Annotated in this window: 213 protein-coding genes, 4 tRNA genes, 1 other RNA gene, 1 pseudogene and 1 riboswitch (2 of these 220 running past the window's edge); of the genes and pseudogenes, 122 read left to right on the forward strand and 97 right to left on the reverse strand. The window is 42.9% G+C overall.

The genetic code is table 11. The features are described from left to right. From L6421_RS04075 to serS, 9 genes are all read left to right on the forward strand, one after another. On the forward strand, window positions 1–1,548 hold the 3' portion of the coding sequence (locus L6421_RS04075) for a DNA translocase FtsK (protein WP_237263845.1). It extends 1,023 nt beyond the left edge of the window; 1,548 of the gene's 2,571 nt are visible here — the last part of the coding sequence; the start codon falls outside the window, past its left edge; the stop codon is at window positions 1,546–1,548. Window positions 1,549–1,592: 44 nt separating this feature from the next. Continuing rightward, window positions 1,593–2,237: an outer membrane lipoprotein periplasmic chaperone LolA gene (lolA, locus tag L6421_RS04080; protein ID WP_237263848.1), complete on the forward strand. Its 645-nt coding sequence runs from the start codon at window positions 1,593–1,595 to the stop codon at window positions 2,235–2,237. After that, the gene (locus L6421_RS04085; RefSeq protein WP_237263850.1) at window positions 2,237–3,589 is read left to right on the forward strand and encodes a replication-associated recombination protein A; all 1,353 of its coding nucleotides are present in this window, start codon (window positions 2,237–2,239) and stop codon (window positions 3,587–3,589) included. Before lolA ends, L6421_RS04085 begins: the two co-directional genes overlap by 1 nt. Window positions 3,590–3,632: 43 nt before the next feature. Further along, complete coding sequence (gene crcB / locus L6421_RS04090) at window positions 3,633–4,013, forward strand: fluoride efflux transporter CrcB (protein WP_237264539.1); 381 nt, start codon at window positions 3,633–3,635, stop codon at window positions 4,011–4,013. Window positions 4,014–4,172: 159 nt separating this feature from the next. Continuing rightward, a complete protein-coding gene (gcvT, locus tag L6421_RS04095; protein ID WP_237263852.1) occupies window positions 4,173–5,297 on the forward strand; it encodes a glycine cleavage system aminomethyltransferase GcvT in 1,125 nt (374 codons plus the stop codon). Window positions 5,298–5,431: 134 nt separating this feature from the next. Then, window positions 5,432–5,803: a glycine cleavage system protein GcvH gene (gcvH, locus tag L6421_RS04100; RefSeq protein WP_237263854.1), complete on the forward strand. Its 372-nt coding sequence runs from the start codon at window positions 5,432–5,434 to the stop codon at window positions 5,801–5,803. A 48-nt stretch (window positions 5,804–5,851) separates the two neighbouring features. Further along, the gene (gcvP, locus tag L6421_RS04105; RefSeq protein ID WP_237263856.1) at window positions 5,852–8,785 is read left to right on the forward strand and encodes an aminomethyl-transferring glycine dehydrogenase; all 2,934 of its coding nucleotides are present in this window, start codon (window positions 5,852–5,854) and stop codon (window positions 8,783–8,785) included. Next, entirely contained in the window at window positions 8,785–9,312 is a 528-nt protein-coding gene (locus tag L6421_RS04110; RefSeq protein WP_237263858.1) for a glycine cleavage system transcriptional repressor, read from the forward strand. Before gcvP ends, L6421_RS04110 begins: the two co-directional genes overlap by 1 nt. A 161-nt stretch (window positions 9,313–9,473) precedes the next feature. Further along, the gene (gene serS / locus L6421_RS04115) at window positions 9,474–10,760 is read left to right on the forward strand and encodes a serine--tRNA ligase (protein ID WP_237263860.1); all 1,287 of its coding nucleotides are present in this window, start codon (window positions 9,474–9,476) and stop codon (window positions 10,758–10,760) included. 113 nt (window positions 10,761–10,873) lie between these two features. Here serS and L6421_RS04120 read toward each other — a convergent pair whose 3' ends face one another. Next, the gene (locus tag L6421_RS04120; RefSeq protein ID WP_255695504.1) at window positions 10,874–11,203 is read right to left on the reverse strand and encodes an MGMT family protein; all 330 of its coding nucleotides are present in this window, start codon (window positions 11,201–11,203) and stop codon (window positions 10,874–10,876) included. A gap of 113 nt (window positions 11,204–11,316) precedes the next feature. Here L6421_RS04120 and L6421_RS04125 point away from each other — a divergent pair. From L6421_RS04125 to L6421_RS04140, 4 genes are all read left to right on the forward strand, one after another. Next, window positions 11,317–11,407: transfer RNA gene (locus tag L6421_RS04125), tRNA-Ser, on the forward strand. A 313-nt stretch (window positions 11,408–11,720) separates the two neighbouring features. Then, entirely contained in the window at window positions 11,721–13,118 is a 1,398-nt protein-coding gene (locus L6421_RS04130; RefSeq protein ID WP_237263864.1) for a sensor histidine kinase, read from the forward strand. Window positions 13,119–13,204: 86 nt separating this feature from the next. Further along, a complete protein-coding gene (locus L6421_RS04135; protein WP_237263866.1) occupies window positions 13,205–13,780 on the forward strand; it encodes a response regulator transcription factor in 576 nt (191 codons plus the stop codon). A gap of 113 nt (window positions 13,781–13,893) precedes the next feature. Beyond that, on the forward strand, window positions 13,894–14,751 hold the full coding sequence (locus tag L6421_RS04140; RefSeq protein ID WP_237263868.1) for a copper chaperone PCu(A)C: 858 nt from the start codon (window positions 13,894–13,896) through the stop codon (window positions 14,749–14,751). Between the two features lie 71 nt (window positions 14,752–14,822). Here L6421_RS04140 and L6421_RS04145 read toward each other — a convergent pair whose 3' ends face one another. The 8 genes from L6421_RS04145 to L6421_RS04180 all read right to left on the reverse strand — a co-directional run bounded on the left by L6421_RS04145 (window position 14,823) and on the right by L6421_RS04180 (window position 28,402). After that, complete coding sequence (locus L6421_RS04145; RefSeq protein ID WP_237263870.1) at window positions 14,823–17,018, reverse strand: TonB-dependent receptor; 2,196 nt, start codon at window positions 17,016–17,018, stop codon at window positions 14,823–14,825. A 163-nt stretch (window positions 17,019–17,181) separates the two neighbouring features. After that, window positions 17,182–17,514 carry a DUF2149 domain-containing protein gene (locus L6421_RS04150; RefSeq protein ID WP_237263872.1) on the reverse strand — a complete coding sequence of 111 codons (333 nt, stop codon included), beginning with the start codon at window positions 17,512–17,514 and terminating at the stop codon, window positions 17,182–17,184. A 9-nt stretch (window positions 17,515–17,523) separates the two neighbouring features. Further along, the gene (locus L6421_RS04155) at window positions 17,524–18,033 is read right to left on the reverse strand and encodes a MotA/TolQ/ExbB proton channel family protein (RefSeq protein WP_237263874.1); all 510 of its coding nucleotides are present in this window, start codon (window positions 18,031–18,033) and stop codon (window positions 17,524–17,526) included. Window positions 18,034–18,109: 76 nt separating this feature from the next. Continuing rightward, complete coding sequence (cobN, locus tag L6421_RS04160; RefSeq protein WP_237263876.1) at window positions 18,110–22,372, reverse strand: cobaltochelatase subunit CobN; 4,263 nt, start codon at window positions 22,370–22,372, stop codon at window positions 18,110–18,112. An 8-nt stretch (window positions 22,373–22,380) separates the two neighbouring features. Then, the gene (locus L6421_RS04165) at window positions 22,381–24,624 is read right to left on the reverse strand and encodes a TonB-dependent receptor (RefSeq protein WP_237263878.1); all 2,244 of its coding nucleotides are present in this window, start codon (window positions 24,622–24,624) and stop codon (window positions 22,381–22,383) included. A gap of 324 nt (window positions 24,625–24,948) precedes the next feature. Beyond that, a complete protein-coding gene (locus L6421_RS04170) occupies window positions 24,949–26,247 on the reverse strand; it encodes a hypothetical protein (RefSeq protein ID WP_237263880.1) in 1,299 nt (432 codons plus the stop codon). A gap of 9 nt (window positions 26,248–26,256) precedes the next feature. Further along, entirely contained in the window at window positions 26,257–27,639 is a 1,383-nt protein-coding gene (locus tag L6421_RS04175) for a midas domain-containing protein (protein ID WP_237263882.1), read from the reverse strand. Window positions 27,640–27,760: 121 nt separating this feature from the next. Further along, entirely contained in the window at window positions 27,761–28,402 is a 642-nt protein-coding gene (locus L6421_RS04180; protein ID WP_237263884.1) for an RluA family pseudouridine synthase, read from the reverse strand. Window positions 28,403–28,493: 91 nt separating this feature from the next. Here L6421_RS04180 and L6421_RS04185 point away from each other — a divergent pair, with 91 nt between their 5' ends. Further along, the gene (locus tag L6421_RS04185) at window positions 28,494–28,976 is read left to right on the forward strand and encodes a low molecular weight protein-tyrosine-phosphatase (RefSeq protein ID WP_237263886.1); all 483 of its coding nucleotides are present in this window, start codon (window positions 28,494–28,496) and stop codon (window positions 28,974–28,976) included. An 81-nt stretch (window positions 28,977–29,057) separates the two neighbouring features. Here L6421_RS04185 and rne read toward each other — a convergent pair whose 3' ends face one another. After that, on the reverse strand, window positions 29,058–31,760 hold the full coding sequence (rne, locus tag L6421_RS04190) for a ribonuclease E (RefSeq protein ID WP_237263887.1): 2,703 nt from the start codon (window positions 31,758–31,760) through the stop codon (window positions 29,058–29,060). Between the two features lie 795 nt (window positions 31,761–32,555). Between rne and L6421_RS04195 the strand changes: the two genes are divergently transcribed. Together L6421_RS04195 and L6421_RS04200 are read left to right on the forward strand one after the other, a co-directional pair. Continuing rightward, window positions 32,556–33,500 (forward strand): RluA family pseudouridine synthase, encoded by a 945-nt coding sequence (locus L6421_RS04195; RefSeq protein ID WP_237263889.1) that lies wholly within the window; start codon window positions 32,556–32,558, stop codon window positions 33,498–33,500. A gap of 90 nt (window positions 33,501–33,590) precedes the next feature. Continuing rightward, window positions 33,591–34,229 carry an HAD-IA family hydrolase gene (locus L6421_RS04200; protein WP_237263891.1) on the forward strand — a complete coding sequence of 213 codons (639 nt, stop codon included), beginning with the start codon at window positions 33,591–33,593 and terminating at the stop codon, window positions 34,227–34,229. Between the two features lie 87 nt (window positions 34,230–34,316). Here L6421_RS04200 and L6421_RS04205 read toward each other — a convergent pair whose 3' ends face one another. Further along, the gene (locus L6421_RS04205) at window positions 34,317–34,934 is read right to left on the reverse strand and encodes a Maf family protein (RefSeq protein ID WP_237263893.1); all 618 of its coding nucleotides are present in this window, start codon (window positions 34,932–34,934) and stop codon (window positions 34,317–34,319) included. Window positions 34,935–35,138: 204 nt separating this feature from the next. Here L6421_RS04205 and L6421_RS04210 point away from each other — a divergent pair, with 204 nt between their 5' ends. The 15 genes from L6421_RS04210 to L6421_RS04280 all read left to right on the forward strand — a co-directional run bounded on the left by L6421_RS04210 (window position 35,139) and on the right by L6421_RS04280 (window position 49,660). After that, on the forward strand, window positions 35,139–35,678 hold the full coding sequence (locus L6421_RS04210; protein ID WP_237263895.1) for a YceD family protein: 540 nt from the start codon (window positions 35,139–35,141) through the stop codon (window positions 35,676–35,678). A 30-nt stretch (window positions 35,679–35,708) separates the two neighbouring features. Then, window positions 35,709–35,885, forward strand: a complete 177-nt coding sequence (gene rpmF, locus L6421_RS04215) for a 50S ribosomal protein L32 (RefSeq protein ID WP_040725588.1) — start codon at window positions 35,709–35,711, stop codon at window positions 35,883–35,885. A gap of 6 nt (window positions 35,886–35,891) precedes the next feature. Then, window positions 35,892–36,932, forward strand: a complete 1,041-nt coding sequence (plsX, locus tag L6421_RS04220) for a phosphate acyltransferase PlsX (protein WP_237263897.1) — start codon at window positions 35,892–35,894, stop codon at window positions 36,930–36,932. A gap of 94 nt (window positions 36,933–37,026) precedes the next feature. Next, on the forward strand, window positions 37,027–38,004 hold the full coding sequence (locus L6421_RS04225) for a beta-ketoacyl-ACP synthase III (protein ID WP_311195294.1): 978 nt from the start codon (window positions 37,027–37,029) through the stop codon (window positions 38,002–38,004). 61 nt (window positions 38,005–38,065) lie between these two features. Further along, a complete protein-coding gene (gene fabD / locus L6421_RS04230) occupies window positions 38,066–38,989 on the forward strand; it encodes an ACP S-malonyltransferase (RefSeq protein WP_237263899.1) in 924 nt (307 codons plus the stop codon). Window positions 38,990–39,093: 104 nt separating this feature from the next. After that, window positions 39,094–39,834 carry a 3-oxoacyl-ACP reductase FabG gene (gene fabG, locus L6421_RS04235; protein ID WP_237263901.1) on the forward strand — a complete coding sequence of 247 codons (741 nt, stop codon included), beginning with the start codon at window positions 39,094–39,096 and terminating at the stop codon, window positions 39,832–39,834. 171 nt (window positions 39,835–40,005) lie between these two features. Continuing rightward, window positions 40,006–40,239, forward strand: a complete 234-nt coding sequence (acpP, locus tag L6421_RS04240) for an acyl carrier protein (RefSeq protein ID WP_237263903.1) — start codon at window positions 40,006–40,008, stop codon at window positions 40,237–40,239. Between the two features lie 182 nt (window positions 40,240–40,421). Continuing rightward, window positions 40,422–41,660: a beta-ketoacyl-ACP synthase II gene (gene fabF / locus L6421_RS04245; protein ID WP_237263905.1), complete on the forward strand. Its 1,239-nt coding sequence runs from the start codon at window positions 40,422–40,424 to the stop codon at window positions 41,658–41,660. Window positions 41,661–41,796: 136 nt separating this feature from the next. Beyond that, window positions 41,797–43,284 (forward strand): aminodeoxychorismate synthase component I, encoded by a 1,488-nt coding sequence (locus L6421_RS04250; protein WP_237263909.1) that lies wholly within the window; start codon window positions 41,797–41,799, stop codon window positions 43,282–43,284. Between the two features lies 1 nt (window position 43,285). Continuing rightward, on the forward strand, window positions 43,286–44,197 hold the full coding sequence (gene pabC / locus L6421_RS04255; protein ID WP_237263910.1) for an aminodeoxychorismate lyase: 912 nt from the start codon (window positions 43,286–43,288) through the stop codon (window positions 44,195–44,197). Between the two features lie 5 nt (window positions 44,198–44,202). Further along, on the forward strand, window positions 44,203–45,285 hold the full coding sequence (mltG, locus tag L6421_RS04260) for an endolytic transglycosylase MltG (RefSeq protein ID WP_237263912.1): 1,083 nt from the start codon (window positions 44,203–44,205) through the stop codon (window positions 45,283–45,285). 88 nt (window positions 45,286–45,373) lie between these two features. Beyond that, window positions 45,374–46,015 carry a dTMP kinase gene (gene tmk / locus L6421_RS04265; protein ID WP_237263914.1) on the forward strand — a complete coding sequence of 214 codons (642 nt, stop codon included), beginning with the start codon at window positions 45,374–45,376 and terminating at the stop codon, window positions 46,013–46,015. Then, the gene (holB, locus tag L6421_RS04270) at window positions 46,012–47,037 is read left to right on the forward strand and encodes a DNA polymerase III subunit delta' (protein ID WP_237263916.1); all 1,026 of its coding nucleotides are present in this window, start codon (window positions 46,012–46,014) and stop codon (window positions 47,035–47,037) included. Before tmk ends, holB begins: the two co-directional genes overlap by 4 nt. Further along, complete coding sequence (locus L6421_RS04275; RefSeq protein ID WP_237263918.1) at window positions 47,034–47,810, forward strand: TatD family hydrolase; 777 nt, start codon at window positions 47,034–47,036, stop codon at window positions 47,808–47,810. Before holB ends, L6421_RS04275 begins: the two co-directional genes overlap by 4 nt. A gap of 35 nt (window positions 47,811–47,845) precedes the next feature. Then, the gene (locus tag L6421_RS04280) at window positions 47,846–49,660 is read left to right on the forward strand and encodes an ABC transporter ATP-binding protein (RefSeq protein WP_375540392.1); all 1,815 of its coding nucleotides are present in this window, start codon (window positions 47,846–47,848) and stop codon (window positions 49,658–49,660) included. 151 nt (window positions 49,661–49,811) lie between these two features. On the opposite strand, the gene folD is transcribed toward L6421_RS04280, so the two are convergent. Beyond that, window positions 49,812–50,675 carry a bifunctional methylenetetrahydrofolate dehydrogenase/methenyltetrahydrofolate cyclohydrolase FolD gene (folD, locus tag L6421_RS04285; RefSeq protein WP_237263922.1) on the reverse strand — a complete coding sequence of 288 codons (864 nt, stop codon included), beginning with the start codon at window positions 50,673–50,675 and terminating at the stop codon, window positions 49,812–49,814. A gap of 288 nt (window positions 50,676–50,963) precedes the next feature. On the opposite strand from folD, the gene L6421_RS04290 reads away from it, so the two are divergent. The 8 genes from L6421_RS04290 to L6421_RS04325 all read left to right on the forward strand — a co-directional run bounded on the left by L6421_RS04290 (window position 50,964) and on the right by L6421_RS04325 (window position 56,326). Then, window positions 50,964–51,040: transfer RNA gene (locus tag L6421_RS04290), tRNA-Pro, on the forward strand. A 61-nt stretch (window positions 51,041–51,101) separates the two neighbouring features. Continuing rightward, window positions 51,102–51,178 (forward strand) — tRNA-Arg (locus L6421_RS04295). Window positions 51,179–51,209: 31 nt separating this feature from the next. After that, a tRNA-His gene (locus L6421_RS04300) sits at window positions 51,210–51,285 on the forward strand. A gap of 358 nt (window positions 51,286–51,643) precedes the next feature. Further along, complete coding sequence (locus L6421_RS04305; protein WP_237263924.1) at window positions 51,644–52,630, forward strand: ABC transporter substrate-binding protein; 987 nt, start codon at window positions 51,644–51,646, stop codon at window positions 52,628–52,630. Between the two features lie 103 nt (window positions 52,631–52,733). After that, a complete protein-coding gene (locus L6421_RS04310; RefSeq protein ID WP_237263926.1) occupies window positions 52,734–53,747 on the forward strand; it encodes a fatty acid desaturase in 1,014 nt (337 codons plus the stop codon). 31 nt (window positions 53,748–53,778) lie between these two features. Then, the gene (locus L6421_RS04315) at window positions 53,779–54,561 is read left to right on the forward strand and encodes an N-acyl homoserine lactonase family protein (protein ID WP_237263928.1); all 783 of its coding nucleotides are present in this window, start codon (window positions 53,779–53,781) and stop codon (window positions 54,559–54,561) included. A gap of 17 nt (window positions 54,562–54,578) precedes the next feature. Continuing rightward, complete coding sequence (locus L6421_RS04320) at window positions 54,579–55,436, forward strand: IolE/MocC family protein (protein ID WP_237263930.1); 858 nt, start codon at window positions 54,579–54,581, stop codon at window positions 55,434–55,436. Beyond that, window positions 55,430–56,326 (forward strand): DMT family transporter, encoded by an 897-nt coding sequence (locus L6421_RS04325; protein WP_237263932.1) that lies wholly within the window; start codon window positions 55,430–55,432, stop codon window positions 56,324–56,326. Before L6421_RS04320 ends, L6421_RS04325 begins: the two co-directional genes overlap by 7 nt. Window positions 56,327–56,435: 109 nt before the next feature. On the opposite strand, the gene atzF is transcribed toward L6421_RS04325, so the two are convergent. The 9 genes from atzF to hrpB all read right to left on the reverse strand — a co-directional run bounded on the left by atzF (window position 56,436) and on the right by hrpB (window position 69,330). Beyond that, a complete protein-coding gene (gene atzF, locus L6421_RS04330) occupies window positions 56,436–58,247 on the reverse strand; it encodes an allophanate hydrolase (RefSeq protein WP_237263934.1) in 1,812 nt (603 codons plus the stop codon). A gap of 1 nt (window position 58,248) precedes the next feature. Then, the gene (gene uca / locus L6421_RS04335; RefSeq protein WP_237263936.1) at window positions 58,249–61,884 is read right to left on the reverse strand and encodes an urea carboxylase; all 3,636 of its coding nucleotides are present in this window, start codon (window positions 61,882–61,884) and stop codon (window positions 58,249–58,251) included. Window positions 61,885–62,007: 123 nt separating this feature from the next. Next, window positions 62,008–62,682: an urea amidolyase associated protein UAAP2 gene (locus L6421_RS04340; protein ID WP_237263939.1), complete on the reverse strand. Its 675-nt coding sequence runs from the start codon at window positions 62,680–62,682 to the stop codon at window positions 62,008–62,010. Further along, entirely contained in the window at window positions 62,675–63,418 is a 744-nt protein-coding gene (locus tag L6421_RS04345; protein WP_237263940.1) for an urea amidolyase associated protein UAAP1, read from the reverse strand. The genes L6421_RS04340 and L6421_RS04345 overlap by 8 nt, the downstream gene beginning before the upstream one ends. Further along, window positions 63,405–63,878, reverse strand: coding sequence for a CopG family ribbon-helix-helix protein (locus tag L6421_RS04350; RefSeq protein ID WP_237263942.1), 474 nt, complete (start codon window positions 63,876–63,878; stop codon window positions 63,405–63,407). Before L6421_RS04350 ends, L6421_RS04345 begins: the two co-directional genes overlap by 14 nt. Before the next feature lies 1 nt (window position 63,879). Continuing rightward, the gene (locus tag L6421_RS04355) at window positions 63,880–64,791 is read right to left on the reverse strand and encodes an ABC transporter ATP-binding protein (protein WP_237263944.1); all 912 of its coding nucleotides are present in this window, start codon (window positions 64,789–64,791) and stop codon (window positions 63,880–63,882) included. Between the two features lie 9 nt (window positions 64,792–64,800). After that, window positions 64,801–65,775, reverse strand: a complete 975-nt coding sequence (locus L6421_RS04360; protein WP_237263946.1) for an ABC transporter permease — start codon at window positions 65,773–65,775, stop codon at window positions 64,801–64,803. A 173-nt stretch (window positions 65,776–65,948) separates the two neighbouring features. Continuing rightward, on the reverse strand, window positions 65,949–66,719 hold the full coding sequence (locus L6421_RS04365; protein WP_237263949.1) for a biotin--[acetyl-CoA-carboxylase] ligase: 771 nt from the start codon (window positions 66,717–66,719) through the stop codon (window positions 65,949–65,951). A gap of 61 nt (window positions 66,720–66,780) precedes the next feature. After that, a complete protein-coding gene (gene hrpB / locus L6421_RS04370) occupies window positions 66,781–69,330 on the reverse strand; it encodes an ATP-dependent helicase HrpB (RefSeq protein ID WP_237263951.1) in 2,550 nt (849 codons plus the stop codon). 225 nt (window positions 69,331–69,555) lie between these two features. On the opposite strand from hrpB, the gene L6421_RS04375 reads away from it, so the two are divergent. Together L6421_RS04375 and L6421_RS04380 are read left to right on the forward strand one after the other, a co-directional pair. After that, a complete protein-coding gene (locus L6421_RS04375) occupies window positions 69,556–70,830 on the forward strand; it encodes a Glu/Leu/Phe/Val family dehydrogenase (protein ID WP_237263952.1) in 1,275 nt (424 codons plus the stop codon). A 188-nt stretch (window positions 70,831–71,018) separates the two neighbouring features. Then, on the forward strand, window positions 71,019–71,216 hold the full coding sequence (locus L6421_RS04380; protein ID WP_237263954.1) for a hypothetical protein: 198 nt from the start codon (window positions 71,019–71,021) through the stop codon (window positions 71,214–71,216). Here L6421_RS04380 and L6421_RS04385 read toward each other — a convergent pair whose 3' ends face one another. Further along, window positions 71,217–72,143 (reverse strand): IS3 family transposase, encoded by a 927-nt coding sequence (locus L6421_RS04385; RefSeq protein WP_237264455.1) that lies wholly within the window; start codon window positions 72,141–72,143, stop codon window positions 71,217–71,219. It lies immediately after the preceding gene. Beyond that, entirely contained in the window at window positions 72,053–72,565 is a 513-nt protein-coding gene (locus L6421_RS04390; protein WP_237260710.1) for a helix-turn-helix domain-containing protein, read from the reverse strand. The genes L6421_RS04385 and L6421_RS04390 overlap by 91 nt, the downstream gene beginning before the upstream one ends. Between L6421_RS04390 and L6421_RS04395 the strand changes: the two genes are divergently transcribed. The 10 genes from L6421_RS04395 to L6421_RS04440 all read left to right on the forward strand — a co-directional run bounded on the left by L6421_RS04395 (window position 72,509) and on the right by L6421_RS04440 (window position 83,274). Further along, entirely contained in the window at window positions 72,509–72,994 is a 486-nt protein-coding gene (locus L6421_RS04395) for a peroxiredoxin (protein WP_255695505.1), read from the forward strand. The two genes, L6421_RS04390 and L6421_RS04395, sit on opposite strands and share 57 nt — an antisense overlap. A 135-nt stretch (window positions 72,995–73,129) precedes the next feature. Next, complete coding sequence (locus L6421_RS04400; RefSeq protein ID WP_237263958.1) at window positions 73,130–74,272, forward strand: FIST signal transduction protein; 1,143 nt, start codon at window positions 73,130–73,132, stop codon at window positions 74,270–74,272. Further along, window positions 74,272–76,167, forward strand: coding sequence for a putative bifunctional diguanylate cyclase/phosphodiesterase (locus tag L6421_RS04405; RefSeq protein WP_237263960.1), 1,896 nt, complete (start codon window positions 74,272–74,274; stop codon window positions 76,165–76,167). The genes L6421_RS04400 and L6421_RS04405 overlap by 1 nt, the downstream gene beginning before the upstream one ends. Before the next feature lie 547 nt (window positions 76,168–76,714). Next, on the forward strand, window positions 76,715–77,302 hold the full coding sequence (locus L6421_RS04410; RefSeq protein ID WP_237263962.1) for a lysophospholipid acyltransferase family protein: 588 nt from the start codon (window positions 76,715–76,717) through the stop codon (window positions 77,300–77,302). Between the two features lie 135 nt (window positions 77,303–77,437). After that, window positions 77,438–77,707, forward strand: coding sequence for a phosphopantetheine-binding protein (locus L6421_RS04415; RefSeq protein ID WP_237263964.1), 270 nt, complete (start codon window positions 77,438–77,440; stop codon window positions 77,705–77,707). 12 nt (window positions 77,708–77,719) lie between these two features. Next, window positions 77,720–79,105: an AMP-binding protein gene (locus L6421_RS04420; protein WP_237263965.1), complete on the forward strand. Its 1,386-nt coding sequence runs from the start codon at window positions 77,720–77,722 to the stop codon at window positions 79,103–79,105. A gap of 38 nt (window positions 79,106–79,143) precedes the next feature. Further along, on the forward strand, window positions 79,144–79,467 hold the full coding sequence (locus tag L6421_RS04425) for an ApeI family dehydratase (protein ID WP_237263967.1): 324 nt from the start codon (window positions 79,144–79,146) through the stop codon (window positions 79,465–79,467). Next, the gene (locus tag L6421_RS04430; RefSeq protein ID WP_237263969.1) at window positions 79,460–80,350 is read left to right on the forward strand and encodes a lysophospholipid acyltransferase family protein; all 891 of its coding nucleotides are present in this window, start codon (window positions 79,460–79,462) and stop codon (window positions 80,348–80,350) included. The genes L6421_RS04425 and L6421_RS04430 overlap by 8 nt, the downstream gene beginning before the upstream one ends. Then, window positions 80,337–80,939 (forward strand): LolA family protein, encoded by a 603-nt coding sequence (locus L6421_RS04435; RefSeq protein WP_237263971.1) that lies wholly within the window; start codon window positions 80,337–80,339, stop codon window positions 80,937–80,939. Before L6421_RS04430 ends, L6421_RS04435 begins: the two co-directional genes overlap by 14 nt. A 205-nt stretch (window positions 80,940–81,144) precedes the next feature. Then, complete coding sequence (locus L6421_RS04440) at window positions 81,145–83,274, forward strand: MMPL family transporter (RefSeq protein WP_237263973.1); 2,130 nt, start codon at window positions 81,145–81,147, stop codon at window positions 83,272–83,274. A 20-nt stretch (window positions 83,275–83,294) separates the two neighbouring features. Here L6421_RS04440 and L6421_RS04445 read toward each other — a convergent pair whose 3' ends face one another. From L6421_RS04445 to L6421_RS04475, 7 genes are all read right to left on the reverse strand, one after another. Continuing rightward, a complete protein-coding gene (locus L6421_RS04445) occupies window positions 83,295–84,047 on the reverse strand; it encodes a glycosyltransferase family 2 protein (protein ID WP_237263975.1) in 753 nt (250 codons plus the stop codon). 39 nt (window positions 84,048–84,086) lie between these two features. Continuing rightward, window positions 84,087–84,737 carry a YdcF family protein gene (locus L6421_RS04450; RefSeq protein ID WP_237263977.1) on the reverse strand — a complete coding sequence of 217 codons (651 nt, stop codon included), beginning with the start codon at window positions 84,735–84,737 and terminating at the stop codon, window positions 84,087–84,089. A gap of 65 nt (window positions 84,738–84,802) precedes the next feature. After that, window positions 84,803–85,378, reverse strand: a complete 576-nt coding sequence (locus tag L6421_RS04455; protein ID WP_237263979.1) for a hypothetical protein — start codon at window positions 85,376–85,378, stop codon at window positions 84,803–84,805. An 81-nt stretch (window positions 85,379–85,459) separates the two neighbouring features. After that, window positions 85,460–86,194 carry a 3-oxoacyl-ACP reductase FabG gene (fabG, locus tag L6421_RS04460; protein ID WP_237263981.1) on the reverse strand — a complete coding sequence of 245 codons (735 nt, stop codon included), beginning with the start codon at window positions 86,192–86,194 and terminating at the stop codon, window positions 85,460–85,462. A 24-nt stretch (window positions 86,195–86,218) separates the two neighbouring features. Then, window positions 86,219–86,668, reverse strand: coding sequence for a hotdog family protein (locus L6421_RS04465; RefSeq protein ID WP_237263983.1), 450 nt, complete (start codon window positions 86,666–86,668; stop codon window positions 86,219–86,221). Next, complete coding sequence (locus tag L6421_RS04470) at window positions 86,665–87,477, reverse strand: beta-ketoacyl synthase chain length factor (RefSeq protein ID WP_237263985.1); 813 nt, start codon at window positions 87,475–87,477, stop codon at window positions 86,665–86,667. Before L6421_RS04470 ends, L6421_RS04465 begins: the two co-directional genes overlap by 4 nt. Further along, window positions 87,477–88,706: a beta-ketoacyl-ACP synthase gene (locus L6421_RS04475; protein ID WP_237263987.1), complete on the reverse strand. Its 1,230-nt coding sequence runs from the start codon at window positions 88,704–88,706 to the stop codon at window positions 87,477–87,479. The genes L6421_RS04470 and L6421_RS04475 overlap by 1 nt, the downstream gene beginning before the upstream one ends. A 73-nt stretch (window positions 88,707–88,779) precedes the next feature. Here L6421_RS04475 and L6421_RS04480 point away from each other — a divergent pair, with 73 nt between their 5' ends. Continuing rightward, window positions 88,780–89,850: a class I SAM-dependent methyltransferase gene (locus L6421_RS04480; protein WP_237263989.1), complete on the forward strand. Its 1,071-nt coding sequence runs from the start codon at window positions 88,780–88,782 to the stop codon at window positions 89,848–89,850. 57 nt (window positions 89,851–89,907) lie between these two features. On the opposite strand, the gene L6421_RS04485 is transcribed toward L6421_RS04480, so the two are convergent. The 5 genes from L6421_RS04485 to L6421_RS04505 form a co-directional block, all read right to left on the reverse strand. Beyond that, complete coding sequence (locus tag L6421_RS04485) at window positions 89,908–90,411, reverse strand: COG4648 family protein (protein ID WP_237263991.1); 504 nt, start codon at window positions 90,409–90,411, stop codon at window positions 89,908–89,910. Further along, entirely contained in the window at window positions 90,411–91,139 is a 729-nt protein-coding gene (locus tag L6421_RS04490; protein WP_237263993.1) for a MipA/OmpV family protein, read from the reverse strand. The genes L6421_RS04485 and L6421_RS04490 overlap by 1 nt, the downstream gene beginning before the upstream one ends. 475 nt (window positions 91,140–91,614) lie before the next feature. Continuing rightward, window positions 91,615–91,971: a transfer-messenger RNA gene (gene ssrA / locus L6421_RS04495) on the reverse strand. A gap of 278 nt (window positions 91,972–92,249) precedes the next feature. Then, window positions 92,250–92,726: an SsrA-binding protein SmpB gene (gene smpB / locus L6421_RS04500; RefSeq protein WP_237263995.1), complete on the reverse strand. Its 477-nt coding sequence runs from the start codon at window positions 92,724–92,726 to the stop codon at window positions 92,250–92,252. 57 nt (window positions 92,727–92,783) lie between these two features. Then, window positions 92,784–93,548, reverse strand: coding sequence for a hypothetical protein (locus L6421_RS04505; protein WP_237263997.1), 765 nt, complete (start codon window positions 93,546–93,548; stop codon window positions 92,784–92,786). Window positions 93,549–93,644: 96 nt separating this feature from the next. On the opposite strand from L6421_RS04505, the gene L6421_RS04510 reads away from it, so the two are divergent. Together L6421_RS04510 and L6421_RS04515 are read left to right on the forward strand one after the other, a co-directional pair. Further along, on the forward strand, window positions 93,645–94,127 hold the full coding sequence (locus L6421_RS04510) for a type II toxin-antitoxin system RatA family toxin (protein WP_375540382.1): 483 nt from the start codon (window positions 93,645–93,647) through the stop codon (window positions 94,125–94,127). 20 nt (window positions 94,128–94,147) lie between these two features. Further along, complete coding sequence (locus tag L6421_RS04515) at window positions 94,148–94,438, forward strand: RnfH family protein (RefSeq protein WP_237263999.1); 291 nt, start codon at window positions 94,148–94,150, stop codon at window positions 94,436–94,438. A 107-nt stretch (window positions 94,439–94,545) separates the two neighbouring features. Here the strand turns inward: L6421_RS04515 and L6421_RS04520 are convergent, their stop codons facing one another. Next, a complete protein-coding gene (locus tag L6421_RS04520) occupies window positions 94,546–94,956 on the reverse strand; it encodes an outer membrane protein assembly factor BamE (RefSeq protein ID WP_237264001.1) in 411 nt (136 codons plus the stop codon). Between the two features lie 241 nt (window positions 94,957–95,197). Between L6421_RS04520 and fur the strand changes: the two genes are divergently transcribed. Next, entirely contained in the window at window positions 95,198–95,611 is a 414-nt protein-coding gene (gene fur, locus L6421_RS04525) for a ferric iron uptake transcriptional regulator (RefSeq protein ID WP_237264003.1), read from the forward strand. Window positions 95,612–95,760: 149 nt separating this feature from the next. On the opposite strand, the gene recN is transcribed toward fur, so the two are convergent. Then, on the reverse strand, window positions 95,761–97,431 hold the full coding sequence (recN, locus tag L6421_RS04530) for a DNA repair protein RecN (RefSeq protein WP_237264005.1): 1,671 nt from the start codon (window positions 97,429–97,431) through the stop codon (window positions 95,761–95,763). Window positions 97,432–97,550: 119 nt separating this feature from the next. Next, window positions 97,551–98,426 (reverse strand): NAD(+) kinase, encoded by an 876-nt coding sequence (locus tag L6421_RS04535; protein ID WP_237264007.1) that lies wholly within the window; start codon window positions 98,424–98,426, stop codon window positions 97,551–97,553. A 131-nt stretch (window positions 98,427–98,557) separates the two neighbouring features. On the opposite strand from L6421_RS04535, the gene hrcA reads away from it, so the two are divergent. From hrcA to L6421_RS04565, 6 genes are all read left to right on the forward strand, one after another. Continuing rightward, window positions 98,558–99,583, forward strand: coding sequence for a heat-inducible transcriptional repressor HrcA (hrcA, locus tag L6421_RS04540; protein WP_237264009.1), 1,026 nt, complete (start codon window positions 98,558–98,560; stop codon window positions 99,581–99,583). 107 nt (window positions 99,584–99,690) lie between these two features. Then, window positions 99,691–100,260 carry a nucleotide exchange factor GrpE gene (gene grpE / locus L6421_RS04545; protein WP_237264011.1) on the forward strand — a complete coding sequence of 190 codons (570 nt, stop codon included), beginning with the start codon at window positions 99,691–99,693 and terminating at the stop codon, window positions 100,258–100,260. A 223-nt stretch (window positions 100,261–100,483) separates the two neighbouring features. Beyond that, window positions 100,484–102,403, forward strand: coding sequence for a molecular chaperone DnaK (gene dnaK / locus L6421_RS04550; protein WP_237264012.1), 1,920 nt, complete (start codon window positions 100,484–100,486; stop codon window positions 102,401–102,403). Between the two features lie 205 nt (window positions 102,404–102,608). Continuing rightward, window positions 102,609–103,781, forward strand: coding sequence for a molecular chaperone DnaJ (gene dnaJ, locus L6421_RS04555; protein WP_237264013.1), 1,173 nt, complete (start codon window positions 102,609–102,611; stop codon window positions 103,779–103,781). 45 nt (window positions 103,782–103,826) lie between these two features. Next, a complete protein-coding gene (dapB, locus tag L6421_RS04560) occupies window positions 103,827–104,627 on the forward strand; it encodes a 4-hydroxy-tetrahydrodipicolinate reductase (protein ID WP_237264014.1) in 801 nt (266 codons plus the stop codon). A 184-nt stretch (window positions 104,628–104,811) separates the two neighbouring features. Beyond that, the gene (locus L6421_RS04565) at window positions 104,812–105,306 is read left to right on the forward strand and encodes a C40 family peptidase (protein ID WP_237264015.1); all 495 of its coding nucleotides are present in this window, start codon (window positions 104,812–104,814) and stop codon (window positions 105,304–105,306) included. 134 nt (window positions 105,307–105,440) lie between these two features. On the opposite strand, the gene amrS is transcribed toward L6421_RS04565, so the two are convergent. Further along, the gene (amrS, locus tag L6421_RS04570) at window positions 105,441–106,529 is read right to left on the reverse strand and encodes an AmmeMemoRadiSam system radical SAM enzyme (RefSeq protein WP_237264016.1); all 1,089 of its coding nucleotides are present in this window, start codon (window positions 106,527–106,529) and stop codon (window positions 105,441–105,443) included. Between the two features lie 75 nt (window positions 106,530–106,604). On the opposite strand from amrS, the gene amrB reads away from it, so the two are divergent. The 10 genes from amrB to L6421_RS04620 all read left to right on the forward strand — a co-directional run bounded on the left by amrB (window position 106,605) and on the right by L6421_RS04620 (window position 117,043). After that, window positions 106,605–107,411: an AmmeMemoRadiSam system protein B gene (gene amrB, locus L6421_RS04575; RefSeq protein WP_237264017.1), complete on the forward strand. Its 807-nt coding sequence runs from the start codon at window positions 106,605–106,607 to the stop codon at window positions 107,409–107,411. A 10-nt stretch (window positions 107,412–107,421) separates the two neighbouring features. Next, complete coding sequence (gene amrA, locus L6421_RS04580; RefSeq protein WP_237264019.1) at window positions 107,422–107,997, forward strand: AmmeMemoRadiSam system protein A; 576 nt, start codon at window positions 107,422–107,424, stop codon at window positions 107,995–107,997. A 429-nt stretch (window positions 107,998–108,426) separates the two neighbouring features. Then, window positions 108,427–109,572: a glutamine-hydrolyzing carbamoyl-phosphate synthase small subunit gene (gene carA / locus L6421_RS04585; RefSeq protein ID WP_375540386.1), complete on the forward strand. Its 1,146-nt coding sequence runs from the start codon at window positions 108,427–108,429 to the stop codon at window positions 109,570–109,572. Window positions 109,573–109,590: 18 nt separating this feature from the next. After that, the gene (gene carB, locus L6421_RS04590; protein WP_237264027.1) at window positions 109,591–112,806 is read left to right on the forward strand and encodes a carbamoyl-phosphate synthase large subunit; all 3,216 of its coding nucleotides are present in this window, start codon (window positions 109,591–109,593) and stop codon (window positions 112,804–112,806) included. Window positions 112,807–112,911: 105 nt separating this feature from the next. Further along, entirely contained in the window at window positions 112,912–113,388 is a 477-nt protein-coding gene (greA, locus tag L6421_RS04595; protein ID WP_237264029.1) for a transcription elongation factor GreA, read from the forward strand. A gap of 126 nt (window positions 113,389–113,514) precedes the next feature. Continuing rightward, a complete protein-coding gene (locus tag L6421_RS04600) occupies window positions 113,515–114,000 on the forward strand; it encodes a DUF4149 domain-containing protein (RefSeq protein ID WP_255695506.1) in 486 nt (161 codons plus the stop codon). Window positions 114,001–114,120: 120 nt separating this feature from the next. After that, window positions 114,121–114,477, forward strand: a complete 357-nt coding sequence (locus L6421_RS04605; RefSeq protein ID WP_237264033.1) for a hypothetical protein — start codon at window positions 114,121–114,123, stop codon at window positions 114,475–114,477. Between the two features lie 116 nt (window positions 114,478–114,593). Continuing rightward, window positions 114,594–115,406, forward strand: a complete 813-nt coding sequence (locus L6421_RS04610) for a ferritin-like domain-containing protein (RefSeq protein ID WP_237264034.1) — start codon at window positions 114,594–114,596, stop codon at window positions 115,404–115,406. Between the two features lie 10 nt (window positions 115,407–115,416). Next, on the forward strand, window positions 115,417–116,088 hold the full coding sequence (locus L6421_RS04615; RefSeq protein ID WP_237264036.1) for a class I SAM-dependent methyltransferase: 672 nt from the start codon (window positions 115,417–115,419) through the stop codon (window positions 116,086–116,088). Between the two features lie 19 nt (window positions 116,089–116,107). After that, window positions 116,108–117,043: an ROK family protein gene (locus L6421_RS04620; protein WP_237264038.1), complete on the forward strand. Its 936-nt coding sequence runs from the start codon at window positions 116,108–116,110 to the stop codon at window positions 117,041–117,043. A 64-nt stretch (window positions 117,044–117,107) separates the two neighbouring features. On the opposite strand, the gene L6421_RS04625 is transcribed toward L6421_RS04620, so the two are convergent. Then, window positions 117,108–117,860 carry a VIT1/CCC1 transporter family protein gene (locus L6421_RS04625; RefSeq protein ID WP_237264040.1) on the reverse strand — a complete coding sequence of 251 codons (753 nt, stop codon included), beginning with the start codon at window positions 117,858–117,860 and terminating at the stop codon, window positions 117,108–117,110. 32 nt (window positions 117,861–117,892) lie between these two features. After that, complete coding sequence (locus tag L6421_RS04630; protein ID WP_237264042.1) at window positions 117,893–118,369, reverse strand: YaiI/YqxD family protein; 477 nt, start codon at window positions 118,367–118,369, stop codon at window positions 117,893–117,895. A 283-nt stretch (window positions 118,370–118,652) separates the two neighbouring features. Between L6421_RS04630 and L6421_RS04635 the strand changes: the two genes are divergently transcribed. Together L6421_RS04635 and L6421_RS04640 are read left to right on the forward strand one after the other, a co-directional pair. Next, entirely contained in the window at window positions 118,653–119,960 is a 1,308-nt protein-coding gene (locus tag L6421_RS04635; protein WP_237264044.1) for a DEAD/DEAH box helicase, read from the forward strand. Window positions 119,961–120,059: 99 nt separating this feature from the next. Beyond that, entirely contained in the window at window positions 120,060–120,392 is a 333-nt protein-coding gene (locus L6421_RS04640; RefSeq protein ID WP_237264046.1) for a thioredoxin family protein, read from the forward strand. A 158-nt stretch (window positions 120,393–120,550) separates the two neighbouring features. Here the strand turns inward: L6421_RS04640 and L6421_RS04645 are convergent, their stop codons facing one another. The 3 genes from L6421_RS04645 to L6421_RS04655 all read right to left on the reverse strand — a co-directional run bounded on the left by L6421_RS04645 (window position 120,551) and on the right by L6421_RS04655 (window position 123,425). Continuing rightward, window positions 120,551–121,435: an SDR family oxidoreductase gene (locus tag L6421_RS04645; protein ID WP_237264048.1), complete on the reverse strand. Its 885-nt coding sequence runs from the start codon at window positions 121,433–121,435 to the stop codon at window positions 120,551–120,553. A gap of 145 nt (window positions 121,436–121,580) precedes the next feature. After that, window positions 121,581–121,955, reverse strand: coding sequence for a thioredoxin (trxA, locus tag L6421_RS04650; protein WP_237264050.1), 375 nt, complete (start codon window positions 121,953–121,955; stop codon window positions 121,581–121,583). Window positions 121,956–122,021: 66 nt separating this feature from the next. Beyond that, on the reverse strand, window positions 122,022–123,425 hold the full coding sequence (locus L6421_RS04655; protein WP_237264052.1) for a class II fumarate hydratase: 1,404 nt from the start codon (window positions 123,423–123,425) through the stop codon (window positions 122,022–122,024). Between the two features lie 191 nt (window positions 123,426–123,616). On the opposite strand from L6421_RS04655, the gene L6421_RS04660 reads away from it, so the two are divergent. Together L6421_RS04660 and L6421_RS04665 are read left to right on the forward strand one after the other, a co-directional pair. Next, window positions 123,617–125,800 (forward strand): ATP-binding protein, encoded by a 2,184-nt coding sequence (locus L6421_RS04660; protein WP_237264053.1) that lies wholly within the window; start codon window positions 123,617–123,619, stop codon window positions 125,798–125,800. 54 nt (window positions 125,801–125,854) lie between these two features. Beyond that, complete coding sequence (locus tag L6421_RS04665; RefSeq protein ID WP_237264055.1) at window positions 125,855–126,502, forward strand: response regulator; 648 nt, start codon at window positions 125,855–125,857, stop codon at window positions 126,500–126,502. Between the two features lie 73 nt (window positions 126,503–126,575). Here the strand turns inward: L6421_RS04665 and L6421_RS04670 are convergent, their stop codons facing one another. Continuing rightward, the gene (locus L6421_RS04670) at window positions 126,576–127,286 is read right to left on the reverse strand and encodes a DUF5610 domain-containing protein (RefSeq protein WP_237264058.1); all 711 of its coding nucleotides are present in this window, start codon (window positions 127,284–127,286) and stop codon (window positions 126,576–126,578) included. Window positions 127,287–127,588: 302 nt separating this feature from the next. Between L6421_RS04670 and prfB the strand changes: the two genes are divergently transcribed. Continuing rightward, window positions 127,589–128,684, forward strand: a protein-coding gene (gene prfB / locus L6421_RS04675; protein WP_237264060.1) for a peptide chain release factor 2 whose coding sequence is annotated in 2 segments (ribosomal slippage) — window positions 127,589–127,660 and window positions 127,662–128,684 — 1,095 coding nt in all. Because the reading frame shifts where the segments join, the coding sequence is not laid out codon by codon here. A gap of 205 nt (window positions 128,685–128,889) precedes the next feature. After that, a complete protein-coding gene (gene lysS / locus L6421_RS04680; RefSeq protein WP_237264062.1) occupies window positions 128,890–130,401 on the forward strand; it encodes a lysine--tRNA ligase in 1,512 nt (503 codons plus the stop codon). Between the two features lie 118 nt (window positions 130,402–130,519). Here lysS and L6421_RS04685 read toward each other — a convergent pair whose 3' ends face one another. After that, the gene (locus L6421_RS04685; RefSeq protein ID WP_237264064.1) at window positions 130,520–130,801 is read right to left on the reverse strand and encodes a hypothetical protein; all 282 of its coding nucleotides are present in this window, start codon (window positions 130,799–130,801) and stop codon (window positions 130,520–130,522) included. A 143-nt stretch (window positions 130,802–130,944) separates the two neighbouring features. On the opposite strand from L6421_RS04685, the pseudogene L6421_RS04690 reads away from it, so the two are divergent. Continuing rightward, window positions 130,945–131,906: pseudogene (locus L6421_RS04690) on the forward strand (IS3 family transposase); the annotation flags it as partial. 153 nt (window positions 131,907–132,059) lie between these two features. Then, complete coding sequence (locus L6421_RS04695) at window positions 132,060–133,163, forward strand: Fic family protein (protein WP_237264066.1); 1,104 nt, start codon at window positions 132,060–132,062, stop codon at window positions 133,161–133,163. A 533-nt stretch (window positions 133,164–133,696) separates the two neighbouring features. On the opposite strand, the gene ygfZ is transcribed toward L6421_RS04695, so the two are convergent. Further along, entirely contained in the window at window positions 133,697–134,782 is a 1,086-nt protein-coding gene (gene ygfZ, locus L6421_RS04700) for a CAF17-like 4Fe-4S cluster assembly/insertion protein YgfZ (RefSeq protein ID WP_237264068.1), read from the reverse strand. A gap of 290 nt (window positions 134,783–135,072) precedes the next feature. Between ygfZ and L6421_RS04705 the strand changes: the two genes are divergently transcribed. Beyond that, window positions 135,073–135,627, forward strand: a complete 555-nt coding sequence (locus L6421_RS04705; RefSeq protein ID WP_237264071.1) for a chemotaxis protein CheW — start codon at window positions 135,073–135,075, stop codon at window positions 135,625–135,627. A gap of 104 nt (window positions 135,628–135,731) precedes the next feature. Here L6421_RS04705 and queD read toward each other — a convergent pair whose 3' ends face one another. From queD to L6421_RS04720, 3 genes are all read right to left on the reverse strand, one after another. Next, window positions 135,732–136,109 carry a 6-carboxytetrahydropterin synthase QueD gene (gene queD / locus L6421_RS04710; protein ID WP_237264072.1) on the reverse strand — a complete coding sequence of 126 codons (378 nt, stop codon included), beginning with the start codon at window positions 136,107–136,109 and terminating at the stop codon, window positions 135,732–135,734. A gap of 251 nt (window positions 136,110–136,360) precedes the next feature. After that, complete coding sequence (locus L6421_RS04715; protein ID WP_237264074.1) at window positions 136,361–137,248, reverse strand: polyprenyl synthetase family protein; 888 nt, start codon at window positions 137,246–137,248, stop codon at window positions 136,361–136,363. A gap of 189 nt (window positions 137,249–137,437) precedes the next feature. Further along, on the reverse strand, window positions 137,438–138,040 hold the full coding sequence (locus tag L6421_RS04720; RefSeq protein ID WP_237264076.1) for a peroxiredoxin: 603 nt from the start codon (window positions 138,038–138,040) through the stop codon (window positions 137,438–137,440). Between the two features lie 270 nt (window positions 138,041–138,310). On the opposite strand from L6421_RS04720, the gene L6421_RS04725 reads away from it, so the two are divergent. Further along, on the forward strand, window positions 138,311–138,940 hold the full coding sequence (locus L6421_RS04725) for a CBS domain-containing protein (protein WP_237264078.1): 630 nt from the start codon (window positions 138,311–138,313) through the stop codon (window positions 138,938–138,940). 47 nt (window positions 138,941–138,987) lie between these two features. On the opposite strand, the gene nadB is transcribed toward L6421_RS04725, so the two are convergent. Then, complete coding sequence (nadB, locus tag L6421_RS04730; RefSeq protein WP_237264093.1) at window positions 138,988–140,610, reverse strand: L-aspartate oxidase; 1,623 nt, start codon at window positions 140,608–140,610, stop codon at window positions 138,988–138,990. 304 nt (window positions 140,611–140,914) lie between these two features. On the opposite strand from nadB, the gene L6421_RS04735 reads away from it, so the two are divergent. The 12 genes from L6421_RS04735 (at window position 140,915) to L6421_RS04790 (ending at window position 152,544) form a co-directional block, all read left to right on the forward strand. Continuing rightward, on the forward strand, window positions 140,915–141,388 hold the full coding sequence (locus L6421_RS04735; RefSeq protein WP_237264095.1) for a SoxR reducing system RseC family protein: 474 nt from the start codon (window positions 140,915–140,917) through the stop codon (window positions 141,386–141,388). A gap of 67 nt (window positions 141,389–141,455) precedes the next feature. Beyond that, entirely contained in the window at window positions 141,456–142,886 is a 1,431-nt protein-coding gene (locus L6421_RS04740; RefSeq protein WP_237264098.1) for a DegQ family serine endoprotease, read from the forward strand. A gap of 290 nt (window positions 142,887–143,176) precedes the next feature. Beyond that, complete coding sequence (lepA, locus tag L6421_RS04745; protein WP_237264100.1) at window positions 143,177–144,982, forward strand: translation elongation factor 4; 1,806 nt, start codon at window positions 143,177–143,179, stop codon at window positions 144,980–144,982. Between the two features lie 2 nt (window positions 144,983–144,984). Next, window positions 144,985–145,755, forward strand: coding sequence for a signal peptidase I (lepB, locus tag L6421_RS04750; protein ID WP_237264102.1), 771 nt, complete (start codon window positions 144,985–144,987; stop codon window positions 145,753–145,755). 1 nt (window position 145,756) lies between these two features. Further along, window positions 145,757–146,467, forward strand: a complete 711-nt coding sequence (gene rnc, locus L6421_RS04755) for a ribonuclease III (protein ID WP_237264103.1) — start codon at window positions 145,757–145,759, stop codon at window positions 146,465–146,467. A gap of 109 nt (window positions 146,468–146,576) precedes the next feature. Beyond that, window positions 146,577–147,548 carry a GTPase Era gene (gene era / locus L6421_RS04760; RefSeq protein ID WP_237264105.1) on the forward strand — a complete coding sequence of 324 codons (972 nt, stop codon included), beginning with the start codon at window positions 146,577–146,579 and terminating at the stop codon, window positions 147,546–147,548. Window positions 147,549–147,565: 17 nt separating this feature from the next. Beyond that, window positions 147,566–148,285, forward strand: a complete 720-nt coding sequence (recO, locus tag L6421_RS04765; RefSeq protein WP_237264107.1) for a DNA repair protein RecO — start codon at window positions 147,566–147,568, stop codon at window positions 148,283–148,285. Between the two features lie 126 nt (window positions 148,286–148,411). Beyond that, on the forward strand, window positions 148,412–149,161 hold the full coding sequence (pdxJ, locus tag L6421_RS04770) for a pyridoxine 5'-phosphate synthase (protein WP_237264109.1): 750 nt from the start codon (window positions 148,412–148,414) through the stop codon (window positions 149,159–149,161). A 9-nt stretch (window positions 149,162–149,170) separates the two neighbouring features. Continuing rightward, on the forward strand, window positions 149,171–149,557 hold the full coding sequence (acpS, locus tag L6421_RS04775; RefSeq protein ID WP_237264111.1) for a holo-ACP synthase: 387 nt from the start codon (window positions 149,171–149,173) through the stop codon (window positions 149,555–149,557). 21 nt (window positions 149,558–149,578) lie between these two features. After that, on the forward strand, window positions 149,579–150,283 hold the full coding sequence (locus L6421_RS04780) for a DUF445 domain-containing protein (protein WP_237264113.1): 705 nt from the start codon (window positions 149,579–149,581) through the stop codon (window positions 150,281–150,283). A 75-nt stretch (window positions 150,284–150,358) separates the two neighbouring features. Next, on the forward strand, window positions 150,359–151,267 hold the full coding sequence (locus L6421_RS04785) for a bile acid:sodium symporter family protein (protein WP_237264115.1): 909 nt from the start codon (window positions 150,359–150,361) through the stop codon (window positions 151,265–151,267). Window positions 151,268–151,386: 119 nt separating this feature from the next. Then, on the forward strand, window positions 151,387–152,544 hold the full coding sequence (locus tag L6421_RS04790) for an NnrS family protein (RefSeq protein ID WP_237264117.1): 1,158 nt from the start codon (window positions 151,387–151,389) through the stop codon (window positions 152,542–152,544). Between the two features lie 119 nt (window positions 152,545–152,663). On the opposite strand, the gene L6421_RS04795 is transcribed toward L6421_RS04790, so the two are convergent. After that, entirely contained in the window at window positions 152,664–153,803 is a 1,140-nt protein-coding gene (locus tag L6421_RS04795; RefSeq protein ID WP_237264120.1) for a YeeE/YedE family protein, read from the reverse strand. Between the two features lie 369 nt (window positions 153,804–154,172). Between L6421_RS04795 and L6421_RS04800 the strand changes: the two genes are divergently transcribed. Continuing rightward, window positions 154,173–155,096 (forward strand): SMP-30/gluconolactonase/LRE family protein, encoded by a 924-nt coding sequence (locus tag L6421_RS04800; protein ID WP_237264122.1) that lies wholly within the window; start codon window positions 154,173–154,175, stop codon window positions 155,094–155,096. Window positions 155,097–155,246: 150 nt separating this feature from the next. Here L6421_RS04800 and L6421_RS04805 read toward each other — a convergent pair whose 3' ends face one another. The 5 genes from L6421_RS04805 to L6421_RS04825 form a co-directional block, all read right to left on the reverse strand. Continuing rightward, entirely contained in the window at window positions 155,247–156,455 is a 1,209-nt protein-coding gene (locus L6421_RS04805; protein ID WP_237264124.1) for an efflux RND transporter periplasmic adaptor subunit, read from the reverse strand. A gap of 2 nt (window positions 156,456–156,457) precedes the next feature. Continuing rightward, window positions 156,458–158,821, reverse strand: coding sequence for an ABC transporter permease (locus tag L6421_RS04810; protein WP_237264126.1), 2,364 nt, complete (start codon window positions 158,819–158,821; stop codon window positions 156,458–156,460). Between the two features lie 13 nt (window positions 158,822–158,834). Next, window positions 158,835–159,611 carry an ABC transporter ATP-binding protein gene (locus L6421_RS04815; RefSeq protein WP_237264128.1) on the reverse strand — a complete coding sequence of 259 codons (777 nt, stop codon included), beginning with the start codon at window positions 159,609–159,611 and terminating at the stop codon, window positions 158,835–158,837. Window positions 159,612–159,890: 279 nt separating this feature from the next. Then, the gene (locus L6421_RS04820) at window positions 159,891–161,033 is read right to left on the reverse strand and encodes an SPM autocatalytic domain-containing protein (RefSeq protein WP_237264129.1); all 1,143 of its coding nucleotides are present in this window, start codon (window positions 161,031–161,033) and stop codon (window positions 159,891–159,893) included. Window positions 161,034–161,192: 159 nt separating this feature from the next. Beyond that, the gene (locus L6421_RS04825) at window positions 161,193–161,450 is read right to left on the reverse strand and encodes a transporter suffix domain-containing protein (protein ID WP_237264131.1); all 258 of its coding nucleotides are present in this window, start codon (window positions 161,448–161,450) and stop codon (window positions 161,193–161,195) included. 32 nt (window positions 161,451–161,482) lie between these two features. Between L6421_RS04825 and L6421_RS04830 the strand changes: the two genes are divergently transcribed. Then, window positions 161,483–162,112, forward strand: a complete 630-nt coding sequence (locus L6421_RS04830; RefSeq protein WP_237264133.1) for an arylesterase — start codon at window positions 161,483–161,485, stop codon at window positions 162,110–162,112. Window positions 162,113–162,138: 26 nt separating this feature from the next. Here L6421_RS04830 and greB read toward each other — a convergent pair whose 3' ends face one another. The 5 genes from greB to L6421_RS04855 form a co-directional block, all read right to left on the reverse strand. Continuing rightward, complete coding sequence (greB, locus tag L6421_RS04835) at window positions 162,139–162,627, reverse strand: transcription elongation factor GreB (RefSeq protein WP_237264135.1); 489 nt, start codon at window positions 162,625–162,627, stop codon at window positions 162,139–162,141. 33 nt (window positions 162,628–162,660) lie between these two features. After that, window positions 162,661–163,131 carry a hypothetical protein gene (locus L6421_RS04840; protein ID WP_237264137.1) on the reverse strand — a complete coding sequence of 157 codons (471 nt, stop codon included), beginning with the start codon at window positions 163,129–163,131 and terminating at the stop codon, window positions 162,661–162,663. Window positions 163,132–163,308: 177 nt separating this feature from the next. After that, complete coding sequence (locus tag L6421_RS04845) at window positions 163,309–163,695, reverse strand: DUF6858 family protein (protein WP_237264139.1); 387 nt, start codon at window positions 163,693–163,695, stop codon at window positions 163,309–163,311. Between the two features lie 121 nt (window positions 163,696–163,816). Then, entirely contained in the window at window positions 163,817–164,941 is a 1,125-nt protein-coding gene (locus L6421_RS04850) for an NAD(P)/FAD-dependent oxidoreductase (protein ID WP_237264141.1), read from the reverse strand. Window positions 164,942–165,251: 310 nt separating this feature from the next. Then, complete coding sequence (locus tag L6421_RS04855; RefSeq protein ID WP_237264143.1) at window positions 165,252–166,220, reverse strand: 1-aminocyclopropane-1-carboxylate deaminase/D-cysteine desulfhydrase; 969 nt, start codon at window positions 166,218–166,220, stop codon at window positions 165,252–165,254. 199 nt (window positions 166,221–166,419) lie between these two features. On the opposite strand from L6421_RS04855, the gene L6421_RS04860 reads away from it, so the two are divergent. Further along, window positions 166,420–167,637, forward strand: a complete 1,218-nt coding sequence (locus L6421_RS04860) for an ammonium transporter (protein WP_237264144.1) — start codon at window positions 166,420–166,422, stop codon at window positions 167,635–167,637. Between the two features lie 131 nt (window positions 167,638–167,768). Continuing rightward, window positions 167,769–170,159 carry a Lon protease family protein gene (locus L6421_RS04865; protein ID WP_237264146.1) on the forward strand — a complete coding sequence of 797 codons (2,391 nt, stop codon included), beginning with the start codon at window positions 167,769–167,771 and terminating at the stop codon, window positions 170,157–170,159. Window positions 170,160–170,261: 102 nt separating this feature from the next. Here the strand turns inward: L6421_RS04865 and L6421_RS04870 are convergent, their stop codons facing one another. From L6421_RS04870 to L6421_RS04885, 4 genes are all read right to left on the reverse strand, one after another. Beyond that, window positions 170,262–171,188 carry an IS3 family transposase gene (locus tag L6421_RS04870; protein ID WP_237264432.1) on the reverse strand — a complete coding sequence of 309 codons (927 nt, stop codon included), beginning with the start codon at window positions 171,186–171,188 and terminating at the stop codon, window positions 170,262–170,264. Next, window positions 171,098–171,610: a helix-turn-helix domain-containing protein gene (locus L6421_RS04875; RefSeq protein WP_237260710.1), complete on the reverse strand. Its 513-nt coding sequence runs from the start codon at window positions 171,608–171,610 to the stop codon at window positions 171,098–171,100. The genes L6421_RS04870 and L6421_RS04875 overlap by 91 nt, the downstream gene beginning before the upstream one ends. 112 nt (window positions 171,611–171,722) lie before the next feature. Beyond that, window positions 171,723–172,178 (reverse strand): CZB domain-containing protein, encoded by a 456-nt coding sequence (locus L6421_RS04880; RefSeq protein WP_237264148.1) that lies wholly within the window; start codon window positions 172,176–172,178, stop codon window positions 171,723–171,725. 293 nt (window positions 172,179–172,471) lie between these two features. Then, window positions 172,472–173,008 (reverse strand): DUF2062 domain-containing protein, encoded by a 537-nt coding sequence (locus tag L6421_RS04885; protein WP_237264150.1) that lies wholly within the window; start codon window positions 173,006–173,008, stop codon window positions 172,472–172,474. Between L6421_RS04885 and L6421_RS04890 the strand changes: the two genes are divergently transcribed. The 9 genes from L6421_RS04890 (at window position 173,007) to cobS (ending at window position 181,091) form a co-directional block, all read left to right on the forward strand. Continuing rightward, a complete protein-coding gene (locus L6421_RS04890) occupies window positions 173,007–175,709 on the forward strand; it encodes a DNA internalization-related competence protein ComEC/Rec2 (protein WP_237264152.1) in 2,703 nt (900 codons plus the stop codon). The genes L6421_RS04885 and L6421_RS04890 overlap by 2 nt on opposite strands. Beyond that, the gene (lpxK, locus tag L6421_RS04895; protein ID WP_237264154.1) at window positions 175,706–176,743 is read left to right on the forward strand and encodes a tetraacyldisaccharide 4'-kinase; all 1,038 of its coding nucleotides are present in this window, start codon (window positions 175,706–175,708) and stop codon (window positions 176,741–176,743) included. The genes L6421_RS04890 and lpxK overlap by 4 nt, the downstream gene beginning before the upstream one ends. 48 nt (window positions 176,744–176,791) lie before the next feature. Continuing rightward, window positions 176,792–176,992 carry a Trm112 family protein gene (locus tag L6421_RS04900; protein ID WP_237264157.1) on the forward strand — a complete coding sequence of 67 codons (201 nt, stop codon included), beginning with the start codon at window positions 176,792–176,794 and terminating at the stop codon, window positions 176,990–176,992. A gap of 10 nt (window positions 176,993–177,002) precedes the next feature. Then, entirely contained in the window at window positions 177,003–177,770 is a 768-nt protein-coding gene (gene kdsB / locus L6421_RS04905; RefSeq protein ID WP_237264159.1) for a 3-deoxy-manno-octulosonate cytidylyltransferase, read from the forward strand. 30 nt (window positions 177,771–177,800) lie between these two features. After that, complete coding sequence (locus L6421_RS04910; protein ID WP_237264161.1) at window positions 177,801–178,007, forward strand: G protein-coupled receptor family protein; 207 nt, start codon at window positions 177,801–177,803, stop codon at window positions 178,005–178,007. A 4-nt stretch (window positions 178,008–178,011) separates the two neighbouring features. Continuing rightward, entirely contained in the window at window positions 178,012–178,554 is a 543-nt protein-coding gene (gene cobU, locus L6421_RS04915; protein WP_237264163.1) for a bifunctional adenosylcobinamide kinase/adenosylcobinamide-phosphate guanylyltransferase, read from the forward strand. Between the two features lie 134 nt (window positions 178,555–178,688). Beyond that, window positions 178,689–179,714, forward strand: a complete 1,026-nt coding sequence (cobT, locus tag L6421_RS04920; protein WP_237264164.1) for a nicotinate-nucleotide--dimethylbenzimidazole phosphoribosyltransferase — start codon at window positions 178,689–178,691, stop codon at window positions 179,712–179,714. Beyond that, window positions 179,704–180,351, forward strand: a complete 648-nt coding sequence (locus L6421_RS04925) for a histidine phosphatase family protein (RefSeq protein WP_237264167.1) — start codon at window positions 179,704–179,706, stop codon at window positions 180,349–180,351. The genes cobT and L6421_RS04925 overlap by 11 nt, the downstream gene beginning before the upstream one ends. Window positions 180,352–180,353: 2 nt before the next feature. Then, window positions 180,354–181,091: an adenosylcobinamide-GDP ribazoletransferase gene (gene cobS / locus L6421_RS04930; protein WP_237264169.1), complete on the forward strand. Its 738-nt coding sequence runs from the start codon at window positions 180,354–180,356 to the stop codon at window positions 181,089–181,091. Window positions 181,092–181,179: 88 nt separating this feature from the next. Here cobS and L6421_RS04935 read toward each other — a convergent pair whose 3' ends face one another. From L6421_RS04935 to L6421_RS04995, 13 genes are all read right to left on the reverse strand, one after another. Beyond that, entirely contained in the window at window positions 181,180–182,058 is an 879-nt protein-coding gene (locus L6421_RS04935) for a cobalamin-binding protein (protein ID WP_237264171.1), read from the reverse strand. Continuing rightward, window positions 182,048–182,977: an adenosylcobinamide-phosphate synthase CbiB gene (gene cbiB / locus L6421_RS04940; protein WP_237264173.1), complete on the reverse strand. Its 930-nt coding sequence runs from the start codon at window positions 182,975–182,977 to the stop codon at window positions 182,048–182,050. Before cbiB ends, L6421_RS04935 begins: the two co-directional genes overlap by 11 nt. Next, window positions 182,964–184,076: a pyridoxal phosphate-dependent aminotransferase gene (locus L6421_RS04945; RefSeq protein WP_237264175.1), complete on the reverse strand. Its 1,113-nt coding sequence runs from the start codon at window positions 184,074–184,076 to the stop codon at window positions 182,964–182,966. The genes cbiB and L6421_RS04945 overlap by 14 nt, the downstream gene beginning before the upstream one ends. After that, complete coding sequence (gene cobO, locus L6421_RS04950; protein WP_375540383.1) at window positions 184,076–184,696, reverse strand: cob(I)yrinic acid a,c-diamide adenosyltransferase; 621 nt, start codon at window positions 184,694–184,696, stop codon at window positions 184,076–184,078. The genes L6421_RS04945 and cobO overlap by 1 nt, the downstream gene beginning before the upstream one ends. 46 nt (window positions 184,697–184,742) lie before the next feature. Beyond that, on the reverse strand, window positions 184,743–185,576 hold the full coding sequence (locus L6421_RS04955; RefSeq protein WP_237264176.1) for an ABC transporter substrate-binding protein: 834 nt from the start codon (window positions 185,574–185,576) through the stop codon (window positions 184,743–184,745). Beyond that, window positions 185,566–187,779, reverse strand: coding sequence for a cobyric acid synthase (locus tag L6421_RS04960; RefSeq protein ID WP_237264178.1), 2,214 nt, complete (start codon window positions 187,777–187,779; stop codon window positions 185,566–185,568). Before L6421_RS04960 ends, L6421_RS04955 begins: the two co-directional genes overlap by 11 nt. 63 nt (window positions 187,780–187,842) lie before the next feature. Continuing rightward, window positions 187,843–189,645 carry a TonB-dependent receptor plug domain-containing protein gene (locus tag L6421_RS04965; RefSeq protein WP_237264180.1) on the reverse strand — a complete coding sequence of 601 codons (1,803 nt, stop codon included), beginning with the start codon at window positions 189,643–189,645 and terminating at the stop codon, window positions 187,843–187,845. 183 nt (window positions 189,646–189,828) lie between these two features. After that, a riboswitch (cobalamin riboswitch) is annotated at window positions 189,829–190,070 on the reverse strand. 220 nt (window positions 190,071–190,290) lie between these two features. After that, complete coding sequence (locus L6421_RS04970; protein ID WP_237264182.1) at window positions 190,291–190,998, reverse strand: DUF3581 domain-containing protein; 708 nt, start codon at window positions 190,996–190,998, stop codon at window positions 190,291–190,293. A gap of 282 nt (window positions 190,999–191,280) precedes the next feature. Then, window positions 191,281–191,517: a DUF2798 domain-containing protein gene (locus tag L6421_RS04975; RefSeq protein ID WP_237264184.1), complete on the reverse strand. Its 237-nt coding sequence runs from the start codon at window positions 191,515–191,517 to the stop codon at window positions 191,281–191,283. A gap of 146 nt (window positions 191,518–191,663) precedes the next feature. Further along, window positions 191,664–192,251, reverse strand: coding sequence for an NAD(P)H-dependent oxidoreductase (locus tag L6421_RS04980; RefSeq protein WP_237264187.1), 588 nt, complete (start codon window positions 192,249–192,251; stop codon window positions 191,664–191,666). Between the two features lie 127 nt (window positions 192,252–192,378). Continuing rightward, window positions 192,379–193,278, reverse strand: a complete 900-nt coding sequence (locus L6421_RS04985) for a DMT family transporter (protein WP_237264189.1) — start codon at window positions 193,276–193,278, stop codon at window positions 192,379–192,381. Between the two features lie 88 nt (window positions 193,279–193,366). Then, complete coding sequence (locus L6421_RS04990) at window positions 193,367–193,645, reverse strand: peptidylprolyl isomerase (protein WP_237264191.1); 279 nt, start codon at window positions 193,643–193,645, stop codon at window positions 193,367–193,369. An 89-nt stretch (window positions 193,646–193,734) separates the two neighbouring features. Further along, the gene (locus L6421_RS04995; RefSeq protein ID WP_237264193.1) at window positions 193,735–194,067 is read right to left on the reverse strand and encodes a hypothetical protein; all 333 of its coding nucleotides are present in this window, start codon (window positions 194,065–194,067) and stop codon (window positions 193,735–193,737) included. 307 nt (window positions 194,068–194,374) lie between these two features. Here L6421_RS04995 and glnS point away from each other — a divergent pair, with 307 nt between their 5' ends. The 3 genes from glnS to dbpA are packed head-to-tail and all read left to right on the forward strand — an operon-like array spanning window position 194,375 to window position 197,940. Further along, window positions 194,375–196,054: a glutamine--tRNA ligase gene (gene glnS, locus L6421_RS05000; protein ID WP_237264196.1), complete on the forward strand. Its 1,680-nt coding sequence runs from the start codon at window positions 194,375–194,377 to the stop codon at window positions 196,052–196,054. A gap of 56 nt (window positions 196,055–196,110) precedes the next feature. Further along, complete coding sequence (locus L6421_RS05005) at window positions 196,111–196,548, forward strand: DUF3010 family protein (RefSeq protein ID WP_237264198.1); 438 nt, start codon at window positions 196,111–196,113, stop codon at window positions 196,546–196,548. 3 nt (window positions 196,549–196,551) lie between these two features. After that, entirely contained in the window at window positions 196,552–197,940 is a 1,389-nt protein-coding gene (gene dbpA / locus L6421_RS05010; RefSeq protein WP_237264200.1) for an ATP-dependent RNA helicase DbpA, read from the forward strand. 71 nt (window positions 197,941–198,011) lie between these two features. On the opposite strand, the gene L6421_RS05015 is transcribed toward dbpA, so the two are convergent. From L6421_RS05015 to L6421_RS05025, 3 genes are all read right to left on the reverse strand, one after another. After that, the gene (locus L6421_RS05015; RefSeq protein WP_237264432.1) at window positions 198,012–198,938 is read right to left on the reverse strand and encodes an IS3 family transposase; all 927 of its coding nucleotides are present in this window, start codon (window positions 198,936–198,938) and stop codon (window positions 198,012–198,014) included. Next, complete coding sequence (locus tag L6421_RS05020; RefSeq protein WP_237260710.1) at window positions 198,848–199,360, reverse strand: helix-turn-helix domain-containing protein; 513 nt, start codon at window positions 199,358–199,360, stop codon at window positions 198,848–198,850. Before L6421_RS05020 ends, L6421_RS05015 begins: the two co-directional genes overlap by 91 nt. A gap of 94 nt (window positions 199,361–199,454) precedes the next feature. Next, a complete protein-coding gene (locus tag L6421_RS05025) occupies window positions 199,455–199,919 on the reverse strand; it encodes a peroxiredoxin (RefSeq protein ID WP_237264201.1) in 465 nt (154 codons plus the stop codon). 236 nt (window positions 199,920–200,155) lie between these two features. On the opposite strand from L6421_RS05025, the gene L6421_RS05030 reads away from it, so the two are divergent. Both L6421_RS05030 and L6421_RS05035 read left to right on the forward strand, forming a co-directional pair. Further along, entirely contained in the window at window positions 200,156–202,744 is a 2,589-nt protein-coding gene (locus L6421_RS05030; protein WP_237264203.1) for a CHASE domain-containing protein, read from the forward strand. Continuing rightward, window positions 202,734–203,879 (forward strand): fused response regulator/phosphatase, encoded by a 1,146-nt coding sequence (locus tag L6421_RS05035; protein WP_237264205.1) that lies wholly within the window; start codon window positions 202,734–202,736, stop codon window positions 203,877–203,879. Before L6421_RS05030 ends, L6421_RS05035 begins: the two co-directional genes overlap by 11 nt. A gap of 24 nt (window positions 203,880–203,903) precedes the next feature. On the opposite strand, the gene L6421_RS05040 is transcribed toward L6421_RS05035, so the two are convergent. The 11 genes from L6421_RS05040 to metG all read right to left on the reverse strand — a co-directional run bounded on the left by L6421_RS05040 (window position 203,904) and on the right by metG (window position 214,708). Beyond that, entirely contained in the window at window positions 203,904–204,407 is a 504-nt protein-coding gene (locus tag L6421_RS05040; protein ID WP_237264207.1) for a ribonuclease H family protein, read from the reverse strand. Window positions 204,408–204,449: 42 nt separating this feature from the next. Continuing rightward, window positions 204,450–205,367, reverse strand: coding sequence for a sulfurtransferase (locus L6421_RS05045; RefSeq protein WP_237264209.1), 918 nt, complete (start codon window positions 205,365–205,367; stop codon window positions 204,450–204,452). 66 nt (window positions 205,368–205,433) lie between these two features. Then, a complete protein-coding gene (locus L6421_RS05050; RefSeq protein WP_237264211.1) occupies window positions 205,434–205,865 on the reverse strand; it encodes a DUF1841 family protein in 432 nt (143 codons plus the stop codon). A gap of 62 nt (window positions 205,866–205,927) precedes the next feature. Beyond that, window positions 205,928–206,560, reverse strand: a complete 633-nt coding sequence (gene nth, locus L6421_RS05055; RefSeq protein ID WP_237264213.1) for an endonuclease III — start codon at window positions 206,558–206,560, stop codon at window positions 205,928–205,930. Window positions 206,561–206,600: 40 nt separating this feature from the next. Then, window positions 206,601–207,326: an electron transport complex subunit E gene (locus L6421_RS05060; RefSeq protein ID WP_237264215.1), complete on the reverse strand. Its 726-nt coding sequence runs from the start codon at window positions 207,324–207,326 to the stop codon at window positions 206,601–206,603. Then, window positions 207,319–207,966: an electron transport complex subunit RsxG gene (gene rsxG / locus L6421_RS05065; RefSeq protein WP_237264217.1), complete on the reverse strand. Its 648-nt coding sequence runs from the start codon at window positions 207,964–207,966 to the stop codon at window positions 207,319–207,321. Before rsxG ends, L6421_RS05060 begins: the two co-directional genes overlap by 8 nt. A gap of 8 nt (window positions 207,967–207,974) precedes the next feature. Further along, window positions 207,975–209,009, reverse strand: coding sequence for an RnfABCDGE type electron transport complex subunit D (locus L6421_RS05070; protein WP_237264219.1), 1,035 nt, complete (start codon window positions 209,007–209,009; stop codon window positions 207,975–207,977). Next, window positions 209,006–211,381, reverse strand: a complete 2,376-nt coding sequence (rsxC, locus tag L6421_RS05075) for an electron transport complex subunit RsxC (RefSeq protein ID WP_237264220.1) — start codon at window positions 211,379–211,381, stop codon at window positions 209,006–209,008. The genes L6421_RS05070 and rsxC overlap by 4 nt, the downstream gene beginning before the upstream one ends. Continuing rightward, window positions 211,382–211,966, reverse strand: coding sequence for an electron transport complex subunit RsxB (gene rsxB / locus L6421_RS05080; RefSeq protein WP_237264223.1), 585 nt, complete (start codon window positions 211,964–211,966; stop codon window positions 211,382–211,384). It lies immediately after the preceding gene. An 8-nt stretch (window positions 211,967–211,974) separates the two neighbouring features. Then, window positions 211,975–212,550 (reverse strand): electron transport complex subunit RsxA, encoded by a 576-nt coding sequence (rsxA, locus tag L6421_RS05085; RefSeq protein ID WP_237264225.1) that lies wholly within the window; start codon window positions 212,548–212,550, stop codon window positions 211,975–211,977. A 37-nt stretch (window positions 212,551–212,587) separates the two neighbouring features. After that, window positions 212,588–214,708 (reverse strand): methionine--tRNA ligase, encoded by a 2,121-nt coding sequence (gene metG, locus L6421_RS05090; protein WP_237264227.1) that lies wholly within the window; start codon window positions 214,706–214,708, stop codon window positions 212,588–212,590. Between the two features lie 330 nt (window positions 214,709–215,038). On the opposite strand from metG, the gene L6421_RS05095 reads away from it, so the two are divergent. Beyond that, complete coding sequence (locus L6421_RS05095; protein WP_237264229.1) at window positions 215,039–215,353, forward strand: STAS domain-containing protein; 315 nt, start codon at window positions 215,039–215,041, stop codon at window positions 215,351–215,353. 138 nt (window positions 215,354–215,491) lie between these two features. Here L6421_RS05095 and apbC read toward each other — a convergent pair whose 3' ends face one another. Then, entirely contained in the window at window positions 215,492–216,616 is a 1,125-nt protein-coding gene (gene apbC / locus L6421_RS05100) for an iron-sulfur cluster carrier protein ApbC (protein WP_237264231.1), read from the reverse strand. A gap of 341 nt (window positions 216,617–216,957) precedes the next feature. Here apbC and mutL point away from each other — a divergent pair, with 341 nt between their 5' ends. The 9 genes from mutL to L6421_RS05145 all read left to right on the forward strand — a co-directional run bounded on the left by mutL (window position 216,958) and on the right by L6421_RS05145 (window position 226,996). Next, the gene (mutL, locus tag L6421_RS05105) at window positions 216,958–218,898 is read left to right on the forward strand and encodes a DNA mismatch repair endonuclease MutL (RefSeq protein WP_237264232.1); all 1,941 of its coding nucleotides are present in this window, start codon (window positions 216,958–216,960) and stop codon (window positions 218,896–218,898) included. Window positions 218,899–218,959: 61 nt separating this feature from the next. Further along, window positions 218,960–219,937, forward strand: a complete 978-nt coding sequence (gene miaA / locus L6421_RS05110) for a tRNA (adenosine(37)-N6)-dimethylallyltransferase MiaA (protein ID WP_237264234.1) — start codon at window positions 218,960–218,962, stop codon at window positions 219,935–219,937. A gap of 259 nt (window positions 219,938–220,196) precedes the next feature. Continuing rightward, window positions 220,197–220,463, forward strand: a complete 267-nt coding sequence (hfq, locus tag L6421_RS05115; protein ID WP_375540384.1) for an RNA chaperone Hfq — start codon at window positions 220,197–220,199, stop codon at window positions 220,461–220,463. A gap of 126 nt (window positions 220,464–220,589) precedes the next feature. Continuing rightward, a complete protein-coding gene (gene hflX / locus L6421_RS05120) occupies window positions 220,590–221,888 on the forward strand; it encodes a ribosome rescue GTPase HflX (RefSeq protein WP_237264236.1) in 1,299 nt (432 codons plus the stop codon). A gap of 157 nt (window positions 221,889–222,045) precedes the next feature. Beyond that, complete coding sequence (gene hflK / locus L6421_RS05125) at window positions 222,046–223,287, forward strand: FtsH protease activity modulator HflK (RefSeq protein ID WP_237264238.1); 1,242 nt, start codon at window positions 222,046–222,048, stop codon at window positions 223,285–223,287. Then, on the forward strand, window positions 223,287–224,144 hold the full coding sequence (hflC, locus tag L6421_RS05130; RefSeq protein ID WP_237264241.1) for a protease modulator HflC: 858 nt from the start codon (window positions 223,287–223,289) through the stop codon (window positions 224,142–224,144). Before hflK ends, hflC begins: the two co-directional genes overlap by 1 nt. A gap of 55 nt (window positions 224,145–224,199) precedes the next feature. Continuing rightward, window positions 224,200–224,391 (forward strand): DUF2065 domain-containing protein, encoded by a 192-nt coding sequence (locus L6421_RS05135; RefSeq protein WP_237264243.1) that lies wholly within the window; start codon window positions 224,200–224,202, stop codon window positions 224,389–224,391. A 61-nt stretch (window positions 224,392–224,452) separates the two neighbouring features. Next, entirely contained in the window at window positions 224,453–225,625 is a 1,173-nt protein-coding gene (locus L6421_RS05140) for an ATP phosphoribosyltransferase regulatory subunit (protein WP_237264245.1), read from the forward strand. Between the two features lie 51 nt (window positions 225,626–225,676). After that, window positions 225,677–226,996: an adenylosuccinate synthase gene (locus L6421_RS05145; RefSeq protein WP_237264247.1), complete on the forward strand. Its 1,320-nt coding sequence runs from the start codon at window positions 225,677–225,679 to the stop codon at window positions 226,994–226,996. A 101-nt stretch (window positions 226,997–227,097) separates the two neighbouring features. Here the strand turns inward: L6421_RS05145 and L6421_RS05150 are convergent, their stop codons facing one another. Then, window positions 227,098–227,457, reverse strand: a complete 360-nt coding sequence (locus L6421_RS05150; protein WP_237264249.1) for a response regulator — start codon at window positions 227,455–227,457, stop codon at window positions 227,098–227,100. A 234-nt stretch (window positions 227,458–227,691) separates the two neighbouring features. On the opposite strand from L6421_RS05150, the gene L6421_RS05155 reads away from it, so the two are divergent. Continuing rightward, complete coding sequence (locus L6421_RS05155; RefSeq protein WP_237264252.1) at window positions 227,692–229,596, forward strand: SurA N-terminal domain-containing protein; 1,905 nt, start codon at window positions 227,692–227,694, stop codon at window positions 229,594–229,596. Window positions 229,597–229,735: 139 nt separating this feature from the next. Here the strand turns inward: L6421_RS05155 and L6421_RS05160 are convergent, their stop codons facing one another. Together L6421_RS05160 and hflD are read right to left on the reverse strand one after the other, a co-directional pair. Further along, the gene (locus L6421_RS05160) at window positions 229,736–230,074 is read right to left on the reverse strand and encodes a cupin domain-containing protein (protein WP_237264253.1); all 339 of its coding nucleotides are present in this window, start codon (window positions 230,072–230,074) and stop codon (window positions 229,736–229,738) included. After that, window positions 230,058–230,686: the 3' portion of a high frequency lysogenization protein HflD gene (gene hflD, locus L6421_RS05165; RefSeq protein ID WP_237264255.1), read on the reverse strand. Its footprint extends 43 nt past the window's final position; 629 of the gene's 672 nt are visible here — the last part of the coding sequence; its start codon lies beyond the right edge, outside the window; its stop codon occupies window positions 230,058–230,060. The genes L6421_RS05160 and hflD overlap by 17 nt, the downstream gene beginning before the upstream one ends.

Genomic DNA, 230,686 nt, shown 5'->3' on the forward strand with positions numbered 1-230,686 from the left:
GCCGTTGGCACAAAAGAAATGCCCAAAGCCAATGCTCAAATTGTAGAGAAGGCTGAACTACCTAAATTGGATTTATTGGATTTAGCGCCTAGTTATGATGAAGGTTTCAGTAAAGATGAACTCACTGCGTTATCCGGTTTATTAGAGCAAAGATTGTTAGAGTTTGGGGTAACGGTGCAGGTCGAATCGGTACAGCCAGGTCCGGTGGTAACCCGTTTTGAAATCCTTCCCGCACCCGGTGTCAAGGTAAGTCAAATCAATAATCTGGCCAAGGATTTGGCGCGAGTTTTATCGGTGAAATCGGTTCGTGTCGTCGATGTTATCCCTGGTAAGGCGGTTGTGGGAATCGAGATTCCAAACGAGCAGAGAGAAATTGTCGGTTTTAGAGAGGTGTTGGCTTCGGATGAGTTTCAGTCGGCTTCATCACCGCTTACTGTGGCCTTAGGTCGAGATATCGCCGGAAAACCGGTGGTCGCCGATATCGCCAAAATGCCCCATTTATTGGTGGCGGGTACCACCGGTGCCGGTAAGTCGGTAGGGGTGAATAGCATGATTTTGAGCTTGCTCTATAAGAGTACCGCCGAAGAGGTTCGCTTGATTATGGTTGACCCTAAGATGCTGGAACTATCAGTCTATGAAGACATTCCGCATCTGTTGACTCCGGTTGTTACCGATATGAGTGATGCCGCCAACGCTTTACGTTGGTGTGTATTTGAGATGGATCGCCGTTATCAATTGATGGCAAAACTCGGGGTGCGTAACATCGCCGGTTTTAACCTTAAAGTCAAAGAGGCGATAGCAAATGGCAAACCGATTATTGACCCGATTTATCAACAAGCGGCCAATTTTGGTCATGAGTTGGGGGAAGAACCGCCAACCTTAGAGCCATTGCCTTACATCGTGGTGGTGGTGGATGAATTTGCCGACATGATTATGGTGGTGGGTAAAGAGGTAGAGCAACTGATTGCCCGTATCGCCCAAAAAGCGCGTGCGGCCGGTATCCACCTGATTTTAGCTACCCAGCGACCATCGGTGAACGTTATTACCGGTTTGATTAAAGCCAATATTCCAACCCGAATCTCTTTTATGGTCAACACCAAAATCGATTCGCGAACCATTCTTGACCAAGGTGGTGCGGAACAACTGTTAGGGATGGGTGACATGCTGTTTATGCCGCCAGGTTCGGGGACGCCACGCCGAGTGCATGGTGCGTTTATGAAAGATGAAGAGGTACATCGTGTAGCCTCTTTTATTAAAACCCAGGGCAAACCGCAGTATTTAGAATCGATTACCCAGGCCAATAGCGGTGCGGATGGCGGTTCAGGTGGCGCTGATGGCGATGGTGAACAAGATGCGTTATACGATGAAGCGGTCGAATTTGTGGTCAATGCTCGCAGAGTGTCAATCTCATCGGTACAGCGTCGTTTTAAAATAGGCTATAACCGTGCGGCACGTATTGTCGAATCGATGGAATCGGCAGGGGTTGTGTCTACTGCAGGTTCAAACGGCAACCGTGAAGTTTTGGCGCCAAAACCCCAAGATAATTAATACCGCCAACTTTTATTAAAATAACAATCAATAGAGAGTAACTCGTGAAATCATTTTTAAACGCTTCAATCAGCGTATTTGTCATCTCTAGCAGTTTGCTGTTTAGTACTCAAGTCTATGCTGCAAAAGACAATTTGGGTGCCGATTTGCAAAACTATGTGAATCAACTGCAAACCTTTAAAGCGGATTTTGTGCAAACCCAGCCAGATGAAGCGTTATTCGCAACCAATACCTCAATCGGTCATTTTGAACTGAATCGACCAGGAAAACTGGTGTGGCAGTACTTTAAACCGAATGAACAGAAAATCGTGGTCGATGGCAAGAATCTGTGGGTCTATGACGAGGATTTAGACCAGGTAACGGTTCGCCCGATTGAAGAGATTAAAGCGGAATTACCGTTAAGCTGGTTGCTTTACAAAGAACCGATTCAGTCCAAATTCACCATCATTGAATCGGGTGATAAAAATGGTACCCAGTGGTTTAACTTAACTCCAAAAGCGGCTACCTACTTTCAAAGTATCGACGTCGGTATGAAAAACGGAGAGATGACTGATGTTTGGATGTATCAAAGCGCCGATAATATTACCAAGGTGCAATTTACCAATATTCAATCCAACCAAGTGATTCCTTATAAATCCTTTCAGTTCAATCTGCCTGAAGGCGCGGATTTGGTAGGTACGCCACAATAATGTCAGTTTACCGACCATTGTCAGACCGCTTAAGGCCAACTGAACTTAAGGATTATGTCGGCCAAAAACACCTCTTGGGTGAAAAGCGGGCTTTGTCACGTATGCTGGATTCAGGCCGCTTGCACTCCATGGTGTTTTGGGGGCCGCCGGGAGTGGGGAAAACCACCTTGGCACGCTTGATTGCCTTGCAGTCTGATTTACAGTTCATTAATCTTTCTGCGGTTTTGGACGGGGTCAAAGAGGTGCGAGCTGCAGTTGAACAGGCCAAACTGCACCGTCAACAGTTTCAACAGGGAACTTTGTTGTTTGTGGACGAGGTGCATCGTTTCAATAAAGCGCAACAGGATGCGTTCTTACCGTTTGTGGAAGATGGCACTTTTGTGTTTATTGGTGCCACCACTGAGAACCCTTCTTTTGAACTCAACAACGCTTTGCTTTCAAGAGCCAAAGTGTATGTGTTGAGAACGTTGGAAGAGGACGAATTGTCGACGGTTTTGGAGCGTGGTCGCGCCTTATTGGAAGCGGATTTGAATGCCGATGATTCTCTCTCAGAAAAAGTACAGATTGAGATTGAAGATAAGGCTGCTGAGTTATTGATTGAAGCGGCTGATGGTGATGCAAGACGTTTATTGAACAGCCTTGAACAAGCCATGGATTTCGCCGAATATGAAGCCAAGCAAAACCAACCAGGCCTGGTAAGGTTGACCACCGATAATTGCAAAGAGGTGATTCAAGGGGGTGTCAGACGTTTTGACAAGGGAGGCGAGGCGTTTTACGATCAAATTTCAGCACTGCATAAGTCCATTCGTGGTTCAGATGCCAACGCCGCTTTGTATTGGTTGGTTAGAATGCTGGATGGTGGTGCCGACCCTCGTTATCTGGGGCGAAGGCTTATTAGGATGGCCAGTGAAGAGATCGGTAATGCCGACCCTAAAGCCTTGCAAATAGCCATCAATGCCGCAGAGTCTTATGAACGTTTAGGCTCGCCAGAAGGTGATTTGGCTTTGGCTCATGCCGCCAGTTATTTGGCGGTGGCGCCAAAATCCAATGCGGTTTACATGGCTTATAAGGCCGTATTGGCGGACATTAAAGAGCATGGCTCGCATGAGGTGCCGTTGCATCTACGTAACGCGCCCACTAAATTGATGGCTGAATTGGACTATGGTCAGGGGTATCGTTATGCACATGACGAACCTGAAGCCTTTGCCGCTGGAGAAAGTTATTTCCCGGATGACATGCTGGAAAAAACCTACTACCAACCGGTTGAACGCGGTTTGGAAATCAAGATTTCAGCCAAGATGGAGTATCTCCGTCAATTGAATGAAAATGCTATTTATAAAAGACGTTCATAAAATAACTTAACCTTAAATTGATGTTTAAAGGACTTATACCATGATGACAGGACTCGGTTGGTTTGCCATTGCAATGGGTGGCGCTTTAGGGGCAACGGCTCGTTTTGCGATGTCACACCAGGTGTACCAATGGTTTGGTCGTGATTTTGCCTGGGGTACCTTGTCGGTCAATATGTTGGGGTCTTTTATCATGGGGCTAATGGCGGTGCTGTTGGTCGATAAGCTCGGAGTGTCTACCGAGTGGCGCGCGTTTATTATGGTGGGCTTTTTAGGCGCTTTTACCACCTTTTCCACCTTCTCTTTCGAGACCATGCAGTACCTGGAAGTGGGCGAAATCAATAAGGCTTTTATGAATATCGCCATCAGTGTGTTAACGTGTTTAGTCGCGGTATGGTTAGGCATGTTGGCTGGACGACAGTTTTAATTTGCAAGCGCATTCAATATTGCTTATTTCTCATTTCATCTTCTTATAAAAAACAGTAGAATCAGAGTTTCAATTTGCGCATTATCCCAGTGGAATCCTCACTGGTATTTTCTGTAAATCCATCAAAATTTAGCGAGATAGTCCAAGGAAACCAGCGTTATGGCGAACCACGATATCACTCTGCAAAAAACGCCTCTCTACACCTTACACCAAGAATTAGGTGCCAAATTAGTGCCTTTTGCCGGGTATGAAATGCCGGTTCAATATCCACTGGGAATCAAAAAAGAACATCTGCATACCCGTGAAAAAGCCGGTCTGTTCGATGTTTCACACATGGGTCAGATTATCCTAAAAGGCGAGAAAGCCGCTCAGGCTTTAGAAAGCTTGGTTCCGGTTGATATTGTGGATTTATCCATTGGACAACAGCGATATGCGCTGTTTACCAATCAGGACGGCGGCGTAATGGATGATTTAATGGTCACCAACACCGGAGAACATCTATTTTTAGTGGTCAATGCCGCTTGTAAAGAACAAGACATCAATCACCTTAAAAGGCATTTGGCTAATCAGTGTGATATTCACGTCTTGGACGATTATGCCTTGCTGGCTTTGCAGGGTCCGAAAGCGGGTGAGGTATTGGCCAAAATAGCGCCTGAATCGAGTGAAATGCGGTTTATGACCGCCAAAACCTTGATGTTAAACGGGGTTGAGTGTTTTGTAACCCGATCCGGCTATACCGGCGAGGACGGGTTTGAAATTTCTCTCCCCAATTCGCAGGCCGAAGCTTTGGCACGTTTATTATTGGCCGATGACGATGTGGAGATGATTGGTCTTGGTGCGCGCGACTCGTTACGTTTGGAAGCGGGTTTGTGTTTGTATGGTCATGAGTTGGATAATGACATTTCTCCAGTAGAAGCCAGTTTGGTATGGGCTTTGTCAAAAGCCCGCAGAGTCGATGGTGTAAGGGCTGGCGGTTATCTAGGGGCTGAAGTAATCATGTCTCAACTGGCCAACGGAGTTTCCCGAAAACGTGTAGGTTTAAAACCGCAAGGTAAAATGCCGGTACGAGATGGCGCTGAAATTGTCGATGAGAAGGATAACGTAATTGGCGTGGTCACCAGTGGTGGATTTGGCGTGAGTTTAAATAGTCCAATTGCGATGGGCTATGTGCCAAGCGATTACGCCGAAGCCGGCAGGGAACTCAATGCGATGGTCAGGGGTAAAAAGGTACCGATGCAAGTGGTGAGTTTACCCTTTGTAAAACAGAATTATTACCGTGGTTGATGGTTTAACCCGGCCTGGTAGTTTCTGTTTTTTCGCTAAACAGCACCTGATACACAAATTAATAGATAATTTAATACACAACCTAAAATTAATGAATGAACAAAGACACAAGAACAATCAGTTAGGAGAAAATCATGAGTAATATTAAATACAGCGCAGAGCATGAATGGATTCAAGATAATGGTGATGGTACGGTGTTGATCGGCATTACCGATTTTGCCCAGGAACAGTTGGGTGATTTGGTGTTTGTTGAGCTGCCAGAACTGGGTACGGAAATCACCAAGGGTGAAGAAATCTCGGTGATTGAATCGGTTAAGGCGGCGAGTGACCTGTTTGCGCCGGTTGATGGAACGGTGATAGAGGTTAATGAATCTTTAGAAGATGAGCCTGAACTGATCAATGAAGATGCGATGGCCAATTGGATTATTAAAGTAGAGCTTACCGATCCTTCAGACCTGGATGACTTGATGGATGAAGATGCTTATAACGCCTTAACTGAAGAGTAAACGGCAGTCAATTTATGTAATGGATGGATTCAATCGGGAGAGCACAACATGTCTCAAACCACTTTATCTCAACTTGCACAATGTTCGCTCAGCGACTTGCAACAGAGTGAAACCTTTGTAAAACGCCATTTAGGTCCAGACAGCGCCGAACAGCTAGCGATGTTACAGACCCTCGGAATGGCTTCGATTACAGAGCTGATTGATAAAGTGGTGCCCGGTTCCATTCGCCGTCAACAAGCCATGGATTTGCCAGATGGTCTGACCGAACACCAATCTCTGGCCAAACTCAAATCGCTCGCCCAGCAAAATCAAGTTCTCAAATCCTTTATTGGAATGGGTTACTACAACACCTTAACCCCGCCAACCATTCAACGTAATATTCTCGAAAACCCCGCTTGGTATACCGCCTATACACCTTATCAGGCTGAAATCTCACAGGGGCGCCTAGAGGCCATGCTCAACTTTCAAACCATGGTGGCAGACTTAACCGGTTTAGAGTTGGCCAATGCCTCGATGTTGGATGAAGCCACGGCCTGTGCCGAGGCCATGACCTTATGTCAACGTATGAGTAAAGCCAAAGGTAAGGTGTTTTTTGTGGCCGAGGATTGTCACCCGCAAAACATTGAAGTGGTGAAAACCCGCGCTGAACCATTGGGCATAGACGTGGTGGTGGGAAATCCAGCTGAGGGTTTAGACAACTTGGATTTGTTTGGGATGTTACTGCAATATCCTGGAACTTACGGTGAAGTGGCCGATTTAACTCCGTTGATAGAGGCGGCGCACGCGAAAAAAGCCTTGGTGGCGGTAGCTGCAGATTTATTGGCTTTGACACTATTGAAACCACCTGGGGAGATGGGGGCGGATGTGGTGGTCGGCAATACCCAACGATTTGGCGTGCCCTTAGGTTACGGCGGACCACATGCTGCTTATATGGCTACTCGAGACAGCTTTAAACGTTCTATGCCAGGGCGTTTAATCGGGGTCTCTTTAGATAGTCGAGGTAAAAAAGCTTACCGTTTGGCCTTGCAGACCCGCGAGCAACATATTCGTCGCGAAAGAGCCACCAGTAATATCTGTACCGCTCAGGCGTTATTGGCGGTCATGGCGAGTATGTATGCGGTTTATCATGGAGCACAAGGCTTGGTTAAAATCGCCTACCGGGTGCATCGCTTTACCCAGACCTTTGCCAAAGGTTTAAGTCGGTTAGGGATAACTGTTAATAACAGCGTTTATTTCGATACCTTACGTATTCATGTGCCGGGAAGAGCGGTGAAAATTGCCGAAAAAGCGGTGTTACAAGGCTATAACCTCAGGCCGATTGATGTCGACAATATCGGGTTCTCTTTCGATGAAGCCACTACGGTGGATGACATTAAAACGTTATGGACGGTGTTTGCCGATGATGCGGCAAACTCACTCGATGCCGAGAGTGTACTGGAGGGGCAAGCGGACATCATTCCTAGCCAATTACAGAGAACCTCCGCGTTTTTAACCCACCCGGTGTTTCATGAGCACCGTTCAGAAACTGAGATGATGCGTTATATGCGTCATTTGGCGGATAAAGATTTGGCCTTGGACAGGGCGATGATTCCATTGGGGTCTTGCACTATGAAATTGAATGCAACAGCCGAATTGATGCCGATTTCCTGGCCGGAATTTGCGAATATGCACCCATTTTCGCCTTTAGAACAGGCGCAAGGTTACCAAAAAATGGTCAAAGAACTCGAGAAAATGCTCTGCGAAACCACCGGTTATGATGCGGTATCTTTGCAACCTAACTCCGGGGCGCAGGGGGAGTATGCCGGGCTATTGGCGATTCGTGCCTATCATCGAAGTCGGGGTGAAACCCATCGTGATATCTGTTTAATCCCCGCTTCGGCTCATGGTACCAATCCGGCCTCGGCACAAATGGCGGGTATGGATGTAGTGGTGGTCAATACCACGGCCGAGGGCGAAATCGATCTGGATGACCTACAAGCCAAATTGGACAAATACTCACAACAACTTGCGGCCATTATGATTACCTATCCCTCTACCCATGGGGTGTTTGAAGAGAATGTGAAGACCGTTTGCGAAATGGTCCATCAACACGGTGGTCAAGTCTATATTGATGGTGCCAATATGAATGCCATGGTCGGTATTGCCGCGCCAGGAAAATTTGGAGGTGATGTCTCACATTTGAATTTGCATAAAACCTTCGCGATACCGCATGGCGGAGGCGGGCCGGGTGTAGGGCCGATAGGTGTGGGCAAACATTTAGCGCCGTTTTTACCGGGTTATGCCGTGGTGCAGGCGGAGGATGAGCCTAATGAAGTAGGCGCCGTTTGCGGCGCGCCGTGGGGCAGTGCGGGAGTGTTACCGATTAGTTGGAGTTACATTGCCATGATGGGGCGTGATGGTTTACAGCAAGCCACATCGGTTGCCATTCTTAACGCGAACTACATCGCCCAGCGTTTAGCGCCACATTACCCTATTTTGTATAGCGATAAAAACGGTCTAGTGGCACACGAGTGTATTATCGATTTGCGTCCAATTAAGGAGCAATCGGGTATCTCGGTGGACGATATCGCCAAACGTTTGATTGATTACGGCTTCCATGCACCTACCATGTCATTTCCGGTTGCAGGTACCCTGATGATAGAACCGACCGAATCGGAATCCAAGCTGGAATTGGATCGTTTTTGCGATGCGATGATTGCCATCAAACAAGAGATTGTCGATGTCATGAATGGTGCGCTGGATGAGAATGATAATCCGCTTAAAAACGCACCGCACACTGCCGAGATGGTGATGAATGATGAATGGTCACATAGTTATTCCCGAGCGTTGGCGGCTTATCCGTTGGCAAGCTTGCGTGAGAGCAAATATTGGTGTCCGGTAGGGCGAGTGGATAATGTCTATGGTGACCGCAATTTGGTCTGCTCCTGTCCGCCTTTGAGCGATTACGCTCACGACGAAGATGCCTTGCAAGGAGAAGCCTAATGAAAAAATCGATTGTCATCAGTGTGCTGGGTAACGACTCACCAGGCCTGGTCAAATCACTTTCCAAACTGATTGTGGCGCATCAAGGTGAATGGATAGAAAGCCGCATGGCGAGTTTGGCAGGGAAGTTTGCCGGCATCTTGCGGGTAGATTTACCTTCTGATCAGGTGATGGATTTTCAAGCGGCTTTGCAAAATCATCAACAGCTTGGATTAAGTGCCATTTTTGAAGAGAGTCATAGCAATGGTTCTGCACAAAAAACCAATCAGTTCGAGATTGAATTGATTGGTCAAGACCAACCTGGAATTGTGCACCGTATCTCTTCGGCACTGGCGCAAATCAATGCCAGTGTGGATGAGTTGCATACTGAGGTGATTGAAGCGGCCATGACCGGCGAAAACCTCTTTAAAGCGGATATCAAAGTGCATATTGCCCGTGATGTGAAGGCGGCAGAAATAAGAGCCTTGCTGGAAGAGCTGGCTAATGAGTTGATTGTGGATATCCAGCTACTTGAAGCAGGCGCATAAATGGGCAGTCTGATTAGCGGTTCAATTGGTCTTTTAATCGACTAAAATTAAACTTACCAGGCCTGGTAGATGTTAGAATATCTGGCAAAATTTACAGGTCAAACTTAGGTTTTAAGACCTTAACACAAAGAATTACTGAATAATCCAAATAGAGAAACACAATGTTAGACGCAAAGCTACTGAGATCAGACTTAGAAACGGTTGCCCAAAAATTAAAAACACGCGGTTATGAATTGGACACCGCACAAATCCAAGCTTTAGAAGCTCAGCGTAAAGAGTTACAGACTAAGGCCCAAGATTTACAGGCAGAACGTAATAGCCGCTCAAAAGGCATTGGTAAAGCAAAAGCGCAAGGTGAAGATATTGCACCGTTGCTGGCTGAAGTGGAAAACCTGAAAACCCAATTAGAAGAAGCTGAAAAAGCCTCGGAAGCGGTGCAGGCTGAAATTGAAACCATCTATGCGGGAATCCCAAACCTACCGCATGAATCGGTGCCGATTGGTTCAAGTGAAGACGATAACATTGAAATCCGTAAATGGGGTGAGCCAAGAACCTTTGATTTTGACGTTAAAGATCATGTGGAACTTTCTGAACAGCGTGGCTGGTATGATAATGATGCGGCGGTTAAGGTGACTTCTGGTCGTTTCTCGGTATTGAAAGGGCCAATGGCCAAAATGCAACGCGCGTTGATTCAATTAATGTTGGACACACATTCTGAAAACGGCTATGAAGAGGTCTATGTGCCTTACTTGGTTAACCAAGACAGCTTACGCGGTACCGGTCAGCTACCTAAGTTTGAAGCGGATTTATATAAAATCAGCAAAAACGATGAACACGATACCAACGACCGTGATTTATATCTTATCCCGACAGCCGAAGTGCCGATTACCAACTTGGTTCGTGATGAAATTCTTGATGAAGCCGATCTACCGTTGAAGATGGCTGGCCATACGCCTTGTTTCCGTTCAGAAGCCGGTTCATACGGGCGTGATACTCGAGGTTTGATTCGTCAGCATCAGTTTGAAAAAGTTGAAATGGTGCAAATCGTTCACCCAGAGCAATCACATCAAGCCCTTGAAGACTTAACCGGACATGCGGAAGCCATTCTACAAAAGCTGGGATTGCCTTATCGTGTGGTGACCTTATGCACTGGTGATATTGGTTTCTCCGCGGCAAAAACCTATGACTTAGAAGTTTGGTTACCTGGACAGTCGGCTTATCGTGAAATTTCATCGTGTTCTAACTTTGAAGATTTCCAAGCGCGTCGATTGATGGCTCGTTTCCGCTCTAAAGAAGGCAAACCACAACTGGTACATACCTTGAATGGTTCAGGTCTAGCGGTAGGGCGCACTTTGGTTGCGGTGTTGGAAAATTACCAAAATGCCGACGGAACAATCACCGTACCTGAAGCATTGCGTCCTTACCTGGGCGGTGTAGAAGTGCTGTAGTCACTTCTGAACGACTCGTTTAAACAGACAAAAAGCACCAAGTCTTACCAGGCCTGGTGCTTTTTTTATAGTTGTGTCTTTCAACTTCATTGATGCTTTTAATGAAGATATGGTTAACTGAAATCAAAATAGATTTCTGCAAAATTAACAACTTTGTTGTGTTTGATATTCACGCCTTCCAACTGCAACAGCGCCATTTTTTTCTCCACCCCTAAAGCATAATTGCCAATATGGCCATTCGTGTTCACCACCCTATGGCAAGGCACGTTGATGAGATCGGGGTTGTTAGCCATCGCATTGCCCACCGCCTGATAAGCCTTAGTGTTTAAGGCCTGGGCAATCGCTTTATAGGTGGTGACTCGACCTCTTGGAATTTTCATCAAAAGGGCATAACATTGTTCGTTAAAGCTTAAGTCATTGTTTTTAATCTTTTTTGTGATCATGATTGTTACCAGGCCTGTTAGGTTTTATTTATTTTACGAAAAAATTACAAAAAACTCTTTAAAACGGCTTGCAATAATCGCTCAGACCTCTATAATACGCCACATCAAAACATGGTGGACTGGCTGAGCGGTTGAAGGCGGCGGTCTTGAAAACCGTTGTAGGTTTGTAGCCTACCTGGGGTTCGAATCCCTAGTCCACCGCCATATTTTGAAAACCCCGTATTGGAATTGACTGATACGGGGTTTTTTTATGTCTATCAAAATCGAAATTTACTATCGTGTTTTTTGCATCGAACTTAGTAAAGGCCATAGCGTTTCAACTTCACAAGCACTTATCAGGCTTAACAGACCTTTATTTTCCTTGAACCATCTCTTTATTAAGACATTCTGACAATAAGGTGTTTGGTCTTTTAATTTTTGTTTGCCAGTATAGAATAATGTGCATTCTGTCAGTTCATTGTAAGCTGGTAAAATGTCGAGTGTTTTATATGCTGATTTTTATAAGTAAGGGTTTGTTTTGTTAAATTTTAAAGCGATGAAAGCGATTCAGCCAACGGCTAAACAAAAGCCCGAACTCAAATATTCGATAGGCTTATTGAGTTTTTTAACACTGCTGTGGAGTGTAACGCTTAGTTGGTTTTACGTTAAATTAGAAATAAATTTTGCGTTATTGCCTGTCGCCGTTTGGTTAGGTCTGATGTTGTTAACCTTGTTGTTTTGTTACGTTTTGTTGCATTACCAAAACTTTAGATTGCAAACCAATACCCAAACGTTCAATGTGTTCTGGTTGGCGCTGTTAGGCTGGATCATGATGTTGAATGCGGGTTTATTGTATGAAACGGGGGGTACGATTAATCCGTTAATGCACTTGTTACTGTTACCATTGGCATTGGGAATGCTGATTTTATCAACGCCTTTCTTTATGTTGTTAGCACTGTTTTCAGCCGGGTTTTACGTTATTTTAAGTTTTTATTACGTGCCCATCATGACCTTGAAAGTGACCAGTTTACAGGCTTTTTTTGCTTGGCATTTGCATGGTTCAATGCTGGTGTTCATGTTGTTGGTGTTGCTACTTGCCACCTTGATTTTGCCATTGAAAAAACGCTTGGAAGCGCAGCGAGCCGCATTAGAGTCGCAACGTAATGCGGCTCTCCAAAATGAGTATTTATTGTCTATCGCGAGTATTGCTTCGGCATCGGCACATCAATTAAGTACCCCGCTCAATACCTTAACGTTATTAGAACCATTGATTCGTAAAGAGGTAAGCAGTGAATTGGGGCAAAGTTATTTACAAACCTTTTCTGAGCAAATCCAGGTTTGTAATCAGGCTTTACAGGGGTTACGTAGACGCGCAAATTATTCGCCTAAAAATGCCCAGCATAACCTTGATGAGGGCATTGATTGCCAACAGTTATTAGCCGATTTACGTCAAGAATTCGCGTTGATTCATCCTAAAAGTGTGCTCCAAATCCAGTCGTTGGTGGCTGATTCAAACGGTGACGGACAAAATCCACCGTTGATTGATGCGTCCATTTCAGCCCCTAGGAACATGGTGTTGAAAGTGGATGAAAGCTTTAAATTAGCGATTATGAACTTGCTGGATAATGCGGCAAGATACAGTCCTGATTATGTATCGATCAAGTTTGAATTAACCGCAGCAGGCCTGTTCATTATGGTTGAGGATGAAGGCGGCGGCATGCCGGAAACCGATATTAAAACTTTAGGGGAGCAGCCGCTTGATGACTATTATGGTATTGGTATGGGGGGGTTTTTGACGCGGATGATTGTCGAGCGTTTTGCTGGAAAATTAACCTTCACAAATATACAAACCAGCTCTTCTAAGGGGTTGAGAGCGTGTTTGTTTTTACCGATGAATGTCATTCGCATGCAGGAAGACGTTTCTTCAGATACATAAAAAGTCATTAATGAGTCTAACGAAAATTTTAAGTACAAAGCCTCAAGAAGGGGCAATGAATAAGCTGAGAGATAAAGGCGTTTACCATGAATGAGTTGCCAATTTTAATCGTGGATGACGATACGACTTTTTTAAGGATTTTAGAGCAGTCGATTAAATACCACAATCTTATGGTGCTGACCGCCAGTTCGCCAGAGGAGGCTGGTCAGTTGATGGCCACACAATCGTTTGCTTACGCTATTTTGGACCTGAATTTAAATGGCCAAAGTGGTTTAAACCTGTTGCAGACCTTGTTAAGCCATTATCCCGATTGCAAAGTTCTGATTTTAACGGGCTATGCCAGTGTGGCAACGGCGGTTGAGGCCATGCGTATTGGCGCTTATGATTATTTGTGTAAGCCTGCCAGCGTCAAAGAAATTTTAAATGCGTTGGGGTTGGAAGAAAGCAACCTTTCGGAATCCGAAGAAGCGGCTTGTCCAAGCCGAAATGAGAATATTGAGCAGGATAGTTTTAACGCCATGTCGGTCAAGCGTTTGGAATGGGAACATATCCAAAAGGTGTTAATGGAGCACGATGGCAATATCAGCCTGACTGCACAAGCTTTGAATATGCATCGTCGCACTTTGCAAAGAAAGCTACAAAAAAGGCCGGTTGAAAAATAACCAGGCCTGGTCAAATCTTAATGATTTTACGGTGTAATTTGTTTTACAATCCATAATGGATTGAAAGTGGTATTTTTACTTAAGTTGTTGTCTATTTATCTTTAGGAGTGATGATGAAACGATTGTCTTTACTGGCGGTTGCCGCCGGATGTGTAATGAGTTTTCAAGCAATGGCCGCAACGGTAGCCGAAATGGTTGAGGTCAGTAACCCGTATGTGCGTATGGTGCCGCCAAACGCACCGGCAACGGCGGCATTTATGGAGCTTAAAAATACGGGGCACAGTGACCATGCTTTGGTTTCTGCTAAAGCTTATATTAACAAAGTAACCGAACTGCATACCCACATTCACGATAATGGCGTGATGCGTATGCGCCAAGTGCAAAAGATTGACTTGCCTGCGGGCCAGTCAACGGCATTAAAACCAGGTGGTTTCCACATTATGTTAATTGGTTTAAATGCGCCAGTTGAAAAGGACCAAAGCATTAAAATCGATTTAACGTTTGATGATGGCTCTACCAAAACCATTGAAGCCAAAGGTCGTCCTTTGATGCCAATGAAAGGCATGAAGATGGGTATGATGGGCAAACAATTAAGTAATGGGCGCAATAGCAACCCAATGCAATTGGTAATGCATGCCAACCCTGCGTTTCCTAATTTAACCGGTATCGCGATTAAAAACGCTCAGGAACTAGGATTGAGTGATGAGCAAGTGGGCAAATTAAAAGCGTGGACTCAAAAGAACGGTGATGAGATGAAGCGTTTATTTCAGGCTGTGAACATGACTGAAAAAGAGCTAATTCAAGACACTTTAGCAGGCATGTCTAAAGCGGAATTGATGGCTAAGTTCGAGAAAACCTTGGCGATGCGTAAACAGATTGCCGAAACCAAAATCGATTGTCGTGACAATATGAAAAAAGTCCTAACGGCCGAGCAATTTGATAAGTTAGCTTCTATCTATCCAATGATGTAATTTCTTGAGTAGCAGATACAAAAAAAGCCCGAAAGGGCTTTTTTTGTTTTTGGCGATTAAAGCTCTCTAAGTTAGAACTTTAAATTCAAGCCAGCGTAGAACGTTCTACCCGCACCAGGAACAGCCAATTGCGGGATTCCTGTGATTGACATCGTTTTACCTTCACCTGTATAGACTCCACCTGTTGGTAAGTCATAAGAGTGATTAAATAGGTTATCGATACCAAAATCGATACGTAGATTCTTTAAGGTATAGCTTGTTTTCATATTCACTAAGCTATAACCCGCTGTTTTCAGTTCATTACGGTTTTCAGAAACTTCTGTTTTATCGCTAACCAACACCAATTCAACGCTGTTGTTCCAACGGTTTAGCTGTTGCATTACGGCAACCGTCGCATTTAACGGCATAATGTTATATAAGTTATCATCTGTTTCTAAGTTAATACCACGAGCGTAATTGACTTTGGCTTTGGCTTTCCAATCACCAAACTCGTTTTCAGCCAATTTAGTATTAGCTGCAACATCTAAACCATAGATACGAGCACTTTCGTTGACGTATTGATATACACCGAAATCACCATAACTTTTCACTAACTCAGCATCAATATAGTTTTCAATATGGCTGAAGTATGGCATAACTTGAACACTCCAATCTTTTTGATTGGCCGCGTGCCAATCTAGAGTGGTGCTTAGAGTATAAGCCGTTTCAGGTTCTAAGTTGATGTCACCGATATAACCATTTCCATCACCCACAAAGTTATTCATAACCGCGGCCATGGACCAAGTTGACCAAGTATAACGTTCATAAAGCGTTGGTGAACGTACTTGACGGGCAAAGCCCATGTCCATATCAAAGGTATCGCTAGCTTTATAACTCGCTAATGCGGTTAGGTTAAGGTTGTGATCCGTCACTGAACGGTCAGAAGCATTGAAAGCCGCCGCTTCACTTGCTTCATTGGTCGTCATTGTAACGGTGCCTTTAGTGAAGGTGTCAGCGTCATGGTAACCCTGGACTTCATCCGCATTCATGTTAACCAATTCATAGCGAGCTCCTAAACGAGTTTTCCACGCAGGACTGACTTCTTTAATCCATTCGGCAAAAAGCGCATTACGATCACGTGTACCATTATTGATGTTCCAGAAAGTATTTGGACTCATGCCTGGTGAAGCAGGGTTAGCAACCCAATAATCATCCAAAGTATATGTTTGTAATTCAGCACCAATATTCAAATCATTTTTATTATCAAGTGCGACAAGTGCAGAAGCTTTAACCCCTTTGGTTTCACTTTCGGTATCCATCGGCATTTGCGTTTGAATCTTGTAATCCATAAATGCCATTTTGTGGTCGACTTCTTCACTATAAGCTTGTAACTTTAAATCACCCCAGCTCATCGCTTGGTCGAATGAAAGATTTAATTTAGTGCTGTCGTTTTGAGTCATATCCATACGTTGGTTAGGATACTGTTGATAAGGCATCTCTTGTTTGGTTATGGTTGCTTGGAATAGATTGTCATCACCTTTATAAGCAAACCCTAAGCTGTGGTTGATTGATTCGTAAGCGGTACCTGCTACTTCATCTTTATCGGTAGTTGTTCCTTCCGTTCCTGATGTAAACTCTGTACCTGATGTAGATTTGGTGGTAGTCGTAAAGTCTTTAAAGTCATCCGCAGCATCATAGTTGCCAGACATGGCTTTTGAGCCTTTATAGGTCAAACTGAATTTGTCATTTGCGGTTGTGACCGCCACATTGCCGCCTTTAGCATCTCCGTTATTACGGTAGTAAGCGCCAATTTCACCTTTGGTAACTACTTCTGAAGTAGGGGCAAAGAAAGGCTCATTGGTTTTGACAAGAATACTGCCTCCAATACTATCACCACCCACGCTAACAGGTGTGATACCTGGGTAAATCTCAACATTATCAACTTGTGACGGAGAGGTATAAGACAAAGGCGTGTTCATGTGGTTTGGACAAGAAGCCAACAGGGGCATGCCATCAAGCTCTACATTTAAACGGTGGTCTGCAATACCGCGTATCACAGGGAAACCAGAAACAGGTCCCGCCTGATTAACGGAAACGCTAGGAGAGTTTTTTAAAATGTTGACTACATCACTGGTAGAGCTACTATTTGATTGAATCGTTTCTTGAGTGATTTGTTGTTGGTTGATTTGTTCTGAAGTGCCGATGACTTCAATTTGTGGCAGAGAATCTGCGTAAACGGCTGGCGATAACATGCTTGCAATAATGGAGGCTAAAAGTTTCTTTTTCATGATTTCTGGCTTTTATTTGTTGTTTTGATGAATCATCTGGGAATAGATATTTGGCTCCGTATTTTGAAGTATGTTTGGGGCAAAAAAAATGCGACAAATTGTCGCACTTATGAATGGTTATGCATGTATAAAGTTATTTTATTTGCTGGGTAGGGAGAGCAGGTTATTGATTTTTCTCTTCTGGTACATAAATCATACTGCCATCTTCCAATCGATAAGCGACTCCTGCTTTAGAGCCTTTACCTTCGCCCATTTGCCCTGTGGATTTATACTCTTTTAATTGGTCACCCTCTTTGACCAAGATTTCCATATTAGGTTGTCCCGCATTTTTAATCACGGTGACGTTCTCGGCGCTGTTAAACGGATTAATCGGGTTGCTCATCACAATAATCAACAGTACCGCAATCACCACCAAAAACAGATCAACCATATTGACCACACTTAAAATCGGGTCGTCTTCGTCTTCTTCAATAATATTTAAATCGATTTGGCTCATGGTTGCTCCTTAAGCTGTGACAGTTTCTGGATTTGTTGTTTTTTCTGCTCGATTTTTTACCAGCATTTTAAGCTCTTCCAATAACCAACGACGACGTACCGATAAAATCCAAAAGGTGATGGATGCCGACATCAGAGCGATGATAACCGCCGCGAATGCCACGGTTAAATTATTAGCCACATCCATAAAATTACCCGAAGCCACCGCCATCAACGCAGGCCCCATTGGAATCATGGTGGCAACCAGTCCGAGCATAGGTGCAATTCGGCTGACTAAACGTAAAGGCTCTAATTGTTTCAACAGATAAAGCTCAACCTCTTGCTGGTCCAATTCGGGGTTTTTACCCCAAAAATAGCTTAAAGGTTGTTCGGCTTGACCACTTAGTCTTCGCATAATGAGTTCAAAACTAAAACGTCCCAGTTCATATAAGGCGTATAAAAACATCAACGCCAATACGATTAAAACCGGGGCTAAAAAGAGGCTGGAAACATCGGCCATCATCTGTTCAATAAAATTCATTTAAAATCCTTTTTGTTGTTTTGATTAACTCAATTTAAATAAAGCTACCAGGCCTGGTAGCTTTACTTTTAGTTTGTTAAACGGACTGTTTTCTACGTAACCAGGCCTGGTGAATTGCGCCCAAGAGTAATAATGCAAATAAGGCTAACCACCAGCGTGGTTGGGGTTCTTGCGGTTCTTGTTCTGTTTGTTCTTGCATGACTTGGCCTTGCACGGTTTCTAATGCTTCGGTCGGTTCAGTCGGTTCTGCGTTTTCTGGTTGCTCGGGTGTTTCGACTGCGGCAGGTTCGGCAGCGGATAACGCGGCATCAGGAGCAGGGGCGGCACTGAGTCCATAACCTGTGGCCAATTCAGCGACATAAGCCTTAAAGGTTTGATTATCGGTATGCACATCATACTTTTCGGCCAACTCTTGATAGACTTGCACCAACTCTTTTTTGGTTTGCTCACTCGCTTTCCAGTAGTCTTTACGAATCGCCTCCAACATACGTTCGGCAATTTGCGCTTTGGCGGTTGGGTTAGACTTTTCAAACCAGGCTTTCATCTCTAAGTTGTATTTATCTTTGATATACACTTCATGAAATTCTTGCCATTGGTCGTCACGCACCACATTGCGATCCATCACTTGCCAGCCCCAGAAGTTATTGATGACATCCAGCATTTCCAATGTGCCCGCATAACCTTCTTTTTGCATCTCTTTGACCCAATTTGGGTGCTGATAGACCGCACGTAATTCCGTGGCTAAAAAACGCTCTGCGGTTTGCAATTTGGCTTTTTTAGGATCGCGCATATTTGAGATATACAGCTGAGGGGCTTGGCCATCCAAGTGTTGAACCGCCAGAGAAATCCCACCTAAATATTCAAACGGATGGTCTAAATCCAACAGGCCACGTAAATTGGAAGAACGAGAGAAAACCGCCGCACTGGTGCCTTTAAGCTGCTCGGCATAGACATTGACTATTTTGCCTGTGGCATCTTTGGCTTTTTGACTCCATTGCGATTTATCTGGACCATACGCCCAAGACATGCGCGACAGATACAGCTCGGCGAGTTTGCCATCTTTTTCATCCCATTGGTCGGAGGCCAAAGTGGCATCGGGCAATTTAGTGCCGTAATCTCCGCTCTCGGTTCCAAATACTCGGGTTAGAGCAAAAATTCTGGCTGATTTGGCATCAATACCTGAGGCGAGTAGCTCTTTTTCAATGCGTAAGGTATTGGCTTTAATCAGGTTTTGTTCTGGTGACTCATCCAGATTAGCCAACATTTCGATTGCTTCATTGAACCGTTCCATCACATTCGGGAATTGGTCGCGATACAGCCCTGTTAATGAAATCACGGTATCAATACGCGGGCGCCCCAGTTCCTCCAAAGGAATGACCTTCAAGCCAGTCACTCGTCCACCTCTATCCCAAGTGGGTTTTACTCCCATGGCATAAAATATTTGGGCTTCCAACATCCCTAAATGACGCAAAGTCTCGGAGCTCCACATGGTAAAAGTGAGTTTTTTCGGGAACTCGTTATGGGTCGCTTGATGACTAATAACCAACTCTTTCATCGCTTGCACCCCTGCGGCATAAGCGGCTTTGGTGGGAATGCGTGAGGGATCGAAACCATACATGTTGCGTCCTGTTGGCAAGGCATCTGGATTGCGAATGGGATCGCCACCGTATGACGGGTCAACCCATTTGGCAGACAGGCCTGTTAACAATCCGCTGGTTTCAGTTTCTGCTTGCATATTATTGGCGTATTTAATGCCTTGTTTCACGATGGCAGCTAAGGCTAAATTCGCTTGGTCATTGGCAGACAACGGTTGCTGTTGGATGATATGGCTACGCACAAACTTAAATGGTGCACTCTCTTTAATGAGTTTGTAATCCGCTTTAAAGAGTTGGCGGCTGTCTTTGAATCCAAGCGGTTGCATTAAGTCATCACCCAGCATCAGCATAATATTGAGGGCTAAATGGTCGTCCTCCGCGGTTTCACCAAAGGTATGTAAGCCTAAAGGTTGCATGGCTGAACCTAGGTCTTCCAGGTAGTTTTCAATGTCACGTAAAAACGAGTCGAAATTAGCGTGTAAGTCGGCGACTTTCCATCCCATATCTTCGGGGATTTTCATTTTGACGGCTTGCTCAATAATCAGCTCTTTGGCATTTGATTTCACCAAACCATCATCCAATGAGGTGTATTCACGAATGGTGTCATTGATGGCTACAAAATCGTCAGACAGGCCAGCTGGCGAAAAAGACGGTACTTGATAGCTGATAATCACCCCTCGGCCACGGCGTTTAACGTGAAGCGCTTCACCAATGTTATCGACAATATAGGGGTAAACAACGGGGGTGTTGCCAACCGCTAAATTAGGGTAGTCATACGCCCAAAGACCACGTTCTTTACCTGGGTGCCACTCTTGCGTGCCGTGAGTACCCCAATGAACGATGGCATCGGTTTTATAGACTTCACGAATCCAAAGATAGGCAGCCGCATAGTAGTGATTCATGGGTTTTTTAGTGTCATGAAACAGGTCTTTGTCTTGTTCGGCCGTGCTGCCACCACGATTTGGCTGCGGCATAACGATTAAATTGCCAAGTTTTAAGCGAGGAATGACAAAGCCTTTTTGTCCTTGGTATTCCAGCAGCCAATTATTCTGCTCGGCATCCCCCCAGTGCTGGTTCATATCCGCTTGCACTGTTTGTGGTAATTTTTTGAACCAGGCCTGGTAAGTTGCCAGTGGCATAAAATCCCACATCTCGGTTTGCATTAATTCAGGCAGGGCGTTTTGACGATAAGCGGGGCGTAGCATCGTTGCCACCGCATCAATCATTTGTTGCTCGGTAATATCCTCAAATTGATAACCTTGTTGTTTTAAATCGGTAACCAATTTTTCAATGGAACGCGGTACATTCATATTGGACGCACCTTGGTTTTTTTCACCAGGAGGGTGGTTCCAAAACAGTAATGCCAATTTTTTATCGGCATTGGCTTTTTGCTGTAACTTGGCCAAGTTCATCGCTTTACCTAGCAGTAAATCCATCTGTTCAGGCAGGGCAATCATTTCGCCATCTGGGTTTACCGTTAACACCACAGGGTCTTGCAACCCGATATATTCGGCATTGGTTAAGGTGAAGGGTAAGCGGAATGAGCTCACACCTGCCAAATCCTCAAGGTAAACATCTCGACCACCATCACGGTAGTGCAGGATGTTGAGAACAGGGATACCTTGGGCTTGATAACGTAATTTTTTGCCATCGGTATCGCCACCTAAAAAGGTATTGACTAGCATGACATTGGGTAAAACCTTGCCGTGATAAGTGATTAATGGCTCGTCAAATTTATAAGGACGCCCTGTTTTGGGATTGGGAAAAGGGTTGTCGGTTTGATTAGTTGCTTGATTCGCTGTTAAGGGACGACCACTTGGTCTTTGCGAAGCGGTTTGTGGCTTGTTAGAGTTGGCTGGCATTGGACGACCAGAAGGTTGGTTTTGAGGTTTTCCTTGCGGTTGAGTTGTACCTTGTTGCGGTCGTTTAGCAAAGGTGCTTTGATTGACTCTGGCTGCTCGATAATAGACCAGCGGCATAGCACCACGTTGTTCAATCTCAGCAATCACCGCATCCAAATGACGAGTTTGACCATCGGATAGATAACTTGAGGTGGTTTCCATGCCTATGACCAGGCCTGGTGTATTTTGTTTACCGTTTAGGTCATCTTTTGGGTTTTGCTGTTGCCACCAGCTTAAATAGCTTGGTAGGTCGGTAAAGATTTGTTTTGTGTATTTTGGGTGGTAGATTCCGCCATTTGGCATCTCAATGGGGGGTGGAATTTGGGCTAAGTCGCCACCAGCCATTAGGGCTTTGGCATAGTCAAACAACAAACGATGGTTGTCGGTCATGCCTCCCAAATAATAGGCGTAAATATGTTGTCCAACCTGCCCACTCATATTGACCGTGCGCATCTTTAAGGTTCGGCTAAAGCGGTTGATATGCAAAACGGGTACTTTTAACGCGCGTAACGTCTCACCTGCCATATTTTCAATTATCGCTTGGTCTTCGTTTCTTGGAGCATCAATAATGACCAGGCCTGCATTTTTTAGAGTTTTCTGAACCCCCTTTAAACCACCAGAACCGTTTTTTGCATCGACTTGTACCCAAGAAAATTCAACACCTTGCTGTTTGGAAATTGGCTCGAGTAACTTAAATTTATGGCTTAGTACAAACTCGGTAGAGATCAGAGCCACTTTGTTTGTTCCTGTTTGGTTTGTCTGTGCTTCTGACGAAAAAACGGGGGCTGACCAAATAGTCAACCACCCGCTTAGCAGAAACATCCATAACGAGTAGTGTTTCATATTATTCCTTAGAATTTAACTTTTAAACCAGCCATCCAAACACGACCTGGATCAACGTTGATGGAAAGGTCTTCTTGGTTATAAACACCATCCTGGTTGCTGTCGTAGGTACCACGTACAATCGAATAGAATTGGTCATCAAGTACGTTATCCACTTTCAGGAAGAAACTTAAATCAGAAGGCCTACCGCCTACGACTTTAGCTTTGGTTTTGTATTCCAATCCCAGGTTAAATAGTGTGCGTGCTGGCATTTTCTCTTGGTTGATTTCATCGGCATAGCTTTCACCACGGTAGTCCACTTCTGCATTGAGAGTGAGGTGGTTTGTGGCATACCAGTTGGTACGGAAGTTCGCGCTATGGGTTGGGGTTCTTGGAACATAATTGCCGCTGTTGTCATAGTGCTGGAAATAGACTTCTTTGGTTGGGTCTGTCATTGCAGATAATGAATTTAAAACCGTACCGTACGGATTTCCTAAAGCAAGGTAAAAATCCTCATAACTACCGAATTTACTCACAAGATAGGTGTAGGCAAAGTCGAATGAAAGGTCATGTTTCTTTTCGGTTTGCAGAGCCAGCTCTAAGCCATAGCTGGTGGTTTGTCCGATGTTTTCATAAAGTTCTTCAATATCATATTGGTTGGTGACATTGCTGTTTACGTACTGCCCGATACTGCTGGTAATAAAATCACTGCGGTCAATATAGAAAGCAGAGGTATTCATCTTGGTCTGCCAGCCCAAAAGGTTGACTGAATTACGTAAACCTAGTTCAAAGTTGTAGGTGGTTTCAGGTTTTAGGTTGTCATTGGTGGCCATTTGTTCAAGGGTAGGCGCACGAAAACCGGTTGAGACAGAGCTATATAGTGAGCTACTTTCACTGAGGTCATAATCACCGCCTAGACGGAAAGAGTGCATGTTAAAAGTGTCGCTCGATGTTGTATCTGTAAGTCTATCTAAACCGTCCATATCGATTTGGTCAAAACGGTAGTTCACCGTGATGTCCAAATCAGAATTTACCGCAAGTTTGGCTTCAGTGTATGCGGCTTTGGTGATTTCTTCGCGATACGAATCGGATTTAATCGTGCCAGCCGTAATGGTGCTGCCGAATTTGAAGGTACGATAGTCTTCTTTTACTGTTGTCACTTCATCAAACGTGTTCTTTTTGAATTCAAGCCCGCCCATTAAGGCCCAGTTACCGAATGAGTCACGTGTTTCGAGTTTTAATCCGCGTTGAATCTGGTGGTAATCATTTAGGTTTTGATACATATCCACTTGATCGTCACCCACTGTTGCACCCGTGCCATCGTATTTGATAGGCGCTGACCAAAAGTCGGTAATGTCTTCATATTGATAAACAATCGCTTGAAAATTTCCTGTATCGGAAAAATCTTTTGAGTAAGTGAGGTTTAAGCGGGATAAGTCGACATTGAACATGCGAGTATAACCTCGTCCTTCAAGTTCGCCTTCAGGGTCGGTTTCCGCAGCGGTAACACCTGTCACAGAGCCATCTCGATCACGGAATCGGTCTGCCTTCTCAAAACCGAATGTGAAATCACTACTGTCATCCATGTAATACTGAAAATTTCCAGAGAGACTTTTTGAGTCACGTTGAGATAAGGCATAGTAACCGTCGTTATGTCTGTCTGAATACTGGATATGGCCAGCGAATTCGTCTTCGGCTAGACCAAGTTTGAGTTGTTTACGAGTATAGCCGTAGCTTCCTGTATCCAGTTCCAAGGTTGCTCCCGCGTTATCTGCACCACGTTTAGTGGTAATAATGACTGCACCAGCCAAAGCGTCTTCACCAAATAGGTAAGACGCTCCGCCTTTCACGATACGAATAGATTCAATATTATCTAGATCGATATTGACCTTTCCGGTACGTTCAAACACAGGGACGCCATCGATGACAATCGCTACTCCTGGCTTTTCACCCATATAACGTTGGTTATCAATACCACGAATCTTGATTTTAATACCATCGCCTTCACCGGCTAAATCAGCGGTAATACCAGGTACACTGCGGAGTACTTCAATGATATTGGTTGCATGTTTTGCTTCGACCGCTTCTCCGCTGATAAGCATGGTGCTTGAAGGATTGTTTGTATCACTTTCAAAACGGTCTTCAATTGTGGAACTGGTCACTTGGATGGCATCAAGGCTAGTTGATTCGGCATGGCTTATATGGGCATGGGAAGCAAATAACGTAGCGAATAGAAGCACTGAAGGTTTGGGTTTGAAAGGGAGGTTATGCATTGAGAAATCCTTGGTTTTCATTTAGCCGAGGATTCTAATGATTTAAGGAAATTCAAACAATGCGACAAATTGTCGCACATGGAGGTTTTGCTAGAGTTTATAAGGGCTTATGGGAGAGGGGGGTACCATCAATAACGGTTTTATATCGAGTGGATAGCAAACTCTGTTCATTAGAACGGATTGGATTTCGGAAAAGGTTTAAACGATTAAATATTAAAGTAGGAGTGAAATCGCTTCACTGGTATTCGGTTTTGAAACCATGACCCGAGAGCCATCTTGGATTAGACGCTCTGCGGTAATGGTTTTATTGAACTTGTCTGACAATCATTTAGCTTTATAGCTATAAGGCGCCGCTTCTTTAGGGGCTTCGGTATATCTTTTGATAACCTGTTGCATTTCGAGCATCTGCTTTTGCAACTGTTGCTGCTGGTTTTGTAGGTTTTTCAGTTCATTTAGGATGGTTTTTGAACTCTCAGTCGTATTCAAGTTTAAGTTGGTTTTAACACCTAAACGGGCTTGAATCGCTTGTAAGGTTTTCTCTTGTTTTTTGATCAGCCAGCTGATGTCATTGAGTTTTTTGACCTGGAATTCTGTCAAACCTGAAGCCGTCGGGGACTTTTGAACTTGAGCCTGTATGGTTTGTTGTTGTGTTAATACCTTCTCAACTAAGGCTTTCAGCTCAGCAAATTCTTCACTAGATACTTGCGCTGTATTTGTATTGTTATGCAAATCCTTCAAGCCGTCATTGTGAAGACTCTCTTCCTTCATTGGACGGTCATGGTTTGTCTCGGTGGAGTGAGAGTTTGCAATGACTGAGTGCGCTTTGGTTTGAGAGTCGGTTGTTTGACTATCGGTATGATGCAGCATTTCTTCCTTATCATTTTTAACGTGAAGACCATCTGTTACCGGCATCTCATGATCGGCGATCAAGGCGGCGGTCTCTGGATGTACGCTATTATGAGCATCGCTGTGGCTATCTGGCTCGCTGGCTTTTTCGGTTGCTACGGTTTCATCGGTATGCAAGTCAGACCCTTCTGGATGAATACTGACAGCGGTTTTGGCGTTCATATCATTAAGACTGGCAATGCGTTGAGTCATTGTTTCGATTACCGAGGCTAATTCATCCACTTTTAAGGTGATTTTCTTATTTAATAACGTGTTTTCGGTGGCAATGATATCCAGAACTTCACCTTTGAATTGGGCTTGTTCTTTTTGCATGGCATAAAGTAAATAACCCATTGCACCCAGCGCAATGAAGCTGAATACAATTGATGTGATGAGCATAATGGAAAAACTGCTTTTCGCAGACTGAAAATCTTTGGCGGCATTACGAACCGATTGGCGCCAATTGAAGTTTGAATCATTAAGTTCGATGGTTTGCGCTTTAAGCAGTTCAGCTTGTTTTATGGATGCTTGAGCCGCTTGATGGCTTTGAGTTGAGGCTTCTTGAGCGGTTTTTGCCGCTTCTAATGCAAGAAGGCTCGCTTCGCTGGAAGCTTTGTTGTTCGCTTCCTGGATCTGTTGGTTTTGATTCGATGTATTTTTAATAGTCGACTCTAACGCTTGAGTTGATTCCTCAAGCTGTTCGACTTCTTGTAATAGATCATCAACAATATCGCTCATAGATTTTGCCTATTCCGCTTTCATTTCTTTAATGCGAGCTTTAATACTCTCATTGACTGTTTTAAGGTGGGTATTCTTCTCTTTAATTTGAGTAAGCAGCTCGGCAATCTCAGCACTACTTTGCGTCATATTAATATTTGATAGATCAACGCTGTATCCCGCTTTTTTGGCCGCTTCAAAAGCTCGTTCGGCAGCGGAAAAAGTAGACTCTATTGCCTGTTGAGTGCGTTCTGCAGATTCCTGAGCTTGTTTTGAAGTCGCCAAGGCTAAAAGGGTGGCTTCTTGCGCCGTCTGTTTAACTTCTTGAGCAATAGCTTGAATTGATTGATCGATTTCAATCGCTTCTTCCATGTTCGCTACAGATTCACCTGTTTGTTGAATGAGTTCTAAGTCTTCATCGGCTAGGTCTTCAGCAATACTGTCGATATCATCATGATTGATCTCTCCAGTGGTCTCCGCTGTCAAATCGTTGATTGACTCATCTTCTGAAATCCCTGATTCAGGCATATCTGAAAAATCATCCAAGTCTATCTCTTCATTGATTTCGCTGTCATCAATATTGACTTCATCTGAAGCAGAAAGCGCATCCAGGTCGATATCTTCGATAGCGTCAATGTCTTCAAGATTCTCTAGACTTGGTTCATCGCTGCTGTTTTCTGAATCCAAACTGGTATCTGCCGAATCGTTTTCAGAGATATCATCTAGATCGATGTCATCCAAGTCAACGTCATCTATTCCGTCATCCATTGTGTCCATTGTAATATCATCAATGTCTATATCGGTATCATCAATAGCATCAGCCGATGTAGAGCTTTCTTCAGTGTCGTCACTCAATGCGTCTAGGTCGATATCTTCCAAATCTTCTAAACCGTCTAAGTCATCGATGTCGAGGGCTGATAAATCATCGATATCCATAGCATCTTCTTCCGAAGATACTTCAGCCTCGTCAGGTATTTCAATATCATCCATACCTTCAAGCATTTTTTCTAAATCTTCAATATCCGTGTTTGAGTCATCTTTGGCTTCAGAATGCATATCAGGGTCTTTAATCTCGACTTCGGCTTCGACTTCAGTGTTGGCTTCAGCCATGAATGCGTCGATGTCATCAAGTTCATCCATATCATCCAGGTCAATACCCTCTAAATCCATGTCATTCAAGTCGTCAGTTTCAGCGGTATCACTGCTGTCGCTGGTTGGCGTTGATTCAATGTCTTGGGTCTCAATCTCATTGTCATCGTCGCTAGGTAAGTCTTCCAACGCGCTTAATAGCGCATCTGCATCCAGGTCTTCCAAGTCATCTAAAGAGCTACTGGTGTCATCATTTAAATCGCCCATCATAGACAACATTTCTTGGGTGGCTTTGTCATCTTTTTCTAAATCAATCTCTGACATGGCTACTATTCCTATCCGCTAAAGAGTGTTCAAAATTGAGGTATTGAAGCTTATTGTTTGTATAAAATATAGTAACTTTAAGCATATAACATGCCATTTTGCCCGAGATATTCAAGTTTATTTAAAAGTCAGCAGGGCAATCAAATGTTAGTGATTGGTTGGTGATAGGGTGTATAAAACTTAAGAATTTAGCGTGCAACATCAATCGATTGGATTGGCGTAAACTATCGGAATCCGCATAAAGGTTGTCTCCTAAAATAGGGTGGCCAAGTGATTTCATATGTAATCTGAGTTGATGCGAACGACCGGTGACGGGCGAGAGTTCTACTAAAAAAGAATCCACGTATTGTTCAAGCACTTTCCAATGCGTTAAAGCGCCTTTACCTTGTTTGAAGTCAATCATTTGTAACGGTCGACGTTCCCAGTCGCAACGCATAGGCAAGTTTATATAACCGCTTTCAAGGCTAGGTTTACCGGCACAGACCGCATAGTAACGCTTCTTGGTTTGGCGCTCCTGGAATTGGCGGCTAAGGTGGCGGTGGACTTCAGCAGAACGTGCGACGACCATTAAGCCAGAGGTGTCCATGTCCAGACGGTGCACGATTTTTGCATCGGGAAAATCGGTCATTAGATGGGATAGCAAACATTCTTGTTTGTCAGGGCCGCGGCCAGGTACGGAAAGTAGCCCGCTGGGTTTATTGGCCACAATTAAATGTGCGTCCGCGTAGATAATCCAGTTGGAATCAAATTGAAATTGGGTCATGGGCAAAGGATGCATTTTTTGTGGAGGCCTTGTAAACTAATGGGCCTATTTTAAACGAATGTTGATATTAAAAAGTAAAGGTTTAAGTTCAATGAATAAAGTTTCTGTACTGTTTGTTTGTCTTGGCAATATTTGCCGTTCTCCAACTGCACATGCGGTGTTTAGAAAAATGGTACAAGACCAAGGTTTGCAAGATTTGATTGCTATCGATTCGGCAGGCACAGCGGCTTATCATATTGGCAAACATCCTGATACACGTTCGATGCAGACGGCACGTAATCGTGGTATTGAGATGTTGGATTTAAGGGCACGTAAGGTCGATTTTGGCGATTTTTATGAATATGATTATATTCTGGCGATGGATGAAGAGAATTATCACAACTTGCTCGATTTAGCCCTGCCAGAACATAAAGAGAAAATTCAGATGTTTTTGGACTATACCAATGATTATGAAGAGTCGGAGGTGCCAGATCCTTATTATGGCGGGGCTCAAGGTTTTGAGCATGTGTTTGATTTGGTGGAGTCAGCTTCGGAAGGGCTTTTAAACCATATCAAGATAACCCACTTGAGTTAAAGGGTTAACTGAAGGTCAATCTCAATTCCATCCATAAAAAAAGCACCTTTCGGTGCTTTTTTGTTTTAGAGCGTATCAAGGTTAATCTTGAGTCGACTCTGATGGCGTATTGGAAGACTTGGAACTAGATTTTCTTCTAGCACCTTGTGGACGAGGACGGCGTGAACGTCTTCTTGGTCTAGGTTTCTCTTCATTATCCGTATTTTCTGCTGTGGCAGTCTCTTCGTTGCTTTCAACAACCGTTTCAGTTGGGCTGTTTTCAGTAACGCCTTCAGAAACACCTTCAGAAACACCTTCTGAGGTAGCGGTTTCGCTTTCAATATTTTGCTCGCTTGCCGCGGTCGGCGCAACCTCTTGAACGGCTACTTCAACCACGGTTTCAGAGATTGTTTCTTGGGCAACAACGGCTTCAACTTCACTCTGTTGAGTTTCGGCCACAGTCACTTCTGTTGACGACTCTGCTTGAGGTGCGTTTTCAATCACAGGTTGCGACGGAGTAACCACTTCATTGCCTTCTGGCGTTGTTGATGCCGTGACCGAATCAGAAGCGACTTCCGTTGCTTGCACAGTTCCAGGAGCCGGTGATTCGATTGACATCTCTTCAGCACCCGCTGGAGCACGTCTACGGCTGTTGTAGCTGCGGCTATTGTAACGACTACGGCGTTGACCCGCATTGCGGCGGCCTTTGGTTTCTTTCTCTTGATTTGCAGATGCTTCAGGAGTTGTTGATTCCGCTTGCTTGTCTGCATTTTGCTCAAGATTCTGTTCGTTATTCAAAGCCACATTGGTTTGCGCTTCTTCATTAACATTTGCAGTTTCATCACGATCACGACGATTACGGTTGTTACGTCTTGGCTTACGTGTTTTCTCTTGAGGTTGCGTATTTGGCTGGTTAGCTGATTCGGCCTCTGGAGCACGGTTGTTACGGTTCTCATTACGAGAGTCGTCGTTACGGTTACGGTTTCTTCCGCGAGCATTACGGTTGTCGTTACGCGCTTCACCATTACGTCCTTCGTTGTTACGGCGACGATTATTGTTGTTGCGGTTACGGTTGTTGCTACGAGCGCGAGGTTTTACCTCTTCTTCCGGTTCTGTTTTACCAAATAAAGAGTTCCAAACACGTGCAAACAACCCAGGCTTTTGCTCACCACTCGGTTGAGCGGCAGGAGTTGATGCCGGAGGAGGGGCTGTTGGCTGAAGATTTTGTACAGCAGGCTCTTCTTTTGGCGCAATTTTAGCAGGTTCGGCATTTTGCTCCATTTCTGGAGTCATGACTTCTTTGATCTCATAACTAGCGCTTTGAGGAGCTTCTTCACCGATACGGGTACGTTCCATAATGTACTGCGGGGTTTCTAAATGTTCATTTGGAACAATTAAAATGTGCAGGTTATGACGGTCTTCAATTTTAATGAGCTGATTACGTTTCTCATTCAACAGGAAGGTCGCGACATCTACCGGTAGTTGCACCGTTACACGGCGCGTATTCTCTTTCATGCTCTCTTCTTCAAGAAGGCGTAGCAGAGATAGGCCTAAAGATTCAACACCTCGAATAACCCCTACACCGTGACAGCGTGGGCATACGATTTGAGTGGATTCTTCAATTGAAGGGCGAAGTCGTTGACGAGACATCTCTAAAAGACCAAAACGTGAAATCTTGCCGATTTGAACTCGAGCGCGATCAGTTTTAACCGCGTCACGAATTTTGTTTTCGACTTCACGCTGGTGACGGTTTGAATGCATATCGATGAAGTCGATAACCACTAAGCCGCCTAAGTCACGTAAGCGCAGTTGACGTGCAATCTCACATGCAGCTTCCATGTTGGTGTTGAAAGCGGTATCTTCAATATCGGAACCTTTGGTGGCGCGACTTGAGTTGATGTCGATTGCAGTTAACGCTTCAGTGATATCAATGACGATTGAACCGCCGGAAGGCAGGGTCACTTCACGCTGATAGGCCGATTCGATTTGTGATTCGATTTGGAAACGGGTAAACAGCGGAATGGTATCTTGATACGGTTTTACCTTGTAAACCTGTTGTGGCATAACATGTTGGATGAACTCGCGTGCCTTATGGTAAACCTCCATATTATCGATGATGATTTCACCGATATCTTGACGAAGGTAATCACGAATCGCCAGGATAACTATGTCCGATTCTTGGTGGATTAAGAAAGGTGCTTCCTTTTCTTTGGAAGCGGCTTGAATCGCATCCCAAAGCTGGATGAGGTAGTTAACCCCCCATTGGAGTTCTTCTGTGTTTTTGCCAACACCTGCGGTACGGATAATTAAACCCATGCCTTCCGGGGTTTCTAAATCACGTAAAGTATCACGAATATCTGTACGCTCATCACCTTCGATACGGCGAGAGATTCCCCCCGCTTTAGGGTTGTTTGGCATCATCACAACATAAGGGCCAGCCAGTGTGATTTGGGTGGTTAAAGCCGCACCTTTATTGCCACGTTCTTCTTTTTGAACCTGGACAATGACTTCTTGGCCTTCTTTAAGGACATCTTTGATGGTTGGGCGCCCAGAACCAGGCTGTTTTTCAGGAAAGTATTCTTCAGCAACTTCTTTAAAAGGTAGAAAGCCGTGGCGCTCTGCGCCGTAATCAACAAATGCGGCTTCTAAGCTAGGCTCTATGCGTGTGATTTTACCTTTATAGACGTTGGCTTTTTTCTTTTGGTGGTGTGGCGTTTCCACATCCAGATCGTAGAGGGTTTGACCGTCTACTAGGGCAATGCGAGTCTCTTCTGCTTGAGTCGCATTAATGAGCATTCTTTTCATGCTTTTCTCTTTATGGTTAAGCTGGGCAATACATTGTATTACATAGACGAATGCAGACGAGAGCCTTGTTACCAGGCCTGGTGAAAGCTGTTAGGCAGGTTGTTACTACAAAAAGTTTAAGTAGGGTTAGACGTTTTATGGGCTTCTTTGCCGAGTCTAACAAAGGGTTTTACAATTTATCTTTGTGTGAATGCCGTATTGCATTGCACTAAATCATCTCTTTTTGTGTAACACTGTTATCGAGCAAAGCGGGGTTTTGTTTTTTGTCTTTATTACCGTTTGCTCTAGCCATCAGGAGTGTTTTTATTCCTGTTTAACTATACTTTCAGCCTGTTTTTTCTCGTATCGCTTACAAAGTGTCTTATGGCTTTGTAGTTCATGTTCAGTCTTTATGGCTGAAAGAAGCTAATTAAGGCACTGCACTTGTAAGTGTTGCGGGTACTTCAGTTTAATTGAGATTTTGTCTGCTTAAACTAGGTAGGTACTGGCTGTGTATCGTCTTATATTTAAGATGTATGGCTCAGAGTTTTTAATCAAGTCAATAGTGGGTTCAATCGAGGTTTACTCTTATAAATCCACTATTGGTTAAAAATTCTTGCACTTAATCGTGTGCTACGAGTACATCGCTTATAAAAATAAGCTCGGCAAATATATCACTCATTTTATGGCTATGCAATGACAAGTTTGTTATATGCGGTTAAACTGTGCGCCAATTAGGTAAAGTTTTAAAATAACAGGCAAAACAGAGACCTACTTCGGGTTTTGATTTTGTTTTATATAGAGTGTTTGTAAAAGATGAGTGCAAAAGTACAGTTAGTAGATGTAGGAACCGAAGATGCTGGTCAGCGCTTAGATAATTTCTTGATGCGCCATTTGCGAAAAGCGCCTAAAACACTCATTTACCGTATTATTCGCAAGGGTGAAGTACGTGTCAATAAAGGGCGTGCTAAAGCAAATACTCGATTGGAAGCGGGCGATGTGGTGCGTATTCCTCCGGTAACGGTGCCGGATAAGGTGGAAATTAATGATTCTGATATCCCTGTCGCTCAACTCAAGCGTATCGAAGAGAGTATTCTTTACGAAGATAATGATTTAATGGTGGTAAACAAACCTTCTGGCGTAGCGGTTCACGGTGGTGGCGGAATCCAGTGGGGTTTGATTGAAGTTGTCAGGGTGCTAAGACCTTTGGCTAAACGACTGGAATTGGTTCATCGTATTGACCGGGACACCTCGGGATGCCTGCTGATTGCCAAAAAGGCTTCGGTGTTGAAACATTTGCATGCACAAATTCGAGCGGATCAGTTTGATAAGCGTTATTTGGCGATTGTTATGGGGCAATGGCCTAAAAACGTGCAAAAAGTCGACTTACCTTTAAGAAAAGACCATCTGCCTGATGGTGGTTGGCATGTGAATGTGGCCAAAGATGGCAAGCAAGCGATTAGCTATTTTAAAGTGGTTCAGCATTTGAAAGGTGCGGATTTGGTTTCGGTCAAGCTTAAAACCGGTAGAACCCATCAGATTAGGGTCCATGCTCTGGCGAATGGTTGTGCTTTGATGGGGGATGATAAGTACGGCGATAGGGAGGTGAATAAAAAATACCGACCGCTTGGGATGAAACGTTTGGCGTTACATGCACAGTTTTTAGGTTTTACCCATCCTGTGACCGAAGAGAAAATGTTATTCGAAGCGCCTTTGTGGCCGGATTTTAAAAAGATTATTCAAACGTTAAGTTTGCCTTAGTCTAGTTTGACCTAAGTGATGAAATAGATGGATTTGAGAAGAGATAATATGCAAGAGATAAATAAGAGTAGTGCTGCAAGGTATAGGGCCGTGATTTTTGATTGGGATGGTACCCTGATGAATTCTGAGGCACGTATTGTCGATGCGATCCAAACTGCGGCTAGGGAAACGGGGTTGCCGGTACTTTCATATCATGATTCCAAACAGATTATCGGTTTGAGCCTTGAGAATGCCATCTTGGGTTTGTATCCGGACTTGAATCAATCTCAGGTTGTGGCTATGTCAGAGGCGTATACCCAGTGCTTTTTGGAAGAGAGTAATGTGGATATGGTGCCTTTTGATGGTGCCGAGGCTTTGTTGCTGAATCTCAAACAGCAGGGGCTTAAGTTGGCAATTGCAACAGGTAAAAGTCGTAAAGGTTTGAATGCCGTTTTAGCTGAAACTGGCTTTGGAGTCTATTTTGATATGACTCGCACACCGGTTGAATCGGCTTCAAAGCCTGATCCTTTGATGCTCACGCAGATTCTAGAGGAATTTGGCTTAAAAGTGTCAGAAGCAGTGATGATTGGTGATACCACTTTTGATATGGAGATGGCGCAAAATATTGATATGGATCGAGTCGCTTTAAGTCATGGTGTGCATCAAACAGAGGTGCTTCAGTCTTTTAATCCTAAAGCGACCTTGGATTCATTGAATGAGCTTAATATGTGGTTAATGAACCATATTTAAGAATCATATTTAATATAAAGAGAAACGCATTCAGTTTTGAAAGTCCCAAAGCGACCAGGCCTGGTCGCTTTATTGAATTTGGTCTGTTCAGTTGTTTAGGATAGGTAACGCATAACCCATTTCATAAAAAATATCGGTTAATGCCATTAAAGGCAAACCGATTAACGCATTGGGGTCGCGGCTTTCTATCTTGTTGAATAGGGTTACGCCCAAATCTTCGGATTTAAAGCTTCCAGCACAGTTGAACGGTTCTTCAATAGTGAGGTAGTTGTGGATTACGTCATTAGACAGCTCTCTGAAAAACACTTTGGTGGTATCCAGATATTGATAATGTTTACCTGAAGAGGTGTTCAATACAACCAGGCCTGTATAAAAGGTAATGGCCTGGTTGCTGAATTGTTTGAGTTGGTTGACGGCGTTTTCGAATGTATGCGGCTTGCCAATTGGTTGGTTGTCAAATACGGCACATTGATCCGACGTAATAATAATGTGTGCAGGATACTTCTCTTTAAACACCTCTGCCTTGGCATTAGCCAGTCTTAACACCATCTCAGCGGGCATTTCATCTTTGAAAGGTGTTTCATCGATGTCTGGCGCATCTTGGATAAAGTTCAAGTGAAGTTTATCGAGTAAATTTTTCCTAAAAGGAGAGGTTGATCCCAATACAATAGGGGGAAGTCTGTTTATGGTTTGCGCTGTAGTCATGGTCCGCTCGATTGTTGGGTGTTGAAATGCTTGTAAGGTCTTCGTGTTAACAGATTGTTTTTGTTATAGAAAAATATATTGATATTTTTCTTTTTTGGTTTAAGTCGAGTAACTTGCTTAAGCGTTTAAAAAATATGCGTTTTTTTAACTTTTTTAATGAGTTTTTTTTGACTTCAAGAGGCTATGCGAGTATGATTCGCGCCTATGTTTAATAAGCTACCTGATTTAATTGACCCTATTTACTCGGTAAATCATAATAAACGATTTAATGGACGAGTCAACCAAAGCCGCTTAAAACGCGTGGTTGAAGTGGTTAATGAAGCCGATCGCGAGGTCGATGTTCAGATAGAGTTTTTCTATGATAAAGTACTCAGGTTTCCTGCCTTTATCATGAAAATACAAACCAGTTTAAATTTGCAATGTCAGCGTTCTTTGAAAGCATTTGACTTGCCTGTAGACACTGAAGTAAAAGGTGTATTTACAGAAACGCTGGCATTAACACAAGATTTACCAACGGATGTTGAAGTTTACGAGCTTGATGGTGAAAAAATCTCACTACATGAGTTAGTAGAAGAAGAGTTGTTGTTATGTGTGCCATTGGCACCCGTTGATAACAGCAGTTCTGCGCCGGATTATGATGGTGCTTCAAATCAAACAAACGTTGCAAATCAGCAGGGGCAAATCAATGACGAGGCGCCCCAAAAGCCGAACCCTTTTGCAGCTTTGCAAGGGTTAAAAAAATAGATTTAAAGATTATAAACTTAGGAGATTGCCATGGCAGTTCAAAAAAGTCGTAAAACACCTTCAAGACGTGGTATGCGTCGTTCACATGATGCACTTGGTGCACCAACTCTAACTGTAGATGAAACTACAGGTGAAGTACACCGTCGTCACCACGTAACGGCTGATGGTTACTATAAAGGTAAAAAAGTAGTTCAAGATAAGGCGTAATTTATCTTGGCTATTACTATTGCCATCGATGCTATGGGTGGTGACCACGGTTTAACGGTCACTGTCCCGGCATCAATCGATGCACTCAACTCTTTCTCAGACATTCACATTGTTTTAGTTGGTCAGGAATCTCTAATTCAGGCCGAACTTGCCAAACATCAGTACGACTCTTCACGAATCACCGTTCAACATGCCGATCAAGTTGTTGAGATGGACGATTTACCGTCAAAAGCGTTAAGAAATAAACGTCAATCTTCGATGCGTATCGCCCTTAATTTGGTTAAGGATGATGAGGCTCAGGCTTGTGTCAGCGCAGGGAATACCGGTGCTTTAATGGCGGTTGCCAAGTTTGTTTTGAAAACCATTCCGGGTATCGATCGTCCTGCGATTTGTACGTCGATGCCGACTATGAAAGGGCATGTTCATGTCTTGGATTTGGGCGCGAATGTAGGCTGTACCGGTGAAAACCTGATGCAGTTCGCTTTAATGGGTTCAGTATTGACTAAGGCTGTTGATGATAACCCACATCCACGTGTCGGGCTGTTAAACATTGGTGAAGAAGAGATCAAGGGTCATCAGCGCATCAAAGATGCGCATAAGTTGCTTAACGGTACTTCAATCAACTACATCGGTTATGTAGAAGGTGATGATATCTATAAAGGCGATACCGATGTGGTGGCTTGTGATGGGTTTGACGGAAATATCGCTTTAAAAGCCAGTGAAGGTGTCGCTAAAATGATTTCTTTCTATTTGAAGGAAGCCTTTACCAAGAACTTATTTACTAAGTTCGTTGCGTTGATGGCCTATCCTGTATTGAAGTCATTTAAGAGCAAAGTCGATCCTAGAAAATATAATGGCGCCTCTCTTCTTGGTTTGCGTAAAATTGTGATTAAAAGTCATGGTGGCGCTGATCAATTCTCATTTTTTAATGCTATCTCAGAGGCGCGTTTAGAAGTCATTAAAAACGTACCTGATTTAATTTCAGCAGAAGTTTCAGTGTTGTTGCAAAAGCAATCTGAAGAGAATGAATCTAAAGAAACCGCCTAGATACAAGCTTGAATAAGCTTGTTTTGGTGGTTTAGGTTCGCGTTTTGTTGTAAGGTAAGCAGTCCATTTAGACTGCCAAGCAGATAAGAAAATTATGAATCAAAAAATCTACAGCCGTATTATTGGTACGGGCGGGTACTTACCAGAAAAAATCCTTACGAATTCAGACTTAGAAAAAATGGTCGACACTAGTGATGAGTGGATTCGTGAGCGTACCGGTATTCAACAGCGTCATATCGCTGCTGATGGCCAAACAACCTGTGATTTAGCCGAAGTGGCTTCACAGCGAGCGATTGAAATGGCGGGAATCGATGCCAACTCGATTGACTTGATTATCGTCGCAACCACCACTCCAGACAAGACCTTTCCAAGCACGGCATGTTTATTGCAACAGCGCCTAGATATACACGGCTGTCCTGCATTTGACATCCAGGCGGTTTGTTCAGGGTTTTTGTATGCATTAAGTGTCGCTGACCAATTCGTTAAAACGGGTATGGCCAAACGTGCTTTGGTGGTGGGTTCTGAAACCTTGTCGAGAATCACCGACTGGTCAGACCGTAATACTTGTGTGCTGTTTGGTGACGGCGCTGGTGCGGTATTATTGGAAGCTTCTGAACAACCAGGTATCTTATCGACCCATATCCATGCCGACGGTCAGTATGAAGAGTTGCTTCATGTCCCATCGGGTGTTTCTAAACTCCCTTCAACGGATTCTGTGGCAGAACGTTCAATGCAGATGAAAGGTAATGAGGTCTTCAAGATGGCGGTCAATACTTTGAGCCGCATCGCTAAGGAAACCTTGGAAGAGAATGGTCTGGAAAAAGAGGATATCGATTGGCTTGTTCCTCACCAGGCCAACCTAAGAATTATTATGGGTACCGCTAAAAAGTTGAAACTGACCGAAGAGCAAACGGTGATTACGGTGCACAAGCATGCCAATACATCCAGTGCTTCGGTTCCTTTGGCTTTGGATGAGGCGGTTCGTGATGGTCGTATTCAGCGCGGTCAAACATTGTTGCTAGAAGCGTTCGGTGGTGGATTTACCTGGGGTTCAGCCCTAATCAAATATTAGGCTCATCTTGGAAGTAAAAGATAAGTAGAGTTAAGTTACGAAATTTACAGGAATTGAAAATATGTCATATGCGTTTGTTTTTCCCGGTCAAGGATCCCAATCTGTTGGAATGCTGGCTGAGTTAGCAGAATCCCATCCACAAGTTCAAGAAGTCTTTTCCGAAGCTTCTGATGCTTTAGGTTACGATCTTTGGGATGTGGTTCAGAATGATGCCGACGGTAAACTAAATCAAACGGATGTGACTCAGCCAGCGATGCTGGCTTCAGGTATCGCTGTATATCGTACTTTAGCGGCAACTAAGCCGCTTGCTCCCTCGTTTATGACAGGGCACTCTTTGGGTGAATACACGGCGCTTGTAGCGAGTGGTTGTATGACCTTGGCGCAAGGTGTCGCTTTGGTTGCACAGCGTGGTAAGTTTATGCAATCGGCCGTTCCGGCAGGACAGGGTGCGATGGCAGCTGTTTTAGGTTTGGAAGATGCGCAAGTGGTTGCGGTTTGTGAGCAAGCTGAAGGTGTGGTTGAGGCGGTTAACTTCAACTCGCCAGGTCAGGTGGTTATTGCCGGTAACAAAGCGGCGGTGGATGCGGCAATGGAATTGGCGACAGAAGCCGGTGCTTCACGTGTGGTTCCTTTGCCGGTAAGTGTACCTTCACACTGTTCTCTAATGAAGCCTGCGGCAGACCAGTTGGCAGAGACTTTAGCGACGATGGAACTTTCCATGCCTTCTGTGCCGGTGTTGCATAACGTGAATTTCAAGCAAGCCCAGTCAGTGGATGAAATCAAAGAATTACTGGTTCAACAGCTATATCGTCCTGTTCAGTGGGTTGAGACGGTCAATGCGATGAAGGCTCAAGGCGTTGATTCTTTATATGAATTAGGCCCGGGTAAAGTGTTGATGGGACTGAATCGTCGTATAGACCGTAAGATGGGTATGCAAGCGGTATTCGATAACGCTTCTTTAGAAAAAGCACTAGCAAGTTTGTAAACTTGTTTATAGAATGATTTATTCGCAAATCTTTAAAATTCGTTTAAACCCGCTTTTAATTCGTTATTGATTCTTAAAAGCGTGCATCAGACAAGGTGGAAAAAATGTTAACAGGAAAAGTGGCTTTTGTAACAGGTGCAAGCCGAGGAATCGGTAAAGCCATTGCATTGGATTTGGCGGCACAAGGTGCTACTGTAATTGGTACAGCAACCTCTGATAAAGGTGCTGAAGCCATTTCAGCTTATTTGGCTGAAGCGGGTGCAAAAGGTGCGGGTAGATGCCTGAATGTAACGGATGCGGATGCCATCACAGATGTGTTGGCAGATGTCACCAAAGAGTTTGGTGTACCAACGATTCTAGTCAACAACGCGGGTATTACACGCGATAACCTATTGATGCGTATGAAAGATGAAGAGTGGGATGATATTATGCAGACCAACTTAACTTCCGTTTTCCGTATGAGTAAAGCCTGTTTGCGTGGCATGATGAAAGCTAAAGGCGGACGTATCATCAATATCGCTTCGGTTGTTGGTGTGATGGGGAATGCAGGACAAACCAACTATGCCGCGGCAAAAGCGGGAATTATCGGTTTCAGTAAATCTTTGGCTCGTGAAGTCGGTGCCCGTAACATTACAGTGAATACGATTGCGCCAGGTTTTATCGACACCGATATGACAAAAGCGCTGCCGGAAGAGCAGCGTGCGGCTTTAACGACTCAAATCCCATTGCAGAGCTTAGGTCAGCCGGAAGATATTGCCAAGGCGGTGACTTTCCTTGCTGGAGATGGTGGTGCTTATATTACTGGCCAAACCTTAAATGTGAATGGCGGGATGTATATGGTGTAACCATTTTAAAATGGTTATAAATCATAGGGTTATTTATTTTATAAAATTTATTGATGGATAGAACTTCGCTAAAAGCACAATAATGCTTGAAAATATCGGAAGATAAAGCGAAAATACGTCAAAATTTAAAAAAGTTTAATTTTTATCATATAAAACAAGTTGGAGAATTCCATGAGCAGTATTGAAGATCGCGTAAAGAAAATCGTAGTTGAGCAATTAGGTGTAGAAGAAGATCAGGTAACAGCTGATGCTTCTTTCGTAGATGATTTAGGTGCGGATTCTCTAGATACAGTTGAATTAGTAATGGCTCTAGAAGAAGAGTTCGATTGCGAAATCCCTGATGAAGAAGCTGAAAAAATCTCTACTTTAGCTCAAGCTACTGCTTACGTAGAAGCTAACCTATAAGTTAGAGTTAAGTAATTGACTGTAAAGGTCGAATGCTTCCAAAAAGCCGTCTAGAACGGCTTTTTTTGTATTTGAAACAAGGTGAGGCCGATTGCAATAAAGGGCTCACGATAATGAATTTTGTCATATTGAGTTTTGGTCAGCGGTGATTGAAACAAATTAAAGTGTAAGAGGGTGCTATTTTGTCTAAGCGTCGTGTGGTTATTACTGGATTAGGCGTTCTTTCAGCGGTTGGTTTGAATGTTGAAGAGAATTGGTCGAATATTTTAGCGGGTAAAAGTGGAATTGATTATCTTACCAAATTTGATACCGAGCCTTATGCAGTGAAATTTGGCGGTGAACTTAAAGGGTTTGATGTTTCTCAATATATCGTGCCTAAAGAAGCTAAGAAAATGGACCCTTTCATTCACTATGGTATTGCCGCGGGTGCTCAAGCCATCCAGGATTCTGGTTTAGAAATCACTGAAGAGAATGCGACTCGAATTGGAGTTTCAATCGGTTCAGGTATCGGTGGTATCGGCTCTATCGAAACACAGCATAACGCCATGCTTAAAGGTGGCCCGCGCAAAGTGTCACCGTTCTTTGTTCCAAGCTCAATCATTAATATGATTTCTGGGAACCTGTCGATTATGTTTGGCCTTAAGGGACCTAATATGGCGATTGGTACTGCGTGTGCCACCGGTACCCACAGTATTGGCGATGCGGCTCGCATGATTCAATATGGTGATGTGGATGTGATGGTTGCCGGTGGTGCGGAGTACGCCACTACCGAGTTGGGGTTGGCTGGATTCGCAGCGGCACGTGCCTTATCAACCCGTAACGACGATCCGCAATCGGCGAGCCGTCCTTGGGATAAAGACCGCGATGGTTTTGTGTTGAGTGATGGTGCGGGAGCCGTGGTGTTGGAAGAATACGAACACGCCAAAGCGCGTGGCGCGACCATCTATGCCGAAGTGTTAGGTTTTGGTATGAGTGGCGACGCTTATCACATGACTCTGCCAGCCGCGGGTGGTGAAGGTGCTGGACGCTGTATGGCAACCGCTTTGAATAACGCTCAGCTAGACCCAAGCAAAATCAACTATATCAACGCACACGGAACTTCAACGCCAGCTGGCGATGTCTGTGAAACCGGTGCGGTGAAAACGGTGTTCGGTGACCACGCTTATAATTTGACCATGAGTTCGACTAAGTCGATGACTGGCCACGCTTTAGGTGCGGCAGGTGCTATGGAAGCGGTCTTTACCGCTTTGGCGATTAAACACCAAACCTTACCGCCAACCATTAACCTGGAGAATCCTGAAGAGGGCTGTGATTTGGATTACGTGGCAACTGGTGCGCGTGACGCTAAAATCGATTACGCCTTGTCAAACTCGTTTGGTTTTGGTGGCACTAACGCAACCTTGGTTTTAGGAAAAGTTTAAACTTTTGCCATAACTCAACCAAGGTCGTCGTTGTGAGGTTAGCTGAATAAGTCATGAATTTTTTGATAACCAAATCAAAAACTCAAGTAAACTGTACGATTCGTTAAACACTGAATTTAGAGCAGATTATTTATTCATGACTATTTTGGCTAACAGTCAGGCAAATCACCAGTTACACAATGATTCTGGTCATAAAACGCCCATTTTTAAACGTGTCAATCTCAAAGAGTCACCAGGCCTGGTGACTTCTTCAATCGATCTGTCCAAACTCCATCAGTTAAACCCAGAACGCTACCCGTTTCTATTGGAAAGTGTCGCTAAAGGCGGTTTAGGTGAGTTTGATATTCTGTTTGCCTTTCCACAAGAAACCATTCAATTAGACAATCTTGATGATGCCGCCGATTTTACGCGACAAGTTCAAGCTCAGTTTAAGTCGAATATCGATGAAAACATCTCTAACCCCGCAAAATTGCCTTTTATTGGGGGTTGGTTCGCCTATTTCAGTTATGACTATGCTCAAGTGGTGGAGCCGGTTTTAAACCTCCCAAAGTCTAAATTTCCGTTAGCCAATTTAACCCGAGTGCCAGCCGCAATCATCGTGGAACATGCAACGGGTTTGGTGAGTTTGCTCGCTGAACCTGAGTTTGCCCATTTGTTACCGCAAGTGGAAGCAGACTTAGTGCAAGCTTTATCACTGCCACAATCCGCTGATACGGCAGACGAGTTGGCCTGTGTCAAGGTTGTGGCCACCCAGGAGGAACCGGAAGAAAAGTACCTTAGCGGCGTGGAAACGATTAAGGAGTACATTTTGGCCGGTGATGTTTTCCAGGTCAATTTGTCGCGCCAATGGCAGGTTGAATTGGCTCCCAATACCGATTATCTAGCGGTCTACCGAGCCTTAAGAAAATCCAATCCCGCGCCTTTTGCCGCGTTGGTCAATTTCCAAGATAGTGGCGTGGCAAATAATCACCAGGCCTGGCAGATCGTCAGCTCATCGCCGGAACGTCTGGTGAAATACCAAGCGCCTTGGGTCGAAACCCGTCCGATTGCCGGAACCCGCAAACGGGGTGAAACTGAAGCGGCTGATAAAGCTTTGGTGACCGAACTTATCGAACATCCTAAAGAGCGTGCCGAACATATCATGTTGATCGATTTGGAGCGCAACGATTTAGGGCGAATTTGTCAGCCAGGTTCGGTTGAGGTCAATGAGCTGATGGTGGTGGAAACTTATGAGCACGTGCATCACATTGTTTCCAATGTTCGCGGTAAATTACAACCAGGCCTGTCGCCATTGGATATTGTGCATGCGTTGTTTCCGGGAGGAACTATCACTGGTTGTCCTAAAATACGTTGTATGGAGATTGTGGCTGAGTTGGAAAAGATGCCTAGAGAAGCCTATACGGGTTCTCTAGGTTATATCAACCTAGACGGCTCTTTGGATTTGAATATCTTGATTCGTACCATGATTCAATTTGAAGAGCAGGGTAAGCCGATCGTGCAATTCCGAGCCGGTGCAGGAATTGTCACCGACTCTCAAGCACAGAATGAGTTGACTGAAACCCGCCATAAAGCTAAAGGCCTAATCAAAGCCTTTGACTTTGCCGATAGCGGGATTGAGTGTTGATATGGCACAAAACAAGCGTGAAGTCAGTTCGGTTAAGCTTGATACTTGGTTGAATGGAGAGCCGTTAAATTCGGTATCCATCCATGATAGAGGCTTGCAATACGGGGATGGTTTTTTTACGACCATCTTGGTACGAAACCAGCAAGTCCTTAATTGGCCAGCGCATTGGCGGCGGATTGAAAAATCCTGTGAAGCTTTGTTGATTCCGCTACTAGACAAAACCCAACTGCAAACTTGGGTAAGAAAAGCCTTGAGTGAATACCTGCAGGCCAACTTCCAAACGGATTGTGTGCTCAAGATAATGATTACCCGTGGTAGCGGCGGAATCGGTTATCAAATGCCTGAGCCCATCAATCCAAATTGCATATTTGTAATAAAACCTGCGCCAGCGGTTAATGAAGCACTGTTTTTGTCCCATAATGAGCCCATAGCTACCATGGTCGCCAATCAGCAAGCTGGTTTGCTCAGTCAACCAGGCCTGGTCGGTTTGAAAAGCCTCAACCGTTTAGAAAATGTATTGGCTAGAACCGAGATTGCCAATCAAGGTTTTGCGGAAGCGATCATGCTCAATTCGTTGGAAAATGTGGTTTGCGGAACACAATCGAACTTGTTTATCATTCAAGGTGAAAATATCGCTACACCTAGGTTGGATGTGAGTGGTGTAGAGGGAACGACCCGTTACCAATTGCTGTTTTTGTTAGAAACCCTTGGTTACGCTGTGCAAGAAGCCGATTTGAAACTTGAAGATGTTCTGCAGGCCGATGAGCTGTTTTTCAGCAATGCGGTGCGTGGAATTCAAGCGGTTGACCAGCTTTTAGACGTATATTTTCAAACTCTGCAAACCCAGAAAATTCACCAGGCCTGGTCCGATTGGCAACAACAGAATGCGATTTCTCTTAATCAATTAAATTAACGCTTATGACGAAAACAATCCCACAATCAAAAAATGAAACTGGACCAAAGTCGGTTAACAAAGGTATATTTAAATGGCTACTTGTTGTTTTTTTATTGCTGGTTTTGGCGGGATTTGCTTGGGTTTATAGCCAGTATAGCCAATTTGTTTCTGAACCTATCTCCAATCATAAAACAGTAATACATCTCACTATTGCACCAGGAAGTTCGGTGACTAAAGTGGCCAATCAATTGCATCAACAAGGTTTTATGGCAGAACCCAAATGGTTTGCCTGGTATGTGCGTTACCAGAACAAGCAGCAGGTGATTAAAGCGGGAGAGTTTGAGATTCAACCGCAATGGACGGTGGATGAATTATTGGATGGTTTGGAAAACGCCAAAAACATTCAGTACCCGGTGACGATTGTTGCCGGACATACCGTACAACAGACCCTTAAAATGATTCAGGCGTTGCCAAAAATCAAACAAGAGTTGGATATTGACGATATTCAAAGTCTGCAAACATTGCTGAATATTGAAAAAACGATTGATACCAAATACCCTTATGCCAATATCGAAGGTTTGCTCTTGCCGGAAACCTACCATTATGAAGCAGGGGATAGCGATAAAGAAATCGTGTTAAGAGCTCATCAGGCTTTACAAGCTACTCTTGACCAGGCTTGGCGAGAGCGTGACAAGAATTTACCCTATCAAACGCCATACCAGGCGTTAACCATGGCATCGATTGTGGAAAAAGAGACGGGCATTTCTTCAGAACGACCTTTGATTGCCGGTGTGTTTATTCGTAGAATGAAAATAGGTATGCGCTTACAAACCGATCCAACGGTAATCTATGGTATTGGACAAAGCTATGATGGCAATATCCGTAAAAAAGATTTACTCAAAAAAACAGCTTATAACACCTATAAGATAGATGGATTGCCGCCAACACCGATTGCCTTGCCAAGTGCGGAAGCCATACAGGCGGCGTTGAAGCCAGCTAAAACCAAAGCGTTGTATTTTGTGGCTAAAGGTGGCGGAGAGCATTATTTTTCCAAAACCTTAGAAGAGCATAATCGAGCGGTACAAAAGTATCTATTGAGTAAATAGTGCAATGGGCGGTTAAGCCAATTTCAACTTCTTCAAGTTGTTAATCGTTGGCTTTAACGGTAACTAAATTTTATTAAAAGGACTCACAATGTCAGGTCAATTCATTACCTTAGAGGGCACTGAAGGTGCGGGTAAATCAACCAATTTGGAATTCATTAAAGAGTGGTTGACCAGCCAGGGTATTGAACACATCGTGACGCGTGAACCTGGTGGCACCGAGATTGGCGAAGCGATTCGTGCGGTACTGTTAAATAAAGATTATACGGCGATGCAAGCGGAAACCGAGTTGTTGTTGATGTTCGCCGCTAGAGCACAACATCTGCAAGAAAAAATACTCCCCGCCCTGCAGCAAGGCAAATGGGTGGTTTCCGACCGCTTTACCGATGCGACTTACGCCTACCAAGGAGCGGCACGTGGCATGTCGTTTGAGCGCATTGCCGAAATAGAGCATTGGGTTCAGCAAGGGTTTCAACCCAATACCACTTTCATTTTCGATTTGCCGATAGAAATCGGCATGGCGCGTGTCGCTTCACGTGGCGGGGAAACCGACCGCTTTGAACAGGAAAAACAGGACTTCTTTGAAAAGGTACGCGCCTCCTATCTGCAAAGAGCGTCATTGGCTCCGCAGCGCTATCGGGTGTTGGATGCTAGCCAAAGTTTGCAAAAAGTCCAACAAGATATTGTTGCCCGTTTACAAGCCATGCAACAGGCTGTGGAGAAAACCGCGTGAGTCAATCGCTTGCCGTTTATCAAACCTATCCATGGTTAACCGCTCAGTGGCAACAGTGGCAGCAGTTATCAGGTCGTTTAGGGCACGCTTATCTCTTTGCCGGCCCAAAAGGGATTGGGATTAATGAGTTTGTAAAGGAGGTGGCGCATGCCGCTCTCTGTAAACAGCCGCATAATGGCCAAGCCTGTGGACAATGTAGCAGTTGCCACTTGTTTGTAACGCAGCAGCACCCTGATTTTTTTGAACTAAGACGTTTAGAAGAGAAAAAAGACATCAGTGTCGATCAAGTCAGAAGTTTGATTTACAAGCTCAATGAAACCTCTCACCAGGGTGGTTATAAGGTCACCTGGATTGAGGGCGTCGAGTATCTGAATCAATCCGCTTTCAACGCGTTGCTGAAAACCCTGGAAGAACCCGCGAAAAAAACCCTATTTTTGTTGAGTACCCATCAGGTAGATCGTTTGCCGCCGACCATCAAGAGTCGTTGCCAGCAGTTGAATTTTACAACGCCGGCCATGCCCGAGGCAATCAGTTGGTTACATGCCCAATATCCTCAAGGTGATGACGCTTTGATAAAGCGTGCCCTGCGTTTGAACTGGGGTGCGCCATTACAAGCTTTGGAGTGGATTCAAGCGGGGATGTTTGATGAAGATAGTCAATGGAAAAACGACTTGAAGCAGATTCAGTCTGGTCGCAAGACCGCATCCCAATCGGTGGCTGAGTGGTTGAAATGGCAGCAGCCGGAGCGGGTGTTTGATTATTTTTACCAATGGAGTGTGTCGGCTGTGCGCTCGGTGATGTATCAAACCGAAGGCCAGACTTCACAAGTAACCAATGGACAAGTGCAAAACTGGTTACGTTTTCAGCAAGCGGTATTGACCGCCAAGCAAAATTGGTTGGCCAACGCCAATAAGGAACTGGTATTGGAAAGTCTGTGTTTAGAGTGGCTGAGTATTCAGCAAAGCGAAACCCCATTGCAGACCGTATTTCAATCTCGTATTCAAAAAGGAGCTTTAGCATGATTGTTGATTCGCATTGTCACTTAAATATTTTGCCCGAAGAGAAGGTCGGGAGTGTGGATGAGGTTATTGCCAAAGCTAAAGAGTTGGGGGTTGAGCGTATTTTATGTGTGGCAATCAATCCGCAGCAATGGCAAGAGGTGATTGAGCTGGCCAATGAGCATGAGTGTGTTTATGCCTCAATTGGTGTGCATCCCTGTGAGGATAAGTCGGTGGTGGTTTCCGATGAGCAGTTGATTGAAGCGGCGTCACACCCTAAGGTAATCGCAATCGGTGAAGTGGGCTTGGATTATTTTCACTTTGAAGATGAAGAAGATATGAGCTGGCAGCATGAGCGTTTCAAACAGCATATTCGCATTGCCAAACAGTTGGATAAACCGCTGATTATTCACACTCGTAACTCAACGCCGGATTGCCTGAGTATCCTGGAACAAGAGGGCGCTCAGGAAGTGGGCGGCATTATGCACTGTTTCGTAGAGGATTTGGCCACCGCGCAAAGAGCGATTGAGATTGGTTTTTACATCTCTTTCTCAGGAATTGTCACCTTTAAAAACGCCAAAGAACTAAAAGCCGTTGCCGAGGCGTTGCCTTTAGACAAGATTTTAGTTGAGACCGATTCACCTTATCTTGCGCCAATGCCTTTCAGAGGCAAAACCAATCAGCCTGGTTATACACGTTATGTGGTGCAAGAGATTGCTGATTTGAAGGCCTTGCCTTTTGATACGGTGGCTAATGCGACCACGGAAAACTTTAATTGTCTATTTAAGCTAAATTAATTCAACTCAAGCCAGAGAGTACGCTAATGAGAAGTATGGCCGCGGAAAAACCTAAAAAAGTTAAAGTAACGGCCTTGTCGGAGCGCTCTTACACCTGGCAACGCATTTACGATTTAGTGGTTGCGCATAAACCAGAGCTTATCAAAGCCAATATCATCGCGTTTTTTGCCATGCTGGCGACGGTTCCTTTACCTCTGTTGCTGCCAATCTTAGTGGATGAAGTTTTATTGGATAAACCAGGCCTGGTGGTTGAGTTTTTACAGAGTTTTGTCTCTTCCGATTGGTATGGTCCGGTTTATTACATTGTCGCCATCACCATTATCACCGTGATTTTACGCGGTATGGGATTGGGTTTGGGGGTGTGGCAAATGCAGCAATTTACCGTTATCGCCAAAGATGTGACCTTCCGTATTCGTAAAGACTTGCTGGCGCGCGTGCAAGGTGTCTCCATGGCGCAATACGCTTCTATGGGCAGCGGCAGTGTTTCGGCCACGATGTTGAATGATGTGAACACCATCGACACGTTTTTAGGTACCACCGTCAGTAAATTGATTATTGCCTTATTTTCGTTGGTGGGGGTGAGTGCGGTACTGTTTTGGCTAAACTGGCAGTTGGCGATCTTTATTCTGTTGTTTAACCCGATTGTGGTCTATTTCACCATGATTATGGGGCGTAAGGTCAAAACCCTTAAAAAGGATGAGAATACCGCGGTCGATGCGTTTCAGCAATCGTTGACGGAAACCTTGGACGCCTTGCAACAAGTGCGGGCGGCTAATCAAGACACTAATTTCTTTGACCGAGTTCGGGGGCACGCCTTCTCGATTAAAACGCACTCCGAAGCCTTTACTTGGAAGAGTGATGCCGCCAGTCGTTTCTCATTTATGATTTTCTTGGTCGGTTTCGACTTGTTCCGAGGTGCGGGCATGTTGATGGTGGTGTTTTCGGATTTGTCTATCGGGCAGATGATTGCGGTATTCGGTTACCTATGGTTCATGATGGGGCCGGTACAAGAACTGCTCGCCATCCAATATGGTTACAGCGCGGCCAGCGGGGCATTGCAGCGTATCAACGAGGTTTTGGACTTAAAGCAAGAGCCGAAATACAGTGAGAACCAAAATCCATTTAATGGCCATCAAGCGGTTTCGGTGGCGGTTAAAGAGTTGGGTTTTGTTTATCCAGGTAAAACCGAACCGGTCTTGCACCAACTCAATTTTGAAATCAAAGCGGGTGAAAAGCTGGCACTGGTTGGAGCAAGCGGCGGTGGTAAAACCACCTTGGTGCAACTGTTGTTAGGGTTTTATGAAGCAACAGAAGGGCAGGTTCTATATGGCGGTGTGCCGATTACCGAGATCGGTCAATCGGTGGTGCGAGCCAATGTAGCCACCGTGTTGCAGCACCCAGCGCTATTCAATCAATCGATTCGTTTTAATTTAACGTTAGGTCAAGATTTGCCAGATGAGGTCTTGTGGCAAGCCCTAGAGCAAGCACAGCTTGCCGAGACAATTCGCGAGTTAGACAATCAGCTTGATGCGATAGTCGGGCGCAACGGCATTAAATTGTCCGGCGGTCAGCGACAACGTTTGGCTATTGCACGAATGATTCTGCAAGACCCTAAAGTGGTGATTATGGATGAAGCCACCTCCGCTTTGGATATGGAAACCGAACGTAAACTTTATGTGGATTTAGCTCCGTTTCTGGAAAATCGTACTACTCTGATTGTGGCGCATCGTTTAAGCTCAATTCGCCAAGCCGATAGAATCATGGTGTTTGAGGATGGACATATCATCGAATCGGGTAGTCATGATGAGCTGATGGCGCAAGCTGGTACTTATCACAAGTTATATCGATAAACTTTCTGCTCAATCTCTGCTAAATACTTAAGTCTTAACCTTAAACCAAAAAAGCCCGAATTTATTAGAGTTTCTCTAGATAAATTCGGGCTTTTAAAGATGAAAAAACAAACCTACCAGGCCTGGTAGGTTGCATTTTTATTTAACTTTATTATTTTACTTTGCAATCTAAGTGATAAGCCACTTGCATGGTGTTTTCCAACAATGTCGCAATCGTCATTGGGCCAACGCCACCTGGCACTGGAGTAATCCAGCTGGCACGCTGTGCCGCAGTATCATATTCTACGTCACCGCAAAGGGTGCCATCGTCCATACGGTTAATCCCCACATCGATCACGATCGCACCTTCTTTAATCCATTCACCTTTGACCATGTTTGGAATTCCAACACCCACAACCACTAAGTCCGCTTCCGAAACTTTCTGCGCTAAATCTTTGGTCGCACTATGACAAACCGTAACCGTGGCGCGTTCATTCAATAGTTCAAGCATCATCGGCACACCCACAATATTGGAAGCACCAACCACAACCGCGTTCAATCCACGTAGAGGAATCCCTGTTTTAGCTAACATCGTCATAACGCCGTGTGGAGTACAAGGTGCTAATTGCGGCATACGAGTCGCCAAGCGACCAACATTATAAGGATGGAAACCATCTACATCTTTACATGGATGAATACGTTCAATAATCTCTTCTGGGTCGATATGGTCAGGAACAGGCAGCTGTACAATGATACCGTGTACTTCATCATCGGCATTCAGCTTATCGATTAGAGCAAGTACTTCTTCTTGTGAGGTCTCGGCAGGGAGTACTACTGAAACATCCTTGAAGCCGGCTTTTTGGCAGGCGATTTTTTTATTACGTACATACACTTGTGATGCAGGGTCTTCACCCACCATAATCACGGCAAGCCCAGGCGGTTTTTTACCTAAAGCAACCTGTTTCTCAACTTCCTGTTGAATAGAGTCACGTAATTCAGCCGCAATGGCTTTACCATCTAAAATTTTTGCAGACATAGTATTAATCATCCTACTTTGAGTAAAAAAGTTGCTGATTATGATAACCGATTTTTTACTTTAATAATTTTGGAATCATTTATATCCTTTATAGACAAAGTAAATGTTTGTCGATTCTGGCATCCTGAATTCTCAAAAATGGGCGCTTTAAAAGTAGAATCAATAGCTTAGCAAGCAAGGAGTTTAACCGAGTAAATAGCGGGTGAATTAAATTGTAAAAAAAACGAAAAATATTCATCTTTGTTGTTGACAGGAATAGGGGGCGTCTATACAATACGCCCCATCTTACGGAGTGTAGCGCAGCTTGGTAGCGCACCTGTTTTGGGTACAGGTGGTCGGGGGTTCAAATCCCTCCACTCCGACCATATTCTTATTGAATTGAAGATGGTCACCATCTTCAGTTCGATAGTCAAAAGGTTCGATAACGCGCCCATAGCTCAACTGGATAGAGCATCGCCCTTCTAAGGCGAGGGTTTCAGGTTCGAATCCTGATGGGCGTACCATATTTATGGTGTGTTCATCACGCCATCTATGGCGGATGTAGCTCAGTTGGTAGAGCCCAGGATTGTGATTCCTGTTGTCGCGGGTTCGATCCCCGTCATTCGCCCCACTTTTTTTCTTGTTTTTCATTTAGTTTCATCTCTTTTATATACATTCTTTTTCGAATTCGTTCGTTTTTCTTTATAAATCAATTTTTTGCTCATTTTCTCTTTGTATTATTTTTCTCTCTGCTGTAGCTGTTACTTATCTGTTTCCTCCTCTTTTTAGGTTTATATTTTTGATAAATCGGTTTTTTGCACCAAATAATCTGTTTTGTGTTTCTTATTGGTTCAAAATGGTTTATTTAATTCTATTTCATATTACTTAATTACATCAATATCCTTTTAAAACGCTATTTATAAAAGTTGGTATTCCAATTGCTTTTAAGGTATTACCCTTTTTTAAATTGGTAATACTGGAGTTATGCTATGAAGTCTAAGATTGTTTCAAAAACGTTTGGGTTGGTCGCTGGTTTGGCTATGAGTGCTATGTCCTGGCAGGCAAATGCGGCTGAGCCGTTAAAAATTGGTTACAGCGATTGGCCTGGATGGGTTGCTTGGGAAGTGGCCATTGAGAAGAAGTGGTTCAAGGAAGCTGGTGTTGACGTTAAATTCGAATGGTTTGATTATGTGGCGTCAATGGATGCTTATGCGGCTGGTAAGTTAGATGCTGTGCATATGACAAACGGTGATGCCTTGGTAACCGGTTCAACAGGCGCGCCAAGTGTGATGATTTTATTGAATGACTACTCTAACGGTAACGATATGGTGGTTGCGAAGCAGGGTGTGGCTTCTGTTAAAGATTTAAAAGGTAAGAAAGTCGGTGTGGAAGTGGGGTTTGTGGCTCATTTGATGTTATTAACAGCCTTAGACGCGAATGGTATGTCTGAATCTGATGTGACTTTAGTGAATGTGCCAACAAATGAAACGCCTCAAGTTTTAGCTTCTGGTGAGGTTGATGCGATTGTGGCTTGGCAGCCAAGTTCTGGACAAGCTTTAAACCTGGTCCCAGGTTCTAAAGCGGTATTTACTTCAGCGGACAATCCGGGAATTATTTACGATGGTTTATCCGTGAATCCGGCCAGTCTTTCTAGTCGTAAAAAAGATTGGGAAAAAGTGTTAAAGGTTTGGTACAAAACGGTTGATTACATCAATGACCCTAAAACACATGCTGATGCGGTTAGCATTATGGCTTCTCGTGTAGGTCTTGCTCCTGCTGAATATGAACCATTCTTAAAAGGGACTAAAATTCTTTCTTTAGAAGAAGCGAAAGCGGCTTATAAAAAAGGTGATGGCTTAGACTCTATTTATGGTTCATCAAAAGTTTCTGACGACTTTAACGTTGCAAACAAAGTGTACGATGCTCCACAAGATATCAATGTTTATTTTGATGGTTCTTTAACAAACGGATTGTAATTACAAGGTACGATTTGTTTCCCAAACAGCCTTTTAAGAAATTTTTCTTTCAAGGCTGTTTTTTTATCTAGTACACGTTTTATTCAGCAAATGAGGTGTGAAAATGTCTAAAAAACCGAAATATTTTCGTCATCATGATGCTTTGAAACCGACGGTTATCGCAATAATTTATGTGATAACCTCTTATATTCTAGGGTTTGGCTTACTGTTAGCGGAACCTCTTATTACCAACTTGATTGGTATTCCTTTATTGGCTCATTCAATGGTGATTGCTGCTTACTTGATTCACGAAGCGGCCCATTCAAGTGTATTTAAGGATAAAAGGCATAACCGTTGGTTTGCCGAGTCCTTATTATGGATAACAGGTAACAGCTATTCGAGTTTTAGCGATATCCAACGTAAACACAATCGACACCATATTGACCGAGCGGATATTGTCTCTTTTGATTTTAGGCCAGTTTTAGAAAGGCACCCTAACGTTCTTAAAATTATTAAAGCTCTCGAGTGGGCTTATATCCCCGCACTCGAAATCGTGATGCACGCCTTAGTATTGATCTTGCCTTTTGTTAAACCGAATAGAAAACAAAATCGTTCACGTATTATTTTGGTAGTGTTCTTAAGAGTGTTGATGTTTACAGGGTTAGCGTCGATCTCTTTGAACATATTATGGTTATATCCAATCGCTTACATGCTGTTTTTAACGGTAATGCGTTTTATGGATGTTCACCAACATACTTATGAAGTCTATGAAACTTTAGATCTACCTAGGGGTGCTGAAGCCAGATTGAGAGACCGAGAATTTGAGGAGCATAATACCTACTCAAATTTGCTGTCAGTGAAATATCCGTGGGTGAATCTATTGGTGTTGAATTTCAGTTATCACAATGTACATCATGAGCAACAGTTGCAGCCTTGGTATCGATTGCCAAAATTACATCAACAGATGTTTGGCGACGATTATCAACAAATTCTGACTTTTAAACATCTGATTAAAAGTTTTCACAAATACCGCGTGCCACGTGTTTTAAATGGTGACCCAATCAATTTACCCGTTAAAAAAGATGAAGGTGAGACTTTTATTGGGGTGGATGGTGTCTCTTTTCTAACCGCTCACTGACACCATTAATTCACTCTACAAGGTAATCATTATGACTCAAGTTAAAAAGTTTTGGCCCATTCTAACAGGGCAACATACCTATGAAAAAACGCTTTCTACTCGCGGGGTGGGTAGTGGCGAAGTTATTAAAGCCCCTATTTTAGCCTATTTAATTGAGACCAATAATGGGCGTATCTTGTTTGACGTGGGCTGTGATTACCAAAAAATTAAACAGCCTGATTTACGTCAAAAATACTATGAGCATGACGGTTTTCCTTTTGGCCCGCCAGAGATGGAAGAGGAGCAGCAGTTACCTAATAAACTACAAATTTTAGGTTTACAGCCAGAAGATGTCGATGTGGTGTTTTGTAGTCATTTACATTTTGATCATGCGGGTGGTTTATGTGAGTTTTGTCACGCTGAGGTACATGTACACGCGCAAGAGATGAATGCGGCTAAAAACCTTGAAGACGAAGCCTACTTCACCTCGGATTTTGACTTACCGCTTAACTGGAAAATTCAAACAGAAGAGTATGATTTAGTGCCAGGTGTGAGAGCGATTGAAACGCCTGGGCATACCGCAGGGCATATGTCTATGTATATTGAACTACCCAAAGGCCGGCCCATTGTATTGGCTGGCGATGCCGCAGATTTAGTTGAAAATATCGAACAAGAGATTGCCCCTGGGCTGTGTTGGCAAGACAACGAATCGATGGCGATTGAGAGTATTCAAAAATTGAAACAGTTTAGCCAACAAAATAATGCCGCACTTTGGCCAAATCATGATTGGCAGTTCTTTCAAAAACATAATCGATTCCCTGGTTTTTTTGAATAGTAAGGGACAATAATTTTATGCAATTAAAAACATTCAAAACACTCTGGGGAAATACTCTACCGATTGACCAGGCCTGTCAAAATGCCATTCATAATAGGTTTACGGGGATTGAAGGTCAGGCTCCTAAAGATAAAAATCAACAAAATAGTTGGGCACAGGCCTTGGCGGATTTTGAGTGCGATTATATTGCTGAAATTGTCACCGGAGGTGATTATGTTCCCAATCGCAATTGGACTATTCAGCAGCATCTCGATGATATTAAATTTCAGTTGGATTGTTCACTGTCTCTTAATCCCTTATTTGCCACTTGTATTACGGGGTGTGATGCTTGGGAGGAATCCAAGTCGATTGATTTCTTTGCGCAAGCTATGAGCCTGGGTATGGAGTATGGTGTAACCTTAAGTTTTGAAACCCATCGTAGTCGCTCATTGTTCACTCCTTGGATTACACAACGTGTGGTTGAAGCCTTGCCAGAAATAAAGTTAACCGCTGATATTAGCCATTGGTGTGTGGTGTGTGAACGTTTAATGGATTCTGAAATAGAAACCATTCATGCGATTGCGAATAATGTGCATCATATTCATGGACGAGTAGGCTACGATCAAGGCCCGCAAGTTCCTCATCCAGCCTTACCAGAATATCAAGCCGCTTTAAAGTCTCACCAGTCCATTTGGGAATTTTTTTGGCAAGCACAGAAAATAAATCAGTATGCCTTTTCAACATTAACCCCCGAGTTTGGGCCTGATGGCTATTGTCAGCTACTGCCGTTTACCCAAGCCCCCGTTGCGGATATTGACGAAATTAATCAGTGGATGAATAACAATGAAAAAGCCCACTTCAGCCAATTTATAGAGCCAGAAATAATATCATGTTGAAAACCTTTCAAACCTTATCGCAAAAGCCAGAGTTTCCCGTTATTGTCTTAGTTATCGCGTCCTTTTTTTGGGGGTTAAGCTGGTTGCCGCTTAAATCTTTAAATCAAATGGGATTTGATGGCCCTTTACTCATTTTTGCTGCTTATAGCTTGTTGTCGTTAGTCTTTTTGCCGTTATTGATTAAACAGCGTAGTTATCTTAAAAGTCACTTAGCAGCTTGGTTAATCATTTTAGTTTTGGGCGGTGGGGCAAACTTCGCGTTTAGCTATGCACTCATCTATGGCGAAATTATCCGTGTCATGGTGCTGTTTTATCTTTTGCCGTTATGGGGTGTTTTGGGTGGTAAGTTTCTATTAAATGAGCATGTGGATTACAAAGGTTGGATGGCGGCAGGGCTTTCTATTTGTGGTGCGTTTTTGATTGTTGGTGGCTTTAAAGTCTTTGAGTCGCCACCCACTTGGATTGATGGTATTGCCTTATTATCTGGCTTTTTATTTGCCATGAATAATATTGCATTTCGTGCCCATCAAGATATTCCAATGGTGCCCAAATTAAGTGCTTTATTTATCGGTACAGCACTACTCTCGGGGCTTCTGTTTTTTGTACAGGGTGCTGAAATGCCAAATGATATTTCACTGCCAGCATGGCAATTATTGGTGTTTTATGGCCTGGTTTGGTTGCTGATTTCTAATTATGGTTCGCAGTGGGGAGTGACCCATCTACCTGCGAGCCGCTCTTCCATTATCATTATTATGGAGTTGGTTGTTGCTGTGATTTCTGCGGTGCTCATTGCGAATGAAACCTTGAGCTTCGTTGAGGGGTTGGGCGGCGTTCTTATTGTAACCGCAGCGGTTTTAGAGGCTTTTAGAAAAACGAATAAAGACAAATAAAAGCGTAAGCTGAAATAACCAGGCCTGGTAAGTTGTATTGAATGGGTGAATAACCAGGCCTGGTAAGTTGTATTGGATGAGTGAATAACCAGGCCTGATAAGTTAATATTTAAGACTTGCGTTGTTTCATCCAGTTACGCCAACCGCCTGTTGCTGAGATATCCGTGGCTCCCTCAATACCATAAGGTTCGCAAATAAAGCCAACCACTTGGCTACCGTCTTCAAGCTCCACTTTTCCTAAACCCAATGGGGATGGAATCAATGCCAGGAAAGAGCCTAAATGTTCTTTAGGCATTGCCCAAACCTCGACTTCAATGGATTGTCCCTCATTTTCATTGGCTTGTTTGACCAGGCCAGGTTTTAAAATTGGGCCACCAGGTAGTTCGAAAAATTGGTATTTAGGCGCAGTTTTGGTGGTTTTTAGGAGTTTTGCACCTCGTTCAAGCAATTGTGAATTTAATGGAAAACCAACTAAATGTGCGCCGACTACCGCGAGCGCAATGGATTGTTGGTTTGTAAAGTGAGCAGGATTGCTCTCTGGAACATCAATAAAACGTGCCCCCGAATTTTCTACAAACTGTTTATGCAATGAGTCGGTCAGTTGCATTAGTTGCCGATCGCTACCTGCGGGTGCAAAAAATGTCACACCCGTCGGCAGTGTATCTGCTCTAAAACCTGTTGGCATGGCAATGGCGGCGTAATCCAGTAAATTCATGAAGTTGGTGTAAGTACCCAGTTTGGAGTTTAGACCGATTGGGTCGTTTTGCAGGGCTTCAATGCTGTAAATGGTTGGAGTGGTCGGAGTCATAAAACAATCGATTCCGTGATTTTCCCAAATGATTTGTGTTGCTCTTTGTGCTTGTTGCAGAGCATAAGCACCTTGATAAGCGTCCACTGCGGAGAGCGATTTTGCGCCGCCAATAATCTTGGCAACCGCCGGATCCATTTGATTTTCATGGGTTTCAAAAAAATCTTGAATAGCAAGGTAGCGTTCCGCCACCCATGCGCCACCATAAAGCAGTTTGGCGGTATCCAACCAGGCCTGGAAAGGGACAGATTTGATTTCATAACCAAGGTTTTTTAAAGTCGATACGCTATGTTCAAAGGCCTTTTGCGCCTCGGAGTCGCCATCGAAAAACAAACTTTCACGGTCAGGGATACCGATGACGGGTTGGCTTGGCCAAGCAGGAGAGGTCAGCCGATTTTCCGAGCGGCTAAACGCATCCTTTTCATCAAACTTGGCCGCGACATCAAACACCGAATACGCATCCTGTGCGTTTAAAGCAAACACGCTAACCACATCTTGAGAGCGCACTGCTGGCACAACGCCATGGGTGCTCAATAAGCCTTTTGAGGGTTTTAGCCCGACCAGATTATTGAAAGCGGCCGGTACCCGACCAGAGCCGGCGGTATCGGTACCTAATGAAAAACTGCAAAGGTTGAGTGCTAAGGAAACCGCAGAACCTGAACTGGAACCACCTGAAATCATTTCAAAGTCAAACGCGTTATGACAAACTCCATAAGGAGAGCGAGTTCCTACCAGGCCTGTCGCAAATTGATCCATATTGGCTTTAGCAATGGGAATGGCACCAGCGTCAATCAGTTGTTGGACAACGGTAGCTGATTCGCTTGGCACGTAGCTAAACTCTTTACAGGCAGCCGTAGTTGGAATGTTGGCTAAGTCAATATTATCCTTGATGACAAAAGGGATACCCCAAAGAGGCAAGCTGTTGGGTTCGCTCTGGTCTAATTGACTTAGGTAAGGTTCCAGTTCTGTGGGCGTCAATAAATGAATAAACAGATTGTAGTCTGCATAGCCATGCGCGTTTTGAATCAGCTGTTGCACTAAGTTTCTAGGCGTGAGTTCGCCAGAGGCATATTGGTCGTGTAGCGCTGAAAGCGTTAAATTAAATTCTCGCATCTTAAATTACCTCCAGAATCATTAGGGCTTGTCCTGTTTGGATTAAATCACCCTCGTTGACTAGGATCTCGGTGACGGTTCCAGTCGTTTCCGCCGTCACTGGAATCTCTATTTTCATGGTTTCCAAAATGGCAATGGTGTCACCCTCATTAACGGTATCTCCCGGTTTGACTTGCAGTTTCCAAACACTGCCTGTAATGGGTGAAAGCGCGGCTTCAAAACCTTCGGGTATTTCTATTGATGCATCACTTTGGATACTGTCTTGTGCGGTTTCAGATTCAAAGTTCGCTAGGCCAGACTCTTCCCAATATAGGCGTTCGGCTTCAAAAGCACCTTGTTGTTGCTTTTGAAAGGCGTCAATACTGTCGTGGTTCTGTTTCAAGAAATCTTGATAGCTATTTAAAGAAAGTTCGGTCTCTTCGATTTCAATGTCGAAACGCCCTAAAGGGAAGTCCAAACGCGCTTGCGCGAGTTCTTCTTCAGAAACGGGGTAGTATTGAATTTGGTCAAAGAAATCCAGTAACCAAGGTTTGCCGTCCTTAAAGTTCTTGGTGATGTGGTAAGGGTTCCACATTTGTATAGTTCGGCCAACAAATTGGTAACCTCCAGGACCTTCCATGCCGTAAATGCACATATAAGCGCCACCGATTCCCACCGCATTTTCCGGTGTCCAGGTTCTTGCCGGATTGTATTTGGTGGTGACTAGACGATGACGTGGGTCAAGCGGTGTTGCAACGGGAGCTCCGAGATAAACGTCTCCTAATCCCATAACCAAATATTTGGCATCAAAGACAATCTTTTTGACCTCTTCGATGCTGTCCAGGCCATTTATTCGACGGATAAAATCGATGTTACTCGGACACCAAGGCGCATTAGGGCGCACGGTAGTCATGTATTTTTCAATCGCCAGCTTGGTGCTTGAATCATCCCAGGAGAGGGGCAAGTGCACAATGCGACTTTTAACGGTTAAGTCTTGTCCTGATGAAATCTCCTCTTCAAGGGAAATGAGCTTTTCAATCAATTCGGCTTGAGAAATTTGGCGAGGGTCATAATGCACTTGTAATGAGCGGATGCCGGGTGTCAGTTCTCTTAAAAATGACCAGGCCTGGTGGGTTTGAGATTCTTTGTTTTCCTTCAAGCGTTCAAACAGCACCTGAATACGAAAACGCAACGCTAAATCGAGTTCCATTCTTCCATATTCCACTAAGACATGGCTGTCACCTGAGCGGCGATATTTGACTCCGAATTCATGATTTTCCGCTGATATCTCATGGGCGATACAAGATTGTTCTGTCGATGATACTAAGAAATCCAAATCTAGCTCGGTCGGCATTTCAAGTGTTTTTAAAGCGGTTTCATAGTCCTTGAGAGCGGCTTCGGCCGTTTCGATGGAAACGGCTTTAAAACGGACTTTATCTCCTGGACGCAATTGCCCCATTTTCCACTGCTCAGCTTCTATGATTGTGGCCGGGCAGACAAAGCCGCCTAGACTTGGCCCGTCTTGTGCCAGGATAACGGGCATATCCCCCGTGAAATCGATTGCCCCAATCGCATAGGGGTTGTCGTGAATATTGGATGGGTGAAGACCGGCTTCGCCGCCATCTTTACGAGCCCATTGCGGTTTAGGACCGATTAGACGAATACCGGTACGGCTAGAGTTGTAATGAACTTCCCATTGAGCGGTAAAAAAGCGTTGAATATCATCTTCGGTAAAGAAGTCGGGGCTACCCTGAGGGCCGTAGATGACCGCAATTTCATATTCATTTGTAAGCTTAGGAATGACTTGATTCGGTAAGGCTTTGAGAATGGAATTGTCTTGACATTCAGTAAGGCGCAAAACGTCACCAGCACGCAACAAACGGCCGCCGTGTCCACCAAACTTACCTAAAGAGAAGGTGGTTTTGCTCCCCATGTAGTCGGGTACGTCAAAACCGCCCAATACAGCCAAATAGGCGCGTTGACCAATGCCCTTGATCACTTTGGATTTTAATTGTTGACCTGCTTTTACCTGGATAGGTTGCCATTGCGGAATAGGCTGATTATCAAGTGTAGCTTGTATATCCGCGCCGGTAATACAGATGAGGGTGTCGGTATCGAACGTCAAATTGATACCCGATACGGTCATTTCAATGGTTGCCGCCTCTTCAGGGTTGTGTAAGCAGCGATTGGCTAGGCGGTGGGAGAGCGCGTCCATGGGGCCAGAAGGCGGAACGCCAATGTCCCAGTAGCCAATTCGACCAGGGTAACTCACTAACATTGAGTGTGTTCCGGGATTGGTGACTTCGACAGTGTTAGGGGTATAGCTGAAGCTATTTAAAAACTGGGTATAGAGTTCGGTGCCTTGTTGGAATTCCGGGGCATGGCTGAGCGCTTTAAGGTAAGCTAAGTTGGTTTCAAATCCATCAATGCTTGCTTGCGCCAGGGCGTTTTGCAACGCTATGACAGCATTTTTCCTATTGTCGGCTTTAACGATGATTTTTGCCATCATCGGGTCATAAAATGAACTGACTTCCACCCCGCGATCACACCAGGTATCAACTCGGCAATCCGACGGCATGTTCCAACCTGTTAATTTACCGCTGCTTGGCAGGAAGTTTTTGAAAGGATCTTCTGCGTAAACTCGCACTTCAATTGAGTGTCCGGAGGCCGATGGGATTTGTTGTGCGCTTAATGGTAGTTTAGGCTTGTAGGCGACTTTGATCATCCATTCGACCAAATCGATGCCGCGAACCGATTCGGTAATTCCATGCTCGACTTGAAGGCGTGTATTCACCTCTAAAAAATAATAAGCGTTGCAGTCGGCATCGTAGACGTATTCAACCGTTCCCGCCGATTTATAGTTGACGACTTTACCCAGAGCCACCGCATGGCTTTCCATCTCGGTGATTTGTTGGCGACTGATGCCGACAGCCGGAGTTTCTTCGACTACTTTTTGATTTCGACGTTGTAAAGAGCAGTCACGTTCACCAAAAGAAACCACATTACCTTGGCCATCGCCGAAAATCTGAATTTCGATATGACGAGCATTGACCACAAATTTTTCCAAAAATAGTCCTGCCTGACCAAACGAGTTTTGGCTTAAACGTTTAACCTGTTCAAAAGCCGCTTCCAAGTCATCTGGGGTTTCACATTTTTGCATACCGATACCGCCACCTCCTGCGGTACTTTTAAGCATAACAGGGTAACCTATCTTCACAGCTTCTGTTTGGGCGTGTTCCAATGAGTCTAATAAGCCTGAACCTGGTAGTAGGGGAACACCTGCTTGAATGGCTAAATCCCTTGCGGTGTGTTTTAAGCCAAAGTCACGGATGTGTTGAGGTTCAGGGCCGATAAAACGGATTCCGGCTGCTTCACAGTCATTGGCAAACCCGGTGTTTTCACTTAAGAATCCATAACCGGGATGGACGGCTTCAACCCCGAGTTTTTTCGCTTCAGAGAGAATGAGAGGGACATTCAGGTAGGTTTCAGTAGCCACGTTGCCCGGTAAAAAAATCACTTCATCAGCCTGCTGGACATGCAAAGAAGCACGGTCGGCATCAGAGGCCAACACGACAGATTGAATGTTCATCCGTTTAAGCGTGCGGATAATACGAATTGCAATCGCGCCGCGGTTAGCGATGAGTACTTTGTTAAACATGATTTTTTCCTTTTCAGACCGTTCTGAATCGAGTATGCCAAGCTGGGTCGTCCCACTTGGGGTCTGTAATCACAGACAGAATTTCAAATAAGAGTGTTAAGTAAATGAGTATTAATTAAAAGTTTATTCCCAGATTATCATCTCAACCGGAGTGGGGTTATAGCCATTGCATGGATTGTTGAGCTGTGGGCAATTGGAAACTAAAACCAAGACATCCATGTGGGCTTGCATCTCTACATAACGTCCTGGAGCAGAAATACCATCATCAAAATCCAAGTGGCCGTCAGGTGAAACCGGCACATTCATAAAGAAGTTGATATTGCTCGATAGGTCGTCTTTGGTTATCGGCTTATCGTGGTTACAGCTACATGCACCTGATTCTGATGAGGATGTTTTCATTGACCCCAAAGCCATCAAGAAGGAGTCGCGACAAGAGTGCATATGACGTTTTTCAATGGCATATCGCACTGTGTTGCTCTCTGCGGAGCAAGCACCACCGATGGTGTCATGGCGTCCGCAGGTGTCGTCGATGATGGTTAACATCGGGTTGCATAAGTTGGATTGCAATACACTGCCAGTCGTTAAATAGATGTTGCCTTGTTCACGAATGGTGTCGGTAGCGGAATAACGTTCAGAGTGGTCATTGGCATTATAGAATAGCGTGTCTACCGCTTGGTTACCTTCTAAATCGACAATACGGAATTTTTGGCCAGCCTTGACCTCATGCATCCACGGGTCTCCAGCCGCCACCACTTCACGATAGACGATTTTGCTTTCATCAAATTGTGGTTTAGTCATTTGGGTTTTCTCCATAAAAAACTTTGGTGTTGTAGTAGGCACGTTGGTTTTCCGCCCGGTGTAAACGGCAAGGGTCGTCATGAGTAACCGGTAACGACTTGTATACGCTTAATTCGATAGGTTGCGGATTATATTCAGGGTTGGTATCCATTGGGTGCTGTGCGGTTGAGAGGCTAACGATGCAATCCATCTCAAAGCGCAAATCCACATGGTCGCCGGCTTTGGAGTTGTTGGTAACGAAGGTCATCGAGCCATTGTCTTCCACGCGAACCTTACTGAACCAATTGATGTTCGGCATGATGTCACTGGCATTCAATCCCCATTTTCCTAACTCATTGATCAAACTGTCGTAACCGTTTTTGAAGTAGTCGTTATGGGCTTCTTGATAGCTTTTCTGTCCGTATTTTTTCTGTACTATCGTGGCATTTGATAAGCCACCAATCGTGTCGTGCCAGCCGCAGCTATCGGCGATAATGGAACACATGACTCGTCCCATGTCGCTAAAACACATGTTTGGTGTGGTTAAAAAAGCGGTTTTTTGTGCTTTTAAGGTATCAGGCATGTTGTAGCGTTCATTTTTAACCTCAAGGTTGTTGATGAGCATAGCGACATTGGCGTTGCCTTGTAAGTCTGTAAGGCGAAGAACTGTGCCACGGCGAATCACTCCTGACCAGTGCGCTCCGCCAGGTAGGCTTTCTTGCCAGATTAAACCGTTATATTTGTTAGGATGGGTCATTCGGTTTTCTCCTGAATTGAATCGGTGAGGTGTAAATAGGGGGGAGTGCCGATTGGGTGAGATAAAGATTGGCGTTTTTAACGCCACGATTGGCCGTCATCTCGTCACTGATCTTTTTCAAATCTTGAGCGGCACCCTGCATCAAATTTACTTCTAAAGTATGTTGGTCCATTAGTTGGATTTGAGTGCTGGAAATAATCTCAGCCACATATTGGTGTTTCAACTGAATCAGTCTTTGCTGTAGCCCTGGTACAGAGTGGTCGTAAACCATGGTTAAGGTACCCGCCATAATCTCGTTGGTATGGTTCTGACTAAATGCCGCGGCTTCTTTACGGATGATATCGGCTAATAGGGCTGAACGATTGCTAAAGCCTCGCGCTTGCATTAGATAATCTAGGTCATCTATGACATTTTCTGGTAAAGAGGCACTGGTGCGAATAAGTTTGTTGTTTTGTGTCATGTTAAAAAATATCCGGTACTTCTGAATTGACTGATACCATGCGAACCATGCTCAGTTTGTCTTCCATGTCCACCTCGGCTTGTGGCGGGTGAACAATTTTTTCCAAATAGGCTTTCGTCGCTAAAAACTCTGGAGAGAGCAGGGTGTCCTCTTTTCGTGGGCGAGGTAATGGCACACTTAAGGTTTCCAAAACACGTCCAGGATTGGCTTCCAAAATTAAAATACGGTCGGCAAGGTAGATTGCCTCATCTAAATCGTGGGTGATAAAGAAGATGGTGATGTCGATGTTCTGCCAGATTTCCAATAGATAACGCTGCATCTTCAAACGGTTTTGCGGGTCTAATGCGGCGAAAGGTTCATCCATTAACAAGATTTTAGGTTGATTGGCCAAAGCGCGAATAATCGCTACACGTTGTTTCATTCCGCCAGAAAGTTGGTGCGGGTAGGCGTTGGCAAATTTTTCCAGCCCCACCAAATCAATCCACTGAAAGGCTTCTGCTTCAGCAGAATTCTTTGACATACCGGATTCGGTTAAGCCAAACATGACGTTCTGTTTGACAGTCATCCATGGAAACAACGAGTAGCTTTGGAATACCATGCCTCTATCCGGCCCTGGTCCATCAACTAATTTATCCTCAATATGTATCGCCCCCACTTCGTGGGTTTCCAGGCCCGCAATCAATCTGGCTAAGGTCGATTTTCCACAACCGGATGGACCAACCACGCAGACAAATTCACGTTTATAAGCGGTGAAGTCGATGGCGTTAAGGACATTGACCTTTTTACCTTTGTGTTCAAAGGTCTTGTGGAGATCGGATATGGTCAATGCTTTTGGACGCTGCAAGATTCTAGAGTTTCGGTCTTTGATTTCATCAGTGAACCAATTTGCGAGTGGGTGAATGTTCTTTAACATCTGGTTCTCCTATTTGCCTGTATGCCAAGGGAATAATCGTTTGCCGATTTGTGCTAAGACCATGTCGGTTATCAAGCCGATTAAGCCAATGATAAGGATAGCGGCAAAGACATTATCAAAGTTTTTGTAGCGAGCTTGCTGGGTGATGAACCAAGTGATACCGGAACTTGTACCGATGAGTTCAGCCACAATCAAATAAGTCCATGCCCAGCCAAGCAGAATGCGCATGTCGCGATACAGGTCGGGCAGTATTCCAGGTAAGACAACTCGTCTAATCATACGGAAGCCTTTGCAACCTAACGTTAGAGAAGCTTCAATAAGCGCCATATTCAGTTTACGTGTGGTGGTGGCCACAATTAGTACCATTTGGAAAAAGGTTCCGATGAAGATAATGGTGATTTTAGGGGCATCGTAAATACCCATTATTGCCACGGCCAAGGCTCCAAATGCTGGGGCGGGTAGGTATCTGAAAAACTCTGTAAAAGGCTCGATTAAATGAGAGGCGGCATTATAGGTTCCGGCTAATATTCCTAAGGGCACGCCGAAAAGCATGGCCCAGAAGAACCCCCAGGCAATAATTGTAATAGAGTGGGCCAGGCTTTCATGTAACCAGGGTTCGCTATTACGTTTGGGCGGTGTTGTAAAGGCGGTGTATAGAGCGGTTACCACTTCATGTGGTGCAGGCAAGTAGACCGGGTTGGATGGTGTTCCTTGCGGCAGGGCTGTGATGTCAATTTGCGGGTTTTCGCTGATTTTCTTGTCAACTTCTGTTTGAAAGACCTCTTTATCGATTAAAGAACCTTCTTTGAAGTAGCTGACCCCGCCTGATTGAGTGATTTCTACTTGTGGATGCCAAATGAAAGGTACATAACTTACCAAACACCAGATGAGTATTGGAATGGCAAAACTCGCCAGAGTCAAAAGGTGTGCTGATTTTTTATCAACTGGTGTTCTTGGTATTGCCCAGTTTTTGAAGCTGCTCATATAAGTATCGACTCGTTTTAAAATGTTAGTATTACTAATTCTTTAAAACGTAATAAGCAACAGATGTGCCATTAATAAAATAGATTGTAAAACAACAGGATGAGTTATTTTTGTGTACTGAATTGTTTTTTATTTGGTTTTGTTGTGTTTAAGTGGTGCATTAGTGCACTATTTTATACTACAAACTTTCTGATGGAGATTTGTCCTGAGGAGAGTAGTTTTGGTTGGCCGTTGATATCGACAATCGCTTGGCCATGAGCATTAAAACCTAGGTAAACGCCTAATTCATAATCCAGGTTAGAGGGGGCTTCTTCTGAAATAGAAGACGTCGGTTCGTCATTTTCTTTAGAGATGAGGCGGATGGGTTCATTTATAAGAAATAAATCATTGGTTTGCCAGTATTCTGAAAGCTCTGCAAATGTATAGTTTTGCAATTGGGATTGTTGAATCTTTTGGTAAAAGATTTCAAACAACTCCAGGATGTCAAAATCACTCATGCTGCTCGAGGTGTTTATCAATTCACTTAATTCGGTTGAATTTCGATTAATGCCAATACCAATAATGAACGCTCGGTAATCCTTTTTTATGACCTGTTCTATGAGCATTCCCGCGACTTTGCCATTTTGATTGAAAATGTCATTTGGCCATTTTAAAAATAGCTTGTCACCACTGAGTTCTACAAGGCATTGGTGTAATAAGGCGGCAATATGCAGGCTTACCAGGCCTGTTAGTTGGTAGTTTTTATCCAGCGGGAAAGCGAAAGAAAAAATAGCCGATTTTTCGTTGGTGATCCATTGGCGTTTTTGTTGGCCATAGCCAGCCGTTTGGTTTTGCGTGGTGCAAAAAATAGGTTTATTGGGCAGGTGCTCACTCACGTAGTCCTTTAAGTAACGGCTAGTTGAATCGACGCTTTCCAATCGAATGATTTCGTAGGGTGTTGGCATGACAATTTTTGCTTCATCTCGTTTCTATTGCTTGATGGGTCATTATCTTAATGTAAATGATTTATTTTCGCTGACGATTTATTTGCAACGATCGACCGGCTTTTTCTTCTAAAGGATTCTCGGGCCAGCGATGTTTTGGGTATTTACCACGCATCTCCTTGGCGATTTCCAAATAGGAGTTTTGCCAGAAGTTGCCTAAGTCACTGGTGATTTGAATCGGACGACGGGCTGGTGACAACAATTCAAAGCTGAGTGTAGCCTGGCCAAAACCGATTTTAGGAGAGCTTAACTCTCCAAATAGTTCTTGAAGCTGAATGGAAAGGGTGGGTTGCTTGCCAATTTGATAGTCAATGGCAACCCGTTTGCCGGAGGGGGCTTGGTAATGGCTGGGGGCTTCAATGGACAAGTTTTGGGTCGCTTCATAACTCAACCTGGCTTGAAGGAGAGAGTGTAAATCGATTTTATGCAAATCCGACCATTGACTTAAGTTCGTTAAATAGGGGGCGCACCAAGTATCAAAATCAGCGACTAACTCGTCATTGCCAAAACCTAGGTAATCATTATGGTATTGTGCCAACCAGTTGACTCGTTTCAGCCATTCCAAGCTGGTTTTACTTAAAGGTAAATCAGCAAGTTTAGTCTGTTTTAGGTGTTCGATGATACAGGTTTGCACTTGTTGTTTTGACAGCTTATCGGTCTGTTGTTTTTTAAGGGTGATTGCGCCTAACTTTTGGGTTTGAATGCCCTCTACCTTGTGTTTTTTGAGGTTGAATTCAACCTCTGTATGTTCGGTGATCTGCTTTGCAAAAAGGGATTCGATTTCCGCTAGGGAAATGGGGATTGCCATGAAGATTTTGCCATCACGCCTCTGCCCGTCCAAATTGGTAACCACCAAATACTCATGCTGGATGAGCGTGTCTTGTTCAGGTAAAAAAGTGCCTTTACCGTTACTCATCAAATAGCGGTTATCTTGCTGTCCGCGACGTTTGGCGATTCTATCCGGATAGGCCAGAGCAATGGCTTGGGCAGGGCTGATTGGGGCAAAGGTCGGCTTGTCTGTATTTGTTGAATTCAGTTTTACTAGGCGTTGTCGCCAATTGCGGCTATTGCTCAAGGCTTCCTTGGCCGCAGTCTTGACCAGGCCTGGTTGGTTGTTTTTAGGATGTGTTTTATAGCTTTGAAATACCTGAATTCGGTCTTGTAAATTTGCGCTATAACTTTGTGTTAATAGATCATGTTCACCTAAAATTGCCGCAATATCACAAAGTTTCTCTTGCATCGCAATATCAGGCTGGGGATAAAGCAATAACTTGGCTAAACGTGCCGAAACACCGAGCTGCATGGCTTGTTCACCTAACGCGGTAATGGCATTTTTAGGGTTCAAAAACCCCAGTGTTTGCAGAAGCTGTTGGGCTATTTTCAGGTGAGTTATGGGAGGGGGAGTCAGCCATTGCATGTTCAATGGTTCCGTTACACCCCACATGGCGGTTTCTAAACAGAGATCGGTTAAATCTGAGTTAAGGATGGATTCTTGTTCAAATTCGGTACGTGAGGCCTGCTCGGATTCACTCCATAGTCGGTATGCATGGCCTGGCTGTAATCGTCCCGCGCGCCCGGCACGTTGTTTGGCCGAGGCTTTGGATATCTTTTGGGTGAGCATACGGGTCATGCCGCTACTGGCATCGTAACTGGCTTGGCGAACCAATCCGCTGTCTACCACGATATGTATCCCTTCGATGGTCAAGCTGGTTTCGGCAATATTGGTGGCAAAGATAATCTTGCGCTTGCCTTCTTTATCGGCTTGCAAGGCATGGTTTTGCTGTTGTGGTGACAGGCCACCGTGCAGCGGTATCAATCGGTAAGGGTGTTGTGGGGATGACTCTTCAAAGAGTTGTGTCGCTTGAGATATTTCCGCTTTGCCAGGTAAAAAAACCAAACAATCACCTGGATGATTTCGCATGGCTACTTGTAGGGTTTTTACAAGGTCGGTTTTGATTGTTTGCCAGGTCTGGTTGTTTGTCGAAGTGTTGGGTGATGAATAGTGGTATTCGACCGGAAAGCTTCTGCCGGGACATTCAATAACGGGGGCATCATTTAAGAATTTACTAAGGGTTGCTGTCTCTAAGGTAGCGGACATCACCAATAGTTTTAAATCTTCACGTAAAGCGGTCTGGCTATCCAAACACAGCGCCAATGCCAAATCCGCCTCTAAGGAACGTTCATGAAATTCATCAAAAATCACCAGGCCTGTACCGTTTAATTCGGGGTCTTGCTGCAAGCGACGGATGAGGATTCCCTCGGTGATAACCTCAAGCCTGGTGTCGCTAGAAATTTTTTTGTCGTTGCGAACTTGATAACCCACCGTTTTCCCCACAGGTTCGTTGAGTTGTTTGGCTAGAAAGTCCGCTAGGGAGCGCGCCGCCAAGCGACGAGGTTCAAGCAAAACGATTTTCTGTCCATTGAGGCAGTGGCTCTTCAACAAGTGTAGCGGAACCAAAGTCGATTTACCTGCACCAGGTTCTGCTTTGAGAATAGTGTTGAGGTTGTTTGCTACGGTTTGCTCAATTTTCGGTAATAGTCCCTGAACGGGCAGGCCTGGTGCTTGGGTCATAAGATATTGATATACAATGAGTTGAAACGGGATTGGTGATAATTGCTTCTATTATAGAGTAGGTTTCTTCATAACGTCTTATTCAAATAACGTCTTATTCAAATCTATTAAGTTTACGGTCATGCTTTGCAGGGTTGCTAAACCGTTGCATTTGTCGCCTAATCCCTCTAGGCTATACGGATAATTCTCAAAGAACGATAGCAAAACAATAGCAAAGGCGCGATTATGTTTGAGTTAGCAAAACAACGGTTGGCATCGGTGTTTAAATACATTGATGTTGATGAAGAGGTGATTGAACGTCTATCGGTGGCCAAACGTTCCATTATCGCCAGTATTCCGGTACGAATGGATAACGGTGAACTGAAAATCTTCACTGGTTATCGTGTGCAATACGATGATACTCGGGGGCCAACAAAAGGTGGAATTCGTTATCATCCTAGGGTCAATCTGGATGAGGTGACTTCATTAAGTTTTTGGATGACGGTGAAGTGTGCGGTGGCGGGCTTGCCGTTCGGCGGTGCTAAAGGCGGTGTGATGGTTAACCCTAAAGAACTTTCGCGTTTGGAGTTGGAGCGTCTTTCACGTGGTTATATCCGCGCCTTTGCAGACATCATAGGTGAAACCCGTGATATTCCCGCACCGGATGTTTATACCAATAGTACTATCATGGGTTGGATGGCGGATGAATACAGTGTTATTTCACGTCGCCAAGTCCCTTCGGTCATTACCGGTAAACCGGTTCATTTAGGTGGCTCGGAAGGACGTGAATCCGCTACCGGTCAAGGCGCTTTACATGCTTTGAATGAGTACGCTCGCCGTCAAGGTTGCCAAAAGTCAGATACCACCATTGCTGTGCAAGGTTTCGGTAATGTCGGTTATCACTTTGCACGTTTAGCAAAAAAAGAGGGATATCGAATTGTTGCCTTGTCCGATTCCCAGGGGGCAATCTATAGCTCAAGTGGCTTGAATGTTGAAGATGTTTACACCTATAAACAACAGGAAAGTAAGTTGGCATCGGTATATTGCGATGGCACGGTTTGCAATATGTTGGACTATGAGACGATCACTAATGAAGAGTTGCTGACTTTAGATGTGGATGTGTTGGTTCTAGGCGCTTTAGAAAATCAGGTGAGCCAGCTTAATGCCCATCAAATCAAAGCCAAAACCATCTTGGAAATCGCCAATGGTCCAGTTACACCGCAAGCAGATGAAGTGCTTGAAGCGAATGGCGTTAATGTCATTCCTGATGTCTTGGCCAATTCAGGTGGCGTGATTGTGAGTTATTTTGAGTGGGTGCAAAACCGTTCTGGACTTTATTGGGAAAAAGCGGAGGTTAAGGCCAAACTGCAAAAAGTGATGCAGAAAGAGTCCAATATCATCTATGACTTGGCATTACGTCATCAATGTTCATTGAGAACGGCGGCTTATATTCATGGAATTGAGCGATTAGCCGGCGCGATTGATGAACGAGGCAATCGTAAATACTTCAAAAAACAATAGCATGCCGATTTGACCAAGCTACCAGGCCTGGTAAGTTTGTTTCATATTTTTAAAAAGCGGATATGTTCAAATAATCTGTGGCCACATCTTTAAGTTTATTTAAACGAATATGGCATAGCCAAGCGGTGAGATACCATACTGGCTCGATCATTTAGGGGTTGAAATCTAAGTTTTAGAATAGAGGTGTTATGAAAAAATTACATGCACTAATGCGCAATGTTTTTAAAGTTGGAAGTCTTGTTTTTATGTTTGGATTTTTTAGTACCGTATCAGCTAATGATTTGAAACAGGGTGATATAGCTCCAGGTTTTAGTCTTTTAAATCAATCTGAAAAAACCGTATCTTTGAAAGATTTTGAAGTGACCCCAAAAAGTTGGACATTTTAGTTAAACGGCACTTAAGGCCTGATTTCGATATTCTATCGGAGTCAGGCCTTTTAGTTTCACCTTGATTCGTTTTGTATTGTAATACTCAATATAGTCTTTAATTTCTTCCATTAGATGCTCAGCGCTATTGAACTTCTTACGATGATACATCTCGGTTTTTAGGATTCCAAAAAAGTTCTCAGCAACCGCATTATCTAAACAGTTCCCTTTTCTTGACATGCTCTGAGTTAATCCATTCTCTTTCAGTAGCTTCTGTACATCACTATGCTGATACTGCCAACCTTGATCACTGTGGAATATGGGTTTGACTTTACCTGTTAACTTATTGACTGCTTCTTTTAACATGTCGGTCACCAGTGGTAGCCGTGCACTCTTAGCCACTCGATAACTAATCACTTCTTGGTTAAACAGATCAATCACGGGGGATAGGTAAACACGCTGTTCTCCGACTTTAAACTCCGTGACATCGGTGACCCATTTTTTATCCGGTGCATCAACATGGAAGTTTCTTTGAAGCACATTCTCGGCAATTCGGCCTACTTGACCTCTATAGGATCGGTAACGCTTTGGCCTGACGAATGACTTCAAGTTCAGTTCTTGCATTAAACGTTGAACGGCCTTCTTGTTTAAAAAGTGACCTAAGCGTCTTAACGCATAGGTCATGCGTCGATACCCATAACGACCTTTATGTTCATTAAAGAGTTGTTGAATCGCTCTTTTAACGTCCGCATAACGATCAGGCAGCGCACTGCGCGCCTGATGGTAATAAAACACACTTCGTGCAAGCCCTGCGGCCTTGAGAAGATGTTTAAGTGGATAGAACTTTCTAAGCTTATCTATGAGCCCTGCTTTTTCTTGCTTTGGCGTTCTTTTTCCTGAAGCAGGGCATCGAGCTTTTTTAAATAGGCATTCTCCGCTCGACGGTATTCGAGTTCTTCTCGTAACTCTTCTAGGCTCATTTGTTCGGTTGGTTTAATGGTTTCTTGCTTTTGGTTTTTTTTCATTTTTCTACCCTGCTTTTTAGGTTGTAAGCCTGAAAGGCCGAACCGTTCGAATTGAGTGAGCCAAGTAGAAATCGTACCCGCAGAACTCATGTTATAGACAATACTGGTATAACTAATAGACCAGTGATTTTCACGCATGTGTTTTAGGATACGATATTTGTCTTCAAAAGAGTATGGTGTGTTACGTTTGATAAACGCATTTTGACCATGGAAACGATAGACTTGTGTCCAGTAACGGATATAGCGATCTGGAATACCGAGTCGCTTGGAAATGGACAGACTGGATTCATGAGAAAGGCATTGCTTAGCAATCGCCAGTTTAAATTCTCGATTGTATTTGGACATGAAAAACCCCCAAAGTTGGTGTCCAACATTTGGGGGTCACTTCATTTCCGAGGTAAGTGGGTGGTTTTATACTTTTATCCAAAAGACGATACGCCAGGTTGTACTACCGAAGCGTGTAGTTTTAGGGATAATATTAATCGTTTGATCGCTCAAGACGCAGTGGTTCTGGGTGTCTCTTTGGATAGTCAGAAAAGTCATGCTGAATTTGCCGAAAACCATAAATTGCCCTTTGATTTGCTTGCGGATGAAAGCGGTAAAGTGGCAAAAAGTTACGGCGCTTTATTGGATCTCAAGGTATTCAAATACGCCAAACGTCACAGTTTTATCATCAATCCGCAAGGTCATATCGCTAAAATTTACCGAGACGTAAACCCGAAACAACATGTAAGAGAAGTATTGCAAGACTTACATTCGTTGCAAACCCAGTAAATCCACTTGATTTGGCGCAATTTTATGGCATTGATTAATAAGATTAATTACCCGCAATTAATAATGCTTTTATAATTCAAGGAATCGCACTGAATCATATATCGCATTGTCATATATTTTAATGGAGTAATCGGTTTGGAAATAGAGTCACTAGAATTAAAAAACAACGTCTTTCAAATTCTTCAACCTCATCAATCAGAAAACTTTTCCCCTCAAATAGTCTTTTTATTTGGTGATACCGATTTCTTTAAAAAGCCCGAATATTATCAAAAGATAAGAGAATGTTATCCGGATGCGGATATTATCGGCAGTTCTTCCTCTGGAAATGTAATGGGCGTTGAGGTCAGCCAATCCCCTATTATCGCTTTGGCGGTTCAATTTAAAAAAGCACGTGTCAAATTGGTAAGCATTGATTTCCAAAACAATTATGATTTAAACGTTTTGGAAGAGCAGGTAACTCAAGCGATTGCTGAATTAGATCAACCTGACCTTAAACAACTGTTTGTGCTTTCCGATGGCTTGACAATGAACGGTTCAGATTTGGTTGGATGCATTAACAAGGTGACTGACGTTCCGGTAACAGGGGGGTTAGCTGGCGATGGTGCTCGTTTTCAAGAAACCTGGGTGATGGCTAACGATGTGCCCAAACAGAATCGAGTTGCTATCTTAGGATTTTATGGCGATTCTTTAAAAACCAGTTATGGTTGTTACGCAGGATGGAGTGAGTTCGGTGCAGAGCGTTACATCACGAAATCTGACCGCAACGTTGTTTATGAAATTGATAATCAACCCGCATTGGACTTATATAAAAAGTATCTAGGTGATTATGCGGCCGATTTGCCTAATAGCGGTTTACGTTTTCCTCTCAGTATCAAGAAAGAGGGCGATGACAGTGAAATTATTAGAACCTTACTTGCCATTAATGAAGAAGATAAATCCATTACATTTGCAGGCAATGTACCGGAAGGTTATCGTGCGCGTTTAATGAAACCCGACTTGGACGTATTGATTGATGGAGCCGGTATTGCCGCACAGAATGTTGAACAAGCGAATAACTCACAAGCTCTTGGCCTAGTGGTAAGTTGTGTTGGCCGTAAAATCATTATGGGTCAAATGGTCGAAGAGGAGCTTGAAGCCGTTGAAGAGATTCTGGGTAATAATGTCCAGTTATGCGGTTTTTACTCTTATGGCGAAATTTCACCGATGAATATTGATGGAAGTGCCTGTTCTTTACATAACCAGACAATGACCTTAACGACTATTTACGAAGATATTTAATGCACAGACTTCTAACAAGGCAGTTAAAGAAGGCTTTTGGGGCCCAAACTAATAAAGATGATTTTTCTGCCGATATGCACAAACTGATGGGCTTAGTGTCTGATGCATATGACGAATACTCCAATGAAAGAAAATTCCTTGAGCATACGCTTGAACAAAATTCGCAAGAATTGACGGCCGCGAACCGACTCATCACCGAAAAAAATAGAGAATTAAACGAACAGGTAAAAGTGGTTACCCACTCCAAGTCTTTCCTGAACCGTCTAATTGATAGTATTCCGATGTTCATCCTTACGCTAGATCGCCATTTAAAAGTGATTTCAGCCAATAAAAAATTCATTGAGAGCACCAATTCCGATTACAGTGATTATTTACAAATTTTGTCGGAAGCATCTGATAGAGAACGGTTTATAAGGGAAAGTGATCAGTTATTCGCCAATGATATCGATATCCTCCACAATGAAACCGATTTACTGGATGGATTTAACAATACACTCCATATCGCCTGGAGTCATACGTTGGTTGAAGATGAAGAAGGTAATGATATTATCCTATCCATTGGTGCTGACTTAACCGAACGAAAACATGCTGAAAACTCAATGCATTGGTTGGCTCATAACGATAGTCTGACAGGAATAGGAAACCGTCGTGATTTCCAAAAAAATCTGGAACATGCACTGAATTCAAAATCGAATGGTGCTCTAGCGTTTATCGATGTAAATCATTTCAAACAAATCAATGACTTGCATGGTCATGGAGTCGGTGACCGGGTGTTGGTTAAAATTGCCAATACCTTAAAAACAATCACCCGTAGTAACGATTACATTAGTCGTTTAGCGGGTGATGAATTTACCATCATTTTTTGTAGAGTGACTGAAGACATTATCGGCGGGGTTTTAGATAAACTTCTCAAAGCGCTTAACAGTTATGTCGTCTTGGACGATGGCTCACAACTTCCCTATACGGTGAGTGCCGGGGTAGCGATGTTTCCGCAGCATGCCAGCGATGAAGAAAGTCTGATTGTTAAAGCGGATTTGGCCATGTATCAAGCTAAGAAAAAAGGTTTAGGTTACTGGCACTTGTTTAATCCGCAAGAGGACGATTTTTCTAGCTTACATGAAGATAGTCGATTAATTTACTGTCTTAAAAAAGCGATTGAAGATAGTCGTATGCAACTCTATTACCAACCCATCATTAAACTCAGTGATAAAACGATTTCGCATTATGAAGTTTTGGTCAGAATGATTGATGAAAACGGTGACTTGGTGTTCCCTGGAACGTTTATTCCCGCTGCCGAAAGAATGGGGTTGATTCGAGATGTCGACAAGTGGGTTCTAGGGCATGCTTTACAACAGCTGGCTTTACATTTAAACAGTATTCCAGATTTAAGGTTTACGGTAAATATTTCTGCGCCATCACTGCAGGCAAGTGACTTCCCGGAAGTTTTAAAACAGGCGTTAATCGATAGTGGTGTACCTGCAACTCATCTGCTGATTGAACTTACCGAAACTTCTTATATTGATAACTTCGAACAAGTGCTCAAAAACTTGGAAAAGGTTGACGAGCTGGGCGTCGCCATAGCATTGGACGATTTTGGTATTGGTTTTTCATCTTTCAGTTATTTGAAGAAAATGCCGCTAAGCTTTGTAAAACTGGATGGTTCTTATGTAAAAGACCTTCTAAATGTACCAGAAGACCAGGTCTTTGTAGAAAGTGTCTCCAAAATGGTGAATGCATTTGGAATGCAAACCATCGCAGAATTTGTGGGTGATGAGTTGAGTTGTCAAAAACTGCTTGAGCTTGGCGTGGAGTACGCACAAGGTTTTTACATAGGTCAGCCACAACCATACCTGACTTCGATAGATGAAATAAAACGTAACCTTCAAAATGGTTAAAACCTATATGTTAGCGTTTTAATTGTTATTGGTGAAACGGCTTGATTTGGATATTGTTGTTAATTTGTTTGAAAATTAATAACGATTTTTCTTTCTTAAATTCCCCTAACCACTCCCAATATCGGTTTTTACAAAGTAAAACTAATCTAATTTTTCGATTTTAACCTTGTGTTGAGACACCCAAAGAAACACCCAAAAACTATTGGTTCGTACCGCTTTAAATCCAAGAGACCTGTTTAGTTTTTCGAAATAATGTGAATAGCAAAAGTGATCGGAAATAACGTAAAGCCGAAGCGTTACTAGATTAGACATTGAGTGAATAAAGAGATTTATCAATTGATTTGGCTAATTGTTTATATAAAGACTTTTACTTCTTTATAATGCCCCAAATTCAATTTATATTTCAATAAATCTCATATATTAAAATCGCATGTTACTGGCTATAAGATCATTACTTTTTTATTTGGGGCATTATTCGATTATCGTTGTATTTTCGATAGTCGGTTTAATGCTTCAGGTGTTACCTTTGAAAAGACGTTTACAGTTTATGCGTCTAGGTGTGCGCTTAAGCCTGTTTTGGCTAAAAATAACCTGTAATATTAAGCATATTGTTCATTATGAGGGTGATCTTGTCGATGAGCAGGCAAGTATTATTTTGTCTAGGCATGAATCGACTTGGGAGGCCTTGGCATTTCATTCAATTTTTCCCTTTCAAGTTAATGTTGTTAAAAAAGAGCTGAGAAGAATCCCTTTTTTTGGTTTGATTTTGGTGATTATTGAGTCAATATTGATTGATCGAAATAAGACGTTAGAAGCGATTAAAAAAGTAAAAAAAGAGGGGCATAAAGCATTAATTAATGATTTTTGGGTTGTGATATTTCCTGGTGGTACTCGTATTAAACCTAGAGAGCTGAGTGAAATTAATTCAGGTGGTGCAATTTTAGCAAAACAAGAGAAGGTACCTGTTTATTTAGTGGCGCATAATGCAGGGGAGTTTTGGCCAAAAGGGACATTTATTAAAAAGCCTGGTATTGTAGAGGTTTATGTTAAACAACTACAAAATGTAACGGATAAAGATATTAAAACCATTAACTTAGAATCCAAAGATTGGTTTCAAAAACCCTATCAAAAATAATTTTGAATCATTCGGTTTTAAATGAAAGATTATGGTTTGTATATATGGGTTTTTTATGCGTAGTTATACTATTTTTTAGTATAATGCGCACCTTTGAAAATATTGAAATATATAAAATATATTAGGAATAAAATTATGTCAGCTTTAACACCAGAACAACTAGAAATTGCAGAACTTATTATTGAGGCCGTGAATCTAGAGGATATTGAGGCTGAAGAAATTAATCCAGATGATCCAATTTTTACCAATGGATTAGGGTTAGACTCAATTGATGCGCTTGAAATTTCTTTGGAATTGAGTAAAAAGTATGGCGTTAAAATCGGTGCTGGAGATGAAAATGTTAATGAGATTTTTTCATCGGTTGCTTCATTAACGGATTACGTTCAAAAAAATAAAAAGAGCTGATTATTTTCAATAATGCTCTTACCTTATCTATCAAGTCAATGTCAGACTGGTCTTTACCAGGCCTGGTTGTCAGAACCATTTATACTTCATGAAAATGCAGAGAATGGTTTAACTCGAAAAGAAGTGTTTTTAGCTGCGGAGCAATTCCGCAAACTTCTTTTCGATAAAAGTCATAATTCAAACTTTTCTTTATTGTTGCTATATCAGCAACGACACCATTTTCTTATCGCACTATTAGCCATTGCAATGCAAAAAGGCCGGGTTGTTTTACCGCCTAATTTGGCGGACAAAACCTTATCTAATCTAAAAGTCGATATGCCCGATCTTATCGTTCTCAGTAATGATTTACCCGATTCTTTAGAAGGTCAGAATCAAATTCAGTCGATTGAGATTGATAAAATTATTCAGGGTGTGAAACATTCAAATATCGAGATTAATGACCAGTGGTTAAGCGATACGTTGGAGAGCATACAAGATTCAGAGATTTGGCTCTATACTTCTGGTTCGACAGGCCTGCCCAAAAAAGTCATTAAAACTTGGCGTAATATGATGGGTTCTGCTGAGTTAGCGATAGAACGATTCACTCTTATGAAACCTTGTTATATGGTGACAACGGTTCCTTCACAACATATGTTTGGCCTTGAAACTTCAATATTTTGGCCACTGTTCTCAAGAGCGTCTATTTGGTTTAACAAACCGATGTTTCCAGAAGAGGTTGTTCACGCTTTAAATGCCAATAACGAGCAACCAAGTTTTCTTGTATCAACGCCATTACATATAAAAAACCTCGTCTCTTCTTCAGCAGAGTGGCCGAATAATCTGACCCGACTACTGTCAGCAACTGCTCCCTTAACCAAAGAGTTAGCGGTACAAACTGAATGTGTAATGAATGTCAGTGTTTTTGAGGTATATGGGAGTACAGAAACCGCATCGATAGCCTCAAGACAAACTACTCAAACAGACGTTTGGCAGAGTTATTCAGGCGTGGAGTTTACCAAAACCCAAGATGGGGATGTTTTGGTAAAAACAAAAGGCTTGGATAGTTTTCAAGCGTTAAATGATCAAATAGAACATTTGGATGAAATTAGATTTAGACTCGGAAAGCGCAGTACAGATCTGGTTAAGGTAGCTGGTAAAAGAGCTTCCCTTTCGGAAATCAATGCTCATTTACAAGCGATTTCTGGTATTGTTGAAGGGGTCTTTATTCAGTGTAAAACTTCTGAGCGATTGGCGGTTTTTGTTGTATCCAAATTACCCAAATCGGCTATTCTGGCTGAGCTTAGAAAAAGTATTGATCCCACTTTTTTACCCAGGTCGATTTTTTATATACCGCGCCTTCCTAGAAATGAGTTAGGTAAGGTTTTATATAGTGATTTGTTTGAAATGTTACCTCGCTAGTTTTTTGGCATGTTAATGAGTTGTGTTAATGAGTGGTTATGAAAAAAGTTGATTCATTTAAAATTTCTGCAAATCATCCCAGTCTGCCGGGACATTTTCCAGGTAATTCAATCGTACCCGGAGTCGTTTTGCTGGAACAGCTTGAGTCTATGCTTGGTAAACACCTGGCTGGCTGGGAAGTCATTGAGTTAATTCAAGTAAAATTTTTATCTCCGACACTTCCAGAACAGGTGATTGAGGTTGAAATAGACCTAAACCGATTATATGAGCATAAAACGCTATCTTTTAATTTATTTGATGTTGCTTCTGGCCAAAAAAAAGTCACTGGCAAAATCAAATGTGCAGAGCATAAAGATGGATAAGCAGAACTCAAATTGGCAGCAAGAGAAAGAGATGTCCAATGGTTTTTGGCTTGGATTAATTATTAATCTAGCGATTAAACTGCCACGTTGGAGCATACGTTTGTTGCTTTATCCTATTGTGTTGTTTTATGTATTGATTGCTCCAAAAAAACGCCAAGTTTCAAGACATTATTTATCTCAGGTTTTGCCAGTAAAACCGAGCATTTTTCATGTTTATAAACATTTTTTTTGGTTCGCTGCGGTTTTGTTGGATAGGGTTTATTTTTTAACGGGTAAATATGATTTATTCTCCATTAGCTACCATCATCGACAAGAGGTCATTGATTCATTTGTTAAAAATCCCGGACAGTTTTTTTTAAGTGGTCACTTTGGCAGTGTGGATGCTCTTAAAACTCAAGCGATGGATAAACATTATGAAATAAAGCCCGTTATTAAGCTTGATCATAATCAAACCGTTGTTAATTTGATGAAACAACTGAATCCTGAATTTTATGAAAATGTCATTCCATATAAGGGGTTGGAAACGACGTTTGAAATTTACGAAAATTTGAAGTCGGGTATTTCCATTGCATTACTTGCAGATAGGCCGATAGCGGATAGCAAGACGTTGTTGGTTGATTTTTTAGGTGATAAGATTTCGCTACCAGCGGGTATTTTCGAGATGGTAAAGCGTTATCCTTTTCCCGCTAATTTTTTCTTTTCTCGGTACGAGGGGGGGAACCGTTATTATGTTGAATACATAAAAATGAAACCAAATCATGATGATACGGTACAAATGATTGCACAAACTTTTGCCGATGCATTGGCTTTACAGTGTAAAAAATCCCCCTATAACTGGTTTAACTTTTACCCTTATTGGATTGAAGCTAGTGATGAAGCTTAACCTGCTCGTTGTTAACACCATCGTTCTACTTAGCCTGTGTTTTCCAGTGTTAGCCTTTTCTAGTCAGATGGATGTATCTTCTTTATTCAAGGCTTGGAGTCAGGTTGAAAGGGCAGAAAAAGGTTTTACTGAAGAGCAGTTTGACCCTCTGCTTGAGATTTCACAGCATAAATCGGGTGTGATGCGTTATCGTGCACCCGATTTTCTTGAACAGCATTATAAGATGCCGTTTGATGGCAAAATAACGTTTTCTGAAAATATAGTTAAGATTGATTTTCCCAATCGTAAATTAGAGTTGTCTGTTGAGAATTCTCCTGAGATTACTCTATTCTCAAGGACTTTTCTGAATATTCTTAATGGTAAGCTTGCTCTGATAAAAAAAGACTTTAAACTCGTATTTTTGGCTCAAGAAAATAGTCATTGGAAACTCCGATTGATTCCAATTAATCAGATAAAAAGCCAGATCCAAGAAGTATTGTTAATGGGCGACAAGACCGAAATACAATCGATTCTGTTTACCCAGGTTTCTGGCGATTGGCGTAAGCTTTCATTACAAGCTCTGCCAACCAATCCTACGTTACTAAAATGACAAATCTAAAATGATAAATCGCCTTACCCATATTCAGCCATTAATCTGGGTTTTTATTGTCATATTTCTGTGGGCAGGATGGACGTTTTATTTTAATAAATCCCCGTTTCAAAACAATATCAGTCAATTTTTTCCAAACCAACAGAGTATTGAGTCACAGTACCTAAAAAACCGATTGGCCGAAACTCAGGAGACGAGTTGGTTAATGCTCGCCATTAACCCAGAGACTTCTCAACAAAAGTTAAATGAGCTGAGCCAGGCTGTTAAATCTCAATTATTAATTTTGCCAGGTGTAAAACAAGTTTTAAATGGCTCTGAAACTTTTCAGAGCCCACTACAAGATAAATCAACCCCTAAACTTTATCCTTATCGTTATTTACTCACCCAGTTTGAATCTTCAGAGCTGAAACCTAATATCAAAAAAAGATGGCAAGAGTACCAATTAGGCTTTGTGTTGGATAAACACTGGTTGTTAGATGATCCTACTTTTCAGTGGGGAATCTATCAAAACCAGTTAAAACCCACTTCGCAGCTAGCTAAAGAAAACGGTGTATGGGTCAATGCTGAAAATAACCGTGCATTATTATTGATTAATAGCGAAAAAGACCCGCAAGCCCTCACTGATATTGATGAAAAACTGGTCTCTATTTTAGGTAAAGATAATTTTCAGCTGTCTGGCTCTGACTGGGTCGCTTTGCAAGCCGAACAGCAAATTAAACAGGCAGTTAACTGGATAACGAGTTTAGCGGTTGTTATGGTGTTTTTAGCTCTTTTTGTGGCCTTTCGCTCAACTCAACTTATTTTTTATAGTAGCTTACCTTTGGTGGTTGCGTTTTTAGTGGGCGTCTTAAGCACAATTAGCTTTTTTGGTCATATGCAGATGATTACCTTGGCTCTCGGTGCTATTTTATTAGGTGTCGCAATTGATTACCCTATTCACACCATCTCCGCATATCAATCGAGAAAAATTACCGTGGTATTAAGATTATGGCCAACCATTCGTTTGGGGGCATTAACCAGTGCGTTTGGATTCTTAATGTTATGGTGGACAGATATTGAAGGTTTGCAGCAAATTGCGATATTTGCTTCAAGCGGACTGTTATCCGCGTTATTAGTGACTTATGTTCTTAGGCCGTATTTGGCTGAGTTTTATAAGTTTGAAGAGCAGAAAAAGCTTGATGACTCAATTAACCTAAAAACAACCGCTAATGACACAATCCGTAGCCACCCTAATGTTATTTTTTATTTGTTACCAGGCCTGGTCATTATGGCAGCCATTTTTTATCTCAAACCAATTCAATGGCAGGATGATATTGCCAGTTTAAGCCCAGTGTCTAAAGAATTAATTTCTACAGATAAGCAATTAAGAGCACTATTTAACTACCAGGAAGTCGGAAAAAAACTGCTTTTACCCGCCGCTAATATTGAGTCACTTTTACAAAAAGAAGAAAGCTTATTGGCTGAGTTAAATACGTTAAAAAAATCAGGTGCAATAACACAGTTTCAAATGCTTTCTCAGATTCTTCCTAGCCAAGTTGAGCAAGCTCACCGCCAACAAAATGTACCTGAATCAAAGTCGCTTATAACGGACTTAAGCCAAGCTGTTGAAGGGACTGGGTTTAAAAGTAAACATTTTCAAGTCTTTGTAAATAGCGTAGAGCAGAGCAAAAACTTGCCTTTGTTGACGTATGATCAGTTTATCGATTCGGCAGGGACTTCGGCACAGTTAGCCAAACAGTTAGCATTGCCTATATCTAATCAAATGATTGGTGTGATTAATCTTTCTGGAGTGTCATCTGACCAAGCTATCCAGGATTTTGTGACACAACAGAGTAATTTTGGCCTGATTTATTTCAATCAACGAAGCTTGGTGGCCCAGCAAATTTCAGAGATTCGCACCAGGCTATTTCAAATACTCATTTTTATTATTGCCGTGATTGTCTTGAGTCTTTGGTTGAAATACCGAAATATCAGACCAATATTAACGGTTTTAGCGCCAGTTTTAATGGCCATTGGTTTTACATTTGCGACATTTGCATTACTGAATATATCACTGAGTATCTTCCATTTAATGAGCCTAATGCTGGTTGCGGCGATTGGAATTGATTATGCTTTACTGTTTTTTGAAGGAGCTGTGCAGAAAGAAGATGGTAATGAATGGAGTCGTTCAGTGCTCGTTGCGTTTTTTACTACGGTAGGTTCGTTTAGTATATTAAGTTTAAGCCAATTAGCGTTACTTCACGCGATTGGCTTAACGGTGCTTATTGGCGTTTTTTGGGTTTACAGTTTGTCGTTTTTTATGTCTAAAAGATTGGCTGTAAAAAACGATTTTTGAGATACATTGAGATAGTAACGCTAATCTTGAATGATATTAGGTGATTGGGTTAATGATCTAACCAGGCCTGGTAAGTTCATGCCTTTTTTTAATAATTTTTTTGCGACCATTAAGGTGATTTGAGTGATATCAAACCCCGCTCTAAAGTGGCTTGCTCTTCGATTCTCGGCATAGATGGTATCGATAGGAATAAAGGCAAAACCGTAACCTAAGTGAGCCGAGTCAATCAACACTTCACTCTCAAAGACAAAGCCTGATTTATTCTCATAAGGCCGTTTTAGTAATTTGAGCAGGCTGGAAGGATAGAGGCGAAAACCAGACTGACTATCCGCAATGGGTTTACCCGCCGCCCAGCTAACCCAAAAGTCAGCAATACTATTTGCAATACGTCTTGATCGTGGCGCATTTTGTCGATCTTTTAATCTCGATGCCACACATAAATCGTTTGGATTTTTGGCAAAATAAGCGAGCAGTTTTGGAATATCTGCAGGATTATGTTGTGCATCTCCATCCAGCGTTATAACCGCTTCAACCCCAAATGATAACGCTTTCTCAAACCCGGCTTGTAGTGCTTTTGCTTTACCACCATTAACAGGTAAATCCACTAAAATAGCATCGGTTTTTTTCACCAATTCAGCGGTATCATCCTGCGATGCATCATTTACCACAATCACAATTTTTGACTGTTTTAATGCTTCGGTGATGACCTGGGTGATGGTTAAGGTTTCATTGTAAGCGGGGATTACTATTGCAAATTGATTTCTATCATTCATCTAAATTGGGCATCCTTTGCAGGTGTTTATTCGTTAGGCTTATAAAACTTTATTGAGCATTCTTTGGTTATTTAGAATTTTGCTGATAAATAAACCAGTATGGTACCAGTTTAAAAATAAGGCTTCTAAAGATAATTTATATAACTGACTGAGGTTAAGCTGATAAGTTGTTTCTGCAGGTAAAAAAGTGCTTGTGAACCCTAGGTTTTTGGCGATGATTGAACAGCGTAACAAGTGGTAACGGTTTGATATAACGACCACCTCTAATGGTACTTGTTGTTCAAGTAACAGTTTTCGAGTCTGTTTTAAGTTTTCTAAAGTGTTTCTCGACTTGTCTTCTACTAGGATATTAACGTTTTTCTTTTGGCAGAGACGGGCTTCTGTGAATAGTGAATTGAAGTATTTTAAGCCTGCTTGTGCTTCACTGACTGTATTTGTATGTGTGAATCCTCCCTGAAAGATTAAGGTCTTAGGGTGGAGGTTTTCTAAAGCTTGGTAGGCAGCAATTATCCGCTGTTTATATTCTAAATCTATTTGATTCTGTTGAAGTTTTTTTCCGAATATAATCCAGGTGCCAATGGTTTCTTTAGGAATGACTGTTTTAGAGGCGACTTTGTAGGCTTGATAAAACTGCCATATTAAAGGCAAACCTAGCAATATTGCAGCCCAGATAAAAGAAAGGGATAGCATTAATATGCCATCCCAATTAATTCCTGATTTCTGATTGCTCGAAGTTAGGTACACTTTATGGGCTTTTAACTATCACCATGATAAGAATTGTTGACTGGATTTTCTAACCATTTAACGGCATCTTCCGCATTAGCTTCAACGGTTCTACCAAGAACTGAACAAGACCCTTTAAAGCCTGCAAACATACCACCTCCAGAAGTACGTCCAAAGATACCTTGAGAAACCGGCTTCCCATCTTTAAATAAAATTAACTGCATTTGAGTATATTTTCTATGCCCAATAAATGCATTTCCACCGTTATGTATATGAGTAAATTCTGTTTTTAGATAATAACCATTAACATTAGAGTTTTCCTCTGAAAGAACCTTAACAGAAATTCCTTTATCTTCAGCTTGTTTTTTAAATAAGACTGAAAACTTGGCTGGTAAGTTACATTCTGTAACCGCTTTATGATTGATGTCTGGCCCGCTTTTAACGAAAGCAATTTGCGGCAATGAAATGGAAGTGATTTTTTCATTCATTGGTAGTGCAGATGCAGCTGTATTAGTTGGTTGGACTTGATTCCCCCCGCATGCAACCAAAAAAGAAGTGGATAATAAAATTAAGGTTAATTGATAGTTTTTCAAGTTGATTTTTAGCATTAAACATACTCTTTGGTTAAGTTCAAAAAAATAAATTTACAAGCAACTTATTATAAGTGATTTTACTGTAAATGTACGTTTTTATATCATTCCTCCATTGATTGAAAAGGTTTGTCCTGTAATATAGCTCGCTTTATCCGAGGCTAAAAAGCTGACTAAATCGGCGACTTCTTGAGGTTTTCCTGCTCTTTGCATTGGCACGACTTGGTTTAATCTTTCTGGGGGAAAGCTCGAATTTGCCATCTCACCCTCAATGACACCTGGTGCAACTACATTTACCGTAATTTTACGTGAGGCCAATTCGAGTGCCAGCGACTTACTTGCCCCAATTAATCCCGCTTTTGCTGCGGCATAATTGGTTTGGCCACGATTTCCCATTACGCCCGCTACCGAAGCGATATTAATCACACGACCCCAGCGAGTTCTAATCATGGGAAGTAATAACGGTTGGGTGACATTGAAAAAACCATCCAGTGAAACCGCAATGACTTTTTGCCACTGTTGGTGGGTCATTCCTGCCATGACGGCATCATCATGAATGCCAGCATTATTGATTAATATTTGCACAGGCCCTGTAGCTAATATTTTTTCAATGCCAGCCTCTACAGCATTAATATCCGTTAAATCGAAGCAAATGGGATGGGCTAATCCACCTTGATTATTGATTTTTTCAGCGAGTAATTCGGCTTTATTCAGTTGTGAGTTGGCATGAATCCAAACTTCATAACCATCCATAGCAAGTTGGTTTGCGATGGTTGCGCCTATATCGCCACTGCCTCCAGTGACGAGTGCCTTTATTCTCGATTTTTCTGTCATATTTTGCCTATTGAATCTGAATTTTTAATCTGAATTGGGATGTATCACCATGACTCTGGCAGAGCAAATGTTTCTTAACTGAGCGTCGGTAATAAAAAACTCGTAGAGTTTACTGGTTTCGTCACGCATTACCGAATTTGCTGCAATCTCCAAAAACTCCGTGAGTGGATCAAACTCGCCCCATTTAACGGCTTTTACCGTGGCAATATACCCTAACTTAGGCTCGTTATTATCTGAATCCCGTTCCAGTAAGCCACCATGTACCGCTATGGCTTGGGCACCATATTCAATTAAATGCATTTTTGAGAGTTTGCCATCTGTCTTTAACGGATTATCTGCATTGAGGTGCGACTTTGTTCGGCAAACAATCGCTTCATCGGAAAAAGAGATAACTTGCTCCAATAAACACATGCCGCCAGCATGAGGAATCATCGCTTCAATATCTGGCTTGGTCAGAATAGCTGTTGCGGTCACGTTAGAGCAACCTTAATAAAGTTATTTCGATTTAACGGAAAATGGATTTCTGAATTTTCTCCGTTCGACTCAAATAACACCAAGGATTGTAAAAGCGGATAGGCTTCGGCAGCAGGTAAACCTGAATAGGGGTTATTAGAAGAAGTGGGTCTTGGAGCCTGTTGTGTGAATGAAAGGTTAAGAGCAGGGTAGTCACTTTCTTGGTTTGAATCACTGGCATCTAAAATCATTGAAAAAGCAAATGGAAGAGCGGCATTTTGTGAAGCATCCGCTGGAATTAAATCATCTAACGGCAAATCATAAATGACCAATAAAACTGGCTTTGCATACGTTTGAGATTGCAATGTTGCTTCTAATAGACCATTTGCTATTGCAAACTGGCCTACTGAAATAGCACTTGCAGGTGATTGGTTTTTTTGACCAATCATCCAGTAACCTGCTGGTGCGTTATGTACCGAATTATGGAATTGTGTTGGCGATATCATCGGCTCTTCTTCACCAACTTCCTGGCACATTCTGGCGGAGATGAGGGTATCGCCATCTTTACTGACAAATAGAACGGGCAATTTGCTGTCTGCTTGCGGATAACGCTGTTGAAAATGAGAGAGTGCTTCTTCAGCGGTTTTTAATGCCAGCTTAATGGTGGCGGTAGTGCGACGACGTTCATTGGGTGGCAGAAAGCTTGGACTGTACTTTTCTATCGCTTCTGAAGTGTCGGGCGATCGGTTTTGTAACATCATCGATTTAAAGTTTTCAAAACTTACCAGGCCTGGTGCCGTTAGGCCAATACTGAGTATTTGAGCTTTCATTACACGGACTCCATTTTTAAAATCACTGAGGCGTTATTACCGCCAAATCCAAAGGAGTTGCTCATGACATATTGTAGCTTCTGATTAGTTTCTGTAAGTTGCAAGCTGTCAAAGGGGATATTCACCGTGGAGTGTTGTAGCTTTTCAGTTAATTGAGGGTCTAAATGGCTTAAATTCAAGTTTGCTGGTACAAATTGCTCTTCTAACAGCCATTGGCAAAAAATGATTTCTGTAATCCCGGCCGCACCTAATGTGTGGCCAGTAAAACCTTTGGTAGAGCTTACCCACGTTGGAGAGGCTTCTTTCGATAGGTGGGCAACAGCCGATATCTCGGAGAGATCATTGCTGGGTGTCGCCGTGCCGTGCAAATTAATATAATCAATATCTTGCATGCTGATTTTGGCTTGTTGCATGGCGGCCAACATCGCTAATTGTGCTCCTTCTCCTTCTGGGTGAGGGGTTGAAATATGGTAAGCGTCACTACTTTCGCCAACCCCCATAATTTTAATCAGAGGGCTTGCTGATTCTTCTAAAGATTGGGTGTTGCTTAACAGCATGAAACCACCAGCTTCACCTATATTAATGCCATTTCTCTCTTGATCTAGTGGTTTACAAATCTGTTCACTGACCAAACCTAACGCATTAAAGCCGTGTAGTGTCGTCAAGCATAAAGTATCGACCCCGCCAACCACAACGGCATCGACAATATCTGCATTTAGCCAACGTTGTGCCACTTCAAAGACTTTGGCGCTTGATGAGCACGCGGTAGATATGGCAAAACTTGGACCTTCTATCTCTAATGCTTGACTGCAAAATTGAGCAAGCGAGTCCATTTGTTGAGTCGTCTGGTAATCATATTCAGCGGACTCTAATTCATTTCTAAACACATGTTCAGTTGCCGCTATGCCAGAGGTACTAGTACCAACCACTAAGCCAATGCGATGACGGCCATGTTTTTTAACCAGTTGATTTACTTGTGATAAAAAGCCATTCTCTTGCAGGGCTTGCCAAGCTAATTGATTATTTCGACAAGTGTACATTTTCAGAGATTCGGGGAGTTGTATATTTTCAAGATCGTTTACAACACCCAAGAAGGTATTGATACCTGGGATTCTTTTATGAAAATCCGTTTGATTTGATAATCCTGTTGTGCCAGCTTTTAATGCTTGGATGTGTGCTTCTTTATTTTGGCCTAATGACGAAACTAAAGAAGAGCCTAAAATGAACATAAATCGACATTTCCGTGAATATTTTTAATCTATAATGTACGCCAATTTTAGTACAAAACAAGATAACATCCCAATGAAGTTTCCATTTAAATTCCCAAAACTAAGCGCACAACAAGCAATGTATGAAGCACAAAAGATAGCGTTTTCGCCTATGACGTTTCAGGCTGTCAGAATTGCCTGGAAGAGAGGTTTGTTACAACTTCTTTCGGATACGCCAGAAGGGCTGACACCAAAACAAGTGGCCGAAAAGGTTGATATGAGACTCTATGGCGTGCGTGTGGTTTTGGAATCTTGTTTGAGTGTTGGGGTGGTTTCATTTGAGGAAGAGAAATATTTTGTCACCAAAACGGGGCAGATGTTTTTATACGATGAAATGACGCAAATTAATATGAACTATAACCATGATGTGAATTATTTGGGGATGTTCTATTTAGAAGAGTCGATTGATTCAGCGACACCGGTTGGGTTAAATAAAACCTTTGGTGATTGGCCGACGATCTACCCTGCATTAACGGCTTTACCTGAGCCAGCTAAAACCAGTTGGTTTGAGTTCGATCACTATTATTCAGATAATGCCTTTCCAATTGCTTTACCTCATGTTTTTAAAAGTTCGCCAAAAAAGCTCATGGATATTGGCGGAAATACCGGTAAGTTTTCAATGACAGCAGCTAACTATAATGACGATGTGAATATCACGATTGTTGATTTGCCTGAACAGTTAGCCGTTGCCAAAACGCATATTATGCAAGCAGGGTTGCAAGCGAGAATCGATACCATTCCCACCAATATGCTCGACCATTCTCAGGCTTTACCTTTAGGTTATGATGTTATTTGGATGAGCCAGTTTTTAGATTGTTTTGGGGATGAGGATATTATTGCCATATTAAAACGTGCCGCCCAAGCGATGTCAGTGGATAGCAGACTCTTTGTACTGGAAACCTATTGGGATAATCAACGTTTTGAAGAGGCGGCATTCTGTGTGGTAAATACCTCATTGTATTTCACCGCCTTGGCCAACGGTACCAGTCGTATGTATCGTTTGTCAGATATGCTGGGCTTTATGGAAGAGGCGGGTTTAACAGTTTGTCATACCGTAGAAAATATTGGCAAGGGCCACACACTTTTAGAAGCTAAATTAAAGTAAACCTTAGCTTAAGTAAGCCTTGGATAACGTAAATCTTAATGGCTTTTTACTTGATGTTTATTTGGTGTTTATCTTATCTTGATCGAATTGCCAGATTTGTTTCAGTGGTATTGTTGAAAGTCGGTATAAAAACACGAGTAAAGAGCTGCCTCTATGATGAGGTAAGAAGATTTGCCGGATGTAAAATTCGCCAATAAATAAAATCACACTTCCTAGGTAGAAAAGCACTGCGATATAACTCAACGATATAAACGTTAAATGAAAAAATAACGAGTTTAATTTCAATAACCACAGGCTTAATAAAAAAACTAGCCAAACCCAGGTCACTATTCTGGTGTACCGGCGTTCTGCAAAGGTATCTTCCGCACCGATTAAAAGCGCATATCTTGTGATTATAGGAGTTTTATCTTTAAGCAGACTCCAACCAAATAAAGTCAGTAACAGTGTTAACAAGATAAAGGTAAATGACTCTATGAGGAGTTTAATTTCCGCACCGCCCCAATAGAACAAGGCAAATAACATCGCTGCTATGCCCAGACCCAAAATGAATTTATGCGCCATTATTCATACCCGTAAACCCTGTCTTTAGACTGTAAGAAATTCCAGGTAATTGTTAAGCCATAAGTATGGCTAAACTGATTATCAATTAAAGGACTGTCTTTATACACTGCTTGGCTTAGGTCAAAGCCATGCCAAAAAGCCCCAAGCCAAAAATTGTCAAAGTGATAACTTAAACCAACGGTATAGTTCACACCAGAAAACCCTTCTGTGGATTGATAGAAAGGTCGTTCATTCGATGCATACTGGAGAGGGACGCCGTAAAGGTAATTATGATATTCAGAAGAAGCATATTGAGCGGATACACCAGCCGTTAATTCAATACGGTCTTTACTGGAATAAGTCTTTTTATAAGAATAGCTAACTCCAGGGCTGCTTATCCAACCTTCTGTATGGATGGTTTTGAAGTCAGAGGCAATAACCGCTTCTAATGGCAATTCAAACTTTACGCTATTAGCCTCGTTGTTAAACAGGGTGTATTTTAAAACAGGGCCTAGCCCAATCGAACCATCCAAATCATTCATGCCTAACCGTTTGGCATTTTCTTTACTTGAAACAGGGATATTGCCTGAAGCCGTCAAATCTAATTCAAAATGGTTGTTTTTAAAGAAAGGTTTGATCACTTCATTGTTATTAATAGAGAAATCTTTCCCGCGATAGACAATATATGGAATAGGTAAAATAAGCGTATTCTGCTCTTTTGAACCTGGGTAATCAGGGTATGAAATCATGGCGGGCCCTAAACCAAACTCCCATTTAGGTAGGCTAGGTTGAGCATGACTTGCTAGTGGTATTCCACAAGAAAACAAGATTATTATTGAAAGTGACTTTTTCATTTATTGACGTCTTTAGGTACTAATGTTTTAAACGGTCGTCTAAATGGTTATTTAGCTCTAATTAAGTACGGATTCATTCTACACTACTTGGCATTTTCTAATCAGCTAAGAGAGAGTTTGACACGGTGATAATCAATAAGGTATTGAAGCAAAACCAAGAAGATGGCTTTTTCTGGTATGTGTATCAGATAGTTCCAAAATCATCAAATGTACTAAGCGTAATTACTGAAATGAAACGTAGTTCGAGTTTAGTACAACAAAATGCGGAAAAATATGGCAAGTTATGGAAATAAAGAAATTGTAATTTGTACTAAGGATGATGTTAAAAAGTAGCTAATCTATTTAAGATTAACTACTTGTTAACTTTGTTTGGTGGAGCTGGGGGGAGTCGAACCCCCGTCCGCGAAGCCGCCATCTAAAAATCTACATGTTTATTTGGTTTATTGATTTAACCCAAATGCTACCCAACCAGCAGGGATCACATCAGGCGAGCTTGTAAAGTTTGATGCTAAGCACCCAAACACGTACTTAACACGGTTCTATGTAATATGATACAGCGTCAGGGGCCATAGACAACTTGCCTGGGCTGCACTAGCGGGATTAAGCCGCTAGAGCGTAGTTATCGTCGTTTGCAACTATAACAAATTGAAATAAAGATTTACGTGCATCATTCAGGCACGACATGCATCTTAAACTTTGCACTCCCCGTCGAAACCAGTACAGCCCCGAATTTTTTCTGCCTAGCCAGTGTCTAAATTGACTAAGAAGAGGGAATATCTAAGAGTTGCACTATTATTGGGGGTGAATCTAAATAATTCAAGTGAAGAGCATGATAAAAACTCAAATAAACTGAAATAGATTGCAATTTAGTACGCAATTTATTGTTGCGAGGGTTTCAAAGAGTTGGCAGAAATTGTAAAACTTATAGTAAAGAGCGGTTTTATCTCCAAGCTTATTTACTGCAATAAGCTTAAAGATGGGCTAAGAGCGTTTTTTCTTAGTGAATTAATGGGCATTTTTAAGGATGCGTTGTTTATCACGATTCCAATCACGCTCTTTCATGGTGGCACGTTTGTCGTGCTGTTTTTTACCTTTGGCAAGCCCGATGGCGAGTTTGACCTTACCTTCTTTCCAATAGAGTTCAAGCGGCACGACGGTCGAACCTTCGACTTCGACCAAACCACGCAATCGATTGATTTCACGACGGTGTAGTAACAGTTGACGAGTGCGCAAAGGGTCGTGAAAACTGTGTGTTGAAGCGGTCATTAGCGGGGTGATCAACGCACCGAATAACCAGGCCTGGTTATCTTTGAACATAACATAGCTTTCACCCAGTTGAATTTTGCCTGCACGCAGACTTTTCACTTCCCAGCCCTCTAAACTCAAACCAGCCTCAAGGGTGTCTTCAATAAAGTAATCAAACCGAGCTTTCTTGTTTTTAGCGATAGAGTTGGATTTGGTTTGCGGTTTCTTTTTTGCCATTTGCTCTTTCTTTAATACTTTGAGTGTTAAGTTTTGAATGAATTATACCAGGCCTGGTCATTTAAGTTTGCGATTGGTGAGGCAAAAATCCATAACTTCTGGTGGTACAAATTCCATCATTCTTTGGGTGTTCCAGTTAAATTGTCGTTGCCAACCTTGCTTGGTTTTTAAAGTGAATTCAATACTGGTTTTGGTTTTTATCGCTTGATTAATCTGTTTAAAAAAGTCACGTGCGTCATCTGGCGTTCCACCTGGTCTGAATTCAGGCATCTCCTGAAAGGTGAAAGAGTAGAAAAAAATCATGCCGAGTTCTCCAGGTTGGATTTTATTTTGGGTTTTAAATAGATTGGTTAGGTGGTTTTTTTGCCCGCCCACAGAGGTTTCGTAAGTTTGATAATCGTCATTTACCGCAACTTTTAAGGTTTGTTTGTCATCGTAAATATACCCATGTTTAGCGAATTTTGCCGAGTCGTTTGTGAGTTCACCATCATCCATCAGGTTTTGAGATTTTTCGGTGTATTGCAAACTGAAGTTGGTAAAGAAGGGTTTGCAACGCAGTTGAATAGCGGCTTGCTCACCATAGTTTGCAGGAATATAAAGCACTTTGGCTTCGGTGATTTTATCGGTAAAGTCATTTGCTTGATAATTGACAATCCAGCTATCCTGAATAAAGGCCGAATCTTTGGAAGGGTGTTCAATCAGATGTTCTTCAGTCGCGTAACTCGAACTCGCAAAAGAGAGCGAAGTTGCGCCAATCAAGCTCAGAAGCATCAGTTTGGTAAAACGAGTTTTTAACAGAGGGCTTGCCTTAGATTCAGTCACAAAATTCTCCTTGAAGCGGAATGTAATTTTTATTGATGTGGATTTATTCTAACATCGGCTTTAATCAAGCGGCTTAATGAATTGGGCTTTGGTATAATGTTGGCCTTAATTTTATATCTAAAGTTCCCGATTGGTATTGAAAAACCTATGAAGAAAATTGCCCGAACTGCTTTATTGCCTTATTCTGCTGAACAACTTTATGCCATAGTGAATGACGTAAAATCGTACCCGGAATTCTTACCGTGGTGTGGTGGCTCAGAGGTGATTTCTGAATCGGATTATGAGATGCAAGCCAGTGTGACGATTGCTAAGGCGGGTATCAAACAAACCTTTAAAACGCGTAACCATCTTGTGCCAGGACAAAGAATAGAGATGCATTTGTTGGACGGTCCTTTTAAGTTTTTGCGTGGTGAGTGGGAGTTTAAGGTGTTGGATGTGGATGCTTGCAAAATTCTCTTTGAAGTCGAGTTTGAGGTCAGTAACGGTATTTTAAACGCGGCGATAGGGCCGGTTTTTGAACATATCGCAAGCACATTGGTCGATTCATTTTGTGAACGAGCTAAACAGATTTACGCCTAAGAACAGAGGTGGCTTAACAGATGGATGAGATGATTCAAATAGAAGTAGCTTATGCTTTGGAGGATGTTCAGTACCTGTTTACTGAGAGCGTTAAAGCGGGCACAACCGTTATTGAAGCTTTGAATAATTCTAAACTTTTAACGGAACTACCAGGCCTGGTCATTGATAAGGTGGGTATCTTTGGTAAGTTGGTCACGCATGATACGGTGTTGCGTGAAGGGGATAGGATTGAAGTTTATCGCCCGTTGAAGGTCGATCCGCGTGAGCGCAGAAGGCAGCAAGTTGAAGAAGAGCGTAAAGCCGCTAAGTAAGGTGCTGAATCTTTAATGAGTTAAATCAAAAAAGGCCTGGATAAATATTCATTATCCAGGCCTTTTTCATTACGGTTAAGTGACTATTAAAGGGTCTTAAAACCAATCTAAAACCAACCTAGTCCCAACCAAGAATTGTCTTGTTTCAGCTGGACTTTTTCATCGCTACTGGTCCAGCTAGAAAGTAGATTGTCATTATCAAATTTTAACACCAGGTGTTTAGCTAGGTTTTTGGTTTGTGAATTTGCGGCCGTCGTGTAATAAAGATATTCCCAGTGTTTTGGGTTAAAGGTATCTTGCCCCATTGGAGGCCCTAAAAGCTCTCTTACTTGTGATTGAGTTAAACCTTCTTGTAGTAAGCTTACTGATTCAGCCGTCATGATATTACCTTGAGTGAGCGGTGCTTTATAAGGGTCAAGATAAGAACAGCCAGAAAGCAAGCTTAAACTGAATACGCCAGCCAATAAAATTGCATTTAAACGGTGAGATTTTTTTAGAATCGAATTTACTTTAGACATGCTTTCCTCAGAATGAACAGTAGGCTGTAAACAGGCTCTGTAAAGCGTTTTTAGTCAACGCATTATTTCTATTTAAATTTTAGTTAAAGATAATTTAAGGTATTATACACACTATTCTTGATATGCACCTTTTGACATATCAATTAAATTATTCAAGCGATTCTGACTAAATACTCGTCATGTGCTAGTCATATACAATATGCAAATAGATATAGTTCAATAGGTTAAATTAGAGGATGTTATGAGCGGAGCAGAACTCAAGAAAGTTGGTTTAAAAGTAACCTTACCAAGACTTAAAATCCTAGAGATTTTGGAAAGTGCAGGTGATGAACACCATTTGACTGCTGAAGACGTTTATAAAATTTTATTAGAGCAAGGTGAAGAGGTGGGGTTAGCCACGGTTTACCGTGTGTTGACCCAGTTTGAACAAGCCGGTATTGTTAGACGTTTAAACTTTGAAAACAATATCTCTATTTTTGAGTTGGATACTGGCGATAACCATGACCATTTAGTGTGTTTAAAAAGCGGCAAGGTCAAAGAGTTTGTCGACCCGATCATTGAAAGTCGTATACAAGAGATTGCCAAAGAGAATGGTTATGAACTATCTGGTCATAGCTTGGTAATCTATGGGACATTACCGCAAGAATCTCGATAAGGCATTTATTGTCATAATCGCAGGTGATCGAGAATCAAAAAGGGCTTAATTCCAATAAGAATTAAGCCCTTTTTTTATGCATTAAACGCTGCAAACGCTGCAAAATCAAGGCAATAAGTCATAATGATAACTCATGACAACTGGCTTTATTAAGCGGTTTTACTTTGCGCGCTTTCTAACATCTCTTTCGCGTGGTTTAACGTTTGCTCGGTTAAGGTCAATCCGCCTAGCATCCTGGCTAACTCTTCTACACGCTGTTGCGGTTCAAGCTTATTCACTTGGGTGGTTGTGACTTCATCTTGTGTCTGTTTGGCGATATGTAAATGGTTGTGGCCGTGAGAGGCAACTTGCGCCAAATGGGTGATAGAGAGTATCTGTTTATCTTTACCTAGTTGTTGCATTTTCTGTCCAACCACCTCGGCAATTCCGCCGCCAATACCTACATCCACTTCATCAAAAATCAGAGTCGGTAAACTGGCCACTTCTGAGGTGGCCACTTGAATGGCCAGGCTGATTCGGGAAAGCTCTCCGCCTGAAGCGACTTTGGCTAGGGCTTGTAATGGTTGGCCTTTGTTGGCGGTTACCAAAAACAGCACTTTATCCGTGCCTAACGCGCTGGCTTGTTCGCTGTCGGTTAACTCAACTGCAAACTGGCCATTGGGCATACCCAAGCTTTGCATACCTTCGGTGACAATCGCAGAGAGGGCTTCGGCTGCTTTTTGACGGGATTTTTTCAAAGTATTTGCTTGATCCTGATAATTTGCCCAGGCCTGGTCAAGTTCGCTCTTAAGGGTTTCTAAAGAGGCATCCGACTGCTCTAGACGCATTAAGTCATCTTGAATTTGTTGGTGTTTTTCAACCAGTTGTTCCGGGTCGATATTGTATTTTTTGGCCAAACCAAACAGCATTGACAGACGTTCTTCAACAAAGAGTAATTGTTGGGGGTCTAAATCAATATGTTCAGCATGATGTTGGATTTCGCTGGCGGCTTCTTGCACTTCAATCAAACTACTGTTCAATTGCGTGATGACGGCCTCTAGGCTTGGACTAAATGCCACGATGCTTTCCAAAGCGTGTACCGCCTGATTAATCGCGTCTACCGCACCTTGCTCTTCTTCGATTTGGGCATAGGCTTTTTCGCAGGCAAGTTTGATTTCGCTGGCATGGGAAAGTTGGCTTTGCTCTTCTGACAAACGCTCAAATTCACCTTCTTGAGGATTCACTTCATCAAACTCATTGTTTTGAAAGTTAAGCAATTCCAGTTTGCTTTGGTAGTCAGCTTGTTCCTCTTGCAGTTTTTGCAGTTGGCGTTTGATGTTTTGCCAATGCTTGAAGTCGGCTTGGGTCTTACTGATTAAAGCAGGGTGGTTGGCGTAAGCATCCAACAGTTCGAGTTGTTTATTGGCTGAAAGCAGGGATTGATGTTCATGTTGGCCATGAATGTCTATTAAAAAACCGCCTAAGGTTTTAAGCTGGTTAGCGGCAACAGGGTAGCCGTTGATGTAGGCTTTGGAACGGCCTTCGGACGTGACGGTTCTTCTTAAATAACATTGGGTTTCGTCATCAAGCTCCTGTTCGGCAAGCCAGTTTTGAACGTGTGGTAGTTGTTCAATATCAAACAGAGCGGTAACGTCCGCCTTGGGTGTGTTGTGTCTTACCAGGCTACTGTCGGCACGTTCGCCTAAGGCCAAGCCCAATGCGTCCAGTAAAATCGATTTACCTGCACCGGTTTCACCGGTTAAAGTGGTAAAGCCTGTATTGAATTGAAGTTGTAGTTTTTCAATTAAAGCCAAGTTTTGAATAGCAAGTTCTTGAAGCATAAATGTGTCATTTTGATTAAAGTAAATTTGGTTCAAAAAAGGCCCGGTTTGAAACGCACCAGGCCTGGTAGATTATTCTATTTTTCACGCTCGTTGCAAGCTACTTTATTCACTAAATGCTAGGAGAGCTTATCACCCCAATGGAGTTTGGCGCGTAGCAATTCAAAATGATCGTGGCCTTTAGGATGCAATAACCTTAAGTAATGTGGATTACGTTTTACAATGGTTTGGTGCATCGGTGAAATATCATGTGTGATTTGCCCGTCACAAATGATTTGTGCGGTTTTATCACAATATTCATGGGCACGCAGTTCAACTTCACTATCACCGCTAATCACATAAGGGCGTGTGCTCATCGTATGCGGGTTGATCGAAACCAATGAAATCGCATCAAGATTCGGGTCAAGAATCGGCCCGCCGGCAGATAAGGCATAGGCCGTAGAACCAGTTGGAGTGGAGATGATCATCCCATCAGAACGCTGGCTATTCAAGAAACGGCCGTCCACAAAGGTTTCAAACTCAATCATACGAGGTGAGTCGGTTTTATGGATGACCACGTCGTTAATCGCGCGTTCTTCAAACATCAGTTTGCCATCTTCATACACGCTGACCTTTAATACATTACGACGCTCTTCTTGGTAAACCCCAGAAAGCACTTCTTCCATGGTGTTTATCATGTCGTCGGGTGATATATCGGTCAAAAACCCTAAACGACCTAAGTTGATGCCTAGAATGGGAATGTCGTAATCGGCAATATTGCGCGCCACATCTAAAAAAGTACCGTCGCCACCGACCATAATCGCAAGGTCGATTTTTTCGAGTAAGTCATCGCGTTCTAAAAGCGGGGCTTGTTCGTGCCTTGGAAATTTTTCACAAGATGGTTTATCTAAATAAACAGTGCGTGATTTAGAGAGTAAGAAATCAGTCAGCACTTCAATGTTGTCCCAACATTGATTACCTGTGTACTTTCCAAAAATACCAATATTCTGAAACATTTTCTAATCCATCCAAAAAGGCCTATCACAGCATGTTTTCTTGTTGAGAGGCTTAAATAAATATTGAACTAAGTCTTGAATAACCGTTTTAGGCACCTATAATTTAGCAGTCTAGTATTGAGAGTGCTGAAATGTTAAACGACCGTTCACAACTATTGTTTAAAAACTTAATGGGATTATACCTTAATGATGGTAAGCCGGTAGGGTCAACTACATTGGCTAAACTGCCCGATATTGGATTAAGTTCAGCAACGGTTCGAAATGTGATGGCCGACCTTGAGAAAATGGGGTTGATTCATGCTCCACATACCTCGGCTGGACGCGTTCCAACCGAAGTCGGTTATCGATTTTTTATCGATTCCATGCTGACCTATCAGCCGTTGTCACGTCAAAAAGAGGCGAGTATTCGCCATGAGCTGGCAGTTGGCTTAAATCAGGATGCCTTGATGGAGAGTGCTTCCAAGATTCTATCGGGTATTACCGGTATGACCAGTTTGGTGTTAATGCCAAAAAAAGAGCAAGAAATCTTAAGGCATATTGACTTCATCTCGTTGAGCGCTAACCGGGTATTGGTGGTGTTGGTCTTTAATGACCAGGATGTGCAAAACCGTATTATTGAACTAGAGCAACCGATTAGTAGTGATGAGCTTCAAAAAACCGCCAATTTTTTAAATGAACAGTGTTTAGGTAAAAATCTGGCCGAAGCCAAACAATTTCTCATGAATAGAATGGATAGCATTCGTTCGACCACCAATAGTTTTATGTCATCTATTGTGCAGGCGACCGACCATGTTTTGGAAGAGCAGTTGGTGCAGAAAATGCCGTTTTTGGTTTCAGGTAAAACCAATCTGCTTAACTACCAAGAACTCGCCAATTCAGAAAAACTTAAGGCGTTGTTCAACGCATTCAATCAACACTCCGAAATGCTCAACTTGCTGGATAAAAGCATGCAGGCACAGGGTGTACAAGTATTTGTCGGTCAAGAATGCGGCAGTGAAATCTATAGCGGTTGCAGTATCATCACCAAGCCTTATGAAGTTGACGGTGAAGTGATGGGAGTGCTTGGGGTGGTTGGTCCAAGCCGCATGGATTATCAAAAAGTCGTGCCGAAGGTGGATATGACAGCAAAAATTTTAGGTTCGCTCTTGAAAAAGTAGGGCTGCAACACCACATAATTTGCACTAATGTAAAAACAGAATTTATAAACCGTTTATTAAAATCGTGACCACTTAAATCGTGGTGGAATGTAATAGGAAGTAAGTCAATGACCGATACAAAACAGACACAGCAAACTGAAGAACAAATTCCAACAGCAGAAGAAGCGATTCAGCAAGCGGATGATGCTTTAGAGGATGCCCAGCAAACCGTTCAAGAAGATATTGCGGCACTGCTGGAAGAAGCGCGTGCTGAAGCTGAAAAGCATAAAGATATGGCGTTACGTGTGCAGGCCGATATGGAAAACTTGCGTCGTCGTACCCGTTTGGATGTGGAAAGTGCCCATAAGTTCGCATTGGAGAAGTTTGTTAATGCATTGATTCCGGCTATGGACTCTATGGAAATGGGTATGGAAGCGGCTGGTAAAGAGGGTGCGACCATCGAAAGCATCAGTGAAGGGGTTGAAATGACCTTTAAGCAACTGCTTGATGTGTTGCAATCATTCAATGTAGAACGCATTGATCCAACTGGAGAGAAGTTTGACCCGCAATTGCATGAAGCGATGACCATGATTCCGTCGCCAGATCATGAAACCAATACGGTGGTAGATACCATTCAGAAAGGCTATACCTTGAATGAGCGTTTAGTTCGTGCCGCGCGAGTTATTGTGGCTCAGTAAGTGAAGTTTCAGGTAAAAAATCAGCGGAATAATACGTTAATAAAACTTTCTGCTGAAAATTACCAAAAAAAAACAATTTTAGACTTGAAAGCAGTTTTTACAGCCCTATATACAAGTCAACAAACAATTTAAACATTATTTTAAGAATTAACTTTTTACCCGCCTTGGTCAAGTTCAAAGCCACCAGGCCTGGTAACTAAGTTTGCAATTTGGAGTGAATCAAATGGCTAAAATTATTGGTATCGATTTAGGAACCACCAACTCATGTGTAGCAGTAATGGAAGGGAAAGACGTTAAGGTTATCCCTAACGCTGAAGGTGCACGTACAACTCCTTCTATCGTTGGTTATACAGCGGATGGTGAAGTTTTAGTTGGTGATTCAGCTAAACGTCAAGCGGTAACAAACCCTGAAAACACGTTATTCGCAATCAAGCGTTTAATCGGTCGTCGTGCAGATGATGCGGTTGTCGCAAAAGATAAGGACATGGTTCCTTACAAAATCGTTGCGGCAGATAACGGTGATGCATGGGTTGAAGTAGATGGTAAAAAACTTTCTCCACAAGAAGTTTCTGCTAAAACACTGACAAAAATGAAGAAAACGGCTGAAGATTATCTAGGTCATGAAGTGACTGAAGCGGTCATCACGGTTCCGGCTTACTTCAACGATGCTCAGCGTCAAGCGACTAAAGATGCCGGTAAGATTGCGGGTCTTGATGTTAAACGTATCATCAACGAACCAACGGCTGCGGCACTTGCGTACGGTATGGATAAGGCCAAAGGCGACAGCAAAATCGCCGTTTACGATTTAGGTGGGGGTACTTTCGATATCTCTATCATTGAAGTGGCTGACCTTGATGGTGAGAAGCAAGTAGAAGTACTTTCTACAAACGGTGACACTTTCTTAGGTGGTGAAGACTTTGATAACGTGATTGTTGAGTACATCGCGTCAGAGTTCAAAAAAGACCAGAACGTCGATCTTAAATTAGATAAGTTGGCTCTACAGCGTGTTCGTGAAGCGGCAGAGAAAGCGAAAATCGAACTTTCTTCACGTGAGCAGACTGACATCAACCTACCTTACGTAACGGCTGATGCCACTGGGCCTAAGCACTTAAACATGAAAATCACGCGTGCTAAGTTCGAGTCTTTGATTGAAGATTTGGTTAAACGTTCAATCGAGCCATGTAAAATCGCACTTAAAGATGCAGGTCTTTCTGCTTCTGAAATTGACGATGTTATCTTGGTAGGTGGTTCAACACGTGTACCAATGGTTCAAGCGGCGGTTAAAGAGTTCTTCGGTAAAGAGCCACGTAAAGATGTAAACCCTGATGAAGCGGTAGCAATGGGTGCGGCGATTCAAGGTGGTGTACTTTCTGGTGATGTAAACGATGTACTTCTTTTAGACGTGACGCCATTATCCCTAGGTATTGAGACGATGGGTGGTGTTATGACTAAGTTGATTGAGAAGAACACAACTATCCCAACTCGTAAGTCACAAGTATTCTCGACAGCAGAAGATAACCAATCAGCGGTTACTATTCATGTTGTACAGGGTGAACGTGAAATGGCAGCGGGTAACAAGTCTTTAGGCCAGTTCAACCTAGACGAGATTCCAGCGGCTCCACGTGGTATGCCTCAAATCGAAGTAACATTTGATATTGACGCTAACGGTATCTTGAATGTCTCTGCAAAAGATAAGAATACCGGTAAAGAGCAGCACATCACAATCCAAGCGTCTTCTGGTCTTTCTGAAGAAGAGATTGAAGCGATGGTAAGAGATGCTGAAGCACATGCTGAAGAAGATGCAAAAATGAAAGAGCTTGTAGAAGCTCGTAACCAAGCGGATGCAATGGTTCACGCAACGCAAAAAATGGTTAAAGATGCAGGCGATTCAGTAGATTCAGCTGAGAAAGAAGCTATTGATGCGGCAGTTAAAGCGGTTGAAGATGCGATTAAAGGCGATGACAAAGCGGCGATTGAAGAGTCGGTTGCTAAGTTAGCGGAAGCTAGCCAGTCAGTGGCTCAAAAAGCGCAAGCTAAACAGCAAGCCGGTGGTGCAGAAGCTCAAGAGCAAGGTTCTACAGATAATGCAGACGATGACATCGTAGATGCTGAATTTGAAGAAGTGAATGACGATAAGAAGTAATTCTTAGAGCTAACCACAAAGGCACGAAGACACGAAGTTTTGATGGATTTAATTTAAATTGATCAAAATGGAAAGGTCTTCGTGCTTTTCTATTTAAATAATTAGTTTGTATCCGAAAACAATCTTAAAAACTTCGTGACTTCGTGTCTTCGTGGTTAAAAAGTTTTTTGATATTAATTAGATTAAAGAATAAAACGAGAAATCGATGAGTAAAACCTGTTACTACGAAATCCTATCCGTTTCTAAAACGGCTTCTGAAGGTGAAATTAAAAAAGCCTACCGTAAAATGGCGATGAAATATCACCCTGACCGTAATCCGGATGATGCAGAAGCAGAAAACAAATTCAAAGAAGCGGCTGAAGCCTATGAAATCTTATCAGACCCACAAAAACGAGCGACTTATGACCAGTTCGGTCACGCTGGTTTAGAAGGCGGTCATGGCCATGGTGGTGGCTTCGGCGGAGGTGGTTTTGGTGATGCCTTTGGGGATATCTTCGGTGATATCTTCGGCGGCGGCTTTGGCGGGCATCGAGGGCCGCAACCAGGTCAAGATTTACAGTATGAGCTAGAAGTTTCGCTTGAAGATGCGGTTGCCGGTACAACCGTTGATATTCGTATTCCAACCAAAGACATTTGCGATGCCTGTGATGGTTCCGGTGCTGAGCCTGGTAGCGATGTTGAAACTTGTCCAACCTGTCATGGTGCTGGCCAGGTGCGTATGCAGCAAGGTTTCTTTGCGGTGAACCGTACTTGTCCTAGTTGTCATGGTTCTGGTAAGTTGATTAAAACACCGTGTAAAAAATGTCGTGGTGAAGGTTATACCCATGACCATAAAACGCTGTCAGTGAAAATTCCGGCCGGAGTGGATACGGGTGACCGCATTCGTCTGCAAGGTGAAGGTGAAGCGGGTGAGCCAGGTGCGCCACGCGGTGACCTATATGTGCGTATTCGTGTGAAAAAACATGCGATTTTTGAACGTGACGGCAACACTCTTTATTGTGAACTGCCAATCGGTTTCGCGACAGCGGCATTGGGTGGCGCGATTGATGTACCTACTTTGGGCGGCAAAGCCAGCTTGAAGATTCCTGCTGGAACTCAGTCGGGTCAACGTTTTAAACTGGCTGGTAAAGGGGTCAAATCGGTTCGTTCATCCCATATCGGTGACATGATTGTATTGGTCAATATCGAAACACCAGTTAAGTTAACGGCTCGTCAAAAAGAGTTGTTGCAAGAGTTTGATGAAAGCTTACAAGGTAAACATCATAAGCAGCATAGTCCGCAGGCCCATAGCTTCTTTGATTCGGTTAAATCGTTCTTCACCGGCGATGATGACGATGATAAATCTTCTAAAAAAGATAAAAACGAGCCTTGGAATTAGTAGAATATTCGCTCAACCACTGGTAACTATCGCAAAGGATAATAGATGAGAGTAGCAATTATTGGCGCTTCGGGCCGTATGGGAAAAAACCTGATTGATGCGGTCAACCAAACTCAAGGTTTGACGGTTAGCGCAGCGATTGAACGTCCAGATAGCTCTTTGATTGGTGCCGATGCCGGTGAATTAGCCGGTGTTGGTAAGTTAGGAGTGGCTATTGTCGGCTCAATTGAATCGGTAGTCGATGATTTTGATGTCTTAATCGATTTCACAACGCCTGCTACGACGATTCATAACTTAGAGGTCTGTGTTGCCAATAATAAAAAAATTGTCATTGGCACCACCGGTTTTGATGATGCCGGGCTGGCAGCCATCGATAAAGCGGCTGAGAGCATTGCGGTGATTTTTGCGGCAAACTTCAGCGTGGGGGTTAACCTCTGCTTAAAACTGTTGAAGCAAGCGGCTGAGGTGTTGAACGAAGGTTACGATATCGAAGTGATCGAGGGGCATCACCGCCATAAGGTAGATGCGCCATCTGGGACGGCCTTACGTATGGGGGAAGTGGTTGCGGAGACTTTAGGGCGTGATTTGAAAACCTGTGCGGTGTATGGCCGTGAAGGGATTACTGGCGCTCGTGATCCGAATACCATCGGTTTTGCCACTGTGCGTGCGGGAGATATTGTGGGTGATCATACGGTATTGTTTGCTACCGAGGGTGAGCGTGTCGAAATCACTCACAAAGCGTCTAGCCGCATGACCTTTGCCAATGGCGCAGCGCGTTCTTGTAATTGGCTTGCAAATAAAGATAAAGGTTTGTTCGATATGCAGGATGTGCTTAATTTGCGCTAACTGTCGATATTGTCCGAAACCGTTTGGTTATCTTCAAAAGGCACTCATTTGAGTGCCTTTTTTGTATCTTTGCAATTTGTTTGATTCGAATTCTATTGGAGTAAAAGTAGCTAGTAATTTACTTTTGAAACCCTCTGTTGTTAGAATGCACTTTAAGTTAAGTTCTTAAGGTAGATGGATTAAGATGTTCAATCTGTTAAAAGTCAGCGTTGTCAGTGTTTTCATCTTGATGTTATTCGGCTGCTCATCCACTCCTTCGCAAAAAAGCCAATCCATTAAAATCGCCAAAAAAGTCGATTTATCACAAACCCATCAAGTCAAGAACCTGATTCTTTCGCAATATGCTTTATGGAAAGGGACTCCCTATGAGTATGGCGGAACGGATTTGAATGGTGTGGATTGCTCAGCATTTGTTCAAAATACCTACCGTACTAAGCTCGGTTATAACATCCCTAGAACCACTCGCACCCAAATCAAATTGGGTAGTAATGTGTCCAAACAAAAGCTACAAGTAGGGGATATCGTTTTTTTTAAAACCGGCCGAAACTCGTTACATAACGGTATCTATATTGGCGATTCCAAGTTTATCCATGCTTCTACCAGCAAGGGGGTGACTATCTCCAGTTTAGAGAATCGTTATTGGCAACAAACCTATTACACCTCTAAACGCATTCGTTGAATTTTATGCAAACAGAAACAGCTACTCACCAGGCCTGGTGAGTGGCTGTTTTGTTGTAAATATTTAAATGAGAGTAGTAGCGGCGATTGATTACCTTAAATCCGCTGGGAATCGCAAGAAAAACGCTTCCCTGACTAGCTTAAACGAATCGGCAGGCGTTTATTTCCCCAATCACCTGGTTGCTCTTGATAAACTCCTGCAACAGGCGTGTTACAGTGTTGGCAGCAGCCGTTATTGAGTTGCCAATCCGTGATTTGGTAGTATTGACGCTCAATCACTTTTTCACCACAATTCGGGCAGTAAGTCGCTTGGCCTTCAAAATCGAGTACATTTCCGGTATAGACAAACTTTAATCCAGCATCCATCGCAATCTTACGCGCCTTTTCCAAGGTTTCAATTGGTGTTTCAGGATTGTTCATCATGCGGTAATCAGGGTGGTATTTGGTAAAATGCAGTGGTACTTCGTCGCCACAATGTTCAATAATCCATTCCGCCATTTGCGCAAGCTCTTTCTCCGAGTCGTTTTCACCAGGAATCAACAAGGTGGTCAATTCCATCCAGGTATCGGTTTCATTGGCGACATATTCGATGGTGTCTAAAACCGGCTGTAATTTGGCTCCCGTGAGTTTTTGATAAAAGCGTTCATTGAAGGCCTTTAAGTCGATATTGGTGGCGTCCATCGCCTTAAAGAATTCTTCGCGTGGTTGTTCGCTGATATATCCCGCGGTTACCGCGACATTTTTGATCCCTTGTTCCTTGCATGCTAAAGCCGTATCGATCGCGTATTCATAGAATATGACAGGGTCATTGTAGGTGTAGGCTACCGAAGCGCATTGATAGGTTTTTGCGGCATCGGCCAACATTTCCGGAGAGGCTTGATCGAGTAGTCGATCCATATCACGCGCTTTTGACATATCCCAGTTTTGACAAAACTTACAAGCCAGGTTGCAACCCGCTGTTCCAAAGGAGAGGACGGATGACCCTGGTAGGAATTGGTTAAGAGGTTTTTTTTCAATCGGGTCGATGCAAAAACCGCTGGATCGGCCATAGGATGTTAACCACATTTGGTCGTTTTTTCGGCCTCTAACAAAGCAAAAACCTCGTTGATTCTCGTGCAATTGGCAGTGGCGAGGGCAGAGGTCACATTGAATTAAGTCGTTGTTGACTTGATGCCAGTGTTCAACCGGAATGATGGAAGCATGGCTTAAATCGATGTCTTTCATGTAATTTACCTTGAAAATATTGAGTATATTCTTATATATATAGCTAAGTTATTAGTATTCAAGGAAATTATGGTTATGGATGTTCGCTTTCCAGCGGTTACAGGTCTTTTTTATCCTGATTCTGCACAAGAAATACAGGATTTCATAAAGGGCTGTTATAGCCAAATTACAGTTAGAGATGAGAGCAAAGATAAGGCACCTCGTGCATTGATTGTGCCTCATGCAGGATATGTCTATTCAGGATGCAGTGCATTACAAGGCTATCAGTATTGGCAGAACACAGACACAGAAATTAAAACGGTTGTGGTGATTGGCCCTGCACACAGGGTTGCGTTCAATGGGGTGGCAACAGTCAGTGTCGATGCTTTACAAACCCCTTTGGGGCTGGTTGAGGTCGATTGCCCGCTAAGGGACGAGTTGATAGACCGAGGTTTAATCGGTTTTTCGGATGAGGCAAATGCCCCAGAGCATAGCCTGGAAGTGCAGTTTCCTTTTATTCAGAGTATCGTACCCGGAGCCAAAATAGTACCTTTACTAAGCGGTAGGGTTGATTCCGCTAAGTTGAGTCAGATTATGGAGTATCTATGGTCTAAGAAAGGGGTTTATTTTGTCATCAGTAGCGATTTAAGCCATTTTCATACTTATGAAGAGGCGCAGCGTATTGATCAGCAAACTGCAGACTTTATCAATAATGTAAAGTGGCAATCGCTTAATGGTGAGCGCGCTTGTGGTTATATCGGGATTCAAGCTTTGTTGAGATTGCAGTCCAAACTTGGTTTAAACATCGAGCAACTCAATCTAATCAACTCGGGCGATACAGCGGGTGATAAGCAGCGTGTAGTCGGTTATGGCGCTTGGGCTATTTATGACGGTTTGGCGTAAGGGGGGGATGATGAATCAGATAGCTGAAAACAGTAAACAGATGTTTAAACTCGTGAAGCACTCGATAGAATCGGGTTTAAATCAATCCAATGCAATGATAGATATAGAAAAAATTGCCACCCAAACGCCATTCGATGAAAAGTTAGCTACCTTTGTCACTTTGCATTTACATGGGGAGTTACGAGGTTGCATCGGCTCATTGCAAGCTTACCAATCTCTGGCGGAAGATTTATATGCCAATGCCTATTCAGCTGCATTTAGGGATCCACGGTTTAAACCCTTGGCGGAAAAAGAGTTGCAACATATCGAGGTAGAAATATCGGTATTGACAGCACCAGAACCCATTGAAGGGTGTTCCTCAAAGGATGCCTTGTTAGAGAAGTTGACCCCTTATAAAGATGGTTTGATTATCTCGGATGGGACTTATAGGGCGACTTTTTTACCTTCTGTTTGGGAGCAATTGCCTGATAAGGGGATGTTTGTAGAGCAACTGCTGCGTAAGGCAGGGATCCGTGGTTGGTCGAACCGAATCGATTGCCAGCGTTATTTTGTTGAATCCTATCAATCCAATTGGTTGGACATTTGAGTCGTTGATGGGCACAAGTGGATTTCTAGGTTGATGTAAATTGTTATTAGGTTTGTATATCGGCAAATAACTTGAAAAAGGTCAGTATCGTTTAAGTGTTTTTCAGTGTTTTTTTGGTGTTTTTTTAGTATTTATTTGATAAAAAAATGCCACCAGGCCTGGTCAAAGTTAAATCTTGAAAATGCCAAATAAATGCCGAATTTATGCGGTTATTAATATAGACTTTGCCAAGCTAATGCAGTACAATCCGCGTTATTAATTTTTGCGACTGAAATTAAGCAGTTAATGGCAATTTACGGGGTATTTAGCGGGATGATTAAGGTCATTTAGCAACATCAAAACGGAGTGAGTCTTCTTTGGAGGCTGGCTCCGTTTTTTTGTATGTGCCGTAAATTCCATCATAATCAGCTAATTTCAAAATCACTTTGGATGGATGAATCGATGACACAGGCTTTGCTGGCATTAGAAGATGGAACCCTTTTTTGGGGAACTTCGCTGGGTGCGGAAGGGGAAACAACGGGTGAAGTGGTGTTTAACACTTCATTGACTGGTTACCAAGAGATCCTAACGGATCCTTCTTACTTTAAACAAATTGTTACTTTAACTTACCCACACATCGGGAACGTTGGTGTGAATGCTGAAGATGAAGAGTCTCCAAGCATTATGGCGCAAGGCCTAGTGGTAAAGGATTGTCCTCCATTGATGAGCAACTTCCGAGCAGAAAAGACGTTGCCAGAATATCTTAAAGAACAGAATGTCGTTGCCATCGCCGATATCGATACCCGTAAGTTAACCCGTATTTTGCGTGATAAAGGTGCTCAATCTGGTGTGATTGTGGCCGGTGAAAATATTGATGCTGACGACGCAGTTGCCAAAGCCAAAGCGTTCAGCGGCCTAAAAGGTTTGGACTTGGCTAAAGAAGTCACGACTCCAGAAACTTATGTCTGGACAGAAGGTTCTTGGGAACTTGGTAAAGGTCATGCGGATTGTTCCGCCAATAATGGATTTCACATCGTAGCTTATGATTATGGTGTCAAGCGTAACATCCTGCGCATGATTGCCGACCGTGGTTGTAAGTTAACTGTTGTACCAGCAAAAACACCAGCCGAAGACGTGTTAGCCATGAATCCAGATGGTGTTTTCTTATCGAACGGTCCTGGTGATCCAGAGCCATGTGATTACGCAATTGAAGCGATTCAGAAAGTGTTAGAAACGGATATTCCAGTATTTGGTATCTGTTTAGGTCACCAATTACTTGCCTTGGCGAGTGGTGCAAAAACCGTGAAGATGAAGTTTGGTCATCACGGTGCCAACCACCCGGTTCAAGACATGGAAACCAAAAAAGTGATGATTACTTCACAGAACCACGGTTTTGCGGTTGATGCGGACTCTTTGCCGGATAATCTTGTCGCGACTCACAAGTCGTTGTTTGATGGTTCTTTACAGGGAATATCCCGTACCGATAAGTCTGCATTCAGTTTCCAAGGGCATCCAGAAGCGAGTCCAGGTCCACACGATGTAGCACCTTTGTTTGACCAATTTATTGATAATATTAAAAACGCGAAAAACGCATAACGGATAGTAGGAATTAGAATGCCAAAAAGAAGTGATATAAAAAGTATTATGATTATTGGTGCTGGCCCTATTATTATCGGTCAAGCATGCGAATTCGATTACTCTGGAGTTCAGGCGTGTAAAGCGCTTAAAGAAGAAGGTTACCGTGTAATCTTGGTGAACTCTAACCCAGCAACCATCATGACAGATCCTGAGATGGCGGATGCAACCTATATCGAACCAATCGAATGGAAAACGGTTGAAGCGATTATCGCTAAAGAACGTCCTGATGCAATCCTACCAACTATGGGTGGACAGACAGCGCTTAACTGTGCATTAGACTTGGATGCCAAAGGGGTTTTGGCCAAGTACGATGTCGAGTTGATTGGTGCGAATGCTGATGCCATCGATAAGGCTGAAAACCGTGACCGTTTCCGTCAAGCGATGACAAAAATCGGTTTGGATATGCCTAAGTCTGATGTGGCGCATAACATGGAAGAAGCTTGGGCTATCCAAGCCACAGTGGGTTTCCCAACGGTTATCCGTCCATCATTCACGTTAGGTGGTTCTGGTGGTGGTATCGCCTACAACAAAGACGAATTTGAACAAATCTGTAAATTCGGTTTGGATCTTTCCCCAACAAAAGAACTTTTGATTGAAGAGTCGATTGAAGGTTGGAAAGAGTATGAGATGGAAGTGGTGCGTGATAAAAACGACAACGCTATCATTGTCTGCTCTATTGAAAACTTAGACCCAATGGGTGTGCATACAGGTGACTCAATTACGGTTGCACCGGCACAAACCTTGACTGATAAAGAATATCAAATCATGCGTAACGCCTCTTTAGCGGTATTACGTGAAATCGGTGTGGAAACAGGGGGCTCTAACGTACAGTTCTCAATCCACCCTGAGACAGGCCGTATGATCATTATCGAGATGAACCCTCGTGTATCTCGTTCATCGGCGTTAGCGTCAAAAGCTACCGGTTTCCCAATCGCTAAGATTGCCGCTAAGTTAGCGGTAGGTTACACACTTGATGAACTGTCAAACGACATCACTAATGGTGCGACTCCGGCGTCATTTGAACCGACTATCGATTACGTGGTAACTAAAGTTCCTCGTTTTACGTTTGAAAAGTTCCCGCAAGCTCAAGATCGTCTATCGACTCAGATGAAGTCGGTAGGTGAGGTTATGGCGATGGGGCGTAACTTCCAAGAGTCGATTCAAAAAGCATTACGTGGTTTGGAAACAGATAAGTCTGGTTTTGATGAAATCATGCCGTTAGCGACAATGGCTGAAAAAGACATCAAAGACAAGTTACGTCAAGAGCTTCGTAATCCAGGTGCACAACGTCTATGGTATGTGGCGGATGCATTCCGTGCAGGTTGGTCTTTGGAAGCGGTTTTTGAAAGTTCTAAAATCGATCCTTGGTTCCTGTCGCAAATCAAAGAGTTGATTGATATGGAAGACGATATCAAGCAACGTGGTTTAGATGCTCTAGATGAAACCTATCTTCGTAACCTAAAACGTAAAGGTTTCTCTGACAATAGACTGGCTAAGTTGCTTGATACTGATGCGGCGTTTGTGCGTAAGTTCCGTCATACCTTGAATGTTCGTCCGGTCTTTAAACGTGTTGATACCTGTGCGGCAGAGTTTGAAACTTCAACGGCTTACATGTATTCAACCTACGATGAAGAGTGTGAAGCGAATCCGACCGATAAAGAAAAAATCATGATTTTAGGTGGTGGTCCAAACCGTATCGGTCAAGGTATCGAATTCGATTACTGCTGTGTTCATGCGGCGATGGCTATGCGTGAAGACGGTTATGAAACCATTATGGTCAACTGTAACCCTGAAACGGTTTCGACCGATTACGATACTTCAGACCGTCTGTACTTTGAGCCGTTAACGCTTGAAGATGTGCTTGAAATCGTGGAAGTTGAAAAGCCTAAGGGTGTTATCGTTCAGTACGGTGGACAGACTCCGCTTAAATTAGCAGAAGATCTAGAAGCGGCAGGAGTGCCGATTGTAGGGACTTCACCAGAGTCTATCGACTTGGCGGAAGACCGTGAGCGTTTCCAGAAGATTTTGAATGACAATGACCTGCTTCAACCACCTAACCGTACAGCGACTAACGCGGACCAAGCGGCGGCATTAGCGAAAGAAATCGGTTATCCATTGGTTGTTCGTCCATCTTATGTATTAGGTGGTCGTGGTATGGAAATCGTTTATGACGAAGCGAACCTTATGCGTTATATGCAAGCGGCGATTGATGTTTCCAATGAATCACCAGTTTTGCTAGACCGTTTCTTGGACGATGCGGTTGAGTTGGATGTGGATGCGATTTGTGATGGTGAGCAGGTTGTTATCGGCGGCATCATGGAGCATATCGAGCAAGCGGGTATCCACTCTGGTGACTCAGCATGTTCTTTACCGCCTTATAGTATTTCTGAAGAGATTCAAGACCGTATTCGTGTTCAGGTTGAAAAAATGGCACATGCTTTAGGTGTTGTTGGTCTGATGAACACCCAGTTTGCGGTTAAGGGTGATGACATCTATGTATTAGAAGTTAACCCTCGTGCTTCGCGTACGGTTCCGTTTGTTTCTAAAGCGATTGGTCATCCTTTAGCTAAAATCGCCGCACGTTGTATGGTGGGTCAAAAGCTGAAAGACCAAGGTTTTACAGCTGAAGTCAAACCAAAACATTATTCTGTGAAAGAAGCGGTATTCCCATTCATCAAGTTCTTGGGTGTGGATCCGATTCTTGGGCCTGAAATGAAGTCGACTGGTGAGGTTATGGGTGTGGGCGAAAACTTTGCCCAAGCCTACTCGAAAGCGTCATTAGCTGCGGGTACCGTTTTACCTCGTACCGGTACGGCGTTCTTGAGTGTGCGTAAAGCGGATCGTGTGCAGGTGGTCGATTTAGCTAAGTTACTTGTGCAAAAAGGCTTCAATATTGTAGCGACTCGTGGTACTGCTACATCTTTGACAGAAGCCGGTATTGCTTGTGAAACGGTTAATAAGGTCACTGAAGGGCGTCCAAATATCGTCGACTCGATTGTTAACGAAGAGATCGCATTGATTGTCAACACTTCGGACGGTTCGGTGAGTATTCAAGACTCTTCAAGTATCCGTCGTGAAGCTTTAATGCATAAGACTTGTTATACAACAACGATTGCAGGGGCGTTTGCCATGGTTGCGGCGATGGAATATTTAGATGATCAACCGGTAACTCGTTTACAAGATATTCACTAAATTTTACCTGTAAAATTAAAGCGCCGAAGCTCAAGATAATTGGGCTTTGGCGTTTTACGTTTAACAACGTTAAAGATACCCATTAATTTGAAAGGATATGATGTTATGCAAAAGCATCCTATGACAAAAGAAGGTGCAGACGCACTTCAAGCTGAATTGAATAAGCTCAAAAAGGAAGATCGTCCTCGCATTACCCAGGCGATTGCGGATGCACGTGAACATGGTGATCTGAAAGAGAATGCTGAATACCATGCGGCGCGTGAACAACAAGGTTTGGTCGAGGCGCGTATCAGTCAGATTGAAGGTCAATTGTCACACGCGCAAATCATCGATGTCACCAAGTTGAACCCGAGTGGCAAGATTGTGTTTGGTGCGACGGTAACCGTTTTAAATGTTGATACAGACGAAGAGCTGACTTACAAGATTGTAGGAAACGAAGAGTCGGATGTGAAGTTGAACAAAATTTCAGTCAATTCACCTATTGCCCGTGCCTTAATCGGTAAAGAAGAGGGGGATGAAGTGATTGTTCAAGCGCCTAGTGGCAACATTGATTACGAGATTGTAGAAGTTCAATACATATAGGTAGTTGATGGTCTAACGTCGTGTAACGATGATATTGTCTTAAAACTATTTAAAACAATCTAAAGCCAGGCTGGATATTACCAGGCCTGGTTTTTTTAAATCTACCAGTTCATTCGTTGGGACATTATGAGTAAGTTGCGTTTTATAAGATCGATTTCGAGTTATTATTCTACGAGTCTTATTATCTACAGTGCACTGATTAGTTTGTTGTTAACAATCGGCTATTTGGTCACGCCTGTGCTGTTTGCGAGTCTGAGTGCCAAGCTGGCTGGATTCATTGCCGGGTTGTTGTTCAATATATCGGGTTATTTGCTCTTGCTGTTTTTGTTACTGTTGCTGGCTTGGCGAATGTCAGTAAGACGGGTGGCAATATCGATATGGTTTGATGCTATCTCACTCTTTTTAATGACTGGATTGTTATGGGTCGTTTCACCTTGGATGACTGAGATCAAGGCGAAATATCCTCAGGGTATAGAAAAAAACGCGGTTGATTGGCCTTTGTTTGCAAGTTTGCATGGTGTTTATCAAGTGGGTTATCTTATTGTTATCATTATGTTAATTGTTGCGATGTTTAAAACCGTAAAATGCATCAAGAGCACACAGGCTAAGTGATAAAAAAACTTTATAAGCATTTCATTATTTTCTAATCCAAATAGGCTTGCAATTTAGATTGAAAACCGTCAAAATTGTCGAGTTACAGCGATAAATTAAAACCTCGGAGTTTATTTAAAAATGAAAAACTTAACACTTAAAGCGTTATTCATTTCTGCAATCGCAGCAATGTCTATGAATGCTCAAGCTGCAGATGATGTATATAGCCAATGTATTACTGATGCTGAAAACGTAATTGCTACTGCTGCTAAAGAAGGTGCTACTGCTGCACGTGCATTAGAGCAAAAAACTGAAGTTGCAGCTTGTATGGCTGAACTAACTAAAATTGAAGCAAAATATGGCGATAAAACTGTAGGTGTTAACCCTTCTTCAGTTATGACTCCTGAAGACCGTGCAGCATGGTCTAAATTGTTCGACGCGATCGATGCTAAAAAATACAAAGGTGTTCGTTACCTTCAAGCAACTTACTACCGTTAATTTGGTACTAAGCGTTGTATAAAAAAAACCGGCTTATGGCCGGTTTTTTTGTTTTAAGCCTTTATGTTAAAAGGGCTAAACTTAATAGACTTTAAAAGTTGTACCAAAATAATCCTATGTCAAACTCCAAGCACAAAAATTTATTCGAATCGGTCTTCCAGTGTTTAATGGAAAAAGACCTGAATCGAAAAGTGAGACAGCTTTCTCAACTCCAAGAAGATTGGTCAAACGATCTGTTTGATTTCACTCCTACTGAAACGGTGGTTAGGGTCAAGGATGCCGGGCGCCCTGAAAAACCGGATCTTGTGCCTCCTAAAGACTTGCCACGACGTCGTTTAGGGTCTAAAGAAGGTCATGCCTCGTTGATGCATTCTATTGCTCATATCGAGTTCAATGCGGTTAACTTAGCGTTAGATGCCATTTATCGCTTTCAGGAGATGCCCTATGAATTTTACCGTGATTGGTTAGGTGTAGCGGGTGAAGAAGCGTATCACTTTCAAATGGTGCGAGAGCATTTAAATAGTTTGGGTTATGAATATGGTGATATGGCCGCGCATGATGGTTTGTGGATGACAACCTATGAAACCGACCATGATCCTTTAATCCGAATGGCTTTGGTGCCAAGAACTCTTGAGGCGCGTGGTTTAGATGTGACACCTCCTATGATCAGTAAGTTGCGTTCAATCGGTGATAAACGAGGTGTAGAAATCTTAAAGATTTTATTGCGTGATGAGATTGGTCATGTCGAAGTGGGTACTCGATGGTTTAGGTATTTATGTGAACAGCGTGCTTTGGATCCGTTTGAGGCATTTCAACAGATTATCCGCGACTATTTTCATGGTGATTTGCGTGGCCCGTTTAATTTTGATGCGCGCCAACAAGCCGGTTTCTCTGATGAAGAGATCCAGTGGTTGAAAACCATTCAGTAAGGTTATGTCGATGAATGTCATAGCCAATAAACTTTCTGATAAACAGCGATTGAGGATTCAAACACGCCATAAGGTGTCGGTTGAACGTTATGGTTATCAGCCACAAGCGCTGTATTGGAGTAACCGCGAAATTCAAGAGATTCGTTTTCAAAAGTTGATGGAGATGTTACCTGCTGCAACTGAGTTAAAACAGCAGGCCTGGTCATTATTAGATGTGGGCTGTGGTTTTGCAGACTTGGTGGATTATTTACAAAAAAACGAATACCTTCCCGATTACACCGGTATCGATATCTCGCCTGAAATGGTGTTAGCCGCCCAATCCTTGCACCCCCAAGCAACCATAAAAAATGGCGAATTAGCGGACTTTAATTTTAGCCCTTTGCAGTTCGATTATGTGATGCTTTCCGGAGCGTTGAACGAGGTGGTGGAAACCGAAGTCGAAGGCACGTCACAGCAGCAAGGTGATTACGCCAAGTCGGTTATACGGGCGATGTATCAAATCAGTAAAAAAGGTGTCGCGTTTAATTTACTGGACGCTCGTCATCAGTGGGTAAAGAGTCGTTACGATCTACAAAGTTTTTTACCCACGGAAATCATCGACTATTGCCAAAGCTTTGCCAGTCAGGTTGAGTTGCTGGAAGGTTATCTGGAAAATGACTTTACGGTTTACCTATATAAATAGATTACGAAGAGTTTAGAGTATGGCGACATTACGTTTTGGCATCGATTTAGGCGGTACTAAAATCGAGATTTTGGGATTGTTAGTATTGGAGGACGGCACTAATAAGGTTGTCTATCAAAAACGTATCGCTACCCCTAAGGGTGATTATCACGCTACCGTACAAGCCATTGCACAATTAGTCTTAGACGCTGAAAATGAACTGAAATCGGATTCTCAGTTGAATCCAATTATCAATTTACCAGGCCTGGTCGGTGTCGGTATCCCCGGAGCGATTTCATCCAAAACGGGTAAGGTTAAAAATGCCAATTCCACCTGGTTAATCGGTGAAGATCTGCAAGGCGATTTACAAAACGCCCTAAGCCGGCCTGTGCAATTAGCCAATGATGCGAATTGTTTTGCCTTGTCTGAAGCGGTTGATGGTGCGGCTTCGGGTTCTGACATTGTGTTTGGTGTCATCATTGGTACCGGTTGCGGCGGTGGTGTGGTTGTCAATGGTCAGATTTTAAATGGGGTGAATGCCATTGCCGGCGAGTGGGGGCACAACCCCTTGCCGTGGCAAACGGCAAGCGATGTAGCATTAGCTTGTTACTGTGGATTAAACGGTTGTAATGAAACCTTTCTTTCGGGAAGCGGTTTTGAACAACATTTTTTACAACGAACAGGCCTGGCTAAAACCGCAGAACAGATTGTGGCATTAAGTGAACAAGGTGATGTGGATGCCGAACAACTTATGCAAGATTACATGACTTGGTTGGCGAAAGGGTTAGCGAGTGTCATCAATATCCTTGACCCGGATGTGATTGTGTTGGGTGGTGGCATGTCGAATATTGAACGTATTTATCGTGAGGTGCCCAAACTATGGCATAACTGGGTGTTTAGCGATGCCGTCGATACCCAGTTAAAGCCACCCAAATTTGGCGACGCCAGTGGGGTGAGGGGAGCGGCCTGGCTATAGGCTGTGCGCCAAGCCATATTCCCCCTCTTTACCTTTTAGCATCTTATAGAACCATATAGAGCCTTTAAATACCAAACAGTTCTCTCAAGATATAGCCTGTTAAAAACGCCAAACCAGCGGCTGTGCCGCCTGTTAATAAGGTGCTAAAGCCAGAGTAGATAATGGGTTTAGCAAACACAAAGCTTTTGAGCATGCCAATAAAAAAGAACATCAGCCCGGCCAAAACCGTACTGAATAAGAACTGTTGATGAACATCGAAAGAGGGGATTAAGAACGGAATCAATGGAATCGCACCTACCACGAGAAATGCGCTAAAGGTCGTTAAGGCGGCTTTAACCGCCTCAGGAGGTCGACTTTGAATGCCGTGTTCCTCAATCAGCATGGTTTCTATCCATAAAGCCTTGTTTTGGGTGATGGTCTGTACGATGTTCTCAAGCGTATCCCCCTCAAAGCCTTTACGTTGAAAAATCTGTCTAATCTCTTCACGTTCACCTTCGGGTACCTGTTTGATATGTTCGGCTTCGGTTTGACGAATATTGTCGGCAAATTCTTGCTGTGCCTTATTGGCTTCATAATTACTGATCGCCATGCTAAAACCATCGGCAAATAAGTTGGCAAACCCTAAGATTAAAGCCACCGAGGCAGAAAAACCAGCGCCAATCGCGCCTGAAACAATTGCGAAAGTGGTTACACAACCATCAATCCCACCGAGAATCGCATCGGATATGTTTTGTCGTTTAGGCAGTTTTGCTAAACGTTTAGCAATCGCCTGAGGTTGATGCTCTTGTTCTAATTTCTGTTGATTAACCGGGTTCATATCTAGGTGGCCTATGAAAGGCTTATCAAGCCTTATGATTGTGCTGTAGGTTGTTTTTTTAGATTACTGGCCTTAGTCAGCCAGCGGTCTAGGTGGTTGGCAAATGCTTGTCGATCGGCCTGGCTTAAGACACTGGGGCCGCCGACATCGACTCCGCTATTACGCAACCCTTCCATAAAGTCACGCATATTCAAGCGTGACCGGATATTCGATTCCGTGTACAACTCCCCTCTGGGGCTTAATACGGTGGCACCTTTTGCAACGGCTTCGGCCGCAAGGGGAATATCGCTGGTGATCAGTAAATCGTTTGCGGTAATCTGTTGTACGATTTTATTGTCGGCGACATCAAATCCCGATTCGACATGTTGAAAGGTAATATAAGGCGAGGGTGGAATTCTCATGCTGTGGTTAGCCACTAAGGTGGTTGCCGTTTTAGTGCGGTCTGCGGCACGGAATAATGTCTCTTTAATGACGACAGGACAAGCATCGGCATCTACCCAAATGTTCATATAGGCCTTCTTGGAGTTGATTGATAAAAGTTCAGTTGTGGATAAATTTTAGCACACCCTGGCTTGGTTAAGCTTAATATCAAGTGAAAGGGGTTTCAAACTGTATATCAATAAGTTACCAGGCCTGGTGACAGTATTAAACTCTCGGGCTTAAGCAAGAATAAGTTGTAATCTAAATGGCTTTAATAGCCGTCTTACTGTAAGCTACACCCTCTATTCAATCCCCCTGGCAAATATCGTAAGTGTGTTTACTTTTCTTTGCCAATCAGCAAAGAGCGATACTATGGATTTTTCCTCTCTAGGTTTGTCTGAACCTATTTTACAGGCTGTAACTGAACTTGGTTATAGCAAAGCATCACCCATTCAAGAAAAGGCGATACCAGCTGTCATAGATGGCCGAGATGTGATGGCCGCGGCACAAACCGGTACCGGTAAAACCGCCGCTTTTACTTTGCCCATGTTAGAGCGTTTATTAAAAGGTGAGCGCCCGCAGAGTAATCAAGCAAGAGCTTTGGTCTTGACTCCAACTCGTGAGTTGGCGGCACAGGTTCAAGAGAGTGTTTATCAATATAGTAAACATACCGCTTTGCGTTCAGATGTGGTGTTTGGCGGGGTGAAAATCAACCCGCAAATGCAGCGTTTAAGACGAGGTGTCGATGTATTGGTCGCCACTCCTGGACGTCTATTGGATTTGCATAGCCAAAATGCCATCAAGTTCAATCAGCTTGAGGTGTTGGTTTTGGATGAAGCCGATAGAATGTTGGACATGGGCTTTATCCATGACTTGAAACGTATCATGAAACTTCTGCCAAAGAACCGTCAGACTTTATTGTTTTCAGCAACCTTTTCACCTGAGATTCGTGAGTTGGCTAAAGGCTTTGTGCGCAATCCGGTTGAAGTCTCGGTTACCCCGCCAAATAGCACGGTCAAGAAAATCGAGCAATGGATTTATGCGGTAGATAAAGGGCATAAATCCAAGCTATTGATTGATTTGATTGTGGATAACAACTGGGAACAGGTTTTGGTGTTCAGTAAAACCAAACATGGTGCTAATCGAATTACCAAACAACTTAATGCTATCGGTATCACCGCCTCTCCGATTCACGGTAATAAAAGCCAGGGTGCTAGAACAAAAGCCTTAGCCGATTTTAAATCCGGTGCGATTCGAGTGTTGGTCGCAACCGATATCGCGGCTCGTGGTTTGGATATTGACCAGCTTCCTCATGTGGTGAACTATGATTTACCGAATGTGCCAGAAGATTATGTGCATCGTATCGGGCGAACCGGTCGAGCAGGTGCAACGGGGGAAGCCATCTCTTTAGTGTGTTCTGAAGAAGACAAGCTGTTGTTTGATATCGAGCGTTTAATTGGCGAGGTTCTAGAGCGTAGAACCATTGAAGGCTATGTGCCAACACACCCTCTTAAACAGTCACGCTTGGATCCTCGCCCTAAAAAGCCTAAGAAACCTAAAAAACCAAAGGTGAACCACCAAGACGGTCAACGTTCAGGTGAAAACCGCAGAGGTCATCAAGCCCCCAGCGGCAATAAACCAGGCAGTCGTAATGCGCCTAAAAACCGTAACAACGGCTAACTGAAATTGATATAACAATAGCGTAGAATAATCGCCAAAATATAGCTTATATGACCAGGCCTGCTGACTTTATCCAAGTGGGTTTAGGAGAGAAAATTCATGCAAAACATTCAAACATTAGAAGAGTTGGATAACCTAAAGCATTCAGAAGATGGGTTATTGATTTTATTTGGTGGAAAGGCGTGCAACGTTTGCCACTCGATCAAACCGAAATTGATTGAGTTAATCAACGAAAACTACCCTAAAATCAAGATGGTTTACGTCGATTGCCATGTGGTCACGGATATTTGTTCGCAAAACGGGGTGTTTACCTTGCCGACATTACAAGTGTTTTTCACTGGCCAGCGTTTTATCGAAGAGGTTCGCAGTTTCAGTTTACAGAAAGTGATGCAAGATATAGCGCGTCCCTATTCAATGGTTTTTGAAGATTGATGTTTTCGCCATCTACGGTGGCTTTTGATTAGTCATAACGGCATGAATACACTAAGGAATAATGGGTTGGTATTTTGAATTTACCAGGCCTGGTAAAAACTACCACTCTAAAAATCCCCGAGCCTTCGTGTCTTACTGGCTAATTTTCATTTTAAAACCTATCGTTTACCGTCTCCGCCCGCTTTAACCAATAAAACATCCAGCCAACGATTTGGCAATATGCGTTTCAAATAAGCAAAGACGATGGTCGGAACGGTGACTCGATAACGAATCTTGGCTTTGTTATTCTGTAAGGCGTGCACTACACATTTGCTTACCGCTTCAGGCCCCAAAGTGAAAGGGACGCTGGGTCCAACGGTTTCTAAGCGTTTTACCATCGCTTGATATTTAGCTTGATGAGCACTTTCATCCATTTTTATCCAACGTTTAAATTGCTCGTAGGCATTTTTTCTAAACTCCGACAAAATTGGCCCCGGTTCAATCAAACTTACCTGGATATTATCCTGTTTTATTTCCAGACGTAATGTATCTGCAAATCCTTCTATGGCAAATTTACTGGCATTGTAGGCTCCGCGGTATTGCATGGCGGCAAATCCAAGGATGGAACTGTTATAGATGATTTTGCCATGACCTTGTTGGCGCATGATTTTTACCACGGCATTGGTTAATTCTTGGGTGCCGAATACATTGGTTTGAAATTGATATTCCATCGCCTCTCGACTTAAGTCCTCAACCGCACCTGGTAAACCGAAAGCCCCGTTGTTAAACAAGGCATCGATTTTGCCGTCGGTTGCTAGCAAAACTTTTTTTAAGGCGGATTGAATCGACTGGCTATCGGCTAGATCCAGTTGAAAACAGGTGATGCCTTCTTCGTTCAATCGTGTGACATCGGCTTGTTGTCGGCAGGTGGCGATAACCTGATAGCCCATTTCATGCAACTGTTTTGCGCAGTGATAACCAATACCAGTTGAACAGCCTGTCATCAGAATATTGCCTGGAGGGAGAATTTTTGTAATCGGTAACGATTGAATTGCTTGAGTCATTGAAGACGCCTAATCATCTTAAAAGTATGCAATGATTATAGGAGATTTATAATGCTTATAGTGAGAGTTTGATGTTGTCTGAGGAGTGAAATGTGGATACGATTTCTGTTTAAATCGCATCCAAAAGCAGGGGGATTAGGAAAGATTAACCTTCTTGTTTAGCCTGTGCTTCGGCTAAGTCAGCATGAACCTTGTCCATGTCTAGTTCTAGCAGTTGGCCAATACCTTCTTCAAGCGCACTTCCTGGGATTGCACCAGGGTTTGAGAAAACCACAATCTTTTCACGCATAAACACTAGAGTAGGGATAGAACGGACTTGGAACATACCGGCAAGCTCTTGCTCCTCTTCCACGTTTACTTTACAAAAAGCGATATCTGGAAATTTTTCTGAAATCTCTTCAAATACCGGACCGAATTGTTTACAAGGACCACACCACTCAGCCCAGAAATCGAAAATAACGATATCGTTGTTTGCAATAGTTTCTTCGAATTGTTCAGTTTTTAAATTAATGACGGCCATGGTTCTTCCTTTTTAATGAAAAATGAGTCTGGACCCCTGTATGGATTTCAAGGGCCCGAAATTGAGTTAAATGGATGGGTTTCCACCCTCGGTTAATAAAGCGGGATTTAAATACTGTTTTAAAGTGGCTTCATCTAAGTCCGTCATCTCTAAGGCGACATCCAAAACAGGACGGCCAGAACGATAGGCTTCTTTAGCAATCGCCGCGCCTTTTTCATAGCCGACTACGGTATTTAAAGCTGTGACCAGGATTGGGTTTACATCCAGTGCTTTTTGAATGTTTGCGGTATTGACGGTAAAGCCTTTAATGGCTAAATCCGCTAATTGAACCGAGCTTGATGCAGCGATTTCCAAACTTTGTAGCAGGTTATAAGCAATCATTGGCAGCATTACATTCAACTGGAAGTTACCCGATTGTGCGCCGACGGTGATTGCTGTGTGATTCCCCATGATTTGGGCGGCTACCATGCATACCGCTTCTGGAATGACCGGATTCACTTTACCCGGCATGATTGAACTACCCGGTTGTAACGCGGGTAGTTGAATTTCTCCCAGGCCAGCTAATGGACCCGAATTCATCCAGCGTAAATCATTGGCGATTTTCATTAAGCTAGCGGCTAATACATTGAGTTGGCCACTCAATTCTAAAGCCGTGTCTTGTGAGCTTAACCCTATGAATAGGTTTTCCATCGGCTCAAAATGAATCGCGGTAATGGTCGCCAAGTTAGCGGCAACCAAACGCCCGAATTCAGGGTCGGCATTCACGCCTGTACCAACTGCAGTACCACCTTGAGGTAGTTTTTGGATACGTTTTTGGGTTTCACGTAAGCGTTGAATGTTGTCTTTGATTTGCGCTTTCCAAGCACCTAATTCTTGACTTAATTTAACCGGCATCGCATCCATTAAGTGAGTACGTCCGGTTTTAACCACATCGGCTAACTCAAGTTCACGGTCTTCAATGACTTCGACCAAGTGCAGTAAAGCAGGCAGTAACTTTTCCTCTAATGCAATCGATGCGGCAACATGAATGGCGGTTGGAATGACATCGTTGGAACTTTGGCTCATATTGATGTCATCGTTTGGATGGACATCAATATTGGTTAATTGTTTGGTTAATGAAGCAAGCACTTCATTGGCGTTCATATTGGTGCTGGTACCTGAACCGGTTTGAAAGATATCAATTGGAAAATGTTCGGCAAAATCCCCATGAATCACTTCTTTGGCAGCGGTTTGGATTGCATCGGCTTTTTCTTCACTCAACAAGCCCAGTTCTCGGTTACTGTCTGAACAGGCAAACTTTACATAACACAAAGCGTCAATAAAGGCTTTTGGCATTGGGATTCCGCTAATCGGGAAATTGTTGATTGCACGTTGTGTTTGCGCACCATATAGCGCATTTTTTGGGACTTCTAAACTACCCATACTGTCTTTTTCAATACGTGTTTCAGTCGATGAGGTTGGTTGTGACATAGTTTTCAGGTTCTTCTTGGTTGTAATCAGCTTTTTATATTCTGAGTTCAGTAAGTAAAAAAACAGAGGATTGGAGTGCTGAAAAAGTTTATTCATGGTTAAATAACTGAGAATAAACTAAGACAAATTAATGCCAAGTATTTTACGCATTTTTCTAACAAAAATACAGAGTCAGCCCTAAGCGAATCGAAATGAGTCATTCACAATCCATTCCTAGCAATAAACTAGCCCAAAAAATGTTCGAACAAAACCTATGGTGGACTTACGCCATTAGGGAAGGTAAGGAGTTTTTGGAGTTATCCAAAGGATTGTTAAATATTTTGGGACGGCATGTTTCCCTGCTGGAAGATATTATGGGGGAATATGAAACCGAACTACTTAGGTTGAAAATTGCGGAGGCATATAAAGCCGAAAATGCGACCAGTGCCGACTTCGACATGCGTTTTATCGCCAGTTATGAAACCCTAAAAGGTAAACGCTCCTTTCAGCATCAATTAAGAGTATTAACGGTAGATAACGAAAAAATCATTTGGGTGACTTGTGTCGATGTCTCTGAAATGGTGGCTTTAGAACGTGAGATGGTCGATGCCCAAGGTCGTCTTAGCCTTAATCATCTGTATGATCGCCAAAAGGCATTACAAGAGCGTAACGCTTTCATCACTAGTTCATATAACAAACAGTCACGCTTTTTGGCTTTGCTTAGCCATGAGTTGCGTTCACCTCTGCTTGGAATCAGTAGTTTAGTTAAGCGTATCCGTTCTGAAATGGAGATTACTTCCGAAGTGAACAGTATGCTAAAAACCATTGCGATGACGGCCGAGCAGTCTACTTACTTGGTCAACGATATTCTGACGTATTCGCAAACAGAGTATGATGGAATCACACTTCATCCAACCGAAGTTTCCTTGCCTGAACTCCTGGAAAATGTCAAACAACTGACCAAATCGATTGCATCGGATAAGGATTTGATACTTTCGCTGGTTTATTTAGGTGAGCATGAGAAGGTTGTCGCAGATGGCGTTCGTTTGACCCAGATTTTGATTAACCTGATTGTGAACGCGATTAAATTTACCCAGTATGGTGGTGTGAATATCGAAATCAGTGAAGCACTTAAGGAGCGGTTTGTCTTTAAAATCACCGATTCCGGTGAGGGTATAACCCCAGAAAGACAAGCTAAGATTTTTGAACCTTTTGCTCAGTTGGAAGCGGATAGCGGTAAATATACCGCTAATGACCGTTATTTAGGCGCCGGTTTAGGTCTGTTTGTGGTCAAACAGCTGGTTGAGTTAATGGGCGGAAAAATTACGGTCACGTCTGATGTTGGGGTTGGCACTACCTTTGAATTTGAGTTGAAACTCAAGTGTGTGAAAAATGGCAAAAAACATCCTCCTGCAAACAATGTCACTCGTTTGGTGAGGGTGAATAAGGAGAGTGTTGATTCAATCGATTCCCAAAGGGATATTCTCCCTAACTCCCAATCCAAAAATAAATCGGTAGTTAATAATGTCGTTGACGCCGTTAAAGTCGCCGAAACGGCTGTCGGCTGCCATCGGGTTCTGATTGCCGATGACTCGAAAATCAACTGCATGGTTTTAGCCGGCTATTTGGCGGACTTAAACTGTGAAGTCGTGGAAGCGAAAGATGGTCGACAGGCTTGGGAGTTATTTCAACAGCAGCCGTTTGATTATGTCCTACTAGATATACAAATGCCTTTTATGGATGGTGTTGAAGTCAGTAAAAGAATTCAAGAGCGCTATGAAAAGGGTCATGCTGAAGAGTTAAAAGGGGTTTTTGCGATTACGGCGGGTGGTGATTTATCTGGCTTTATTGAGGAAGATGAAAAGCCTGAAAGTGTCGGTTTTGATGCTTGGTTGGTCAAACCGGTTAATAAACAACAGATCATTCGTTTGTTGGAAAAGGATTATCGGCATAAAGTAGAGCAAAAAGTTGAGGTTGATTCACAAAAAACGGATTTTGAAAGAGACCAACAAGTAAAACGGGAAAGCCTGGCGGTGCTGGAGGACGTTCCTAAACAGTTTCATCATCTTGTCGAACCTTTTTTGGTTGAAATGAATGACGGCATTAACGAATTACAACAGTGCAATCAATTGAATGATAAAGAGTCGATTAAAAAGATGGCGCATTATTTAAAAGGTAACTGCATGTTGTTCCAGTTGTCTGGTCTGGTGAGTTTATTCAGGAATTTAGAAACCATTCAAGAGGTTACGCTGCAAAATCATGCGTCGACAGAGCTGGATGAGGTTCAAAAAGAGGCGATCAGATTTGCAGAAACGGAAAAAACCTTACAAAATGTTGTTTTAAATGTGAAAAGTCTTGAGAACTCAATCTCAATTAGTCATAATAACGATAAGTAAAAATTAAAAATCCTTATATTCTAAGTAAAATTAATAAGTTAGGTAGAGACCGATATGTCTGAAAAAATTAGTGTTTTATTAGCCGAAGATCACGCATTGGTAAGAGCCGGGTTCAAATCAATCATTGATGGTGAAGCTGACTTTGAAGTTGTGGCTGAAGCTGAAGATGGACTTGAGTGTTTAGAGTTGATTCGAGCTAAAACGCCTGATGTTGTTTTACTTGATTTGTCGATGCCTAAGTTGAGCGGTGTTAATGCGATTACTCATATCCAGAAACGTTATTCCGATACTAAAATCATTGTACTGACTGCTGCTGAAACGATTAACGTTTGGCGTGAAGTGTTAGATATGGGAATTGATGGTATCGCGATGAAATCAATTTCACCTAAAGAGTTGGTTGCCGGTATTCGCCAGGTGATGAACGGCGAAACGTTTATACACTCTGAAATCCAACCGATTTTAGAAGCTGATGGTGGTTTGACCAACAAACGTTTATCTGTTCGTGAAAAACAAGTTGTCAAGTTGGTTGCTGAAGGGTTTAAAACCAAAGACATCGCGGAAAAATTAGAAATCAGCGATCGTACCGTTTCTAAACACCGTGAAAACCTTATGACTAAAATGGGCATGACGTCAACTGCGGAATTAACCAATTACGCCAATGAGTCAGGTCTAACGAAAGTTGGTCTTGAAGAAATTGAATAAATTTTAAAAGATACAAAAAAGGCGCTTAATAGCGCCTTTTTTGTATCTGGCAGATGCTCTAGTAACTAGAATTTCAATCCTTGTCCGTTTGTGGGTTTTCAGACGTTGTTTCAGTCGGTTCCTCAGGACTATCTGAGATACCTAAAAACTGATTCTTGAAGTTTTGCATGCCATCCAGTACCAACTGGTAAGTGGTTTCGATATTGTCGGCAATGTCACCTTTTAATACATCCAAATCACCCAATAGGCTTTTGGCTTCCTCAAAACCTTGGGTCAGGCCGCCGCCAACCACTTCTAAGAACTTATCCATTAAAGCGGCACCTTGTAGTTCGGGGTGTGCATTTTGAAACCCCGCCAGAAAACCTGTTGCGCCATCGACAATACGTTTAGCGGTGTTTTCCGGTGTCCAGTATTCCATGCCGCCTTGTGATTTTAGGGCTTCCTCACTAATAGGAGCAGGGGCTGTTTCGCCATTTTCGGCTTGCGGTATCTCTGCCATTAAAACTTCATTGAGTTTTTCGATTGCCGCTTGATAGGTCAGTTTAAGAGATTGGGTTTCTGCCGACTGACCGTTGCCAAATAGATGTGCCACCAAACTCGCTTGACGTTCGTTACGAATGGTCATTTGCGTGACTTGTTTTGAGGGCTTTTCAGTGGTTAAACTGTTTTCGTCCGCTGTTGTATTCACTGCATTAGGGTTGTGCATTCTCGCTTGCTCTGTCGGTAGTGAAGCGAGTTTATGATAGGCGTTAATCGAGCCTAAGTTTTTGGTATCAATAGCCATAGGATACACCTTTTCTGGTCAAAATCATGAGTTTACTGGCGATATTTCTCACCATTTAATGACGATTGCTATTATCTGTTTTATGCTGAATCAGTCATTATGTAAACGAAAATAGAACTTGTATATAAGTTATCGGCAGAACAAGTTTGAACTTGAACAATGAGATAGATTTAATTCATTAAATAATGGCTTGAGCTGGTTAGACATAACATTATGATATTTTATGAGAATTAAAGCATAAAAACTCGAATCCTGGTATCATTTACGGCTATTTTAAAAGTGCAGTATATGGAATTGAACAGATGGAATTAAACCCTATTTATAACCGAATTGAAGATTACCAGGCTCGTAGTGAAGTGCTTAGGGGGTATCTTTGACTACGATGTGAAATCTGAACGTTTAGAAGAGGTTTCTAAAGAGCTTGAGGACCCAAATGTTTGGAATAATCCGGAGCGAGCTCAGGCTTTAGGTAAAGAAAAGTCCCAACTGGAAAACATCGTTTCTACCATCGATGATTTGAGTTCGGGTACTGAAGCCGCTAAAGAGTTGCTCGAGATGGCCGAGATGGATTCTGATCAAGAGATGGTTGATGAAGTGGTTTCCGAATTGGACCGTTTGGGTGAACGTTTGGATAAACTTGAGTTCCAACGTATGTTCTCAGGTGAGATGGACCCGAATAACGCCTATTTAGAAATCCAGTCCGGTTCTGGTGGTACTGAAGCGCAAGATTGGGCAAATATGATTCTGCGTATGTATTTACGTTGGTGTGATAGCCATGGTTTCAAAGCGGAAATCACTGAAATTTCTGCCGGTGATGTTGCTGGAATTAAAGGTGCCACTTTGCATATTCAAGGTGACTATGCTTATGGCTGGTTAAGAACCGAATTGGGGGTCCACCGTTTAGTACGTAAATCACCATTCGATTCCAATTCAAAACGCCATACTTCATTTGCTTCGGTCTTTGTGTCACCTGAAATCGATGATAGTTTTGAAATCGATATTAATCCTGCGGATTTGCGTATTGATGTTTACCGTGCCAGTGGTGCGGGTGGTCAGCACGTAAACAGAACGGAGTCAGCGGTGCGTATTACCCATTTGCCGACCAATACCGTTACCCAATGTCAGAACGGGCGTTCACAGCATCAGAACAAGGCGGAAGCGATGAAGCAGTTGCGTGCCAAATTGTATGAGTTAGAGATGCTGAGTCGAAGTGCCGAAAAACAGGAGTTGGAAGACTCTAAGTCGGATATCGGTTGGGGAAGTCAAATTCGCTCTTATGTTTTAGATTCGGGGCGAATTAAAGATTTAAGAACCGGGGTTGAGACGGGTAATACCCAGGCAGTTTTAGATGGCGCCTTGGATCAGTTCATTGTAGCGAGTTTGAAAGCGGGCGTTTAATTGGATATGCCTTAGTTTATAAGGGATAAAAGATTGGAGTTAAATCGGTTATTACACTAGAGTTTATTGGTGTAAAAGCTTAAAATACTCGCAATTATTTAATCCCAATTTTGGAATTCATCAAGAATTCAATTCTACCAGGCCTGGTTATTTTTAAAATACCAGGCCTGGTCGTTTGTTTTGAAAATTTTAAGAGAGAAAGTTCATGTCGGAAACACAAAATAATGTGCCTGAAGTAGATGAGAATAAGATTATTGCAGAACGTCGTGCAAAACTGACTGCATTAAGAGAAGAAGGGCACTCATATCCAAATACATTCCGTCGTGAGAACGAAGCGTCTGAGTTGCAAGCCAAATATGGCGATATGAGCAAGGAAGAGTTAGAAGCGGCCGAACCTGTTAAGGTTAAGGTTGCGGGTCGTATGATGTTGCGTCGTATTATGGGTAAGGCCAGTTTTGCGACTTTACAAGATCAAACAGGGCGTATTCAGATTTACGTAACCCGTGATGAACTGCCTGAAAGTTTCTATAACACCCAGTTCAAAAAATGGGATTTGGGTGATATCGTCGGGGCGGAAGGTTACCTGTTCAAAACCAATACTGGTGAATTATCGGTGCATGTCGAACATATCGAACTGATCACCAAGTCGATTCGCCCATTGCCTGATAAATTCCATGGCCTGCAAGACCAAGAGATGCGCTACCGTCAACGTTATGTTGATTTGATTGTGAACCAAGAGAGTCGTGATACATTTGTATTACGTTCTAAAATCGTTCAGCATGTACGTAACTTCCTGATTCGTAAGGAGTTCATGGAAGTTGAAACACCGATGATGCATGTCATTCCTGGTGGTGCGACCGCTAAACCATTTAACACCCACCACAATGCCTTGGATATGCCGTTGTATCTGCGTATCGCGCCTGAGCTATACCTAAAGCGTTTGGTTGTGGGTGGCTTTGAGCGTGTATTCGAAATTAACCGTTCATTCCGTAATGAAGGTCTATCAACTCGCCATAACCCTGAATTCACCATGGTTGAGTTCTATGCGGCTTATACGGATTATCATCAGTTGATGGATTACACGGAAGAGCTTCTAAAAGAGTTGGCAGAGTTGGCCGTCGGTTCGACTAAAGTGCCATATCAAGGGCAGGAATTTGACTTTGGTAAGCCGTTTGCGCGTTTAAGCATGAAAGATGCGATTCTTCAGTACAATGCGGGTGTGACGGCGGATCAATTGGAAACCCTGGAAGCGGCAACGGCCTTAGCGGAATCGTTAAAGATTCGTGTAAAAGAAGGTTATGGCTTAGGTAAGGTCATTACTGAGATCTTTGAAGAAACGGTTGAAGAGAAACTGATGGATCCAACCTTCATTACCGAATATCCTGCTGAGGTTTCACCTTTGGCGCGTCGAAATGATGAGAATCCGTTTATTACCGATCGTTTTGAATTGTTCATTGGTGGCCGAGAATTGGCTAACGGCTTTAACGAGTTAAACGATGCCGAAGATCAGGCGGAGCGTTTTAAAGCACAGGTTGAAGCTAAAGATGCGGGTGATGATGAAGCGATGCACTACGATGAAGATTACATCACGGCATTAGAGCATGGTATGCCGCCAACAGCGGGTGAAGGGATTGGTATTGACCGTTTGGTCATGTTGTTCACCGATTCTGCTTCTATTCGTGATGTTCTACTTTTCCCGCACATGCGTCAGCTATAAAACCAGTTGTTACTAGAAGTTACTACAAGCCCCGATTTACGGGGCTTTTTTGTTTTTGTTGTGTATAAAATTGTCACTACTGATTACTTTATTCTTTTAAAACGATTTAATCGGCTATCTACATAGCGTGTTGATCAGATACCTCTCGCACTCGAGCGGATAATAATTGCTGCGAACTCGCCAATAACTCAGAAAGTGAAATTTGTTCCATATCAAACTTAGCTCTGTTTTGTTTCTTTAATTCAATAAATAAAGTAATCAACCGATTTTTAGCAGTACTTTCAGTTTTTTCGGATGACTTTTCATTAATTTTGTATCCCTTTGATTCAAGATAATTAGTAACGATTTCATAGGTTTTCCATTTGTGATCATTCTTTAAACTACCATAGCTAACTATCAATAAAAGCTCTTATGAGTTTAAATTTCAACAAAATATTGATAGCATCATGTTAGGAATGTAAAAGTAAGGAATGTAGTGGTAAAGTGAAATTGGCCACCTAAATGGAGATGCTAAAATGTATCTAATCAAAAAGGTGAGTCAAAATGACAAAGACAAGAAGAACATTTTCAGCCGAGTTCAGGCTTGAATCTGCACAGTTAGTTGTTGATCAAGGTTATACGGCAGCAGAGGCCGCTGAAGCGATGGGCGTTGGTTTATCAACGATGAATAAGTGGGTTAAGCAGCTGCGTGAAGAACGCAAAGGTAAAACGCCTAAAGCCAGTGCTTTAACGCCTGAACAGATTGAGATTCAGCAGCTCAAAAAACGGATAAAGTACCTCGAAGAGGAAAAAGACATTCTAAAAAAGGCTACAGCGCTCTTGATGTCGGATTCACTGAACAACTGAAGGTCATTAAAAAACTTCAGGAGCGCTATTCAGTCAAACGTCTTTGCAAGGTGTTCCAGGTTCACCGTAGCACGTTCAAATACTGGAAAAATCGTCGCAGACGACCGAATGCCAAGCGAGTTAAAGAACTCGCCATGGTTCGGCGAATTCATGCGGAAAGCAATGGTTCAGCCGGGGCAAGAACCATTGAGCAGATATCCTCTGATAGAGAACTGCCAATAAGTCGTTATCGTGCTGGCAAGATGATGAAACAGTTGCGACTACAAAGCTGTCAACTGCCGAAACATAACTACAAAAAAGCGTTGCAAGAACACATCGCCATACCTAACTTGCTCGATAGACAGTTTTCACCGAGTAAACCGAACGAAGTATGGGCTGGTGATGTCACGTATATCTGGACGGGCAATCGCTGGGCTTATCTTGCTGTGGTGCTAGACCTTTTTGCCAGAAAACCTATTGGCTGGGCTATGAGCCACTCTCCTGATTCGGAATTGACAATCAAAGCCTTAACGATGGCTTATGAATCAAGGAACAAGCCGGAAGGTGTGATGTTTCACTCCGACCAGGGAACACACTACACCAGTGTTAAATATCGCCAATCGCTGTGGCGATACAAGATAAAACAGAGCTTGAGTCGCAGGGCGAATTGCTGGTGTAATGGTCAAGTCAATTTGGACCCATCTTTAAATCCGTATTGTTATTCAGTCAGTAATGTATCTTAATTAAGCCAGATAATTATTTATTTCATGTCATTCTTTGATACGATTTGAATGTATAATCAAATCAAATTATGATTCGTTTAAGGTGGGGAAATGACTCAAAAGTGGGTGTGGGAAAATGAAAACTGGACGGCTTTTGTCGTAAATAAGGATATTTTAATGCCTTATTTAGATGTGGCTGTCCGAGCGGTTGCACCATTAATTAAGCTTGCTGGCGAACTGGAGCCGGCTAAACTTGCTGAGTTTGAAGGGCAAGTATTGCTGGAAGAAACATTATCCACCTCGGTAATAGAAAAGGAATACTTAGATCGAGATTCTGTCAGGTCCAGTATTGCACGTCATCTTGGCCTACCAAATGCAAAAGATGGAGATAGACGTTATGAGTCATTCACACAGGTTTTCTTTGAATCTATCAGAACGGCTAATCAGCCATTAACTATCTCTCAATTGAAAAAATGGCATGAAATGCTATTTGTTGAGGTTCCTACATTTAAAACAGTTACTATTGGTGATTTCCGAGATGATGAGATGAGTGTTGTGTCTGGACATTTTGGTCGTAATGAAATTGTCCATTTCAAGGCCCCCTGTGATAGGCGTGAGTGCGTTGAGGAATATATGTCAGAATTCATGGGTTGGCTTAATAACCAATCTGGTATTTCTGATTATTTACGTGCTGCATTTGCTAAATTCTGGTTTGTTACTATCCATCCATTTGATGATGGTAACGGTAGGCTGTCGAGAATTATGGCAGAACGATGTTTGGCAGAGGCAGATAAAACAGATAGGCGTTTATATTCACTCTCAACTGAGATTGAAAAAAACAAGTCAGAGTATTATGACATTCTTGAGCGTTGTCAAAAGGGCAGTGGCGATATAACAGAATGGGTAATTTGGTTTCTGGAGAGGGTTAAAGAGGCTGCAAATAACAGCATGAAACGTCTGGACAAAGTTAGGTTATCAACGCGGTTTTGGGATAAATACCGTGAGGTGGTCTTCAATGAAAGGCAGAGAAAACTGTTAATCCGCCTTTTTGAAACGGATGACTTTGAAGATGGTATTGCAAAAAGAAAGTACAAAAATCTAGTCTCAACTTCTGATGCTACCGCTGCCAGAGATTTGACTGAACTGGTTAGTGTCGGAGCTTTAAGAAAAGAAGGTGAAGGTAGAGGGGTCAAATACTATCTAAATTTCAGATGATTTAAAGCAACTTTAGAAGTGATATTACAGGTTAATTTGCAGTGTGGTTTTTTAGGATAATCTATAAAAAGTATTGATTATCAAAGCCAATGCGAAGAATAATTATGGGTTGGTTTAACTTAAGGCATCTGCTCGGAAGTAAATTTGGAGTGATGAAATGAATGATATAAAGAAGAGAATAGTGTGATGAGATGATGAAGTGTTTAACAATTTTTTGTAATACTGCATTTAAGCAAAAATTAATTGAAAGCTTTGAAAACCGATTTGTCTATCAAAAAACGACCAGTTTTGATAAAGTGGAATCTAGTTTTAATGAGCCAAACATGTGAAATTCAAAGCTTTTTTAAAGTAGGTGCAAGGGTGGGTGCAAAGTTAGTTTTAAATTAATGAATGCCAATAAAATCAAATGGTTATAATGTTAATGTTGCACATTTCACAATAGTTCGTTAAATGTGCGTTTCATAAAAAACCCCGATTAGCAGGTCTGTTAATCGGGGTTTTTTATTGGTGTTTAGATTAATGATGGTTCATCATCATTCGTCATCGGTAATGCTGTAGGGCAAAGGTTCAATCACGGCCGCTTGACCTGATTGCGTGAATAAATCACCTTCAACAGACTCCAATGATTTTAACGTACCAATCGCTAAACATAACGTGCCGTTGAAGATGTCCGGATTGGCATTTACAACGGTCAAATTATAGGCTTTGTCATTTTTATCTTTTAATGTCAAAGTATCGCCAGCAGACAAGGTCAGTATTTCATTTAAATGGATGCGAAGCATGCGTTTGGTGACTTTACCGCGGTAATGTACTCTCGCAATGATTTCTTGTCCTGGAAAACAGCCTTTTTTAAAGTTGATGGCATCAAACTTGTCTAGGTTGAAAAACTGGGCGATAAACTGGGCGCTGGTGGCACTGGTCACTTCTGGAACACCTGCGGCAATGTTGAGCAAGTTCCAATCGTAATTATTGGTCACATCGGCATTATCACGAATTTTTTTCCATGTTAAACTCATCTGTTCGGCTGGGCCAAACAGGGCATATTTGTGATAGGGTCCAGGCACTTTAATGACCAATACGTCCTGCATCTCATCAAGCTCGATCATGCCCGCTTCAAATACTTCTTTAACCTTGGTGCTTAAGCGACGTTGTATGTCCAAATCACCAAATTCACCGGCAAAGCCTACTTGAATCAAGTCGTTTGAAACTTCGGTTAGCTTTACATCCGAGCGTAAGACAAACATCGACAGACGTTTTAGAATGCTCTCTTTAAGGGAGCCGTCAAAGTTTAAGTAATAATCGCCTTGGTATTTGAACACCAAGAAAATGGCAAGTACTTGGCCTTGTGGGTCGCAATAAGCCGAGAATTGAGCGTGGGTATCACTCACGCTATTCAGATCACTGGTTAGCTGCGCCTGTAAGAAGCTCAATGCTTCACTGCCTGAAACTCTAATTAAGGCTTGGTGGGTCAGGCTGGTAACAACAGGACCATTTTTAATCATAAAGCGTTCAAGTTCTGGCTGGCCAAAACTGCAAATCTTGCCTTGATCATCCCGTTGCGCATTTTGCGAGGCTAAAAAATCAGACCAAATTGGGCTTAAAGAAGCATTTGTTGTCATTATGTTATCCTTAATTTTTATTTGAAGCAGATGATACCGTACTCGTATCAAATAATAAAATATCTTGGCGTATTTCTTGCATGTAAAATAGCAGTTCACTCATTCTGCTATGAGTTTTTAAAATAGATGATAGCTGTTTGTTGCGAATAGATAAATTTAATTGAAATTTATCAGGCGACTCAGTAGTATGAATGATTAAAATAGCACGCTTGGATTGGTTTGATTCATTCGGTTAAAACGTATTTAAACTTCTGAAACTTAGAAGCGGTCAGGTAAAACGGAGACAACTAGTGTCGAGTTCTAAACAAGATTTTTTAACCTTCATTATTGGCAAAGAAGAGTTTGCGGTAGAGATTCTTCGCGTTCAAGAGATTAGGGGTTGGGTGACACCAAGTCCTTTGCCCAATGTACCCAAGTATGTAAAAGGGGTGGTTGATCTTAGAGGAACGGTTGTTCCCATTATTGATTTACGAGAGAAGTTCAAATTACATGCTAGTTACGACGGTACTACAGTGGTGATTGTTGTGCATGTTTTAACTTCTCAAGGTGAAAGAATTGTTGGCTTGGTTGTTGATGCGGTTTCTGATGTACATCAGTTTGACCTTGATAATTTGCAAGCAGCTCCGGATATTTCAGGTTCTATTGATAGCCAGTATATTTTAGGTCTAACAACCATTAAAGAAGGTCAGGGGCAGAGTAGTGCCTCTCAAATGGGAGTTGCTGAGAAGGCCTCTACGGATAAGGGGCGAATGGTTATTGTGGTTGATCTTGATAAACTTGCCGCCGAAGGGCTTATTGAAGACATTGTTGCCAGTGCGGAAAGTTTACCTACAGGCAATGGTTGACTATCTATCAACAATAGTTCTAGAGTTTCAAAGTAAAAAGCCGATTCATATTGAATCGGCTTTTTTATTGTAGATACCTTGAAAGCGATTGGAAATGGTAATCACTATTCCGAATAAGTGACGCAGTTACGGTCGTTTTCCCAAACGGTTAGGCTATGCATCTTAACCTCTGGACTTTGAATTCGTTTTTCAATCTCTTTATAAATGTAAACGGCAATATTTTCAGCTGTCGGGTTCAATTCCTGAAAGTGTGGATGATCGTTCAGGAAGGTATGGTCAAGTTCCTTTACGACTTCTTTTGCATGGCGTTTAATCTCTTTAAAATCGATTACCATGCCAATTTCATTAAGCTGTGTGCCGGCTACTTGAACTTCAATTTTCCAGTTATGGCCATGAAGTTTTGCACAGTCTCCAGGGTAACCTCTAAGGCTATGAGCTGAGGCGAAATCAAGTAAGGTTTTTAAAACAAAGGTTTGTGCCATAACGGAATCGATCTTCTTGTCATTTGTAAGTTCAATAAATTTTGTCAGCAGTATTTAGAATAGCATTCATTGATATAACTCTACATTATACAAAATAATGTGATGCTTCTACTGATAATAAAGGGTGCAGATTATAACGAAAAGTTTTAGCTATTAAAAGCTAACTTTTTGAAAGCTAAGATTTTTCTTAATTCTATATTGGTTTTTTTGCCAGGCAAACCTGGCGGTATGGATCTACTCAGTTTTTAAAGTTAGTGTTTTCTATCCGCAATATAGTCAATTAAAGAGAATAGGAAAGGGCTGTTTATATCCAAAAGCCTCAGTTCCGCCTTGGCTTGAGTGATTAAATCATCTCTATAGATTTTCGCTTCAGCCAATCCGAGCAATTTGGGATAGGTCGATTTATCGAGTTCCATATCACTCCCTTGCGGTTTTCCTAAGGTTTTGGTGTCGCCTTCGATATCTAAAATATCGTCCTGAACTTGAAACGCCAAACCGATCAGTTCACCTAAATTGGCCAGGCCTGGTTGAATTTGACGATAGTTTTCGGAAGTTACCGCACCCATTAACAGAGCGCATTGAATCAAAGCACCTGTTTTCAAGGAATGAAGGGTTTTTAATGCGGATAAGCTAATGGTTTTACCTTCGGATTGGATGTCTAAAACTTGCCCGCCAATCATTCCTAAAGGGCCGCTGGCACGACTCAGCAAACGAATCATTTCAATAATTTGTGGTGGTTTTAAGGCATTATCTTCGCTAAGGATTTGAAAGGCCAGGGTTTGCTGAGCATCTCCAGCTAAAATCGCCGTAGCTTCATCGAACTGAATGTGACAGGTTGGCTGGCCACGACGCAAATCATCGTTATCCATAGCCGGTAAGTCATCGTGCACTAGAGAGTAACTGTGAATCAATTCAATTGCACAAGCGGCACTGTCAACCTGGTCAAGAGGAACAGCCAAGGCATCGGCTACCGCATAGATTAGCGCTGGTCTAAGACGTTTTCCTTGGTTTAAAGTAGCGTATTCTATCGCCGGGAATAAGTTGTTTGAGTAACCATTTTGTTGGTTAGAAAAATGTTGCAAATGGTGTTTGAGCGTTTGATTAACGCGTTCTTGGTAGTGTGATAATTGAGTTTGCAAGAAATTTTCTCCATAAAAAAGGCCGTCTATTTGACGGCCTCTTTTGGGTTGCAAGTTTGAGTTGAATTGTACTCAACGCGTGCAACGAGTGCTATAAATAATGCTTCTATTTTAACGATTAATTGCTTTCAAAGAAACCAAAGACAGTTAAAGTTGAATTAAAAATCCATTATTTAGTCACCGATGAGATTAAAGTTCATCTGAGTGTTGGCTTAGGTATTCAGCAACACCGTCTGGAGTATCCTTCATACCCGCATCACCTTTGTTCCAACCTGCTGGACAAACTTCACCCACTTCTTCGTGGAACTGAAGCGCTTCAACCATACGAACCATCTCATCTACGTTACGACCAAGAGGAAGATCGTTAACGACCTGGTGACGAACAACACCATCAGTATCGATTAGGAATGCGCCACGAAGAGCAACGTTTCCAGGGTGAACGATGCCATAAGCTTCCATGATAGAACCACCTAGGTCAGCAACCAATGGGAACTTAACCGGGCCAAGACCACCTTGGTTTACAGGTGTGTTACGCCATGCGTTGTGAGTGAATTGAGAATCAACTGAGATACCGATTACTTCAGTACCCAATTCTTTGAATCTTTCAACACGGTGGTCAAAAGCAAGGATTTCAGAAGGACATACAAATGTGAAATCTAACGGGTAGAAGAAAACAACTGCATATTTACCAGCGATGTGGCTTTTTAGGTTAAAGTCATCAACAATAGATCCATCTGCTAAAACCGCAGCTGAAGTAAAGTCTGGAGCCTGTTTTGTTACAAGAACTGACATAGTATTATCCTTATATTTAGTGAGTAATTACGAGTAAATTAACTGAAATAGTATAGACAATTGATAGGGCTTATTCTAGTTAATTTGCTGAGAATTTCTCGATTCGTTTTACGGTTTGTGCTTGGTCATTTTTTATTTTCTTTAAGTTTGTCGGTCTTGTGGTCGATAAACTGTTTTAAGAAGTAAGGTTTATTGTTGAAGTGTAAAATATCTTTTGAAAAATAGGCAGCAACTATGTTGTCCTCCTAAATACGATTGAGCGTTAATGTTATGTTTATAGTTTACAGTCCAGATGGTCGAAGTATGATTGGTGCGGTACAGCAGTTGCCAGCACTCAAAGTTGACCCTGCGCAACGTATCAACAAAATCGAAGAGGCCGAGTTGGGAGCTTTACAGGTGAATGTGAAATCCCAGCAGCATGGCCGTAAAGAGAGCACTGCTTTAAACGCGTATAAAAAAAATCAAACTAAGGAATCCGGTCAAATTATTGTGAATGTCGCTGAAATCATGGTTTCACCGGTGTTTACGATTAATATCAATAGCTCTATCGAGGAAGCTTGGCAGCTTATGCAAGCAAAAAAAATTAAGCATTTACCGGTATTGGATAACGCCGAGTTGGTCGGTATGTGTTCACAAGAAGATTTGCTTGCCAGGATGATTGTCAGTAAGGAGGGTGAGTTAGAGGGCGTCAAGCAAGAGCGTGTGGCGGATGTGATGCAATCTGGCGTGGTGACGACCACTATAGATACTGATATTAGGCATATCGCCCAAGCGTTAACCGGTTATCAAATAGATGTTTTGCTGATTATGAGTGAGTATCATCAAATTTTGGGAATTGTGACGGAAAGCGATTTGATACGGCGGCTTGCGAAAGAGCCGCCAATAGAGATTTATACCTGAGAAAGTTGGCGAACGAACTAAGTTAGCCTATTTCATTGTCTTCTAAATCAACGGTTTGGTTTTAATATCGTCGGCTTAGGGGTTTTGTGGATATGAGGGTAGTCCAAGTTGTAATGCAAACCTCGGCTCTCTTTCCGTCTTTGAGCGCTTATGACCATGAGTTCTGCGACTAAAACCAAATTCCTCAGCTCTAATAAATCACGGTTCAACGTGTGTTGATGATAATACTCATCCACTTCTTTTTGTAAGTTACGTATTCTTTGGCGGGCTCTTTTCAATCGTTTATTGGTTCTAACGATACCGACGTAATCCCACATGACACGACGCAGCTCATCCCAGTCATGGCTGACTAAAACCTTTTCCTTTGGCTCGGTGGTTCCGCTACTATCCCAAGGCGCAACATTTTCATGTGTAAATTGGGTGCTGGCAAAGGCTTTTTTGATGCTTTGTTGTGCCATCTTGGCAAAAACCAAACCTTCCGCTAGAGAGTTGCTCGCCAGGCGATTGGCTCCATGCAGACCGGTGTAAGCGGTTTCACCAATGGCATATAATCCATCCAAACTTGTTTTACCTTCCAGGTCGGTCACCACGCCACCGCAAGTGTAGTGGGCGGCGGGAACAACGGGGATTTGTTCTTTAGTAATATCTATCCCAACTTTTTTACAGCGTTCATAAATGGTTGGGAAATGGGTTTTAAGAAACTCTGCAGGTTTATGGGTGATGTCTAAATAGACACAATCAATACCATGCTTTTTCATCTCCTGGTCAATGGCACGCGCCACAATGTCTCTTGGTGCTAAATCGGCATTTTCGTGATAATGCTGCATAAAGGCTTCACCATTAGGCAGGCGTAAAATACCGCCTTCACCACGAACCGCTTCACTGATTAAAAAGGAGCGATCTTTTGGGTGATAAAGGCAAGTAGGATGAAATTGGTTGAATTCCATATTGCCGACCGTACAACCCGCTCTCCAGGCCATCGCTATACCATCACCAGTAGAGGTGTCAGGGTTGCTGGTGTATAAATAGGCTTTGCTCGCACCTCCCGTTGCCAAGACGGTAAATAAAGAGGAGATGGCCATAATGCTGTTGTTGATTTGATTGAGGGCATAAGCGCCAATACAGCGGTTGCGACGTTGATTTTTGATTAAATCGATAGTGATGTGTTCAGGTAGCAAATTGATGTTTGGATGATTTTCAACACGTTCAATGAGGGTTTTTAGTACCGACTGTCCGGTATGGTCTGCCGCATGGATAACACGTCTATGACTATGACCGCCTTCTTGAGTCAAGTGAAAAGGGAAATCGATATTCTTATCTTTTTCATGGTCGTTTTTACTGTTATCAAGACTGAAAGGAACGCCTAAATCGATTAATTCCTGAATGGATTCTGCGGCATGCGAGGCCACAATCGCGACTGCTTTGGGGTCGCATAGACCCGCACCGGCAATCTGTGTATCTGAAATATGTGCCTCAATGCTATCAAAGGGGTCTAATACGCCAGCAATGCCGCCTTGTGCATAATTTGTGCTGCCTTCGCTAAGTGAACCTTTGGCTAAAATTGTGATTTTATGCTCTTCAGCAAGTTTTAGGGCGATAGAAAGACCCGCAATTCCACTGCCTATAACAAGAATGTCGGTAGTTAATGTGTTGGCGATGACGGTTGACAAAAGCGATCCTTAAAAAATGTGAATTGATAATTCTGAAAACCTGTTTGATAGGGTTTGTGATTTGAATATTATATTGAAGAATGTTGCGCTTGATAGGTTATATTTAATGAACCCGTCTCGTTTAAAAAAATTAAAGTGTCAAAAAGTGTCAATAAGGGTGAAAAATTGCCTGGGCTATGATTGAAATCCATAATAATAAGCCTTATTAATTTAACTAAATTGTGTGTTAAATATGTTTTTGAACGGGTTTTACCTAGAGCTTACTTTTCACAATTTATTATGCAAAACCCAAATTAGGAATCAAATGGAAAATCAAATATCTAATCTTTTGCGAGAGCAGGGCGTAGTCATTGGTATCGATGGTGATGAGGTTTTGGTTGAAACCCAAAGGTCAACAGGATGTTCTGGTTGTTCTTCTGAATCAGGGTGTGGAACATCGGCTTTAGCTAAGTTGTTTAGTACCACAAGTAAAGCGCCCATTAGAGTTAAAAACAACCTACACTGTGAAATTGGAGATAGCGTTGAACTCGTCTTGGATGAGTCACGATTGCTCCAACATTCATTTATGGCTTATGGTTTACCATTGATTGGACTTTTTGTCTTAGCGATAAGTTTTTCTAAAATTGCCTTACATGTATTTTCGTTATCACCAGGCCTGGCAGAGTTGTCGGCGATTTTGGGTGGCGTTTTGGGGCTGTATTTAGGATGGTGGATAACTCGTAAACTGTATAAACCGGTTATGCCTGAGTTAAGTAAAGTCATCACAAAATCCCTTTAAATGATATTTTTATGTCACATCTAATATTTACACAAATTCAAAAGAAAAATTAGGAGATCATTTGAAAATGAGAAAGTTATCCATATTTTTTAGTGTAGTAATCAGTGCCTTGGTTGTCCTTCAGCCCATCAACAGTTACGCGGCTAAGGCGAATGAGTTTGGTTTACCAGACTTTAGTCAACTTGTTGAAGATACCAATCAGAGTGTGGTGAATATCAGTACCACCAAAATGATTGAGCGTCAGGCTATGCCGGAGTTTAGAGGTATGCCTGAAGAGATGTTGCGTCACTTTTTTGGGTTGCCGCAGCTAAGAGGTGAGCCAAGAGGGCAGTTGCCTGAAAAGCCTCAAAAAGAGGAGTCGCACTCTTTAGGTTCTGGTTTCATTATTAGTGAAGATGGTTATATCTTAACCAATAACCACGTTATCGATGGTGCGGATGAAATTATTGTGCGTATGCGCAACCGTAAAGAGTTGGTGGCAAAAGTGATTGGTACCGATCCGCGCACCGATGTGGCTTTGATTAAGATTGATGCGGATGATTTGCCTTATGCGAAGATTGGTAAATCAAGCGATTTAAAAGTGGGGCAATGGGTGCTGGCGATTGGTGAACCATTCGGCTTGGACTTTACCGCGACCCACGGCATTATCAGTGCGTTAGGGCGCGCTCTTCCTGATGACACTTATGTGCCCTTTATTCAAACCGATGTGGCGATTAACCCGGGTAATTCTGGAGGGCCGTTGTTTAATCTGGATGGTGAGGTTGTGGGTATCAATTCGCAAATCTACAGTAAAACAGGTGGCTCAATGGGATTGTCGTTTTCGATTCCAATCGATATTGCCATGAATGTGGTTCAGCAGCTTAAGAGTGAAGGTAAGGTCACTCGCGGTTATCTAGGTGTACAGATTCAAGAAGTGACCAATGACTTGGCAAAATCATTTGACTTGGCCAAACCACAAGGTGCTTTAGTCGGGCAGACGTATCCTGGTACGGCGGCTGAGAAAGCGGGAATCGAATCGGGTGATATCATTTTAGAGTTTGACGGTAAAGAGATTAAAAAATCGACGGATTTACCGCCTATTGTCGGAATGACTCCGATTGATAAGAAAGTGAAAGTGAAGATATTGCGTCAAGGTAAAGAAAAATACTTTACGGTTAAGTTATCCTCACTCGACAAAGCGGATCAAGTGGCCGCCAATTCTAGCGGCAAAACCTATAGTAATAATCGTCTAGGTGCTTTAGTCAAAGAGTTGGATAAGGAGACTTTGCAATCACTGAATCTACCTTTTGGTGTGGTGGTGACCGATGTGCAAGGCGGTCCAGCACAGAAGGCGGGAATTCAGGCGGGCGATATTATCGTCACAATTGATTTCAAGCCGGTTAAAACGGCAGAAGATTTGAAAAGAATGATGAAAACCTTGCCTAAAAACCGTTCATTACCGGTAAGGGTTGTTAGAGATAACCGCTCTTTATTCCTGCCGTTAGTGCTGGATAAATAGGCTTTTTTAACCTGTAAAACATAGGGTGAAAATCTATAAAAGGTGGGTTTGAAATGCGTTTGAGGTTAAGCAAATGACTCTATGAGATTTATCAATGCGAAAAACCTTAAATTAGCGTAAAATACCCGCCATTCATTGGTAACCAAAACAGCCAGGTTAAAGTTAAACAAAAATAACTTAGTCAAGGTTGAATTAAAAGGGGCAGTGGCCCCTTTTTTTATAGTGTTTTTTTAGTTGATTTGCCGAGTAAAAGTTCAGCAAATTAAAGATATAGTTAAGTTGGAGCTTAAATGTCAGACAGTTTGAAACATATTCGAAATTTTTCGATTATTGCACACATCGACCATGGTAAATCGACCATTGCGGATCGTTTTATTCATTTATGTGGTGGGTTAACTGACCGAGAGATGCAAGCTCAAGTTCTGGATTCGATGGATATTGAAAAAGAGCGTGGCATCACCATCAAAGCACAAAGTGTTACGTTGAACTATAAGGCGGATGATGGTGAAACTTATCAACTGAACTTTATCGATACTCCTGGTCACGTCGACTTCTCTTATGAAGTTTCGCGTTCTTTAGCTGCTTGCGAAGGCGCTTTGTTGGTGGTTGATGCTTCTCAAGGTGTAGAGGCGCAAACGGTTGCTAACTGCTATACAGCCATTGAGCAAGGTCTAGAAGTGCTGGTGGTGTTGAATAAGATTGACCTACCTGCAGCCGATCCAGAACGTGTCATTGAAGAGATTGAAGAGATTATTGGTGTTGAGGCGGCTGATGCGGTGCGTGCGAGCGCTAAATCAGGTATTGGTATCCGCGAAACCTTAGAGGATATTGTTGCTAAGATTCCTGCTCCACAAGGTGATCCGGATGCACCGTTGAAAGCCTTGATTATCGACTCGTGGTTTGACAATTATTTAGGTGTGGTCTCTTTGGTTAGGGTGATTGACGGTAAAATCGGTAAAAAGACCAAAATGAAAGTCATGTCTACCAAAGAAGAGTACCTGGTCGATGATGTGGGTATCTTTACTCCAAAGCGTACCTCTAAGCCGTTTTTAAGTGCGGGTGAAGTAGGTTATGTTATTTCTGGAATCAAAGACATCGATGGCGCGCCTGTTGGGGATACCTTGTGTGATGCGGCCCGTGAAGCGGTCGATGCTCTGCCTGGTTTCAAACCGGCTCAACCCCGTGTTTTTGCCGGTTTATTTCCGGTAACTTCCGAGCAATATGAAGATTTACGTGAAGCGCTACGTAAATTGCGTTTAAATGACGCGGCTTTGCATTTTGAACCTGAAACATCAGAAGCTTTAGGATTTGGTTTCCGTTGTGGTTTCCTTGGTATGTTGCACATGGAAATCATCCAAGAACGTTTAGAACGTGAATACGACATTGACTTGATCACAACCGCCCCAACGGTTATTTATGAAGTCTTAACCAAAGCCGGCGATATCATCACCATCGATAACCCTTCTGAACTGCCTGATGCTGGCATTATTCAAGAGATTCGTGAGCCGATTATCCAAGCGAATATCTTGGTTCCGAATGAGTATGTTGGTGCGGTCATGAAGTTGTGTATCGAAAAGCGTGGGGTACAAAAAGACATGCAGTACTCTGGCGGACAAGTTTCTATCAACTATGAACTGCCATTGAACGAGGTCGTTTTAGACTTCTTCGACCGTTTAAAATCATGTAGTCGTGGATACGCTTCGATGGATTATGAGTTCAAACGTTTCCAGGCGGATGACCTGATTCGTGTCGACTTTATGATTAACGGTGAAAAAGTGGATGCCTTAGCGCTGATTGCGCACCGTAGTTTTGCGACAACTCGCGGTAAGGTGATTATTGAAAAGTTAAAAGATGTGATTCCTCGCCAAATGTTTGATGTCGCTATTCAAGCGGCGATTGGCGGCAAAATCATCGGTCGTTCCAACGTGAAAGCTTTACGTAAAAACGTAACCGCAAAATGTTATGGTGGTGATGTCTCACGTAAGAAGAAGCTACTGCAGAAACAGAAAGAAGGTAAAAAACGTATGAAATCAATTGGTAGTGTAGAGTTACCACAAGAAGCCTTCTTAGCGATTCTAGACACAGGAGAGTCTTAAACATGAGTTTTGAATTAATTTTAGTGATTGTCACAGCGATTACCGGTGTGATTGCTTATGTTGATAAAGTGGTTTGGCGTCCTAAGCGTTTATCGGCCATGATGCCGGAAAAGGAGCCTATTTTAATCGAATATGCACGATCACTATTTCCTGTGTTTTTAGTGGTATTGATTTTACGTTCTTTTATTATCGAACCATTCAGAATCCCATCGGGTTCTATGTACCCAACCTTGCAGATAGGCGATTTCATTGCGGTTAATAAGTTTTCTTACGGTGTAAAATTACCGGTTTTGCAAACTAAGATTATTCCTATTTCTGATCCGCAACGTGGTGATGTTGTGGTCTTTAAATATCCAAATGATCCCGATGTAGATTACATCAAGCGTGTGATTGGTCTACCGGGCGATAAAATCACCTATGTAGGCCGTACATTGTTCATTAACGGTAAAGCGGTACCTCAACAATACATCGGTAAATATCACGGCACAGAATCCAGCGCGATTATGAATGGCGCCTCGGTTGTCGAAGAGGATTTACCTGGTGGCAAAAAACATCAAATCCTGTTGGATATGGAAAAATCTTCGCGTGATATGGATACCGTGACGGTACCTGAAGGTCACTATTTTATGATGGGTGACAACCGTGATCACAGTAACGATAGCCGTTTTTGGGGCTTTGTACCTGAGAAAAACCTAAAAGGTAAAGCTTTTGGTATTTGGATGAACTGGGATGATGGTTTACATTTGAATCGTCTTGGAACAGGAATTCAGTAATATGGCCAAGCAAAGCAGTAAACTCTCTACAGAACGTTTAGCTAAGTTAGAGCAATTAGCCATAAAATTGGGCTATCAATATAAAGATATCTCCCTTTTACAACATGCGCTTACCCACCGAAGCATGGGGGCGAAAAACAACGAACGTTTAGAGTTTTTAGGCGATAGCTTAGTGAACTTCATGATTGCTGATGTCTTGTTCCATCAGTTCAATAAATTGCCTGAGGGCGATATGAGCCGTGTCAGAGCACATCTTGTTAAAGGGGATACTTTAGCGGTTATCGGTCGTGAGTATGCTTTGAGTGATTACTTGGTTTTAGGTCCAGGCGAGCTGAAAAGCGGTGGTTTTAGACGTAACTCGATTATTGCAGATGCGGTAGAGGCGATTATTGCCTCGGTGTATGAAGATGGTGGTTTAGATGCTTGTCGTGAAATGGTCATGCGTTTCTATCAAAAACGCCTTCAGGAGCTCGACCCGAAAAAAGTCGGTAAAGATCCCAAAACCCGTTTACAAGAATATCTACAATCGCAAAATGAAGAGTTGCCTGAATACAGTATTATTAGCGTTAACGGTGCCGCTCATGATCAAGAATTCACCGTTTCTTGTTATGTCGGAAAACTGAATTCCAAGTTTGAAGCCATCGCCACAAACCGTAGAAAAGCAGAACAAAAAGCAGCCGAAATCGCTTTAGAAGCGTTAGGCGAACTGTAAAATCGATAGTGCTGGACAGAGTCAAACTACCAGGCCTGGTAAGTTCTGTTTTTCAACTCTAAAAATACTATAATTAATCAACTAACAATTTGATTAAATTGAGAAAATAATGTCAGATAACGAATTGTCTTTAGAAAAAATCTTAGCGGGTAGTGATGCCGATAAAAATCAGCCTACCGATTACCAAGCCGGTTTTGCCGCTGTAATCGGTCGCCCTAATGTGGGTAAATCCACTATTATGAATGAGTTGTTGGGTCAAAAACTGAGTATCACCTCTCATAAACCGCAAACCACTCGTCACCGAATTCACGGAATTTATACCACGCAGGAACACCAAATCATCTATGTGGATACGCCTGGTATGCATTTGGGCGGTGAGAAGTCGATTAATGATTACATGAACCGTACCGCGAATAGTGCGTTTGCCGATGTTGATGTGATTTTATTTGTGGTGGAAGCCGGCCGTTGGACTAAAGAAGATGAAGCGGTTGCCAAAAAACTAAAGGGGATTGATACCCCGGTTGTGGTGTTGATGAATAAAATCGACAACTACAAAAACAAAGAAGACCTTTTCCCGTTTATGCAAAAAGTGGGTGAGAGTGTCACCATGGATACCCTGATTCCTATTTCTGCCTACAAGAAAAGTGGATTGGATTTGATCAAGAAAGAGGTGCTTAAGTACCTTCCACATCAAGAGAAAATCTTTCCGGAAGAGTATATCACCGACCGTTCACAACGCTTTTTAGCCGCGGAAATCATTCGTGAAAAGTTGATGCGTACCTTGGGTGAAGAGGTGCCTTATGGTTCAACGGTCGAGATTGAACAGTTTAAGTATGACGAAGAAGAGGGGCGTTGGTTGATCAACGCGCTTATCTTGGTTGAACGCAAAGGCCAAAAACAGATCGTAATCGGTAAAAAAGGTGAACTGATCAAGCAGATGGGCATACAGGCCCGTAAGGATTTGATTGCTTTGCTTGACGGTCGTGTGCATTTGGAACTTTGGGTTAAGGTGAAAGAGAACTGGTCTGATGATGCCCGTGCTTTGGCAAGTTTAGGGTATGACGATAACTATTCAAGCTAATTGAGTAATAGGCTGTTATGAACATAGAACAGTCTGCGTTTGTACTTCACTCTCGTCCTTATCGGGAGACTAGCGCCTTAGTGACTTTTTTTACTCCTGAGTACGGCAAAGTCAATGGCGTGGTTCGGGGAGTGCGTGGCGGACGAAAGACAGCTTCGCAAAAAACCGCCATGTTGCAGCCTTTTCAGCAGTTGACTTTGCAGTGGCGTGAAAAATCAAATTCACAAACCGATTTGCTGAGTATTCAGCAAATCGAACTTGCCAATTTGCGCTTTCCATTGCAAGCCGAAGCGAATATTTGCGGCCTGTATGTCAACGAATTGCTATACCGTCTACTTTTCCCTCAAGTCGCTACCGAAGCGTTATTCGATATTTATCAGCAAACCTTATATCAGCTGTTGGCGGCTCAGCAACGCAGTGAACAGGCCTGGTCATTACGTCAATTTGAATTTCAACTGTTGTCGGAACTCGGGCATGGTCTGTTATGTGATCAAGATGTGCATCAGCAAACCATATCCGCAGAAGCGACTTATCAATATTATCCGCAATATGGTGCGGTTCTGTCAGCCTGTGATTCACAGCAACAAGGTGTGTTAATCCAGGGTGAGTGTTTATTGGCATTGGATGAGATGCGTTATTGTGAACACTGTTTGCCACAACTCAAGCGTTTGTTCAGAGCCATCCTGGCGCTGTATTTGGGGGATAAGCCGATAATGACACGTGAATTATTCAATTAATCGTCAACCGATTGCGTTTCACTCAAGATTATCCACATTAAATTATCGATTTTTCCATGTTATTTGGCTTTCAATTAGCGATAATAGTTCGTTTATTCTCAGCATATTATTTTTAAGGAACTTCTCATGAATCCGATTTACTTAGGTTTGAATATTGATCACGTTGCGACTCTGCGCCAAGCTCGCGGTACACGATATCCGGATCCTATCAAAGCGGCACTGGATGCGGAAATGGCCGGTGCGGATAGTATCACCTTGCATTTACGTGAAGATAGACGCCATATTCAGGATGAAGATGTGGTGCGTATTTCGGCCATGCGTCAGACCAAAGTAAATTTAGAGATGGCGGCTACCGAAGAGATGGTGCAGATTGCCATTCAGCAAAAACCGGAAGATGTTTGCCTTGTGCCAGAAAAGCGTGAAGAATTGACGACGGAAGGCGGCTTGGATGTGGCTAGTCAAAAAGCTTGGTTAACCGACGTTTGCGCTCGTTTAGCCGAGGCCGGTTGTAGGGTTTCGCTGTTTATCGATCCTGATGAAACGCAAATTGCAGCGGCCAAAGAAGTTGGTGCACCGGTGATTGAATTGCATACGGGAACCTATGCGGAATTGGAAAAACCGGCTGAAGTCCAAGCCGAGATCGAGCGTATTCAAAAGGCGGCGAGTTTTGGCCATAGTCTTGGTTTAGTGGTCAATGCCGGGCACGGGTTGCATTACCACAATGTTCAGCCTATCGCTGCCATGAAAGAAATTGAAGAGTTGAATATCGGTCATGCCATCATTGCACAAGCGGTATATTCTGGTTTACCAGATGCGGTGCGAGAGATGAAACGCCTGATGGTTGAAGCGCGTCAACAAGCCTACCTCAACGACTAGGCTTAGATAATGATTATCGGTGTAGGTACGGATATCGTTGATGTTGAGCGCATCGAGAAGGTCTATAAAAAGCAAGGTGCTGCGTTTTCGGAGCGTTTATTGTCCGATGCGGAGTTGCTTGAGTTTAAAAATCAGCTCTATCCCGAACGGTTTTTGGCAAAACGTTGGGCTTTGAAAGAGGCGGTTTCTAAAGCGTTAGGCACCGGGATTGCACATGGCGTTCGCTTCAAAGACATGACGGTTGGCCATAAAGAGAGTGGTCAGCCTATTTTATTGTTAGCGGGTTCAACCTTAGAAAAATCAAATGAACTCGGTATAACGCACTGGTCGATTAGCATCAGTGATGAAAAACATCATACGGTTGCCTTTGTGGTAGCGGAACGAAATAACGATTAAACATATTGGAGTTTTTATTAAATGAATAAGTCGTTAGTAACCAACTTGACTGCTGTTATCCTTTTGGTATTGGGTTATTTCTTGGAAAATACCTTTCTGTTAATGGTTGGGTTATTTGCCTTATCGGGCGCTTTAACCAACTGGTTAGCCGTATATATGCTATTTGAAAAGGTACCAGGCCTGGTAGGTTCAGGTGTGATTCCCAATCGTTTTGTAGAGTTTAAAACGGCCATTAAAACCTTGATGATGGAACAGTTCTTCAATCAAGAGAATATTGATAAGTTTGTCGCCAATAGCGCACAAAATGCCAAGTTCGAGCTTAAGCCGGTAATTGAAAAAGTCGATTTATCGCCATCTTATGATCGTTTGGTTGAAGTGATCATGAACTCATCGTTTGGTTCGATGTTAAGCATGTTTGGTGGTGCTGATGCCTTAACGCCGTTAAGAGAACCGTTTATAACCAATATGAAGAGTTCGTTGATTGAGATGACGCAAACGGATGCTTTTCATCAAATGTTACAGGATGAGTTGGACCAGCCTGATGTAATGGCAGATATTCAGGCCAAAGTCGCTGAAATCATCGATGCCCGGCTTGAGGAGTTAACCCCGCAAATGGTTAAAGAGATGGTACAAAAAATGATTAAGGAACATCTTGGTTGGTTAGTCGTTTGGGGTGGTGTCTTTGGTGGATTGATCGGGTTGATTTCCGCATTGATTATGAATTGATACTGAATTGATAATCCCATATCTATAACCGGGTTGTTGCTTGCCGATAACCCAAAACTCCAGTTTAGGAATGATTTGATTTTACTTTTGGCATTTCCCGTTTGGGCGCTTTCTATCAGTGTGGTTGCGCTGATGTTTCCGCAATGGTTTGTGGATTTAAAAGTGTGGATAGTCCCTCTGTTAATGGCCGTTATGCTCGGAATGGGGCTGACACTCAGGTGGCAAGACTTTATTAGCGTATGGCAACATCGAACAGTCGTTGCTCTGGGAGTCGCCATTCAATTTTTGGTGATGCCCCTGGCTGCTTGGATTTTGTCCCTGGTTTTTGGCCTCTCATTGGAGTTGACGATAGGGATGATGTTGGTCGGAGCTACGGCTGGTGGAACCGCCTCCAATGTGATGGCCTATTTGGCGAAAGGCGATGTGGCGTTATCGGTGAGTATGACCATTGTTTCGACCTTGGCCGCAGTGGTTTTATTACCGGTATTGACCTGGTTGTATTTAGGGCAACAGGTCGATGTTGCCGTAAGTGCAATGCTGATGATGTTGTTTAAAATCATCATTGTTCCCATTGTGATTGGCATGGCTCTAAAGACATTGTTTGACGATAAAATACAAAAAATTCAATCCATATTTCCACTTTTCTCTATGTTGGTGATCCTGTTTATCATTGCGATTGTCGTGGCTTTAAATAGCAATAACCTTTCAACCGTCGCTTGGACAGTGGTGTTTGCCGTGATATTGCATAACTTAATCGGGTTAATGACAGGTTACTTCTTAGCGAAAAAGCTAGGCTACGATAGTGTCATTGCCAGAACTGTGGCAATCGAAGTGGGCATGCAAAACTCGGGGTTAAGTGTCGCTTTGGCACTAAAGTATTTCAGTGTGGCAAGTGCTTTGCCCGGAGCTATGTTCAGTATTTGGCACAATCTATCGGGTGCTTTATTTGCAAGTTATTGGCAAAACCGAGATAAATCACGTTAACTCAGTTCAATCAGGCTTACCTTGCAAATCATTTACCGGTAATTTTGAAAACGAGCAGGCCTGGTGTTTAGGCATATTTATAATCGCTGTTTTCACCACTTCAATTTGAGCGTAAACCTATGTATTTTTTTGATAGAGCCTTTCGTGCGTTTTTTCTAGGCGGCAGTCTGTTTGCGGCATTATCCATGCTGGTTTGGTGGTTGAATTATCCGCTCGCCATAACCGCGTTTTCGGGGGTTGACGCGATGTATTGGCATGCCCATGAGATGGTGTTTGGTTACGCTCTAGCCACCATCAGCGGTTTTTTACTGACCGCGGTAATGAATTGGACGGGTTTAAATTCCGCATCCGGTAAAGCTTTGGCCAGTTTATTTGTCTTATGGTTTGTTGCGCGTGTTGGGTTTTTAATCAATCTCCCGTTAGCGTTCATCGCGCTCTTGGATATCGGCTTTACTTTAGGCTTGTTCCTTCATTTCTTTATTCCCATTTATAAAACAAAGCAGTGGAAACAGATCGGGTTGTCGGTTAAGTTTTTGCTATTGATTGTCGCTAATGGATTGTTTTATGCCGGTGCATTAGGATTTTTCCAGCAAGGTGTGTATTGGGGGGTTATCGGCGGATTGTTTCTCGTTTTGGCGATTAACCTGACTATGATGCGGCGTTTAATCCCATTCTTCACTGAAAAAGCATTAGGCTTGCCTGAAAAGGACAATGTTAAATGGATTGATGGTTTAGCCATCGGCGGTTTTTTAGCTTTAATGTGTGCGGCCGCACTTGCTCCAAATCATTGGATTACCTCAATGGTTGCATTCCCTTTAGCGTTAATTCATTTTTTACGTTGGTATAAATGGCATCACCCTAAGGTATGGAAAATCGCGCTGTTATGGCCGTTATATGTCTCTTATGCCTTTATGATCTTAGGTATGTTGTTGTATGGTTTCGTGGGCTTGAAAATGCTCAGTGAATCCTTGGCGATCCATGCCTTAGCGGCTGGCGGCATAGGATTGTTATGTTCATCTATCATGGCCCGAATCTCTTTGGGACACACTCATCGTAATGTCTTTGAACCGCCAAAGTGGCTGGTGCCGGTCTTCTTTATCTTAACCGTTACCGCACTGGTTAGAGTGGTGTTGCCAATGGTGGATTCAGCGCATTATCTGTTGTGGATGCAGTTGAGCCAATGGGGATGGATCAGTGCTTTTACGTTACTTTCGATTATCTATTGGCCGATCTTAACTAAACCTAGTCCGCCAAAACAGACTGGTATTCTTTTATAAGATTCCAGTATAGAGGTGGCGTTTTAAAGAGATTTCAACAACCCACCAGGCCTGGTTGGGTTGTTGACTGAATGGGTTGGTTATGTGTAGTGGCTCAAGTGTAGCAAGTTAGGCCGCAATCAAACTAGACGTTTGCGAATCATTAAGCCAAATATATTTCCTAACAGCGCAAACACCAACCATACCCAACCATGCAAACTACCCGAGGCGATTCCACTAAAGAAAGCGCCGATATTGCAACCCGAAGCCATAACCGCACCATACCCCATTAAAACCCCACCAACCAAGCTACCTATCAAACCTTTATAGGTGATGGCGACTTTCGTTCTCGGCTTGAGTAAAGAGGCGGTGAAAGCTCCTAGAATCAACCCCATTGTGGTCAGGCTTACCGTGTTTTCAAAAAATCCTTGATTCATGCGAGTGGTGTTTTCCATTGTGTAATCCCAAAAAGACCAGTCAAACGGTAGATTGAATAGGTCGATCAGATGGGTTCCCCAGTAAGGAAAGATGGAGCTAATCGACCATGGCATTCCTGAAATAAACAGCAAACAAGCATTTAGAAACGCCAAGCTAACCGCTGCAATCAGGAAGGGATGGTTGATGCGTTTGCCATTCTCTTTACTGGATAGGCTGTGGTAGTCTTGATGGTGTTTGCGCTCGATGTTTTGCAGTAAGAAATACAGTCCCGCAAGTAAACTCAATTGAATGAACAGGCCTGGTAACCAACCAAACTCACGTTGAAAAGCGAACGGTTCAATAGACGGTAGGGTATTCCAGTCACTAAAGGTGTAGGCAGCAAAGGTTCCACCAATAACCATAAAAAACAGGGTGGTAAAAGACATTGCTTGTAACTGGCCAACACGATTTAGTGTTCCAGAAGTACAACCGCAACCGATTTGCATTCCTATACCAAAAATAAACGCACCCAATGGGATTGCCAGGCTTAAAGTACGGATAAATCCGTTAAAGCTTTGGCCATTGAAGTTTTGCATCGCTAATAGCGGTGCAAATAATAGAATGGCAATCGCCAATAACCAAATGATGGCACGCATGCCAGCGGTACGTTTTTCCAATAATAAAGAGCGAAAACTGCTACTGAATCCATACTGAAAATAATTTAACGAAGCCCCTAAAAGCCCCCCAATAAGAATCAAGGTGATTGTATATAGCTGAGTGACTTGGGTGGCTTGATAGACAGCGTACAGCGCAAGCGGTAACAGTAGCAATGCGGTTGTTAAAAAGGTTTGGGTTCTAATCATTGCAGTTCCTTCATAACTTCTTTAGTTAGACGAGAATATTGTAATAAAATATATTTATGAATAATAATTCAAAAAACTTATGACTGTATGAGTAGATTAAGAAAGTTTCCAGAGATGGTTCAATCACACCATATTCAGAATGAAGTTTTAATTTTGAGTTCTTGAGTACGCTATGTTGATAGATTTATTGAGTTTTAATAGATCGGTTTGTAGATGCCTCTGGCAAAGGATGAGCTGCTTTCATCGTTATGTTTTTGGCTATTTGGATATGGCGATAAATTTGGTTTTGTTTTGTGTAAATTCTGCTAAACTCAGATTAATTAGCAAGAAAAATCTCAATATAAAATTTTCTAACAAGAGGTGTTGAAAATGGGTTCAAAATTTAAAAAAAGTTCTTTAAAAGCACTGTTTAGTATCGCTTTTTTAAGTTTGGCTCTGCCTGTGCAGGTTACGTTTGCAAACGAAGCGAATGTGGCAGATGCTGAAGCGATCTATGTAAGTGATGTGGGATTTGCCACCCCTGAATCGGTTGAATATTATGCGGATGAAGATGTCTATCTAGTCGCAAATATCAATGGCAACCCATTTGATAAAGACGACAATGGCTTTATCTCCAAAGTTTCACCTAATGGTGATGTGATAGAGCTGAAATGGTTGGACGGTGCTGCAGCGGATGTTGCCCTGAACGCACCAAAAGGCATGCAAATTATGGGTGATCGTTTATTGATTGCCGATATCGATACTGTTCGAGTTTTCGATTTAAAATCCGCCAAGCAGTTGGATGATATTCCCGTGAAAGGTGCGACTTTTTTAAATGGCGTTTCTATTGCGGATAAAAACAGCATATATGTAACCGATACCGGGTTAGCTCCAGGTTTTACCGGTTCGGGAACCGATGCCGTCTATCAAATCGGTTTGGATGGTAAGGTTTCTTCTTTAGTTAAAAGCACTGATTTAGGTAAGCCAAATGGTGTGGCTGCACATAATGGTGGTGTCATTATCGGTACTTTTGGCAGTGGTAAGTTAGTCTTGCTAGACAATAAAGGGGTAAAGCAGTCTGAGATGACATTAGAGGGCGGACGTTTGGATGGATTGTTGAGTTTGCATGACGGTACCATCATTACTTCAAGCTGGGAAACTTCTGCGGTATATGCCATTGCCGCGGATAAAACAGTCACTACCATTGTCGATGGTTTGGAGTCACCCGCTGACTTAGGGTTGGATACTAAGCGTCATCGTGTGTTGATTCCTTTGTTTAAGGGCAATGAATTAGTGATTCAACCATTAAATTAAAGACTCGGGTTAACACTCTAACCGAACTGAAAGCCAAGCGACAAGCTTGGCTTTTTTGGTTTTTAATGCGTGTGTTTTTAACTGATCAGGCCTGGTGGGATTGTTTGGCACAGAAAAAACATGCCAATCAAGTTACATCTCTATAGAGCGTTAATTCGTTAAGCGTTGCTTAACTTTAACCCCATCATCAACGGCATCACTAGGATGGTTAATCAATTTCTCACCCTCTACCAGGCCGGATAGAATCTGCACACTCAACCCATTACGCTGACCGATTTTAACGGGTTTGCGTTTGGCTACATTATCCTCTATAGAAAATACCGCCCAACCATCTTGATAGCGGAATAGGGCGCTTGAAGGAACTTGTAACACATCATCTTCATGCCAAAGCACAAACTTGGCATCCACTCGGTAACCGTCACCTAAACGCTGCCACTCTTCGGACGGTGAGGTAAAGTTTGAAATCACCCAGACACGCTGCTCTTCAACCCCTAAGGCAGAAATTTTAGTGAAACCGACAGGTTCAATCAAACGCACCACACCTTCCAATGGATGATCGCCTCCCCAGCGGTCAAACAGGACTTTCATTCCTGGTTTGATTCTGACCGCATCGGCAGAAAGTACGTCCACCTCCACTTCTAATGCAGTAGGATCGCCAACCTCCAATAAAGCTTCGCCAGTCATAACCGGGCCTTCGCATTTGCGCTCTACCTTAAGGATTTTGCCAGTGATAGGGGAGTTGACCGCGACTCGTTCTTGCTGTTGCTTATCGGGTTGTATAGCTGAAAATTGCAAGGTGGTCATTGCCGCTTGCAGTTCATACTTAGCCACTTCCACCGCAAAATTGGCCGAACGCATATTGGCATTGGCGGTTAAGGAGGCGGTTTTAGCTTCATCATGTGTTTCTTGAGAAATCAACCCCTTGCTCAACAAGGGTTGATATCGTTGGAATTTCTCTTGAGCTAATTGCGCAGCGGCTTTGGCTGAGTTTGCTTGAGCTTGAGCGGCTTGTACCGCTGATTTTGCCGCTGAAACTTGCGCTTCAGCTTGAGCTCGACTACGAGAATCGAGCACTTGCGACCTCAAAGGTGTAATCCCCAATAAGTTTTCACCTTGAGTAACCGTATCGCCAACATGCAACTTCATTTGGCAAGTCATGCCATTGACCGGTGCCAAAATCACATAACGGTCAATCACTCGAGTACGACCATCCTCTTCAATTCCGACGGTGAGTGGAGCGCGGTGTACTTGAGTGGTTTCAACCATAACGGGTTTTGGCCAAAAGCCCCAAACCAATAAACCGGTAATGACCAAACCAACAATAAGAATGCCGGGATGGCTCTGTAATGGGAAGCGCATAGTTACTCCTTAGCCTTTAATACCGCTACCATATCAAGGTGCGCAAGATTTCGCCATATCATAATCGCAGAAAGTAGTGAGGAAGCAATCACCACCAACGCGGCCATGGCATAAACATCGTTATCTAAAATAAGGGGGATCCGGTATAAATCACTATCGAATTTCATCGCTAAATAGGCGCAAAAGCCATTGCCGATAACAAAACCGATCGGTATGGCAAATAGGGTCAATACCGCTTGTTCACCTAATAGGATATAGGCGATTTCACTGCGGTGAAAACCCAACACACGTAAACTGGCCAGTTCCCGGTTACGTTCTGATAAGGCGATTCGCATACTGTTGTAAACCACACCAAAAGCGATGCTTCCTCCTAATAGTGTAGAGATGAAGCTAAAGAATAGAATGGTGTCGTCCATGGTCTCATAAAAGCCTTCAATAGCCGATTTTTGTTCGACCACACCGGCAATTCTAGGCATATTCTTCAGTTCGTTATACACCGGTTTCTGGTACTTTTCATCCACCTTTAAATAAGCACCCGAAATCACGTCCCCTTCTTTGAGCAGTCGATTTAAGGTGTTGCGTTGCATGTAGACGTTCAGCCCCAAATATTCTTTGGCAGTGCCAATGACCGGTACCTGTAACATCGGGCGATTTCCCTCCAACACTTGGATGGTTAGGATGTCACCCGGTTGGATGTGAAGTTGTTCGGAAAGGTAATCGGTAATAATCACGCCTTGCTCAGGGATTTGAATCGGTTCAAGTTGGCTGTCGAGCAGACGTGTCAATGCCTGATTGGATTCGACCCCTTTTACCGAGGTTCGGTAAGAGCGATGTTCATACTTTAAATTGACGGATACATTACGGAAGCCTTCCGCCAACTCTACCCCTTGAATGTTCTCAATAGAATAGAGTGAACGGGTTGAAGTCGGTTCTGCATACAATGCCATTAAATCTTCATGCTGGCTCATATTGTATTGAACGTCTACCATCTCATTGATAGCGCCTTCCTGAAACCCGCTGACCATCATAATTCCACAAGCCAAACTAATACCTAAAGTGGTAAGGAAAGATTTGAAAGGGCGACGCTCGATATGACGTAACACCATGCGAGAAGGCTGAGAGAAATGTTTCTGTAAGCCGAGTTTTTCAACGACCGTTGGCCGGTAAATGGTAGGTTGTTCGGCGCGCATGCCTTGAGCGGGAGACAATCTAACTGCTTTATTGACCGCATGCAGAGTACCGATTAATGCGACGCCATAACTCACCAAAGCGGCCGAAGCAATCACGCTGGGTTCCAATAGATAGTGCATATAGGGGAGGCTATAAATGTCCATGTAAAGTCCGCTTAGACCTTGCCCCATCCAAATACCTATCGCTATGCCGAATAGAATGCCTATGGAAACAATCATTAACACCAGTTTGCTGTAGTGTAAGCCGATGGCTAAATTACTGTAGCCAAAGGCTTTGAGAATAGCGATTTGCTCTCTTTCTAAAGCAATCAAACGGCTGATTACCACATTCAATAAAAAGGCCGCCACGCCAAAAAAGATAATGGGGAACATGGTGGCCATGTTTTGTAGCTGTTTGAGTTCTTCACTCAAGAAGCGGTTTGACAGTTGGTCTTTACGTGCATAGGCTCCCACACCACCATAAGGCGCAAGAATATTGTCGAGTTCGTCAATCACATCTTGTTGATTGGTGCCTTTAGAGAGGGTGAGACTGACATTGTTAAAAGCCCCCTTCATATCGTATGCGCTGGCTAAAGGGGTGCGAGCCATCCACATGACGCCGTAGCTTTTATAGTCGGGAAACATCGCACCCGGGGCGATTTGATAGATGTATTCAGGGGATAAGCCGGTGCCGACGATGGTTAGGTTTTTACTGCGGCCATTGATGGTGGCTTTGAGTTTATCACCCGGTTTGAGTTGATGGGCATCGGCAAATTCTTCGCTCAGAATAATCTGATTATCACGGTTCGCTTCCAAAGTATGGCCGTCACGTAAATAGATTTGGTTGAGTAAGCTTTTGCTATTGTCAGGCTCTGAAATCAAATGGCCGCTCACCGGGTCATCGTAACCGCTAATATCCAGGTTTACGTAGGTGACCACACGTGTTTCCACCTTGTCCACACCCGGAATGGCTTCAATACTTTTTACGACAGAGAGTGGGGCGCGCTTTAGAGAGGCAAAAATATCGGCAAAATGATTGTCTCGATAGTAGCTTTCACGAGTTTGATAGAGTGAGTCGTAAGTGCTTAACGACATGATGAAAATAGCCACACCGCTAATGATGACCATGGCAATCGCCATAGCCTGCATACGCATATTCCAAAGTTCTCGCCAAAGTTTGATATCAATTGCGTTCATCGGCCATCCCTTATCACCAACTTAAGTCTTTGGGTGAAATCAACGTTTCATTGGTGTGGATGTTGGTGATTAGACCGTCAGATAGGCTGATGACCCGGTTCGCCATTTGGGCGATTCCGGCATTATGGGTAATCACGGCGGTTGTTGTCCCTAACTCTTGGTTCACACGTTGCAATGCTTCGAGTACTTTAATGCCGGTTTGTGAATCCAAGGCGCCGGTTGGTTCATCACACAGTAAAACATCGGGGTTTTTGGCAATGGCACGGGCAATGGCAACACGTTGCTGTTCACCACCAGAAAGCTGTGCGGGAAAGTGGTTCAAGCGTTCACCTAAGCCGACAATTTGCAAGGCCTCTTCCGGGGTCATCGGCGCTTTGGCTATTTCAGTGACCACAGCCACATTTTCACGAGCCGTCAAGCTGGGGATGAGATTATAAAATTGAAATACAAAACCCACATTAAACCGACGGTATTCGGTTAACTCATGTTCGGAGGCGCTGCTTAAATCAATCGTTTGTGGTTCTTGGGTTTGGGGGTTGTTGTTATGGTAAAGCACCTTGCCGGCCGTGGGAGTGTCTAAACCACCCAATATATTCAACAGGGTAGATTTTCCACTACCTGAAGCACCCAATAAAACACTGAGCTCACCTTGATACAGTTTGAGATTGATGCCGCGTAATGCATGCACCTCAACTTCACCCATTTGGTAAATTTTGGTGATGTTCTCTACTTCAAAAACCACCGTTTTATCGGAGCTTGAATCTGGTGTATTGGATTGCATCAGTTTCATAATAGAACCACTTGTTAAGGTTGCTTTAGAGAAATCAATTCTGCTTGGTTGAGTTTAGGTATATAAGATTAGTATATAGCAAGACTTTGCTGGTGCGCAGTGATTGTTGCGGTTGCAATTAACCTAAATCAAGAGTCGGTTGTTTAAGTGTTTTTATACAAGCCGCATGTAAACAGCTGGGATTGAGTTTATGAGGTTGAAAGAGGCTTTGACCAGGCCTGTAAGAATGAACAAGCCTAGAATGTCTTTCTTTAAAATACCCAAAAATTAATATTGACGTTAAACCACTAAATCAATTTGTTGAATTGTCCCGACTTGCCCTGATTCATGCAGAAAAACGCCTGAACTTCGGATTTGTCCATGTTGCTTGTTAGAATCGTTAAGTGCAAATTCGGTCGGTATGTTTTGTAGATAAATCGCACCGATATTCAACTCCAACAACCCCGATAATTGATTCAAGCCGTTGGGCGTCTTTTGCCAAACTTGCAATTGGCTGAAAATGGTATCGTTCTCATCAATCCAACCGTTGGCATCCTCGTCAAACTGACTTAACTCAGCAAATCCATTACCGGTCATTGCGCCAAACAGTTCCGTTCCATCATTGATTACGCCATCCTGGTTTTTATCAAAGGCCAAAAAACCCGAGTTGTTGTTAACGAAGGAGATGTTTTCGCTTTGACCATCGGCATCCAAGTCGAATGCGAATTTATCAACTGTCAATGTCGCCGGCTGACCATTAAAGTTAATTACCAACGGGTCCTTGAATATCACACCTTGCTGTTTTTCCAAGCTGAATTGCTGTGTAAACTGGCGAGACATGCTACTGGTCAAATTGAAATCGATAGCACGACCATCCTCTGTGGTGACATGTCCGGTTGCTTGGAAACGGGTGTGTTCCTCTTCATGGAATATTTGATTCCATAACCAACGCTGTCCAGTGGTTGGGGTGGCGTTTTGTATGGAGGCTTGAGGATTCTGAAGGTTTTTGGCCTGTTGTGGAGAAAAAGATGACGTATCGTTACTCTCTTGCGGCGAAGTGTTATAGCCATACACCTGTAGTTTGACTTTTTTACCCGTCAATCGCTCCATCATGGCTTCAATAGCGGAAATCATCTCTTGCAACTTAGTGGGCAGTTGGGTTTGGCTTGCTGTCGTTGGCCCATCCACTTGCTGTAAATTGTTTAAACCTTGTGTATTTTGCAAAGATAGAGGGTGAAGGGCACTGAGTTGCCGTTGGTAGTTTTCCAAGGCACTAGGTTGAATAGTGAGTGTTTTGGTACTTTGCTGGGTATGTGAAAAGGTCATCGATTCACGTGTGGCAAGTTGACCGTTGATAAAAGTCTCATGCACACGTTCACTTTGGCGCTGCTGCAACAACTGATGTTGCGATTGCAGTTGTATATTCTGGTCTTGTATTCTCATGAACCTATCCGTTTATGTTGTATGGTTGGAAGGTTCCCTTGTCTGTTTTTATATTTTTAGTTGTATCTTTTATAAATAGAGATAACGGCAGGGAAGAGAAAGTCTTTAGAAAAAAAATCAATGATATGAGATGGTTAGGACGGAAGGTGTTGTAGGTGTTTAATCGTTTTTTTGCTTAATGTAGTCAGCAAGCTTTTGTTTGAATTTATTCCATACAGGTTTGCCCAACAGCAAAATTGCAATATAAAATGAAACTTCACCCACAATAATTAATGCGGTAATTATTCCTGCTGTTTCGGCAATACTAAAATCTAAAAATGGAATCACAAAAACCAATACCCAAGCGATGGTCGAAATCGCGAATAGTGTGTAAGCTAGAGGTTTTATCAATCTTGACAGTGGTTGGTTTGCACTCATGATTATCGTTGCTCATTAATATGGAATTTTCAGTGAAAACGCATACTATACCAGGCCTGGTAAGATTTATATTAAGTCTCGTTATCAGTACGCTGCTGCTATCTTCATGCAGTAGAGTCCAACTACCCGCTTTACACTCCGATGACGTGGTTATCGCTTTTGGGGATAGTTTAACGGCTGGTTATGGGGTAGATAAAAGCCAAAGTTACCCCAGTATTTTAGCCAAACTAACCGGTTTGAATGTTGTCAATGCGGGTATTTCCGGTGAAACCACGACACAAGGATTAAAACGATTGCCTGAGGTATTGGAACAGCATCAGCCTAAATTGGTGATTTTATTAGAGGGTGGTAACGATGTCTTGCAAAAGGTGGCGGAGTCGAAAATCAAATCAAACCTGAAGCAGATGATTCAACTTATCAAGCAGAGTGGGGCATCGGTATTGCTAGTCGGAGTGCCAGAGAAGAGATTGTTTGGCAGTGCATTGGATTTATACTCGGAACTGGCCAGCGAACTTGAAATCCCTTTGGAGGAAGATATTGTCGCGAGCCTAATGAAAAGACCGTCAATGAAATCGGACTATGTGCATTTCAATCAGCAAGGCTATCAAGCCATGGCAGAAGCGATTTATGAACAATTGCAAAATCGAGGGGCGGTTGATTAGTTAGGCTTGGTTGTCCTTAAGCTTGGTTAATTTTCAAATGGAGTATATTGAATCTTATTGATGTACCAGGTTTTTTTGCCCTCGGGCGTGTCCACAATCACTTCATCATCGATTTCTTTACCAATTAAGGCGCGTGCCATAGGGGAGTTGATACTAATGGCATTTGTTTTAGGATCAAACTCATCGGCACCGACAATTCGATATCGAACAACTAATGCATCATCATTCTCAAGCTCAACCCAAGCGCCAAAAAATACTTTGCCATCTTGTTGGGGGGAATATTCAACGACCTGAACCGCATCGAGACGTTTGCGTAGAAAACGAATTCGACGATCGATTTCCCTTAAACGACGTTTACCTTCTTTATATTCCGCATTTTCAGAACGATCACCGTGGGCCGCAGCTTCGGTCACCGCTTGTGTTGTGATTCTGCGTTCTACTCGCCAAAGATGATCAAGTTCTTTCTCTAAGGCGACACGCCCTTGTCTGGTAATTAAATTTGCTCTGGATGTCATAGTCTTACTAATCGGTTAATGCCTAAGGAGGGATTACATTTCTTCAGGATACCAAGCGGATTGCTCGGCTTGTTGATAGAGTTCGTTGAATTGGTCGTGAATCTCTTTTATCCAATCTTGGTCTTTTGCTTTTGCACAACCTCCCATTCTGTTTAAGTTTTTCTTAAAATCAATTTCTTGTGCCTCTTTTTCAGCGCGAACATCCGGGTTAATAAAATCTTTGATGAAGTTATTGGCGGTAATACTGTATTTGGTGATATACAGGCGATTCACTTTATTGAAATTTTTGGCCACACTTGTACCACGGCAACGGATATTATAAAAGTCTAACTGTAGGGCTTTTAAGACCAGCTCTGAATGCAGTTTAAGTTCTGGATTTTGGTTGTTTGTTGTTTCATTGGCAAAGGACGTTGGTGCGAATAGGCTTAAAACAGGCATTAAAACCATTATAAGCATTAGTCTATTGATGGTCTTGAATGGCGGATGTGATTTGTAGGTAAACATAAAAATTCCAATAAGGGCTCATGTAATTTACAGAGTCTGTTTAGTTTACTGGATATATTCGGTGTTTTGAATGCTTATGCGGATTTGGTTAAAATTTTATTGGTTGGGTGAAACTAGAAAGCCTCAAACAAAAGCTTGTTTGAGGCTTAGTATGTGGTTATACAGGACTTTGTTCAATTATTTAACAAGCTGTTTAACCCAAGACTCCATGGTATCGTTGGCAATAGGATTTGGAGCTTCCATAAAGTTAACGATAAAACGATCACCCATATCCGTTACACCAATTGAGCGTGGACGAACCGCAACTGGGTCGGCTGATGGTAATTGGAAACCAAAGCAGAGGATTAAGTTTTGAGCATCGACAATCCCTTCTCCAATTTCACCACCAATGCTTTTAGTGTGGCTAAAGTGGTCAAAACGGGCGATGTTTACCGCTTTTGGATCCGCTTCAACTTGTGCGTGCAAAAAATCTAAGATAGCTGGAACGCTATCGAATTTAGATTCTTCTTTGCTGAACTCTAGCGCGAAAATTGGGTATTTTTCTTTAAAGATTTTTTGTTGCATGTTTTTTCCTTAGCAATAAAGTGAGATTGATTCAAAGAGACCTTTGCACTCATCTCATACAAAGGTCTCAATAAAGTTAGCAGGCCTGTTCAGATCTAATGGGCAGGCCTATAAGTTTTGTTTAGCGGTACTGGCGAAGGTACATCCATTCAAATGCACGTTTAGCCATGTGCAATAGACGGCAAGGAGGCAGTAGGGTAGTACCTTTCTCCGTTCGTTTGATTAAAATACCGTGAGAGAGCGTATCTACAATACAGATCAGCTCATGTTTGAACTCTTCAAGGTCTGTTTGACCATTTAATGATTTCACAAGGTTTTTTGCCGCAGCTGTCGCTTGTAGGTCAGCCGCGTGTGCTTGTTTTGCTTGCCAATCCGGGCCTGGGAAACTTCCCGCATCACCCGCCACGTAAACATTCTCATAGCCTTCGACTTGGGCAAACATATTGGCCACAATCATGCCACCCGCTGATTTTGGCAATTCTGAGTTTGCTAGCCAAGCTGGCCCCGTCATCCCTGGCATGAATAGAATTAAATCGGCATCAAATTCACCCCCTTCGGTTTTGACTTTATTGGCTTCAAAGCCAACCATCTTGTGACCTAGTTGGGTGTCGATGCCTTTTTTAGCCATCATTTTCACTAAGTTGCCAGGAACTTTAGGCCCAAGACGTTTTCCTGGTTCAGGTGCAGGGTTGAAGAATACGATTTTGAATTTATCTCTGCGGCCTTGGCGACGTAATAAGGTATCGATACCAAATAGGAATTCAAACATTGGGCCTCCACGCATTGCAGAAGGCTCATTAGGATTTCCGCCAAAACCGATGGCAATGGTTCCTCCACTCATACCATCAAGGCGATCTTTGATTTTGTTTGCGGCATCGATTCCTTCACAAGGCGTAATGGCGTGTTCAATTCCAGGCAGTTTTTTAATGAAACGTCCACCCGTTGCGATAATTAAACCATCGTTTTGGTACTCTCCATCAGAGGTGATCACTGTGCGCCCACCATTGGTCACGTTTTCAACAGACGCTTGAATGAATTGCACCTTTTGTCTGTTGAAGAAGTTATGAAGATTAATGCGCAAATCATCACCTTTGCGGATACCTGACGGTACCCAGATTAGACTAGGGTAGTACACAAAAGATTCATTTGGAGCAATAACCGTAATGTTTGCATTGGGTGCCGCTTTACGTGTTTGTTTTATAGCGGTTAACGCCGCAAAGCCTGTGCCTAAAATGGTAATGTTCATAGTGATGATTCCATTAGTAATATTTTGTCTATTATAGAATTAATTTATATTTTGGAGTGATAAATCGATTCAATTTTATAAATGAATCATAACAAAAAAAACTTATGACTAAAGGTTAAAAAAGAGGATTAATTTTACCGATAAAAATGCGATTGGTTTGATGTTGAAAATTATAGAATAAAATGAAGTTGGCTTATTTTATATATAAATAGCTTTAAGTTGTTTTTGGTATATTAAGATAGTTTTCATTTTGTCTTAATATGTTTTAAATCAATATGATGAATGGTTTTGTTAATTCGTTTTATAGGTTTTACGTTCTTCCTTGAAGGCCTCCTGTATGGAGTAAAATTATTTTTGAGCCTTTAGGGATTTTCCCCGATTTGAGCTCTTGATAAAATGCGTAAACCATTTTTGAGGTGTAGATCGGATCCAATAGGATTTCAAATTCTGTTTCAAATTTTTCCTGAAACTCAGTCCCCTCAATGGAGTTTTTAGCATAACCCCCGTCATGATATTGTGTGAGTAATTGCCATTTGATGGAATTTTTATTTACTTTTTTATCCTTAGAATCGGTGTGATTTTGGCGGACTGAATTTATTAAATCTTCAATTTCTGTTCGTAAATAGTTAGCCTTTTTGAGCACGGCAACACCTAGGATTTTTCGCTCGATTTGGGTGTTTTCCAAAACTGCATTTTCGTTGCAATGGACCAATCCCGCTAAGGTTCCGCCAGTGCCGGTTGCGGTGAAAAGATGTGTCCAGTTCGGACATTGTCGATTGATTTCAGAAGTTAAGTCATCAAAACCCAAGACGGCATATTGGTTACTCCCTCCTTCAGGGATGATATAGGCGGATGGAAACTGGTTTTCACAAGCGGTTAAAAACCGTTGGTCTTGCTTTTGGCGATAGGTTTGTCTATCTACGAACTGGAATTGCATGCCATTGGCGCTGGCCAATTTCAGTGTGTGGCTCCAGGTCTCAGGCTTGTGGGCTAGCTCTTGGCCTCTGATGATACCAATGCTTTTAAAACCAGAGGCTTTGGCCGCAGCAGCTGTTGCGGCGATATGATTGGAAAAAGCCCCACCAAAAGTCAGTAAGGTGTCTCGGTTGAGTTTAGCGGCCTGTTGTAAATTGTATTTTAATTTATGCCATTTATTACCTTGAACGAGGGGATGGTTCAAATCGTCCCGCTTCATCCAGACCTCTACGTTATATTGCTCAAATAGCCTTGAATATAAAGGCGTTAACGGTGTTGTATTAATATTTTTTTCTATATTCATATTACGAATTTTGGTACAATTTTTCGCTTATGGGTGAGATAAGCTTGCTCTAAGATAATAGGTCGCGTTTCGATGACCAAATCAATACTGATAAGTTCTTGAGGCGATAAACATAATCGGACTTTTAGGGTAGCTTACCCTGCTTGTTAATTAGATTAAAGCCGAAGATATTAAAGCTTGTAGCTTAAAGAGGAGCAAGATGGAACAGTTAACAACAAGTTTGGATGTGTTGTTTATTCTTTTAGGTGCGATTTTAGTGCTGTTTATGCATGCCGGTTTTGCATTTTTAGAGGTAGGGACCGTACAACATAAAAACCAGGTAAACGCTCTAGTTAAAATCATGAGTGATTTAGGTGTGTCAACCGTAGCGTATTTCTTTATAGGTTATGGGGTGGCTTACGGTGTGTTCCTCGGATTTAACATCGATGGCCAACTAACCCAAGCGATGACTGAAAAATCGGGCTATGAATTGGTTAAGTTTTTCTTTTTGATGACTTTTGCCGCTGCGATTCCTGCCATCGTTTCAGGTGGTATTGCTGAGCGTGCACGTTTCTATCCTGTCCTTCTCTCCACCTTTTTAATTGTGGCTTTTGTTTATCCTCTTTTTGAGGGGATTGCTTGGAACAGTAATTTTGGCATACAGACCTGGTTGGAAGAGAGTTTTGGTGCTGGTTTTCACGATTTTGCAGGCTCGATTGTGGTTCATGGTGTGGGTGGCTGGATTGCTTTAGCGGCGATATTGGTTTTAGGTGCGCGTCATAATCGTTATGACAAGCAGGGTACTATTCGTCAGTCACATCCGCCATCAAGCATTCCATTCTTGGCTTTAGGTGCATGGATCTTAACCGTCGGTTGGTTTGGTTTTAACGTGATGTCAGCGCAAGCGATTGAAGGGATTCAAGGTTTAGTGGCCATGAACTCTTTAATGGCTATGGTTGGCGGGATTTTAGCGGCGACGTTTGTTGGGGATAAAGACCCGGGGTTTGTGCATAACGGACCTTTAGCAGGCCTGGTGGCAATTTGTGCTGGTTCTGATGTGGTTAGCCCGTTAGGAGCCTTGGTTATCGGTTTGGTGGCAGGGGCTTTATTTGTCAAAGCCTTTACCTGGACTCAAAAAACTTTAAGAGTGGATGATGTTTTAGGGGTTTGGCCTTTACACGGTTTAGTTGGTGTGTGGGGTGGTATCGCCGCGGGTATCTTCGGTTCTGAATCATTAGGTGGGCTTGGTGGTGTTTCATTAGCCTCTCAGTTGGTTGGGATTGGTATCGGTGTTGGCATCGCCTTTGTGGGCGGTTATGCGGTTTACCTGATCGTGAATACGATTTCGACCATTCGTATGAGTGAAGATGAGCAGTATCAAGGTGCGGATTTAGCTATCCACCGCATTCATGCAAATCCACCGCGTGAAGATTATTAATAGCAGACATGCATAATTCCGATAAAAAGCCCGCACCGAGTTGCGGGCTTTTTTGTTATAGTGTATTCAATATTTAACGTGTCAAAATAGCCTTTTACACGAGGCAAATAACAAGAAGAAAAAACACACCTATGCAAAAATTAACCGCACAGCAACTCTATCGTTTTACAGACCTATCTCAATCGGACTTTAATCCTTTGAATACAAAAGGTAAGGATGCAGAAATCCTCGATTTCATGCAACACTTTCACCCCCGCGCTTATCAGTCTTTAAACTTCGGTTTGCATATGAAGCGTAACCATAACCATATCTTTATTATGGGGGAACCGGGGATTGGCCGAATTGGTATGACCAAGGCGATGTTGAGCCAATCGGCACAGCAAAAGCCAATACCGGATGATGTGGTGCTGGTTTCAGATTTTAGTGAATCAAGCAAGACGCAATACCTCTATTTTGAAGCGGGTGTGGGGATTGAATTTAAGACAGCGGTTGAGAGTTTTGTGACTCAATTGAAAACTCAATTGCCGGTTCTGTTTGATGGCCACGCTTATCAGTTAAGAAGTCAGTTATTGGAAAATGAGCTGAATGAGAAGCAAGAGGCTGTTTTAGAGCCGGCTTTTGAATTAGCTGAAGAATTGAGTATCGCGATTAACCAAACAGAGAATAACTTTGTCTTGTCGGCGATCATTGATGACAAGAACTACCGTGCGGCAGAGCTTAAAAATTTTGATGAAACAACTCAAAGACATTTTTTAGAAGCGTTTGACAAGGTTGAAGAGGCCTTAAATAAAGGTTTGACTCACTTTCCATTCTTACAGCATGAATATATGGATGCGGGTAAGCGCCTGAACACGGATGTGGCGAATGAGCATTTGGATCCATTGATTAAAACCTTGAAGATGGAGTTTGCAAAGACTCCAGAAATTGTGGCTTATTTAGATGCGTTACAGAACAGCATCGTGTCTAAGTTACACTTGTTTTGGGATCAAAATGCCGACCAGGTTACTGCCAATAACCAATCCAGTATGGATGAGTTGCTGTCTGAACAACAAGGCTTGTCTATTTTCGAGGTTAATTTATTAGTCGATCACCGTGATTTGAAACATGCACCGATCATCTATGAACAAAACGCCACTATGCCGAAGTTGTTTGGTTATACCATTAATTCAGCGGCAGCGACCGCAACGGACACTGTCAGCTTGGCAATGAGTCATCAAGCGGGCTTGTTGCAAAAAGCCAATGGCGGTTATCTGATTTTGAATATTCAGTCTATTTTGAAAGATCCTGAAATTTGGTCGAGTTTAAAAGCTGCCTTAATGAGTAAGAAATTGAGCTTTGAGGTGCCATCTTCGAGTAGTGTCGCGCCTTACCATCTGCCTGATTTTCCGCTGAGTTTAACCTTGGTACTGGTTGGTCAAGCCGCCCATTTTTATGCTTTGCAGGAGATAGATGCCCAGTTCAGCCGTCTATTTAAAGTCCAGGTTGAGTTTGAAGTGGAGCTTTCAAGAACCCCTGAGCATGAGATTACCTTGGCTAAACAACTGGCCTCTGAAATTGAAGGCTGGGATGATTTACCGGTAAAGACTTCGGCCTTTGAGCGTTTGATTGAGTATGCATCACGTATGGCTGAGGACGAGAATCGTTTATACAGTAACAAAGCCATTTTACGTGATGTTTTGGCGGAAGCGAATGCGTTTGCCCGAGCGAACGGTGAAGATTTCGTGAGTCGTCAGACGATTGAAGATACCATTCAACAGCGAGAGTTTCATACCGGTTCGATGGAAGAGTATTACCACCGAGCCATTACTGAACAGCAGGTTCTGATTTTGACGGAGGGTCAGCATGTCGGCATGGTCAATGGTCTAACGGTTTTAACCGTAGGACGCCAATCATTTGGTCAGCCGGTGCGTATAACAGCGCAAGCTTCTGCCGGTGATGAAGGGGTGGTTGATATTGAACGTGAAGTCGAGATGGCTGGACCAATTCATTCGAAAGGTATGTTGATCTTGTCGGGTTACTTACGTGGCCGTTACATGAAGCAGCGAGCTTTAGGTTTTAGTGGTTCGATTGTTATGGAGCAGTCTTATAATGGCGTTGAAGGGGATTCCGCTTCATCGGCTGAGTTGTTGGCGTTGATTTCATCTATTGCACAATTACCGATGCGTCAAGATTTGGCTATCACTGGATCAATCAATCAGTTCGGGGAAATCCAACCCATCGGCGGTGTAAATGAAAAAATTGAAGGTTTCTATAAGATTTGTCATGCTCGCGGTCTAACGGGTACACAAGGTGTGATTATTCCGCAGGCGAATGCCAGCCATTTAATGCTGAATGTGGAAGTCCGTAAAGCGGTGGAACAAGGTCAGTTCCACATTTATACCATGAGTCATATTGACGATGCGCTGGCTCTATTTACCGGTATCAAGGCTGGTAAGCTGACTAAGAAAGGGACTTTTACAAAAAATAGTGTGAATGCTAAAGTGGTTAAAGCATTAGAGGTGATGAACTTAAAACATGAGTGATGGCTGTTTTGGTTTTCAATAAGCTATTTGATGTTTAGCAAAATAAAAAAGCCGTTAACCTATAATTAGTTTGAAGTGACCCCAAAAAGTTGGACATTTTAGTTAAGCGGCACTTAAGGCCTGATTTCGATATTCTATCGGAGTCAGGCCTTTTAGTTTCACCTTGATTCGTTTTGTATTGTAATACTCAATATAATCTTTAATCTCTTCCATCAGATGCTCAGCACTATTGAATTTCTTGCGATGGTACATCTCTGTTTTTAAAATCCCAAAAAAGTTCTCAGCAACTGCATTATCTAAGCAGTTCCCTTTTCTTGACATACTCTGAGTTAATCCATTTTCTTTCAGTAGCTTCTGTACATCACTATGCTGATACTGCCAGCCTTGATCACTGTGGAATATGGGTTTGACTTTGCCTGTTAACTTATTGATTGCTTCTTTAAGCATGTCGGTCACCAGTGGTAGCCGTGCACTCTTAGCCACTCGATAACTAATCACTTCTTGGTTAAACAGGTCAATCACCGGGGATAAGTAAACTCGCTGTTCTCCGACTTTAAACTCCGTGACATCGGTGACCCATTTTTTATCCGGTGCATCAACATGGAAGTTTCTTTGAAGCACATTCTCGGCAATTCGGCCTACTTGACCTCTATAGGATCGGTAACGCTTTGGCCTGACGAATGACTTCAAGTTCAGTTCTTGCATTAAACGTTGAACGGCCTTCTTGTTTAAAAAGTGACCTAAGCGTCTTAACGCATAGGTCATGCGTCGATACCCATAACGACCTTTATGTTCATTAAAGAGTTGTTGAATCGCTCTTTTAACGTCCGCATAACGATCAGGCAGCGCACTGCGCGCCTGATGGTAATAAAACACACTTCGTGCAAGCCCTGCGGCCTTGAGAAGATGTTTAAGTGGATAGAACTTTCTAAGCTTATCTATGAGCCCTGCTTTTTCTTGCTTTGGCGTTCTTTTTCCTGAAGCAGGGCATCGAGCTTTTTTAAATAGGCATTCTCCGCTCGACGGTATTCGAGTTCTTCTCGTAACTCTTCTAGGCTCATTTGTTCGGTTGGTTTAATGGTTTCTTGCTTTTGGTTTTTTTTCATTTTTCTACCCTGCTTTTTAGGTTGTAAGCCTGAAAGGCCGAACCGTTCGAATTGAGTGAGCCAAGTAGAAATCGTACCCGCAGAACTCATGTTATAGACAATACTGGTATAACTAATAGACCAGTGATTTTCACGCATGTGTTTTAGGATACGATATTTGTCTTCAAAAGAGTATGGTGTGTTACGTTTGATAAACGCATTTTGACCATGGAAACGATAGACTTGTGTCCAGTAACGGATATAGCGATCTGGAATACCGAGTCGCTTGGAAATGGACAGACTGGATTCATGAGAAAGGCATTGCTTAGCAATCGCCAGTTTAAATTCTCGATTGTATTTGGACATGAAAAACCCCCAAAGTTGGTGTCCAACATTTGGGGGTCACTTCAGTTGGTTAACGGCTTTTTTATTTGAATGACAATGTCAGTGCACTTTAAAAGCGATTGATTGAGCGATATCAATAGAGCGCTTCAATCTCTTCGTCGGATAATTCCATGACCTGTTTTTCCAAAGTATTTATCGCACTCAGAAGTAGTTCGGAAATCTCGACTAATTTAGCCATTTGCTCTTGGGCGCTTTTCATGTTTTTTTCACGTAATTTGTCGGTAGAAGTGAATAGGGCTGCAAACAAGCCTTTTGGTTTTTTGACTTCACCGAAAATCAATTTGAATATCTCCATATAGACTTGGTGCAACATCGCATGTGGCGCATCGATTGCCGAATACCCTGGCAAACTTGAAAGCATCTGGCCTTTGCCATAATACCATTGACCGAACTTACAATTAGTGTGAATGACAGGTACATGGTTTTGGTCTACAGAAAAACCATTGATAATCGCCTGAGCATAAGCACGCCACTGTATATGAGCGGCTTTGGCTGCTCTTAATTGTATAACGATGTCCTTTTTTGTCATCCTGTAGGATTCCTTTGTTCATTTAGTCTTTTATTATGGTCGTTTTAAGTGCTTTCAATAAGATTGAACGGCTTTAGGTCAATTTTAGTCAACTGCTTAACCATTTAAAATAGCAAACAGTCAGATAGCGCACGATTTAGTTGATTCTAAATAAGAATGGGGAGAAAACAACCCAAAAACCCTCTTATTTTTAGGTTGTTTTTTGAATATGAAAAACTTAATATGAATAGATTATTATTTAGTAAGTCTTATTGCTTAAATAATTGATTGTAAGCAAAGTTTGTTGAGGATTTTTATTTGCTTTGGTTGTCCGTGACTGAATTGCCGTTGCGAGCTTTCCAGCTTTTCACAACATGATGGCGCCATAACAATTGCAATACCAGATAAGAGATTAAACCCAGTACCAAGCCGACTACCGCACTGCCTAAATATAAAGGCATCCATAAGTCACCTAATACATGAACCATCCAATGCCAGCTTAACTCAAATGAGAGTTCTTCAGTGGCTTCTTGGCCAAGTAGATAAGTACCAACAACATAGTTGAAATAAAAAATAGGTCCCATTGTCAGGGGATTGCTTATCCAAACTAACGCCACACTTAGTGGCAGATTCGCCCTAAAGAGCACGGCGCTGATAGCAGAAAATATCATTTGTGAAGGAAGCGGAATAGACATCCAGAAAAGTCCGATAATGAAGGCTTTAGATACCGAATGTCGATTAAGGTGCCAAATATTAGGATTATGTAACCACTTACCAAGCACGCCCAAACCCTGCATGTTTTTAATTTTATCAGGGTGGGGTAAATAACGTTTAATGAGTTTTTTGGGCATGTTTATTCAATTTGTTATTGGCTTACTCTGTAGCGCTATTCTATGTTATCAGCTAACTAACTTTCTACCCTTATGGAGTGGTTGGTTACTGGTAGGCTTGATTATTGTGCCGCTTTTTTCCATGAAAATGGTTGAGAAAACCTTACCGTTAAAGGTTAACTTGCTGTTTTTAAACATAAAAGAACAAGCTGTTTCGCGTGTTGTTTATTCGATGCTGAATTTTCTTCTGGGAGCAATTATTGGGGTAAATATCGTCTTTTGGCAGGCTTTTTTTGCACCTAAGATAGAGGGGTTTTGGTTTAACCAACATGTTATGTTGGATGTGAAGTTGATACAAATACCCCGTTTAAATCAAACCAATCACTTTTATAAACTCTCTTTTGACGCTGAATTAAACACAATCACGCAGAGTGTTAATGCCACCTCGGTGTCTAATTCTAAGCACCAAACCTGGTTTTTCAATAAACCTAAAATCAAAATCACTTGGTATATGGATATTGATGAATTCAATACTCTCCAGCGTGTACCTAAGGTTGGCGAAACTTGGCGGTTTTATGCCAAGCTGAAAAGCAATCACGCCTCAATCAATCCTGGCACAAGAGATTATGAGGCTTGGTTATTTCAAAATCATATTGACGCCAAAGCCTCTGTTTCAGGAGTATTCATTAAGTCTAACAATCAAACAGTACCGATAAAGACGTCATTCACAGCGATTAATCTCAAAGAGCAAAATTGGAAGGATTATCGGGTCTGGCGAGAGCGGATCGCACTATATCTATCTCAACTTTATGACAAAAGCGATTATCAGGGCGTTTATAACGCTTTACTGATTGGTGATAAAGGACTGATAAAAGATGAATCTTGGAAGCTGTTTCAACAAACCGGAACCATCCATTTAATGGCGATATCCGGATTGCATATGGGGATTATGGCGTTAATAGGATTTTGGGTGTTTAAAGCGGTTTGGTGGTTAGGGGCATATCGACAAACGCGGGTTATATTGCCGACCTTCAGCGCATTGGGGGCGATACTGTTTGCCACGGCGTATCTGTTTGTTTCTGGCGGAGCTATTCCTACCCAAAGAGCGTGGATCATGGTTGTTACCATTTTAGGTTTTTTGTGGATTAAAAGAGAGTTTCGTCCCTGGTATGCATTGGCCATGGCGGCATTTTTAGTCGTTCTATGGGATTCACGAGCACTATTGAGTAGCGGTTTTTGGTTGTCGTTTGTGGCGGTCGGGTTGATTTTCTTGAGTTTACCGCTCTATAAAGACAAACCTAAATGGAAACAATTAATCGCGATTCAACTGATGTTATCCGCAGGCTTAGCACCGCTGATTTTATGGAACTTTTATGAAGTGCCTTTGTATGGTTTGTTAGCCAATTTAGTTGCGGTGCCTTTTGTATCAATCGTTGGCTTGCCATCGCTTATCTTGGGCGCCTTTATAGGCCTCTTTTCCCGTGATTTGTCCCAGGACTATTTCAGGCAGGTGGATTGGTTATGGTCACAGTTCTGGGGGTATTTGCAGTGGGTGGCAACCTTGCCCAGAGTCGAGTTGGTAACCATGCAGCACAGTTGGTTTTGGTTAATGATTGTGTTGCTGGTCTTTGCAGGCGTTTATCGCACTTTTATAAAGTTACAGTCACGTTATCGATTATCTTCTTGGTGGTTTACCGCGGTTTTAATGGTTTATTTTGTGGTCTTGATTTTTTATCCTTATAAACTCGATAGGCCAAATTCTGATAATCTTTCGTCTAATCTTGAAAAACGCAATAACCAGGCCTGGTTAACGGTGTTGGATGTGGGGCAAGGGCAGGCAATTGTGATTGAAACCGCTAAGCATGTGGTGGTTTATGATACCGGAGCCAAGTGGGGCGAAACTACCGATGCGGCCAAAGCCGTGTTGCTTCCTTATCTAAAATCGAAAGCTTGGCAAGCGGTTGATTTGTTGATTGTGAGCCATAGCGATATCGACCATGCCGGTGGTACTCAGAGTGTTTTGGATAACATCCCGGTAAACCAACTTATCAGTGGACAAGCTTTTGAGGTGAATAAGCTGATTGCTCAAAATCAGTCAGCCAAACAAATCAAAGACAGAATCTATCCCAAGTTTGTCGCTTGTGACAATCAGCAGGCCTGGTGGTTTGATGGCATTCATTTCGAGATTTTGTCACCATATGGCATTCAACCTACAACGGAGCATGCCAAGCAAAATAAAACCCTGAACCATGTCGGTAATAGATTGAAGTCCGATAACGACCTCTCTTGTGTGTTGAAGGTTTCCAATGGCATACAGAGTGTATTGATTACTGGGGACCTAAGTGCAAAAGGCGAGGGTGTCTTACTTGACAATTATCGTGATAGACCAGAAAAAATCCAGGCCAATCTACTGGTTGCCGGCCATCATGGCAGTAAATATTCCAGTTCAACCGAGTTCTTGAACGCCGTTAACCCCAATAAGGTGGTTTTTTCCTCAGGTTATCTCAACCGTTATCGGTTTCCGAATCAGGAGGTGATTCAACGATTCAATGATTTAAATATTCAAAATCGAGTAAATTGGTGGAACACGGCCTGTTCTGGAGCGCTCTCTTTTGAATTGCAGAAATATGGAATCGATTTACGTTATGAAGCTCGCAAAACCCTGCATAAATGGTATCATCACTCCTGTTTGAAATCTCAGCAAGGAACCTATTTTCAGTGAGTTGGCCGCAATTTTGGATTAAGAAAACCTGGCAAACCCAGTTATTGTCACCACTAGCCAAATTGGTCTGTTGGGAGGCGTCGCGTCGCCTTAAAAAGTTCCGTGCGACACCGCCAGCAAAACAAACCAAAGCTAAAGTGATTGTGGTGGGCAATGTGGTGGTAGGTGGCACCGGTAAAACCCCTTTTATTATTTGGCTGGCTAACAGCTTGCAAGCCAAGGGGCTCAAAGTCGGGATTATCAGTCGTGGCTATGGCGCGAAAAACGATCAATGGCCTTATTGGGTGACCAGTAGCAGTCAAGCGCAAGATTGCGGTGACGAACCTTTAATGTTGTATAAACAGACCGGTTGTGCGGTAGCGGTTGCGCCTAAACGTCTTCAGGCCTTGCAGTTGCTGAATAAAAAAGCGCAGTGTGATGTGGTGATTAGCGACGATGGCTTGCAACATTACGCTTTGGCGCGAGATATTGAAATTGTGTTGATTGATGCCAAAAGACAATTCGGCAACGGTTACTGTATGCCTTCTGGCCCTTTAAGAGAACCGCTCAAAAGAATCACACGAGTTGATTTTACGGTATGGAATGGCTTGTCAAAATCCGAATCGATTCCACAGCTCGACATCGCTCAGGCCAACCCTTCGACCATGCAATTACAACCAGCCTGTTTTCGTTTGGTCGGTTGGCCGGATATTAGCCTTACGATTGATGGGTTTATGGCTAAATACCCAGATAAGTCGGTGTTGGCCATGGCAGGAATCGGTAATCCAAAACGGTTTTTTGAAACCTTGGAAAACTTGGGGTTGAAGGTGGATGGAAAGACCTTTGATGACCATTATGCCTATCAAAAAAAGGATCTCAACAAACTGGTGACCGAATGTGTTGAGCCAATCGATCGAAAACCGTTGGTTATGACTGAAAAAGATGCGGTAAAATGTACCCAATTTGCTGAATCGGAAAAACATTGGTGGTATTTGCAGGTAGCCGCGGTGTGTGATGATCAGATTATTAAAGAGATTATTCAACGTTGTAAGTAATCAGCGAATACTCTAAACCAGTAAGAATAAACCAATTAAGAGTCAAAAATGGATCCAAAATTATTAGAAATCTTAGTTTGTCCCGTCAGTAAAACCAAACTCATCTTCGATAAGTCGGCGCAAGAGTTAATCTCTACCGCGGCTAATTTGGCTTTTCCTGTAAGAGACGGTATTCCCATTCTGCTTGAAGACGAAGCGCGCCAATTGAGTGCCGAAGAAGTTGAAAGCTACCGTAAACAAAAAAGCTGATTCGTTATTTATGTCCTTTACGATTATTATTCCTGCCCGTTTTGAATCAAGCCGTTTACCCGGTAAGCCGTTGATGGATATCCATGGCAAGCCGATGATTCAATGGACTTGGGAAAAAGCGAAGTCTTCAGGCGCCGCACGTGTGATTGTCGCAACCGAATCAGTTCTAGTAGAGCAGGCTTGCAAGGCATTTGGTGCGGAAGTGATTATGACTCGTGCCGACCACCAATCGGGCACCGAACGTATTGCCGAAGTGATTGATCTGGCTGGGATTTCAGGCGATGAGATTTTGGTGAATGTTCAGGGTGATGAGCCAATGCTGCCTGCAGAACTTATCCATCAGGTGGCTGAAGGATTGGAACAACATCCAGAAATCTCCATGGCCACCTTGTGCGAACCGATTGTCGATATTGCCACGGTGTTTGATCCCAATGCGGTTAAAGTCAGCCGAGATGTGGCTAATCGTGCCATCAACTTCAGCCGGGCACCTTTGCCATGGTCTCGTGATACCTTTGCCGCTGAACATAAAACCATGCCAACCAATTGGGCCTATAAACGCCATATCGGTTTATACGCTTATCGTGCGGGTTTTGTAAAACAGTATGTGGCCTGGCCAGAGTGTGACTTGGAACATGTTGAGAAGCTGGAACAATTGCGCGTGTTATGGCATGGCGAAAAAATTCTGGTGTTGGATGCGCATTGCGATGCGGGAGTCGGTGTGGATACCGAGGCGGATTTAAAGCAAGTGCGTTTACTTTTACAAGACAAAACGCTTTGAAAGCCAATCACTCAATGATAATTTATCACTATGTTTAAATACCTGACTTTATTAGCGGTTGTCTATTTCTTCTACTGGCTAATCAAACAGAAAATGCGTAACCGCAAGTTAGAATCTCAAGGCATCGTGGTCGAGCAGAAGGGCATGCGCCCGATTACCCTGATGAGTATCGTCATGGTGGTGATGTATGGCGGCTATATGATTTACTTTTTATTGTTTCAAAACCAGTCGGGTTAAGATTGTGTTGCACTTTATCTTAGGCGGCGCTCGTTCGGGTAAAAGTCGCTTTGCTGAAAATCTAGCCAAGCAGTTTGAATCTCAAGGTAAGACGGTGTTTTATGTTGCCACCGCAACAACACAATATGTCGATGAGAACGACCAAACTCAGGTTAATCAAGAGATGCTACAACGCATCGAGATTCATCAATCCGACCGTCCAAGCCATTGGCAAACCATCGAATCCCCAATCCATCTCAGCAAAACCTTGCGAAGTTTAGATAGTCAAAACCACTGTATCTTGATTGATTGCTTAACGCTGTGGAGTTTGAATCTACTTGAAGCCGATTCAATGCAATCTGAAAAGCGGAATTTAATGGCGTGTCTAGCCACTTTATCGGCTGAGGTCATTATGGTGAGCAATGAAGTCGGTATGGGTATTGTGCCATTGGGTGAGTTTACTCGTCAGTATGTGGACGAGTTGGGGCGATTGCATCAAGAGATTGCAGCAGCGTCCCAGAACATGATCTTTATGGTGGCAGGGCAACCTATTACCGTAAAAAATTGACTACCGTAAAAGCTTGAGTAGTCGTTTCTTGTAGCACATCCCGTTCTTATCAGGGGTTACTTCAAAGCACTTTTTAAGATTAGTAAATTTATGCTGAATCGCGATTAATGCACTTTAAAATATGAAATAGTTTTATGAAACCGATTGATACCATCAGTATGGAATTGGCGCAACAACGTCAAAATTCGCTTACCAAACCGCCCGGTTCTTTAGGGCAACTGGAGGCTATCGCCATTCAGTTAGCCGCTTGCCAAGGCACATCTTGTCCGCAAATCAAACAGCCGTGGATAAGTGTATTTGCCGCCGATCATGGCATTACCGAAGAGGGGGTTTCCGCCTTTCCAGCAGTGGTGACACAAGAGATGGTTAAAAACTTTTCTGCTGGCGGTGCGGCGATAACGGTTATCTCTAAGCAAGAGAAAGCCTATTTTGAGGTGGTGGATGTTGGGGTGTTCAATGATGTCTCACCTTTGCCTAATTTAGTCTCTGAACGGGTGGCGCCAGGAAGTTTTAACTTTGCCCAACAGCCAGCGATGAATCAAACCATGTTGGCTCAAGCGATGCAGGTAGGCAAAAACGCGGTTGCCCGTGCTCTATCAAAAGGTGCCGACCTGTTTATTGCCGGTGAAATGGGCATTGGCAATACCAGTTCTGCGGCGGTCATTATCAGTCAGCTTTGTCAGTTACCCTTAGCGAATTTAGTGGGGCGCGGCACCGGGGTAAATGATGAACAGTTGTTGCATAAGTACAAGGTATTGAAGGCCGCTTTGAATTTACATCAGGCAGATATGCAAACACCTGAAGACGTTTTACGTTGTATTGGAGGGTTGGAAATTGCCGCCTTGACGGGGGCTTATTTAGAGTGCGCCCGCGAGGGGTTGCCGATGGTGGTGGATGGTGTGATTGCCTGTGCGGCCGCACTTTTGGCGTATGAGATGCAACCCGCAGTAAAACCATGGATGTTGTTTGGCCATCAATCGATAGAACCGGCACAGCAGGCTGTGTTTAAACATATCGACGTGACGCCGATATTAGACTTGGAAATGCGATTAGGTGAGGGTTCTGGCGCCGCAATGGCGTTGCCAATCATTCGTTTGGCCTGTGCGTTACACGCCAATATGGCGACTTTTGAGGAGGCCCAGGTATCCGATGCGCATTGAGCTTTTGCGTCATGGCGAGTGTGATGACCAGGCCTGGTTAAGAGGCCGTGTGGATTCTGCTCTGGGTGAACAGGGGTGGCTACAAATGCATAACCAGTTAAAACTTTTGTATGTGACGGATAAATCGGAGTTGGATAAACCCAATATGGTTAAAGCGGATGTAGTGATCTCTTCACCCGCTAAACGTTGTGCTGAATTTGCCCAAAAAATTTATGACCAGGCCTGCTCAGATAATCTTGTGGTTGCAGCCCCGTGGCAAGAGCGCGATTTTGGGGTGTTTGATGGCTTGCCGTTTGACAGGGTGCAGCAGAAATATCCACAAGAATTAGAACGGTATCTACAAAACCCCTATAAAAATCCCATCCCTAAAGCAGAGAGTTTTGCTGACTTCAAAACCCGGATTCAGCAGGCCTGGTCAAATTTAATTCATTCAGATTATCAGTCCGTTTTATTGGTTACGCACAGCGGTCCGATGCGTTTGGTCTTGCAGCAGATTTTAGGATTTCCCGACCAACAACTGTTTCAGCTTGAACTGGGTTATGGCGCGCGAATTTCGATTGACGTGATTCCAACCGACACGCAGCCATTTTGTAAGCTTGTCGAAATCGTGCAATCAAAGACACAAGCAATAGGGTAAAAATGAAACCATTCTGGCTAGCGTTACAATTTATGAGTCGTTTACCGACACCGCAATTTGATTCTATCTCTGCACAAGAGATGGGGCGGTCGATTCAATTTTTCCCGATTGTGGGGCTGATTGTCGGGAGTGTTTTGGTCGCCAGCGCACAGCTGCACTTTTTTTTGCCCAATGAGATTGTCGCGGGTTTGGTGTTAGCTGTATGGGCTTGGGTAACCGGCGCTTTGCATCTGGATGGTTTGGCTGATACCGCCGATGGCTGGCTGGGCGGAGTAGGTAACCAACAACGCGCTTTGGAAATTATGAAAGACAGCCGTATCGGCACTGGAGGCGGTGTTGCTTTAGTGATTATTCTCTTATTGAAATGGTTGGCCTTAACCTATTTGATTGTAGCCCAGTCGTGGCTCTGGTTATTGTTTATTCCGCTTATAGCCCGAGTTGCCGCTATTGGACTGATGCCGTTTACACCTTACGTCAGTTTGCAAGGTTTGGCGGAAGAGATGGTGTTAAACCTCAATCGCTGGGGAGTGTTTGTTTGGTTGGGGTTAGTATTGCTCGTATTGATTTGGCTAGCTTGGCCATTGGCTTTGGGGTTGATCGGAGTCTGGTTATGGATGCGTTGGTTGATGATACGCATAACCGGGGGCATGACTGGCGATACCGCTGGGGCAATGACCGAAGTGATGGAGCTGGCGATGATGATTGGCTTGATTGCCTTTTTGGGTTTAGCGAACTCTTGATAAATCCCAGGTTTTGGTGATTTGAATAAGTCTTGCTACCGCGATTAATGGCTTTCAAACGCAATTTCAATCAGATTCAATCAAGTCGTTATGGTTGTGTTTTGCGGACTTTATCGATTGTTTGGCACAAGCCTTCTATACTTTCAATCAAACGTTCGGTAGAGCGTTGAAATGTATCTGCATTTAACAGATAAATATGCTTGTTTTTCACCGCTTTCAAATTTGACCATTTTTGCCAATCTTTTAACCAGGCCTGCTGCACCGCTTTGAGTCCACCTAATAAAATGGTGTCAGGGTCCTTGGCAATCACACTTTCAATATTCACCTCTGCAGCCAATATCGGTAAATCCTCAAACACGTTGGTGGCACCACAAATATTCAACGCCTGACTAATGAATTGTGAGCCGTTGATGGTCATTATCGGCGCATTCCAAATTTGGTAGAAAGCGCTGACCTTAGGTTTTGACTGGTAGGTCAATGCTAAACGTTCAAGTTGAATCTCTAAGCGCTTGGCCACTGAATCGGCTATCGTCTGGCTTTGTAGCTGTTCGCCAAAAAAACGGATCTCTTTAGGGATGTCAGCCAATTTATAAGGTTCGGAATAGATGACTTTAAACCCAAGTTGTTCAAGCTTTTCTATGTCTTTAATGCGGTTACCGCTACGCCAAGCGATAATTAAATCGGGGTTGAGTTGAATGATTTTTTCGATATTAAGCGCATGATAACTGCCGACGTTTTCGATTTTTAAGGCGGCGGCAGGGTAGTCAGAATAACTGACCACTCCAACCACTTTATCGCCCGCACCGGCGGAAAACAGCATTTCGGTAATATGTGGGGCTAACGAGATAACACGCTGCGGAGCATTTTGCGCCTGACTTAATGAAGTATAAACAAGCAGGTATAAGCCACTCAGCAAGACAGCAAGGTGCTGCGTAAGCTTGGATCTAAATGGAAAATCAAACAACATAAAATATCATCAGTAAACTGAACAATGTGAACACCACCACAGCATCGATTTTATTACGTAACTTTAAAGCGGTTTGTAAATGTTTGGCGGTAATTTGCTGGGGTTGTGATGGCTCTCCGAAATAGGCTTTGTGTTTCAGTTCTCCAAAATAATACGTATCGCCGCCCAATTGACATTGGCAATGTAACGCCATCGCACTGATGGGATGGCCGGCATTGGGGCTATCGTGCTTTTTTCCATAAGGATAGAATTTCGATAAATGGCTTTTGGCACTTAAAATCATAATCAACAATGCGGTTATCCTTGCCGGAATCCAGTTTAACAGGTCATCCATTTTGGCGGAGGCCTTACCAAAATCTGCATAGCGAGCATTACGATAGCCCACCATCGAATCTAACGTATTGACGGCCTTATAAACCACCAGGCCTGGTAAGCCGGCTAATAAAAACCAAAAAAGTGGGGCGATATAGCCATCACTCAAATTTTCAGCGTAGGTTTCAATGCCAGCTTTGTAGCAATCACCATCGCTTAAGGATTGGGTATCTCGGCTGACCAACATCGCCACGGCCTGCCTTTTGTCGGGATTGTTAATCAATGCATTGACGGAATCAAATAACATGCGATGTGCCAATAGCATGGAGGCGAACAATCCGGTGAACAGAATATTGAGCAGGCCTGGTAATTGAACAAAAAAGTAAACCAACACACCGCTAAACCCTAAACAGAGCAGTAATAGACTCGCTAACAGCAGCACGCCACGTAATTGAGTGGCTTGGTAAAAATGGCGTTCAAAAAAGCTAATCCAATCGCCCATCAAAATAACCGGGTGACGAATCCCTTTGAACTCGCCAAACAGACGGTCCACTAAAACAGCGAGCAACGCGCTGGTTAAAATCAATTCGAAATCAAATAGCAACATCGGTTATCGGTTCTTGGGTTAAATCTTCCAGCTGCGACCAGCTGGCGAGTAAACGGTTGTGGCTGGCTTCATCTTTGACGGCAAGGCGCAAGCTGTAATCGCCTAAACCAAAGTTTTGGCAGTCACGCACCAAAATACCGGTTTTAGCCAAAGCTTGTTGAATCACCTGAGCTTTAATGCGGGTTTTGACTAAAATAAAATTGACCTGGCCTGGGTAAATAGTCTTTACCAACGGAGATTCTTGCAGGGCTCGAATCAAATCGGTTTTAAGTTGCGTTTGTAGGATATGGTTTTGACTTTCCAGGCTGTGATCTTGCATCCGTTGCAATAATAAAGCTTGGTCTATGGCCGAAACCGGCCAGTGAGCTTGAGGCCATTGCGTTAAAAAATCCGGGTGGGCAAACACCGCACCTACCCGTAACCCCGGGCAGGCGTAATACTTGGTGAGCGATTGCAAAACAATCAGTTTTGGCCAAGTATCTAGTAATGAACGGCCGCTAATTTTAGGGTCAAAGCTGATAAAGGGTAAAAACGATTCATCGAGCAATACCCAGCAGTCTTGTTGTTGCCATAAATCAAACAACGGTTTCAACTCTTGTAAACTCACATAACGTCCGTCCGGGGTAGAGGGATTGACCCAAACCACCAAACTGTTTTTGGCAATCGGTATCTGTGCCAATTTTTCAATTGAGTTGGCTGAAAATGCCGATTCTTGAGTCTGGCTGAGGCGTTCGATACGTTGGATTTTCGAACCGTAAGATAAGGCCACCCGCTCATATTCTCCAAAAATAGGTGTATATAACACAGTGTTTTTTGGGCGCAAATAGGCGAACAGATTGAGAATGGCACTGGAAATGCCATTGCTGACGGTTATGCAGTCTCTGTCAATTTGAAAACGGTTTTGTATGGTGTTGATAAGCGATTGATGTGTTGAGTCTGGATAGTGGAGCAAAGCCAGCGGATTAAAGTGCGGCGCTTCTGCAAAAAACCAAGGTGCGATGCTAGCAGAAAAATCCACACACTCGGTTAAGGCTTCATCAGCAGATAAGCCTTGTTGAGCTGCCAGTGTATAGATTTGTCCACCATGATCGAATGCCATTATAAATCGACACCTTTTTGCGCTTTAATACCGCTTTTGTAGGCGTGTTTTTCGTCTTTGATTTCCGAAACCGTATCGGCCAGTTCACGCAGTTCGGCAATCGCCGAGCGACCGGTAACCACCACATGTTGCATCTCGGGGCGTTCGCTTAAGGTATTGAGCACCACGTCTTTATCCAGATAGTCATAACTTAATAGATAGGTTAGTTCATCTAATACCACCAAGTCGTAACTTGGATCCTGCAACATTTTAGTGGCAATCTGCCAGGCGCGTTCAGAGGTTTCAATATCACTGGTGCGGTTTTGGGTGTCCCAGGTGAATCCATCGCCCAATACATGCCATTCACAATTCGGTTGGGCGTTGAAAAAGGCCTCTTCACCCGTGTCGGTTCGGCTTTTAATAAATTGGCAAACCCCCACTTTCATGCCATGACCTAAAGCACGTGCGACCATTCCAAAGCCCGAAGTGGATTTGCCTTTGCCGTTGCCGGTAATCACTAATAAAATCCCTTTTTCTGTATCGGCACGGGCAATAGCGGCATCGATTTGGGCTTTTTTACGCTCCATTCGCACTTTGTGATAATGGTTTTTTCTATCTTCAGCGGACATTGAGTTTGTCATGGGAATCCTTTTTGCCTAGTTTAAACAGGGTGGCTAGCGTTTAATTTCATTGCCAAAGTGGGTTATCTTTAAGTTGTTGCAACCCTTTTAACAGAAGCGGTGCGGGTTGTAAAAAATTTGTGCCATCTAAGGTCACAATTTGTGTCCCTTGTGGCAATTTCATTAAACGGCAAGCGGGCGCAAGTTGGCGTTCAAAAATAAACACCAAGTTGGGTTGGGTTTGTTGAATCAAGATTTCCAATTGATTGGCAATTTTAGTTTCCGGTAAATGAGTGATGCGTTTTTGCTTGCCGACCACTTCGAAGCCAGCTTCTGTGAACAAATCCGCCAACCAGGATGATTTACCAAAAGCATAAGGTTGACCACCGCAAGAGGAGATTAGTAACGCTTTAGGTGGGCTTGTATGCTTGGTATTTATGGTTCTGATTTGGGTGGCTTGGCTACGCCATGCAGAGGGAAACGCTTGGGCAAGTTGCAATGCATCAGCATCGTCACTGTGTCTGGCGATATCCATTAGATTGTCCTCAACCTGTTGCATAGAGTCAAAACTGTGTAAACGTAACGCGGTTTTGACATTGGGTTGAATCGCTTCAAAATCGGTTAATTTCGTCCAATCTGAGGTAATCCATAAATCGGCTTTGAGTTTAGCAATTGCCTCACTATCTGGGTCAAACAAGCCGCCAGTATCGACCAAACCCAAGGATTTGTCATAGCGACTGGCACCCACCATACAAGGCTTTAAGCCTAAATAGTCTAGCTGATGAGTGATATAGGGCGATTGACTGATAATACGTGGACAGTCGGCAAATATGGCTGTGCTGGTAAACAAGCTGATTAGGCTTATCATGCCTATTAAGGGGGGTATCACTTTATTTGTCATTGCTTTGTCCCCAATAATTAAGATAAGTAATTTCTTCTTTGGTTTGTGGGGTGCGCCAGTTTTCCTGCTCAAGCATGGGTTTGGCATAAAACTCCTCGACTTGTCCTAGGCATAAAATGGCAATCGGTTTGGCTTGGTTTTGAGGATTATCCGCCGTAGGAAACGCTAAACTTTGAGCCACTTTTTCAGGGTCAAATAGCGACACCCATCCCGTACCGATGCCTTCGGCACGGGCAGCTAAGGCTAGGTTTTGAATGGCACAACCGATGGATGCGATATCCATTTCCGGCAGGGTGCGGCGTCCGAAAACATGTTGTTCACGATTTTCACATAGCGCAACCACCAACACTTCGGCACAATCGAGAATACCTTCTACTTTTAGACGCATAAACTCGTCTTCTCGCTCATTGAGGGCTCGGGCGGTGATAAGTCGTTCGGCCTCAACCAAATCGTGCAGTTGCTGGCGTAAAATCACATCGGTCACTCGAATAAATCGCCACGGTTGCATCAAGCCAACGCTGGGTGCTTGATGGGCGGCTTGTAAAAAACGTTGCAACTGTTGCTCTGAGATTGGCGTTTTTAAAAAGTGGCGCATATCACGACGTTGGGAAATGGTTTGGTAGACCGCTTCAATCTGTTCCGATGAAAATGCCTGTGCCGAGTTTAAAGCGGAAGTTTTGGTTGTAAATGTCACAGGCGTTTGCAGAATGTTAAGAATCTGCTCAATATCCAAGTGGCTTTCAAAAGTGTCGGCTAAGCGTTCTATTTGTTGTTCACGATGTTGGTTTAAATCAAAGGTTTCACTTTCTAGCAGGCCTGCCCAATTTAGCAGAGTTTGTAGGCTCGTCGCTTCATCAAATAAACCGTGACAGTAAGTGGTGAAAATTTGTTGGTCCTCACTGATTAAGCCATCTAGCTCACCATTGTCATATTTAATGGCGTAAAGTGAGTTTTGGGTGTCGCCGAAATCGGTAACACCTTGGTGGATTTCATAACCGGTGACAGAGGCGTGTTTGACCAGGCCTGGTGGATTTGTATTTTTGCGGCTCAAACAAACTGAATTCAAAGTCCCTTGACGATTGATCAACTGTTTTTCGGACTGGTAAGTTGTGTTATAAGGCATCAATCCTAAGCCAGCAGTTTGTGCAATATCCGATTCAATCGCCTGTGGGTCAAACAGGTTTTGTCCTAGCATTTGCAAACCACCACAAATCCCTATTAGCTTGCCGCCATAGCGTAGATGTTTTTGTAGATAAGCTGACCACGCCTGGTCTTTTAACCAACTTAAATCACTGATGACGCTTTTGGAGCCAGGTAAAATCACCAAATCGGCTTGCGGAATGGCTTGGCCATCTTGAATCCATTCAAAGTCTACTTGCGGGTGCAGCATCAGTGGATCTAAATCGGTATGGTTGGATATATGCGGTAATAACGGAGCGATGACTTTTAGGCGTTGTTGGCGGTTGTCATTTTTATCAGATAGCTGAACGCTAATGGCATCTTCGGCATCCAAATGCAAATCATGTAGATAAGGCAATACCCCTAAAACCGGTTTGCCCGTTTTGCTTTCAAGCCAATCCAAACCATCTTGGAGTAGGGCGATATCGCCTCTAAAACGGTTGATGACAAAGCCTTTAATTCGATTTCTTTCAGATTCTGACAGACAGTCTAAAGTGCCGACAATATGCGCAAACACGCCTCCTTTATCAATGTCGGCAATTAATATGACTGGGCAGTTTACTTCTTCGGCAAAGCCCATATTGGCGATGTCGCCTTTACGTAAATTCACTTCGGCAGGGCTACCAGCGCCTTCAACTAAAATGGTTTGGTACTGTTTGCTCAGAATTTGAAAAGAACCGAAAACCGCTTGTGCGGCTTTCGGTTTATATTCGTGGTAATCCAGTGCGTCTAAATTGCCAATGGAGTGACCTTGCAAAATCACCTGTGCCCCAGTATCGCTATTGGGTTTTAGTAATACTGGATTCATGTGTACTGACAAAGGCACTTTAGCGGCCATGGCTTGCAAAGCTTGTGCTCGACCAATTTCACCGCCATCCGGTGTAACCGCCGAATTCAAAGCCATATTTTGCGGTTTAAACGGCGCAACTGAAAAGTTACGCCGTGCCAAAACTCGGCACAATCCCGCCACCAAAGTGCTTTTACCCGCATCGGAGGTGCATCCTTGGATCATTAGAGTGTGCATAAGGTGTCCATAATAAAATTAGTTACCATTGTTTTAGCCAAAATATATGCATCAAAGAAGTGATTAGAATTTTGCATTGACGCCAATATAAGCACTTCGTTCAGCAGTAGCATAGTTATCGATGACCTGATAGTAGGTATCAAATAAGTTTTCAACTTTTAGATAAGCGCTTATTGATTTGTTTATTTGATAATTTAAGTTTGCGTTCCAAACACTGTAGTTTTGAGTGTAATGCTCTTCTGAACGTTCACCTATATATTGAGCGTTTAGGTTGATATCAAGTTGGTTCGTAGCATACCAGGTCATGTCGAAACCAATTTGGGTTTCAGGGCGTCTGGCAAGAGGGGTACCATCTTCTTTTTCAGTCTTTAAGCGTGTGAAATTAGTTGAAATATCAATTTTACCTAGAGATTTGCTGTAGCTAATTTCATAACCTTTAATATTTGTGCTACCTTCAACATTCTGAAATTGTGAAGATTGCCACTCAATGAGGTCTTCAATATTTTTATCAAATAAGCTCAGTGTAAAGCCGCCATTAGTGTAATTAAGGCTTAGTTCCCGACTGTTTTCCGGCTTTAAACTTGGATTTGAAATTCCCCATGGGTTAACGATTTGCATTAGGCTTGGCGCATTGTATGCCGTACCATAATTCATCGAGATGGAACTCAATTCATCAATTGGAAACTTTGCCCCTATTTTTCCTGTGAATTTAGGGTCAAAGTTGCTGTAGTTGTCCCAACGTAACGCTTCATTGAAAACAACGCCTTCAAACTCATGAGAATGGTTGGCAAATGCAGATACGGTTGTTGTATCTGTCTTCTGAATGAGTTGGTTTTGATAGGTTTTTATGTAAGTGGGTGCAGGGAAACTATAAACTGGTTTTTCAGAATCAATCTTATTGTAACTGTAAGCCGTTCCCAGTATTAGGTTGCCTAATTGTTGCGTTAGTTGAATTGATTGAGTGGTGCCTTCGACATTATCCGTGTAATCACTCTCTTTTTGGTTTGATGTAAATAACGATTGCTGAAGCGTTAATTTTGTATTATCAATTTTGTATTCAATACTCGTTAGGTCGGTTTGTGCATCCACTGCACCGTCACTATTAGGATTGGCGTATTCTGCATCATAATCCGACAATGCTTTTGTGTGGTGATGGGTTACGTTCAAGCTGCCATTTTCACCAAAGTCTGTTGAAAACTTGGCACTGAAGTTCGTGTTGTCGTAACCATCATCTTCATACTGGCCGATATTCTCTCCGCGAGGAGCATAGGAGGTAAAACCATCTGTTTCAATATGGCTGGCTGAAAGTGCTAGACTCGTTTTTTCGGCTTTAAGAGTTGTTGCTACACTCAGTTTTCTGGTGTTGTAACTCCCAGCTTCGGCATTAATAAAAGTATCTGGACTATCCTTGGTAATGATGTTGATAACCCCTGCAGCGGCATCAGAACCCCAGACACCAGATTGGGCTCCTTTAATCACCTCAATACGCTCTATATTGGCAATCATGATGTTCGCTAGGTTAGCCCCCGTAGTGCTTGATGGATCATTCGCTCTAATACCGTCAATAAGAATTAAAGTTCTATTGTTGGATGAGCCTCTTAAAAGAATCGAAGTGCTTGAACCTAAGCCACCATTTTGTGTAAAGCTAATGCCGGGTAATGTGTTTAGGGCTTGAATGAGGGTTGTATAATGTTTCGCTTCAATTTCTTCAGCGGTGATAACGTGCATTTCAGAGGTGACTGAACGGACGTTTTGTGCAAAATTGTTAGCACTGACAATAATTTGTTCTAAGGTGTTTTGATCAGCAAAAACGCTAGTCGGCAGAGCTGTGGCTAAAATCGCCGCAGTTATTTTTGATAGTTTCATGATTTTCCTTCAATTCATAAATGTAAATGAACGAAGGCAAACGGACAGGGTGGTCATGGTATTAACCAGGCCTGCTTAGATAAATTACTTGGCACAAAAGCAACCGTGTTTAAGTTTGCTTTTAATTTGTGAATTTGGCTTATCTCCGTATTGCCCACCGCAATCGGGTTGAATGTGTCATAAACAGCATTCGTCTTTCAGGCCGGTATCCGGGCTTAAGAGCAGTTTCAGATTGCCTTCTCAGAACGATTGTTCCAATGGCTAAAGTAATCTGTTTTCTCTATCACCGTTGCGGGGGCAGCGTAGGAATTGCTGGTATTAATGTGTATTAAGCCGGCTCACCAATCTTCCCGTTTAACTTTACTGGTTTTGAAATATCAAGTTGAATCATTCAAAGGTAAAGCACCTGAAAGCGCAAGATTTTACTGGGCTAAGCTTGAAATGCAAGTTTTTTAGATTTAATTGCTAGTATTCGTGTGTTTTTGTATAAAATTGGGTGGTTTTTTAAAGGTTTTGTGTGAGGGTTTTTAAAGTTACCAGGCCTGGTAACTTTATAGGATTCAGAGATATGAAAGTTTGCTTGGATTTACTTGGATGTTTAAGGCAATGCTTGTTTTTAAGTAAATCCAGCTTAAAAGTCGGTATTTAAGCGACATAGTCCTTTTTTGAAGTCTCGTATAGTTCAACTAAGCCATCTACTTGTGATTGTTCATAGTCTCGTAATCCACTCAATACCATGGTTTTATAACCCGAACCGACTTTGGTTTCACCATCTAGAACATCGAATTCAATACGTACGGTCCCACGTTTCCCAGCGACATCCAAGCTAGTGTTACTCAGTTTAAGGGCTGGCGATTTCACGTCCAGACGCTCAAACTCAAATGCCATGCTTTCGTAGATGACCATCGGTCTTTCTGGGTTGATCATCACATTATGTTGTTGCATCAGCGGCACTAAAATATGCGGAAAACTGTGCCCGGAAAACGCGACATAAGCGCGAGAGAATCCTTCGATAAAGTCCATGTCGTGGGTGGTTTGGCCATCACGCTCGACATCTAAATAAGGCTTGTCATTAGCGTCTTTGATGGTGAATGTCGACTCATCGGTTTCCGGGAAGACCAATTCCACCCCTTTACCCACCATACCTGTGTAATTGAAGGTCATTTTTTCAGATAAGCCTAGACGGGCTAAGGTCATCGCAAATAGCAGGTCGCCAGGAACACAAAAACGTTTTGAATCCGGGTTGTGTAGAGGGTTGAAATCATCTGAGACTTCTTTAGCAAAACGGCTGCCCTGTTCTGGAGTGATCTGAATTAAGTTGTTGTGAATGGTATGAAAAGCGTCTAAGTACATGGTTTCTCAATAAACTAAATAAAAAAGGAAAATAATTGCGGTTGTTTCACTAAGCGGGGAATCATACCCAAATGCATGAAAAGAATCACGTTTTTAGACGGATTATTTTGTTTCAAAGGCTGTTTTCAGCCTTTCATTGGGCTTTTAACACTCATTAAGCCACTCCATCCGGTTATCAGGTCAATGCGATACTAGAACAAGTCACAGTAAAATATTTACCAGAAACCGGTTGCAAACCGTCATGTCCAAACCGTCATGTTCAAACCGGTTTGATAATGGGGTTTATTTTTTGTGTTCTGCGGTTAACACCAGGTTCACCAATCTATGCACCAGTGGTGAAACTAAAATAATCGTTGGAAAAGCCACCGCAAAAGCAAATAGCCAAGCTTTCAGCCACACTTCAATGATGTTTTCGACCAAGCCCACATTAAATAGGCTGATGACTAGAGACATGATGCAAGACATAAGCAGTGACATGAAGAAGGAAAATACGATTTTATGGTGTTTTTGGTGGATCATTTTATTTCTCTTAGGTTTGATGAAGTCGAGTTTGTTTTTAGTTTTCGAAAACTAGGTTAATCCGTTTGAAATCCAGTTCCGTTAAGTTGGAAATAATTAAACCAGTATTTTGGGCTAAGTAGAGTAATTATTCCTATTTGGTTGTGCTATTGAGCTTTTTGCCCGAATGTTCTCATTTTGTCCATGAGTCGATTACGTTGTTTTGTATTTAGGTTTTCTATTGAACCTATCAAGGTGTGTTTGATGGGGGATATTCCGCAAAAGCTCAAAATATTGCGTTTTAGGTTTTTTAAACTGTGGGCGCAATAGAACCAACGATAAATGAAAGCGGGCATTCCCATCGTGACGACAATGTGGGCGCTTCTTCCTTTAAGCCGTTTCTGAGGCCAGCTATTCCTATCACCCGTTGTCATGGCAAACCCCGGTCTTAATACCTGTTCCCAAAACCCTTTTAGAATGGCAGGCATATCGCCTAGCCATAATGGATAGAAGACGATGATGTGTTCAGCCCACAGGATTTTATCTTGAGCGTCCTGGATGTCACTTACAGGGGGTTGGTTTTCAAATTCCTGTTCACTGCTCAGAAGCGAGAAGTTGAGCTTTGCAACTTCAATGAGTTTAACCTGATGGCCGGCTTGTTGTGCCCCCTCAGTGTAGGCTTTAACCAAAAAGTGGCCGAGATGTTCCGTGGTTGAGTCTGGGTGGCCTTGAATGATGAGTATCTTTTTGGACATGTGGGTTACTCCGCCAATGTTTTATAGGCAATATCGTATAGCCAATATCTTGTAGCCAATATTGTACCCCGATGAAACCCAAAGCTAAATTAAAGTGTTGTTATAGGCATAAAGGGGGCGAGTTCTTTCAGTTGGGGTTGCGAGCTTTTGTAAGGTAATATTGGCTCGCTATCACAATGAATATTCCACCTAGAACCATCAGGCTGGACAGGGTTAAGCGTTGGGTGATGGCTTCGGCGACAAATATCACTCCGCCAAAAGCGGCGATAACCGGTACGGAAAGTTGTACCACCGCCGCTTTGGTGGCTGTTAAGCCTGCTAAAGCCATATACCAAATGGCGTAACCCATGCCGGAAGCGATGGCGCCTGAAAAAATCGCTAAGATAATGCCTTGTTGGGATAGGTGGGCTTGTGCAAATGTGAAAGCGGCCACGATAAGCAGCAATGGCAGAGTGCGTAAGAAGTTATAGGCAGTATCCATGATTGCATTTTGACTGCCTCGTCCGATAAGCGAGTAAATCCCCCATGCGATTCCAGACAGGCTCATCAGAATGAAACCGTTCAGTGACGGGGTACTTAGCTCTGGCAGGATCAAATACACAAAACCCGTAAAAGCGATAATCAATCCCAACCATTCGCTGAGCTGTAGGCGATTGTTCGAGAACAGCGAGAGCAGAATCATCGTGATTTGAACGGAACCAAATAGAATCAACGCGCCGGTGGCGGTATCCAGTGAAATGTAAGCGAATGAGAAACAGAGGGCGTAGATGAACAGCATCAAACTCGCCGACCAGCTACCTTTGGAAACGGGTTTTTGAGAAAAAGAGCTAAAACGTTTCAGCATCACTAAAATCAAAGCCAGTACTAACGCACCGGAGAGCAGGCGAATCAGTGTGAAACTGGCGGCATCGATGCTGTTTTCATCTAACGCGAGGCGACATAAAACCGAGTTTGCCGCAAAAGCGATTAAAGCCAAAATGGTCAAAATTGTGGTTTTCAGAGTTGTTGCGGTCAAAAGGCTTGTCATGTGAATAAACGCCTAGATTAATGAAATTGGTTACAAAAGACACTCTAAATTAAAAGCTTGAAGTTTAATGTAAGCGTTATAGGCAGGTTTAATTTCGGTAAATGGTCTCAATTAAGTGATAGCCAAACTTGGTTTTGATTGGACCGTGTACCGTGAGGACTGGTAATTTGAAGACCACGTTGTCAAACGCTTTCACCATGGTTCCTGGGCGGAATTCGCCTAAGTTACCGCCTTTCTTTTTAGACGGACAGATCGAGTGTTTCTTGGCTAAGGTACCAAAATCAGCACCTTTGGCAAGTTGTTGTTTGAGTTTTTCGGCTTCTTCTGGGGTTTTGACCAAAATATGTCGTGCACAGGCTAAGGCCATTGTTTGTCTCCGGGATCAATGATTCACAGGGTAGCCCTGATGGCTGAATTTGGATAAAAAGATTGTTTTGTAAATAAAATTAAAGCATTTTATCGATTGAAAATCTGCCACCATTTTTTACCGGTTTCTTCAACTTCGCGACCGTTTTCGATTTGTTTCTCAATCTCGGATTGTTTCGACTCACTTCGTTTATCGTCATCATCCTGTTTGTTTTTCTGCTTGTCTTTCAGTTTGTCTTTTTGATACTTTTTATCATCATAGTCGTGATTTTCGTTGTTATGTTTGTTTTTCATCTCATAACTATGTTGCTGTTTTTGTTCTACGCTCGGTTTGCCTTTGTTTCCTGCCCACTCAGGTTTATCTGCTAACGCAGGCAATGCGCAACAAAGCGTTAAACAAAATACACTTATTTTAGTTTTCATGGCCGTTCTCCTATGAGAGGGTTTCATTTTAGATTTCAAAATCAGCAATCAACATTGTGGTTGGCGCGTAATTAGATGAACTTTCTATTTAACACATATTTTTTGAATGAATCAAAAAAATCAGCGAATTTATTTTAACCAAGCCTGGTTGAATCACTTCTAAGCAATTGAAAAGAATGCTTCGGATATGCGTTATATTTAAAAATAGCGGTAATCAAAAATGCTATAATTTGCGCTATTTATTTCTTACCAGGCCTGGTAGTTCTCCAAGCCCGATTCAATACGTTTTTAACAGGTTTTTAGATAGATGAGTAATAACGGTAAATCCGAAGCAGTTGATCGCCCAGTAAACTTCATTCGCAACATCATCAACGATGACTTAGCTCAGCACAAACATGAGCAAGTACATACACGTTTCCCACCCGAGCCAAACGGTTATTTGCACATCGGTCACGCTAAATCGATCTGCTTAAACTTTGGTCTGGCAGAAGATTATAACGGTGCGTGTAATTTGCGTTTTGACGATACCAACCCGGCAAAAGAAGACATGGAATATGTGGATTCGATTATGCAGGATGTCAGTTGGTTGGGTTTTCAGTGGGCGGGTGAGATTTGTTACTCTTCTAACTACTTTGACAAGTTTTACGGCTATGCGATTGAATTGATTGAAAAAGGGCTGGCTTATGTCTGTTTCTTGAATGCCGAAGAGACTCGTGAATACCGTGGTAACTTAAAAGAGCCAGGTAAAGACAGCCCTTACCGTGATACTTCGGTGGAAGAGAATTTGGCGCTGTTTGCCAAAATGAAAAACGGTGAATTCAAAGAGGGCGAGTGTGTGTTGCGCGCCAAAATCGATATGGCGTCTTCATTTATGTGTATGCGTGACCCAACGCTGTATCGTGTGCGTTTTGAACACCATCACCAAACTGGCGATAAGTGGTGTATCTACCCAATGTACGATTATGCGCACTGTATCTCGGATGCCATTGAAGGCATTACCCACTCATTGTGTACCTTAGAGTTCCAAGACAACCGTCGTTTGTATGACTGGGTATTGGATAATCTAAACGATTTCCAAAAACCGGATCGCCCGCATCAGTACGAGTTTTCACGTTTGAACTTGGAATACACGGTGATGTCTAAACGTAAGTTGCATCAGTTGGTGGACGATAAATTGGTCGAAGGTTGGAACGACCCTCGTATGCCGACCATTTCAGGGATGCGTCGTCGTGGTTATACACCGGCGTCGATTCGTGATTTTGCGGAACGTATCGGTATCTCAAAAGTAGACAGCATGACCGAAATGGGCATTCTAGAAGCGGCGGTACGTGATGACTTAAATGTGGTCGCACCGCGTTCAATGGCGGTACTAGACCCGATTAAAGTGATTATTGAAAACTTTGACGGCGAACCTGAAGCTTTGATGGCACCGATTCATCCGCAAAATGAAGCCATGGGTAAACGCGAAATCTATTTTGGTAAAGAGTTGTACATTGACCGTGCCGATTTTGAAGAAGTGGCGCCTAATGGTAAATTCCAGCGTTTGGCGTTGGACAAAGAAGTGCGTTTACGTAACGCCTATGTGATCAAAGCGGTGCGTGCCGACAAAGATGCCGACGGTAACTTCACCACGATTTACTGTACTTACGACCCGGAAACCCACGGAAAAAATCCGGCGGATGGCCGTAAGGTAAAAGGGGTGATTCATTTTGTCGAAGCCAGCAAAGCGTTGCCGGCCGAATTCAGGTTGTATGACCGTCTGTTTACTGTTGAAAACCCGGCCAAAGAAGATAACTTTGAATCGGTCATCAACCCCGATTCGTTAAGTGTGAAACACGGTTTTGTTGAACCAGGCCTGCTCAATTCACAGGCAGAATTGGCTTACCAGTTCGAGCGTGAAGGGTATTTCTGTAGAGACAATCAATCGGGCGATAAACAGGTTTATAACCGCACGGTTGCATTACGCGATACTTGGTCGCAAAAATAATAACGTTCATTCAAGACGAATTTTCTTTTAAGGCGCTTGCGCGAGGGACAAACAAAATGATGCGAATTTGTGGTGTAGAGCTGAGTGGTAATGATGCCATTATCAGTTTACTAACGGTCGATAATGAAATCTTCAATCTGCCCGATTGCCGTGTGCGTCGCATTACTTGTCAAAACCCGGACACGGTGAACGACCTGAAATATTTTCAAAAGACCTTTAAGCAATTGATGACCGATTATCAAATTGATACGGTGGTGATTAAAGAGCGTATGAAAAAAGGCAAGTTTGCCGGTGGCGCTAATGGCTTTAAATTGGAAGCGGCCATTCAGCTGATTGACGGTTTAAAAGTCGTGTTGATGTCATCCAGCGACCAAAAGATACACCTAAAACATTATCCATTACCGATCACTTTTGCAGAGACCGGTCTTAAAAAATTCCAAGAGACGGCTTTTGTAGCGGCTTTCTCTTATTACGCTAGTAAGCATGTTTGGTAAAAAATGACTGATTTAACCACTTCCGCCTTTGTGCATTTAGATTTACCGCAATCGCAATTAGATAACTTGGCGCAGCTTGGTTACAACAATATGACCCCTATTCAGGCCGAGGCCTTGCCGTTGGCTTTAGGTGGTCATGATTTGATTGCCCAGGCTAAAACCGGTAGCGGTAAAACCGCCGCGTTCGGCATACCGATGCTTCAAAAAGTAGAAGTCGCTAATAACCGCGTTCAAGGTTTGGTGATTTGCCCAACTCGTGAACTGAGTAACCAGGTGGCTGAAGAGCTGCGAAGATTGGCACGTTTTCAGGCCAATATTAAAATTATCGTATTGTCTGGTGGTACCCCGATGCGTCCGCAGATAGCCTCTTTAGAGCATGGCGCACATATCGTGGTGGGAACCCCCGGGCGTTTAAAAGACCATATTCAAAAAAATCACCTGGATATCTCTGACATTCAAACCTTGGTTTTGGATGAGGCGGACCGTATGTTGGAAATGGGGTTCAAAGAGGAGATGGTGGATATCATCGGCTATACACCGCATACCCGCCAAACCTTATTGTTCTCGGCGACTTTCCCGGATGATATTGAATATATCAGTCGTCGTTTCCAAAAGAACCCGATGCAGGTTTCGGTGGATGCGCATCATGGCATGGAAAGCATTGAGCAGTCTTTTTACATGTGCCACCACAAAGACAAATTAGTGAGTTTGGTAAGAATCCTTTCGGTGAATGAATTTGAACATGCGATGATTTTCTGTAACACCAAAGCTTTGGTGCAAGAGGTGGTCGATTACCTGGATGAGAAAGGTTTTGAAGCCGTAGCTTTGCACGGTGATATGGAACAACGTGAACGTGAGCAGATTTTGATTCGATTCAAACATCACAGCACCAATTTATTGGTGGCTACCGATGTGGCGGCACGAGGTTTGGATATTGAAGCGCTGCCTGCGGTCATCAACTATGAGCTGCCGCGTAATCAAGAGACCTATACCCACCGCATTGGCCGTACCGGGCGTGCCGGTTTGGAAGGTAAGGCGATTACTTTGTTTACCGAAAAAGAGCGCTATAAATTAGACCATTTAAGCACTTATCAAGGCCACGCTTTGGAATATGAATCCATTGAACGTTTACCGCAAGGGCGTTCAAATCGTGTGGTTCCAAAATTTGTCACCTTGTATATCTCTGGCGGTCGAAAGGAAAAGGTCCGTCGCGGTGATATTTTGGGGGCGATTACCAAGCAGATTGGTTTGGAAGGTAAACATGTCGGTAAAATCGACGTGGTTGACCATTCAAGCTATGTGGCGATTGAACGTGGCTATGAAGCCGAAGTGGTTAGAGGTTTGAATCAGAATAAGATCAAAGGTCGCAAATTCAAAGTAGGGCGTGTTTGAAGCCATATTTTTTGACTCTTTAACCTAAAAAGCCATTTACTGAAGTGACCCCAAAAAGTTGGACATTTTAGTTAAGCGGCACTTAAGGCCTGATTTCGATATTCTATCGGAGTCAGGCCTTTTAGTTTCACCTTGATTCGTTTTGTATTGTAATACTCAATATAATCTTTAATCTCTTCCATCAGATGCTCAGCACTATTGAATTTCTTGCGATGGTACATCTCTGTTTTTAAAATCCCAAAAAAGTTCTCAGCAACTGCATTATCTAAGCAGTTCCCTTTTCTTGACATACTCTGAGTTAATCCATTTTCTTTCAGTAGCTTCTGTACATCACTATGCTGATACTGCCAGCCTTGATCACTGTGGAATATGGGTTTGACTTTGCCTGTTAACTTATTGATTGCTTCTTTAAGCATGTCGGTCACCAGTGGTAGCCGTGCACTCTTAGCCACTCGATAACTAATCACTTCTTGGTTAAACAGGTCAATCACCGGGGATAAGTAAACTCGCTGTTCTCCGACTTTAAACTCCGTGACATCGGTGACCCATTTTTTATCCGGTGCATCAACATGGAAGTTTCTTTGAAGCACATTCTCGGCAATTCGGCCTACTTGACCTCTATAGGATCGGTAACGCTTTGGCCTGACGAATGACTTCAAGTTCAGTTCTTGCATTAAACGTTGAACGGCCTTCTTGTTTAAAAAGTGACCTAAGCGTCTTAACGCATAGGTCATGCGTCGATACCCATAACGACCTTTATGTTCATTAAAGAGTTGTTGAATCGCTCTTTTAACGTCCGCATAACGATCAGGCAGCGCACTGCGCGCCTGATGGTAATAAAACACACTTCGTGCAAGCCCTGCGGCCTTGAGAAGATGTTTAAGTGGATAGAACTTTCTAAGCTTATCTATGAGCCCTGCTTTTTCTTGCTTTGGCGTTCTTTTTCCTGAAGCAGGGCATCGAGCTTTTTTAAATAGGCATTCTCCGCTCGACGGTATTCGAGTTCTTCTCGTAACTCTTCTAGGCTCATTTGTTCGGTTGGTTTAATGGTTTCTTGCTTTTGGTTTTTTTTCATTTTTCTACCCTGCTTTTTAGGTTGTAAGCCTGAAAGGCCGAACCGTTCGAATTGAGTGAGCCAAGTAGAAATCGTACCCGCAGAACTCATGTTATAGACAATACTGGTATAACTAATAGACCAGTGATTTTCACGCATGTGTTTTAGGATACGATATTTGTCTTCAAAAGAGTATGGTGTGTTACGTTTGATAAACGCATTTTGACCATGGAAACGATAGACTTGTGTCCAGTAACGGATATAGCGATCTGGAATACCGAGTCGCTTGGAAATGGACAGACTGGATTCATGAGAAAGGCATTGCTTAGCAATCGCCAGTTTAAATTCTCGATTGTATTTGGACATGAAAAACCCCCAAAGTTGGTGTCCAACATTTGGGGGTCACTTCATACCAGGCCTGGTAAATGGCTTTTTTATTGATAGAAAATATTCTCTGCAATCAGAGCGTTTTTACTTTTTCCAACATGGCTACGGCATGGCCATCTGGAGATACGCCATATTCTACGTACGCTAAATCCCCTTGTTTATCAATAATAAAGGTAGAACGTACTATGCCCATTTTGGAAACCCCGTTTTTCTCTTTCAACTGCCAGACATCATAGGCTTCACAGACTTCACCTGAAGTATCCGCCAACAGATCCACTTTCAGGCCAAACTTTTCAATAAAGGCTTTGTGGCTACCGCAATCGTCTTTACTGACACCAATCACAACACTATTGGCTTCAGCAAATTCATTCGCCAAAGCGGTAAAGTCATTGGCCTCAATCGTGCAGCCTGGAGTATCGTCTTTAGGGTAGAAGTACAGCACGATATTTTTATGGCCTTTAAAATCTGCCAAGTGAATCATTTGATTATTTTGATTTGGGCTAGAAATCGCTGGAGCGCTTTGACCTACAGTTAACATAAATTGACCTTTGAATAATGGGTTGAATATAAATTGTTACCAATAGTAACCAATTTTACATGAAATATCGCCCATAAAATAAATAGGGGCATTTCATGAAAACAGCCATTTACTGAGAATTTAATGCATAAAATTACGAACCTAAAACCCGCTATAAGTTAGAATGATTTTTATATTTTAATCGTTAATAGCTCATTTTTTAGAGCTTGGTATAGGCAATAGGGTTACCCATTTTTGTGTTGAATACATTATCCATAAGACTCATCTACTTTATTAGCATTGTTGTTTTTTCTTTGGGGTTATTGGCAACTTGGCAATGGATTCAATATTCCGAAAGCAAACGTGTCGAAGTGTTGGATAACAAATTCAACCAATATTCTGTCCAAGCCTATGTGGCGATGCAAAATGCATTCAAAAGAGAAGTGGAACGCCTGAATAGCCTGTCGGCGGTATTCAAATTATCAGAAAATATTTCCCAAGGGGATTTTGAGCGCTTTGCTCATGTGTTACTGGCAAACGATTCCAAAGTCCAAGCCATGGAGTGGCTTGAAGTGGTGCCTGAAAATAATCGGCTGCTGTTTGAAAATGAAATGTCGATTTTGCTCGGGGTGGATGATTTTAAGATCAAAACCCAAAAATATGGCCAATTGGCTGATTTGAATACGGTTAATGAGCAGTATGTCGTTGTCAAATATGTCTATCCTTTTGAAGCCAACTATAAGGCGATTGGTGTCGATGCCTATTCCATAGCCACCCAAAAAATGGCGATGGATTTGTCCGAAAGAACACAATCGGCAACGGTTACATCTCCTCAAACTCTGGTTCAAACAAATGGCGGTAGTTTTAGTTTGATTCTTTATCAGCCGGTTTACACTAAAAAACAGGTTCTAAAGGGTTATGTCGCCCTTGTGTTAAATATTGATCAGTTTTTAGAGCATGTCCGTTCTAAAGCATTAATCGAAAAGAGTTTAGGGCTTTACATCGTAGATAAAGCCAATGGTTCAGCGCCATTTTCGATTTCAGGGGCGGAATATTCAATGGATGAAGCCCTATATCGAAAATACCAGTTTTACCTGCCATTTGCAGGACGGACGTGGCAGTTGATTAGTGAGGTTAATCTAAAGGCGTTACCTGACTACAAGGTTTTCAGTAGCAAGGCTTTACAAAAGGCATGGATTGAAGGTGTGGCGGCCAGCCTGCTTATCACAGCCTTGATTTTTCTGTTATTACGTTATCGTAGGCAGATTACAGCGAGTGAAATTTCGTTAAAAAATCAACAGAAACATTATCACGATGTTATCAACCAAAGTTCGGAAAGCTATTACTTATTAGACGCTAGTGGTGCCATTTTGGATGTGAACGATGAAAGTTGTAAGTTATTAGGTTACCGTCGAGATGTGTTGTTAAAAATGAATATCAATCAAATCGACGTTAAGTATAGTGCTGAAGAGTTGGCTGATTTGTGTATCAATCTTGAATCAGGTAAAAGTTCGCTTTTTGAGACCATTCATCAAGCCAAAAACGGCAAGAAAATCCATGTTGAAATCAGTGCCAGCAAATTTAAAATGGATGATGAATTTGTAACGATCATGTTTGTACGTAACTTAACTGAGCGTTTAACAAACCGTGATTTGAGTTTGAGCAATGAGCTGCTACAAAAAGAGATTGCCAATGCGACGCAAGAAATGCGTGATCAGAAACAGGCGTTTGAGACCATTTTTGAAAAGTCGGCGGATGGTATTTTTATCAGTGAAGGGCGCCATGTTATTGACTGTAATCAGGCAACACTGGATATTTTCGGTTATCAGTCTAAAGAGCAGTTACTCAGTTTGCCTAATAAGGTCTTTGCCCCCAAACTCCAGCCCGACGGAGAATCGTCACACCGAAAAGGGTTCCGGATGTTGCAGATTTGTCTCGAGAAAGGCAGTCACCGTTATGAGTGGGTTAATAAGCGCTCCAATGGTGAAGAGTTTTGGACGGATGTGGTATTGACCCGCTTGGAATATTTTGGACGCACGGTCATCCATATCGCTTTTAGGGATATCTCAAAACGTAAGCAGTTAGAGGCTGAAATGCAAGCTGCCAGAGAGCAGGCGGTTGCCGCCAACCAAGCGAAATCTGAGTTTTTAGCGAAGATGTCGCATGATATCCGTACCCCGTTGCATGGGGTCTTGAGTTATTCTCAGTTAGGTGAGTCGCGCTATTTGAATGCCTCTCCCGAAAAACTGAAACGTTATTTTGAAAATATCCATGCGAGTGCGCAACGGCTGATGGCATTACTCAACGACGTATTGGTTTCGGCAAAACTTGAGTCGGGCATGATGAATTTCAATTTTGAATATCAGAGCATCAAACCGGTTATTGAAGCTTGTATTAACGAGCAGACGCCGCTTTTGCGTGAAAAAAATATTGAATTGGTGGTTAATCAAGTCGATTATATGGCCAGTTTCGATGAAAGCCGGATTGCTCAGACCATCTCTAATCTTCTTAATAATGCGATTCGTTATACACCTAAAAACCAAAAGATTCAGATTTCAGTTGAGAATTACCACCCCGGGTTTATTGTATTTTCTATACAAGATAGCGGATCCGGTGTTAATGAAGAAGAGTTTGAGAGCATTTTTGATAAATTTATCCAAAGTAGCCAGGCTTCCCCGAATACGGGCGGAACAGGGTTAGGTTTGGCAATCAGTAAAGAGATTGTACAAGCGCATAATGGCCGTATTTGGGTGGAGAACTGGTCAATTAAAAATGAGATCAAAGGCGCAATATTTAAATTTACCTTGCCTTTAAAGCGAGTAAGTGGAGAGAAAAATGCCGGTTAGTCAAATCAGCCAATTTGGAAAACCATACATTTTGGCTGTCGATGATGAGCAAATGAATCGATACATCCTAGAAGACATCATCGAAGACCGTTATCAACTAAAAACGGTTGAAAGCGGAGAGGCTTGTTTAGAGGTTGTTAAAGAAAATGTGCCGGATTTGATTCTTTTAGATATCAATATGCCGGGAATTTCAGGCTATGAGGTTTGCAAACGCCTTAAAGAAAACCCTCTAACCAGTCACATTCCGGTTATTTTTTTGACGGCAATGGTGAAGGTGGATGATGAGAAAAACGGCTTGCAAATGGGCGCGGTAGACTACATTAGTAAACCATTTACCGAATCGATTTTATTAGCAAGAATCAACACTCATCTCGAACTGAGTTTTACGCGGAAAAAACTGGAACACAATCATAAACTCCTGAAGCAAGAACGCGATTATATTGAAAAAATCATCGATTGCATGCATTCCGATAAACGTTATGATTCCAGTTGTCTTAAAGTGATGGCTTCGCCTGTGGATGTGTCCAATGGCGATATTGTGCTTTCCGCGTGTAACCAAAAACACCATCAACACATCTTATTCGGTGATTTCACTGGTCATGGAATACACGCTGCAATTGCCGGCCCTTTAGTCTCATCTCTGTTCTATACCTTGGTTGAACAAAATCATTCGGCCGAGTTTATTTTGAGTTTAATCAACGATGAGTTGTTCCGTAAATTACCTACCCAGCACTTTTTAGCCGCAACCTATATCGATTGGAATAAAGAGCAAGGTCAAGTCACTATATGGAATTTTGGTTCACCTGATGCCATATTTTATGACCAACAGCAATTTCAATTCGTTCCTTCCATGTCGTTGGCATTAGGTATTTTAGAGTTCAATCAACATAGCCTCGAACCCCTCAGCTTTTCGATCAAAACAGACGATAAACTCTATGTGTTTTCTGATGGTATTACCGAGGTGGTCAATCCGCAAGGTGAGGAGTTCGGTTTCGATAAGGTGCTTGCCGTTATCCAAGAAATGAATCAACAGGGCTTGGGGGTTGATACGATTCTAAAAAAAATAGAACGGTTTAGCGAAGGTAAGCCGCTTAAAGATGATGCAACTCTGTTGGAGTTGAAGTTCAGAGTTTAAGCGGCGGCTCATTCAATACAGGGCTTAATAAGAGTGTATACGATGGATTACCGCATCTCGCGCTAATTGGTCGGCGATAGTGTTACCTTGGTTGCCATTATGTCCCTTGACCCATTTCCATTCGACATCTAGGTGTTGGGTTAAGTTGGACAAGCTTTGCCATAACTCTTTGTAAACCACGGTTTTACCTGATTTAACTCGCCATTGGTTTTCACACCATAAGGTGTATTTCTGGGTTAAACCTTCGATGATAATCCGAGAGTCGGTATAGAGTGTCTTACAAGACACCGGGCTTTTAGAAGCGGCTTTATTTTGGCTTTGAATATACTCTAAGGCTTTACGAGCCGCAGTCAATTCCATTTCCAGACTGGAAGTATGGCGTTGCCAACCTGAGTTACGGTAAATCTCTTCATCATTTTGAAATATGACCAATCCCCAACCTCCGATGTCCTGCTTTTCAAAGTAACCTCCATCGGTATAGATGGCAAACTTTTGGGAAGCGGCAGGGTGGGTTTGGTTTAACGACATGTTTTGTTCTATCTCCTAAAATCAGAAGTTCAGGCTCAAGGCCTAGGGTTGCATGCCAAGTTTCAACGGCAATGATTGGTCAATGCTGTACTCTTGGATGGAGCCATCATAAAGTTTGACGTTTTCAAACCCTAAACTTTTAAGCATGGTAAAAGAGCGAGACGCTCTATGTGCGGTGTTGCAATACACAATAATAGGTTGCTTTAGGTCATGGACACTTTTCGCCGTTAATGCATGTAACAGCTCTTCATCCGAGTATTGTGTGAAACCTTCTTGGATATTTACCGCTTTAGACCAATCAAACCATAATGCACTCGGAATATGGCCGCTACGCTTCTCTTTTGCGCTACCTTCATACTCTTCTTTACTGCGGCTATCAATTAAGACGGTTTCAGGGTCTTTGATTGCGGCAAGCACTTCTGCCTTGTTGGCGGTCAAACTATCGGTTGAGGTTTTGGCAGGAACCTTATAGTTGGTTTTTTGGGGACGTTGTGGCGGTGTCTGGGTCACTTTATTGCCAGCCAAGATCCAGCTGACAATACCACCGTCAAGGATATTGACGTTTTTATGGTTGAGTTTCTTAAGCTCCCAATAGAGGCGACTTGACGCCAAGCCTCCCATATCATCGTAAATCACAATGTGGTCGTCATTGGTAAAGCCTAATTGGGAAAGTACATTTGCCATATAGTCAGCACCGCCACTCAACGCCAGGCCGTTTTGTGGTTTGATTAGCCAGTTATAGCTAACCCAGATTGCACCGTCTAAATGAAATTTTTGGAAATTGGCTTTATCACTCATATCGATGAGCTTGACTTCAGATTGATGATTTTTTAACCATTTTCCTGAAACAAAGACCGAATTATCCGCCGCTTGAGCACCGCTGGTAAGCAAAAAACTGAGTAGCAGTAGTTTGCCATAGCGTGATGCCGCTAAAGTGAAAACCGTTTTGAATGTAAACATAGCAGCGTCCTTTGGTGTTTTTGAAAGCATTTGGCTAAAAAGTTGATGGTTACAATGGTTGCTTAATCATTTAAACAGTAATTGGCGTAAGCAGGCTAGGTAAGCTTGTTCATCCGGCTCTATTTGATCACGCTGTGCCACCCAAAGCGATTCGGCTAAACAGTCCATCATGGCGTGTTCGGTTTTGTGGACATCTCCTAAACGTTCACCGAGCTGTTGATAAACCGCCTGAATACCTGCAGGTCTATCCATTGAGACCTGTTCTTGTAAACCCAGATGCATCCCCATGTGTAAAAACGGGTTGGTTTCACCATCTTCTGGTTTGTACTCGTTGCCGAGGTGATTTTGGTTTTGTAGCATGGCATGATATTCTGGGTGCAATTCAATGACTCTGGCCACCATGGTTTCCATTGCATCCAGCGGTAAGCCATGTCGGGCTTTTTGCCATGTATCAACGTAAAACTGTCTGAGTTTGTCTCGTTCTGAGGTATAAAACATATAATCTTTTAAACTCTTTTTTAAATCTTTTTTAAACCTACCAGGCCTGGTCGTTTGGTTTGTTACTCGGTTTTTTCTTTAAATTCGCATAAGTCATAAATACAACACGCCCCGCAACGTGGCTTTCTTGCCGTGCAAGTATAGCGACCATGAAGAATCAATAGATGGTGAGCGGGAATCAAGTATTCTTTAGGAACATTCTTGAGCAATTTCATCTCAACTTCCAACACGTTTTTACCCGGGGCAATTTTGGTACGATTTGAAACACGAAAAATATGCGTGTCTACCGCCATTGTCGGATGTCCAAAAGCGGTATTTAAAACCACATTCGCGGTTTTGCGTCCCACGCCAGGTAGCGCTTCTAACGCCTTGCGATCATCCGGGACTTGAGAGCCATGTAGCTCGATCAACATCTTACAGGTCTTGATGATATTGGCGCCCTTGGTATTAAATAATCCAATGGTTTTAATATACTCTTTTAACCCTTCTTCACCCAATGCGTAAATGGCCTCAGGTGTGTTGGCAACTGGAAACAGTTTATCGGTGGCGATATTGACGCCCTTATCGGTCGCTTGAGCGGAGAGAATGACCGCAATCAACAACTCAAATGGACTTGAATAGTTGAGCTCTGTCTCCGGATTGGGAATCGCTTCACTTAAACGTTGAAAAATCTCTAGACGTTTGGCTTTGTTCATAACGGGTTGTGCTCAAAAGCGGTTAAAGAAACAATCGCCATTATTTCATTACCATCGGGGTAACGGAAACCTGGATACCCAATTGGTTTTGTTGTTTAGCGACTTTTTTAGCATCCAGCATGTTTTTGAAGGCGATGAGTAACCCCAATCCAATAAAGGCGCCAGGAGGCAGGATTGCCAGTAAAACGCCTTGGTAGTCATCGCCAAAATGGATTGTCCAGCTACGAGCGCTTTCACCGAACATCAAATAGGCTTGATCAAACAGGGTGCCATTACCAATCATTTCTCGTAACGCCCCTAACAGCACCAGTACAAACATAAATCCTAGCCCCATAAAGAAACCGTCCACAATGGCTTTGTCTATTTTGTTTTTTGAGGCATAGGCTTCAGCACGTCCTAAAATGGCGCAGTTGGTTACGATAAGGGGAATAAAGATACCTAAAATGCCATGCAAAGTATGGAAGTAGGCGTTCATCAATAAATCGATGATGGTGACCATGGTTGCGATGATAGCGATGAAAACCGGGATACGGATTTCATCGGAAACATGATTACGAATCGCCGAAACCAAAGCGTTGGAAAGCACTAAAACCAATAGTGTCGCCAGTCCTAGACCAAGACCGTTGATGGTATTGTTGGAAACCGCTAAAAGAGGGCATAGTCCAAGTAATGCAACCAAGGCTTGGTTGTTTTTCCAAAGTCCGTTTTCAACAATGATTTTATAATCTTGCCAAAGTGACTTTTTCTCAGTTGTGACTTCACTCATATAAACGCTCCCCTAAATCATTGACCACAAGCAACGCATGCTTCACCGCTTCTACCACCGCTCTTGGAGTGATCGTGGCACCGGTGAATTGGTCGAAGTCGCCGCCATCTTTTTGTACCGCCCAGCGAGGATCGTTATCCTCCCTTACATTACGGCCATCAAACTCCAAAACCCAGTTGCTTTTGTTGATTTCTATTTTATCCCCCAGGCCAGGGGTCTCTTTATGTTTGATTATACGTACTCCAGAGATTCGACCATCTGGATAGACAGCAATCAAAATATAGATATTGCCAGAATAACCATTTGGGGCGATGGCACTGAAAATAGCGCCGGCAGGTTGCTGGTTTTTATACGCTCGATAGACCGTGACCGGTTCAGAGCTACCTAAAAGCTTGAGATAGGCAGGGTCTTTGATAACCAAGGTGTCTTGTAGCGGATCATTATCATACCGATTTTGAGGTAGAACTTGAGCAAAGGTATTGAGCAAGGTCTCCCTTTCGGCTTTTTCTATTTCTGGTCCAGTCAAAGCCCGAATACTCAACAGTAGAATGATACTGATAAAAACAAACAGGGTGAGTTTGCCTGCCGAACTGAACATGGTTTTGAGCAAGTTTTGAGTGCTTTTGCTGTTTGCTGTCATATCATCACCTAGCGTTTATGGCCAAATACACGAGGCTGGGTGTACTGATCAATTAAAGGTACGGCAATGTTCATCAGCAGAATGGCAAAAGCGATGCCATCTGGAAAAGCCCCCCAATTACGGATGACATAAACTAAAACACCCACCCCGCAGGCATAGATGAATTTACCCTTTGGTGTGGTACTGGCGGTAACCGGGTCGGTAATAATGAAAAAAGCCGCCAACATGGTTCCGCCACTTAAGAGTGTGAAACTCATCGGAGGGTAGAGGTTGGGGTCGATTTGATTGAACACAAAACTGATTAATGCCAGGGTTCCTAAAAAGCCAACCGGGAATTGCCAGCTGATGGTGCGGGTAATGATCATCCAAATGCCGCCGACCATAAAGGCCACGTTAACCCAGCCCCAACTTGAAAGTCCCCATAAACTGCTTTTTGATTCACTTCCCAACGTATCTATCACAGTTAACCCTTGAGAAAGTCCTGTTCTTACTTCATTTAAGGGAGTCGCACCGGTAATGGCATCCAAGTTTATACCGGGGATTTGTCCAGTGAAAATATAGTACGCTGAGTCGATAAAGCTCAAGGCGTGACCACTCAACTCAGTAGGCAAAGTCCATTGCGTCATCTGTATTGGAAAGGAGATCAATAAAAAGGCATAACCCAACATGGCGGGGTTGAATGGGTTGTAACCAAGGCCACCGTATAGGTGTTTACCAAATATCAGTGCAAAGGCACTACCCGTTACAATCACCCACCATGGCGCTTCCGGCGGAATACAGAACACCAGACCCGTTACCGTGACCAAAGCACTCATATCGGTAATAAAAGGCATAACTGGACGGCCGCGCAATCTCAGCATGACATATTCAACAACAATCAGGGTCGCAACCGCTAACATCCACTGCACGACAATTCCAAAACCGAAGAGGTAGATGTGGGTCATCAGGGCCGGAAACGCCGCAACCTGAACCTGCAACATCACTTTACGGACGTTTTGGTTATTGTGAGTATAGGGTGATGAGGTTAGATGCGATGGAGTCACGGGTTGTCATCCTCAGAGTTGTTTTGGGCGCGTTTTAAGGCTGCTCTTTCTGCGGCCTTTTTGGCCGCATTTTTAGCCGCATTGGCTTTTGCCAATTGCATCGCTTGTTGTTTTTTGTCTGCTTGAGCCTGGGTATCATCAGTATCAACCATCCCAGCCGTTTCGCTATCCGATTCAATTTCTGTTGCTTGCTGGGTTTCAGCTTTGCGTTTTTTGGCTGCCGCTCTGGCCGCTTGCATAGCCGCTTTACGTACCGCCTCTTTTTTAGAAGCGGCGCTTGGTTCCGTGGTTTCGGTTAAATCCTGCGCTTGGTCGGCAACAGGTTTAATCTCTTTTGGAGTGGAAGCCGTTTGTTCACTGTTACTTTTTAACGATGAATTGTCCTGTTCGGCCTTTTTGGCTAGGGCACGTTTTTTAGCCGCAGCCATCGCTGCGGCTTTGGCAGCTTGCTTAGGATCTTTTTTCAGAGGTGATTCTGCCAAAGTTGCTTCTTGCTCAGTCTTTTGAGCAGCCTCTTTAGCGGTATCTTGAATATCCGAATTCGCAGTTTTAACGGTTTGTTCACCCTGTTCGGCTTTTTTGGCTAAGGCACGTTTTTTAGCCGCTTCCATCGCCGCTTTTCTTGCCGCATCTTTTGGGGTTGTTACCGAACCATCCTCATTGGTAGCTTGAGTAGCGGCTTGTTTAGCGGCCTCAATCGCTTTACGGCGAGCTGGTGGGATATTATCAGTTGATGCATTATCACTGTCGACTGCTGTGTTTTTAGCCGCCGCTCTTTTGGCTGCTGCGGCCTTAGCGGCAGCGGCTGCCGCACTGGCGGCTTTAGGTTTGCTCGCCGCCGTTTCTGTCGGAGTGTTAGAAGCCTCTTTGGCCGCTTGTTGCTTAACGGCATCTTTTTTGGCTTTTAAACGCGCTTCACGTTCTTGTTTTTCGCGTTCAATTCGAGCCAATTTGAATTCATGACGCTGCTTGGCAAGTTCAACCGCTCTCTCTTCGGCATGCATCTCTTTAATTTCAGACTTGGCATGGCGATAATATTGCACTAGAGGAATGTGGCTAGGGCAGACGTAGCTACAACATCCACATTCGATACAGTCAAAAACGTTAAGTTTTTCCACCTTATCGAATTCATGGGCTTGGCTATGCCAGTACATCTGTTGTGGTAACAGGTTGATTGGACAAGCATCCATACACTCTCCGCAACGGATACATGGCATTTGCATCTCGGTTGGTTCAGGAGGGTTGGCTAAAATACAGTTGGTGGTTTTGATGACCGGTACTTGGTTGTCTTGCACCTTGAAGCCCATCATTGGACCCCCCATAATCAACGGATAGTTCAATGGGGCTTTCGGCGAAGCGGCATTGGCCAAGACCTCAAAAGGTGTACCGATTAGGGCATGGATATTGAATGGCTTGGCCAGTCCTAAGCCGGTCACACTCACTAGGCGTGAAGTGAGAGGTTCACCAAAACGAACCGCTTTGTAAATGGCCGCATAGGTTGCCACATTCATCATCAATAAACCAATGTCGACAGCGTGCGCTTTGCTTGGCATCTCGATACCGGTCAATTCCTGGGTCAGTTGTTTTTGCCCACCCATCGGGTAGACGGTCTCAACCACAATCACTTCAACGATACTGCCTTTTGCTGCGTTTTGCATGGCTCTTATGGCGGCGGGTTTATTGCTTTCGATGCCGCAAAGCACTTTATCGGAGCCTAAGGCTTTAGCGGTAATTAAAGCGCCTTGGATAATCGCATCCGCTTCAGTTTGCATCAATAAATCATCGCAGGTGATGAATGGTTCACATTCCGCACCGTTGATTAATAAGGTATGGATTTTGCCAGACTCGTTCGGTATTTTTGCATAAGTCGGGAAACCTGCTCCCCCCATGCCGACAATTCCGGCATTCAGAAGAATCTCTTTCAATTCTGCTGGCGAGGTTGGTGAATCTCCCGAAACCTTGAGAGCATTTTCAATGCTTGTATCCAAGTGATCCGGTTTGATAATGATGGCGATATCTTCCAGGCCGGATGGATGAGGGAGGGTATAGCTGGCGATGTCCTCAATAACCCCGGAAGTCGGGGCATGAATCGGGACAATCAAAGCTTTATTGGCATCTTTAGATGAACGTGCGATCAATTGGTTTTTTTTGACTTTTTCCCCAACTTTGACCAGTAACTCTGCCGGTTGGCCAACTTGCTGTTGCAAAGGCATGATTAAACGCTCAGGAATGATTGGCGAGCGGATAGGTTGGCTTGCGGAAAGCTCTTTACTGTATTTTGGAAAAATCCCGCCATTGAAACTGTGTAACCAACGTTTTGCTTGCGGATAAATGGGCGCAATGGCTTTAACAATACTGGTAAAAACAGACATTTAAGAAGGTTCTCCAGTTGTATTGCCCGTTGTACTGGCCGTTGAATTGGCTTTTTGAGCTGGTTCAGGCCATTTCCAATTGCGGGTCGAAACCGGAATAGGGCGCATCTCAATACAATCAACCGGACAGACCGGCACACACTTCTCACAGCCGGTGCACTCTTGTTGGATGACGGTATGCATCAGTTTCGTGGCTCCCAATATCGCATCGACCGGACACTCTTTAATACATAAAACACAGCCTATACAAAGATCTTCGTTAATGTAAGCAGTCTCTTTGGGTTTATTCTCTTCTTCTGGAGATTCCATCTCTTTAGGTTCAAGTCCGGTGATTTCCGCGATTTGAATCATGACTTCCGTACCACCCGGTACACACAAGTTGACTTCTGTCTCGCCATTGGCAAGTGCTTCAGCGTAGGGTTTACAGCCGGGAAAACCGCATTGTCCGCATTGGGTCTGAGGGAGGATTTTATCAATACGTTCAGCCACGGGATTACCTTCGACTTTGAACCGTATTGAGGCATAACCCAATAACAGGCCAAATAGAATGGCTAACCCTACAAAGATGACAATCGCTTCTAACATAACTCTGCCTACACCAATCCGCCAAAGCCCATAAAGGCCATTGACATTAAACCGGCGGTAATCAAGGCAATAGGTGCACCTTTGAAAGGCCCAGGAACATCCGCCACATCGACACGTTCACGAATAGAGGCAAATAACACCATAACCAAGGTGAAGCCGACCGCTGCACCAAAGCCGTATACGGCCGAGGCGATAAAGTCGTTTTTTTCACCAACGTTCAATAGAGCCACACCTAAAACAGCGCAGTTTGTGGTGATTAAGGGGAGGTAGATACCCAACACTTGATAAAGTGCAGGGCTGGTTTTGTGGATGGCCATCTCTGTAAAACCGACTACCGCCGCAATCGCCAAGATAAAGGCGATTGTTTGCAGGTACTCAAGGCCAAATGGCTGAAGCAGATAAGTGAAAATCAGATAACTTAATACCGATGAAAGGGTTAACACAAAGGTTGTGGCCAATCCCATTCCTAATGCCGCATCGGTTTTCTTGGAAACCCCCATAAAAGGGCACAAGCCTAAAAACTTTACCAAGACAAAGTTATTGACCAGTACGGTGCTGATTAGAATGAGAACATATTCTTGCATTAAGTTGATTTCCTTGTTGGGATTCTACCAGGCCTGGTTACTTCACTCTTTGGCCTGGCTTGGCTCCATCGTCAGGCGACAGGATGTATAAATCACTACCACCAGGACCCGCGGCCAAAACCATGCCTTCTGACATGCCAAAACGCATTTTACGTGGAGCTAAGTTAGCAACCATTACGGTGAGTTTACCGATTAAGTCCTCAGGTTCATAGGCGGATTTAATTCCTGCAAACACTTGGCGTTGCTCTAAACCGATGTCTAGGGTCAACTTTAACAGTTTGTCCGCCTCTGGAACCGCTTCAGCATTGACGATTTTTGCGATACGTAAATCGATTTTAACAAAATCATCTATGGTGATTTGCTCAGCAATCGGGTCAATTTCGGAATTTGCCGCAGTAGCCGCTGACTTTTCTGGTTGTGCGACTTGTTTAGCGGTCTTGATTTTAGGCTTTTTATCGTCTTTTTTACCATCAGGTGCAGAAGAGGTATTGGCTAAAGATTCTGCTGAAGCCTCAATCATCTTTTCAATTTGTGGCATTTCCAAACGTGTCAGCAATGCTTTGAATTTGCTGATTTCGTGGCCCATTAAAGGTTGTTGGACGGCACTCCACTCCCAGGCATCCAGGTTTAAAAACTCACGCGCCTTATCTGCGGTGTCAGGAATGACTGGCGCCAAATAGCTCATCAATACTCGGAACAGGTTGATGCCCACACTGACCGACTCCAGCAGTTCAGCTTCCTTGCCTTCTTCTTTAGCCAACACCCACGGAGCGGTTTCAGCAATGTATTCGTTGGCTTTGTCCGCTAAGGCCATGATTTCACGCATGGCATGGCCATACTCACGTTGTTCATACAGTTGTGCAATATTTTCGGATTTATCGGCAAAAGATTGGTATAAAGCGCTGCCTTCATTAGACCAATTGCTGGCCAATTTACCATCGAATTTCTTAACCACAAACCCGGCACAGCGGCTTGCGATGTTAACCACTTTACCGACTAAATCTGAGTTGACACGCTGGGCAAAGTCTTCAAGGTTCAAGTCGATATCATCAATGCGTGCAGATAATTTTGCGGCATAGTAATAACGCAAGTATTCAGGGTTCAAATGCTCAAGGTAGGTTTTAGCCATAATGAACGTACCACGAGATTTAGACATTTTTTGGCCGTCAACAGTCAAGAAACCGTGGGCAAAAACCGCATCCGGCGTTCTAAAGCCTGCGCCAGACAACATGGCCGGCCAGAATAGGGCATGGAAGTTGATGATGTCTTTACCGATAAAGTGATATAGCTCTGTTTTTGAATCGGCTTTCCAATATTCGTCAAAGTTTAAACCGGATTTGTCGCAGTAGGCTTTAAAACTCGACATGTAGCCAATCGGCGCATCCAGCCAAACATAGAAAAACTTATCTTTTTCTCCCGGGATTTCAAAGCCAAAATAGGGTGCATCACGAGAGATATCCCAACCACGAAGTCCAGATTCCAGCCACTCATCCAGTTTATTGGCGATTTGCGACTGCAAGTGCCCGGCATGCGTCCATTCCTTAAGCATATCTTCAAACTGTCCAAGTTCAAAGAACAGGTGGTCGGTCTCTTTTTCGATTGGGGTTGCACCTGAAACCGCTGACTTTGGATTGATCAAATCAGTCGGGCTATAGGTGGCACCACACACTTCACAGTTGTCACCATATTGGTCTTCGGCCTTACATTTTGGGCAAGTCCCTTTAACAAAACGGTCAGGCAAAAACATCTCTTTTTCAGGGTCGTAAGACTGCGTGATGGTTTTGCGCGAAATATAACCTTTAGCATTAAGCTGGTTATAGATGTATTCGGCAAATTCTTTGTTTTCAGGCGAGTTTGTACTGTGGTAGTGGTCAAATTTGATATTGAAGCCAGCAAAGTCAGTTTGGTGTTCTTCAGAAGATTTGGCGATTAATTCTTCCGGAGTGATGCCTTCTGCTTGCGCTCTAAGCATGATGGGTGTGCCGTGAGCATCGTCCGCACAGACATAGGTACATTCATTGCCACGCATTTTTTGAAAACGCGACCAGATATCCGTTTGAATATATTCAACAAGATGGCCAAGGTGAATTGGACCATTGGCATAAGGTAATGCACTTGTAATGAGGATTTTTCTTGGGGCTGTTTGCACTTCTGACATTGTTGGGTTTCCACTTTCCTAATTAGGTTTTAAGCGCGGCTTTTTAGGATGAGTTTTATTAGCGATTTTTATATGAAAATTTACAGGTAAATAATACAAACGGAAAAACGCTAAAGACGCCTGTGCTTAATATCTTTAAATAAGCCGGATATTATATTGTTTTTTCCTGTTTTTGTATGGATTGTTTGCATTAAACTGAGTAAGTTATAATGTGGTTTGTAAAAAAATGCTAAAGCTAGGTAAAGAAGGTTTTTTGATTTCTACTTCAGGTATGCTTTATTTCAAAGTCTGTGAAAATTCAGCTAATAAAACAAAAAAGAAGAATGTTTGATGGGTATGGTGGCTAAAGAACAAGATGGGGTGGTAACGATTCAACTGGGCGGCAGTTTTGATGTTAGCCAGTATGAAAAGTTTAAAACCATATGTAAGAAATATGATTCCAGTGAAAATCGTTTTAAGATAGATTTTGCAAAAACCCTCTATATGGATAGTTCAGCTTTGGGTATGTTGTTGCTTCTGCGAGAGCAGACTAAGGGTGATAAAGAAAGAGTTAAGCTGGTGAATGTAAGCGGCACGGTGAATAAAATACTTGAGGTGGCACACTTCAATCAGTTGTTTACCATTTGTGAAGATGGTGCGGATTAATCACCTGTTCGGATTAACCTTTAGGGTATAAGACATAAGAAAGTAAAAAAGAACACAAAAAGGCCATTTAATCCAGTCTAGAGATTAAATGGCCTTTTTTATTTTTGGGTTTGAGCCAATTCTAAAGTTAGGTGATTATTAGTTGTTTTGAATCACGATGTTTGGGAATACATTGGCATAGTTGCGTTTTTTAATGCCAACTTGAGCACTGATTTTATGCGCTATGTGGCGGTATTTTTGGGCGATTTCACTATTGGGTTCAGCCGTTACGGTTGGTTTGCCTTGATCAGCTTCTTCACGAATACGTTTGTCCAGCGGTAACGCGCCTAAAAACTCCACTTTATATTCCTTAGCCATGTTTTCACCGCCGTGTGCTCCAAAAATCGCCTCTTCATGACCACAGTTGCTACAGATGTGGGTGCTCATGTTTTCAATAATGCCAAGCACCGGAATTTCAACTTTCTCAAACATTTTCAAGCCTTTTTTGGCATCAATCAACGAGACTTGCTGCGGAGTGGTCACAATCACAGAGCCGGTTACCGGTATTTGTTGGGAAAGGGTAAGTTGAACATCACCTGTTCCAGGCGGTAGGTCAATCACAAGATAGTCCAAATCATCCCAGTTGGTCTCTTTCAATAGCTGGGTTAGCGTTTGTGTCACAATCGGGCCGCGCCAAATCATCGGTGAATCTTCTTCAATCAAGGCGCCGATTGACATGACCTGTAAACCATAGGCCGACAAAGGTTGCATACTTTTACCGTCTATTGAAACCGGCTTGCTGGTGATATTGAGCATGGTCGGGATGCTCGGACCATAAATATCGGCATCCAATAGACCAACATTGGCGCCTTCTTGTTGCAATGCTAAAGCGATATTTACCGAAGTGGTCGATTTCCCGACCCCACCTTTGCCTGAAGCAATGGCAATGATGTTTTTGATATTAGGAAGCGGGGAGACACCTTTTTGCGCATCGTGCGCGACGATTTTGGTGGCAAATTTTATCTCTACCGATTCAATTTCATCCAACTGTAAAAGTTCATGTTTGATGTTTTGTTCGATGCTTGGCCATAAGCTTTTGCAAGGGTAAGGCATGCTGACAGTCAGTTTTAGATGGCCTTTTTTGAGCTGCAAGTCTGAAAATGCTTTTAGGCTATCCAGGTCCTGTTTTGTCATCGGATCGCTACAGGCCTTGAATTTATGGCTCAGTTTTTCTTGTAATTCGGCGGAAATGCCATTGCCAAAAAGAGAATTGAGAATGCCCATGTGTTTACCTTTGCATTGTCTGCATTAAATTGATTAGAAGACTGACTATTTTAACAGTTATGCTGCTGATAAAAAGGCCATAAATTACAAGGGAACTTTGTTTAAGCGGTTTAATGAAAAGTTTTGGATGGGTTAATGTGATGTTATTGGGATGGTCAACGGTTTTTTGATTCCGTTTTTTTAAAGCCACCAGGCCTGGTTGTTTGTCGGCGTAAGGTGGATGGTGCGGCTATCTAGTTTTGATTAGCTTTGTTAAACGTTTATTGACTGTCTTTGGTGTTATAATCTTTGCCAATTTTTTATTGTATTTGTTGTGTAGACAAAGGATTCTCAGGCGTTTAATGAGACAGAATATTGAACAACTCCCAAGTTATTTAGCGGATCAGATTGCAGCGGGTGAAGTGGTCGAGCGCCCTGCATCGGTAGTCAAAGAGTTGCTGGAAAACGCACTCGACTCAGGCGCTTCTCAAATTGAGATATTGATTGAGGAAGGCGGTGAGAAATCGATTGTGATTTCCGATAATGGTTATGGCATTCCCAAAGATGAATTGTTGTTGGCGGTAAGTCGGCACGCCACCAGTAAAATCAAGACGGGCTCCGATTTGGCGGCAGTGGCGACCCTAGGGTTTCGTGGTGAAGCCTTAGCGAGTATCAGTTCGGTTTCACGTTTTGAGATTGTCAGCCGTCATGAGTCGGATTCGGCTGCCTGGAAATTATCAGCCGAGGGCGAGGGGGCGTGGGCAATGCCACAGCCTACAGCCGGAAAGGTCGGTACTCGAGTGACCGTAAGCGACCTGTTTTTTAATACTCCGGCACGGAAAAAATTCCTACGCAGTGCTAAAACGGAGTTTTCACAAATCGACCAGCTGGTGAAGCGAGTGATGCTGAGTCGACCGAATGTTGGTTTTAAGCTGGTGCATAACCAAAAAGTGGTTAGACAAGTTTTTGCGGTTGATGATGAGGTCAGCTTGCAAAAGCGCTTGAGCCAGTTGATGGGGGCGGTGTTTGTTCAGCAGTCTTTAGCGATTGCTTTTGAAACCCAAGATATAAAATTATCTGGCTGGGTGGGATTGCCCACATTCAACCGTAGTCAAACCGATATGCAGTATATCTTTGTGAATGGTCGTATCGTTCGTGATCGTTTGCTCTCTTATGCGGTAAAACAAGCTTATGCCGATGTGCTTTATCATGGACGTCATCCTGCATATCTGATTTTTATCGAGATGCCTCATGATTTGGTGGATGTGAATGTGCATCCCGCCAAATACGAGGTGCGTTTTGCCAATGGTCGCTGGGTATATGACTTTTTACGCCGTAGTGTTCGAGAAGCGGTCGCTAAGCCGGTGGTTTCCGAAACCGGGACCGGCGCTTCGTTAGAGTCGATAATGCACTCAGGTGGCGATGTGTCTTCGGCAACGCCGAACTACTCGCTGTATTCTAATGGGCGTCAGACGCAAAATTCCTACACCCAAGAAAACATGAGTTTTCAAGCGCCAATCGATTCGTTGGAGAGTTCAGCGGGGTTCAGTGGTTTTGGGGGGAGTGCTTCAGTCGGCGCTGGTGGGAGTTATAATGCGACTTTGGCGGACATTATCCAGCAACGCCGTCAAGACGGTGGTGTGGCCCACTCTTTTGGTGTGTCTGAAAATGGTGCCGAATATGGCGGAGGTCAAAACTCTGATGAACAGAATGCAAATATGCCTATGTTGGGTTTTGCCAAAGCGCAGCTGCATGGGGTTTTTATCTTGGCTGAAAATCAACAAGGCCTGGTCTTGGTGGATATGCATGCCGCCCATGAGCGAGTGGTTTATGAACGATTTAAAAAGCAATGGCAAGCAGACCGTTTGATCAGCCAGCCGTTGTTGGTACCAATGGCGATGGCATTTGAGCAATCCCAAATTGCTGTTTGGGAAGAGTATCAAGAGTTGTTTGAAAAGCTTGGTTTTGAGCTTGAGGCGCTTGGTCCAGAGCAGTTGAAAGTGACCGCCGTTCCTGTTCTGTTGGCGAAAAGTGATATAGCAGGCTTGGTGAATGACATGATTGCCGATTTAGCGGTGGCAGGGCAAACTCAGCAAGTAGAAGAACGCATTAATGAGATTTTGTCGACAATGGCGTGCCACGGCTCGGTTCGCGCCAATCGCCAGTTGAGTATCGCTGAGATGAATGCTTTATTGCGTGAGATGGAAATAACCGAACGTTCGGATCAATGTAACCATGGGCGACCAACTTGGGTACAACTTTCGATGGACCAGTTGGATAGTTTGTTTATGCGCGGTCAGTGATGTCAGAAGAAAACAGATAAGTTCATACACAACAGCAAAAAAATAGAAAGCAAAGGCAAGCATGAATCCAGAATATCAAAACTTAGTCACGCAGTTGATCGCCAAAAAGCAATGTTTGGCAATCATGGGGCCAACCGCATCAGGTAAAAGCCAGCTTTCTATGCTGTTGGCTGAAATTCTGCCGATTGAAATCATTAGTGTCGATTCCGCTTTAATCTACCGTGATATGGATATCGGTACAGCCAAACCAACCCAGGAAGAGTTGGACTTGGTGCCACACCATTTGATTAATACCCATGATGCTTCGGAAACTTATTCTGCTTCTGAGTTTGTTGATGATGTGAATCGTTTGGTAGCGGAGATTTTTGCCCGTGATCGACTGCCTGTTTTGGTTGGGGGGACGATGATGTACTTCAATGCGTTACAGCAGGGGATGTCAGATTTGCCGTCGGCTGATGAAGTTATAAGAGAAAAGTGGTTGCAGATTTGGCATGAATCCCCCGGCTTGTTGCACGAAAAGTTGTTGGATATCGATCCGGAGTCGGCTCAGAGGATTCATAAGAATGACCCGCAGCGTTTAATTCGAGCGATTGAGGTGTATGAGATTACAGGCAAGACCTTAACTGAATTTAGAGCGCAACCTAAAAAAGGCCTGCCGGATTTTGAACTAATCAAGATCGCCTTGATTCCAGAAAATCGAGCCAAACTCCATAAACAGATTGAAAAACGTTTTTTGCAAATGATTGACTCTGGCTTTTTGCAGGAAGTAAAAGGGCTTTATGAACGTGGTGATTTAAATGAAGAGATGACTTCGATTCGTAGTGTCGGTTATCGCCAGGCCTGGTTGTTTATGGATGGCGAATATGACTATGACACTTTTGTCGATAAGGGGGTGGTGGCAACAAGGCAGTTGGCGAAGCGGCAGTTGACTTGGTTGAGAAAAGAGCCGGAAGTAACGATTATCGACCCTTATCAAACCACACCGGCTGAACGGGTCAAACAAACGCTTGATTTGCTAAATTCAAAAGTTACGGATTAGTGAATTTTGAGCTGAAAATGGCGGCTTATTTGAAAATGGTAAGTAATAATAACCAGTGTGTTTTATCTGTAAATAAAACTAATTGATATAGAGAAATTATAGCGGTGTGGTATGCTTCTCGCTAAACTTATTTCTGGCTGGATTAAACGGTTAAAATATCGCGGGATTTTCAGCTATCGAACAGCGACGTGGATTGAATAAGTTCCATAAAAAAAATAACAAAAAACTCGAAATAAAAATAATAAAAATAGGAATCATCATGGAGAATAAAAAAGTGGCTAAAGCATTGCCAATCCAAGACCCATATTTGAATGCGTTAAGAAAGGAACGTATCAGCGTTTCAATCTATTTGGTCAATGGTGTAAAGCTACAGGGTAAGGTGGATTCGTTTGATCAATTTGTCGTGCTTTTAAGAAGTAATGTCACACAAATGGTTTATAAGCATGCGATTTCTACAATTGTGCCAATGCGTGACCCAAAACCTTATGAGTCTTTTACTGAAGATAATGAAGCTGTCGAAGCTTAATTAGTGATTTGATAAGTTAAATTAAATTCTATTTTTGTAAGTTAATTCCATTAACAGTTTTCTAATTTCGGTTAAATTTGATAAAGTGCGCACCTTAATAGTCAATAGGTCGTCCAGAGAGCGTTAATGGAATTATTTGATCGTCTTGAACGACGTGAATTAGAACGAGCGGTTTTAGTTCATGTCGATTTTCGCAATGAAGCCGATAGAGAAGAGCTCGACGAGTTCTATGAATTGGTGGATTCCGCCGGTGCAGAAATATGCACACTCCTTACGACTAAACGTCAAAATCCCGATTCAAAATATTTTGTAGGTAAAGGTAAAGCTGAAGAGATTCAACAAGCCGTTGAACTGTATGAGGCTGATGTGGTGATTGTTAACCATGCCTTAACGCCTGCCCAAGAACGTAACCTGTCCGAATTGGTCGGTTGTCAGGTTTTGGATAGAATCGGTCTGATTCTGGATATCTTCGCACAGCGTGCCCGTTCCCATGAAGGTAAATTACAAGTGGAGTTGGCGCAGCTGAAACGTATGGCCACCCGTCTTGTAAAAGGTTGGACTCACCTTGATAGACAAGGTGGTATCGGAGCCAGAGGGCCGGGTGAAACCCAGCTTGAATCCGATAGACGTCTGATTCAAGGGCGAATCAAACAGCTTGAATCCAAAATTGAGAGAGTGCGTAAACAACGTGATTTGGGTAGACGTTCACGTAAACGCTCTGAATTGCCGACCATTACCATTGTCGGTTATACCAATGCCGGTAAATCGACGCTTTTCAACTATATGACCACTGCCAACGTTTACGCAGAAGACCGTCTATTTGCGACCTTGGATTCAACTTTAAGACGTGTGCATTTGCCTGGTGCTGGCCCGGTCATATTTGCGGATACGGTTGGGTTCATTCGTCATATCCCTCATGACTTGGTCACCGCATTCCGCTCTACCCTGGAAGAGACCCGTGAAGCCAGTTTGTTGATTCATCTTGTTGATGCCGCGGATATACACCGTGAAGAAAAAATGGCCGATGTCTATGATGTAATCGCAGAGGTTGGCGCGGATAAGGTTCCGCAACTGGTCGTATTCAATAAAATCGACCTGCTTGAGCCGGCCATTGAGCCTAAAATTGATTATGATGAAAATGGTGTGGCTCAAAGGGTGTGGATTTCAGCGCAAAAAGGGCTTGGTGTAGAGTTGTTGATGGAAGCGGTGGCTTCATTTTTCAAGGGTTCTTTTTATACCGTTGATTTGGTCTTGCAAAGGGATGCGGGTAAAAAGCGCTCTCAGCTTTATCAATTGGGAACGATTTTGGAAGAAGGGTTTGATGAAGAGGGCAACAGTCTGTTTACCATGAACCTAACCGAGCATGAGTGGCAGCAAATCAGGAAATGGCCGGAATTCATTAAGGCTGAAGTTAGAAACGATTGAGAATTAGTGATAATATAATCAAACTTGTTTATAAAATATTTTAATAGGTGACATTTGAGATGTTACTCTCTAAAATACGATAGTTACGAATCGCAATTTTTAGCTCAGTACATGTAACTGAAATTGCATAACCAATGTGAAAGCATGGAGTAAGTTAATGGCTTGGAACGAACCAGGTAAGTCAGGGCAAGATCCTTGGGGCAACTCAGGAAAACCTGGCAACAACGGTAATAATGGCGGTGGTGATAATAAACCACCGAAAAAGCAAAATAATGACGATTTAGACGAGTTACTGAAAAAAGCCCAAAGTATTTTGGGTGGTGCAGGTAATAAGTTTGGAAATAACAGCGGTGGTATTGGTGGCATAGGCGGAACCATTATTTTTGCTGTTATCGCCGTAGTTTGGTTGCTATCGGGTATCTATATTGTAGACCCTGCTGAGCGTGGTGTGGTAACACGATTTGGTTCGTTCGTTGAAGAGACTAAAGCCGGTCCGCATTGGCATATGCCTTATCCTATTGAAAATGTTCGTATCGTGAACGTCGACCAAATCCGTACAGCTGAAATCGGTTATCGTTCTGATGCACGAAATCGTTCTGGAAGTGTGCCAAATGAATCTCTGATGTTGACTAAAGATGAAAATATCGTAGATTTAAAAATCGCAGTGCAATATCAGATTCAAAGTGCCAATGAGTATCTATTCGATGTGGCTGACCCGGATGCGAGCTTAAGAAGTGTCGCTGAGAGTGCGTTACGTGAAGTAGTTGGTCAAAGCACCATGGATTTTGTGTTGACTGAAGGGCGTAATGAAGTGGTTGCCCGAGTTAAGGATTTGGCTCAGGAACGTCTGAATGCCTATAAGACAGGTTTGATTATAACCAGTGTTAACTTGCAGGATGCTCAACCACCAGAACAGGTTCAGTCAGCGTTTGCTGACGTGGTTAAAGCGCGTGAAGATAGAGAACGTGTAATCAATGAAGCGGAAGCTTATTCAAATGACATTCTTCCAAAAGCTCGTGGTAAAGCGGCTCGTGAATTAGAAGAGGCAAGCGCCTATCATGACCGAGTCATCGCACAGGCAAAAGGTGAGGCCTCACGTTTTACAAGTATTGTAACCGAGTATGAAAAAGCCCCGGAAGTCACTCGTAAACGTCTATATATCGATGCCGTTTCTGGCGTGTTAAGTAGTACAAGTAAGGTGTTTGTCGGTTCTGATAGTGGTAACAACCTACTGTATTTACCATTGGATAAAATGGTAAGTGGTCAAAATACCGTTCCATTCAAACTGGCTGAAAATCCGGTAGCGGCACCGACAGTGGTTGCTCCAGAAACGACCAAGAATAGCACGTCACAAAGAACGGGTATTCGTGAATATTTGAAAAATAGGGAGCTACGTTAATGAAATCATTGTTTTCAATTTTTGTGGCAGCCGTTTTATTTGTTGCTAGTAGTTCAGTCTATGTGGTGAACCAATGGGAAACTGGCGTCGTTTTGCGTTTAGGTGAAATCGTTAAAGCCGATGTAGAGCCTGGATTACACTTTAAGACACCGTTTATCAACAATGTACGTAAATTCGATTCACGTTTGCAAACTTTAGACGCCGCTCCTGAGCGTTACTTAACCAGTGAAAAGAAAAACCTTGAGGTGGATTCTTTTGTTAAGTGGCGTATTAAGGACGTTGAGAAGTTCTATACCACAATGAACGGTGATAACCGTCTTGCGGGAATGCGTTTAGGTCAAATTGTAAAAGATGGCTTAAGAGCTGAGTTCGGTAACCGTACGGTTAAAGAAGTTATTTCCGGCGAACGTGTTGAGATCGCTCAAAAAATCAAAGAAACCACTGCGGCTGCGGCGACTTCTTTCGGTATCGAGATTGAAGATGTTCGTATTAAGCGTATCGACTTAGCGCAAGACATCAGTACATCGGTTTACCGTAGAATGGAAGCCGAACGTAATCGTGTTGCAAAAGATTTACGTTCGAAAGGGGCGGAAGCGGCTGAAAAGATTCGTGCGGATGCAGATCGTCAGCGTGTGGTCATCTTAGCGGATGCCTATAGTGAAGCGGAAATGCTACGCGGTAAAGGTGATGCGACTGCAGCGGACATCTATGCAAAAGCGTATAATCAAGATCCTGAGTTCTATGCTTTTTACCACAGCATGAATGCCTATCAGTCATCATTTAAAGATAAGTCAGACGTTATGATTGTTGATCCGAAATCGGATTTCTTCAAGTACTTCAATCAGTCTGGCAAATAACATTTAACAATTAAGAATCGTGAAAGGTGGGGCAACCCACCTTTTTTATGGACGTATGTTAGAAAACACATTATTTGCGGCAATAGCGTTAGTTTTTATTCTAGAAGGGTTGTTACCCTTCGTGTTTCCAAGCCTTTGGAAACGAATGATGTTTGAAGCGATGAAAATGACAGAGCGTGATTTGCGAATAATGGGATTGGTTTCTATCTCAATTGGTCTGGTGCTTTTGCTATTTTTTAGTGAATAGCCGTCAGTTGATTTATAATAGTTCGTCCAACAGAATTTATTAAATAAAAAGAAGTTTTGAAATGCAGCAATCTACGTGGTTTACGCCCGAAGGTTTAGAAGACCTCCTACCACCTCAAGCACAAAAATTAGAGTATTACCGCCGCAAACTAGTCGACGGTTTTGAGTTATCTGGTTTTGAAATGGTGCTTCCTCCTATCGCCGAGTTTACCGACTCGTTATTAACTGGAACTGCAGGCCATATGGCCGTGGATACTTGTCGTTTTACGGATCAGGAAAGTGGTCGTATGATGGGTGTGCGTGCGGACATGACTCCTCAGGTTGCACGTATTGTCAGTAACCGTCTCAAGGCGGATTCAACCATTTCACGTTTGTGTTATGTCGGTGAAGTTCTGAAAACACGTAACAATAAAGCGAAAGGTTCTCGTAGTCCAATTCAGGTCGGTGCCGAGTTGTTTGGTCATCAAGGTGTGGAAAGTGATATCGAAATCATTGAATTGATGCTGGAAAGCATGCAACTTCTAAAACTTCCAGAAATCAAGATGAGCTTGGGGCATGTTGCGATTGTGACTGAGTTGATGGCGTTGGCCAAGTTTTCGTCTTCACAGTCAAATCAATTGATCAATATCCTAGAGCGTAAAGCGATTCCTGAATTTGAAGCGTTTATCGCACAAATGGATATGGATGAAAGCCTAAGAGCTAAATTCGATGTTCTCCCTAGAATGTGTGGTGCTGCGAGTGAAGTTATCGAATTGGCGAAACAAGAGCTTGGTGGCCTATCCGCGGAATTGGATGCGGCAATTTCGCATTTGAATACGGTTGTTGAATCCATTGCTGTCACTTATGCGGTTCCGGTTCATTTGGATATGGCAGAGATGCGTGGTTATCAATACCATACCGGAATCGTATTTGCCTGCTACAGCGGAAGTAAGTTGCAGCCTATTGCCAAAGGTGGCCGTTATGACAATATCGGTTCGGTATTCGGTTTAGCGTTGCCAGCGACAGGGTTCAGTTTAGATTTACGTTCAGCTTTAGATTTGTTGCAAGAGGTAAAACTGAATGTTTCAGAAACTGTTTACGCGCCTTTATTAGCAGATAAGTCACTTCAAGAAGCCATAGCTGATTTGAAGCAACAAGGTTTTAGAATCGTTAAATCTTATGATTTCTCTGAGTTGCAAAAAGGCGATAAAACACTGACCAATGAGTCAGGACAATGGACAGTGCAAACTCTGTAGTTTGCCACTTAATATTAAAGAATTTATTACATAGTTATTAAGAAGTATTTTATGTCAAAGCGAAATATTGTTGTTGTTGGTACCCAGTGGGGTGATGAAGGTAAAGGTAAGATCGTTGACCTTCTAACGGATCGTGTTGCTGCCGTTGTGCGTTTTCAAGGTGGTCATAATGCGGGACATACTCTGGTTATCGATGGTAAAAAAACGGTTTTACATTTAATTCCATCAGGAATTTTACGTGAAGACGTTGAATGCTTTATTGGTAATGGTGTCGTTTTAGCACCGGATGCTTTAGAGAAAGAAGTAAGACAGCTTGAAGACACTGGGTTGGCAGTGCAAAGCCGATTAAAAATCAGTGATGCTTGTCCGTTGATTTTGGATTATCACGTAGCGCTTGACCAGGCTCGTGAATTGGCACGTGGCAATAAAGCGATTGGAACTACCGGACGTGGTATTGGTCCGGCTTATGAAGATAAGGTTGCGCGTCGTGGTTTACGTGCTGGCGACTTCAAAAACATGCCGGCTTTCAAAGCGAAGTTGAAAGAGACTTTAGAGTACCATAACTTCATGCTGGAAAATTTCTATAAATGTGAGCCGGTTTCCTTTGAAGTGCTATGGGAAAAGTGTGAACGTTATAGCCAGATGATTTTACCGATGCTTGCTGATATTCCTAATCTGATCAGTGAGTACAATGCGGCTGGTAAAAACCTTATGTTTGAAGGTGCTCAAGGAACCTTATTGGATATCGACCACGGAACTTATCCTTATGTAACCTCTTCAAACACCACAGCAGGTGGTGCTGGGCCGGGTGCGGGTATCGGACCTACAGAATTGGATTATATTCTAGGTATCACCAAAGCTTACGCTACTCGTGTTGGTAGTGGTCCATTCCCGAGCGAGTTGGCTTATAACTGCGATACAGATATTGGTGATCCAATTGGTAAAGAATTGGGAACCAGAGGGCATGAGTTTGGTGCGACAACGGGTCGTCAGCGTCGTTGTGGTTGGTTTGACTCAGTGGCATTGCGTCGTTCAGCACAGATTAACGGCTTAACGGGTATGTGTTTGACCAAGTTAGACGTTATGGATAATTTGGCGGAAATTAAGATTTGTACTTCTTATACGCAAAACGGTGAAACACTATTGTTGCCACCTTCAAGTGCCGACGAGTATGAAACTTGTGTGCCAAATTATGTCACTATGCCGGGTTGGCAAACATCAACGGTTGGCATCGAATCTTGGGATGATTTACCTGTAGAAGCTAAGAACTATATTCAATTCTTGGAAAAAGAGGTGGGTGTTCCGGTATCGATTCTTTCAACCGGGCCGGATCGCGCTGAAACATTAGTAATCAATGACCCATTTGCCTAATGAGTTGAGTTCCCCCTGCTTAAACCAAAAAGCCCTCTTAAAAGAGGGCTTTTTGTTATTTAACATCGACTAAATTGGGCTGTGACTTTTTTCTATAGGCGTTAATTCAAAACCCGGTTAATAATTCCTGAAAGTTTTTCCGGGTCGAATGGTTTAACAATCCAACCGGTCGCACCTAAACGTTTACCTTCTGCTTTTAATTCGGGACTAGCTTCGGTAGTCAGCATTAAAATCGGTGTGAATTTGCTGTTTGGGTGAGCTCTTAATTTCTCCAATAACTCCAACCCTGTCATAACCGGCATATTCACGTCGGAGATGATTACATCAAATGGTGAGTTTAGAACCGCTTCATAACCTTGTTGTCCGTTTTCAGCCAAGGTTATTTCAAACTCTTTACTTAACACCAGATTAACGAGTTTACGCATAGAACTGGCATCATCAACATAGAGCAATTTTTTCATTTTTCTCTCATGGGTAGTCTAAATATTGAATCTATTCTACTAAAGTCACCGGCATTTGCTAAATAAAGCACAGGACAATTTGCAATTGTTTCCCTAATTATTTTCTAGTGAAACGGGTAAATCCAATCCAGTCGTTTTATTTAGCCAAATCTTGAGTAAAAATGCTGAAACCAAAGTCATTGCTTGGTATTATATGGAACTATTTTTTATGAAAACTGAATCAAAGGATTAAGCATGTTACAAGCTATTCGTGATCACGCTCAAGGGTGGATTGCTTGGGTGATTGTCGGATTAATTATTTTAACGTTCGCACTGTTTGGTATTGACCAATATGCACGTGGAGATAAGGTCGTAGTGGTTGCAGAAGTGAATGGTGAAGATATCACCGCCAATCAGTTTTTAACTTTATACAATCGTCAGCAGCAAAGACTCCAACAACAGTTTGGTGATCTTTATGACCAGGTTGTTAAGGATGAAGAGCTGCGTGACCAGGTTTTAGACGCTTTGATTGAGTCTGAAGAGATTCGTCAGTGGGCAAAAAACAATGGTATGGTGATTAGTGACCAGCAGCTTGCGGCGGCAATCCATGAGGCAGACGTCTTTAAAGAAGGTGGCAAGTTCTCACAAAAAATCTATGAAGAAGTTCTGCTTAGAAACGGCTTGAATGTCGCGCGTTTTGAGCATGAACAGCGCCAGTTTTTATCCGAAAACCAATATCGTAACATCTCGCAATCTTCGGCATTTGCTACCAATGCTGAAGTGCAGCAGTTAGCGTTACTTCAAGGACAGGAGCGTAATGTAAATTATTTGCGTGTCGATCAGCGTCCATTTTTGAAAACGGTTACCATCACTGATGAAGCGGTGGCTCAAGCTTACCAAAAAGATATCGCTCAATATGTTGAACCTGAAAAAGTCTCGGTCGATTATATTGAGCTTTCGCAAGCGAAATTAGCTGAAAAAGTACCGGTTACGGATGCGATTATCGAAGGTTATTACGCTGAGAATAAAGCGCAATTCACCTTGCCTGAAAAGCGTCAAGCCAAACATATCTTGATTTCACTTGAATCGGATTCTGCAGAAGCGAAAGCTGCAGCAGAAAAAACGATTGCCGAAATTCAAGCTAAACTGGCAGCGGGTGAAGCCTTTGAAGAGTTAGCCAAAACCTATTCGCAAGATCCTGGTTCTGCGAGTACGGGCGGCGACTTAGGTACTTTTGAACAAGGCATGATGGTTCCTGAATTTGATGAAGCGGTATTCTCTATGAAAGAGGGTGAAGTCAGCCAGCCGGTGAAAACCGAGTTTGGTTATCACTTGATTAAATTGGTGAAGATTGTTCCAAAACAAGCTCAGCCTTTAGAGAAGGTCAAAGCCGAAGTGACTAAGCAGTATCAGTCGCAAGAAGCCGAACGTCAATATTTTGAATTGTTGGAAAAGCTGAACACAATTGTATATGAGCAGTCCGATAGTTTAGAGCCAGCTGCTACGGCAACGGGTCTTGAAGTGCACACTTCTGAATTATTCAGCCGTCAGGGCGGTTCAGGTGAGGTTTTGAGCAATCATAAAGTGATTAACGCGGCATTTTCCGATGATGTACTTAAATCACGTTTAAACAGCGCTTCTATCGATTTAGGTAACCATCACTCGGTGGTTGTACGTGTCAATAAATATCAAGATGCACGTCAAAAAGCGTTAGAAGAGGTTTCGGCTTCAATCAAAGAAGAGTTAACCCGTAAAGCGGCTATCGCTGAATCGGCTAAATTAGGTGAAGCGTTGCTTGCTAAAGTACTAGCCGGTGAATCACCAGAATCATTAATGAAAGATGGTATTGAGTGGAATACGGTTGGTTGGATTGCTCGTAATGCCCAAAACCTGCTTCCTCAAATGGTTTCTGAAGCATTCAAAACGCCTAAACCTGTTGACGGTAAGGCTAGCTGGACTAAGTTTGCCTTAACAACAGGTGATACGATTTTACTTCAAGTAAGCGATATTAAAACTCAGCCGTTGACTGCTGAACAGCAAGCTCCGTTAAAAAATGCCTTTGCTGAGTTGTTCGCTAATTCGGAGTTAGAGGCTCGATTAGCGGATTTGAAAGCGCACTCGGAAGTGGTTAAGAAAGAGGTTTATAAAACGGTTAAATAAACTTAACGTTTAATCTGGTTTCAAACCACAAAAAACCCGAGTTACCAGGCCTGGTAACTCGGGTTTTTTACATTTAAAACAAATTGAATTGTTCTAAGTCTGAGGAGTATAAGTTCTATAAATCGACTTACATGCCGATTTACATGAATTGATAATGTTTGCGGATATCTTTAGTGATATTCCAATGACAAGACATACCTTGAGGGAAGGTCACTAAATCTCCTGCCTGAATTTTTACCGCTTCGCCATCTGTTGGAGTTACCAGAACTTCGCCTTGCAAAATATAGCAGACTTCTTTCATGTCGTAACTCCAAGGAAAATCCGATGCTTCTTTTTCCCAAATAGGCCAACTCTTGACCTGTAAATTGTCCAGCTGTTCTTGAGAGGGATTAGAGATGACTTCAATTTGCATGAGATGACTTCCTGTTTGTTGAATGGAGTTGAATGTCGTGTTTTGACGGTTAATTATCGGTGTCAAAATAGCGACTGCTATCATCGTTTTTAGGGCGATGTAAGGCTTGTGCCGATTGCAGGTATTTTTTGCGAGACCAGATCAATCCCCAGCGAGAACCTTCAACTTGGTACCAAAGTAGCGCAGAACGCACGCCAGCCAATAACAGCGCTCGGATTTTATTGGCGGTACGAGGATTCTGTAAATGGCCATGTTGGCCGTTCACCATAATTCTAGGGCTGACGACACTGACATTTTCAGAATAGGCTCTTGCAATGGTGGCAATTACGTTTTCATGTAGTTCGCCAAACTGCTCGGTTTGCAACTTTGCCGTCTCCAAGATACCAAAGATATGTTCAAGCGGGGCTTCCAGCTCTTTCAGTTTTTTGGCTAGAATCATCAAATTCAAAACATAGCGGGTAATTTCAATATTACGGTTTTGAATCGCCTGATCGGAACTCATTTGCGCTAATAGGGTATTGACGCCAAGCTGAATGTTTTCGACATCGTCACCATAAACGCCCAAAGTGTCTTTTGGATTTTCAACAAACAGCGAGTTAATAGAGGTTTTATAGGCCAGCTCATCGGCTTTGCCGGTGGTGGCTAACTCATAGACAAGCTGTGAACATTGATAAATAC

The sequence above is a fragment of the Thiomicrorhabdus immobilis genome (assembly GCF_021654855.1).
Taxonomy (GTDB): domain Bacteria; phylum Pseudomonadota; class Gammaproteobacteria; order Thiomicrospirales; family Thiomicrospiraceae; genus Thiomicrorhabdus; species Thiomicrorhabdus immobilis.

What these genes read in the sequence shown, in the direction of transcription:
- L6421_RS04085 (WP_237263850.1), top strand. Translation starts at nt 2,237, where the DNA reads ATGTCAGTTTACCGACCATTGTCAGACCGCTTAAGGCCAACTGAACTT.
- crcB (WP_237264539.1), top strand. Translation starts at nt 3,633, where the DNA reads ATGACAGGACTCGGTTGGTTTGCCATTGCAATGGGTGGCGCTTTAGGG.
- gcvT (WP_237263852.1), top strand. Translation starts at nt 4,173, where the DNA reads ATGGCGAACCACGATATCACTCTGCAAAAAACGCCTCTCTACACCTTA.
- gcvH (WP_237263854.1), top strand. Translation starts at nt 5,432, where the DNA reads ATGAGTAATATTAAATACAGCGCAGAGCATGAATGGATTCAAGATAAT.
- gcvP (WP_237263856.1), top strand. Translation starts at nt 5,852, where the DNA reads ATGTCTCAAACCACTTTATCTCAACTTGCACAATGTTCGCTCAGCGAC.
- L6421_RS04110 (WP_237263858.1), top strand. Translation starts at nt 8,785, where the DNA reads ATGAAAAAATCGATTGTCATCAGTGTGCTGGGTAACGACTCACCAGGC.
- serS (WP_237263860.1), top strand. Translation starts at nt 9,474, where the DNA reads ATGTTAGACGCAAAGCTACTGAGATCAGACTTAGAAACGGTTGCCCAA.
- L6421_RS04120 (WP_255695504.1), bottom strand. Translation starts at nt 11,203, where the DNA reads ATGATCACAAAAAAGATTAAAAACAATGACTTAAGCTTTAACGAACAA.
- L6421_RS04135 (WP_237263866.1), top strand. Translation starts at nt 13,205, where the DNA reads ATGAATGAGTTGCCAATTTTAATCGTGGATGACGATACGACTTTTTTA.
- L6421_RS04140 (WP_237263868.1), top strand. Translation starts at nt 13,894, where the DNA reads ATGAAACGATTGTCTTTACTGGCGGTTGCCGCCGGATGTGTAATGAGT.
- L6421_RS04145 (WP_237263870.1), bottom strand. Translation starts at nt 17,018, where the DNA reads ATGAAAAAGAAACTTTTAGCCTCCATTATTGCAAGCATGTTATCGCCA.
- L6421_RS04150 (WP_237263872.1), bottom strand. Translation starts at nt 17,514, where the DNA reads ATGAGCCAAATCGATTTAAATATTATTGAAGAAGACGAAGACGACCCG.
- L6421_RS04155 (WP_237263874.1), bottom strand. Translation starts at nt 18,033, where the DNA reads ATGAATTTTATTGAACAGATGATGGCCGATGTTTCCAGCCTCTTTTTA.
- cobN (WP_237263876.1), bottom strand. Translation starts at nt 22,372, where the DNA reads ATGAAACACTACTCGTTATGGATGTTTCTGCTAAGCGGGTGGTTGACT.
- L6421_RS04165 (WP_237263878.1), bottom strand. Translation starts at nt 24,624, where the DNA reads ATGCATAACCTCCCTTTCAAACCCAAACCTTCAGTGCTTCTATTCGCT.
- L6421_RS04170 (WP_237263880.1), bottom strand. Translation starts at nt 26,247, where the DNA reads ATGAGCGATATTGTTGATGATCTATTACAAGAAGTCGAACAGCTTGAG.
- L6421_RS04175 (WP_237263882.1), bottom strand. Translation starts at nt 27,639, where the DNA reads ATGTCAGAGATTGATTTAGAAAAAGATGACAAAGCCACCCAAGAAATG.
- L6421_RS04180 (WP_237263884.1), bottom strand. Translation starts at nt 28,402, where the DNA reads ATGACCCAATTTCAATTTGATTCCAACTGGATTATCTACGCGGACGCA.
- L6421_RS04185 (WP_237263886.1), top strand. Translation starts at nt 28,494, where the DNA reads ATGAATAAAGTTTCTGTACTGTTTGTTTGTCTTGGCAATATTTGCCGT.
- rne (WP_237263887.1), bottom strand. Translation starts at nt 31,760, where the DNA reads ATGAAAAGAATGCTCATTAATGCGACTCAAGCAGAAGAGACTCGCATT.
- L6421_RS04195 (WP_237263889.1), top strand. Translation starts at nt 32,556, where the DNA reads ATGAGTGCAAAAGTACAGTTAGTAGATGTAGGAACCGAAGATGCTGGT.
- L6421_RS04205 (WP_237263893.1), bottom strand. Translation starts at nt 34,934, where the DNA reads ATGACTACAGCGCAAACCATAAACAGACTTCCCCCTATTGTATTGGGA.
- L6421_RS04210 (WP_237263895.1), top strand. Translation starts at nt 35,139, where the DNA reads ATGTTTAATAAGCTACCTGATTTAATTGACCCTATTTACTCGGTAAAT.
- rpmF (WP_040725588.1), top strand. Translation starts at nt 35,709, where the DNA reads ATGGCAGTTCAAAAAAGTCGTAAAACACCTTCAAGACGTGGTATGCGT.
- L6421_RS04225 (WP_311195294.1), top strand. Translation starts at nt 37,027, where the DNA reads ATGAATCAAAAAATCTACAGCCGTATTATTGGTACGGGCGGGTACTTA.
- fabD (WP_237263899.1), top strand. Translation starts at nt 38,066, where the DNA reads ATGTCATATGCGTTTGTTTTTCCCGGTCAAGGATCCCAATCTGTTGGA.
- fabG (WP_237263901.1), top strand. Translation starts at nt 39,094, where the DNA reads ATGTTAACAGGAAAAGTGGCTTTTGTAACAGGTGCAAGCCGAGGAATC.
- acpP (WP_237263903.1), top strand. Translation starts at nt 40,006, where the DNA reads ATGAGCAGTATTGAAGATCGCGTAAAGAAAATCGTAGTTGAGCAATTA.
- L6421_RS04250 (WP_237263909.1), top strand. Translation starts at nt 41,797, where the DNA reads ATGACTATTTTGGCTAACAGTCAGGCAAATCACCAGTTACACAATGAT.
- pabC (WP_237263910.1), top strand. Translation starts at nt 43,286, where the DNA reads ATGGCACAAAACAAGCGTGAAGTCAGTTCGGTTAAGCTTGATACTTGG.
- mltG (WP_237263912.1), top strand. Translation starts at nt 44,203, where the DNA reads ATGACGAAAACAATCCCACAATCAAAAAATGAAACTGGACCAAAGTCG.
- tmk (WP_237263914.1), top strand. Translation starts at nt 45,374, where the DNA reads ATGTCAGGTCAATTCATTACCTTAGAGGGCACTGAAGGTGCGGGTAAA.
- L6421_RS04275 (WP_237263918.1), top strand. Translation starts at nt 47,034, where the DNA reads ATGATTGTTGATTCGCATTGTCACTTAAATATTTTGCCCGAAGAGAAG.
- L6421_RS04280 (WP_375540392.1), top strand. Translation starts at nt 47,846, where the DNA reads ATGGCCGCGGAAAAACCTAAAAAAGTTAAAGTAACGGCCTTGTCGGAG.
- folD (WP_237263922.1), bottom strand. Translation starts at nt 50,675, where the DNA reads ATGTCTGCAAAAATTTTAGATGGTAAAGCCATTGCGGCTGAATTACGT.
- L6421_RS04305 (WP_237263924.1), top strand. Translation starts at nt 51,644, where the DNA reads ATGAAGTCTAAGATTGTTTCAAAAACGTTTGGGTTGGTCGCTGGTTTG.
- L6421_RS04310 (WP_237263926.1), top strand. Translation starts at nt 52,734, where the DNA reads ATGTCTAAAAAACCGAAATATTTTCGTCATCATGATGCTTTGAAACCG.
- L6421_RS04315 (WP_237263928.1), top strand. Translation starts at nt 53,779, where the DNA reads ATGACTCAAGTTAAAAAGTTTTGGCCCATTCTAACAGGGCAACATACC.
- L6421_RS04320 (WP_237263930.1), top strand. Translation starts at nt 54,579, where the DNA reads ATGCAATTAAAAACATTCAAAACACTCTGGGGAAATACTCTACCGATT.
- L6421_RS04325 (WP_237263932.1), top strand. Translation starts at nt 55,430, where the DNA reads ATGTTGAAAACCTTTCAAACCTTATCGCAAAAGCCAGAGTTTCCCGTT.
- atzF (WP_237263934.1), bottom strand. Translation starts at nt 58,247, where the DNA reads ATGCGAGAATTTAATTTAACGCTTTCAGCGCTACACGACCAATATGCC.
- uca (WP_237263936.1), bottom strand. Translation starts at nt 61,884, where the DNA reads ATGTTTAACAAAGTACTCATCGCTAACCGCGGCGCGATTGCAATTCGT.
- L6421_RS04340 (WP_237263939.1), bottom strand. Translation starts at nt 62,682, where the DNA reads ATGACTAAACCACAATTTGATGAAAGCAAAATCGTCTATCGTGAAGTG.
- L6421_RS04345 (WP_237263940.1), bottom strand. Translation starts at nt 63,418, where the DNA reads ATGACCCATCCTAACAAATATAACGGTTTAATCTGGCAAGAAAGCCTA.
- L6421_RS04350 (WP_237263942.1), bottom strand. Translation starts at nt 63,878, where the DNA reads ATGACACAAAACAACAAACTTATTCGCACCAGTGCCTCTTTACCAGAA.
- L6421_RS04355 (WP_237263944.1), bottom strand. Translation starts at nt 64,791, where the DNA reads ATGTTAAAGAACATTCACCCACTCGCAAATTGGTTCACTGATGAAATC.
- L6421_RS04360 (WP_237263946.1), bottom strand. Translation starts at nt 65,775, where the DNA reads ATGAGCAGCTTCAAAAACTGGGCAATACCAAGAACACCAGTTGATAAA.
- L6421_RS04365 (WP_237263949.1), bottom strand. Translation starts at nt 66,719, where the DNA reads ATGCCAACACCCTACGAAATCATTCGATTGGAAAGCGTCGATTCAACT.
- hrpB (WP_237263951.1), bottom strand. Translation starts at nt 69,330, where the DNA reads ATGACCCAAGCACCAGGCCTGCCCGTTCAGGGACTATTACCGAAAATT.
- L6421_RS04375 (WP_237263952.1), top strand. Translation starts at nt 69,556, where the DNA reads ATGTTTGAGTTAGCAAAACAACGGTTGGCATCGGTGTTTAAATACATT.
- L6421_RS04380 (WP_237263954.1), top strand. Translation starts at nt 71,019, where the DNA reads ATGAAAAAATTACATGCACTAATGCGCAATGTTTTTAAAGTTGGAAGT.
- L6421_RS04395 (WP_255695505.1), top strand. Translation starts at nt 72,509, where the DNA reads ATGAGAAAGGCATTGCTTAGCAATCGCCAGTTTAAATTCTCGATTGTA.
- L6421_RS04390 (WP_237260710.1), bottom strand. Translation starts at nt 72,565, where the DNA reads ATGTCCAAATACAATCGAGAATTTAAACTGGCGATTGCTAAGCAATGC.
- L6421_RS04405 (WP_237263960.1), top strand. Translation starts at nt 74,272, where the DNA reads ATGCACAGACTTCTAACAAGGCAGTTAAAGAAGGCTTTTGGGGCCCAA.
- L6421_RS04410 (WP_237263962.1), top strand. Translation starts at nt 76,715, where the DNA reads ATGCGTCTAGGTGTGCGCTTAAGCCTGTTTTGGCTAAAAATAACCTGT.
- L6421_RS04415 (WP_237263964.1), top strand. Translation starts at nt 77,438, where the DNA reads ATGTCAGCTTTAACACCAGAACAACTAGAAATTGCAGAACTTATTATT.
- L6421_RS04420 (WP_237263965.1), top strand. Translation starts at nt 77,720, where the DNA reads ATGCTCTTACCTTATCTATCAAGTCAATGTCAGACTGGTCTTTACCAG.
- L6421_RS04425 (WP_237263967.1), top strand. Translation starts at nt 79,144, where the DNA reads ATGAAAAAAGTTGATTCATTTAAAATTTCTGCAAATCATCCCAGTCTG.
- L6421_RS04430 (WP_237263969.1), top strand. Translation starts at nt 79,460, where the DNA reads ATGGATAAGCAGAACTCAAATTGGCAGCAAGAGAAAGAGATGTCCAAT.
- L6421_RS04440 (WP_237263973.1), top strand. Translation starts at nt 81,145, where the DNA reads ATGCTCGCCATTAACCCAGAGACTTCTCAACAAAAGTTAAATGAGCTG.
- L6421_RS04445 (WP_237263975.1), bottom strand. Translation starts at nt 84,047, where the DNA reads ATGAATGATAGAAATCAATTTGCAATAGTAATCCCCGCTTACAATGAA.
- L6421_RS04450 (WP_237263977.1), bottom strand. Translation starts at nt 84,737, where the DNA reads ATGCTATCCCTTTCTTTTATCTGGGCTGCAATATTGCTAGGTTTGCCT.
- L6421_RS04455 (WP_237263979.1), bottom strand. Translation starts at nt 85,378, where the DNA reads ATGCTAAAAATCAACTTGAAAAACTATCAATTAACCTTAATTTTATTA.
- fabG (WP_237263981.1), bottom strand. Translation starts at nt 86,194, where the DNA reads ATGACAGAAAAATCGAGAATAAAGGCACTCGTCACTGGAGGCAGTGGC.
- L6421_RS04470 (WP_237263985.1), bottom strand. Translation starts at nt 87,477, where the DNA reads ATGAAAGCTCAAATACTCAGTATTGGCCTAACGGCACCAGGCCTGGTA.
- L6421_RS04475 (WP_237263987.1), bottom strand. Translation starts at nt 88,706, where the DNA reads ATGTTCATTTTAGGCTCTTCTTTAGTTTCGTCATTAGGCCAAAATAAA.
- L6421_RS04480 (WP_237263989.1), top strand. Translation starts at nt 88,780, where the DNA reads ATGAAGTTTCCATTTAAATTCCCAAAACTAAGCGCACAACAAGCAATG.
- L6421_RS04485 (WP_237263991.1), bottom strand. Translation starts at nt 90,411, where the DNA reads ATGGCGCATAAATTCATTTTGGGTCTGGGCATAGCAGCGATGTTATTT.
- L6421_RS04490 (WP_237263993.1), bottom strand. Translation starts at nt 91,139, where the DNA reads ATGATTTCATACCCTGATTACCCAGGTTCAAAAGAGCAGAATACGCTT.
- smpB (WP_237263995.1), bottom strand. Translation starts at nt 92,726, where the DNA reads ATGGCAAAAAAGAAACCGCAAACCAAATCCAACTCTATCGCTAAAAAC.
- L6421_RS04510 (WP_375540382.1), top strand. Translation starts at nt 93,645, where the DNA reads ATGTTGGCCTTAATTTTATATCTAAAGTTCCCGATTGGTATTGAAAAA.
- L6421_RS04515 (WP_237263999.1), top strand. Translation starts at nt 94,148, where the DNA reads ATGGATGAGATGATTCAAATAGAAGTAGCTTATGCTTTGGAGGATGTT.
- L6421_RS04520 (WP_237264001.1), bottom strand. Translation starts at nt 94,956, where the DNA reads ATGTCTAAAGTAAATTCGATTCTAAAAAAATCTCACCGTTTAAATGCA.
- fur (WP_237264003.1), top strand. Translation starts at nt 95,198, where the DNA reads ATGAGCGGAGCAGAACTCAAGAAAGTTGGTTTAAAAGTAACCTTACCA.
- recN (WP_237264005.1), bottom strand. Translation starts at nt 97,431, where the DNA reads ATGCTTCAAGAACTTGCTATTCAAAACTTGGCTTTAATTGAAAAACTA.
- L6421_RS04535 (WP_237264007.1), bottom strand. Translation starts at nt 98,426, where the DNA reads ATGTTTCAGAATATTGGTATTTTTGGAAAGTACACAGGTAATCAATGT.
- hrcA (WP_237264009.1), top strand. Translation starts at nt 98,558, where the DNA reads ATGTTAAACGACCGTTCACAACTATTGTTTAAAAACTTAATGGGATTA.
- grpE (WP_237264011.1), top strand. Translation starts at nt 99,691, where the DNA reads ATGACCGATACAAAACAGACACAGCAAACTGAAGAACAAATTCCAACA.
- dnaK (WP_237264012.1), top strand. Translation starts at nt 100,484, where the DNA reads ATGGCTAAAATTATTGGTATCGATTTAGGAACCACCAACTCATGTGTA.
- dnaJ (WP_237264013.1), top strand. Translation starts at nt 102,609, where the DNA reads ATGAGTAAAACCTGTTACTACGAAATCCTATCCGTTTCTAAAACGGCT.
- dapB (WP_237264014.1), top strand. Translation starts at nt 103,827, where the DNA reads ATGAGAGTAGCAATTATTGGCGCTTCGGGCCGTATGGGAAAAAACCTG.
- L6421_RS04565 (WP_237264015.1), top strand. Translation starts at nt 104,812, where the DNA reads ATGTTCAATCTGTTAAAAGTCAGCGTTGTCAGTGTTTTCATCTTGATG.
- amrS (WP_237264016.1), bottom strand. Translation starts at nt 106,529, where the DNA reads ATGAAAGACATCGATTTAAGCCATGCTTCCATCATTCCGGTTGAACAC.
- amrB (WP_237264017.1), top strand. Translation starts at nt 106,605, where the DNA reads ATGGATGTTCGCTTTCCAGCGGTTACAGGTCTTTTTTATCCTGATTCT.
- amrA (WP_237264019.1), top strand. Translation starts at nt 107,422, where the DNA reads ATGAATCAGATAGCTGAAAACAGTAAACAGATGTTTAAACTCGTGAAG.
- carA (WP_375540386.1), top strand. Translation starts at nt 108,427, where the DNA reads ATGGATGAATCGATGACACAGGCTTTGCTGGCATTAGAAGATGGAACC.
- carB (WP_237264027.1), top strand. Translation starts at nt 109,591, where the DNA reads ATGCCAAAAAGAAGTGATATAAAAAGTATTATGATTATTGGTGCTGGC.
- greA (WP_237264029.1), top strand. Translation starts at nt 112,912, where the DNA reads ATGCAAAAGCATCCTATGACAAAAGAAGGTGCAGACGCACTTCAAGCT.
- L6421_RS04600 (WP_255695506.1), top strand. Translation starts at nt 113,515, where the DNA reads ATGAGTAAGTTGCGTTTTATAAGATCGATTTCGAGTTATTATTCTACG.
- L6421_RS04605 (WP_237264033.1), top strand. Translation starts at nt 114,121, where the DNA reads ATGAAAAACTTAACACTTAAAGCGTTATTCATTTCTGCAATCGCAGCA.
- L6421_RS04610 (WP_237264034.1), top strand. Translation starts at nt 114,594, where the DNA reads ATGTCAAACTCCAAGCACAAAAATTTATTCGAATCGGTCTTCCAGTGT.
- L6421_RS04615 (WP_237264036.1), top strand. Translation starts at nt 115,417, where the DNA reads ATGAATGTCATAGCCAATAAACTTTCTGATAAACAGCGATTGAGGATT.
- L6421_RS04620 (WP_237264038.1), top strand. Translation starts at nt 116,108, where the DNA reads ATGGCGACATTACGTTTTGGCATCGATTTAGGCGGTACTAAAATCGAG.
- L6421_RS04625 (WP_237264040.1), bottom strand. Translation starts at nt 117,860, where the DNA reads ATGAACCCGGTTAATCAACAGAAATTAGAACAAGAGCATCAACCTCAG.
- L6421_RS04630 (WP_237264042.1), bottom strand. Translation starts at nt 118,369, where the DNA reads ATGAACATTTGGGTAGATGCCGATGCTTGTCCTGTCGTCATTAAAGAG.
- L6421_RS04635 (WP_237264044.1), top strand. Translation starts at nt 118,653, where the DNA reads ATGGATTTTTCCTCTCTAGGTTTGTCTGAACCTATTTTACAGGCTGTA.
- L6421_RS04640 (WP_237264046.1), top strand. Translation starts at nt 120,060, where the DNA reads ATGCAAAACATTCAAACATTAGAAGAGTTGGATAACCTAAAGCATTCA.
- L6421_RS04645 (WP_237264048.1), bottom strand. Translation starts at nt 121,435, where the DNA reads ATGACTCAAGCAATTCAATCGTTACCGATTACAAAAATTCTCCCTCCA.
- trxA (WP_237264050.1), bottom strand. Translation starts at nt 121,955, where the DNA reads ATGGCCGTCATTAATTTAAAAACTGAACAATTCGAAGAAACTATTGCA.
- L6421_RS04655 (WP_237264052.1), bottom strand. Translation starts at nt 123,425, where the DNA reads ATGTCACAACCAACCTCATCGACTGAAACACGTATTGAAAAAGACAGT.
- L6421_RS04660 (WP_237264053.1), top strand. Translation starts at nt 123,617, where the DNA reads ATGAGTCATTCACAATCCATTCCTAGCAATAAACTAGCCCAAAAAATG.
- L6421_RS04665 (WP_237264055.1), top strand. Translation starts at nt 125,855, where the DNA reads ATGTCTGAAAAAATTAGTGTTTTATTAGCCGAAGATCACGCATTGGTA.
- L6421_RS04670 (WP_237264058.1), bottom strand. Translation starts at nt 127,286, where the DNA reads ATGGCTATTGATACCAAAAACTTAGGCTCGATTAACGCCTATCATAAA.
- lysS (WP_237264062.1), top strand. Translation starts at nt 128,890, where the DNA reads ATGTCGGAAACACAAAATAATGTGCCTGAAGTAGATGAGAATAAGATT.
- L6421_RS04695 (WP_237264066.1), top strand. Translation starts at nt 132,060, where the DNA reads ATGACTCAAAAGTGGGTGTGGGAAAATGAAAACTGGACGGCTTTTGTC.
- ygfZ (WP_237264068.1), bottom strand. Translation starts at nt 134,782, where the DNA reads ATGACAACAAATGCTTCTTTAAGCCCAATTTGGTCTGATTTTTTAGCC.
- queD (WP_237264072.1), bottom strand. Translation starts at nt 136,109, where the DNA reads ATGGCACAAACCTTTGTTTTAAAAACCTTACTTGATTTCGCCTCAGCT.
- L6421_RS04720 (WP_237264076.1), bottom strand. Translation starts at nt 138,040, where the DNA reads ATGTCAGTTCTTGTAACAAAACAGGCTCCAGACTTTACTTCAGCTGCG.
- L6421_RS04725 (WP_237264078.1), top strand. Translation starts at nt 138,311, where the DNA reads ATGTTTATAGTTTACAGTCCAGATGGTCGAAGTATGATTGGTGCGGTA.
- L6421_RS04735 (WP_237264095.1), top strand. Translation starts at nt 140,915, where the DNA reads ATGGAAAATCAAATATCTAATCTTTTGCGAGAGCAGGGCGTAGTCATT.
- L6421_RS04740 (WP_237264098.1), top strand. Translation starts at nt 141,456, where the DNA reads ATGAGAAAGTTATCCATATTTTTTAGTGTAGTAATCAGTGCCTTGGTT.
- lepA (WP_237264100.1), top strand. Translation starts at nt 143,177, where the DNA reads ATGTCAGACAGTTTGAAACATATTCGAAATTTTTCGATTATTGCACAC.
- lepB (WP_237264102.1), top strand. Translation starts at nt 144,985, where the DNA reads ATGAGTTTTGAATTAATTTTAGTGATTGTCACAGCGATTACCGGTGTG.
- rnc (WP_237264103.1), top strand. Translation starts at nt 145,757, where the DNA reads ATGGCCAAGCAAAGCAGTAAACTCTCTACAGAACGTTTAGCTAAGTTA.
- era (WP_237264105.1), top strand. Translation starts at nt 146,577, where the DNA reads ATGTCAGATAACGAATTGTCTTTAGAAAAAATCTTAGCGGGTAGTGAT.
- recO (WP_237264107.1), top strand. Translation starts at nt 147,566, where the DNA reads ATGAACATAGAACAGTCTGCGTTTGTACTTCACTCTCGTCCTTATCGG.
- pdxJ (WP_237264109.1), top strand. Translation starts at nt 148,412, where the DNA reads ATGAATCCGATTTACTTAGGTTTGAATATTGATCACGTTGCGACTCTG.
- acpS (WP_237264111.1), top strand. Translation starts at nt 149,171, where the DNA reads ATGATTATCGGTGTAGGTACGGATATCGTTGATGTTGAGCGCATCGAG.
- L6421_RS04780 (WP_237264113.1), top strand. Translation starts at nt 149,579, where the DNA reads ATGAATAAGTCGTTAGTAACCAACTTGACTGCTGTTATCCTTTTGGTA.
- L6421_RS04790 (WP_237264117.1), top strand. Translation starts at nt 151,387, where the DNA reads ATGTATTTTTTTGATAGAGCCTTTCGTGCGTTTTTTCTAGGCGGCAGT.
- L6421_RS04795 (WP_237264120.1), bottom strand. Translation starts at nt 153,803, where the DNA reads ATGATTAGAACCCAAACCTTTTTAACAACCGCATTGCTACTGTTACCG.
- L6421_RS04800 (WP_237264122.1), top strand. Translation starts at nt 154,173, where the DNA reads ATGGGTTCAAAATTTAAAAAAAGTTCTTTAAAAGCACTGTTTAGTATC.
- L6421_RS04805 (WP_237264124.1), bottom strand. Translation starts at nt 156,455, where the DNA reads ATGCGCTTCCCATTACAGAGCCATCCCGGCATTCTTATTGTTGGTTTG.
- L6421_RS04810 (WP_237264126.1), bottom strand. Translation starts at nt 158,821, where the DNA reads ATGAACGCAATTGATATCAAACTTTGGCGAGAACTTTGGAATATGCGT.
- L6421_RS04815 (WP_237264128.1), bottom strand. Translation starts at nt 159,611, where the DNA reads ATGAAACTGATGCAATCCAATACACCAGATTCAAGCTCCGATAAAACG.
- L6421_RS04820 (WP_237264129.1), bottom strand. Translation starts at nt 161,033, where the DNA reads ATGAGAATACAAGACCAGAATATACAACTGCAATCGCAACATCAGTTG.
- L6421_RS04825 (WP_237264131.1), bottom strand. Translation starts at nt 161,450, where the DNA reads ATGAGTGCAAACCAACCACTGTCAAGATTGATAAAACCTCTAGCTTAC.
- greB (WP_237264135.1), bottom strand. Translation starts at nt 162,627, where the DNA reads ATGACATCCAGAGCAAATTTAATTACCAGACAAGGGCGTGTCGCCTTA.
- L6421_RS04840 (WP_237264137.1), bottom strand. Translation starts at nt 163,131, where the DNA reads ATGTTTACCTACAAATCACATCCGCCATTCAAGACCATCAATAGACTA.
- L6421_RS04845 (WP_237264139.1), bottom strand. Translation starts at nt 163,695, where the DNA reads ATGCAACAAAAAATCTTTAAAGAAAAATACCCAATTTTCGCGCTAGAG.
- L6421_RS04850 (WP_237264141.1), bottom strand. Translation starts at nt 164,941, where the DNA reads ATGAACATTACCATTTTAGGCACAGGCTTTGCGGCGTTAACCGCTATA.
- L6421_RS04855 (WP_237264143.1), bottom strand. Translation starts at nt 166,220, where the DNA reads ATGAATATAGAAAAAAATATTAATACAACACCGTTAACGCCTTTATAT.
- L6421_RS04860 (WP_237264144.1), top strand. Translation starts at nt 166,420, where the DNA reads ATGGAACAGTTAACAACAAGTTTGGATGTGTTGTTTATTCTTTTAGGT.
- L6421_RS04865 (WP_237264146.1), top strand. Translation starts at nt 167,769, where the DNA reads ATGCAAAAATTAACCGCACAGCAACTCTATCGTTTTACAGACCTATCT.
- L6421_RS04875 (WP_237260710.1), bottom strand. Translation starts at nt 171,610, where the DNA reads ATGTCCAAATACAATCGAGAATTTAAACTGGCGATTGCTAAGCAATGC.
- L6421_RS04880 (WP_237264148.1), bottom strand. Translation starts at nt 172,178, where the DNA reads ATGACAAAAAAGGACATCGTTATACAATTAAGAGCAGCCAAAGCCGCT.
- L6421_RS04890 (WP_237264152.1), top strand. Translation starts at nt 173,007, where the DNA reads ATGTTTATTCAATTTGTTATTGGCTTACTCTGTAGCGCTATTCTATGT.
- L6421_RS04885 (WP_237264150.1), bottom strand. Translation starts at nt 173,008, where the DNA reads ATGCCCAAAAAACTCATTAAACGTTATTTACCCCACCCTGATAAAATT.
- L6421_RS04900 (WP_237264157.1), top strand. Translation starts at nt 176,792, where the DNA reads ATGGATCCAAAATTATTAGAAATCTTAGTTTGTCCCGTCAGTAAAACC.
- kdsB (WP_237264159.1), top strand. Translation starts at nt 177,003, where the DNA reads ATGTCCTTTACGATTATTATTCCTGCCCGTTTTGAATCAAGCCGTTTA.
- L6421_RS04910 (WP_237264161.1), top strand. Translation starts at nt 177,801, where the DNA reads ATGTTTAAATACCTGACTTTATTAGCGGTTGTCTATTTCTTCTACTGG.
- cobT (WP_237264164.1), top strand. Translation starts at nt 178,689, where the DNA reads ATGAAACCGATTGATACCATCAGTATGGAATTGGCGCAACAACGTCAA.
- L6421_RS04925 (WP_237264167.1), top strand. Translation starts at nt 179,704, where the DNA reads ATGCGCATTGAGCTTTTGCGTCATGGCGAGTGTGATGACCAGGCCTGG.
- cobS (WP_237264169.1), top strand. Translation starts at nt 180,354, where the DNA reads ATGAAACCATTCTGGCTAGCGTTACAATTTATGAGTCGTTTACCGACA.
- L6421_RS04935 (WP_237264171.1), bottom strand. Translation starts at nt 182,058, where the DNA reads ATGTTGTTTGATTTTCCATTTAGATCCAAGCTTACGCAGCACCTTGCT.
- cbiB (WP_237264173.1), bottom strand. Translation starts at nt 182,977, where the DNA reads ATGTTGCTATTTGATTTCGAATTGATTTTAACCAGCGCGTTGCTCGCT.
- L6421_RS04945 (WP_237264175.1), bottom strand. Translation starts at nt 184,076, where the DNA reads ATGGCATTCGATCATGGTGGACAAATCTATACACTGGCAGCTCAACAA.
- cobO (WP_375540383.1), bottom strand. Translation starts at nt 184,696, where the DNA reads ATGACAAACTCAATGTCCGCTGAAGATAGAAAAAACCATTATCACAAA.
- L6421_RS04955 (WP_237264176.1), bottom strand. Translation starts at nt 185,576, where the DNA reads ATGACAAATAAAGTGATACCCCCCTTAATAGGCATGATAAGCCTAATC.
- L6421_RS04960 (WP_237264178.1), bottom strand. Translation starts at nt 187,779, where the DNA reads ATGCACACTCTAATGATCCAAGGATGCACCTCCGATGCGGGTAAAAGC.
- L6421_RS04965 (WP_237264180.1), bottom strand. Translation starts at nt 189,645, where the DNA reads ATGAAACTATCAAAAATAACTGCGGCGATTTTAGCCACAGCTCTGCCG.
- L6421_RS04970 (WP_237264182.1), bottom strand. Translation starts at nt 190,998, where the DNA reads ATGTACTTAGACGCTTTTCATACCATTCACAACAACTTAATTCAGATC.
- L6421_RS04975 (WP_237264184.1), bottom strand. Translation starts at nt 191,517, where the DNA reads ATGATCCACCAAAAACACCATAAAATCGTATTTTCCTTCTTCATGTCA.
- L6421_RS04980 (WP_237264187.1), bottom strand. Translation starts at nt 192,251, where the DNA reads ATGTCCAAAAAGATACTCATCATTCAAGGCCACCCAGACTCAACCACG.
- L6421_RS04985 (WP_237264189.1), bottom strand. Translation starts at nt 193,278, where the DNA reads ATGACAAGCCTTTTGACCGCAACAACTCTGAAAACCACAATTTTGACC.
- L6421_RS04990 (WP_237264191.1), bottom strand. Translation starts at nt 193,645, where the DNA reads ATGGCCTTAGCCTGTGCACGACATATTTTGGTCAAAACCCCAGAAGAA.
- L6421_RS04995 (WP_237264193.1), bottom strand. Translation starts at nt 194,067, where the DNA reads ATGAAAACTAAAATAAGTGTATTTTGTTTAACGCTTTGTTGCGCATTG.
- glnS (WP_237264196.1), top strand. Translation starts at nt 194,375, where the DNA reads ATGAGTAATAACGGTAAATCCGAAGCAGTTGATCGCCCAGTAAACTTC.
- L6421_RS05005 (WP_237264198.1), top strand. Translation starts at nt 196,111, where the DNA reads ATGATGCGAATTTGTGGTGTAGAGCTGAGTGGTAATGATGCCATTATC.
- dbpA (WP_237264200.1), top strand. Translation starts at nt 196,552, where the DNA reads ATGACTGATTTAACCACTTCCGCCTTTGTGCATTTAGATTTACCGCAA.
- L6421_RS05020 (WP_237260710.1), bottom strand. Translation starts at nt 199,360, where the DNA reads ATGTCCAAATACAATCGAGAATTTAAACTGGCGATTGCTAAGCAATGC.
- L6421_RS05025 (WP_237264201.1), bottom strand. Translation starts at nt 199,919, where the DNA reads ATGTTAACTGTAGGTCAAAGCGCTCCAGCGATTTCTAGCCCAAATCAA.
- L6421_RS05035 (WP_237264205.1), top strand. Translation starts at nt 202,734, where the DNA reads ATGCCGGTTAGTCAAATCAGCCAATTTGGAAAACCATACATTTTGGCT.
- L6421_RS05040 (WP_237264207.1), bottom strand. Translation starts at nt 204,407, where the DNA reads ATGTCGTTAAACCAAACCCACCCTGCCGCTTCCCAAAAGTTTGCCATC.
- L6421_RS05045 (WP_237264209.1), bottom strand. Translation starts at nt 205,367, where the DNA reads ATGTTTACATTCAAAACGGTTTTCACTTTAGCGGCATCACGCTATGGC.
- L6421_RS05050 (WP_237264211.1), bottom strand. Translation starts at nt 205,865, where the DNA reads ATGTTTTATACCTCAGAACGAGACAAACTCAGACAGTTTTACGTTGAT.
- nth (WP_237264213.1), bottom strand. Translation starts at nt 206,560, where the DNA reads ATGAACAAAGCCAAACGTCTAGAGATTTTTCAACGTTTAAGTGAAGCG.
- L6421_RS05060 (WP_237264215.1), bottom strand. Translation starts at nt 207,326, where the DNA reads ATGAGTGAAGTCACAACTGAGAAAAAGTCACTTTGGCAAGATTATAAA.
- rsxG (WP_237264217.1), bottom strand. Translation starts at nt 207,966, where the DNA reads ATGACAGCAAACAGCAAAAGCACTCAAAACTTGCTCAAAACCATGTTC.
- rsxC (WP_237264220.1), bottom strand. Translation starts at nt 211,381, where the DNA reads ATGTCTGTTTTTACCAGTATTGTTAAAGCCATTGCGCCCATTTATCCG.
- rsxB (WP_237264223.1), bottom strand. Translation starts at nt 211,966, where the DNA reads ATGTTAGAAGCGATTGTCATCTTTGTAGGGTTAGCCATTCTATTTGGC.
- rsxA (WP_237264225.1), bottom strand. Translation starts at nt 212,550, where the DNA reads ATGCAAGAATATGTTCTCATTCTAATCAGCACCGTACTGGTCAATAAC.
- metG (WP_237264227.1), bottom strand. Translation starts at nt 214,708, where the DNA reads ATGTCAGAAGTGCAAACAGCCCCAAGAAAAATCCTCATTACAAGTGCA.
- L6421_RS05095 (WP_237264229.1), top strand. Translation starts at nt 215,039, where the DNA reads ATGGGTATGGTGGCTAAAGAACAAGATGGGGTGGTAACGATTCAACTG.
- apbC (WP_237264231.1), bottom strand. Translation starts at nt 216,616, where the DNA reads ATGGGCATTCTCAATTCTCTTTTTGGCAATGGCATTTCCGCCGAATTA.
- mutL (WP_237264232.1), top strand. Translation starts at nt 216,958, where the DNA reads ATGAGACAGAATATTGAACAACTCCCAAGTTATTTAGCGGATCAGATT.
- miaA (WP_237264234.1), top strand. Translation starts at nt 218,960, where the DNA reads ATGAATCCAGAATATCAAAACTTAGTCACGCAGTTGATCGCCAAAAAG.
- hfq (WP_375540384.1), top strand. Translation starts at nt 220,197, where the DNA reads ATGGAGAATAAAAAAGTGGCTAAAGCATTGCCAATCCAAGACCCATAT.
- hflX (WP_237264236.1), top strand. Translation starts at nt 220,590, where the DNA reads ATGGAATTATTTGATCGTCTTGAACGACGTGAATTAGAACGAGCGGTT.
- hflK (WP_237264238.1), top strand. Translation starts at nt 222,046, where the DNA reads ATGGCTTGGAACGAACCAGGTAAGTCAGGGCAAGATCCTTGGGGCAAC.
- hflC (WP_237264241.1), top strand. Translation starts at nt 223,287, where the DNA reads ATGAAATCATTGTTTTCAATTTTTGTGGCAGCCGTTTTATTTGTTGCT.
- L6421_RS05135 (WP_237264243.1), top strand. Translation starts at nt 224,200, where the DNA reads ATGTTAGAAAACACATTATTTGCGGCAATAGCGTTAGTTTTTATTCTA.
- L6421_RS05140 (WP_237264245.1), top strand. Translation starts at nt 224,453, where the DNA reads ATGCAGCAATCTACGTGGTTTACGCCCGAAGGTTTAGAAGACCTCCTA.
- L6421_RS05145 (WP_237264247.1), top strand. Translation starts at nt 225,677, where the DNA reads ATGTCAAAGCGAAATATTGTTGTTGTTGGTACCCAGTGGGGTGATGAA.
- L6421_RS05150 (WP_237264249.1), bottom strand. Translation starts at nt 227,457, where the DNA reads ATGAAAAAATTGCTCTATGTTGATGATGCCAGTTCTATGCGTAAACTC.
- L6421_RS05155 (WP_237264252.1), top strand. Translation starts at nt 227,692, where the DNA reads ATGTTACAAGCTATTCGTGATCACGCTCAAGGGTGGATTGCTTGGGTG.